Below are 230686 nucleotides of genomic sequence, written 5' to 3' on the forward strand. Positions count from 1 at the left end.
TCCAGTAATTAAAGCCCGTCGTTTCTGCTCCAAACTCATGCTGTCTCCCAATTTTTTGGCAGTTTTGCCAGCCCTGCTCATTCCATTATGAAAATCTTTTGCCGGAAATAGATTAAATTAATCTTAAATTCCGATGATTTTCCTTGAAAAATGCTACTATTGTTTGTTATTATTCGTTTCCTGACTAGGTATTTTTGACCATAAGACAAAGAATCATAGTCTAATGAATCAATCAGGTAATGTAATTAAAGCTAGTTGAGGAATAATCTGCAAACCTCTCGCTAGGAGTCGATGTGTGACATATATAAATGCCTATGGCTGCAATAGATTGTTAAAAATCATTAAGAGCCACAGGCAATTATAACACTGCAATTGTATCAATGAGCTATTTTCTAACGGTGATTAATGATTAACTTCAGTGAAAACGCCAATTTTGCGGAATTTTTCATAGCGCAGTTGCCGTCTTTCTGAGGCTGTTAAACTATTGAGTTGTTGGAGATTATCGAGTAATGCTTGCTTGAGGGTATTAGCAGCTTGCAGAGGTTCGGTGTGTGCGCCGCCAATGGGTTCAGGGAGAATTTGATCAATGATGCCCAAGTTTTTCAAGTCGTGGGAAACAATTTTTAAGGCGACGGCGGCTTGGGGAGCTTTGCTAGCGTCTTTCCATAAAATTGCGGCGCAGGCTTCGGGGGTAGCGACGGTGTAGACAGCGTGTTCAAACATTAACAGGCGATCGCCAACACCAATACCCAAAGCACCACCAGAACCACCTTCACCGATGACTGTGCAGATAATGGGTACATCTAAAGAAAACATCTCGCGCAGATTATAGGCGATCGCTTCCCCTGCACCTTGGCGTTCTGCTACCACCGTGGGCAAAGCTCCCGGTGTATCAATAAATGTCAAAATCGGCATACTAAACTTGTTGGCGTGTTCCATGAGGCGCATTGCTTTGCGATAACCGCCAGGGGTAGCCATGCCGAAATTACGAGCGATATTATCTTTAGTATCGCGTCCTTTTTGATGACCCAAAATCACTACAGGTTGTCCAGCTAAACGAGCTACACCACCAATTAAAGCCGGATCATCACTTCCAGAGCGATCGCCATGTAACTCCATCCATTCATCACTAATCGCCTGGATGTAATCTAAGGTACTAGGGCGGCGGGGGTGACGGGCAACTTGCAAGCGTTGTGCGGGAGATAAGGTACTAAAAATCTCCTCACGCAGTTGCATGGCGCGTGTTTCTAGTTTACGGATTTCTCCAGAAACATCAACGCCATTTTCCTCTGCTAGTTGCCGAATTTGGTCAATCCGGTTTGCTAATTCAGCTAAAGGCTTTTCAAAATCCAACAGTAAAGGTTTACGCTCAGTAGTAGCCATAAGTTAGGTATTGGGTATTGGGTATTAGGGCATGGGGCATGGGGCATCGGGCATTGGGCATCGGGCATGGGGCATCGGGCATTGGGCATGGGGGAATGGCACGCTTGTTAAGCGGAAACCTCGTCAGGGCAGGGTGTGCTTGGTGTGGGAGGTGTGGGATGGTGGAGAACAAATCTTTCCCCCCACACTTCCCTCTCTCCCCACACTCCCCCCTCCCTTGTCTCCCCCCGTCTCCCTGCTCCCCTGCACCCTGCCTCGCCTTTCCCCAGTCCCCAGTCCCCAATCCCCAGTCTTAAACCAGCAGTGGTCTAAACCCATGTTTAACTGAAGCTCGACCAATCTGCTCCATTTTGTCTACGGTAATCTGATTACGCCCCCAAGAAAAGTTCGTGTATAACTTCTCAAATTCCAGTAACATTGATTCAGCAAAACAAGCAAATAACTGTCGTGCTGGCACTTCCATATTGACGATTTTCATAATTTTCCAGTCAATATCCAAGGAATGCTCTACAATGCCACCATTTAATACATACACACCAGGATGCTGAATTTTCGTACCTAAATTTTTAGGATAGCCACCGTCAATCAATAGACAAGGTTGCTTCAAGGTAGTGGGGTCAATTTCTACGCCTTTGGGCATACTAGCCACCCAAACTACAATATCAGCTTGGGGTAACGCCTCATCCAAGCCCATAATTTTTCCGCGTCCTAGTTCGGCTTGCAATTCTTGCAGACGTTCTTGGTTACGGGCTATCAGCAAGAGTTCCTTCACATCGGTTTTAGCATCTAGCCACCGAGTGACTGCGCTACCAATATCACCTGTAGCCCCACATATAGCTACTGTGGCTTGGGAAAGGTCAATTCCTATTTGTTGGGATGCGGCTTCTACTTGACGGCAGATAATATAGGCTGTATGTGTGTTGCCCGTAGTAAATCTTTCAAACTCTAGCTTGATGTTACGGACTTGCCTAAACTGCTCCAAGTTGAAATTTTCAAAAATAATTGAAGAAAAACCACCCAAAGCTGTAATATCAATGCCATGCTTTTGAGCATGAGCCATTGCGTTCAGGATTTTGCGTGTTGCAGCTTTAATCCGGCGATTTGCTAGCATCTCCGGTAAGAAGCAAGACTCTACATACTTACCTTCAATAATCTCACCAGTAATACTGGTAACTTTAATATGATCCACAATTTGGGGTGGCGCGCTGCACCAAAAATCTAGCCCTTGATCGGCGTATTCTGGGTATCCCAATTCTTGAGCTACCGCCTGAGCGTGTTCTAAACTAGTCAGATGTCCAATTAGACCAAACATGTAGTGATATATTAGGCGTGTGCCTTGTCGAAAGCGTGGATTTGGTTGGTAAGAGAATATACCTAACTCTTAAATCAGTTATCAGTTATCAGTTATTCAGAGATTATGCTGGGGAATTTAAACCCAGGGATTTAAATGATAACTGTTCACCCAACACTGTTCACTGTTGAAAATACGATAAACAACTTCAGCAGCGAGTGCTGGATGCTCCCAGCACCCAGCCAGAATAACTCAGCACTATGTTAAACAGATGCTAATCCGTAGGCTGATAAACGCATGATATCTCTGGTTGTGAAACCAATATTGTTCAGGGCTTCTCCATACTGAATCATAAAATCTTCTACTAGGGCTTCTTTTTCCATCGCCAGAGTTGCGGCATCTGCTTCTACTTGATTGAGCATTTTCCAAACTATAGGTAGGTTTTGGCGGTTAGCTGCTTCTAATTCTTCCTTGGAGTCGGTGAAATGTTCTTTTAGCCAAACTTCACCAAAGTTGAGGTGACTATATTCATCTTGGACAACTCCCTCGGTGATTTTGCGGGCGAAATCATCGGCTACGGGGATGTAGATGTTGTATGCTGCGATCGCAAAACATTCGATGATCAAAGACTGAATTAACAAGCAAGTAACAACTTTACCTTCTGCGGCTGCTACTTGGAAATTGCCATGCAACCCAGCAAAGAACTCTTTGGCAAACTGCATATCTGGTTCTACCGCCAAATTACGTCCACAAGCTTGAAATCCTTTCTTGTGGCGACTTTCCATTTTTGAGAGGCGAATCAACTCGTCTTTATGTTCTGGCAGGAGTTCAGCTAGTGTGATGTAATTTTCATAAGCTTCTTGTTCACCTTCAATTACGATCGCATTAATGCGACTGTAAGCATCTTTATATTTTTCGCTCTTGAAGTCTATTTCTAAATCGGCTGCAACCTGCTGCATAGTATCTTTACTCCTGTAACTTGAATCATTTAATACCAGAATTTAATTTACCCCATGTCTTGAGGGTAATGTTCGCTGTTGTTTAATTTTACTTAACAAGTCACTATGTTATAGATTAGCTTTTGTAGGGTGTGATAACTCTACCAATTTAACCAATTCAATAGATCATGGTGAAAATTCTTGCTATTTGTTGGAGTAATTCCTGCAAAATAGGCGTTGGGCATTCGGCTAGCAGGAGATAATTCACCCTCCAAATTTTGGATTTTAGATTGTTTTTGGTACAAGTCCCACTCCCCAGTGGTGTAGAAATATCTAAAATCCCCAAGCCTCGAACCTTTAGGGTGAGAGTCAATCCAAAATCTCAAATCTAAAATCCAAAATTGATTGACTTAATTTCATATCTATACCCCTATACTCATGTCTAAATCAAACTGGAGTCTACAATCTGCCAATTTTTTGAGCCTAGCAGGACTAATACTCGGTGCAGTAATTGTTCTATCACCATTGTTGGTGGTTTTTCTCACATCCTTTGCACCTCCGGGAGCAAACATAGAACTTTTGCCCAAAAATAATTGGTCTTGGGCTAATTACCGCGATGCGTGGCAACGAGGTCAATTTTTATTGGCATTTGCTAATTCTACCTTGGTAGCGATCGCTGTGACGGCATTTCAGATTGTGACTTCGGCTTTGGCGGGTTATGCGTTGGCCAGATTAAAATTTCGCGGTAAACAAGCACTGTTGCTAGTAGTCTTAGCTACTCTGGTGATCCCATTTCAATTGCTGGTGATTCCCATCTTTTTGGTGTTGAAGTGGGGACACCTAATCAATACCTATGGGGCATTGATTTTACCAACGGCTGTCAACGGTTTTGGCATTTTTCTCTTACGTCAATATTTCCAGACAATTCCAGTAGAATTGGAAGAAGCTGCAACGATTGATGGCGCAAACAGATTACAAATTCTGTGGCGAGTCATGTTACCTTTAGCTCGTCCTGCCTTAGTCACGCTGTTTTTATTTACATTTATCGCTGAATGGAACGACTTATTTAAGCCACTCGTATTTACGACCCGGCCAGAGTTAAGAACGGTGCAGCTAGCTTTAGCCGAATTTCAGGAGCAGTTTACCAATAATTGGCCGTTAATGATGGCGGCGGTGACAATTGCTACTGTTCCTGTAATGGTGCTATTTCTCATAGGCCAGCGTCAGTTTATCAGAGGCATTGCTACAACAGGTATTAAAAGTTAGTTGATAACTGTTATTCGCTACTGCTAGGCTACTCAGCACTTTCGCCACAAAGCTCCAATAGCTAGAGTAGCCAATCTTTTTACGTAGACTTAGGCGGGCTGGGTGAATAATTAGCGATCGCTGTAATGTAAATTAAATGCACTAATAATACTAAAACCCAACCAGATGTTAACCAGGGCAACCACTCCCAAGATGCGGCTGTCAAGTTATGGAAGAACCATAGTCCAGAGTTGATTGTAGCCGTTACTGCTACATGAACCGCGAAATTCATGCGATCGTCTAATTTACGAAATTCAGGGTCATTGCGATCGGGTTTGCGAGGCCAACGAGGAGGCATAAATATTTATTACAATTTTTAACACACTTACTTATCTTAAGGTTTTTAGGGATTGAGTGTATATGTTAGCCAAATTACTATGAGATTGTTTGAAAAATTAAGACATCAACCAATTGGATGATTTGGGAACTGCCAAGCATCTCAAATGGTTCTGCTGGTTGATAGAGGGAGCTAACAAATTCCTCAGTGAAGATGTTAACAATCTCTAGTGGTGCTAAAAATGGCTAAAGCAAACCCAGTGCAAATCCAAAAACACCTCAAAGGTGTTGACTACCCTGCAAATAAACAAGAATTAATTCAACACGCTCAAAAGCAGGGGGCTGATCGGAATATACTTTCACTTCTGGAGAAATTACCAGAAAATGACGAATACGATACCCCAACGGACGTTAATAAAGCCATAGGCGAGATAGATTAGTGGGCAGGGGGCAGGGGGCAGGGGGGCAGGGGGCAGGGGAGCAGGGAGCAGGGGAGCAGGGGGAGACAAGGTAGACAAGGGAGATTTTTAACCCAATGCCCAATGCCCAATGCCCAATGCCCAATGCCCAATGCCCCAAAATTCCTGAATTTTGAATTTTGAATTTTGAATTTTGAATTTTTCTGCCCCATTCCCTATTCCTCAAAATAATCCCCTGATTTACCGCCAGTTTTACTAATTAAGCGAATTGCTTCAATTTGCATGGATTTTTCTAAGGCTTTAGCCATATCGTACAAAGTCAAAGCTGCAATCGAAACAGCCGTTAAAGCTTCCATTTCAACGCCGGTTTCAGCTTGAGTTTTGACTGTAGCCTGAATTTGATAGCCAGGTAGTTCAAGATCAGGTGTGATTTCGACGGCAACTTTTTGCAGGGGTAAGGGGTGACACAGAGGAATCAAATTAGATGTCTGTTTAGCCGCCATAATCCCAGCTATTCTAGCGGTAGCTAAAACATCCCCTTTAGGAGTGTTACCTGCTTGAATTGCCGCTAAAGTTGCTGGTAGCATCCGCACTTGGGCAGCAGCTACAGCTTCCCTGACGGTAGAAGCTTTCTCTGACACATCTACCATGTGAGCTTGTCCCTGGTGATCAAGATGAGTTAGGTTCGCAAAATTTTTTGGAAAATTGTCTTGCATTATTCCCGAAGAAAGTGTTACTATATATTTCTTGTAAGGGCGTGTAGCTCAGTGGACTAGAGCACGTGGCTACGGACCACGGTGTCGGGGGTTCGAATCCCTCCTCGCCCGTTTCATGAATAAAAAGGCAAAAGTCAGGTTTTGATATCTGGCTTTTGTCTTTTTTTATGGGGAATGGGGCATTGGGCATTGGGCATTGGGCATTGGGGTAAAATCTCCCTTGTCTTCCTTGTCTTCCTTGTCTTCCTTGTCTCCCCCTGCTCCCCTGCTCCCTGCTCCCCTGCCCCCTGCTTCCCGATGCCCTATTCCCTATTATTCAACGAATAGGCATCTTGACTACGGCCTAAAGCAAAAAGTAGAGATTGAGAGGGGTTTTTGCTGGATAGGGTGAGGAAGATAATGAGTCCTAGGAAGGTTAAGATAGCGGTGTAGCCATACATATTTTGATAGCCGAAGTTTTGGGCGATAAATCCGAGAATAGGAGCAGCGATCGCAATTCCCAAGTCGAAACCAGCGATACACAGCGATAAAATCCGTCCCCGTTCGTGGGGTAAAGAACGATCTACCATTAATGTTGTCATCATAGACATAACCGTTCCACCGCCACAGCCTTCAGCTAAGGCTGCCAAAATGAAGGCTGTGGTACTATTGGCTTGCCACAACATCAGACCAGCTAACGTATAAGTACTGAGACCAAAGGTAATAAATAAACCACGTCCAAGGCGATCGCTAGCTTTGCCTGTGAATAATCGGAAAATAAAACTAGCGATCGCTGCTATGGTAAAAAATAACCCAGCGTTAAAATCTACCCCAGTCGATTTGATAAACAATGATATAAATACGTGTACAGCACCGACAGAGATACCAACTACTAACATCACCAAAGCTGGCACTCTTACCCGTGGACTCAGCAAAATCTGCCAAAATTTCTGACTTTTACCTAAATTTTGCTGATATATCTGTGCCGGTGGACTAATGATTTGTACTGTCCCCACAAGCCCCATAAATGCTAAGGCCGCACAGAAGAGAAATAAGGTTGAGTAACTAGTTTGAGTTGCTAAATATTCCCCTATAGCTGGCCCTATTGCCATGCCTAAAGGTGTAGTTAAACTCATATAACTAATGATTTCGCCACGTACAGCCACAGGGGATAAATCTGATACTAATGCACTGTAGCCAGTGGTGAAAGCAGCAATGCTAATACCGTGAAAAATTCGCACCAAGATCAACATCGGAATTGATGTAAATCCTAAATAACCAAAGGGTGCTAAAAAAGCCACTGTTGTGCCAATTAATAACACCAACTTCCGACTATATTCATCTGCCCACTTTCCTAAGATGGGGCGAAAAAGCAGCAATCCAATGGCAAAACCACCCATGACAATGCCAATTTCTTGCTTGCTGTTGCCTATACTCTCCATGTAAACAGGTAGAGTAGGTAGAAACATCCCTGTACTAGACCAGAATAATAAACCTGCCGCAAATAGAATCAGCAGGTTACGTCTGAGGTTTGTGTCAAAAGTATGAAAAGCGTTCAAGGCAGGTGCAAATTAATGCTAGGTGTGTACCAGAATTAAGCAGTCAATTCAAAATTGAAAATTCCGAAGGTAAATACTCAATTCTGCATCATTATTGTTACGCTAGTTATCTTTTTTTGCCACAACTTCCCGCACACGATATATTGGCCTGCCTTGGGATTCGTGGTAAGTACGCATCATTAACTCTGCCAACAGTCCAAAGCTAAATAGTTGTACTCCTGTAACTAGCAGTAGTACCGCCAAAATGAGCAAAGGACGATTACCAATCATCTCACCCATTGCTAGTTTGAGAAAAGTCAAATAAATTCCTAAAACTATCCCTAAAAACATAGAAATTAGCCCTAATAAGCCAAAAACGTGCATGGGACGGGTAAGGAACTTCTTCATAAACAAAATGGTGAGCAAATCCATTAACACTCGGAAGGTTCTGGAGATGCCATACTTACTGCGTCCAAAACGCCGGGCATGATGGCGCACAGGCATTTCTGTAATTCTTGCCCCTTCGATGTAAGCTAGTGCAGGTAGAAAACGGTGAAGTTCACCATAGAGATTCATATCTGCCACCAGTTCCGCACGATAAGCTTTGAGGGAACAGCCATAATCATGAATATTAACGCTAGTAGTGCGACGAATTAGCCAATTCGCAATTTTAGAAGGTAAAAGGCGATTTAAAGCCCCATCTTGACGATTTTGCCGCCAACCACTGACTAAATCGTAACCTTCCTCTAACTTAGCTAACAACATCGGAATATCAGCTGGGTCATTTTGCAAATCAGCATCTAAAGTGACGATCGCTTTACCCATCGCATATTTAAATCCTGCTGCCATTGCTGCCGTTTGTCCATAATTGCGCCGCAGAATCACCGCCTTTAAATCAGGGCGAATTTGTGCCTGTTCCTTGAGAAATTTCGCCGAACCATCACTAGAACCATCATCAACACAGATGATTTCATAGCTTAACTCACTAGCACTAAGAGTAGATGCGATCGCCTCCAACAATAAAGGCAAACTCTCCACCTCATCCCGCACTGGTACAACCACCGATACATCTGGAAGAACAGCAGAAATCAAACCATTCTCCTCATTTAATAATCCTGGAATCAATGCACTCCTCATAAGCAATTCAAAATTCAAAATTAAAAATTGGGCATGGGGCATTGGGCATTGGGCATGGGGAATTGGGCATAGGCGTAAATATTCCTCCCTTATCTTCCTTGTCTTCCTTGTCTTCCTTGTCTTCCTTGCCCCCTGCCCCCTGCTCCCTTGCTCCCTGCTCCCCTACCCCCTTGTCTACCTTGTCTACCTTGTCTCCCCTACACCCCTACACCCTTACACCCCTACTCTCATAACTTCTCACCACCCTGCCAGCCCCTCGTAACTGCTGATAGTATGACTGACTGACGACATCTCCCTGTTCCGAGAGGATGTCAATGCCTATACCATTGCGTCCTTGTTCTTTGCCGGAACTATGGATGTAATGACCATTTCCTAAATACAAGCCTACATGGGTGGCTTTTATTGGTGTGCCGAAAAATACTAAATCTCCTGGGGCTAATTCAGTAATATTAATGGTTTGGGTGAAAGCTTCTTGTTGATAGGCATCTCTGGGCAACCAAATGCCCACGGCAGCAAAGGCGGACTGCATTAATCCTGAACAATCATAATTTGGCCCCACTGTGCCACCCCAGAGATAATAATTAGGCTGCTGCATGGCTGTTTGGGTAAAAGCAATCACTTTTGGTAGCAGTTGTTGAATTTCCGCCTCGGAAAGTGACTGAGCCTGATAAAGTACAGTAGCAGGTTGTATTAAACTAACATCACTAAAAGATACCCACCCTGGATAGTCGTCCTCACATAAATACACCTCAACTGCTGTACCTTGCTGATTTGATGTTACCCGTAAATGTCGCCCAACTGCGGCCTGAGTTGCTAGGCGGGTGCATTCAGGAGAATCATATAAGTTCAAATCGGCTAGACATTCACACTCATTTGAGGTCAAGTTGAGGATTTGAGATTCTATATTAGAGAGCATTCTGCAATGGTTTTTTTTAGCAAAGATGAACAATTAGAAAATCTGGGTAATGGCATTTTAGAGGCTACTTGGACAGCATTTCCGACCTTAGCCCGTGATCAAATAGCGTTGACTTGGATTGTTTATGATCCGCCTGTGCCAGTTAATACTGGTGGGGCTTTAACTCCTGACGCTTTTTGGCATCATCCTGTACGTGGTTTTAATTATCGTGGTGGAGAACGAATTTATCCGGCGAGTGTAGTTAAGCTGTTTTATTTGGTAGCAGCCAATGAGTGGCTAGAAAAAGGCATGACTCAACCCTCAAAAGAATTAGAGAGGGCTTTGCGCGATATGATTGTTGATTCTAGCAATGATGCTACCAGTTTAGTTGTCGATATTTTGACGGGGACGACATCAGGCCCGGAATTACCACCAGACCCTTTTGAAACCTGGAAACAGCAACGTAATTTTGTTAACCGCTATTTCCAATCTTTGGGATGGGAGGAGATAGACAGTATTAACGTTTGTCAAAAAACTTGGGGTGATGGCCCTTATGGAAGGGAGAGGGCATTTTATGGCGAGATGTTTGAAAATCGCAATATGTTAACGACAAATGCGATCGCCCGTTTATTACATAGTATTGTGGGAGGGGTGGCTGTTTCTAGTGAGCGATCGCAAAATATGATGGCTTTACTCAAACGCAGCCTTAACCCAGATGATTTACCCAAAAATGTTGAAGAAGACCAAATAACAGGTTTTCTTGGTGGTGGACTCCCCCCAAATAGTCAAATCTGGTCAAAAGCTGGCTGGACAAGTCAAGTACGTCATGATGCAGCCTATATTGAGTTACCAGATCAACGTCCCTTCTTATTGGTAGTGTTTACTGAAGGCAAAGACCACGCCCAAAATCGCCAGATTCTACCTTTTATATCACGGTTGGTAGGGGAGGCGATCGCTTCTCTGTAAGGGAGGGTGTAGGGGGCAGGGAGCAGGAGGGGAGGGCAGGCAGGGGGCAGGGGAGCAGGGAGACAAGGTAGACAAGGAAGTACAGAAGATTTTACCCCAATGCCCAATGCCCAATGCCCAAAATTCTTTAATTTTGAATTTTGAATTTTGAATTTTGAATTGACTAGCTCAATGCCCAATTTCTAGAAAATTTAAGTAAACTTTATCCTCAGTCAAAATGAGGATAATTTATTTGTTCTTTTTGACCCATCTAATGATCTAGTATTGGGTTTAAATAACAAAAATATAGTCAGAAATAGTCAGACATTAACATCTATGGTATGATTCAGCACATGAAATTATCTGACTAGACCAAATCACCCATGAATCAGTTATCAGACCATGTGGAGTCAGAATGCGATTAGTAGAGCGACATATAATCAAGCAGAATCATCAATGGTTCAAAAAGATTGATCAAATGTCATTCTTATCAAAGAACCTGTTCAACAGTGCTGTTTATCTATGTCGTCAGGCTTTCTTTCAAAATCAACCCATCCCAACATGGAATCAAATATATCACTCACTGAAAACGAGTGATGACTATCAAGCATTACCGAGTAAAGTTGCTCAATTGGTATTTAGACAAGTTGAGAAAAGCTTTAAATCTTACAAATCAGCTAAAGAAGAATACCAAATCAATCCAGAAAAGTTTTTAGGCAAACCCAAGTTACCTAAATATAAACATAAACTGCATGGCAGAAATATATTAACTTTTAATCATCAGGCTATTTCCCAAAAATCCTTAAAAAAAGGGTTAATCGCCCTTTCAGGATTAGCAATAGCTGTCAAAACCCAACTGAGACAAATTGCAGAAGTTAGAATCATTCCGAAAAATAATGTCTACATCATTGAGGCAGTGTATGAAAGAGAAGTTACCTCCCTAGAAAGCAATAGCAAGAATAGAATAGCAGCAATTGATATAGGTTTAAATAACTTAGCAACCGTTAGTAGTAACTGTTCAGACTTTAAACCTTTTATCGTCTGTGGTAAAGCCATTAAATCATGTAATCAATTTTACAACAAAGTTAAAGCTAGTCTCCAATCTCAGTTACCTAACAATCAAAGGACTTCTAGAAAAATAGAAGCATTAACACTGAAACGTAATAACAAAGTGGATTATTACCTCCACACAGCTAGTAGATTGATTATTAATCAGCTAGTTAGGCAAAAAATCACACATTTGATAATCGGTAAAAATGAGAATTGGAAACAGAAAATTAACTTGGGAAATAAAAACAACCAAAACTTTACTCAGATTCCTCATGCTAGATTGATTCAGCAGCTAGAATATAAAGCTAAATTGGCTGGAATTAAGGTACAAATTACAGAAGAGAGTTACACATCAAAGTGTAGTTTCCTGGATTTTGAACCCATCAAGAAGCATGAACAATATTTAGGGAAAAGAGTTAAGAGAGGTTTATTTAAGTCTCACTGTGGTAAAACATACTCAGCCGACTTAAACGGTTCTCTGAACATCTTAAGAAAAGTAGTTGGGGACTCTATCTTTGATAGAAACTCAATAGAGAGGCTTGTAGTTAGTCCTGTAAGGTGTAAACCTTACCAAGCTAGAAATATTTGACTATATTTTTAGTAACTATTTACGTCCATGTCAGGATGTGGGAAGGGATTTTCAGGTGGTAAAGTTTGAATATTGCCCCAAAAACCAAAATTTTGGGAAATTAATTCCAGACTAATCATTTATTTGTTCTGGCGACATTTTGTTAGGAGTGAATGTGAATAATATTTTTGTGCGTAAAGGTTTTTATTGCTTGTCTAGTTTAGCTGCTGTAGCTGTTGTAGGTACTAGTGTATCTGTTAATGCTCAAACAGTACCTGTTGTTGAGTCTGCTACCCCATCGAATGCTGAAGTAGAAACTGAACAGCAAAACGTCTCTTTCTCTGATGTGACAAATGTTAACGCCGCTTCTGATGCGGTTAATACCCCCGTTACACCCATCCCTGGGACAGTGGCAACCACATCAGCAACTCTAGTTTCCCCACCATCTGCACAACCAGCTACTCTACCAGCTAGTAACACCGTAGCCCAATCAGATATTAATGTTGGTAGACGGACTCGTGGCGGTAGTAGCTATATCGGGGTTGCTGGTAATATTGGTATTAGTGGTAATGATTCATCCTTGGGCGATGGTAATTTTGCAGCTGTCAGCAAGATTGGACTAACAAACGCAATTTCCATCAGACCTTCAGCCATATTCGGTGATAGCACTACGATTTTGATTCCTGTCACCTACGATTTTTCTTTTAGACAAGCAGATCCTTTTGATGAACCCCTAGCAATTGCTCCCTACGTGGGTGTGGGTGCAGCTATTAAAACCGGTGATGGTTCCCAAACTGCCGTTTTAGTATCTGGTGGTGTTGATGTGCCTATCAATGCTCAATTTACCGCCACTGCTGCTATCAATGCTGGATTTTTTGATGACACAGATATCGGCTTGTTAGTGGGTGTTGGGTACAATTTCTCTGGGTTCTAACTTTAGTGAGTAATGAGTAATGAGTAATGAGTAATGAGTAATGAGTATCTTACTCAGCAATCTTTTTTTACCTGACTCATTATTGAGTGCTGAGTAAACTAAAAATCACTCAGCACTCATCACTATTTATTGCTTGGGAGTAACTTTATCAATCACTGTTAGTTTGCCATCGTCTTGTACTGTCCAGACATCGTAAACACCAACGACATCGCCGTTAGCATCAATATCTACATTGCCGCTAGCACCTTGATAATTAATATCTTGACCTTCTTTGAGTAATTTCAAACCTTCACAAACGTCAGTGACTTCTACACCTGGTGCGTTAGAAACTTCTTTGATTTTACCTGCTACACCAACACCTGTGTTATCTTTAGCGGCTTGTGCTGCCAATACTAATAAGGCGGCTGCATCCCACGCTTGAGGCGCAAATTCTCCTGGTGAACCACCTTTTTTAGATTGCCAAAGTTTTGTGAAAGCTTCCAAGGCTTTACCATCAGAACCAGGAACAGTCCCAATAACTCCAGAGACTATATACTTACCATCTGGGGCTTTACCTACTTGGGCGGGAAATTCATCTGATTTCATGCCGTCTGTGAGCATGATTTGTACGCCTTTGGTTAAACCTTGCTGATAAGCTGATTTTAATAATAAGCTGCCTGTCTCTACATAAAAAACGCCTAAGACAGCATCAGGTTTACCTGCAAAAGCCGCAGTGGCTTCGGTTTCAAAGGTTGTGGCTTTGGGGTCGTAGCGGACAGGATTATTTTTGTTAACTACAGTCCCGCCCAATTTTTCAAAGGCTTGGACAAAGGCTTTTTCAAAACCTACTCCGTAGTCATTGTTAATTACTACGGTAGAAACTCGCTTATAGCCTCTTTTGATGGCGAGTTCGGCTAGGGCTGGGCCTTGGTAGCTATCGGGGGGAACTGTGCGCGCCCAAAAGCCATTAAAATCACCCTTCTGTGCCTTTTCGGTAAATACGGGGCTGGTGCTACCAGGGGAAACAAGCATGACTTTATTTTGGGCTGCAATGGATACTGCGGCCGTAGATACGCTACTAGCAAACGAACCGACTACGCCAGCAACTTTATCGACGGTTGCTAGTTTAGTCATCCCGGCTGCACCTGCTTTGGGGTCTGTTTGGTCGTCTACCGCTACCAGAGTTACTGGTTGACCATTCACACCACCACAGGCGTTAACTGTATCTACTAGTAAAGGAACAGCTGCGGCCATTTGTTGACCAATAGATGCTAAATCCCCTGTGGTTGGCAGTAAAGAGCCGATTTTCAACCCTGTGCCACTGCTGGTGGTTGTATTCGCTGCTGGGCTGGCTGTACCGTTGTTAGTGCCAGCATCAGTAGTATTGGTGGTTGTACAAGCTGCCATCAAAAACCCTGTGGCTAGGGTTGTTAAACTTAAGGCTAGGGCAGCACTGATTTTGGTCATAATGACTTTCACTCCTCAATTCTGTAGGAGCTTGAAAGTAAGATGGAAACTAGAGGCTTTTACTTAGTCCAATCTTATATCAAGTCTCCAAAGGTTAAATGATAACATCTACCTTCGGATATAAAAGCAATTACTATTGACATTCTTACTTTGTTACAAGAGGCAAGAACCTCTGTAATTCTCTCTCTGAAAACGGAGAGGGAGGGATTCGAACCCTCGGATGGGTCTTACGAGTCCATCAACAGATTAGCAATCTGCCGCTTTCGACCACTCAGCCACCTCTCCACGGTCACGAAATATAATGTTAGCAGTTGTTTTTGGAATAGTCAATAGTCAATTAGTCATTACTGTGGACTATGGACTATTGACTGATTTTATAAAACTTGCGATCGCATCCAAGCTATGGGTAGGGTGCATAACTTTTGCAATTGCGGGACATAGGCACGTTGGTTAAAGACGTTGTAATCGTTGCGTTCGATGACATCTAGTATTTGCCCGTAGAGCATGGAGGCTGCCCACACAGGCCACCGTGCGTCTGGGGCTAGATGGGTGATGCCCTGTTCAGCTTTGGTGTAGAACTGTCGCGCCCGCTCGATTTGAAAGCGCATTAACGCCCGCCAACGGTCATCAACTACACCATTAAAGAAATCTTGTTCGGTGTAGTTGAACTTTGCTAGGTCTTCGAGGGGCAGATAAATCCGTCCTCGCCTAGCGTCTTCGCCCACATCCCGCAAAATGTTTGTGAGTTGGTTGGCAATTCCCAAAGCGATCGCTTCTTCTGTGGGAATATATGGTGGTTTACGCTGATGCCACGGGGCTGTGTTAGCGGTGTTGTCTACTTCCATGACGGCAGTTGACATCAAACCGACTGTACCAGCGACGCGGTAACAGTAGAGGTATAATTCCTCAAAGGTTTCATAACGACTACGGTATAAATCCATACGCTGACCCGCAATCATGTCCCGAAAGGGCTGAATGTCGAGGTCAAAGCGTTGCAGGGTATCTACTAAAGCAACATCATAGTTTTCTACGGGATTACCCGCAAAAATTGATTCTAGATGTTGCTCCCATAGGTCTAGGGTTTCTGGTGTAGTAATGGCAGCACCGGGGCCATCTACTAGTTCATCGGTACGGCGACACCAAGCATAAATTGCCCAGATAGCTTGACGTTTTGCCGGACTCATCAGCAATGTACCCAAGTAGAAGGTTTTGGCATACTTGGCTGTGAGATGCCGACAAATTTTATAGGACTCGTCTACAGAGACCAGCGTTTTCATGCGCGGGGGGGAATCAGGCAGTTGCAGCATTCGTTGCAGGCGGTCGGGTTAGCGTTTGCAGGTTAGAGGCATTGTCTACTGGCAGTGATTCGCAGATCGCCTGCGCTGTTAGCTTACCAGAAAGTACAGCTCCTTCCATACTGCCTAAGTAGCGTTGCATGGTGTAACTCCCTGCTAAAAAGAAGTTAGCGATCGGAGTTTTTTGGGAGGGACGGTACTGTTGACGACCGGGGGTCGCTTTGTAAACTGAACGCGGCGTTTTCACTACATGGTATTTCAGCAATTTAGCTGGATTTTCTCCCCCAAAATCATCGGGGAAGAGTTTTTCTAGTTCTGCAATTGTGGCAGCAACTATTTCCTCATCGGATTTGCTAATCCAATCTTTAGCCGGTGCTAGAACTAATTCCAGCATGGAGCGATCGGGATTGGCATATTCACGACAAGTGTTACTCATATCAGCATAAACGCTGAGGAGGGGCGATCGTGAAAATAATAATTGATCAATATCTGTTAATTTCCGATCAAACCATAAGTGCAGGTTAATAACAGGCACTCCTTCTAAACCTTCTAGCTTCTGGAAATATGCCATCTCCTGCCAAGGTTTAGGTAATAAGACTTTGGCAACATCGACTGATGTGGCGAAAACATAACAGTCGGCGGTTTCAATGTAATCATCTGCACCATTCAAGCCTCGGATGACAAAGTGCTTGACACTACCATCATCATTGAGGACGATTTCTTTGATTGGTGCATTCAGACGGACTTCACCACCACCTGCTGTAATGTGATCTACGATGGGAGCGCATAACCTTTCTGTCGGTGAACCATCTAGGAAGGCTATTTTCGAGCCGTATCGTTCTTGTAGAAAGCGGTTAAGTGCAGTTAGCAATATTGTGGCAGAAACTTCTTCAGGATTGATAAAAGTAAGTGCTTTCGATGCGGCGATAAACACATCGGTTGAGACTCGCTCGTCAATTCCTTGTCTTTCTAACCATTCTTTGAAACTGTACTTGTCCATCTCCTCTACATACTTTTGACCCCGCACGACGGCTGGAGTTAAGCCAACGGCGAAGCGCAATTTTTGTCCCCATGTCAACATATCGTTGTTACGGAGAATGGACGCAATGACGTTGAAAGGAGCAGGAATATCAGGAACATCAAAGCGGGAGTATGTTCCCGGCTTATCCGGTTGATTAAAAATCAGTGTATGTTCTTTCCATTGGAGTCGGTCTTCAATACCTAACTCCTTAAGTAACTGGAGCATATTGGGGTATGCACCGAAGAAGGCGTGTAATCCAGTTTCATACCAGTCGCCGTCTGAGTCTTTCCACGCCGCGACAAGACCACCCAATACGTCCCGGCTTTCCAAGACAATGGGAGTGTGACCTGCGTCTGTGAGATATTTCGCGCAGGAAAGTCCTGCTAAACCAGCACCCGCGATCGCTACTCGCATTTAAACCTACTGTTTTTCAATATTTCTTAATTGTTTTGTCGTTCTCATTATACGTTGCAATCTGTTACATTTGGCAGAAAAAAGGGATTGGGGATTGGGAATTGGGCATGGGGAATTGGGCATGGGGCATTGGGAATTGGGCATTGGCGTAAATATTTCTCCCTTGTCTCCCCGAAGTTCTGATCGGAGGAAACCTCCGCTCAGACTTCTCTCCTTGTCTCCCTTGTCTCCCCCTACACCCCTGCACCCCTACACCCCTACACCCCTGCACCCCTACACCCCTACACCCCTATTTTTCTGAGGAGGGTGTACCATAGGTGCTGAAATGGTTGCAGGTAACTGATTATGTCGGCTTCCCAACGGCTAGCAAGTTTTGGACATCACCTGATTCTCGGTGTTTCTGGTACTACTTTAAGTGATGAAGATAAGCGCGCTCTCGGTGAATTAAAACCGGTAGGGGTGATATTCTTTGCGAAAAATTTCCTAGATGGTGTTCCTTATGAGGTGTGGTTGCAAAGTTTTCGAGAGTTGCACCAGCAAATTAGGGAATATACGGAACGTGATTTGATGTTTTTTACTTTAGATCATGAAGGTGGACGGGTTGTGCGGACACCTTTACCAATCACCAGATTTCCCCATGCGGTGTTGTTGCGATCGCATTCTCAAGAAGTAGCCAAAGCTACAGGTATAGAATTAAAATCCTTGGGCATTAATTTATCTTGGTCTCCTGTCGCGGATATTTATTCTAATCCCCAAAATCCGATTATTGGATTTCGCGCCTTTAGTAACACTCCCGCAACTACGGCGGAAGCTGTCTGTGAATATTATCAGGGACTCAAAGCATCGGGAATTGTCGGTTCTGCCAAGCATTTTCCGGGACATGGCGACACTAGTAAAGATTCCCATTTAGAATTACCAGTTCTTAATCTCACTGTTGAAGATTTACGCCAACGGGAATTGATACCCTTTCAAGCTTTGATTGAGGCGCAAATCCCGATTATGATGACGGCGCACATTCTCTTTCCCCAAATCGACCCTGATTGGCCTGCGACTCTCTCAGCAGCTATTCTCAAAAATATCCTGCGGGAAGAATTGGGATTTGGAGATGTGGTTGTATCTGATGACTTAGATATGAAAGCTGTATCTGATATGTTTATGCAACAGGGAACAGTGGCGCGTGCATTTAATGCGGGATGCGATTTATTTATTGTTTCACGCAATATTCATTCATCATCGATGGAACGCACTTATCAAATTGCTGCTGATTTTGCTGAAGCTTTAAATCAAGGTAGTTTGGCTGAATCTGTAGTGGTAGCGGCTAGAAATAGAATTGAAAAGTTATTAGCAAGTACACCACAGTATGATGTAGAGATGCTAGATAAAAAGATATTCTTACAACACGCAGAATTAGCGATCGCCTGTACTTTTAATTAATATAAGAATACAGTTCAGTAAAAATAAATATATTACCTATCTGAACTGTATTTAAATCTAATAAGCATCAACAGTTAACGAAACTGATTGAAAAACTAATGAGTAAATGAGTAATGAATAATGAGTAAGAAATTTACTTATTACTTATTACTGATTACTCATGGTGTACATCACTTACTTCAAAAGTGCTGTATCTAGTCTTCCCATCCTTGATATTGAGCCATCAATGCTTCTTTGTCTGTGATTTGATTAGTACCTGGGGGGCTGAGATAAGCAATACCCAAGGCTTGTAGATATCTCTGCTGATTAAAGTTAGCTTGCTGACCTTGCTGATTTTGTTCAGATTGACCACCATTCAGATTAGCAGACTCTTCAGCAGTGATTTCAGTCAATAAATCCTGAATATTTCGATTTTTGAGTTGTATCATTGGTCTTTTTATCCTCACACGAAAAATATTATTTGAGGAAAATATTTCCTCAAATTAGCGTTAGCTGAAAACAAATTAATGCAGACTCAACTACGCGCTTAATGAAATAGTAGATTTGATATTTTTTTGTTACCTCCGCATCAAAAAAATAGTTTGAGGTACTCATTGATATATTTCGAGTTATTGACAATTAAGTTATGATTTGATGACATTGCTGACGTAGGAATAATGTCTTCAGAAACATGACTTTTGATTTTTCTCAATAAGCTCGCTGAAAAGACAATATTGCAAATCAATTGTCACTCAATCAGTAAGAAGGTTCTCTGGCAATGGTTTTGAAAATTAGGTTCAATGAGAAGGAGTTATTGAGTTAAGTAATTAAAGCCAAAAGTAATGTTATTTGATTTACAAGTCTCTCATTTTTGTAATATTTTTTAATATTAATTTGACGAAAAGGAAGAATTAAAGTCTTAACTACAAACTTGAATTATTCAAGGTCAGAGTAGTTATCTGTGAGATAGGGGCGATCGCAATCATATTGACCTTTGATATTTTGGTTGTAAAATCTACCTATTGAGTCAGCTGATTGTAAATCTTGCCAAGTTTCTGGTTCTACGCCTGAATATTGGTAGATTGCACCATTTTGAAACTCAAGTTGTAATACTTGTTCTTCACTACAGTAGCCAACAGCATTGGCCATTGATGAGCTAACTGGTAACATGGCGATGGGTTCGGATGCAGAAGGTAAAGCCGTTTCTGCAACAATATCACTCAGTTCTTGCAATCCTTCAAAAGCTTCAATTGGTGCAGGAATCTCTAGAAACTCCAATTCATCGCCTCTATCAAGCAATAACTGTAAATATCCGTCAGTATGAGCGATCGCAATTAAGCTACTCAAGTCTACTTTAGCTAGCTTCATCAATTTTACCAAGCTTTATAGTACTTATGTACCATAAATTCATGGACTTGTCAATTGCTGTAGACTTTAGACACGTCAGGATAATTACTGTGATCACTGCAATGGTAAGATTTTCCATATCAAACTGATAGGAAAAGAGCGTGTCGATCACAGAAAATAAAATAATAGTAGATTCTTTAGAATGGTTTTATCGGGAAGCTACACCAATTGGAGAAAGTGACTTATTACCTGTAGTTTTACTGCATGGAATCCCATCACAAAGTTATAGTTGGCGAAATATTATACCAGCTTTAGCCAACCAAGGAACAAGAGCGATCGCACCAGATTGGATTGGTTCTGGATTTTCTGCGAAACCGGAAAAATATGAGTTTCCCTACACTCCCGATGCTTATATTAAAGCATTATCAGGGTTAATTGCAGCCTTAGAATTAGAGCGTTTTTCTTTAGTTGTGCAAGGTTTCTTAGGTTCTGTTGGCCTGCAATATGCTTTAAGAAATCCTGAAAAAATTGCTAACATTGCCATTTTAAATACACCCATTTCTTCGGATGCCAAATTACCTTGGAAATTACAACAAATGGGTTGGCCTTTTGTCGGTGATATGATGACACAAGACCCCCTATTAATTGACCGCACTTTAGAAGGTGGTAGTCGTTATCGCATCGAAGACAAAGATTTAGATATTTATCGCCAACCATATTTGAAAACTTCCGCCGTTGGACGTGCATTATTAGCGACAATTCGCAATTTGCAACTACCAGCAGCCATGACAGAAATTACATCAGGCTTTCAACAATGGCAACAACCAATTTTAATTCAATGGGGAATGATTGATCCTTGGTTGCCCATAGATGTAGCAGAAACTTTTGCCAAGTCTGTACCGGACGCAGAAGTAATTAAACTCAACAACGTCGGACACTATCCCCAAGAACACTATCACGAAACAATTCTACAAGACCTATTACCCTTTGTGCGTCGCAGTAAGTAATGAGTAATGAGTAATGAGTAATGAGTAATGAGTAATGAGTAGTGAGTGGGCATTGTATTTTTCTCCCCCTGCTCCCCCTGCTCCCTGCTCCCTCTGCCCCCTGCCTAGAACTACTCCCCAGTCACCTCCTTCTCCGGTACAGGATCATAACCACCGGGGTGGAAGGGATGACAACGCAAAATCCGCCTGGTAGCCATCCAACCGCCGCGAAATATGCCAAATCTTTCTATGGCTTCGATAGCATACATGGAACAAGTTGGCTGAAAGCGACAAGTGGGAGGAAATAGGGGAGAGATAAATATTCTGTAGCCTTGAATTAACCAAATAAATAATTGCTTCATTACTGTCGCCCAAATCTTATAAATTGGTAACAAGGATAAAATGTTTTCTATCTTGTAGGAGCTTTGTTAAATCAATTTCCTGATTTCATCTTAACCCCACCTGTATGGCTGCAAATTACTATTGTTGCAGCTTGGGTATTTTTTATTTTAGCGATCGCTGGTTTAGTAAGTCGCTTTGCTACCAGTGATCCCGAAATCATCCGTAAAATAGTTCATATTGGTGCTGGTCATGTTATTTTAATCGCTTGGTGGTTAAATATTCCTGCCAGCATCGGCATTGGTGCTTCAGTTATAGCCAGTGTTGTGACTCTGTTATCCTACATTTTTCCAATTCTTCCTGGTATCAATAGCGTAGGAAGACAAAGCCTAGGGACATTTTTTTATGCGGCTAGTGTAGGGGTTTTAGTCGGTTGGTTCTGGTATGTAAATCAACCCCAGTATGCAGCAATTGGCATGATGATTATGTGTTGGGGTGATGGACTCGCAGCGTTAGTTGGTCAACGCTTTGGTACACACAAGTATAAAGTTTTAGGAGCGCAAAAAAGCTGGGAAGGCTCTTTAACTATGGCTGTGCTGAGTTATATCGTCTGTAGCCTAATTTTATTGGGTGTATTCGGCAATATTTGGCAAACTTGGACAGTATCGCTAGCAGTTGCATTAGTCGCCACCAGCTTAGAAGCTTTTTCATTTTTAGGTGTTGACAATTTGACCGTTCCTATAGGTAGTGCAGCGTTAGCATTTATGTTAATGCAGTTATGGGGAATTTAGGGGGCAGGGGGCAGGGGGCAGGGGAAGGAGGCAGGGGGCAGGGAGCAGGGGTCAGGGAGCAGGGAGCAGGGGGAGACAAGGTAGACAAGGGAGACAAGGGAGAATTTCTTTCCTCTCCACCCCTACACTAGGCTGTTGACTTTGTTGAAATTTGGGCGGTTTTTAGTAATTTTGTACGCGATGTTTAATTTGTGCCTCAAAGCCTTCTCAAAACACAGTTTCAGCCATCGTAACTACGCACATTTTTTGCATGGACAAAATCCCAAAAAAGGTACAGAGTCAACAGCCTACCCCTACACCCCTACACCCCTACACCCCTACACCCCTACACCTGTCAGGGACAAGGAAGGTGTTGACTCTAATCAACTGTCAACTATCTCAATGAAGAAAATTTAATCTAGGGGCTGAAGTGCTTGTGGTAGAAAGATTTGTGGATATTAGCAATTAAGTCAGTCTGTTGAGGCGTGTTTAGAATGAATATAGTTAGCAGCTGATTCTACACACAGAGCTACAGAGGAACGCAATGCTAATTTTTGAGGAACACTTTCAAGATAATCGTTGTAGCTGGGTAACACGGGATAGCTCAGAGTGCAGCCTTTACATGGAAGTGGGTCACTATGTATTTGACCACAAACGTGCAGGTGATGCTTATTGGCTATCGTGGAACTCGGCGGAGTTTTTTTATGATAGAACGGATTTTCATATTCATATAGTCTTAGAAAAAGCTGCTGGTGTAGATGATCATGGATATGGGTTTGTTTGGGGACTATTAGACGATCGCAATTTCTTTGAGTTTGTGATTTCTGGTAATGCTTGTTACCGTATCGCTAAGGTGAAAAATGGTAGCTTTGTCAACTACACAGATTGGAAACGCTGCGATCGCATTCAACGCGGTAATGCTGTTAATTTACTAGAAATTTGTCGTGTAGGTCAATTTGTCGAGTTTTATATTAACAGTACCCTAGTAGATAAATTCCCCGCCGATAAGTTAATGGATGTCCCCGGGCGCAATTTTGGTTTTGTCATCCACGACAAAATTAAAATGAAGGTTCACAGTCTGATGGTGAGCGCGCCTGATACAGAAAAAGATATTAGTGAAGGGAATCTAGAGGTTTATGATTCTCGATATGAAACCAAAGCTACCTTTGTCGAGCATGAGCCACCTGATCACGATAGTCTAGAGGAAGTGTTTGCCGATTTAAAAGCGTTGGTTGGACATGAGCGCACCAAGCAGCAACTTTTTTCCCTAGCTAATTACCTCAAAGTCCAAACGGAACGACAAAAGCGGGGACTGAAAACTGTAGATACTTCCCTACACTTAATGTTATATGGCCCACCAGGGACAGGTAAAACTACTATTGCCCGGTTAGTCGGACGATTATATAAACAATTAGGATTTCTGGAACGGGGACACGTTGTGGAAACTGATCGTGCGGGGATTGTAAGCGGGTATATTGGACAAACTGCGCTGAGGGTGGAAAATGCTGTGCAGCAAGCCTTAGATGGTGTATTGTTTATTGATGAAGCTCATGCCCTTGCACCTGAAGATAGCCCTAATGATTATGGCAAGGAAGCATTGCAGATATTAATTAAACGCATGGAAGATCAGCGCGATCGCTTGGCAGTGGTCATAGCTGGTTATACTGAAGAAATGGATCGTTTACTAGATTCCAATCCAGGCTTTAAATCCCGTCTGCACCGCTTATTTTATCTTGATCACTACACGCCTCAAGAGTTGTTGTTAATTTTCAAGAAATTCTGCCACGATAACGGATATAATCTCGATCCTTCAGCAAATATTATCTTACAAGCTACTTTTGAATTAGCATATGTCAACCGAGACAAAAATTTTGGCAATGGACGTTTTGCTCGTGCCTTATTTGAACGCAGTATTGAACAACAAGCTAATAGAATTGTCCATGATCTCCATAAGTTAGATAATTCCCAGTTAACACTAATTACAGCAGAAGATTTATCCGTAAATCTCTAAGTTCCAGAGAAAAAATATTCAAAATGTAGGGTGCATCAGCATATTTTTAATGTATAGCAATCGTGCTTGATTATTGAACAGATACGTAGGGGAGGCAAATTGCAGTGTGGATTTTCCTCCTGCAATATTGCCGTTGTGTTAGCAGCGAGAGTACAACACCTAGCACCAATTCCTGTGGTGCGTTACGGCTTACGCCTAATACCGTTTCACCTTAAGATTGGATACATTTAGGCAAGCAGGGGAAGCAGAGAGAAGTCCGAGCGGCGGAACTTCGGAGGGGAAGTAAGGGAGGCAGGGGGAGCAAGAGAAATGATTTGTATCAATAATTTCGTGAAATGGTATAACACACCCTACATATACTTAGAATTTTTCAGAAATCAAATCGGATTCCTAGAGTAATTCTGAACTAAAATTACCGTCGATTGCGTTCAAAGTAGGTAGTTCACTTAAAAATTAAATCCAAGCGTTGCTGACTAGTTTTTAATGCTACTTCTGGGGAACTTTTCTCTAATACAACAGCTTCTACGGCTCGACCTATGCTATCTGAAATCCGATTATAACCAGGAAAAATAGGACGACTCCGCCCATATTGTGCCTGTTCTAAAAATACTTTTACCTGTGGTAATCTCTGCACAAACTCTTGATATTTTTCACTAGTCCGAGATTTTAAATTAATCGGTAAATAGCCGGCTGCTAGTGCTATTTCTGTTTGAAATTCTTCACTCATCGTATATTCAGCAAAGGTAAAAGCAGCTTTTTGACGTTGCGGTGTAGTCTTAAAAAAGAATAAATTCTCGCCACCAATACTAGTAGCTGGATTTTGATTCACAGGTAGGGGAAATACACCAAAATCAACGTCTGTTGTTTGCAGTTGTCCTAAATTCCAAGGGCCATTGATTTGCATTGCTACTCTTCCTGAAAGTAGGGGGTCTGTCTCGTAACCCCGTTCTGGACTAGATAGCATTGTCGAACCATCTTGGACTAGATTACGCCAAAATTGTAAAGCTGCGATCGCCCCTTGATTATCTTGCAACATTACACCTGCTGCATTGCTGACATCACCACGCACCAATTTACCGCCACTACTCCACATAAACGGTAGCCACGTAAAGACTGTAAATTCCCCTTTCCCTAAAGGTAGAAACATTCCATACTGGTCTACTTCGCCATCACCGTTAATATCACGAGTTAATTTTTTAGCAACTTGGCGAAACTCCTCCCAAGTGCGCGGTGTTGTGGTAATACCTGCGGCTTGAAATAAACTCGGACGGTAAAAAATGCCAACATTATTAGTAGCAAAAGGTACTGACCAAAGTTTGCCTTGATACTCCATAGAGGAATAAAGAGCCGGGTCGATGTCATCTTTAACTGGTGATTTAGACAACATCTCATCTATGGGAATCAACGCACCTAGTTCTACTAATTGACCTGTGATAGTGGGGTTAAACCACAATAAATCAGGTGGGGCGTTACCGACAACAGCCGCTAAAATTTTCGGCATTTGCTGGTCTTGCTGTCCTACATACAGTGACTCTACATGAATATTTGGGTGTGTTTGATTAAATTTATCTACCAGCTTTTGCAACACATCCCGGTTTGGTGGCGGGTTGACTCCATGCCAAAAAGTGATCTGAGTAACTTGACTTCCTTCCACTCCAGACCGTATAGTCTGGCATCCGCTTACAGTTAATATTGTTACTAAGAGTAACAACAGTAAACGACGCAGACTAGACTGCAACTTTTTGCTTTTGACTTTGGATTTGTGGGGAGTGGAAGAAAACCGCATAGGAGAGTAATTCGTAATTCGTAGTTCGTAATTCGTAACGATGCTCCGCCCCGCTACGCTAACGTAATTCTGTACAAAAAGACTACGCCCATATGGGGACAAAGCCAAGACCCTGAAGGCTGATTTTTTGACTAGTACCCAATTCCCTGTCCCCAATCCTTAATCTTGCCTTTGCATTTGGAGAGAGGATATATATATCCTAGTCTATTGGAGAGTGCAGAAATAATTTTAGGTTATGGCAGGTCATAGTAAATGGGCAAATATTAAACGCCAGAAGGCAGTAGTTGATGCCAAAAAAGGGAAAACTTTTACACAGCTATCGAGAGCAATTATCGTAGCTGCAAGGAACGGTATCCCAGACCCAGCAGGGAATTTTCAGCTACGTACAGCAATTGAGAAAGCTAAGATTGCGGGTATTCCTAATGACAATATTGAAAGAGCGATCGCTAAAGGTGCGGGTACATTTAGCGGCGATAATAATACCTTAGAAGAAATTCGATATGAAGGATACGGCCCTGGTGGTGTAGCTATCTTAATTGAAGCTCTCACCGATAATCGCAATCGCACGGCGGCTGATTTGCGGGTAGCTTTTAGTAAAAATGGCGGAAATTTGGGTGAAACTGGCTGTGTTAGCTGGATGTTTAACCAAAAGGGGGTGTGTGTAGTTCAAGGTGTGGTGGATGAAGACAAGTTATTAGAAGCATCCTTAGAAGGTGGCGCGGAGTCTTACGAAATGAGTGAGGAAGAAACAGCCGAGGTATTTACTGAGGTAGCGAATTTAGAAACCCTCAACCAAACTCTTAAACAGCAAGGTTTTACAGTCCCTGAGGTAGAATTGCGCTGGATTCCTAGTAATAATATAGAGGTGACAGAACCCGATCAAGCGCGATCGCTCCTCAAATTAATTGATACTCTAGAGAGTTTAGACGATGTGCAGAATGTCACATCTAATTTTGATATGTCAGAACAGTTATTAGCTGTCAGTATGGCTTAGATACCACTCCGATGACTCATACACCATCAAAACTTTTCAGCTTTGAGGATTTTGTGGCTGAATATGGCAACAATCCCCGCTATGAATTGGCTGACGGAGAATTAATAGATATGGAACCCACAGGCCCCCACGAAACCGTTAGCGGCAAACTAGCAACTAAAATCGGTATTGCTATTACCAACGCACAACTGCCTTGGTTTATTCCGAGGACTTGTCTGATTCGTCCCTTTGCTGATGCTATGACTGCGCGTAGACCAGATATTATCGTCCTAGATGAAACTGTTCTATCCAGCGAACCCCTTTGGGAGCAAGAACCAGTAATTACCCTCGGTCGCTCGGTTAAACTAGTGGTCGAGGTTGTAAGTACGAACTGGGAAACCGATTACGCTCGTAAAGTTGAAGAATACGCGCTTTTAGGCATCCCGGAATACTGGATTGTTGATTATCGAGGAATCGGCGGAGTTGCTTTTATTGGTAGACCCAAACAACCAACTTTCACAGTTTGCCAGTTGCGTGGTGATGACTACTATCAACAGCAATACCGTCTAGGTGAAGCGATCGCTTCTGCTATCTTACCAAATCTGCAACTACGGCTTGATGATATCCTACCTCGTTAAACCCCTATTTTTCCTGCACTGTTAAAGTGTAATTGTACTTAACGCCTGGTTGGAATACACCCACCCAAACGTGATAAGTTCCTGCTTTCCATTGCAAATCATCAATACTAGCGTCCTTACTCTTACCAGTATCATCACCGCAACGAATTGTTTTATCGTCTAGCCCTTTAACGACTAAAGTTGTATCGTTATCTCTACTATTCACTAAGATTTGCAAACGGGAAAAATCTTTTTCTAAAACCATGATGTAATCAGGATTGGGATCAGCGAAGCCAACACAGAGATTACGATTGCGATCGCGTTTAGTAATTGTTGACAAAGAATAAGATCCGCCAGTATAACCGCTTATTTTTCCCTGTGCTGGACTAAACCCCGGTGATAGTTTTAATGTCCCGAAATTAGGTGTTTGTGCAATTACAGGAGTAGCAATGACAGCTGCTAATAAAGCTGACAGCCATGCACCACCTAAATTTAGCCTGGAAGGATGGTTTTTCATATTAACCTGGAAAATATGCTTTTATAACAATATATGTATATACATATTTTAGTTAAAAATTTTCGCTGAAATTCTATAAAAATGTGACACATTTTCATGTGCCACATTGAATTTTTTTAAAGAAATTGTAAATTTAAATTATGATGCGGAACTAATCATGTATTGATGCTAGTTCGCGGTTATTTGCATCATCTGAGCTATAGTTTCTAGGGATTGAGTTCTAGGAAAACCGCACCTTTGAGCGTTTCTGTGTCACTACCATAACTGCTAAAAGTAAGCGATCGCAGTTGATTAAAAAACGGTTTACCAAGCACTTCCAACAGCTTAAGAATAGGTAACTGCCGCTCTAACAAATTGTGACTTTTATTCCAGTCAAGATACACATAACCTTGATTGGGTTCAGGAATCACCGCTAGACTGTTTTGAAAGTCACGGTTTTTGAGGATAGAGTCACTCTGATTGGTAAAAACTTCGTTAATTGTTTCTAAATCAGAGGTAAAGACTTCGTAATTTCCTAATGTTGTATGTATACCCTTAACCTTAGCTTCTACAGTAAATGAGGGTTGAGTTTGCTCCGCAGATTTTTTAGTGTTGGCGATTAATTCTGTCCAGGCGGTGACTTTTTGCTGATCCAAACGCAGAGAATTAGTGTTGAGTCCTTGGGAAGAAGCGATCGCATCTAAACGTGTAATTCCATCTGCAATACTATCTTGTTTTTCCACCACAAACACCCAACCAGGCGCAGTTTTACCACCACGGGCAATTAATCCCAGTGCATATTCCCCTTGCACCCAGCTAAATACATCCTCTCCCAAGTTCATCCCCCAAGCTTTTTGAATCGCTAATAAAGGTTGTTCTAACCGGGAAATTACATCTGTTCCTGAACCGGAGATGGCTGTTTTAGCTTGTGTCCAGAGTTTGTCTAAATCGCTGTCACCCAAATGATCTAAATGAGAACCAGCAATCACCACACCTGCGGATGGGGGAATGTATTGCAATGCCCCTACAGGTTGGGACAATGGGGAAGATACTGGCGTAACTTCAGAGGTAGCGAGAAAACTAGTTTCTGCTAACACACCCTTGGGGTTTAACGTCAGAGCAATAACTTGACTATCGTAAATCGGTTCTGGTAGTTCTAAACCTTGCCATTGCGCCAAAGTGGGGAGATTAAAGAAAGTCACCGCCACAGCACCCTTTGGCAATTGTTCCATAGCTTTTTGGTATCGGGGAGAACTAGTCAAATTTAAGTCAGGTGCTTGCACATTATTAATTGCATCCCGCAGCACTCGAACATCATTGGCAAATAAGACAAAGTTATCCACCACCGTACCCGCTAGAGGTTCTTGCTGGGGTTGTGCGTCATCATAAATCAACCTAGCACCGTTATACTCCTCCGTAGCCAGATTTGCTCCCGCTAACACCCGCTTGGAGAATAATAAATCGACAAACTCCCGGCTGGCTTCTGGTTTTTCTGTAGCTAGAGCCATTAAATAGCCTGATTGCTGACCATTTTCAGGATCACGATCAATATCTTGGGTAGTGACAGCCAGAGTAATTTCATTTCCTAGCCAGGGTTGAATATCTTGGCGATAATCTAGACCAGTATTGGCTAATAAACCAGTTTTAATTTTAGATAATTCCCCCGAACTTTCCCAAGCCTGTAAACGGTCAGGATTTACCAGTAAAGATACTGTAACAGGTGCAAGTTTAGACACAAAGATAGCAGCACCAGACTCAGAAGTAGAACTAGAAGCAATCAAACTGACTGGAGTTTTAGTAAAAAACCAGTAACCAGCTGCGATCGCTGCTATCACCAATGCGATCGCACCAGCTACGATAAAACCAGAAAATGAACGTTGTGTATTCACAATAGACCTATCTAGCACGAAGGTTTACAGAATTGGGAATTGGGAATTGGGCATGGGGCATGGGGCATGGGGCATGGGGCATGGGGCATGGGGCATGGGGTAGACAAGGTGGACAAGGTAGACAAGGTAGAATTTATTTCCCCCTACACCCCTACACCCCTACACCCCCTGCTCCCTGCTCCCCTGCCTCCCCAGTCCCCAATCCCCACGTTTTCTGTCAACATGAATAATATAGGATTGTTAAATAAAACGACATGACAGGGAATATTTCAGGTCAACCCATTACTCAAATTAGTGTAGAAGAACTCGCACAACGTCTAGCTACTAATGATGCAAATATTCAGTTAATAGATGTACGTGAACCCCAAGAATTAGCACTGGCAAAAATTCCAGGTTTTGTGAACCTTCCACTAAGTGAATTTACTCAGTGGTCACAGGAAATCCCCGCTATGTTCAATCCTGATGCCGAAACCCTGGTGCTATGTCATCACGGTATGCGTTCTGCCCAAATGTGTCAGTGGTTACTAGCTCAAGGCTTTACGAACGTAAAAAATATTGCCGGCGGGATTGATGCCTATTCTATCGTGGTTGATCGTTCTATTCCGCAGTATTGAAGGGTGTGAGGGTGTAGGGGTGTAGGGGTGTAAGGGTGTAGGGGGGAAATAAATTCTACCTTGTCTACCTTGTCTACCTTGTCTACCCCATGCCCAATTCCCTATGCCCAATTCCCAATTCCCCATGCCCCATGCCCCATGCCCAATAACCGAAAAAATACGTATCCAAAAATACAATTTGCTTGATTAATCTATAGAATAATACTGAAAAATATCAATATTTAGTTTGAATTAAAGCTTTTTGAGCTAGAAGTGTGCTAGACCAAATAGCACCTGAATACTTTCACGTTAGCTACTAAAATAGAAGTAAATATTTCGCTAATTAAATTAGCCAATTTTAAATTTTTTTTACATTCAATTTCAAAAGTTTTTTTAAAACCTGATTAAAATCTGCTTTCCCACAAACATATCCTATGCAAGTCCAGTTGACAAATCGACAGCAGCATATACTTTGGGCAACGGTACGTCATTACATAGCTACGGCCGAACCGGTGGGTTCAAAAGCTTTGGTCGATGAGTATGACCTGGGCGTGAGTTCAGCTACCATTCGTAATGTAATGGGTGTCCTGGAAAAGTCTGGGTTACTCTACCAGCCACATACCTCCGCCGGCAGAGTACCGTCTGACTCAGGTTATCGCATTTATGTTGACCAGTTCATTACACCCTCTCTACAAGATGCTACGCGCACAGATTCTTTAGCGAAGAATGTAGAACTGGCTTTACAACAGCGTCTGCAATGGGAAGATTGGAGTATGGAAATCCTCCTACAAGGCGCAGCGCAGATTTTAGCTAGCTTGAGTGGGTGTATTAGCTTGATTACGATGCCGCAAAATAATACAGCAACCGTGCGACATCTGCAATTGATGCAGATAGAAGCTGGACGTATCATGCTAATTTTGGTGACGGATGCTTATGAAACCCATTCCAAGCTGATGGATTTACCCCCAAGCAGAACAGAAACCAAACCCGATGCAGAAGTAATTGATCGGGAGTTGCAGATTGTTTCTAATTTCCTCAATAGCCATTTGCGGGGTCAAAGTCTGCTAGAAATTAGCAATTTAGATTGGAGTGAGTTAGATCGGGAATTTCAATTGTATGGCGAATTTTTGACTAATTCTGTAGCTGAATTGGCGCGGCGGACTGTTGCACCAACGGCTACTCAGATTATGGTGCGGGGTGTGGCGGAAGTTTTGCGTCAGCCGGAATTTTCCCAACTCCAGCAAGTGCAGACAATTCTCCACCTACTGGAAGAAGAACAGGAACAGCTTTGGCCACTAATCTTTGAAGAACCAGAAGAAGAAATCACCAAACCAAAAGTCACAGTCCGAATTGGCACAGAAAACCCCCTCGAACCAATTCAGACTTGTACTTTGATTTCGTCCACCTATCGCCGGGGTGCAGTTCCGTTAGGGAGTGTGGGAGTTTTAGGGCCGACACGCCTAGATTACGAAAATGCGATCGCAGTTGTGGCTGCGGCTGCTGATTACCTCTCAGAAGCTTTGAGTTAATTACATAAATCATGGTCAAAAAAATTGCCTTTGGGGTGCTGTGGTTAGGGTTCATCGTTTATGCTTTTATCTTCGCACCGCCTGATAATCCCGATACTTTTGAGTTAATCAAAAACTTGTCTATCGGTCAGTGGCAAGGTATAAATCCCTTAGTCATAGCCTTATTTAACCTCATGGGCATTTGGCCTATGGTTTACAGTGCAGTGTTATTTACTGACGGGAGAGGGCAAAAAATACCAGCTTGGCCGTTTGCGGCTGCGTCTTTTGGTGTCGGTGCATTTGCACTCTTACCTTATTTAGCTTTACGACAACCAAATCCCCAATTTACTGGCAAAAAGAACGCCTTGATTAAATTGCTAGACTCTCGCCTTACTGGTATTTTTCTCACCGTAGCAGCAGCAATTCTAGTAATCTATGGTGTAAGTACAGGTGATTGGACTAATTTTGCCCAACAATGGCAAACTAGCCGCTTTATCCATGTCATGAGTTTAGATTTCTGCCTACTTTGTCTATTATTTCCAGTATTATTGGGTGATGATATGGCGCGTCGCAATTGGAACAATCAGCAATGGTTCTGGTTATTCGCTGTAATTCCCCTCTTTGGCGCGTTGATTTATTTGTGTGTGCGTCCTCCTCTCCAAGAAACAGTTACACTCTCACAAGAACCATCTCAAATTGAACTACCATTAAAGGCTCGTAGTTAGGACTTTAGTCCTTAATTTTCTGGAATAGTTCACTTTCAATGAGTATCAATTAATAACCTCAAAAGGTAAGATTTCACACAAAAGAACTTATAGCTTTTGTGTAGAGGGAAATTTTGCCATTTAACAGTTATTACTACTCGCGTCCATAGGTAAGCAATATGAAATATAATCTGCGGATTTTCTTATTATTATTAGGCATATTTGTAGGCTCTTTTGGCACTGCCATTAATACAGTTTTAGCTCAAGAAATAACTGTAAACTCCCATAATCAACTGCTGAACTCCTCCACAAAATCAGCAAATAAAAACGTAAAAGATAAAGAATTACAAGCTTTCTTTAATAGCCAATACGACTATTGGGATGCCCGTGTTTTAGCAGATTTCTGGGGAGAAACTGTAGAAGATGCAAAAGCCAGAATGGGTAGAAAAATCCTTTGGGGGCCAGCAGACATTGCTATTTTAGAACAGTTTCTTGTAGATGCTAGGCTGCAAGCACTCCGCTCCGTCAGACGATCGCGTCCTGGTGATGCTAGTCCCTACAAATTATATATAGAATCAAGATACAACTATAATGATGCTGCCGCACTGGCGAAATTTTGGGGAGAAAGATCCCCTATAGATGCTAAACTCCGCATCGAACGCAATTTAATTTTGGGTAACGATGAAATCATCGAACAAGCTTTACAATACGCTCGTTCTCAGAATAGATAAATTAGCTCTCAAGAAATTCAGGGGTGTAGGGGTGTAAGGGTATAGGGGAAGAAAAAAGTGTTGCTTCTATAATTTTGCTGGTACGTAATTGCGTCACTTGGAGGATGATATTTTGGATCTACCCAATAGACTTATTGCATCAATACTTTGGTGTTGCTAACAAGATTTTTTAAAAGCTCACGCAAAGGCGCAAAGGCGCAAAGAAGAACGCAGGAAAATAACTCTTGAAATTATGTATTAGGATTGTTCAATTATTTGTGCAAGAGGCCTAATATTCCGCCTACTCATTCTCTCTAAGTGCAGTAAATCATCCCGCAATTATGCAACGCCGATATTTTTAAATAACCATAGGGTGCTTGCTGCACCCTAATTTTATAGAAAATTATGTCTGAATTAAACTGGAAAATTGGCTTTGAAATTGAGTTAATCGCACCGAAGAAACTCAGCCGAGAGGATTTAGCAAAACTAATATCCCAGCAACATCACGGTTTAGTGCGTCGCATATTTTACCCCCAGTCTGAACCGAGTCATGTACCCGGAACTCCTTTATTCCATAATCTTACCTTGGGGTTTGAGGTGATTAATCAGCAAGGAGATTTGGTAGCGCGATGTGTAGACGATTTAACTCTACAAGAAGACTTAGATAAAACCGCAGCACCCCAGCCTGGATGGTATCGCATTGTGAGCGATGATATGAGATTACTAAATTTAATCACCTGTAATGCTGATGCGGCTGCTCCCTTAGATAAAGTTCTTCAGCCAATTGCTAGTCTATTTGCTACTGATTTAGAACCAGGAGAAGGGGGAATGATACGTATAGCTGATTATATCGGTAATCCGATTGCGATCGCAGCCCCCCTTCCAGGAGAAAGAGAACGTCCTTGTGAACTCATTACCCCACCTATTGATACCAACTATCTCCAACGTCTAGAAAGTCTCTTAGCATCAGCACGTTCTCTAGGGTTTACAATTCCCGTTGAGGGTGCAACTCACATCCACTTTGATGCTGCACCTTTATGTTCTACTAGGGTTTTTGCTAACTTAGTTAACCTTTTATGGACTCACGGGGAAAATTTAAAACGGCTTGTAGGTACTAATCCTAAATGTAGACGTTTAGGAACATGGGATGAAGATTTATTGATGTTAGTTAATGCACCTGATTTTTGTGAATTATCTTGGTGTGAAGCCAGAGAATATCTTGTTCAATTACAGTTAACAAAATACTGTGATTTTAATCTCAAAAATCTCATTCATCAAATTCCTGAAAAACATACTTTTGAAGCGCGGATTTTTCCAGCATGGATAGATTCACAACCGATAATTGAAGCGGCAGCATTAATGGAAGCAGTCTTAAATTATGCCATAGCAGCACCAAAAATATTACCCAGTTCACCCCTAGCATGGCAATTAGAATCTGTGCAAGACTTGCTCACAGAACTACCAATGAAAGCAGATTTTCGTCAAGTTTGGTTGTCTCGCGCTGCTAGGGTTGATGAGGAAAAAGAGGTAAGGGTGTAGGGGTGTAGGGGAAAGACACACTACTACCTTGATTCACACTCGCGCTTAGTCACAAAATGGCGATAGCGGAACATAGCTTCTAATTGGGCTTGTACTAACCAACCACCTAGAAATTCTACAGTGTCCCCTCCAGGCATAACATAGGAAATATCATCAGTCAGTTTAGTTTTGTTCCCTTCTGGTTGAAATATATGGCGATGTATCCAAGAATCAAAAGGCCCAGATATCTGGACATCAGTAAAGTATTGATTTTTTTCGTATTCAGTGTGACGCGCTAACCAAGTTAGGGGTAAAACTCCGAGAAACAAACGAAATTCTGTAATTGCGCCTACAGTTAACCCTCCCTCACGGCGAACTACTTGCAAGGGTTGCCAAGGTGGGGTTAGTAGCTGTAATATATCTGATCTTTCGTGGAATTGCCAAACTACTTCCACTGGCGCGTTAATGACTGAGGAATGTTGAAAGTGCAGCATGGAAAGGAAAACCTACAATTTAGCCTTCGTACTCGGTATCAATTTCAATTTCTAGCGTATCTTCATCCACTCGAATATATAAGATATTAGGACGACAACAAACTTGGCAATCTTCAACATAAGATTGCTGTCCCCCAGCACTTAAGTCAATAAATGTTAAGTTGGGTTCACCGCAGTAAGCACAATAAAATTCAGCTGTGTTTTGCATTCATTTGTTGAGTGTCAATTTAATTCAAAATTGCCATGACTGGTAGCTTCAGCCAAATGCTTTAGTAGTGTAGACTGTGGCAGAGGCCCTTGCAAGTGACTCCAGGGTAATATCTGCTGATGTGACCAATTATTATGGACGTAGTAATCTAAATCGGGAATTTTACCCTTTAGTTCCTTAAAAGCGCGCTTGTAGCTTCCCAAGGTGTCGCCGAAGTTGCGGGTAAGTTCGAGAAGTTGGGAAATTCTGCGATCGCCTCTCGATATCAAAGCTTGTATAATCGACCAATTATAGCTTTCTGGGCGAAAATCTATACCCTGGGGTTTAAGTTGTTTTTGTAACCACTGCAACCGCTTTTCTGCTTGACGATTTACCCCAAACCATTGAAACGGTGTATGGGATTTTGGTACAAATGTACTACAGCCAAAGGTGAGGCGTAGTCCCGGTGCGGCTTTTTTTATACTCCGCATCATTGCTACTGTTGCGTCTAAATCTGCTGGTTCTTCCCCTGGAATACCTACCATGCCGTAGAGTTTTAAGCCTGTCAAGCCGCCAGCTTTGGCATTGATGGCTGCTTGGATAATTTCGTCGTTATGCAGCTTTTTATTGATGATTTGGCGGACTTTTGCCGAACCACTCTCTACAGCTATGGTAAGCGATCGCGTGTCTCGTTTCGTCAAAGTTTTCGCTAACTGTTCTGTCACCGTATTAGTTCTAACTGAGGCAATACTCAGCCGCACATCATCATATTTTGGCTGACTAATATAATCTAATAGATTTTCAAATTCTGGATGTTGTGTAACAGAAGCACCCAATAAACCCAAGCGATTTGTAACTTGTAAACCTTTTTCAATGGCGGGAATTAAAGAACCTTCTAAACTCGCCGTTCTAAAAGGTAAAGTTAAATAACTAGCTAAACAAAAGCGGCACATTTCTGGACAACTCCGCACCACTTCCACCATAAAAATATTTTCCCAAGCCGCTTTTTCAGTCACGACAGTTGAGGCTGAGAGAGTATTTCCCCGATAAGTTTGCTTCTGCACTACGGCGGGAATTTCTGAGTAAATTGGTTGAATAGAACTAATTTCCCCGTCTATTTCTTGATACTCCACTGCATACAAACTCGGCACATAAATTCCTGGGACTTGTGCAAGTGCTTGCAATTGAGTTTGTCTAGAAGCATTTCTCACCTCTTTATAAGCTTCTATAAAATTCCCTAATAAATTTTCCCCATCCCCTAATAAAATTACATCAAAAAAATCAGCAAAAGGCTCAGGGTTAGCAGTGAGAACTGGGCCACCACCGAAAACAATAGGGTGAGAATCATCACGATTAATGGCGCGAATGGGGACTTCTAAAGATTCCAACAAATTTAAAATATTCACATAATCTAATTCCCAAGAAATCGAAAATCCGACAATTTCTGGATTTCTAGGAAGTGATTCCGAAATATCAGTAAATAAACGACTCACCTCCACATCATTACGCATTGCCAAAGTTGCCCAGACTACCTGATAGCCCAAGCTAGTGATACCTACTGTATACTCATTTGGGAAAGCGAATATCAATGGTATGGCGTTGGTTTCTGGTGTAGCAGGAGTAAATAACAGGCGTTCAGCAGTAAATAAAGAAGATGTCACAGGTGCTTAATTAAATCAGGTAACAGGGTTGGGGTTAGAAGATGTTTTGATAACAATATAGCGTTTCCTAGTCTACTGAGGTACAAATCTCTGTGTACCCACCGAAGTTATGATCGGTGGAAGCCGCCGCTCATACTTCTCTCTGCGCTTTACTTTGCGTACCTCTGCGTTTCAAAATATTATCTATATTTAATTTTAAGCCATAGAATTACAAAGTTGAGAGCCAAAGTTGTGCCGTTAGCAAAAATAATCGGCCAAGCTTGCAGATAAATTCCATATAGTAACCATAAAAAAAGACCACTCATAAATGTAATCAGCATGAGGTAAGAAACATCTTTTGCTGATTTTGTGCGCCATGTTTGCAACACTTGTGGTAAGAAAGCAATGGTGGTTAATATAGCGGCTGATAATCCTAAAATTGTGATAAAATTCATATAATATTAGAGATAGATTGTATACAAACAATAAAGAAGATACTCAAAAGTACCTTCATTTTCAGATAACAATATGATAGTTTTTTAGAGAGGTATTGAGACAGGCGATCGCTAGAATTATGATAATACTTTTAACTCTCCATTATCCCAGTTAAACCAGCATTATTGGCGAAATCTAGCAATTAATTCTTCACGAGATAATTGTAAAAGTAAAGGGGTAAATTCCTCCGCATTCAATGCTAATAAAGGTTGAATAATGGCTTGCAGTTCATTATCTAATTCACCAAAGCGAACTTTGAGTAAATTTTCTACTACCAATCTTTCCCCTTGTTGAATCCCTCTTTCTTCACCTTCTTGCATTGCCTGTTCTCGGTCTTGTTGATAAAGTGGTGCTAACCGCATAACTAACTCCCTATCATCTTCATCTTGAGTTTGAGTTAATTGTAAATTCTGTCGCAAGTTGTATAGTAATTCTAACGCTGCTTGGCGAAAAAGATTATCAGGATTCAGTGATTCTAGTTCATCTATCGCTCGTTTTTGGACATTTCCTCTACCAATGATTCGCAACCACAACGTTTCAGGAATAATAGGTAACTGATGAATTGCGATGATAGCTGTACGTAAATGTTCTGGAAGGAAATAAACTCCAGGTAATTCGTCAGCTTGTAGAGTAGCACCAAATCCTGATAAAAGTGGTGCTGATGCGGTGGGGGTGAGAATCCATAATTTTGGTAAGTCAGGTTCAAGCAGGCGTGTGTTATTACGATTTGCTTGTCGTTGTAAATCTCCCCGCACCTCTAGTAATTTTAAAAGACAATCGCAAATTTCTGTAATAGATGCAGCGTTACGGAAAGGTTCAAATAATGCAGGTGTAGTAGTAAATTGTGATAATAATCCGAAGGTTTCAGGAATAGTGCTTGGTTGTGATTTGGGGATGAAATAAACATCAATTTCTCTAACTTCCCCTGCTACTCGTCGCGCTGCTTGAACTTCACCGTAGGGAGTGAGTATTTCTTCTAAATAATCTTTTGCAAACTGGTCGTGAATAAATCTAGTCATGTGTTAAACTTTAGGCGATGCACTCCAGTTTATTTGCTTTTATCTTGCGATTTTTTGAGATAAGATTTAGCCCATGAATAGCGTTTTGCATCTTTTTTCAACAGATATTCTGCGGCTTCATGTCGTTTATTATCATCTTTTGTAATTCTGAAAACTCGTTTTATTTCATAATCTATATCTTCAGCGTCAGCACCTCTTTCTATAGCTTTTTCAAACCAATAATCACCTTCTTTATATTCATCTCTATCATAACAGATAGCACCCATTAAAGTGTAAGGTTGATGAGCATCAGGTTGATACTCGATAGCATTTCTTGCACAACTCTCTGCATCAGCTAAGTTATCCTGATCTCTGAAAGCTGCACCTCTAGTTACTAAAATCGCTGACTTAAGCTTATTTTCTCTAATTTTTACTAAGTCTAAATTAGTAATTCTCAATGCTTGCTTAGACTCATTCGCTTTACGCCAATAACTACTAGCTGTGGGGATATTCCATTTATTTCCAGTACGCTTCATTTCCTGTGCATAAAATTCTGCTTCTAGTCTGTAATGTGCAATTGCAATCAAACCGTCACGAGACAACATATTTTGTTCGATTAGTTGAGCCACTAAAATCGGATCAAGACGTTCCTGATTTTCCAGTTTCAACATAATTGTATAAAATGGCTGCATTGGTAAATTAGGATCTATCAATCCATATTTCTTTTTAAGAACATTAAAGTGCTTCTGTTGTGCTAATTTAATAATATCCTCATATCCATGAAGCTTCAGCCATTCAAGTTCTGAATTATTCAGTAATTCTTCTAGATTTATCTTAGATTTTAAGCTAGAGGCGTATTGTTCATCCGCAAATTTTATAGTCTCAGTCAGTTGGCGTTTTTTGAGGAAGTTAATATCTTGCTCAGATAAATAATTCCCTAATTCAAGTCTTTGGAGAACTTTATATAAATGACTCTTAGGCGATGAATCGGCGTATTGATTTGCTTTATACTTAATTTTTAAATTTGCAAATTCTTGTATTTGTGCCAATTCTTGAGCAATGGTAACTGTTTCAGTAAGTCCTTGCTTTTCTAGCCATTTTAATTCTTTGTCCATTAATCTTTCACCTTGCTCAAGCTTTTGTAATATTGGGTATAGGTGACTAGAAAGAGAATCAATTGGATAGTCGTTGGCGTGATATTTTATTTTTAGTTGAATAAATTTTGTTTGCCTTTCTGCTTCTTGTTGCTCAAAAATTTTGACTGTTTCAAATAGTTCTTTTTTCTTCAACCAGTCCAATTCAGGATAGCTGAGCACTTGCTGATTCTCTAGCTTTTTAAGAATTTTATACAGTGGACTATTAGGTGATGAGCCTTCATATTGAGTGGCTTTATATTTTTCCTTCAGGTTCAAAAAATGCTTTTCCAATTCCATCTTATGAGCAAGAGCAATTGTCGAACCAAGCTGATGATTTTTTAGCCATTCAATCTCTGAATTAGCCAGTGATTTTTCAGAATTAAGTTTCCAAAGAATGGGATAAAGAGTAGTAGAAATATTTTTAAATGCTTGATTTTTTTTAGATACTTGATATTCAGATTTTAACAATTCAAACTCATCTTCTAGTTTTCTTAATTCGTCTAATTTAGATTTATGATTTTGAGCAAGTATTTTAATAGTTGCAAAAAGCTTATTTTCTCTCAACCACGATAATTCCAATTCAGTTACTTCAATTCCTAAGTCCACTTTTCGTAAGATGAGATATAGCAGACTAGAGGGTGAGGAATCTTGATAATGAGTAGCTTGATATTTAGATTTGAGTGTAGCGAAATGTTTAAGCCGATTTTCAGATTCTTGGTTCATATAGTAGATGCGATCGCACGTTTTAATGGTATTATTCGCTACTATAACAAATTCACTAAAAAAGGGCGAGTCACACACTCACCCCATACAAATCAAGCTTTACAGCAATTATACGGATAAAATCACAGCACCTTACACTGACCATGTTGGCGTAACAAATGATCGCACAACACCAACGCCACCATCGCCTCTACCATTGGAACTGCACGGGGTAAAACACAAGGATCATGTCTTCCCTTCGCTGCTAATAATGTTTCTTCACCCTCTCGTGTTACCGTTTTTTGCTCTTTTCTAATGGTAGCTGTAGGCTTAAATGCCACCCGCAAAATGATATTTTCCCCATTAGAAATACCGCCTTGAATCCCACCAGAACGATTAGTTACGGTGCGAATTTCCCCATTTTCATCTATATAAAATTCGTCGTTATGTTCAATTCCTGTTAATAGTGTCCCTGCAAAACCTGAACCAATTTCAAAGCCTTTGCTAGCGGGGAGAGACATCACAGCTTTAGCAATATCAGCCTCTAATTTGTCAAATACAGGCTCACCCAAACCTTTGGGGACATTGCGCGCTACACATTCCACAACACCACCGATAGAATCACCTTGTCTACCAGTTTGCTCAATTAATTCAATCATTTTTTGCGCGCAATCGCCATCAGGACAGCGCACAATATTGCTTTCAACTTCATCCAAAGTGACAGTATTGGGGTCAACTACACCCTCTAAATCCTTGATGCGCTTGACGTAACCGATAACTTCCACATTGGCAACTTGACGGAGAATTTTTTTAGCGATCGCACCTGCTGCTACTCTCCCTATTGTCTCACGGGCTGACGACCTGCCCCCACCTTGCCAATTACGAATCCCATACTTTGCATCATAGGTAGCATCCGCGTGGGAAGGACGATACTTTTGCGCCATCTCGTCATAATCTTGAGGACGAGTATCTTTGTTTCGCACCAAAATTGATATTGGTGTCCCCAAAGTTTTACCTTCAAACACCCCAGACAAAATCTCACAAGTGTCTGCTTCCTTGCGGGGAGTCGTAATTTTACTTTGTCCTGGCCGTCTTCTATCCAACTCTACTTGAATTTCTTCAGCCGAAATTTCCAGTTGCGGAGGACAACCATCAATCACAACCCCCACGCCTCCGCCGTGAGACTCGCCAAAAGTAGTGATCCGAAATAGATGTCCAAAAGTATTGCCCATAATATGTAGAGGAAAAAGGATGAAGCTTATGTATTGTACCTAGAGTTTCGGTCAAAATTAATTGCCAATACCAATTCGCAATTAAGAAAGTCAGACACCATCTGGGTTTCAAGCTTTACATCTGTTGCTTAATTTTGAATAATTGGTATTATTTATTACTCATTATTTATTGCTCATTACTCCACGCTCCTTAGCAAGACTATCAATAGCATCCCCTAAAGCAGTGGTGAGACTCTTACGGGTTTGTTCGTGGTTCTCTTGTTCTGTTTTTAATGCGTGTAGTAGGCGATCGCGTTCTTGAATTAGAGACACGACTTTGGCTTTTAAGTCTTCTACAGTCTTGATGGCAGCGACTTCCTGCTGAATTGATTCTCTGGTGGTAGAGTTGGGTAATGTGGTTAAATCAATACCTTTGAGTTTTTGAATTTCTGCTTTTAGGGATGCGATGGTTTTGCGGTTGAGATCCGCATCCGTGCGCCGTTGTTCTGATTCAGTGTTATAAAGTTTACGCCATTTCTCCGCACTTTCCCAGGCTGCATTGCGATCGCGCTGTTGTTCTAATAGCTGTTCTCGCAGTGATTCAATTTCAGCTAACCATTGTTGTGTTAAATCTGTACTCATAATCAATTTTGTTTGTATTTTAAGTGCAGTTATAAGCTATTACAGGCAAAATAGAAAATTTTATTTTTATATCCTCTAATATAGAGTGTCAATTTATCATGCAATCATTTAAGTCGTACTCACTAATAATTTAAATATGTTTAGAGATTGGTTTGCAGACAACTTGGGAGTTAATCAAGCTCGTAAAGAACAAGTATATCTAGATATATGCAGTTCAGTCAGCCTGGAAGATATCAGTTATTGGATTCAGGTTTTATTTGCAGCAGGTATTGCTACCCTAGGACTAGTCTTAAATAGCCCAGCCGTGATTATTGGCGCGATGTTGATTTCTCCGTTGATGGGGGGAATTTTAGCTAATGGACTAGCTTTAGCTACGGGTGATGTGATTTTAGCAATGCGGGCGTTGCTTAATCTGGTGTTGAGTTGTACGGTAGCGATCGCTTTTGCTGTCATACTAGTATCTCTCTTACCCTTTAAGGAAATGACAGCCGAAATTGCGGCGAGAACTCGACCGAATATTTTAGATTTGGTGGTAGCTTTATTTTCTGGTGCGGTGGGTTCTGTGGCCATTTGCAAAGAACCCAAGGGGGTAGCCACTTCCATACCTGGGGTAGCGATCGCAGTGGCTTTAATGCCACCATTATGTGTTGTGGGTTATGGTATCGGTATCGCCATCAGTGTCAATTCTATTAAGGGGTTACAGGTAGCTAGTGGTGGCGGCTTGCTGTTTTTTACCAACTTAGTAGCAATTACTTTTACTGCAATGTTGGTTTTTTTGGGGTTGCATATTGATAATCTTCAGATTAAAGAAAAAGTTAGGCAATGGCGAAATACCCATGAAGAAAGTATTTGGATGCAGGGGATTTTAGAACGATTACCTGCATATCAAAGATTAAAAAGAATCGGCAGTCTACCAGGTAGATTATTGCTCATTTTTATGACAATTGGCGCGATTATTTTTCCCCTGAATCAATCTCTCAATCAACTCAGGCGAGAAATTACACTACAGCAACAAGAAAACCGCATTCGTCGGTCAGCTACAGATTTATGGCAAGAGCAATTTGCAACTTTTGCTGATGGTGAACCAAGGTCTTATATTGGCAATATTTCCACCGCCGAAAAAAATAATAAATTGACAGTGCAACTTCAGGTATTTAGTAGTAAAGAATATACATCGGATGAACAAAATAATTTTATTCAACAGTTAGCCTCTCGTTTGGGAAAACCTGCGGAATTAGTAGGGCTGAAATTAATTGAAATTCCCACCGCATCTAGTGAACTTTTAAGACCTATACCAGAAGAAAAACCCCCTGAACCTGTGATTAGCATTGCTCAATTACAATCTAGTTTCTTGCAAGAAGTAGAATCAGCTTTGAGTGAAATGCAACTCCCCCAACCAGCACAAATGATTAATTATGAATTAATTACTATTCCTAAAGAACCATTACGCATTCGGTTACTGTATTTAAGTGAACGGGATATTGATAAAGATGCTCAAATATTACTAGCTGATAGTGTGAGAAATAAGCTAGATTACCAATCTGCTCTAGTGAGTATGCAGAGAATAGCGGCTAATTTAGGGGCAATATCTTTTGAGCGTAATCAGTCTACCATTACACCAGATAATGCCAAGATATTAGATCGGGCGGGGCAAATTTTGCAGCGATTTCCTAACTTGCAACTAGAAGTAATAGTTAACCAAGAACTAGAGGAACAGCAAGAAATTGGCCAATTGCGATCGCAGTCTATTAGAGATTATCTCGAATCTAAGTGGAAAATTAACAGCGATCGCCTAATTTTAGGAATCGGAACAGAACCACAACGCCCCGCCACCCTCAAACTAACGATAAAATCACCAACAACCCCACTTACACCAATTCAAAATTAAGCCAGTCAAAAAAAGGGTGTAGGGGGTAGGGGAAGACGGCTCATTCTATGGCTTGAAACCCCTACCAATGCAATCGTTATAAAACTTACAAATTACGAATTACGAATTACGAATTACGTAGCTTGCTTCCCGTAGGGTATTACGAATTACGAATTGCACATATGCCTCAACCTCGCTTTGTCAGCTTCTTTCGTCATTTAACTTGGCGGACATTCAAAAAAACCGTAGCTAGAACCATGAAAAGGCGACTTTTAGGGTTAGCTTCCGAAATTGCTTTTAATGCCATGTTATCTTTGTTTCCAGCAATTTTGGCAGTCCTGACAGCTATTGGTTTATTAGAAGAATCGTTGCAAAATACGTTCAAACAAATAGCAACACAACTGAGTCAAGTCGCGCCACAAGAAGCAATGACATTGATTCAAGATTTTGCTAGCCAAGAAATAGCTCATTCTAAAAATAGTGGGTTATTTTCTCTCAGTTTTGTCATTGCACTATGGACAGCATCAGGGGCTGTCAGCACGGCTATGACAGCGTTTGATCAAATTCATCAAATTCCACCAGAAAAAACTCGTCCCTTTTGGAAAGCTAAAATTATCTCATTAGGTTTGACAGTAGGCACAATTTTACTATTGGTATTAGCTTCTTTCTTGGTGTTTATCAGTGACTTACTATTACAATTTGTGGTCAGTGGTAACTCATCATTAATGTTCTTAGTGTCTATCTGGACATTGTTACGCTGGCCTTTAGCTTTAGGTATTGTGGCTACAGCATTTAGCTTTATTTACCGCTACGGTACTAGCGTTTGGAAATCAGGTACTCCCATTATGCCAGGAGCAATGCTTGCGTCTGTATTGTGGGCAATTGTATCGGCATTATTTCGGCAATATGTAGCGAATTTCGGTAACTATAACAAAGTTTATGGTGCAGTCGGGACATTCATCATTTTGATGCTGTGGCTATGGATGAGTGCGGCTGTTTTATTAATAGGTGATCAATTAAATGTAACTGTAGGCGAAGATATCCGCTCTCGGATGTATCAAGATGATAAAAATTAACACCAATTCTCCAAAAACCTGGAAACCCAGATATAGCCTTTCCCAGTCCAATGAAGTACACACCAATTTATTCACTGTTCCCTGTTCCCTAAAACGAAAAAACTTTGTACCTCACTAGCATGAGAAGGGCTATAGTATCAGACTTTCTTAATTACGAATTACGAATTACGAATTACGAATTACGAATTACGAATTATACCGATGGCAGTAGAATGTTGAACGATTCTATGAGAAATGAGCGATCGCACATCATGCCCGATGCTTCTACTGACTATAACTCTCAAGCGGCAACTTTAAAGCGTCTGCGTCAACTCAGTCGCCTGTTAGATACAGTGATTGCTGTTCCCGGTACACCCATTGCTGTAGGTTTAGATCCGATTCTCGGTTTTATCCCTGTCGGTGGTGATGTTTTAGGACTCATCCTTTCTAGCTATATTGTTTTAGAAGCAGCCAGACTGGGTATGCCTAAAAAAATATTAACGAAAATGATAGTAAATATTATTATTGATACTTTAGTAGGTAGTATCCCAGTTTTAGGAGATATTTTTGATTTTGCTTGGACAGCTAATCAATATAATCTCAAGTTAATAGAACAATACTTAAATTTTCGTCGCTAGCAAAATATCAGCAAATAATTTAGGCTTACCATTGTCGAATGAACCTCAGCCATGATAATAATTAGACTTCTACAAACTACCTGCAAGATTTTTGAGATTATTCATCGATGAAAGATTGGTGGCAAGCTACGTTTCCCAAGGGGAGACAAACTTTAATTATTAGCGATGTTCATGGTTATCCTGTGCAGATTGCCTATGGTGAAAGAGGTACAGGTAAACCACTATTTTTAATACATGGCATGGGTAATTGGAGCTATAATTGGCGTTATAGCATAGCTCCTTTATCTGAACATTTTCGCGTCATTTGTTTTGATACCAAAGGATTTGGTTTTTCTGATAAACCTTGGTGGCGACGAGAACAAAACGGGCATCAAGTCATTGAGTTAGCAAGAATTATTCAAACATTATGTGATGAACCAGCCATCATTGTTGGCGAATCAATTGGGGCATTAATTTCTTTAGGTTTAGCTCAAAAAAATCCCGAATTAATCGGTAGGTTAGTTGTGATGAATGCGCCTATCTTTGCAGAACGCCTACCTCATTGGGCAATGGAAATCCTCTCCCAAACTCCCCTAGAACTCTTACAGGCAATTGATCATTTGCGTTTGGCTTATTTGTTCGCACCCTTAGTGCGAGAAATTATGGCCATAGAAAGGCGCAAAGTTCTATTTAATCCTTCTATTCTCACCCCAGAAGATATCTATTGGATTAGTTATCCATTTATTGAAATTCCTGGTACGCTGGTGAAAGTGGCAGAAGAATTACAAATAGCCGCCAGAGAAATTAAGCATTCCCAAGCGAACAAACCCAATATACTGACTGAAATTCAAAGTAATCTGCATAGTATCAATTGTCCCACATTAATTTTGTGGGGCGATAGCGATCGCTGGTTTCCTGCGACTCATGGCGAAAGATTACATCAATGTCTACCTAATTCTCAATTGCAAATTCTAGATAACTGCTGCCATGATGCCTCAACTGATGCCGCCAAAGTCGTCAATCAAGCAATTGTAAAATTCATCCAAGATACCAATTTTGTCTAAAAATGTATCAAGATGTTGAGAGATTTTAAAAATTGGTAATAGATAAAAAAAATTTACAACTTATGCAAAAAAATATTAAGTTATCAAACCCTTTTAATTCCTACCTTTTCACCTCCTAAGCTCTACCTTCTGGCTCTTGCCTACGAAAAACAGCATAGCTGAGGGCAAACATGGTATGAGATCATAAAAAAACCAAACTAAACGCAAGTTAGAGAAGTCCCAAGAGAATGGAAGCACCCAAAACAGTTGTAATTACAGGCACATCTTCAGGGGTCGGATTATACGCCGCCAAAGCCATGGCCAAGAGAAACTGGCACGTAGTTATGGCCTGCCGGGATATTGAAAAAACTCAAAAAGCTGCCCAATCTGCGGGAATCCCCCAGAGTAGCTACACTATTATTCCCGTTGACTTAGCATCTTTAGGAAGTGTGCGTTATTTTGTGCAGAACTTCCGCGCCACTGGTAGAACCTTAGATGCGTTGGTGTGCAATGCGGCAATTTATATGCCTTTAATTAAAGAGCCATTACGCAGCCCAGAAGGATACGAGTTAACCATGGCCACCAATCATCTTGGCCATTTTCTGCTGTGTAACCTGATGTTGGAAGATTTGAAAAAATCATCTTCTCAACCGAGACTGGTAATTTTAGGAACAGTCACCCATAACCCCAACGAACTCGGAGGCAAAATTCCCCCACGTCCCGACTTAGGAGACTTGAAAGGTTTTGCTGAGGGCTTTAAAGATCCGATTACCATGATTGATGGTAAGAAGTTTGAACCGGTGAAAGCTTATAAAGATAGCAAAGTCTGCAATATTCTCACTATGCGGGAATTGCATCGCCGATATCACGAGTCTACAGGCATTATTTTCAATTCTCTCTATCCGGGATGTGTAGCCACAACAGCATTATTCCGTAACCACTATCCTTTATTTCAGAAATTATTCCCCATCTTCCAAAGATATATTACTGGCGGATTTGTCTCTGAGGAACTAGCCGGGGAACGGGTAGCAATGGTGACAGCTGATCCTGAATATGCCCAATCTGGTGTTTATTGGAGTTGGGGAAATCGTCAAAAGAAAGATCGGGAATCTTTTGTACAGCAAGTTTCCCCCCAGGCTAGCGATGATGCGAAAGCCAAGTTGATGTGGGATTTAAGTGAAAACTTAGTTGGACTTGCCCCAGTGACTTCTGGTGCTGTTGCCAGATAATTACGAGTTTGCGTAAAGCCCTCTTTGGTGAGACGCTGACGCGATCGCCATGCTGTGGATTTTGAAGCCCCTTCTTTTCAAGAAGGAGCTTCAAAATCCAAAATTGCTTGACTTTGTTAATTTTGAATTTTGAATTTTGAATTTTGAATTGGTAAATTGTGATTTGCCACCTGTTGGGGCGATCGCGGTCTACCTGTGGCGATCGCATAGTTTATACTGAGTAACCACAGCCATAATCCCGGATAACGGGGTTTTAGTTGGGGTTTTACCCAGATGAGAAAACTAGGCAACCAACCACTTAATACAGCACTTACTAGAGCATAACGACCAAAATTTAGATAATTTCCTAACCACCTGAGTAAATCTCTTGGCCCCGCTAGTTCCCAAATCCACCACAATAAAGCAGGATTTTTCCGAGCAGCTTTGAGTGCTAGACGGTTAAATGTTAACCAATCACACCTATCTTTGATGAAATTATCGGCTATCTCTGGAGGTTCATCCGCTAATAAGCCAAAGAAGGTATTCAGCATAGCATTAACGCGCTGGGGTGCTAAAAATCTCCCCGTAGGAACCATCATCCCTTTAGAAAATAGCCAAGTTACAGAAACATTGCTTTGGTAAGCACGAATTAAGTTTAAATGGCGTTTAGTTAACAAATCATGCTCTAAGGCTACCTGTAATAGAGTAGTCAGACGCTCTAAGTTACGCACCAAAGAACCAAAGCCAGTAAATACCAAGGGTGATTGTAAAGATGCAGCATCACCAATGGCAATTAATCGATCAAAGGCGACTTGGCGATCGCTACCACTGACGCTAAAATGCCCCGGTATATAGCCAAATGTTGGTTTTTTCCACACCAATTTCTCCATATCACATCGGCGATACTCCGGCAAAATTGTGAAGAAATCTTCATACATCTCCAACAAAGAACCAGGATTTGTGGCGTTGACTTCGTGGTAATGAAATAGATAAATTGTCAGTTCTTCCCCCGCACCGGGAAAAAGTTCCCAAATTAACTGCCTACCCCGCGAAATATCACCGTGACTATAAAGCACATCTCCATATTGAGAATCCCACACCCCAGGCTCAAATCCTTTGTCGATGACTGCTCCTACTGTGGGACAAACACTATCAAAGGCACGTCCACCGTTTAACTGCCAAGCGATGGGGGAAGCCGTTCCCATTGCATCTACTAACAGCCTGCCACTCACCTGCTTTTCTTGTTGCGTAGTTAAATCCTTGACAGTAACTACAACTTGTGATTTATCAATATCAGCCCGGAGAAATTCCGTTTCATCCCAGATTTCCCCACCTGCGGCTTTTAACTTCTCTCCACACAGCCGCAGTAATTTATCTGAGTCTAGAGATAAATTTAACACCGTGGGCGTATGCAAGATAGGCGATCGCAATTTCACTGGGTTATTGCCATCAAAAAACTTATTAAATCCGTCCTGATATTCCCGGAGAATAATCGTTTCTAATTCGGCTGGTGTCAATAAATCCAAGTTGACCAAACTTTGAATTTCATCACGGGAAATATTCCATTCCCGATTCATCCGTCCAAAAGCCAGACGTTCCACCAGTAGCACTTTATAACCCAATTGCGCCATCACCGCCGCATGAATTACCCCCAGCGCACCGCCAATATAAATCAAGTCATATTGAGAACTGTTTTCTGTTCCCTCAACCCCGTTCTTTGAACAAAACAGCACCTGGCGCGGTTGCTGAGGATTTCGCACCCCTTCCCGCCATCTTTGTTCCCACCAATAAGCGCGCTTGAGGTCATATTCTCCGTTGGGCATTTTTTGAAAAAATTTTACCGTCAGAGGATAATCAGGGGCTAATGCCTCAAAAATCGACTGTTGAGATAAATCAATTGCTGGCGGTTCTGGATAGTCATGGGGAAAACGTTGCCTGATTTGTGTCGTTAACCTTTGCAGTAGAGTTTTTTCTTCGGGAAGTGGTGCATCTGCCCAACGAAAAACCTTCAGATAAGTAGTTCTCTGGACAGACCAGACAAATACAGAAATTTCTTTCGGTAATTTTTCGTAAAAATTAGTCCCACCTGTTGTATATTTACTAGATAATTTCAGGCAGAATCCATCTGGAGTCAGTATTTTCTCCCAATTTACTGGGTCAAACTCTGATTGCAGCCAACTGCGTACAGCTGCCGTGTCTGACATAGGAACTTCGAGATAAAGGATTTCTTTCATGTTTTTCTGACATCTCCGGTCAATCTACTTATCCAGGCAGATATGCGAAAGGCATAAAGTACGCTAAACTCCGCCCTATCGGTTTTAATAAAGATTCGGTAAAGAATTTTTAATAATTTGTCAAATTTTTTTCCATTTTGTAAATTTAATAAACCCACGCCATGAATTATCCCATTCCAGACAGTCCTCAAGAAATCTTTGCTTTAAAACAACAGCCAGTAGATGAAGAATTAGTTGCCTCTGCGATCGCGGGAGTCATTAAAATTGTCCGTTCTCAAGGGCAATCTTTAGAAGAATTAACCGCACAGCTGCTAGCTGATGATACGCTATTAGACAAACAACAACGCCGATGGCTGACTAAATTAGTGAGCCAGGCTTGGGAGAGTTTCACCTGAAATGGTAGCAAGTAGTCTTCCTCAAGGGATTGCCTAGTAGTTAGGGGAGCATTGAACCCACCACCAACTAATTGCAAGCAATATAATTAGGGATTCTTTCGCTAAGAAACCGCAAGATTTCTCAACGTATCCAGATTCAGCCCAAGAATCACCGCCCTACAAGTGCGGTGAGTGTCAACTCCCATGATTAACGATCATGATAATTAAAACGAGGGGGAGGAGGCGAGAGACGCTCGCCTCCTCCCCCTCACCACTGCATGATTATCATTCTTATATCTAAGGCTTTGAGTATTTTAGCTCATTGACAAAACACTCTTTTATTTAACCCCTCACGAGTGGTACAAAGATATGTGATTCTCAAAAAATTCTGTTATTCTAGAATTATGGAAATAACAGACACAGTTAAATATGCAGGTATTTTCGCTGCATTAGGAGCAGAGCCAAGATTAAAAATTATGCGGTTGCTGTTTGCAGCTTATCCAGATGGGATGATTGTAGGCGAGATTCAAGAAAAACTAAACATCCCGAACTCGACTCTATCGCATCATTTGGAAAAACTGCGGGCTGAGGATTTAGTTAATTGCCGCAAAGACAAGCAATACCTTTGGTATTCAGCCAATGCTGAAATCATGGAAGATTTGCTGTCATTTCTTTACATGGGGAAATCAACCAACGATACACCTACACAGGAAGGATTTATGCTAAAAAGCTTTTTTGAGCCTATTGCGACAAAAATTTTTGGGTTGATGTCCGACAGATTTTATCTCAGGGGTTATGAAAGATTTACCCAAAAAGCGATCGCATCAATTAATATTGCTCAAATAGAAACTAGACGCTTGAGACATAACTATATTGGCACAGAACAACTATTGGTAGGATTAGTTGCTGAAGATAGTGGTTTGGCTTCTCAATTTCTCACTGCTGTGGGAGTGAGTTGGGAAAATGTGCAAATAGAGGAAGAAAAAATAATTGGTAGGGGTAAAGGATTAACGCCTGTAGATATTCCCTTTACACCCAGAGCAAAGAAAGTATTAGAACTAGCAGTAGAAGAATCTCAACAGTTAGGTGTTAGCTATATTGATACAGAACATATGCTGTTAGGTGTTCTCCGTGAAGGGGTAGGAGGAACAACAAAAGGAGTAGCAATTAGGATTCTGCAAAATTTGGGAGTAAATCTGCTTTCTTTAGAACAACAATTGCGAAATACTTTGGCTTAGTTGGTAAGTCCATAGACTATAAGCACCATTCTCAATCAGCGTAGGGTGGGCAATGTTCACAATATCAGGTGTAGGTTTTTTACGGTGTGTACCAGAAACCTTGGTTTTGGGGTGTAGGGGTGTAAGGGTAGGGTGTTGACTTTGATAAGATTTACTCATTTTTTATTCATACAGTTTTGGTGTCATCATGGGTGAACCAAATTCAATGAGTAATAAGTAAGAAGTAATAAGTAATGGGTATTTAGTCATTACTCATTACTTATTACTCATTACTTAAAGAAGGAAAGGATTGTGCATGAATTTTTTACCCCTGAAAAGGTACAGAGTCAACAGCCTAGTGTAAGGGTGTAGGGGTTAGTAAAACGATTATTCTTTCGTTAGTCTGAGAATCATTACTCACTGCTTGGTAAAAAACCTACACTTGTGAGCTAGACTATACACCCTGTCAAAATTCTGGAAAATGCGCGTGTAAAACTTCTTGAATCGTTTTGTGTACAGTTGCTTTACTCAAACTACCATCAACTCTGACAATGTGTGCAGGTGAGGAAGCGGCTAAATCTCCATAGCCTTGCTGTACACGACGATGAAAGGCAATAGTTTCTTGTTCGATGCGGTCTAATCCTAGTCCATCCCCACGCTTTCGGGCAAGTCCTACTTCCACATCTACATCTAGCCATATAGTTAAATCACTAGTTAACCCACCAGTAGCAATATGATTTAGCTGGTGAATTAAATTCATGTCCAAACCGCGACCATAACCTTGGTAAGCAATGGTAGAGTCAACATAGCGATCGCACAAAACATATTTCCCTGCGCTTAAATTAGGGATTAATTCTTGGGCGACGTGTTGAGCGCGATCGGCAGCATATAATAATAGTTCTGTCACTTCAGCTACAGGCTGATCCTGTTTATTTTCTAGTAACAAACGCCGCAAATGTACACCTAACTCCGTTCCTCCTGGTTCACGGGTGATAATTACAGAAATGCCCAAACTTTGTAGCCACTCTGCACAAAGCTGCATTTGGCTAGTTTTACCACAACCTTCTACCCCTTCAAATACAATTAATCTGCCACCCATGCTGTTTTATTTTTGCCGACGTTTTACCAGTCTACGGCATAGGAGGATGAATCAGATAAAATATCATAGTCGCCCAGTAATGAAAACATCACACCAGCTCCTCTAAAGTCGGAAATAATAGCTTTTCTGCTTGCTGGCGATCGCTACAATCTTCAGTTTTCACATCACAAATGCAAGTCACATCAGTAATTTGACCGCGCAAACACTGTACACTCTGCATCACTAAATAAGCTGCAAATGTAGCTATTAATACCGCTACAATTAAACTGATGACACCATCCGCCCAAGTCCAATTTAACCAAATCACTGCGATCGCTGCTAACACTGCCCCCACTGAACTGGCTATATCTGCTAACAAATGTAGTAAAGCTCCTCTCATATTCAGGTCATGATGACTACATTTGTGCAAGCATTTGGCGTTAAAAACGTTAACAGCTAAACCAATCATGGCAGTTGTTAACATTGGTACACCAAGAATCTCTGTGCTGGGAGATTGCAACCGCTCTAATGCTTCTTTAATAATCCAGCCAGCAACAGCCGCTAGACTGATGCCATTAATCAAGGCTGCTAGGACTTCTAAGCGATAGCGTCCAAGTATAGTTTTCTGGGATATACATTGAGATAACCAAGCGGCAACCAATGCTAAACCTAACGCTGCTACATCGGAAAAAATGTGTTCAGCATCAGCTAAAAGCGATAAGCTATGACTCCAAATTCCCATTCCTAGTTCTATGCAAAAAAAAACACTAAGTAAAAGTAAGGCAGTCCAAAGAGTCTGAACTTTCTGCTGTAGGTGGGTTGATGTCATTGCAACTAATCACTCTATATTTACTAACATTTGCTAACAAATACTTCTTGCTTCACCTTAGAAGTGTCGGCACTATCTAGTCCACAAGCTGTCACGGTCGAACTGACCGCAATCTTCACGCCACTGGCGACAACTTTGTCAACCAAAGCAACGCAGTGACTCAAATCTCGGTAACATTCAAATCCAAAGTGTTCACACTGGAAAACACCCTCTTGAAGTGATATAGATTCCTTTTTTTTCCTTCTTTGTTCCACAGTGGGAACAGGTTTTACATGGTCGGGGCATCCTCCATTGGGTTAGGTGATGTCAGACAGGCTACGTCTGAAATCGCGGTTTGAGCCTAGAATCCCCCAAATTAAATTCGGGGGAGTATGTCAATTTATCAAAAGTTTCTCATCAAATTAGCTTTAATTTATCAATAGCTAATTTGTATTATTCAAGTTAACTTATAAAAGCCAATCATTAGACTAAAAGCTAACACATCTATCGGAAGATAGATAATTTTGTTTTTCTATTCTCCAGGATAAAAATCAAATTTTCAATAATAAATTAGCTAAATTTTATATCAAAAATATAAAATTTACTAATATAAAAAACTCTGGTACAAAGTAACAAATACTCATACAATAAGCTGTTAGTTGCTGCTGGTAGCAATTAAGTTTTGAGCGAGTGAAATTTGAGAGTTATGAGCTTAGAGAAAGCGAAAGGTTAAAACTTTCGTTTTAGATTTTCGATTTACTCGATCAAATAAACTTGGCAAACTATTAGGTATCAAGGAATAATGTTAAAACGTCGCACAATACTGGCTGGGTTAACAGTCTTAGGCTTCACGCTGGCTATCAGTACAAAAGTTTATGGACAATCTACTACCGGGCCAGATGCTTGGGAGACTGTCTACAATGATGCTGTCGCTGGGGCAACAACGACAATTTCAGTGCCACTTTTAGGATTTTTATTATCATTTGTCCTCAACATCTTCTTCAATTTGGCAGGTTTTTGGGGCGGTTAATTCTTTGTCTCATATTTCAACAGAAAAAGAGTCTAAATAGAGGCTTTTGCAGTGTAGTTTTTTGGTAATTTATTGCCTCTGTAAACGCTTTGGGTCTTGTCGCCAGACATTGTCTCAATAAATTCTTCATTCATCAACGCAGATTATCCCATAGCTAAATATTCCATAACTCGTGAGGACTTTTCTTTCTATGTTCAAACCTCGCACAATTTTTAGTGCCTTAAGTGCAATTATCCTAGTATTTGCGATCAGCACACAGATATATATACAACCCGCAGTAGCTGTTGGAGTAACGTGTAATCCAACTTTGGGAAACCTACCCATATGCCCAAGTACAGCACCTGCTGCGACAGCTAGTTTCATTGACCCAACTGCAATCATCACCAATCCCACAAATATCACCTTGGGCGAAAAAGTCTATGTCGCCCCATTTGCCCAGTTAGACGCTACTCATGCACCTATTAGTATCGCCGCAGATTCTAATGCTCAAGACCAAGTGAAAATCATCGCTTCGGGAACGGGAGTGCAGATTGGTGAGCGTGTCATCATGGCACACATGGCCGTTGTTAAAGGTGCAGCCAAAATCGGTACTCAAGGTTCAACCGGGCCTTTTAGTGACCCAGTTACCAATACTCAGTTTAGTAACACTGTTCCAGAGACATTTCTCGCTTTCAACTGTGAAATAGATGGCGCAACTATAGAAAAAAACACAGTAGTCAACTTTCTCGCGCGGGTTGGCCCTGGTGTTACCTTACCCTCTGGTAAAGTTGTCTTGCCTGGTAAAAACGTCACAACTAATCTAGAAGCGAATAGCGGCCTCCTGGGGAAAGTAGCAAACTTAACACAAGCCGATATTGCATTAATGGAAGGCATCATAGAAGTTAATGAAGCATTTGCCCAAGGATATACAGACTTAGCTAGAGCAGACTTGACCAACATAACAGGAATTAATTATGCTCCTGTCACTGCTTTTAACTCCGGGGGTCTGCCAGAGGTAGGTGGAATTGCCACTCGTGATCCTAACTATCGTAACCGCATCATCGGTAATATTACTTTCCAAGATTCTTTAGCAACGCTTAACAACAAACTAGCTAATAGAATTTCGTTACGTGCTGATGAAGGTGAACCTTTTAATGTTGGACACATTGCTGGAATGGCCAATGATGTTGTCTTTCACGCTTTAGAAACAAGTAGTTTGACTCTTGGTAATGGAGTTGGTTATGGGCCTCGCGCTCTGATTCATGGCGGTAGACAGGTTGTCAATGGTGTTGCTAATGGCCCTGAAACCAGCATCGGTGATGCTGTAGGTCTAGCACCGAACTCTGTTATTTTCCGCGCCAGCATTGGCGAAAGATCAGCAATTGGGCAAAGAAGCGCAGTCTTCAATTCGACATTACCTCCCAGAACCCATGTCCGTTCTAGAGTCATCTATGCCGATAACGGTAGCCTGATTTTACCTGTGGAGTGGTAAGCAATTAAGATGAATCGGAAAATATTGTCGCTAGTGCAATTACAATGCCTACGATTGATTGTGTTGTTCACTTTGATATTCGGACTGATATTAAGTGTTGATAGCGGTTCAAGTTTAGCTGCTGAAATCACCTCCAATCAGCCTGAAATGGTACAACCGCCAGTGATGGGACTTGTCTCTACATTGTCGGATGAGGTCGAGGAATTACCATCAGAGATGATTCGCTGGTCAACTTACTGGCAACTTTGTTGGGAACTATATCCCGAAGCAAAAGCATACGAACTACAAAAGGTGCTTGCGGAAGGGAAATCTCCCAAGTTGCAACGTCAAAGCGATCGCTGTTTTCGTATCCAAGCTGCATCTAATGAAAACCAAAAATCACAAGGATTACTCAACCGTGATTTAATCTTGTTAATGCACAAAATTCAGCTTGGTTATCGAGTGCGTGCTGTTTTAGATAGTAACCGTTTCAGTGAATGGTCGCAAGTAATGGCAGTTGGTGCAACTACTGTGTCTGAAACAAATGGGGTGTAGGGGTGTAGGGGTTTAGGGGTAGGCTGTTGACTCTGTACCTTTTCAGGGGTGAAAAATTCATGCACAATCCTTTTCTTCTTTAAGTAATGAGTAATAAGTAATGAGTAATGAGTAAATAGCCATTACTTATTACTTATTACTTATTGAATTTGGTTCACCGATGATGACACCAAAACTGTATGAATAAAGAATAGGTAAATCTCATCAAAGTCAACACCCTAGTTTATACCAATTCACAAAAAACTTGATACAGATGCAAACGCTAAAAGGTAAGCTGAGTCTCACTTTCTTAATTTTGAATTTTGAATTTTGAATTTTGAATTGGTATTAGGGGTGGATAATTTTGTGGGCGTTAAAGTCCTTAGTGATTATTTGCAGCCAAAACCTGGACTGAAAAGCAACCCAATTTCCCCAACCCTACCCCCTACCAAGGAACTGTTTGAGCAAACCCTAATTCAAAATAGAAACCTTGCCTGTATCAATATCGTAAGCTGCGCCAACGATTTTTACCTTACCCTGACGTACTAACTTTGCTAATATCGTTGACCTTTTGAGTAACTTGGCAGCTTGGTATTGAATATTGGCAATAACTCCAGCTTCTTCAATATCTTGAGATGTTCTTTTTAAATTGGCTAAGGCTGGTTTGATGCCTTCAACCACATAGCCAATTCTACCGGGAAGCGGTTGATTTTTGATGGCGGCGGCAACAGCACCGCATTTTTTATGCCCCAATACTACAATTAACTGTGAACCCAACACAGATGTAGCATATTCTATACTGCCAATAGCCATGTCACTGGCGACATTACCAGCGACTCGCACCACAAATAAATCCCCAAGTCCTTGATCAAAAATAATTTCCGTTGGTACTCTAGAATCTGCACACCCCAATATAGTCGCAAAAGGATACTGACCTTGGGTAACTGCTCGTAGACGGTTTCGTGATTGATTAGGATATTGGGGGCGACGTTCTACAAACCTTTGATTACCATCCAGCAGCCGTTTTAGTGCCTGTTGCGGATTAACTACATTCGGTGTAGCTGGATTAATATCAGCAATGGTAGTTTCTTGTGTGTTTTTAATCAGACTACCACCTATAGTAGTAGCTGCCACAGCTAAACCGCTACCACCTGCTAACAACAAGAAATTACGACGACCGATAAATCCATTGATTCGACTCATTAATTTACCTGACAACGTTTGTGTTGTTAACAGGAAGATATCAGAATTAGAGATGCGATAAGAGTACCTTGGTACACGGTTTAAGATTAAATTTTACTTAGAAAGCTCAATAGTTTGACTATTACAACGATTCATAGCTTTTTCTACTCCTTGTTTAAGGCTGAGTTCTACACATTCACCTACGAACTGGAGTACAGCAGACATAAGCTTGCTTTCGGCTGGGGTAAATTTTCCTAAGACATAGGAAACAGTATCTGAGTTATCGTTACTAGCGGAATTTTTGGGTTTACTGATACCGATACGCAAGCGGGGGAAATTTTGCGTGTTAAGATGAGCGATCGCACTTTTCATCCCATTATGTCCACCAGCCGAACCAGACAACCGCAGGCGGGTTTTACCCAAAGGCAAGTCTAAATCATCGTAAATCACTAGCACAGACTCTGGTGCTAACTTGTACCAGCTTGTTACCGCTTGGATAGACTGTCCTGAGCGATTCATATAAGTTAAGGGCTTTAATAAGCGAATCTTCACACCTCCAGGTGCAGTCCCTTCACCATATTCTCCTTGAAACTTACGATTTTCTGCCAAGGAAATCTGCCAGGAACGAGCTAGAGCATCAACAGCCGCAAAGCCGATATTATGGCGCGTTTGGTCATATTTAGGCTCTGGATTCCCCAACCCCACAATCAGTTGAGGAATCACTAAAGCCGATGGCGTAACAGTTTCTGTCATCTTCTTTATCAATCAATTCCCAGCAGTTAGTTGTCCCAATTCTTCAAAATTCATCCACCAATCCAAATGCACAAATAGTTGTGATGTATGGCTCTTTTAATTTTGTTTTAAGTAGAACGGTGTAAATAATTAAAGGTTTGTAGTAAGGACTTTAGTCCTGATGAGAGGACTAAAGTCCTTACTACGAACTAAATGCAATTTTTTTTACATTAGGCTATTTTGAATTTTGAATTGGTATTACGTGACGGGAGTAGAACCAGTACTATCCTGCTCTGATTTAGTTCCTTCAATTTTCTTTGGCTCAAGTTCCGCAGTAGTTTTTACAGCCTGTTCCAATTGTTCAGCTTCCCGCTTGAACTCACTTTGAAACTCATTAGAGGCTTCTTGAAAACCGCGAATTGCTTTACCTAAACTCCGTCCAATTTCTGGCAACTTTTTGGGGCCAAAAATTAACAGTGCCACAACCATAATGAGAGCCATTTCCGGTAAACCGATACCAAAAATATTCACGCGGTGTCTCCTCTTTAAATGTGTATGCAGTTGCTAGTGGTTGAATGGGCATTCGGCAAACAGGGCATTGGGGTAAAAAATCCTCTGCTTTGATTGTCAATTCCCTCACCATATTAAGACTAACTTTTTCAGAGGCAAAGCCACAAAAAAACCCGGACAAGCCGGGTAGAGGTTTGCTAATTATGTCAGCTTAGTTGCTGTGTATTAGTATCTACCAGCCAACGATGACATCCTGAATCAGAATTGACTTATTGTAAAGTTGCAGGATAATCAGCAAGAAAACGAAGAATAGACCCATAAAAATAGCCATTACTGGAGTTGTTCCCCAGCCAGGAGCTACTTTACCATACTCAGAATTTAAAGGTCTCAGGATATCTCCCAACCTAGTCCGTTGTGCCATAGTTCACCTAAGATTCACCTAAGATTAGTTGCCAAAGCTTTTTTTAATCTTCTGTAATATTCTATAAGAATAACACTCATAATCTATAAATCACTTATGGAACCCGCAATAGTTCTTATCATTTCTGTGGCTGTGATCATTGTTGGCATTACTGGGTATGGAGTTTATACCTCTTTTGGCCCTCCCAGCAAGGAATTGGCAGATCCTTTTGAGGATCATGAGGATTAGGACTGGGAAGGGGCAGGGGGCAGGGGGCAGGGGAGACAAGGGAGACAAGGGAGACAAGGGAAGGGGGACAAGCGGGACAAGGAGTTAAATTTGTCAAGTGTCAATTGTTATTAATTGATAACTGGCTATTTTCCAGGGTGAGATTATGGATTTTTGTTGCTGAGATGAGAGTTCGTTAGTGGCACGTTCTAATAAGTCTACTGGTTCACCTAGGGTTAAATCTAAGTCACTCTGTAAAGATAATTCTGCTGTTGTTCCCTGAGACTCGTAACACCGGAGAATGAATTTATCTGGTTCGTCTTCAGATGGTTTTACAGCCATCAAAACTAGATTTTCGGCTGATAAATCTAAGAAACTTACCTTGTCGTGCTGAGGCAGTGGGGATTGGGTATTGGGCATTGGGGTGTGAATGGGATGAAAAATAATCTGTAGGGGGATGTTTAATTCATAACCACGTCTTACTGTCTGGGCAGTTTCCCAGCTACCCGCATGAGGATACAAGGCATAAGTAAATTCATGTAAGCCTCTGTCGGCTGTAGGATCTGGCCATTGGGGACTGCGTAAGAGGGTGAGGCGTAGTTGTTGGGGTTGAGCATCGTATCCATATTTACAATCATTTAGTAAGCTTACACCGTAAATATCCTGATGATTTGTAGATGTCAAATTAGCCCAACGTAAGGCGGGAACTTCCCATTTGGCTTTATCTTGGGGGGTTTCGGGTTGGGTGGGGCGGCGAATTGCACCGCAGGGGATTTCGTAGGTAGCAAAGTCAGATGTAACAGCTAGAGGGAAAGCGGTTTTGACTAAAACTTGATTTTCTTGCCAATTGACTCTAGAGGTAATTTTTAATAGGGGTGACTCGGCTGATAAAATATAATCTTGAGAAAATTCTGATTCTCCTAACTGCCGCACTACACGCACACGACTTTGAACTAGTCCTTGTTCTATCCAAGTAATAGACTTGAGGTTAGTTGCAGGGAGAGGATGCTGGCTGTAATTGGGGTCTATATTCCAAGCATCCCAATATTGCCCACTGTCTTTAAAGCCTTGTAATTGATTACCTGCACCGTTTAGTATTTCTCGTTGATGGATTTTGTCAAAGACACTCGATAAATCGCCGGTATCGGGATCTATAATCACTCGCAGGTATTGATTTTCTAAAATAAATTCTGGTGGTGTGGGTAATGGGGGAGATGTGGAAGTTGTAGGGGAAAGCCAAAATAGCCGATAGCCTACGGGGGGAATATCGGCAGCAAGAAAGAGTAGGGTTGAAGACTCAGATAATTGGGAGATGAGTTCTTCTCCTGTGGTGTCGTAAATTTGGTATTGTTGATTGGTTGTAGGTAAGGAGATAGAGACTACCTCAGAGCGTTGCCAGTTGAGAGCATTAAAAACAAAAATTGGTAAACTATCGGGATGTGGTGGCTTTGGTAGGGTAAAGTGGGATGCGATCGCCTTTAATGAATCCTCTAATATCTTCGTTCCTACCTGTTGCACTTGTTCCCACTGGGGTAAGGCATCTTCATAAACTTGGGTAATAGAAGAACCCGGTAAAATATCGTGAAATTGATGAAATAATACTGTTTTCCAAGCATTTTCAATTGCAAGCTTGGGATATTCCACCCCACAGAGAATTTTAGCGAAACTAGCAAAGAGTTCCGCTTGATAGAGTAAATTCTCACTACTCCTATTCCACCGTTTTTGGTCAGCGTGGGTAGTGTAACAACCGCGATGAAATTCTAAATATAGTTCGTCATTCCAAATTGGGAATTGGGCATTGGGAATTGGGCATGGGGAATTAGGCATAGGGTATTGGGGTAGAACCTCCTGTGCTTCCTTGTCTACCTTGTCTACCTTGTCCCCCTTGTCTACCCTGCCCCCTGCCCCCTGCTCCCTGCTCCCTGCCCCCCCTGCTACAATTTCCTCAAGATAATCCTTGGCGGTGATGAATTGTAAATCTGGGAAGAAGGGGGAAGTTTGCCAGCGTTGGGCGGTTTCTAACATATCACGGGTGGGGCCGCCGCCGTGGTCGCCCACACCAGGTAGCCAAAGGGATGTGGTTAAATGAGTTTGGGCTTGCCATTCTAGAGAGTAGGCTGCCATTTTTACGGGGTCGATACCTTCGCCAATGGGTGCAGACATATAACTAAATATTTGGCTACCGTCTGGCGATCGCCACCAAAAAGCCCCATAATCAAATTTATTGGTATCGTTCCACCGTAGTTTTTGGGTGACAAAGTATTTAATGCCAGCTTGCTGTAAAAACTGGGGTAAGGTGGCACAAAAACCAAAGGTGTCAGGAGTCCATACTACAGTTGTCAGGTTGCCGAATTTCTCTTGAGTGTAGCGTTGACCATACAATAACTGACGTACTAAAGATTCCCCAGCTAGTAAGTTTAAATCTGGTTCTACCCAAAACCCCCCGACAATTTCCCACAGGCCATCAGCTACTTTTTGCTGAATAATTTTAAATAAATCTGGGCGATGTTCTTCAACCCAAGCATACATGGCTGGGGTGGAATGAGAGAAAATTAATTCGGGGAAATCTTGCTGTAGTTTCAGGACGGACTCAAAGGTGTTTTGGGCAGCATTCCAAGTTTCACTGACAGGCCATAGCCATGCTAAATCTAGATGGGCGTGTCCTAATAGGTAGATTTTATCAATGAATAGGGATGTATCCAGATGATTTATGAGTTGTTGACGTAGGGTAATCAGAGTTTCTGGAGTGTGGCTGGAGAATTGATTGATAATAGATGCTAGGGTATCTAGTTTTTCTGGAGCGGATTTTTCTAGATATAGTTCTAATATTGCCAATTCATCGGCAACAAAACCGGGGTCAGGATGATTATAGTCTGTAGACTCATAGATGAGGAGCGATCGCACCAATGCCCCATCACAATGTCCTGGACTGACTAACCGCACAGCCACAGTAAATTCTTCCCCTGGTGTTACCCCTGGACTGAGCAAAATTCTCGGCGCACAATCAAATAAATCTCCTGCTAAGACTAATTCCCCATTTACATAAATTTTGGCTGAGTCTGCCCACCACAACAACGACAACCGCAACGATAAACCCGTGATAGGATACCCCTGTAAATCTTGGGGAACTAGGAATTTCTGAGCTAGCCATAATACTTTCTGTCCCCCTGTCCAAGCAATGTTACCTTTGGGGTTTAACTCAACAGGTAGCCAGTTAGACAAATCAGTTGGACAAAAATTAGTAATATTTGGATCAGAATCTTGGTATAACCAAGTAGACTGAGTGTTAACTTGACAGTATGCCCGCAATTTAGCGATCGCATCTGAGATTAATTTTTTCTGGGGATGAGATAGGGGAGTAGTCATATTTTGGTTAAAATTAGATAAATTACAATAATTATTAGTACAGTTTGCCGTAAATCTAGCGATCGTCTCAGATAAAGAAAAGCTCATAAAACCAGCCTTCTTTATTCTCACTTTTGCCTTATTTCTAGGAGTCTCACCAATCAATCAGGCTCAACTTTATTCATTTACTATCATGTCTTCTGGTCGTTATCAAAGTAGACTTTTTAACCTTGTCCACCAGCAATCTCGGCGGTTGACAACGCAGTGGGAAAGTACCTTCCGACATTTGCAAGTTGCTACTAAGTGGGGTGTAGAATTAATTCTGTATCCCGTATATTTATTTTTGCAATCAGCCGATACAACTGTAAAAAAACTTTCATCTAAAGCACCATCTTCTCAGCCCAATTTATCACCAAATTATCAAGATTTTTCCCCACAAAATCCTCCCTCTGCTGATACAGCCATTCAGAATATACTAGAGGCTGTTGAGCATCTACCCCATGCAGAAACTACAGTTATTTCTAGAAACATCTCCAAATTATGGCAACCTGTGCAGTTGTTTTGGTCGAAATTTTTTGATCATCCCACAAATAACTCCCATTTTTCTCAACCCTTAACTATTCCCCACAAAACTGCACAAAGTATCACACCTACCAGCCAAAATGATGTTTTTAAACATCAACTTTCAGGAGTGCGAGGAATTGCCACAAGTTTGCTCAATCGCCAGTTAGTGCTTGTCAACCTTGAAAATGAAACATTGGATATTTTCACCCCAGAACAACAAGCAAAAATATCTCAAATTATTACTAATGAACTTGCTGATCATCAGCATGAATTGCAGTTACCTCAAACCGAGTCAAAACCACAAATATTAACCAAATTTCAGCGTATATTAACTAAATTAACAGGTAAACATACAGTTAATCTACCTTTATTAACTGACAGCATACCTAAAATTATTACCTCTCTAGACACAGCATTTGCACAATTAGAAACAAAAGCTATTGTACCGAGCCAAGAAATTATGCGAGTTACCCAAACTCACATCAATATTTTTGTTTACGGTAAAGAACAGCTAGTTAATAGAGGAGACATAGCTGTCACTGCTGATGATTTAGCATCTGAAAAACTAAACATCTCTGCTTTAATAGAAGCAGCTATCAATTACTTTTTTGGTATCGGTAAAAGTAAAAATTTAAACGCGCGAGGTGCTAAGGATAAAGCATTATCTCAAAGCAGTGACGAACCCTGGCTCAATTGGAATGATTTGTATGGTGAAACTCCAACACTTCCTGGCGAAACTACTCAACCACTATTAAAAATCAATCCAGGTATTGTTCCTAACCCATCCACAGGCTTATCTTGGCAACAAAAAATGGGGATACCACCATCAAAAGGTAATTCTTTTTTAGTACCACGCAAAAAACAATCACAACACCTTACCCGCTTTCATAAAACATCGGGAAAAATCACGACTAAACAAGCAATTAAAACTGCTATCTCTCCCTTCACAAAGGATAGTAAAATTAGAGAAATTTCACCCCAGCAACTTCACCAGTCAGAAGATAAACCAGACTGGATAGACACTCAAGCTACTCCAGTCGGCTACGAAAAGCATCTACTCGAACAAGTATTAGAATTGCTTGATCGTGCTATGGTATGGCTAGAAGAAAGAGTAGTCAAGATTTTTCACAGGTTACAAAGTTTATGGCGTGGTAAATAATCAACAGAGGACGAAAATATTAAGTAAAATTAAAAATTATTAATAAAACTATATTAAATAATGTCAAAATATGCGATTGTTTGTAGTAAGGACTTTAGTCCTATCCTCCGTAGTGAACACTACAAAGATTTCATTTTGATTGTTTTTGGTGTTTCTTTGCGTGAAAATTATTGTTTACTGTAAATACTTCAATTTTAAGAATCCACTTGATAAACCAAAAATTGAAAGATTTGTGGTGAACTTACCACAAATTCCCAAAGTTGGTGAAACAATTGTAGTTGAAAGAATTTCAACTCAAAAACAGTTTGTAATTATTTTTGAGTATATTGTCACCGCAGTGCAGTTAAACGCTTCTGATTCGGCTGATACTGCGGATGCTCAAATCCATGCTTGTTTAAATCATTGTTGGGAAGGAACATCCAATTTTAAAGTGACAAATTTTCTAGAAAAATAACTGCCGCATCTGGCATATTTTTTACAGCACTTTTGAAGTAAGTGAGGTACACCATGAGTATTAAGTAATGAGTAATAAGTAGTGAGTAATAAGTAAATTTTTTAGTGATTACTCATTAATTTTTTCAATCAGTTGCTGTACCTCATAAACATCGAATCTGGTGTATGTAGGGTGTGTGACGCAGCCAAAGTATTGCAACTTAGTCATGACATTGGTAGCGTCACGCACCAACCAACCATTGTGATACTTAATTAAATCTCTTATTGATTTTGTAACATTTAAGACTTGACACACCACTAGGGAATTTTTAATTTGAAAGTTGTTCCTCCCAGGAATCACCGGACGATGCTGATAATAGGTGTAGCCTAGACAAGTCTTCCCGCACACTCATCAGAACTTTACCGAGATGATTTTGGCCAGTTTTATCTGCTCCACAACCCCAAAAGTAATCGGTGGGTGAATTTTCTACTAAAACCTCATTTCCAGTACTCAGCAGTGTTTCCTGAATATCCCTATGGGTGAGAAACTTTTTGAATACCGCTTCTCGCATCACCTGGGTTTTGACTATATCCCAGTCTGAGCGTAGTCTGCGGCTAGTACATCTTCCCAAAGCAGCCGCCTCTTCTGGAGTTTTAGCTGCATGAATTACGGGGATAATAACTGCATCGACACTACCAACAAATTTTTGTGCCTGATAGTAATGCTCTACTGTTGGCCAGTAAGTACCATGAATTTCAATACCGTGAGGAGAAAAGTTAGAAAAACAACCAAAAGGTTGCCAAACTTTATAAAAGTAAATGGTCATTTGAAAATTTTTCTTTTATCAATATATCCATTTTCTATAATGCCTGTATATGTCAGTCATCAGTGATCTACTTGAGACTGAAAGCTAGTATTTACCTAATGACAGAAGCTATTGTGAGCCTCAAAATTCTATTCTGGGGGAAAATATCTCTGGGGTTGACAATGGTAACGAATAGTCAAATTTCCCATAACCGTCTACCACTAATTACGGCAGGAATTTTTTTAGGTTTGGGACTAGGTGGTTTTGTAGATGGTATTTTACTACATCAAATTTTACCTGAGTGATGCGTAAAGCCCCCAAGTATGAGGTACAAAACTTATTGGTTTTGTACCTCATACGTCTTTTAAGTGGGGGATATAAGCGAAGGTGGGGGTTTTAACCCGCCCGTAGCATCATACATTGCTATATTGTAGAATTGTGATATTGCTGTAAAGTTGAGATACAGAAAATATGCGCGTAGTAACAATTAGAGATAATTGCATAATATGTACGGTTGCCAGCAAGTTTTAATGAAGCCAAGTAATGAACTTGCTGCAATCCTTGAGTTTATTTGTAGTGAGGCAAATAAACTCACTAATTGCGGCATATATTTGGCAAGACAAGTATTTCTAAAAACTGGTAAAATCATCACTAAATTTGACTTGCACAAAGAATACAAGCAAAATAAACACTTTCAGGCGTTGTATTCACAAGCAGCACAGCAAGTATTAACCACAGTAGGGGAATCATTTCAATCATTCAAACAACTCAAGAAATCTCACTTTGAAGGTAAGCTAGGGCAAAGACCTAGATTACCTAACTACAGAAAAAAAGGTGGCTTAACTCTCATCGCTTACCCCAAACAACACTTAAAACTGATTAACGGTCAAATTCGTATACCCTTGGGTAATCTAGTAAAAACTTGGTTTGGTATTGATTCATTTATAATACCAATGCCCAGTAATTTAGATTATCTAAAAATCAAAGAATTACGGATATTGCCCCGTAACGGTTGTTTTTATGCTGAGTTTATCTACAAGCTAGAAGGATCAAAACCCGATTTAGACTACACGTTAGCATTGGGGATAGATCATGGTATCGACAATTGGCTAACTTGTATTTCTAATGCAGGAACTAGCTTAATTGTAGATGGTCGCAAAGTTAAAAGCTTAGAGGATGTTTGGAAAGTCTAAAAAAACTCCAGTAACTGTATTCTGTCAGTAGATAAAAAAGCGACAGGGTTACTAGAGCAATGTCTACATCATATCCAACAGACCTGACAGATGAACAATGGGAATTGTTATCAAATCTGATACCGCCTGAAAATCTAGGGTGTCGTCCTCGTTGTGTTGATCTACGTGGGGTGGTTAGTGCTATCTTTTATATTCTTTGTGCGGGTTGTGCATGGCGAATGTTGCCGCATGACTTTCCGAAGTGGCAAACGGTCTACTACTATTTCCGCAAATGGCGAATGGATGGTACATGGGAAGGTATGAATCATAAGCTACAACAATGGGTGCGGGTTGTGGAAAACCGAGAAGCTAATCCCAGTGCGGCAATAGTCGATTGCCAATCTGTGGATAATGGAACAATGGTGTCAAAGGATGTTGGTTTTGATTCAGGTAAGTTAGTAAAAGGACGTAAACGCCATTTGCTGGTTGACACCCTGGGATTGGTCTTAATGGTTGTAGTGACATCAGCATATGAATCTGATAAAGCTGGAGCAAAGAAATTATTTGCACAAGCCTACAACAGGATCAGCGATCGCCTGACACGGTTAGTTTGTATTTGGGTTGATGCTGGATACCAAGGTGAGGGATTTATGAAATGGGTGATGGACACTTACCATTGGATTTTAGCGGTTGTACGTCGTCCAACTGATACCAAAGGCTTTGTTCTACTGCCAAGACGTTGGGTTGTTGAGCGCAGTTTTGGTTGGTTTAATTGGTGTCGCCGGTTAAGTAAAGACTACGAAATTTTACCGCAGACCCATGAAACATTTGTACAAGTCGCAATGATTCGGTTAATGCTGAGAAGACTTGCTTGATTGATTAGTTTCATACTTTCCAAACATCCTCTTAGGCGATTTAGTGTAAATTTAACCATGACCACCAGCATAGCCATTGCCGAAAAAATTACCACCCTTCGCCAAGTTGAGGAGAAACTGGGGTTAAAGCTAAGTGGTGATAGTGAATTTTTTACAGAGTGGATGGCGGATTTACCTGCATTAAATGAAGCAGAACAAGCAAGGTTAGAGCAAGTCCGACAAAACTACTTATATCAAATCTCATATGGAAGTTTGTTAGAAGAAACCATCAAAATGGTTGTGCTGTCACCATTACTAGAACTTGCAGGTTTCTATCAAGCACCCTACAGATTTAAAACTGAGGTATCTGTTGAGATTGAAGCACAAGGAGATGATGAAGAGATTTTACGGGGAAGAATTGATGTTTTAATTTTGCAGGGTAGATTATGGATTGTGCTAATTGAGTCAAAAAAGACGATATTTGATTTAGAATTAGCGATTCCCCAGACATTAGCTTATATGGCAGTTAATCCTAAACCAGAACAAGCTCTATATGGCATGATCACCAACGGTAGCAGCCATTTGTTTGTCAAAACCTTGGGTAAACAGTATGGTATCTCCGATATATTCGCAACGCGATCGCAATATCGCAACAGTTTATCTGAAGTTTTAAGAATCCTCAAGCATTTGGGTAAGCTGGTTACGAGTTGTGATACTTAAGGAACTTCGACATCAAACAATATCCCAACTGTAGGGTGTGTCATAGGTATTTATTTATTACTCATTACTTATTACTCATTACTCAACCCCTATGAATTTTTCCCGTTCCCTAAAGCCTGCGAATTTTGCTTAAGTTAAGTGCATAAACACCATTTTTAACAATTCTGCACGGCTAAAAGGCTTTGTTAAATATCCCGATGCACCTACTAGTCTAGCTTTTACTTTATCTACTATGCCTTTAGAACCTGTAACAAAAATAATCGGTGTATTTTTAAATGTAGAATTATTACGGATAATACGGCACAATTCATAACCATCAATCCCAGCCATATTGAGATCGAGTAAGATTAAGTCGGGTTTGTGCCTAATAATTGACATTGCGGCTTTTAAGGGGTCGCTAATGGCTATAACAGTAAAGTTTTCATTTTCTAAAAAATAACTGATTTCTTTTAAGATTGTCGGACTATCATCCACAGAAACAATTTTGTAAAGTTTTTCTAGGGGGACGGTAGCGGGGGTTACTCTTTCGGGAGTTGTATTCGTGTTATTTAAGTCTTGGTTGGGTGCTGTTGTAGAAGTAGAAATCTGCGATCGCTTTACAATGGCAACATTTTCTATCTCTACAATTGGGGTGATGGGACTAGCACTGCTACTGAGTTCTACAACTGTATCAACTAACTTTTTATCTAGTAAAGCAGTTGTGTATTCAGGATTTGCTGGCGGGTGTGCCACTATTTTAGGTAACTGATCAAATGGTGGATCTGGTTCATGTAAGATAATCTCTCCTGTCACAATATAAGGATATAAATATTGTGCTAGTTGCAGTTCATCTTGATTCATGATTACCGCTAAATGGCGTAGACTAAAACCCTTCATCCAGTAAGTTAATTGGGGTGACAGTGAAGCGGTATTTTTAGCGGGAATTGTCTGATGCAGTAGCAAGTAGGGACGCTGATGAGGAGAGGTAATTTTGGGTACGCAAGTCTGCCAATTTTGCAATCTGCTTTGACATCGTTCTATGACTTTAGCCACATCCAAGCGGCAAATTACAGGTAATTGCTGTGATGAATCGCTTAACTGATAATTACCATTTTCAATGAGCAGAAATGATTCAATTACTTCTTTGACCAATTCTTGAATCAGTTGTGTAGCTTGTTGTGTATCTATATATCTCTGATTAATTAGCCATTGAATAGCTAGATAATCCTGTGGCTGTATGATATCAGAATTTTGATTGTCGTTGATTTGAGTGTATAAGTCAGTTTCAAACAGCAAGCGTACTTTAACTCGGATTTCCGGTGTTACCTGGGGAAGTTGCTGGTGTAAACGACGCAAATGACGCTCTAATCTGTCAAAGGGTTCTACAGAATGGGTTGCATAGGTAATTGTCCCATTTTCTAGATAAATTGACCAAGTAACTAACTTACTCGCGGCTTGCAAACAAGTGGTATCTAAACAACTAGATAGTTGTCTTAATAAACTTTGAGGATTGAGTGTTGCAAATGTGCCGGAATAATTCATATAAAAAAAGGAACAGATAACAGATAAAACATGACAGGAAGATAATTTGTAGAATTACATCTGCTTGAGTGCTTATTAATAGTTGGTAACAATGCTAACTTCATAATTTAGTCTGGTATTTTTTAACAAATTTTTGTCTTGAGTTCTCTTAGTTACAATAGGTATTTTTGAACATGGTAATTATGATGTTTCCAAATTTATTTTCGATATAGAAAAATAAAAATTCCATACGAAATCTTTAATAAATTATGTAGGCAAAGGCGAATTATTTATTATATTCTGTGTTTGCTCTATATAAATTTTGGTAGATGATTAATGTCTGAAATCAGAACGATTCATCATATTTTGATTTCATTGAGATTCTGATTAAGATTTCCTTAAATATGGAGAATGTGCGGTAAAAATGGTCTGTTGAATGAAGATTGAACCAGCTACCATCAAACATCTACCTCTGGTCTTGTCGGCTTTTGCCGGAGAAAATATATACTTTGGAAAAAGGAACATAGAGCTTTGGACTATAACATAACACAAAACGTTATGAGCGATACATTAACACTAGATGAAGTAGTAGAGTTTGCGGAGAATCCAGAACCACGTTGTCCTTGTGTATTGTTACTTGATACATCAGGTTCAATGCAAGGGCTGGCTATAGAAGCTCTCAACCAGGGTTTGCTGAGTTTGAAAGATGAGTTAGTCAAAAATTCCATAGCAGCGAGAAGGGTAGAGATTGCGATCGTTACTTTTGATAGTCATATTAATGTAGTACAGGATTTTGTCACAGCTGATCAATTTAATCCTCCCATTTTGACAGCACAAGGATTAACTAGTATGGGTGCAGGCATCCATAAAGCCTTGGATATGGTGCAAGAGCGAAAATCTTTGTATCGTGCCAACGGTATTGCCTACTATCGCCCGTGGGTGTTTATGATTACGGATGGTGAGCCACAAGGTGAATTAGATCATTTAGTAGAGCAAGCAGCAATTCGGCTGCAAGGAGATGAAGCCAATAAACGGGTTGCCTTTTTTAGCGTTGGTGTAGAAAACGCCAATATGATGCGCCTGAATCAAATTGCTGTGCGTACACCTTTAAAACTCAAAGGACTAAATTTTATTGAGATGTTTGTTTGGTTATCGGCTAGTATGTCAGCAGTTTCCCATTCCCAGATAGATGAGCAAATTGCACTACCGCCTATTGGCTGGGGTTCTATTTAACAATGATCAGTTATCAGTTATCAGTTATCAAACCTTAAATCACTGTTGACTGTTGACTGTTAACTGATTTTAAGCGGATTGCGGCTTGACACTTGCACAGCTAGCTGACAAAACAAATATATGAAAACATCAAAACAGAACCCTCATTGGCAGGTAGTCGCCGCCTCTGTGTGTGGTACAAGCCACATCAAAAATAAGCAGCTGTGTCAGGATGCTCACCACTGGCAATTATTGCCTGATAACGTGTTGATAGCAGCCGCCGCAGATGGTGCGGGTTCTGCCAGCCAGGGGAAAGTCGGGGCGATGGTAGCTGTGGAAACAGCTATAGAAAACTTATCGCTTAAAGATATCACTAGAGCTTCCCTAGCTGAAGATGCCACGGTGCAATTACTGTTAACGGATGCCTTGCTAGCGGCGAAAAAAGCCGTGGAAGATGAAGCAGAGGCTAGCCAAAAATTGCCCCAGGATTTAGCAACTACCTTAATTATTGCGATCGCCTCACCGGAAATGGTAGCAGCTGCACAAATTGGTGATGGTTTGGCAGTAGCTAAAGATCATCTAGGCAACTTACTAGCACTGACCATACCTAACAACGGCGAATATATCAACGAAACGACTTTTTTAACTTCACCAGGTGCTTTAGATACAGCGCAGATGAGACTATGGCGCGAAACCATAGTTAACATTGGAGTCCTCACCGATGGACTACAAATGCTGGCTTTGAATATGGTTGTTGGTGAACCTCACAAACCCTTCTTTTTTCCTTTATTTGATTTTGTCCAAAAAGTAGAAGATCAAACAGAAGCAAAAGAACAGTTAGTCAGGTTTTTAGGTTCTGAGCGAATTACACAACGTACTGACGATGATTTAACGCTGATTTTAGCTTCCTTCAACCATTCATGAGCTAGGATTCTGCAAGTTCGGTTTCTCAAGAAGAAGGCAGAGGTGCGAGTCTGAGGCAGAGGGGCAGGGGAGCAGGGAGCAAGGGGGCAGGGAGCAAGGGAGACAAGGGAGACAAGGGAGACAAGGGAGATTTTTACTCCAATGCCCAATGCCCCATGCCCAATGCCCCATGCCCAATGCCCAATGCCCCATGCCCCATGCCCCATGCCCCATGCCCAATTCCCAATAACCCCCTTAACCGTGATTGTCATGAAGGTACTACGTTATCTTCCCCAGGAAGAAATTCTCAGTCTCAGCGTGAGTTTGGGGCGTGGTGGTGAAGCCTGTATTTATGCCGTGCCATCCCCAGGCGATTTAGTGGCAAAGGTTTATCATCAACCAACAGTTGCTCATGCCCAGAAACTCCGGGCGATGCTTGCTAACCCACCAGAAAACCCGACGGCGAATTTAGGACATATTTCCATTGCTTGGCCACAAGAATTATTGTGGGGAACAGATGACAACAAAAGTATTGTTGGCTTTGTTATGCCCCGCATTCGCGGAATGCGTCCCATCATTGATTTTTATAACCCTAAAACTCGCCGCCAACACTGCCCATTATTTAGCTATCAATATCTTCTCCGCACAGCTCGCAATTTGGCGGCAGCTTTTGCCTCTTTACACAATAGTGGTTACTGTGTGGGTGATGTCAACGAGTCTAATATCCTTGTCAGTGATACAGCCTTAGTCACCTTGGTAGATACAGATTCTTTCCAAGTGCCTGATCCTGAACATGATGTGGTTTATCGTTGTCCAGTAGGTAAACCAGAGTTTACCCCACCAGAATTACAGAATAAAATCTTTGCTCATCACGATCGCAATCTCAGTCATGATTTATTTGGGTTAGGGGTACTGATCTTCCAATTATTAATGGAAGGGACACATCCTTTTTCTGGCATATTTCAGGGCATTCCTGAACCACCACCCTATGAAGCCAGAATTGCCGCCGGACATTTTACCTACAGTAAAAAGCGGCAAGTTCCCTATTTACCTACACCCATTGCACCACCTTGGGAAATCCTCCACCCCAGACTCCAAGAACTGTTCATTCAGTGTTTTGAGGATGGCCACTATGCCCCCCAACACCGTCCTCATGCTCAAGCTTGGTTGTCTGCTTTGGCGGAAGCGGAAGACTCCTTGACTACTTGTAGTGTGAATCCCCAACATCGCTATAGCAACCACCTGCATAGCTGTCCTTGGTGTGAGCGGGCGGTACGCTTAGGTGGTAGAGATCCTTTCCCCTCAGTAGGGGCAATAGAAAAAAAAGAACATTTACGTCCTCGCGTCCCCACGAAAAAAAGACGCTATTCCCAACCTGCGCCGCCTATTGGTTTACCTTTGCCAGTGATGCCTTTGTATCAAACAAACTGGCACATACCCACATCTACCTTTGCACCACAACGCCACCGCCGCCGCAAGAGACTGTATCCCATAGTCTGCTGCTTGTTGGGGTTTGGGGCTTTGGGATATTTGGATGTAATGATGAAATGGACGCGTCCCTTGGTGTCTCAGAATAACTACGCCCAGCAAAGTTTAATTACGAAGCCTGCAATTGATAATACTACCTTAAGTTTTGCTGATTATTACCAGCAAGGTCATGCAGCTTACCAAGTGCGAGACTATAAACAAGCAGTAGACAAGTTTACCCAAGCTATTCAACAAGAGCCGAACAACTCTAAAGCTTACGTTAATAGAGGTAACGCTCGCTACAACCTCAAAGATTATGAAGGGGCATTGGTAGACTACACAGCCGCTTTACAACTGAACCCCCAAGAAATTAAAGCTTTTGTGAATCGGGGTAATGCCCGCTATATGCTGGCAGAATATAGCAACGACCCGGATAAAGAATATAAACTAGCGATCGCTGATTTTAACCAAGCCCTGAGTATCAACCCCAAAGAATCGGAAGCTTATATCAGAAGGGGTATAGTCTATTCCCAGATAGCTAAATACAGTAGCGATACTCTCCAAGAATATCAAGATGCGATCGCAGATTTTGATCAGGCACTCAAACTTAACCCTGCCAAATCTGAGGCTTATTTTCAACGTGGTGCTGTCCGCTATCAAATCGCTCAGTATAGTACCGAATCTATGCAACAATATCACCAGGCGATCGCGGATTTTGACCAAGCTTTAAAACTCAACAATCAACTTGCCAAAGTTTACCTCAAGCGGGGAATGGTTCGCTATGAACTTCTACAACTCACAAGTAACAAATCTCACCCCAGTTATTTGCAAACTCTGCAAGATTTAGAAACAGCTGCTCAACTTTCCTTACAACAAGAAGATACAGAAATTTATCAGCAAGCACTCAGCAGCATCTGTATCCTGGAAGAAAGCAAATGTCATGCTTTATTTCACAGTTCTGTCGTGTTGGGATATGCCAATAACAATGTCAACACCACTCAGTAACAGAGATGACAAAGTGCTAACTTTTTGATAGGTCAGCAAGTTCGTAGTAAGGACTTCAGTCCTGATTTTTTAAGGACTAAAGTCCTTACTACAAACCTCTTAAAAACTTGATACATTAATTAATTTATTTTTTTCCTGACTCAACATCTGATGCGATGTATAAGTTAGCGAAATAGTAATTTTGTCTTTATAAAAACAATCGCTTAAATCTAAATTCGATATTTATTTATGTCTTAAAATGTTAAGCAATTATTGTTAAAATCTATAATTTTACAGACATAAACCTCGGTTTAATGTCATTTAAATTTAACTATAATTGTCTAGCTAAAAACCACATTTCTAGCCTTTAATGTCTTATTTATTTATATTTACTAAGCTTTTATAGATTCAATGATTTTATTTACTATTTCTTTATGCAACTGCCTTAAATAACAGTTAGATTATGTACGGAGAAAAATACAAAATAAATGAATTTTTCTCTCATATATCCATGTGCATCCTCTTCAGTTTGATAAATTTCTCATAATAATTGACTGCACATCTTTGAGGTAATTGCATGAAAGCGGTGATTTTGGCTGGAGGACTGGGTACACGCCTCAGTGAAGAAACCAGTATCAGACCTAAGCCAATGGTTGAGATTGGTGGTAAACCAATCCTTTGGCATATTATGAAAACTTATTCTGCCCACGGCATTAACGATTTTATTATTTGTTGTGGTTATAAAGGTTACGTCATCAAAGAGTATTTTGCTAACTACTTTTTGTATATGTCTGATGTAACTTTTGATATGCGTTTTAACCAGATGAATGTGCATTCTGGTTATGCTGAACCTTGGCGCGTCACCCTCGTTAACACAGGTGATCAGACTATGACAGGGGGACGCTTAAAGCGTGTGAGAGAACATCTTGGTAATGAAACTTTTTGCTTTACCTACGGTGATGGAGTTAGTAATGTTAATATTACTGAATTAATTAAATTACACCAACAACAAAAGACCCTAGCTACCCTCACAGCCGTTCAACCAGCAGGTCGGTTTGGGGCAATTTCTCTAGCACAAGAACAAACAAAAATTACTAGTTTTCGAGAAAAACAAGATGGTGATGGTGCTTGGATTAATGGTGGTTATTTCGTATTAGAACCAGCCGTCATTGATTTTATTGCTGATGATAGTACTGTTTGGGAGAAAGAACCATTAGAAAAGTTAGCAGATTTAGAGCAATTATCGGCTTTTAAACATCATGGTTTTTGGCAACCAATGGATACATTACGAGATAAAAAGTACTTAGAAGAACTATGGAAAAATAATCAAGCTCCTTGGAAGGTGTGGGAGTGAAATCATAGGTAAAACAATTAACTGTTAAATAGCTACTTGTCAAGTTATAATTTTTACCCATATAACGGTAAATTCCAACGCCAAAAATAACATTTTATCACTTTGTTTTTTGGCTTTTACCTTTTGATTGCTTCTAACATCTAGTGCAGTAATACCAATGTACGACTTTGCGATTATCGGTGGGGGAATAGTTGGGCTATCTACAGGGATGGCTTTAGGTAAAAGTTATCCCCAAGCCCGGATTTTAATCTTAGAAAAAGAAAGCCAATGGGCGTTTCATCAAACTGGTAATAATAGCGGTGTAATTCACTCTGGAATTTACTACAAACCAGGGAGTTTCAAAGCTAAATTTTGCCGGGATGGTCGAGACTCAATGGTAGCATTTTGTCAAGAGTATGGCATTGAGCATGAGATTTGTGGCAAGGTAATTGTGGCTACAGATGAGGAAGAATTACCCCGCTTAGAAAATCTCTATCAACGCGGTGTAGATAACGGCATTAAAGTCCAAAAAATTACCCCAGAACAAGTCAAAGAAATTGAACCTCATGTTAGTTGTGTAGGTGGGATTCGCGTTTTTTCAACTGGCATTGTCAATTACAAGCAAGTTTGTTTAAAATACGCCGAACTAATTCAACAGCAGGGGGGAGATTTACGGCTGAATACCAAAGTCTTGAAAATTGTTTCCAGTGGTCAAAATTATGTCCTGGAAACCAATCAAGGTGACTTTGCCAGCAAGTTTGTGATTAATTGTGCCGGATTGCATAGCGATCGCATTGCTAAATTAGGTGGAGTCAACCCGAAAGCGAAAATTGTGCCTTTCCGGGGGGAATATTACGAACTCACCCCTGAAAAACGCTATCTGGTAAAAACCCTGATTTACCCAGTTCCCAACCCCGATTTTCCTTTCTTGGGGGTTCACTTCACCAAAATGATTGATGGTAGCGTCCATGCAGGGCCAAACGCTGTTCTGAGCCTCAAACGGGAAGGCTACCACAAAACCGACTTCGACTGGAAAGACTTTGCGGAGGTAATGACTTACCCCGGTTTTTGGAAACTCGCCGCCAAACACGCCGACGAAGGTATCCAAGAAATCATTCGTTCCTTTAGCAAAGCTGCTTTTACCAGAAGTCTGCAAAAACTGATTCCCGAAGTGCAAGAATCGGATTTAGTCCCCACCCATGCCGGAGTACGCGCTCAAGCCTTAATGGATGACGGCAAACTAGTAGACGACTTTTTGATTGTACCTAGTCAAAATGCTATCCATGTTTGCAATGCACCCTCACCGGCTGCCACTTCTTCCCTAGAAATTGGCAAAGCGATCGCCGCACAAGTGACTCAACATACACACATTCCAGCAGTTATTTAAAGAGCAGGCAAAATAGGGGCAAATAATCCCCTATTTCTACACCACCATCCTCTAATATGACGGTTATCCCCCAATTGCAGCCAATAGTGCTGGTTTGCGCTGCCGATAATAACTATGCTATGCCTCTAGCTGTAACAGTTCGTTCGGCACTAGCTAATCTTCGTAGCGATCGCCAGATATTTTTATTTATCTTGGATGGTGGTATTAGCAACACCAAAAAACGTAAAATCATCCGTTCCCTAGACTCGAAAAAAGTCAAGATTTCTTGGATTCAGCTAGATGAAGCCTTATTTGCCAATTTACCTTTATATAGGCATTTAACCATTTCTAGCTATTATCGGCTTCTGATTCCTGAAGTTATCCCAAAACATTTTGATAAAGCAATTTATCTAGATACCGACATGGTAGTAACTGGGAATTTAGCAGAGCTATGGAATATAGATATTGGCGATAACTATGTATTAGCAGTCCAGGATGATCACCAATTATATATGTCCATTGCTTACGATTGGAAAACCTATCAAGCTTTAGGAATTTCTCCCGATTCTAAATACTTTAATTCTGGACTTTTAGTTATCAATCTTGAGAAGTGGCGAGCCGAAAATATCGGTAAACAGGTTCTCGAATTGATCAAAAAAGAAAATCTAGCTAACGATCAAGATGGTCTAAATGTAGCTCTTGTAGACAAATGGGGAGAACTGCATCCCCGATGGAATCAGATGCCCAGGATATATCATTATTCATCTTGGCAAAAAAGTCCCTTTACCAAAGATGTCTATAACGAATTGCTGCATCAACCTTACATTATTCACTATACTGCTACTCCTAAACCTTGGTTAGCAGGATTAAGGGACGAATGTAAACACCCCAGAAAAGATTTATTTTTCCAGTATCTTGACATGACAGATTGGTCAGGATGGCGTGATACTTTCCTCCGTCGGTTAGGGAGAAAAATTAGAAGATTAATATTAGGGTATTCTGCCAAGTTATTCTGCTAATTTTTTGATATTTCTTGTTAGTTATTTTGGGTTACTGCATTTACAAAAATATTTTTTACCCAAAGAGATTAGTAAATATGAAAGTTTTAGTAACTGGAACAGAAGGCTATTTAGGTTGTTTATTACCTTCTTTATTAACAGCACGCGGACACGAAGTCATCGGAGTAGACACCGGGTTTTATAAAGTTGGCTGGCTCTACAACGGTACAGATATCACAGCCAAAACCCTCAACAAAGATATCCGTCACATCAACCCCGAAGACTTAGAGGGTGTGGAAGCAATAGTCCACATGGCTGAACTCTCCAACGATCCTACCGGTCAACTTTCACCCAACATCACCTACGACATCAATCATTTAGGTTCTGTGCGACTAGCAAACCTAGCGAAAACAATGGGTGTGCGTCGCTTCGTCTATATGTCCTCTTGTAGCGTCTATGGAGTAGCTACGGAAGGAGATGTCACAGAAACATCTCCCGTTAACCCCCAAACAGCTTACGCAGAGTGCAAAACTCTAGTCGAACGCGATGTCCAACTCCTGGCTGATGACGACTTCTCCCCCACCTTCATGCGAAACGCCACAGCCTTTGGTGCTTCCCCTAGAATGCGCTTTGACATCGTGTTGAACAACCTAGCAGGTTTAGCTTGGACTACCAAAGAAATCAAAATGATTAGTGATGGTACACCTTGGCGGCCATTAGTCCACGCACTCGATATTTGCAAAGCCATAGTTTGCGCCTTAGAAGCACCCCGCGACATTATTCACAACCAAATTTTTAACGTTGGTGATACAACCAACAACTACCGGGTTAAAGAAATCGCTGAAATCATCGCTGATGCTTTCCCTGGTTGTAAATTATCCTTTGGTGATAACGGTGCAGATAACCGTAGTTATCGCGTCTCCTTCGAGAAAATCAACAGTATCCTACCTGGATTTAAATGTGATTGGGATGCTCAACGCGGTGCTAGACAATTATTTGACTTGTTCAGCCAAATTGACATGGCTGAAGACACATTTTTATTTAGAGGATTCACCCGCTTAAAACAACTAGAATTTTTAATTCGGACTGAACAAATTAACCAAGATTTCTTCTGGAAAGCTAATTAATTTTAAGATATTCAAACACCGGGATTTTTAAATTCTGGTGTCTGAAAAACAACAAAATTAATCATTGTATGGGCAAATTATTGACTCTTGCCATTCCTACTTATAATCGGTCTGAGTTACTTGATAAACAGTTAACATGGCTAGCCGAAGCTATACCAGATTGTGCAGCAGATTGTGAAATCTTAGTTGCTGATAATTGTTCCAGTGATGACACTGCCAAAATTATTGAGAAATGGCGAATTGAACTAAATCAAGTCACATTTAAAACTCATAAGCATCCAGAGAATTTAGGTGTGATGAAAAATATTATGCACTGCCTAAACTCCACAGAAACTGAGTATATTTGGATCATTGGCGATCATGACCCGATTCAAACAAGAGCCATTGCTTATGTAATTAATAAACTCAAGCAACAGCAAAAATTATCATTATTATTGCTCAATTTTTCAGGACATAATAAAAGTACTGGACAACCAGTCTATCCAGCAACTATCATCGGTAATCATTGGTTTGATATTGACTGTGAAGATAGTTGTGAAGATGGTAAATCAATTTTTGAGCATTGTTTTGCTAAAAGTATTGGGGCAGTGATGTTTCTAGCTGCTAGTATTTATCGGACTAACTTAGTCAAAAAAGCTCTAGAAACTTGGCCAGATGCTGCTAGTAATTGGATGTCTTTAGCCTATCTAGCTGGTTATTGTGCGGCTCATGGTGATGTAATTGTCACCAAAGAAAATTTTTTACAATTCAATGTTGGTGTGAATTATTGGGAGCAAGAACCAAAAGCCGCATTATTAATGCAATACAAACACATACCTGAAGTAATTTCAAAGCTCCAAGAATGTGGTTATTCTCAAAAATTTTGTCGCCAGATGCTTTTACGCAACTCTCAACAGGTTGATAACAAAGTATTTTTAGGTGCTTTACAAAGATGGCCTATATCGGCTCTCAAAATACTGATTCCATTTATGGCTATATGGAATTGCTAAATCAGTAATTTGTAACACCTCGTACCAATTATCTATGAAGTTGCGCCAAATAAATGATGTAGAGACGTTGCATGCAACGTCTCTACAGTACAGAATAAAGTACATCTTCATCAAGAAACAGTATCACAGGTACGCGGTAGTGTTTCGTTAGAAAAGCAACCTACAATTTTTTTGCTTGTATTGCAAGATTTTAGCGTTGACACGCCAGTAGGGTGTGTTAGCGACAGCGTAACGCACCTAGCACCAAAGGCCTACATACACTTAAATTTTTGCAGAAATAAAACCCATTCCGATAAATAAAGTTCCTGTTTCTTCATTTATCTAGTGTAAATACTAAATGATTAGTAAAAACAGGTCATAGATAAGGGTGTAAGCATCACTTGATGGTCAGACTAAAAGCACTCATTACTCAACTTTTATTTCAGTAAACTATGATTTTTACCGCTACAGAACTCCAAGACGCATTTATTATTGACTTAGAAGAAAAGTCAGACCACCGGGGATTTTTTGCTCGGACTTTCTGCGCTCAAGAATTTGCTGCCCACGGTTTAAAACCGGCAGTTGCTCAGTGTAACCTTTCTTATAACTATAAAAAAGGCACATTGCGGGGAATGCACTATCAACTCAAACCCGCCGCCGAAACTAAATTAATACGCTGTATTAAAGGTGCTATTTATGACGTAATTATTGATATGCGTCCTGAATCACCGACATTTTTATCACATATTGGTGTAGAACTAACCGCCGAAAATTATCGAGCTTTGTATGTACCAGAAATGTTTGCTCATGGTTATCAAGCTCTAACTGATGATGCGGAAGTTGTGTATCAAGTGGGTGAATTTTACACTCCTGGATATGAAAAAGGATTACGTTACGACGACCCATTTTTTAATATTCAATGGCCTCTAGAAGTGTCCGTTATTTCTGAAAAAGATGCTAATTGGCCACTATTAGAAACTATTCCTATTGGTAGCTCTGACCCAGTGGAAGCGTTGTGTTAGGAATTAACAAGCCCTAAAAAACCGGGTTTCTGAACGAAAGATTAAGGTTTTAAGCTGAGGGATTTGCAAGAAACCTAAAAAACCGGGTTTCTGAACGAAAGATTAAGGTTTTAAGCTGAGGGATTTGCAAGAAACCTAAAAAACCTAAAAAACCGGGTTTCTGAACGAAAGATTAAGGTTTTAAGCTGAGGGATTTGCAAGAAACCCGGTTTTTAACCGAGGTGCAAGAAAATATTAAATATAAGGAATTAAGGAAATGATTATTATTGATCGTGCTTTACAAGCTCGTGCGGAAGCTGGAAATCCTGTGAAAGTAGGGATGATTGGTGCAGGTTTTATGGGTCGGGGAATTGCCAACCAAATCATTAATTCTGTCCCTGGGATGGAGTTGGTGGCTATTTCTAATCGTAGTATTGATCAGGCTCAACGGGCTTATCAAGAAGCTGGGATTGAACAGATGCAAATTGTGAATAATCTAGGAGCATTAGAAACTGCGATCGCTCACGGTAAATATGCTATCACCGAAGATGCTCACCTGATCTGTCAAGCGGCAGGCATTGATGCGATTATCGAAGTAACTGGTGCAGTCGAATTTGGGGCGCACATCGTTATGGAAGCGATCGCCCACCGCAAACATATTATTATGATGAATGCGGAACTAGATGGCACTGTCGGCTGTATTCTCAAAGTCTACGCTGATAAAGCTGGTGTGATTCTCTCGGCTTGTGATGGCGACCAGCCAGGGGTAGAGATGAACCTGTACCGCTTTGTTAAAAGTATTGGTTTAACTCCCTTATTGTGCGGTAACATCAAAGGCTTGCAAGACCCTTACCGCAACCCCACCACCCAAGAAGCATTCGCCAAACGTTGGGGACAAAAAGCCCACATGGTGACAAGCTTTGCCGATGGTACAAAGATATCATTCGAGCAGGCGATCGTGGCTAATGCCACAGGGATGAAAGTTGCCAAGCGCGGAATGTTGGGCTATGACTTCACAGGTCATGTAGACGAAATGACCAATATGTATGATGTTGAACAACTTAAAGAACTAGGTGGAATTGTAGATTATGTCGTCGGCGCAAAACCAGGCCCTGGCGTATTCGTGTTTGCTACCCACGACGACCCCAAACAACAGCACTACCTCAACCTCTACAAACTCGGTGAAGGCCCTCTCTATAGCTTCTACACCCCTTATCACCTCTGTCATTTTGAAGTTCCCTTATCTGTAGCCCGTGCAGTGTTATTCCAAGATGCGGTGATGTCTCCTTTGGGCGCGCCTATGGTAGACGTAGTGGCCACTGCAAAAATTGACCTAACAGCCGGCACAACTTTAGATGGCATCGGCTATTATATGACCTACGGACAATGTGAAAATTACGATATTGTCCAACAACAGAATCTTCTACCAATGGGTTTAGCTGAAGGTTGCCGCCTCAAGCGAGATATTCCTAAAGATCAAGTCCTCACCTACGATGATGTAGAACTACCAAACGGCAGACTTTGCGACCAACTCAGAGCCGAACAAAACAAATATTTTGCTCCAGAAAAAGTCTTGGCAACCGTTAGCTAATATCAATTCAAAATTGAAAATTAACAATACCAACAACAGCTTTGATTTTGAATAAATTAGTCAAATTTTTGCCCTAAATACCTGCAAAATAGCCCCCTTCAACAAGGGGGCTTGAGGGTATCTAATAGCATTTACCTGCCCATCTAGTAATTATACAGATGCAATTAACCGCATCTCTATCAACTTTTAAATATTAACTAAGACTTATGAAAATTGCTCTAGTGCATGATTATTTAACCCAGCGTGGTGGAGCAGAACGTGTTTTTGAATTGCTTTGTAAACGCTATCCAGAAGCAGATATTTTTACATCTTTATATGACCCAGACAGAACAATTGATGTAGGCGATCGCATAGTTAATACAACTTTTTTACAAAAAATTCCTGGGGCTACTAAATATTTTCGTTTAATAGCTCCTCTATATTTTCCCGCCTTTCGGGCTTTAGATTTACAAGATTACGATTTAATCATTAGTAGTAGTACAAGTTTTGCTAAAGCAGTCAGAAAAAGACCAGATGCAAAACACGTTTGTTTTTGTCATAATGTCACCCGTTTTTTATGGGATACAGAAACTTATTTACGAGAATATAGTGATTACCGCTATTTTGCCCCTATCATCACCAAAATATTCCAATTAATGAGAGATGTAGACCTAAAATATGCTCAAGAACCTGACATATACATTGCTAATTCTAGTACTGTGGCTCGCCGCATCGAAAAGATTTATGGCAAACCAGCAATGATGGTTAATTATCCCATTGATACCAGTAACTTTGTTTTTTCAGATACTAAAGATGAATACTATTTAGCCTCGGCAAGAATGATTAGTTATAAGCGACTCGATGTTATAGTAGAAGCATTTAATTGGTTAGGATGGCCGCTATTAATCTCAGGTGATGGACCAGAAAGAGAACGATTAGAAGCTAAAGCATTGGATAACATTAAATTTTTAGGCCATGTGAGTGATAGCCAACGTAAAGACTTATTTTCTAGAGCCAAATCTGTGATAGTAGCTGCTTTAGAAGATTATGGTTTAGTCCCGGTAGAGTCTAATGCTAGTGGTACACCAGTTATTGCTTATGGTGCAGGTGGTGTATTAGATACACAAATACATGGAGAAACTGGAGTCTTTTTTAAAAGACAAACTCCTGAATCATTACAAACAGCATTACTTGAATCTGGCAGCATCTCTTGGAACTATGAAAATATCCGTAATCATGCCGTGAATAATTTCTCAGAACCAGTCTTTTTTAGCAAAGTTGAACAAATTATTGACCAAGCTTTAACAGTCAACAATTAACACTCAATATTCTTTCCCATTCCCTATTCCTCTTCGCAAATAAGGATAGCAACGTGGTTCAAACTAGTCTCAGCACCAATATTGTCAATTCCAATCATGATACAGAACCAAGTTATGGACAGATTCTGGCTGTATTTATCCGCAGATTTCCTTGGTTCTTAGCAGCATTCATCACGACTATTGCCTTAGCAGCCCTCATGACTGCTAAAACCAAACCTACCTACAGAAGCTCAATGCAGCTATTGGTAGAACCGAATTATCAAGGGAAGAAAGATGAAACTAAACCAGGGAATCAGTTTATTGAACCGGATGTGCAGATAGACACTGCTACTCAACTTAACCTGATGCAAAGTTCTGGGTTAATTCAAAAGGCAGTAAATAAACTCAAATCTGAATATCCAGATATTAGTGTAGCTGAAATTAAAAATGCTTTAGCCTTAGAACAAATCAGGGCTAAAGATGATAATGTAGCTACAAAAATTTTCCAAGTAGACTACACCGATACAGACCCAGAAAAGACTCAAAAAGTATTGGCTGCTATTCGGCAAGTGTATGTGGAATATAACAAAGATCAGCAGGATATTCGGCTGAAAAAAGGTTTGCAAGTTATTAGAGAACAACTAACTAAAGCAAGTGAAGAAGTTAATGCTGCTGAATCTAACTTGCAAAGATTTCGCAGAAATCAGAACTTAATTGACCCAGAAGCTCAAGCCAAGGCTCTAGAAGAAGCTTTAAATAATATTGAGCAAGAACGCCGCACTACTCGCTCTCAATATCAAGAAGCTGTAGCCAAGCAAAGATCCCTAGAAGAACAACTAAATCGTTCTCCTAAAAATGCTTTAGTTGCTTCTCGTCTGAGTCAGTCTACTCGTTACCAAGGTTTGCTCAACGAAATTCAAAAAACTGAACTGTCGTTAGCGCAAGAACGTTTACGTTTCACAGATGAAACTCCTAGCGTTCAGAAGTTGAAAGAACAACTACAAAGCCAAAAAGAATTATTGCAACAGGAAGTAGGCAGGACTTTAGGTGTTAAGTCTGCTAGTGTTTTTAATTCTGGAGAACCACTTCTAGAACAAGGACAGTTTGGTGAAATTGATCTCAACCTTGCTAGTCAATTAGTAGATACTCAAACAACTATAGTCTCTCTAACTGCCCGTGACCAAACTTTGGCACAGAAAGAAACTCAGCTACGTTTAGAAATTAAACGTTTTCCGCCTTTATTGGCTTATTACAATCGCATTAAACCACAGTTACAATTCAGCCGCGAAAGGTTAGAGCAGTTGTTGCGAGCAGAACAACAATTACGCCAAGAACTAGCCAAGGGTGGGTTTAACTGGGAAGTTGTAGAAGAACCCCAATTAGGGATGAAGTTGGGGCCAAATCTCCAGCAAAATCTCATGTTAGGTGCAGTGGTGGGTTTGATGTTAGGAGGTATTGCTGCCTTTATTCGAGAAGCATCTGATGATTCTGTCCGCACCACAGCTGAGTTAGAAAAACAAGTGGCTTTGCCTTTGTTGGGAACTACCCCTAAATTACCCCCAGCTAAAACCAGAGAATCTGTAATTAAGTTACCCTTTGGTAAGCCAGAAATACCCGCACCTTGGACAGTGGAGGTTTTACAGTCTCCTCCCCGTTGGGAATCGTTGGACTTGATTTACAAAAATATTGAACTTTTAAATTCTGTCACTAGCTTAAAATCTTTAATGATTTCTTCCCCTGTGATGGATGAGGGTAAATCAGGTTTTGCTTTAGGTTTAGCAATGAGTGCGGCGCGGTTACACAAACGGGTTTTGTTAATTGACGCGAATTTACGTCATCCTAGTTTGCATGAGCAGCTAAATTTGCCTAATGAGCAAGGGCTATCTACTATATTGGCTAGTGAGATTACTTTGCCGCATCAAATTGGCACTCATTCTATAGGTTCAACTTACATTGATATTTTGACGGCTGGCCCCAGACCTGCTGACCCCGCAAATCTTTTGAGTTCTCCTCGGATGACGGAATTGATGAACGCCTTTGAGGAGAATTATGATTTGGTGATTATCGATGCGCCGCCTGTGTTGGGTTTGGTAGATGCGATGCTGACTGCTTCTTCTTGTCGGAGTGTGGTGTTGGTAGCGAGTATGGGTAAGGTGACTCGCACTCAAATTGCTGAAGCTACTGCTATGTTAAGTCGGTTAAATCTGATTGGAATTGTGGCTAATGGGGTAGCTAACTCCAGTAGTACATATGTGCAGTACGCCAAGGAATATCGATTTGCTCTGCAACAAGCGGTAGAGAAGTAAGGAAGGAGTTAAAGTTAAAATTTAAAACATTAGGTTTGATTGTGCGATCGCAGTTATGAAAACAGGCGATCGCACTTTTTTTGTATAATTGCCTTTGTGTTAGTCGGGAGAGTAATGTACAGCCCCAAGCTTTCGGTGCGTTACGGCTTACGCCTAATACCGTTTCTTGATGGAAATGCACTTTATTCTGTACTGTAGAGACGTTGCATGCAATGTCTCTACATCATTTATTTGGCGCAACTTCATAGAGAAGTGGTATAACACACCCTACATATACTAAAAGTTAAATAATTAAAATTAGATTAATTTTGTTCTTTTTATGAAAAATTGCTGAAATAAATTCCCTAAAATTTCTGTAATAATTTAACTTTTTTAGTGTGACAATTAAGTCTGTTTTTATTAGTTAAAAGTCAGTATATTTATGCCAACTTTATATTTGAAATGGAATAAACCTATGTATTTAAAGAGTGAATAAAGAATTGGTCAATAGATATAGTCAATTCTACAGAGTCTTATATCCTAGAGATTGAAATTGATTTTGGTTAGCTCAAAGGCAAGATTAGACTAAATTTCTTAGATTTATTGAAAGCGGTAGATAGCTTACTGGCATCCAACATAATTATCAAGTTATTTAGGTAGTAATTAGGTAAATTACCTCTGCATCTCTCCAACATCCCTAATTTGTATTATACATAACTAAATCTACCAAGCAATGTGCTAATTATGTTTACTAATATCTATCTACTTCATATCTAAGTTTTTAAGTCTCAAAATCAGCATAACTACTAAAGTGAGATACTGAGTGTTCATGCAAGTTAAACCAGGATATTTTTAGGCGCAAGTATCTACAACTTTGGGCAACACACCAAATTATCATCAACGTCTTTGGCATTGATAGCCTTTGATATTAGCTGAGTGATTTACTTTGTATAAATCCAAAGACATATGACAAGCACAATAGTTCCAAGTTTTGATCATTACTATCCTGTCACTTCTCAAGTACAAGACTTTTGCTCCTCCCACTACACACTGCAATGGCGGCAGGGTCAATTATTAGTTAAGTCTAAATGTTTGCAGAAATTACCACAGCCATATTTACCTGCTCTAGATAATCAGCAATTATTAATAGAGTGCTTAAAAAATTCACCAATTGATTTGGTAACTATAGATGCCCAACTCGGCAAAACTGTGTTAAATTTCTGGGCTGAGGCTTGTGAACAAGCAGATAAACCTATATTTCTCCGCACACCCTCTGGCTCTAAATTATTTAAAAGAAGTCGCCACGGTGCAATGTGGTTGCAATTCATAGATAGAGTAATTGCTGGTGTATTGCTATTGTTAGCGATTCCCATCATGGCAATATTAATCATGCTGATGCAGATTGATTCACCAAAATCAATGTTTACTCGTGAGTGGCGTGTAGGAGAAAAAGGAAAACTATTTCGAGCGATTAAATTTGCTATTCCTCATGAGCAAAGTAATCAATTTTTGGGGCGTTGGCTGCGTAAGTCTGGTTTGGAACATCTACCAAAATTATGGAATGTACTGCGGGGTGATATGAGTCTAATTGGTAGTCGTTGTTGGACTTTAGAAGATGCTATGAGTCTGACAGTTATCAGTTATCAGTTAGTTTAATTGTTGACTATTCACTTAAACGTTTGTAGTAAGGACTAAAGTCCTTATACCAATTCTCTATGAAGTTGCGCCAAATAAATGATGTAGAGACGTTGCATGCAACGTCTCTACAGTACAGAATAAAGTGCATCTATGGCTACGCCAGGCAAGCTACATCAAGAAACGGTATTACTAACAAATACAGCAGATTCGATGTTGATGAGGTACAGCAACTGATTGAAAAAAGTAATGAGTAAGAAATTTACTTATTACTTATTACTCATTACTCATTACTCATGGTGTACCTCACTTACTTCAAAAGTGCTGTAAGTATCAATCTTTTGAAAATCTACTGAATTATTGATTGCAACTTATACAACTCAGTGTATAGCCCGCAATTTTCTTACTGATTTTCCCTACTTTACACTAGCTTCAAATATACAAGTTTTCTTGAGAATAAGTCTAGTAATTGGTAAATCTTACTGTTGCAATTAATTACGACAGAAATTAGTTAACTAGTATCGGCTGGATATGTAGCATTTCTATAATTTAGGAGCAGATTAATTTGGATCTGAGCTAGTTAAGAGATGCAATGTAACAAAGTTAGTCTTAGCAAATTATTATGATTTTGAAAATACCTAAACCGCTCCGAAATTTATTTAAGGCTACTAGCTTTTGGAAAGATAATTATTTGATTTTACGGGAAATAAAAAAGTTTCCAAAAATAGCCATTTTAGCAGTGATATTTTCTGTATTGGCGGCAGCTTTTGAAGGTGTGAGCATTGGCTTTCTACTTTCTTTTTTGCAAAGTTTAACTAGTCCTGATGCACCACCAGTCAAAACGGGGATAGAGTGGTTTGATATTTTAGTGCTAGGTGCGAAAGAAACGCAAATCAATCGCTTATATCGGGTATCAATGCTAATTTTATTTAGTACTTGGTTAAGAGCAGCGTTTAATTATTTTAGCCAAATATATACAGAATTAGCACAATTGCATTTGGGCGATCGCCTGCGAAAAAGTATCTTTGAGCAACTGCAAGCTATGCAGTTGAGTTACTTTGCTAAAACTCGTTCTGGTGAACTAGTTAATATCATCACTACAGAGATTGAAAGAGTCAAGCAAGCTTTTGGTGGTTCAGCATTTTTATTCACTAGGGGCTTGACAATCATTGTTTATTTAATTTCCATGTTTGTTATGTCTTGGCAGTTAACTATACTGTCAATTTTTCTATTTTCATTGTTAGCAGTCGCCTTATCTAACTTGAATGCCAGAGTCAGGGAAAGTAGTTTTGGGTTATCGGTAGCTAATGCTAATTTTACATCCGCAGCCGTAGAATTTATTAATGGGATTCGCACAGTCCATGCTTTTAGTACACAGGATTTTGAGCGCGATCGCTACTACAAATCTAGTAACGAAATAGTCAAATCTGGTACTAAAGTTGTCATTACCTGGACATTAGTTAGACCTATAGCTGAAGCTATAGCTACTACGGTTTTAGTAGTGATGATTATCCTAGCTTTTACCATATTTGTATCTCAAGGTCATCTACTAGTTTCATCTCTATTAACATTTTTCTTTGTGTTGTTCCGCCTTGTACCATTCATTCAAGATATTAATGGCACAAGAGCATATTTAAGCAGCTTGCAAGGTTCTGCCGATACTATTCAAAATCTGTTGCAAACTGACGATAAGCCTTATTTTGAAAATGGCAAACTTAAGTTTACGGGCTTAAAACGGTCAATAGATTTGGTATCTGTAGATTTTGGTTATACTCCCGATCAATTAATTCTGAATAATATTACCCTGAGTATTGAAAAGGGTAAAACTACAGCTTTAGTCGGCGCGTCTGGTGCTGGTAAAACCACACTAGCTGATTTAATTCCTAGATTTCATGATGCGACTGACGGCTATATTTATTTAGATGATATTGACATCAAAAAATTTGATGTTAAATCCCTGCGGCGTAAAATAGCTGTTGTCAGTCAAGACACATTTATTTTTAACACTTCTGTGTGGAAAAATATCAGCTATGGTTCACCAGAAGCAACAGCAGCACAAATTCAAGAAGCCGCAAGATTAGCTAACGCCTTAGAATTTATTTTAGAAATGCCCCAAGGATTTGACACCCAATTAGGAGATAGAGGTGTACGCTTATCTGGAGGACAAAGACAAAGATTAGCGATTGCGCGCGCATTATTAAGTAACCCAGAAATTTTGATTTTGGATGAAGCTACAAGTGCTTTAGATTCTGTGTCTGAACGCTTAATTCAAGAGTCTTTGGAAAAGTTATCTGTGGGTAGAACAGTAATTGCGATCGCTCACCGATTATCTACCATTGCTAAAGCCGATAAAGTCGTTGTTCTCGAACAGGGGCGCATTGTTGAACAAGGTGGCTATCAAGAGTTATTAGAACTCAAAGGTAAGCTCTGGAAATATCATCAAATGCAACATGAATCAGGTCATCTAGGCTAATTCTCAACCATCATCAACTCGATTTTTCTCTCATCTATCACCTGTATTTTGTCACAGTGCCATGAAAGTCTCAGTTATTATTTCTAACTATAACTACGCTCGCTATCTTCCCAAAACAATCAACTCTGCTTTATCTCAAACCTATGACAACATTGAGTTAATCATAGTTGATGATGGTTCTTTAGATGATAGCCGTGATGTCATCACTCAAATTCAAGCAACACATCCAGATAAAATCAAAACTATCTTCCAAGCTAATCAAGGGCAAGGAGGTGCATTTAATGCTGGGTTTGAGGCTGCTAGTGGAGAAATTATTGCTTTTTTAGATGCTGATGATGTTTGGCATTCTCATAAAATTCAACGCATTGTCGAAGTGTTTCAAACATCAGATGTAGTCGGTGTCATGCACCATTTAGATATTATTGATGGCGATGACAATAAAATCAATCATGCTTCTACCCAAGGGCCAAAACTGAGTCAAGATTTAGCCTCAGTCATCTTAAATACAGGAAATGCTTGGTGTTTTCCCCCCACCTCTGGACTTGCCTATCGTCGTCAAGCCTTAGAAAAAGTCTTTCCTATTGATCCTCTAAAATGGCGGATTTGGGCAGATGGTTGCATTATTTACTGCACAGCTTTTTTAGGCAAAATTAAAACATTACATGAAAATTTAGGCAGTTATCGCATACATGGTGCAAACAATCACATTACTAGAGGAGCAGTAACCCAGGAACAAGAAGCCAAATCTCAGGCAGGAATTGAGATGACTAACCAATATATCAACGACTTTTTAGAACGTATTGCTTATCCCCAAAGAGTTAATTTATCCCGCAACCTCCAGTATCGCCGCACCAAATATTATCAACAATCTAGGTGGGATATTCACGAGGTATGGGCAATCTCATGGTTGATTTTAGGATGGCCATTTTACTCTCTATCAGAGCGAGGATATTACCTAGGGCGGTTTTTATTCAAAAGTGCAAAATTTTTAGCTCGTCCAACTGTTCATGCGGAAAGCAGAACAATTTAGTAGTAAATGTGATTATTAGTAATCAAGACTATGTATCAAGTACATCCTTATCGTCCCACGATCGCACCATTTCAAGAGACAGTTACCCGCCCACTTTGGTCGGTGATGATTCCTACTTATAATTGTGCAGAATATCTGCGGGAAACTTTAGCTAGCGTTTTGGCTCAAGATCCAGGCCTCGATGTGATGCAAATTGCCGTTGTAGATAATTGCTCCACAGAAGATGATCCAGCCGCAGTAGTGGCAGAACTAGGTAAGGGTAGAGTTGAATTTTATCGACAACCAGAAAATGTGGGGCCGATGAATAACTCTCATACCTGCTTTGAATTAGCACGAGGTCATTTAATTCATCTTCTCCATAGTGATGATTGTGTCTGTGATGGATTTTATGAAAAGCTGGGGGGAGTTTTCCACGAAAATCCACAAATTGGTGCGGCATTTTGTCGGAGTATTTATATTGATGAAGATAGCAATTGGCAAGGATTCTCTAGTTTAGAATTACCAGAAAGTGGCATTTTACCTAGTGATTGGGTAGAGCGAATTGCTGAAATTTGTTGTATTTCAGTGCCGTCAGTGGCAGTAGTCCGGCGTGAAGTTTATGAACAATTAGGAGGATTTGATCAACGCTGTGGCTTAAGTGGTGATTGGGAAATGTGGGTGAGAATTTTTAAGAATTATCCCATGTGGTTTGAAGCGCAACCTTTAGCTATGTGGCGGCGACACTTTTTGTCTATGACGCGAGTTCATGCTAAAAGTAAAACCTTCATTCAAGAAACTTTTGATACTGTAGAAATGATTTTTAAATCTTATCTACCCTACGCTGTTAATGGCAAAATTCATAAAAAAGCCAAGCTCAATTGTGCATTTTTATCTTTAGATTCAGCCAAAGCCTTGTTAGCTCAAGAGCAAATATCTGAGGCGATCGCTCAAATTCACACAGCATTTAAGTATAGTTTTTCTTTTCCAGTATTGAAAGCTACGGCTAAAATCATCCTCTGGAATGGAACACTATGCCTGTTAAAAATATTATTCAGCACTTCCAGAGATCAAACAAAAGCTACTGCTCTTAATTAATGCCGTGTGCAACTTTCTCTCAAACCTAACCCCCAACCCCTTCCCTACAAGGGAAGGGGAGCAAGATTTAAAGCCTCTCTCCTTGCAGGGAAGCCAGTGCGTTGGGCGGCTTTGCCGACTTGTTGGCGTAGCGTCTCGTAGAGAAGCAACTGGCGTGAGAGGTTTGGAGAGGGGTTTCTAGAATAAGTCACACATCACGTTAATTAATAATTCTAGTCATTTAACTTAGTTACAAAGGCCAGTAAACAATGCGAGTATCTGTTTGCATTACAACTAGAAATCGTCCTCAATACTTAGAAAATTGCCTGCGATCGCTATGGGATTGTGAGACTAAACCACATTCAATAGTTGTGTCTGATGATTCACCGGATATAGAAGTACAACAACGCAATTATCAGATTGTCCAACAATATCCTCACATCACCTATCTTACAGGCCCCCGGATTGGTGTTTGTGCTAACCGTAACAATGCAGTCAATGCCATCTCTAGTTCGGAGACGGATTTAGTAGCGTTTGTTGATGATGATATTTGTGTAGAATCAGATTTTATCGCCCGTGCGATCGCGCAATATACAAACCTATCTCCAGAACAAAGAAATTACACTATCCTATCCGGTATCAGTCAAAGTCCTGAAGGATGTGTGATGGCTTCTGGTAAGTTATCTTTTCGCGGATATTTCTGTGCTAGTGATATTCCCGAAACTGTAGCCATTCATGCCACTATTTTCCCCCGTCAGTTTTTTGATCAAGAACAGTGGGATGAAAACATCTTTTTTGGTTACGAAGACGCAGAACTATGCTTACGGGCATTGAAAAGAGGCTATCAAATTTTACACTGTCCAGAATTACGTGTAGTGAATACCGGAGACAACGGTAAAAGCTCTTTGATGGTGTCGGATATTGGTAATTTAACTTACTACGAAATTTCTATAGAAGCCGCTAGACTCTACGTTGGCATTAAACGCTATAAAAATTTATTTCCCAACCTATTAAAGTTAGCAGTTTTTTGTTTTGTATATTTCCTCCATATGACCGTATATCTATGGAGACGCAGTTCCCTACAAGCCTGGCCAGAAATTATCCGGCGTTCCCATATTCAAAGGTTATGGCAGTCCTCTCAGTTGAAGTGGGGATGATGGAGGGGTAGGGGGCAGGGAGCAGGGGGCAGGGGGCAGGGGGGCAGGGTGTGGGAGGTGTGGGAGGTGTGGGAGGATGGGGAAGAAATTTTTCCCCCCACACTCCCCACACTCCCCTCTCTCCCCACACTCAAAAAGCCAGTTATATCAAGGCTTTGCGATTAACAAGCGTGCCATTCCCCATTCCCCATTCCCCATTTTTAGTACATTTCACAGGAATAGTTAATTGTGAAACTATGTATTGTTACGCACAATGTTATTAAAGGTGATGGTCAAGGACGGGTTAACTATGAAGTTGCTTTAGAAGCTATTCGTCGTGGTCATCATGTTACTTTATTAGCTAGCCACATAGCTCTAGAACTACAGCAAAATCAGCAAGTTAATTGGGTGGCAATTCCGGTAAAAGGATGGCCTACGGAATTACTGCGTAACTTGATTTTTGCTGTAATTAGTACAAATTGGTTGCGTAAACATCGCACCGAGATTGATGTGCTGAAAATTAATGGTGCAATTACTCATGTTGGTGGTGATGTTAATGCTGTGCATTTTGTCCATAGTTCTTGGTTAAAGTTCTCCTCTGGTCAGGCTACATCCAAATCACGGCGATTTTTATACAATTTTTACCAGTGGTTATACACAGCTTTAAATGCACACTGGGAAAAAAAGGCTTTTCGTCAGGCGCGGGTTGTGGTGGCGGTTTCTCAGAAGGTGGCTAAGGATTTGCAAGCCATTGGCGTATCACCAAAGAGTATCAAGGTAATTCTGAATGGCGTGGACTTGCAGGAATTTTCACCAGGAAATAGTCACCGCTCACAATGGAATTTACCGCAGGAAGTACCGTTAGCTTTGTTTGCTGGTGATATTCGGCTCTCTCGCAAGAATTTAGATACAGTTCTCAAAGCCTTAGTGCAAGTTCCTGATTTACATCTAGCGGTGGCTGGAATTACGGAAGGTAGTCCATATCTTGAGTTAGCTGCATCTTTGGGATTACAAGAGCGAGTGCATTTTCTGGGATTGCGCCGTGATGTTCCAGAGTTGATGAAAGCCGTAGATTTTGTAGTTTTTCCTTCTCGGTATGAGCCTTTTGGTTTAGTAGTAATTGAAGCAATGGCTTCTGGTTTACCTGTAATTACCGCTAGTAGTACAGGGGCAGCCGATTTAGTCAAACCTGAAGCGGGGATAGTTTTGGCAGACTCCGACGATGTGGAAGGTTTAGCCAAGGCAATGTTTTTATTGAGCAGCGATCGCCATCTTAGACAAACAATGGGTGAAGCTGCTAGAGCGATCGCTACTCAACACAGTTGGACAAGCATGGCACAGTGCTATGTAGATTTATTTGAGGAGTTAAAGGGGTAATGAAAATTACAGTTATTGTCCCCACTTACCGCCGTACCAAAGACCTGGAACGCTGTTTATTGGCACTACACAAACAAGCCAGACCAGCAGATGAGGTAGTATTAGTAGTCCGTGATTCTGACTATGAAACTTGGCAATTTCTCACTACCTTTGATCCTCTGTTGTTGCCGTTACGGGCTAAAACTGTCACTGTTCCAGGGGTAGTAGCAGCGATGAACGCAGGTTTGGATGTTGCCCAAGGAGACATTATCGCCTTTACAGATGATGATGCTGCTCCTCACACTAACTGGTTAGCCCAAATTGAAGCCCATTTTCTCAAAGACGATCGCATTGCGGGAGTAGGTGGCCGAGATTGGGTATATCATGGCCAACAATTGGAAGACGGAATTTGTCCCGTAGTCGGGCAAGTGCATTGGTTTGGACGCATCATTGGTAATCACCACATAGGTATAGGTGCGCCCCGTGAGGTAGATGTCCTCAAGGGAGTTAACATGAGCTTTCGCCGGGCTGCTATTCAAAAACTGCATTTTGATCAACGGATGCTGGGTACAGGCGCACAGGTTCACTTTGAGGTGGCTTTTTGTCTTTCACTCAAGCGGGCTGGCTGGAAACTCATCTACGATCCTCAAGTGGGCGTTAATCATTATCCAGCCCAACGATTTGATGAAGATCAACGCCATCAATTCAACGCCATTGCTGTAGTTAATGCCGTACACAACGAAACCTTAGCATTACTAGAACACCTATCACCCTCTCAGAAATTAGTCTTTTTGTTTTGGGCAACATTCGTAGGCACAAGAGACGCGATGGGTTTTATTCAATGGTTACGCTTTCTCCCCAGTCAAGGGCTATTAGCAGGAAGAAAATTACTAGCATCTTGGCGCGGGCGTTGGCAAGGTTGGCAGACTTGGCAAGGTTATAGGGGTATAGGGGTATAGGGGTGTAGGGGTGTAGGGGAGACAAGGGAGACAAGGAAGACAAGGAAGACAAGGAAGCACAGGAGATTTTACCCCATTTCCAATGCCCCATTCCCAATGCCCAATGCCCAATTACGAATTACGAATTATTTGGAGGTTTTCAGTGGTTCAGATACAGACATTTAATAGTCCACCGCAACAAAATTTGGGTTTTGGCAAACAACCGCCCTTGGCTTGGGCTGCCATATTATGTTTCGTGTTGTTTTCTGCGGTGTGTATTTTTGGGGGTGCTAGTGCCATTCTGCGGACAGGTTATGTCATTATGTCCTTCGCTGTGGGTATTTTTCTATATTTACGATACCCCTTACTTTATGTCGGCTTTACCTGGTGGATTTGGTTTGTTACGCCGTTTATAGCTCGTTTAGTTGACTATAAAAGCGGTTGGGATGCTACGCGGTTTATGTTAGTGTCACAATACTTGGTGACATTATTAACATTACATACTGTTTTAAAAGAACTGCCCAAATCTTTACGGCAAGGCAGTTTACCTTTTGTTCTCGCTTTACTCGGTGTGTTTTATGGCTTTCTTGTAGGCATAATTAAAACTTCACCCTTCACTGCCGCACGGGGACTTCTAGATTGGTTAACTCCGATTACTTTCGCTTTTTACCTATTTATCCACTGGCGAGATTATCCCCTGTTTCGTCGCACTATTGAGCGTACTTTTCTCTGGGGTGTATTGGTAACGGGAATCTATGGTGTTTATCAGTTTTTAGTTGCACCTGATTGGGATGTATTCTGGCTAATAAGTACAAAATTGACAAGCATGGGTGATCCTGAGCCGCTAAAACTACGTGTTTGGAGTACGATGGCTTCTCCTGCACCCTATGCCGCTATGATGATGTCAGGTTTAATATTGTTATTTGCTAATAAAACATTTATCCGTATTCCTGCTTCTGCGATCGGTTATTTGGCTTTCTTGCTAACAACAGTACGTACATTGTGGGGCGGATGGTTCGTAGCGTTTATTACTTTTATTACTTCCCTAAAGGCGCATTTGCAAATGCGTCTATTTATTACTATTTTGATCATGGTACTTTGTATAGTTCCCCTAACACAAATAGAAGAGTTCTCTAAACCTATTTCAGATCGGTTTGAAACTTTTTCTCAGTTAGATAAGGATGATAGTGCTAAGGTAAGACAAAAAATATATGAAGATGGTCTGAATAGTGCTTTAACTAATGGTTTAGGTAACGGTGTCGGCAATACTTTTATTGTGAATAAAAAAGGTATTTTAGAACCGATTATTATTGATAGTGGTGTTCTAGATATGTTTTTCACATTAGGTTGGTTTGGAGGGGTATTTTATTTAGTAGCTCTATTCATGGCTTTTGCTAAATTATTTCAATATAGTGAGTACCGTTTTGATACTTTCATGGCTGCTTCTAGGGCTATTAGTCTGGGTATGTTGTCAACCCTATTAGGTAATAGTGGGATGTTGGGAATGCCTGGTATGGTGCTGTGGGGCTTTATAGCTATGGCTATGGCAGGACATAAGTATCATATCAATTCAAAATTCAAAATACAAAATTCAAAATGAAAGACATTTTGGATATTGGGCATTGGGCATTGGAAAAGTGATTTTTATGAGTTGGCTGTTAGTATTAGATGTAGGTTAGGTTAAGCGCAGGGCAACCTAACATTGATCTCGAAAACTCAACATAGATGTTGTTGTTGGGTTTCCTTGCGTCAACCCAACCTACAATTTTTTTGCACTGACGCACCCTACCCAAGCATCAATTTTAGATAATTTATTTTTTGGTGTTCCCTTAGTTGAATCTGCCGCTAAAAGAAAATATAGTGTAGTGGTGAGCGTTTCCCTAAGCGCAACCAGAGCGCAATCACAGCTTTTTTTCTTAAGTTTTGGTGAATAGCATAACCAAACCTACAAATTTTGAAGCAGTTAGTTGTAGTGTAAACTAACAGCCACGTTTGTTCGTAGCGAACTAAGTCGCCTATGTAAGCTGGCTCAAGTTGTTCTGTTTGAGCAACTTGGATGATAAAGTTAGCAAAGGCGATCGCATCTTGGCGATGTTTTTTGATTCCTTGGGGTATGGGTTTTTCCGCATATCGCCAAAATAAGGTAGTAAAATTTTTACCCATTGCCTCCGCAGTACGTGGTAACAAATCCCGCACTTCTCCCAAACGCTTCCACTTTAAAGAATTAGCAAACACATTTACCTGGTGTGCTGAAAGTTGAGCTAACTCCTGCACCTCATCATTACTGAGTCCCATTTCTAAACCAACAGCTTGGGGGTTAGAAAAGAAACGTTCTCTCAACTGTGTATTGGTATAAAGTTGTGCTAAAAGTTGCTGGGTTTGTTCTAACCCCATCTGCCATATCTCCTACCAATTTCTCTTGCTTGTTGCAATTCACATATTAATTCTGTAAAGGCTGGTAAATTTTCATCCCGTTCTAAAACAATTCCTTTTATAGCCGCACGCGCCACAACTTCATCCATGAGTTGCCAGACTTGGGAGGGTGTTGATTGGGAATGACTATCAATTAGTATGCCATCATGCCAATGTCCACCGACAAAATGTAATTGCACCACACGTTCCCAGGGTAAATCTTGCAAAAATTGCTGTACATCATAATTGTGATTCACCCCATTGATGTAGAGATTTGTGATATCTAATAACAAACCACAATCACAACGTTCTACCACTTCCGCCAAAAATTGGGCTTCGGTCATTTCTGCACCAGGAAGTGTCACCATATAAGTTATATTTTCCAAAATTAACGGCACATCAATCCAGCGTCGCACTTCATTAATGTTACGACACAGCACTTTGATAGCTTCTTTGGTGTAAGGTAAGGGAGACAAATGGCCAATATCAACTCCACCAGCTTTAGTGAAACAAATATGTTCACTCCACCAAGGCGGGTTAAGTTGTTGAATTAGAACTGCTAGTTGCCGAACATAGTCTATATCTACACCCTCTGCACTACCTAAAGAAAGATTAATAGCGTGGGGAATGAGGGGGAAATGACTGGCTAATAATTCTAACTGTTGCTGTTGTTGCCAGGATGGTTGTAAATAATGTTCCGCTACAATTTCCAGAAAGTCTACCTGTTGGCGGTTGAGGAACAAATCACTTTTAAAAGGTTGGCGAAACCCCAACCCTACACCTAAAGGTGGTAAATCAGCTAGCACTATATTTAACCTCCACAACCGCCACAGCCACCACCACCGCAGGAACTACCGCAGGAACTACCGCAGGAACTACTACTGCATGAACTACTGTAAGAGTTGCTGCTACTAGTTGTGCGAGTTGTTTTAGTTGTGCTGGAGGTAATTGGGGGAAAGAATGCTTGATAGTATGAGTTGTAAGTAGTTCCAGCCAGTGCATTCATGCCAAAGAGGGCTATGAGTAAGTTGTATTCTAATGGAGAACATACACTCAAATTTTTGGTTTTAGACTTTAATGGCGCGAATGCTTCCTCTAATTGTTGCAGATATTTATATCCTCGATAACTAAGGCGCGATCGCCTATTAACCTGCCCAAAAAGCCAGATAATGGAAACTACAGCCATGATAATCAAAAAGCCGACGTTGTACCGTCCTTTAGCTAAAGCGATAATTAGCTTATAACCACCAAGGCTAGAAATCATCATCGCCCCTATTAACCCTACTTTCATCTGCCATGCCTGCCAGTTGGCTGGATACAACAATTTTTCATTGTGCAGTTGCTGTTCATAAATATGGCAGTATGACTCTACACTCTCCGTTGCTGATCTTAAAGATGTGATAGCTGCGGTAGGCACAGCAAATTTCTGAAATACTTGCTGTTCTATCGGCTGTAATTGAGCAACATCAGGATGATTAGGTGCATGAGTGATGGACTTTTCACTAATTTGTAAATAACCTTGCACCAATAAATTAAATAATGCCAGACTAGCAATTCCCGCTTTTTGGAAACGCAAGTAAGCAATTTCATAGGGTTCTGGAACAGTGGGAATTAAACGCAGAGGTTCATTTCTGGTATGATCTTGGATTAACCACCAGCAGATAAATAGTGTGATGGCAATTACACAGCCATAAAACAGTAAAAACTGCGGCCCATACATATCTGCTATGGGATTATGTAGCAATGAGTCCATTGCTTATACTCCTTGTTAGGGAATTACTAGCAATCAGAGAAATTGAAGTTAGTCTTTTTGCAGCGTTTTCTCCAAATATCTGGCTTTCTCAACTCTGGTATCTATATTAGCATAGTCAGCTGTTACACATGGGCGCGCAAGATGCTCACTCTAGAGGTGTTAGTAGCTAGTTACTAACCGTCGGTAACAAATAATTGCACTCAACCTGAACTCATGAGAAACTGAACAAATACGGAGCTTTATGGGATAAAAACTTAAAGAATTAACAAATTAGAGTAATTTTTACGTAAAATCAGGGAGGTTGAACGACAAAAAAATTCAGGAAAAATGTAGTTTTTTATACTAAAAGTCATTAAGTATTGAGCAGATTACATCGCCATCTATCACAGCCAAAAATTTGACTTAAACATTTAAAAATCAATACTTACAAGCCTTTATATTCAGTTATGTCAGAAGCATTATTTGAGATTAGTGAATAAAAATTACGTAAGACATCATGCTATATCTAAGAGCTAATTGTCACAATTATTTTAAGTTTAATCACTGTGGACGGCATCTTAGTTAAACTATATGGTATGGGAAGATTATTAAAAAAATATTAATAATTATTAGAAGATAATAAATTGCTAGATTAAATGTACATTATTTTTAGGTTAATTTTACCTCTAAAATGGGAATTGTGAACGTAAATGAATAATCTTAACTTATCTCTTGATTCATTATTGGATCATCTTGATAACTGTTCAAAGTACCATCTTGGATATCCTTTGAACCAAAAGATTAATTACCAACACCTCGCCCCACTGTTGAATTTCATCGTTAATAATTTAGGCGATCCCTATGTACGGGGTAATTATGGATTAAATACGAAAGATTTTGAACGAGAAGTAGTTGATTTTATCGCCCAATTATATTGCTTAGACAAGTCTGATACTTGGGGATATGTCACTTCTGGGGGAACGGAAGGAAATTTATGTGGAATTTTATTAGGTAGAGAATTATATCCAGAGGGGATTCTTTATTGTTCAGAAGATAGTCATTATTCAATATTCAAAGCAGCACGAATGTTTCGGATGCCATTAAAGAAGGTAAAATCCTTAGCTAATGGCGAAATTGATTATAACTCTTTAAGTCAATTGCTTTCAGAAAATAAAAATAAGCCTGCTATTATTAACATTAACATCGGCACAACAGTCAAAGGAGCGGTCGATGATATCAGCACAATAGTTGAGATTATTAGCGAACTGAAGTTGCAGAACTTTTATCTTCATGTAGATGCAGCTTTAGGAGGAATGCTACTTCCTTATTTAGAGAGTGAAAAATCACTAGATTTTAGCAAGTATCCCATAGGATCAATAGCACTTAGCGGTCATAAATTCATTGGTTCGCCAATTCCCTGTGGAGTTGTTGTAGCTTCCAAACATTTGATCCAATCATTTGATATTGAATATCTCAATTCCAGTGATACGACAATTTTAGGTAGTAGAAATGGCATGGCTCCCGTAATTCTTTGGGATGCTATTCAAAAAAGACAGAATGAATTTGCATTGGAAGCTATGCAGTGTCGTCAAAATGCAGAGTATCTTTACCAAAACATCAAAAATTCACATAGGTTTGCGCTGCTTAATCCTTTGTCTACAACTGTCGTTTTTGAAGCTCCTAACGAATTGATTGTACAGCGATGGCAATTATCATGTTGCGAGAATATGGCTCATGTTATAGTTATGCAAAATCACACACGTAAATTACTAGATCAGTTTCTAGAAGAAGCTGGATTTGTCAAAGATTCTGTGACGTACCCGTTGAGAGCAAATGCTATGAATGCGTCATAAACTATTGCTAGTGAAGGCGTGATACTAATTCAAAATTCAAAATTCAAACTTTAAAGTTTAAAATCTCAAATTGAGAAGTTGACATTTAATGCAGAATTAATTGCAGATTCTAAAGCTTTAAGTAGAACAGGGTAAATAATTAAAGGTTTGTAGTAAGAACTTTAGTTTTTAAATAAGGACTAAAGTCCTTACTACGAACTCAATTTTAGTCTTTTTACATAACTTAATATAGTTTGTTTTTTAACTCGTTCTACTTAATTGGACTGTTTTAGGCTTGTCTTTCCGTAGGGTTGTTTCAATTTTGCATTGATAAGTTTATTGCTTTCTGCTGCTAACTGCACAGTAAAAACAGATCCTTCATCGAGTTTACTTTTAACGTTAATTGAGCCACCGCAATGCCATAATAATCGCTGCACAATTGTTAAGCCTAACCCAGCACCATTAATTTCGTCGCTGACTCCTGAACGCACACGATAAAAGCACTCAAAGATTCTAGGAATTTCACTTTCGGCAATACCGATACCTGTATCGCGTACTTCTAGTTGGACGTATTCACCGTAAACTCTAGCTTTTACCCACACTTGACCACCATCGCCGGTAAAATTAATACTATTGTTGAGTAAATGAATAACTATCTGCCTGATGCCGCCACTAACACACCACACAGCAGGTAAGTCAGTAGGTATGGTGTAGGCTAGCATAATGCCTTTTTCTTGGGCTACGGGTTGGTAAGTGCTGACTATCCCAGGAACAATATCTGCTAACTTAACTAACTCTAACGTTGTATTTTCTAGGTTATGCTCTAGTTGTACGAGATCCAGTAGACTGGTAATTAAAACACTCTGGCGATCGCACTGGTTATTGAGCATCTGTAAATAACGTTGTCGTTGGTTCGGTTTGATATTTGGTGAATTTAACAATGATAGGGCTGTTTTAATTTGCGTTAATGGTGTCCGCAACTCTTGACAAACATTACTTAAATATTCATCTTTTAGTTGCTCTTTTTTCTCTAAGGTTTGATTTTTTTCCTTTAACTTCGAGACGCGTTCATTTCTAATTTGCCGATTAATTTCATCTTGTCGTTGGATTTGTTTAGCAAATAATTGACTGATCAATCCTGGTTCTGATGTATTTGGACAAATAAAATCAGTAGGTGGAATTGTATCTAATTCTAATTGAATTTGTTGTTTTAAACCATCTATAACTTTTTGAATAACTTTGTTATCAACACTAATCAAAGTCAATAAAGGTTGATTTTTATTGGCAGTATCCTTAACAACAACATTAGTTTTATCTTTTTTCATGGGCTGATATGCCACGACTAAACTACAAAAATTTGCTGATAATACTATCAAAAAATATTCATAGTTAATGTGACTATCGGCTAGTGATGCCAAATTTATATAACGGCAGTCTAGAAGGGATGATGAACTGGCATTTTCTTCTGTTTCCGCTTCTGCTTGCTTCTCCCTAACTTGACAATTGTATATGGTACTGACAGTTCTAGGGGATGACTGATAGCGCATTAATTCTGTATACCAAATTTTCCCCGGTGGGAGTTTAAACCATATCGTTGCATTGATCTGCCGTTCAATCAGTAAATCAATTGTTGCTCTCACCAGGGATAGCAGCGTAGCAGGATTAAGAGGAAATGCTTGGGAAAAGGATTCTGCTCCTAGTGCTAGCTGATAAACGGAAAAATCCTTATGCACAGAGTCATTCATGGGTCAAATACGACTAATAGAAATCAGGGGAAGGCAGAAATGATTATGTCATTGATTTTCACTTATTTATATACTTTTTGACAGGTAAAGTACTTAAAAAGTATTAATTGAGGGAACGGGGCATTGGGCATTGGGCATGGGGCATGGGGCATGGGGCAGAAAAGAGTCAAAAATCAAAAATTCTTTAATTTTGAATTTTGAATTTTGAATTTTGAATTTATTTGCCCCTACACCCCTACACTAGGCTGTTGACTTTGTTGAAATTTGGGCGGTTTTTAGTAATTTTGTACGCGATGTTTAATTTGTGCCTCAAAGCCTTCTCAAAACACAGTTTCAGCCATCGTAACTACGCACATTTTTTGCATGGACAAAATCCCAAAAAAGGTACAGAGTCAACAGCCTACCCCTACACCCCTCTGTCCTGCAAAGCAGCGCGGGCGTGTTCTCGGTCGTCAAAGTGGATTTTCTCTGTGCCGAGGATTTGGTAATCTTCGTGGCCTTTGCCAGCTAGTAATACGCCGTCTCCGGGTTGGGCTTGGAGGATGGCGGTACGAATGGCAGCAGCGCGATCGCAAATTACAATTGGCTCTACACTATCAGGTATCCCTGCCAAAATATCCTCTAAAATCTTCTCTGGGTCTTCTGTCCGGGGATTATCGGAGGTGACTACCGCCACGTCGGCTAACTCGGCGGCGATTTTACCCATTTTCGGGCGTTTGGTGCGATCGCGATCGCCACCACAGCCAAACACACAAATCATTTTTCCTGGAATAAATGGTCTAGCGGCTTTGAGTAAGTTTTCTAAGCTATCAGGTGTATGGGCATAATCCACAATTACACTAATTTCTTGGTCAGGGTTAATCTGTACCCTTTCCATCCGTCCGGGAACTCCGGGAAATTCGGGAATGGCGGCGGCGACTAATTGCAAATCTAATCCCAGATGTAAAACTGCACCGACGGCTGCTAAAAGATTTTCTAAATTATATTGTCCGACTAAAGGCGATCTAAAAGTTACCTCCCCTTGTGGTGTGTGTAGAGTTCCGCTTACACCATTTGGTTCGTAACTTAAATCACTCATCCACAAGTCAGCACTGGCATCATTAACGCTGTAACTCCATACCTTATCAGGATGTAAAGCGGCAATTAAGCGTTTACCGTAGGGATCATCAGCATTAATTATTGCCCGTCCTTTGAGATATTCGGGGCTAAATAACAAAGCCTTCGCCCCAAAATAATCTTCCATGTCGTGGTGATAGTCCAAATGGTCTTGGGTGAGGTTACTAAACACACCCACCTCAAAGGGACAACCGAGAACACGCCCTTGGGCTAACGCGTGGGAACTGACTTCCATTACCCCAAATTCACAACCAGCTTTTACTGCTTCGGCTAACTGCTGCTGTAATTCCACTGCGAAGGGTGTAGTGTGGGCAGCAGTTTGCTCAAAACCAGCCCAACGGGTGTAGAGAGTTCCCATCAAAGCCGTTGATAATTGAGCTTTCGTGAGGAGAAATTCAATTAAGTGAGTAGTAGTAGTTTTCCCATTAGTACCAGTCACACCCACTAACTTGAGTTTTTGTCCAGGATATCCATAAAAAGCTGCTGCAATTTGGGCGCAAGCCTTAGTCATGTCGTTAGCACTAATGACAACAGCCTCATCTGTAGGAGGATTTTTGGCTACAGCTTGGGGTGAGACAATTGCCGCTACCGCACCAGATGCGATCGCACTTGGCCAAAATTCCCCACCATCTACCCGTGTTCCCGGCATCCCAATAAACAAATCTCCCGTACTGCAAGCGTGGGAGTTTGTCTTTAACCCTTGAACTTCAGTATCTCCCAAAGTCGCAGGTAATTGTTCCACACCCTCAACTGTCGCTAGTAATTCCCGCAATTTCATATTGTGAACCTCAGCACACACTTTTCTTGCGCTTATTCTGCATTATTTTTTTCGGTCTTGGCTAAATACTTATACAACATTTGCTCCAATTGCTGCACACTAGCACGAGGAGAAGGGCGGGGTAAAGCTCGTGCTGGCTCATCATCAGATGGAATTAAATGCAGAACCGGAATCTCATACTGATAGGCATTAAACCAATCTTCACGGGTAGTAATGTCACGAATCTCTAACTCAAAGGGGAGATTTTGGATCTGTTCCAGCTTTTCTTGCAAGCCTTCACACAAATGACAACCGGGTTTACTGTATAAAATTAATCGCATTTACCTAAACTAATCGCGCCTGTGGCATCTATCATGATAGGCGCAACCGAGTTTTATTTGAAAGGCAGGGGGCAGGGGGCAGGGGGCAGGGAGCAGGGGGAAAGAAAGTTATTTGCTTTGTCTTCTAGCAAAATAGAGTTATGGATTTAGGGTAGGCGATCGCTATGACTCAATTCAAAACGGAAATCACAACCCAAAACTTCCTCGAATTACCAGAGGGGGATATTACTTACGAATTAGTCAATGGGGAATTAAAACCTAAAATGTCACCAAAAAGATTTCATTCAAGAGTAACACTGGCTCTTGCTCTACTTTTAACACCGTGGGCGCAAACTCGTGGTGAAATTGGCATAGAGTGGGCAGTTACTCTCAAACGCCAAGGAAAAGACTGGATACCCGTCCCCGACTTACTTTATATTTCCTACTTGCGTCTGGCGAATGATGTCATTGAGGATGCACCTTGCCCCATACCACCAGACTTAGTAATTGAAATTATCTCTCCTGGTCAAAGTTTTGGAGAGATGGCAGCGAAAGCCACAGACTACCTAGATGCAGGCGTGATGAGAGTGTGGGTTTTAGATACCAAAGTCAAAACCGTGACCGTCTTCTATCCTGATACCAGACCACAAACAAAAAGCGGTGAAGATAGTTTAGCAGATGACCTATTAACAGAATTACAAATCACACCCCAACAAATCTTTCAACAAGCAGGAATACCTTAAAAACAAGGTGCGATCGCCCCTCAAAAAAACTCTCCGCGCCCCTCTGCGTTAACCTTTGCGCCCCTCTGCGTTTAAAATCTTTCTCTAAAAAATACTAAAAATTGTTACCAGAACTTTAACTTACGGACGATGTATTCATTTTTGTTAGACAATAGAATCAAGACCAATACCTCATCAACACTCTAAAACCTAGAGTCACATCAGGAGGTTAATTATGACACACGATTTTCCTTTATTTGACCCTAGCACGTACCTAATCGTCAAAATCAGCTTGTTAATTCTTTTATTGCTAATATTTTTAGCAATTTCTGCTGCCCCAGTTGTTTAGATACTAACTATCTCAGTTATACAAATCTCCTAGATATCTGGAGATGAAATCATGCTGAGTTTAATTCACTCTGCACAAACACTTGTGCTAATCACAACTTTGTTAATAAATGTTTTAAATTCCAATCAGCCACATCAAAAGCCGAAAATTGCCACCTTAACCAATGGAAACTATCAATTTTGCAGTCAACCTGACCCCCAAGACTGGCGAGTAGGTGCGGGAGTTTGCGCCAATTTTCACAAAACTGCAAATCAATTTGATGGCTATTATGGCTATCCCCATTCAGACAACTTTATCTGTATTCGAGGTAATGTCAAAAGCAATCTCATTACAGGTGAAGCGTTAGCTGTGTTATGGGGTGATAATCAGCAAAATCATCTACCGAAATCTCAATTTACATGGGATGCTGAAGGGCGATTGACACTAAGCCAAGGTAATTTGATGCGTACCGCTAATCATCATCAGGATGCTGTGCAGTGGATTATCTATCGCCAAGCTGTGCTAAATCTTGAGGGATTTTATCAATACAATCGCCCTCGTATGACTCCGCCATCGCAACTGTGTCAGTGGAATTTTCAACAATCAATTAACTAGCGTGTTCCCAATCACTTAACAATTCAGGTTCTTGTTTAATTTTTTGGGGTTTACGTAATGGTACTTTAGGTGAACCAATATCGACACTAGGAAAAGACTGCTGTCGTTTTTTAGCGGATTTTTTGTCTGGTTTGGTAGTAATTGGCAGTGTAGTTGTCATAGTTAATCAACCCTTTATGGAAATTTCGCCTACAGTTTATAACATCAATTTCAGAATGGCAAATTTCTGATGAAGAATATGAAGAAATTCCGCGATCGCACCAGTATAAAACTCACATATCCTTCAGACTGATAAAAGTAGGTTTCCTCTAATATTCGCAGCTTTACAACGATTATCCGGTCAATGCAAATATTTTCTTTTGTAGATAATTACACTTTAATATCTGACCATAGATAGAATTTGTTTGGTCATCATTACTAATGCAACCGCAATCATGATCATTAATGTCACCCGTCCCCCAGGAACTAGTAATTGATGTTCATGATGTGATGTTTGACGTTGCTGCCAACTCATCAAGGCGGGGATGATTCCTCCCAAAACGGAAATACTAAAAGTACCGGAAATATCTAAAGCTGTCAGAAAAATATTCGGGTTAACTGCCCCTAAACTCATCGGCGGTAACAAAATCAGGGAATAAAGTGATAAACGCTGATCAAGTCCCCTCTGACGAATTACCGTCACATCTTGAAAAAAATCCACTAACCCATAAACAAACCCAATAAACGATGTGACAATCGCAAACTCTGAAAATATCGATACCAATACCCCCAACCATTCACCTGCACCCCCAGCGCGGAGAATTTGCAAGGGGTCAAAATTATGATATGTTTGCGCCATTTCAGGGCTGACACTACCTAAAATTACTGCATTCCATGCCAAAAACATGACTAAAGGAATGGCAGAACCAATAATAATGGATTGGCGAATCTTGCGACTATCTCCTTCTAATTGAGTCACCACCACCGGCACAATATTATGATAAAAAAGTGCTACTAACATCACAGATACAGCACTGCCCACAGCACTCCAATCTTGAAAGAAAAACTGCACACTTTGAACTTGTCCAGTTCCTAATAGTAAGAGTCCTAAAAACGAAACGAGGACAATAGCCACAAAAGCACTATTGAGTTTTTCAATAAACTTTTCTCTACCCCCATACATAATGCCGCCAAATAGGAGGGTGAAAGTTGTTGTCCCTACCCACCCAGGCAAATGCTCAGGAATACCCCCCACTTTAGCCAATGCAGAAATTAAAATCTGCCCACCTTGAGTAACATAAGCCACCAACAAAGCATAGTGCATAAATAAATATGCCCCACCCGCAACTCTCGCCCCCAATTTACCCAGGGTATTTTCTACCATTGCCAAAAAACCCACACTCAAACGTCCTTCTAGACGCATGGTGTTAATACTAACTTCTGCAATTAATAATCCAGATATTAAGGTGTATAGCCAGACTAGTATCAGTAACACTGTAGAAGGAATAACCCCAGAAGGTAGTGTCACCGCAGGTAGTGCCAAAATCCCTGCACCGACTGTTGTACCAGCAACTAAGGCGGTACTACCTAACACACTACCCGGTTGATGAGTCAATCTATTACCGTTGAGTTCCAGCCGAGAAAATAAACGTGGAGACGCATTTATAGAAGTCATATGATTTTGTTGAAAAACCCCGGTTTTTCCAAACCCCCGGTTTTTTCAAAAAACCGGGGTTTTGGTTGTTAAATTATGTAAATATATTAGCAATTTTGCAAAAAATAGATTAGAGGTTTGTAGTCAGGACTTTAGTCCTGAAAACAAGGGCTGAAGCCCTTACTACAAACAAAAAACTTGATTTTTTGGTGACAGTAGACGGTAACTAAATCGTCTCAGATATTGATACTCCAGTTCCACCACGCCGCACTTTAATTAATTCTGCACAGATACTAACTGCAATTTCTGCCGGCGTTAAAGCACCAATATCTAAGCCAATGGGTGCATATATCTTTGGTAAACTCCCCTGAGATTGCAGCATTCTGTAAACAGTATCCACCCGTTTTTTACTGCCTACCATACCAATATATTGGGCGTGGCAATCTTTTAATATTGGTAAAGCGGCAACATCTTGTAAATAACCCCTAGTCACTAAAGCAATATATAAATTAGGAATTTGGTGAATAATTTCCCCAATTGCGGTGATAGGTTGTTCTAAGACTAATGAGGCATCGGGAAATCTTTGTGTGGTGGCAAATTCTGGGCGATCGTCTTGTACGATGATTCTAAACCCTGCAATCTTTGCAATCTGAGCTAAGGGAACTGCAATATGTCCTGCACCAATAATTAATAGGGTGGGTGGTGGTAGCAAAGGTTCAATGAAAGCCTGATTTTGTAGTTGCGGTGAGTCAGGAATATTGAGGGTTTCTAAGTAGGGTGTACCATGAATATTTAAAGGTGTGATCATTGCTCCTGGTTGCCCAGACTCTAATTGTTTGATAATTGCATTAACTAACCTGCAACTAGCATCACCTGACCATAACTCTAGCCAGACTAACATTGTGCCACCACAAACACCTTGAATCTCTCGATGTGGTGTGCCAGATAAATCTATTTCTATTAATTGTTTTTCACCAGTTTGTAATACTTGCAAAGCTCGTTGATAAACTTTGGCTTCTCCAGCACCGCCGCCAATTGTACCGTAGGTTGTGCCATTGGCGCAGATCAGCATTTTTGCACCTACTTCTCTGGGTGTAGAGCCTTTGGTGCTGATAACTGTGGCTAAAACAACAGTATCTCTTTTTAACGCGATCGCCAGTTGTTCGTAAAGTTCCAGCATGACAACTTGACTCTCATATTTACAACATACAACTTTCCAGGCGATCGCTCTATATTCATCATACGGTATCTACAACCACTCTATTACGGCTTACACCACTAAAATATTTTGTCAAGTACTTGCAAAAATTATTTACATATTGTTATATTTAGTTACATAAGAAGCGGAGAAAAAAACATGACAAGCAAAGGCTTTACAACAAACGAACTCGGTCAACTCAACAACTTTGCGATTGAACCAAAAGTTTATGTAGATCAAACTCCCAGAGCAGGCTTTACTGAGTATGCAGAGAAACTCAACGGACGTTTGGCGATGATTGGTTTTGTCTCCCTCATCGCTGTAGAAGCCATCACCGGTAACGGCTTGATTCAATGGTTGACAAACCTGTAGGTAAGTTTGATTGTTTCACCAGATAAATAATATACAAGGACAAAAAACCATGAGAACTGACTTTGATTTCCCCAGAAAAGATTTAATCGGAACTGTTGTATTTAGACCTGATTTCAACAACTTTGCAACTATCAATGCTAACCAAGCTTGGTCACTATTTTTCAGCGCAGGTCAAGATGATAAAGTATTGGGAGAGCAAGTTGAATTAGGCAGATTTTTCACCAACGCTTTAATTGCTGTGGGCGTAACAGGAACTCTTTGGGCAACATTTTTCAGCAATTTAGGATAAAAGCTTGCGTGTACTTTGTCAATTAAATAACTTGATCGGAAGTCTTATGAATCATCAATAAGACTTCTTTCAATATTTGTGAGAAATTGAGTGCGTAGGCGTAGCGCGCCGTAGGTATCGCCAAAATTGCTGTATAATATTCGCATATGCGGTTCTGATGGGGAACAGCCATCAGAGGTAAGGGGGAAAGCCCGGTGTAAATCCGGCACTGTCCCGCAGCTGTAATGAGATACCAATCTCAAAGTCAGAATGCCCGCCGTAAGTACAACCAACTCCCATCTGCGAGGTACAGATGAATATTTTCCTCCCTAGTCAAGCTTACTCTCTCATAGCTTCAGATATCCGCCACACACTACAAACTTCTATGAGATTGTAGACACTCTGCAAACATCACAATTTTTTGCCAGAAGATCACGATACAAAGCTAGAAAACCTGTTGTATATCTTCTTTCACGCGTCTGGCTGAGGCTAACTCATACTTTAAATCAGCAATAACTACAAATCAATGAACAACAAACAGCATAATCTATTCGTCTGCACAACCTGCGCCAGTGTGTGGCAAGATGGCAAGCGAGTTGGTGAAAGTGGCGGACAGCAGCTATTACAACAACTGCAACAACTTGCACAAACTTGGGAACTGCAAAATCAATTCTCGATTCAAGGGGTTGAATGTATGAGTGCTTGCAGTCATGCTTGCGTTATCGCCTTCCAAGGAGAAGAAAAAATCACCTATCTTTTTGGTAACTTAGCAGTTGATGATAGTGCATCTGCTATCCTCGAATGTGCCACTAAATACTACACTAAACCAGATGGTTTACTTCCTTGGTCAGAACGTCCAGAAGCTTTAAAAAAAGGCATCTTAGCCAAAATTCCACCCCTCAATAAATAGGCAAAATTACATCACAATTGTTGTTAATTCAACACCAGTAGTTAATTAAGTTCGTAGTAAGGACTTTAGTCCTTAAAACTCTCAGCACTAAACAGCTGACTACTACTAGTAGTCAGCCAAGAAAATTGCAGAGCGTTGCCGTTCGCGTTAGCGTCTCCGAAGGAGAAGGCTAGCAAGAATCCTCAGCATGACGGCTGAGGAGTGTCAAGTTGTTCTTCCCAAGTGTCAATTTCTTGACGTAAAATTCCAATATCGGCAAGACGACGTTCCAAGCATTGACGTGAGAGAACAGAAATTTCAATTGCTACTTGATTATTTTGACTAAGGATTCTTGCACTGTCATAATCAAAATAATGGTGATATTGATAACGATTATCATCTCATAAAAACAAGTTCACTAAGCACAGGCAATTTCCTGACTAGATATGACCTGTAACCGCAAAAATCAACAAATCACAGTCTAAAATCGCAAACCGACACCACCTTGAACAGAGACAGCCGCACCACCACCATTGCGGTAGGCATCAAAAGCAATAATAGCGTTACCAAAAAGCACAGTATTACTGTTAGGAACAGCGTAATCAACACCCGGTTGTAAGGCAAAACTAATTTTGTCACCCACCGGAGAAGCACTGTCCCCCCCAGTTAACACTAAGCCAGCACCTAAGTAAGCATCAGTTTGCCAATTCAGAGGCACATCATAGGAAACCGTAGGTACAACTGCGGTATTCTGACCTACTAAAGCTTGAGCGCGAAAAGAAATAGGTGCTTCTAGCAGCTTGTAACGAAAAGCCAACACCCCGCCGACTTGTACACTATCAGTTATGCCCACAGCAGGCCCTATACCTACGTAGCTACCATATGCTACCTGAGCTTGTGCCGGCTGACTATTGAGAGCCAAACTCAAAATTGAACTTGTTCCCAAAGCTGCCATTAAATGAGGTATATATTTCATTGCCAACTCCTCACACCATCTTGGATGTTCCAAGTTTAATTTAATACCTATATTAAAGGCAAAAGTAAATAATTAAAGGTTTGTAGTGAGAACTTTAGTTCTCTCTACGAGACGCTCCGCGAACAAATAAGGACTAAAGTCCTTACTACAAACTTAATCTTATTTTTTACATTACTTAACATTTTTATGTAGGGTGTGTGACGCTACCAAAGTATATGAACGTAGCCATGAAATTTATAGCGTCACGCACCGACTATAACTTACGGACACCGGGGATGAAGACCGCCTTGAGTACAAATGTATGCAAGTTGCCTAGAGTCTAAGTTTTTGGCTTGGGAAAAGTCTACACCTTTAACTACCGCAGATACTGAACCGAGGTCTGGAGTTTGGACAAATTGATCTGCTGGGTCTTGTCTGTTGGGGGTGAGAATTGCCCCTTTGAAGTCAGCACCAGCGACGTTTGCACCTCTTAAGTCCACCAGACTTAAATCAGCATTTTGCAAGTTAGCATTTTCTAGCTGGGCAGATCGTAAAATTGCACCAGTTAGACGAGTTGCACTCAGGTTAGCATAGCTGAGATTAGCTCGTTCCAAGTCTGCGCCGGATAGGTCTGACGCTTGCCAATCAGTTTTAGTTAAGTTAGCAAATGATAGTTGAGTACCAATAGCGATAACCCGACCAAGACGCGCACCGTATAAGTTAGCATCTTTAAATTTAGCGTCTCCTAGGTCTGCTCCTGTGAGGCTGGCGTTTTCTAGAACTGCACCACGTAAATCAGCCCCGACTAATTGCCCACTGCTGAGGTTAGCACCTACTAGGCGTGCATTGGCTAAATTAGCTCGGTTGAGGGTAGCACGACTTAAATCACTCCCAGTCATAATCACACGGCTGAGGTTAGCATCAGTGAAATTGGCTTGTTTCATCTGGGCTTGAGTTAAATCAGACACTACATCGTCATAGGTGTCTAAGCGTCCATCTTCACCAGGATGGCGGAAACGGCTACCCTTAAAGTTAGCTTGGTTAAGATTTGCTGATTTAAACTTGATTCCTGATAAATCCGTATTTTCTAAAACTAAGTTAAAAAAGGAACTACCAGGAGTACCACTTTGCCCTAGTTGCACACGGCTGAGATCCAAGCCTTGAGTTTGACCACTATAAACACTGAGAATTTTGTTGATGGTTTGCTGGTTAATCTGTAACCGCTTTTGTCTTACTTCTCTTTCTGGGGATGTGTTGCTGACAGACTGTAACTCACCTGCCAAAAACTGATTTTTATGGTGTAATTCTTGAATTGCTGGAATACCAATACTGGTGAGTGCTTGCTGAATGGTATCTATCAGAATGGGGTTAGTTTCGTTAACCATCATATCTGCCAGAAACTGGATAGACTGTTGGTCATTAAGACTACCCATAGCCAAAATTAAGCTTTGACGTTCTTGCAGGCTAGCGTTGGAATTGGGACTTAGTTGTTTAACAAGTGCCAAGAACTGTTGACTATTGATTTTTTGAGATTCCCGATTAGTTTGCTGAGTTTGGAGATAAACTTGTGTCCCGATTAAAGTCGCTAACACTGCCATCATACTTGTCAGAGCTACTCCAAACAAAGTGAGGCTGGGATTTTGCTGCATCCGTCGCCACAATGAGATTAAATTGCTGTTGTCTGGAGTAATGGCCATAGCTGTTGTTGCTAGTGGGGCATTGCCATCTGATGCCACATTCTGAACAGTGTTAGCAGGTAAATTTCCGGCATTATTTGCTACATTGGCTGGAGGTGCAGCACGATGGGCATCAACAACATAAGTACCTGCTAGCCAATCATGTAATGCTTTGCGTCCTCGCCGTGCTGGTAAGGCTAGGCCTTCACCTAGTACCATTAATACTGCTAAGGAGGTGAATAATCCTAAGTTGGGGAAGGCAAAACTATAACGCCAGAGAATGTAGGCGATGGATACAGGTACAGTCAAGCGTCCCATACCTTCACGGACAAACACAGCCGCTAAACCTGGGGGTGTCCCTTCTTCGTTGACAACTTTGATACCAAACCAACGCTTAGGTAAGGTACTGCCAGTTTTAGCGAGTAAATATAATTGCCACCAAGATAGAACTGTAGGGGCGAATAAAGCTACTGTCCAGAGGAAATTGGTGGGACTAGCGACATTGCGAATCCCATAGCTGGCGGGTAATGCTAAAGGCCGGGCGATCGCTCTTTCTGTTACTACTAGTACAGGATTGAGTGGGACTCGATTAAAATTATTCAGAGAATTAATATACACACCCAAACCAAAGGGAACTAACCCACTAGCCGCTAACAGGGCAATTTCGGTAGTCCAAGCACAAAAGCGTCTAGTGACTAAGGAATTAGTTTTGACTGTAGTTTTAGTGCTGTTAGATTCATTAGTATGATTTTTTTTAACTATTGGGCTGGCCATTAGATAATTCCTGTTAATTTACTTTTAATTTAGTTTTCTGCCGCTTATAAGTGCTGAGTAGGGCATGGGGTAGAAAAAAGTCAAAAGTCATGATTTTTCTCCCTCTGCTACCCCTAAACCTAGGATTATTTATTCTGCACGTTACTAGATACAAAAAATTTGTATCCAACATACACTAAGCCGGCTAACAGTGCCAGACTTAGGGCAGAGAACACAAGTTTGAGTACCATTTGCACAATTGATAAGGCTAACAAGCCTGCCACCCCTACAAATACAATCTTGCCTGTCCCTGATAAGCTTTGAAACCAGAGTTTGCCTTTTTCTAAGTAATGTTGCCAATTGAGCCAACTAAACTTGGAAGTTTCTGGGGGTGATGACTTTGGAGATGCGGCGTTGATGTCGGCTTCTAACTGTTGTAGGCGACGTTGTAACTCTTGTTCTGATTGAGGATTCATGAATGTTTTACCTCAGTTAAGACACTTGATTGATTAATCAAACCACTAAAATTTAATTCATGATATTTACGCAAGGAAACTTAAAATTGAGTTAAATTTACTACGCTACATGGTAAGTTGTAGTGTAGCTGTAGGCGATCGCCCTGATCTCCCATCTCTAATTTTTCTTCCCTGCATCGATCTTCATGATTTCTTAGTGCTTTTGTTTGTGATTTTAGCTAATCTGTTGGTCTTAAGTAGCCACTTGTGTTGGTAAAATTAACTATTACTCTGAATTATTGGTTTTAGATGTGACCATTTTTAGTTAAGGTGCTGAAATTAGAAGTTTCATATATCCTGTAGATATATACTCCAATTATTCTCGTTTTCCTCATAATTTATTCACTTCATCGGATTTTCATACTTTAGTTATACATATAGTTAAATAAGTTTATAAAATTTTATACACTATATTTCAGGAACAATGCTGATGGAAAAGAGTCTATTAAATCAGAAGATTTATGTCAAAAATTCTGTTGAAATACTAAATATATATGAATACTTTTCATCTATTGAAAGCTGTCAGTAGTACATTGATTACTAGTGTAGTGCTGACACAAGCGATCGCATTCGGCACTTCCCAGCCGATATTAGCGCAAACACCCATACTTCAAATGAACCGCAGTTTTAATTCAGATCCATTAGTTGTGAATGGTACATCTGACAAAACTGTTCCTAGCGACTGCGGCAATATCACCGCTACGCCAAATCAAGTTATTCAAGTCACGGAGGCTCTACCATACCTGCGAATTACCGCCAAAACCCCAGGAAAAACAACATTGGTGGTTAACGGGCCGGGAGGACGTTTTTGTGTTACGGCAGATACTTCTCCTGGTAGCCAAGCTGAGTTATCCGGTTATTGGACACCAGGGTATTACTCAATTAATGTCGGTGATTTCTCTAAGACGCAGTATAGCTATACTATTGAAATTTCCCAACAAAAATAAACCAAACAATTAGAATCTACTCAAAATTCACAATACAAGATTAAGACTTACGCATCTGAGATATTTTGTATGTAGGGTAGGAAAATTCACACTGCAATTTGCTTCCCCTACATATCTATGTATCTGTTCTGTCTCTGTTCAAAAATCAAGTAGGAATCCTGTATCAAGTCACTGATAACTAAATCATACTTTCCTTAGTGTTTATGCTAACCTTTCAGGAACTCGATCATGATGTCTGGGTTGTGCTTTCATCCATTGGAAAGCGACAAGATTTAATAGTAAACCAATCAAAAATAACAGTACCATTAAAGCGATTTGATACCAGAGGACTTGAGGTAAAAGCAAGTCTAATACCAAATGCAGGAAATTAAGAACAGTATAAAATACAGTCAGACCAAAGTGAATGACTCGATAGCGTCTAGCATCGGTGAAAACAGTAGCAATTATTGCGAATATTGGCAGGACAAAAAAGCCTAACATCAACCACATAATTCCTGATATTTGATTGATTGATGTTGCTGGTTGCGATTCAATTACATTCAATCCGTGGAAAAGTGGCATTAAACCTAATTGAGTATGAAACAATGTTCCTAGTAGAAATGCTACCCATAGGACAATGATTTTTTCTTGATAATTATTCGACATATCCTAACCATTTGATAACCAGATTATGTTAAGTAATGCAAAAATAATATGCTTCAGTTTGTAGTAAGGACTTTAGTCCTGATTTCAGAACTAAAGTTCTTACTCTTGCACCTCGGTTAAAAACCGGGTTTCTTGCAAATCCCTCAGCTTAAAACCTTAATCTTTCGTTCAGAAACCCGGTTTTTTAGGGCTTTTTAGGCTTATTGAGAATGGTGCAAGATATAAGTCTACAACACCCGTGTTCATTAATATCTCTGAACAAGTGTAAATACATCTGTCTGAAGATACGAAGACAAAAACTACTTTTGCGCTTTTTTGTGAATACGTTCCTATCTGCCTTGAGGGGGAAGATTACCTAGCTTTTTACGTTAAACTGCTTTTCCATTGCCAGAAATTCGGGAACGCCGACGAGTTGCTGAAAATCTTCAAAACTAACTAAATCATGAAAATTAGCTGTAGTTCCCTGTTGTTTTAACTGAGTTAAACAATTGGTGAGAGTTTGGGTAACTGCTAATAAACCAGTTAAGGGGAAAAACACAATTTTAAAGCCTAAATTTTGTAATTCAGCCGCCGAAAGAGAGGGAGTTTTACCACCTTCGACAATATTAGCTACTAGTGGGATATCAGGAAAAGCTGCTGCGATCGCTTTTAATTCTTCCACAGATTGGGGTGCTTCTACAAAGAGTATATCTGCTCCGGCGGCAATGTAGGCACGACCACGAGCGATCGCTGTTTCTAAACCCAGAGGCGCACGGGCATCAGTACGGGCGATAATCACTAAACCGCTATCACCCCGCGCCTCGACTGCGGCTTGAATTTTTCCGGCGTGTTCGTCGGTGGATATAACTCGTTTCCCTTCAAAATGACCACATTTTTTTGGCCATTCTTGATCTTCTAGCAAGACACCAGCTACACCCAACTGCACAGCATCTTTAATAGTCCGCATCACATTGAGAGCATTACCATAGCCTGTATCTAAGTCTGCAATCAGAGGAACACTCACTGACTGGGCAATTCTACCTATACTGTAGAGCATTTCTGTAGCAGTGAGAAAACCATAGTCTGGTAAACCTAAAGTAGAAGCTGCAATACCAAAACCACTGGTAGCTACTACCTCAAAACCTATCTTTTCAGCCAACTTGGCACTGAGACAGTCATACACACCAGGAATTACAATAATTTCCGGTTTAGCGAGTAACTGCCGCAGTGTTTGGCTACAAGAGATCATAAATAATTCCTAATTCGTAATTGACTATGGGTAAAACAGATGCTTTGAGTACGGATTTATATATAGTACAAAATCAGGTGCGATCGCTTCTCTCACCTTAACAGTTATCAGTGACCAGTTATCAGTTATTGTATTAACGTCAGTTCGGGTGAAGACGATTTTGCTGCTAGTTATACGAAATAATAGGAATTTCAGGCAGCGATAGAATCATGGTTTGAGCTTATCCCGAACTCAGATTATTTAAGCCCCTCTCCGCGTCGGAGCGAAAAGTCTGAGCGGAGGTTTCCTCCGATGGCTTCGCCAACGCCAAGGGCGAACAGAACTTTTCAAGAGAGAGGGGTTGGGGAGAGGTCATCGAACTCAAGTTAACACACATCTTGCACCTCGGTTAAAAACCGGGTTTCTTGCAAATCTTTCGTTCAGAAACCCGGTTTTTTAGGGCTTTTTAGTTGTTTACCTTGGAAATTACCAAAAGCAGTCAAGCCATGAGCCTTTGAACTCCGTTCATCCACCTCAAATACTTAACGATGAGCCTTTGAACTCCGTTCATCCACCTCAGATACTCAACGATGAGCCTTTGAACTCCGTTCATCCACCTCAAACACTCAACGATGAGCCTTTGAACTCCGTTCATCCACCTCAAACACTCAACGACGAGCCTTTGAACTCCGTTCATCCACCTCAAACACTCAACGATGAGCCTTTGAACTCCATTCATCCACCTCAAATACTCAACGATGAGCCTTTGAGTTTAGGAGACAAGAGTCAAGAAAGTTAAGGAAGTAATTAACAGGCGAGTCCGACACATTGCACCAGAATTATCATTAGATAAAGACATTTTCGACAGTCCCCAAACCTTAGAAAGACTTTGTTTAATGAGTGGAGGTCATGTCAGGAATTTGCTATTGTTAACTCAAGACGCTATTGGAAGGACTGAAGAGTTACCAATTACAGAAAATGCAGTACGCAGAGCAATTACTCAAGCTAGAGATACTTACCGCCGCGCCGTCGAAAATTCTCAATGGTGTTTGTTAGCAGAAGTCTCCCGTACTAAACGCATTATTAATGATGATGAGTATAGAAAGCTGATGTATAATCGATGCCTTTTAGAATACCGTTATCTAGATGATGAAGGCGAGATGCAGCGTTGGTATGATATTCATCCATTAATTCAAGGAGTTACAGAATTTAAAGAAGCCGTAGCAAAACTTCCATGAACTCAGATTTCAACAACTGGGATGATGATTTACCCCCTGAACCAGAAGCAGCCTATCAAGATTTAGTCCGCGCCCTGAAACGCAAATCTGGATTTGGCTTGTATTTTGTGCAGTGTACTCCTGTGGAAGCAGATAATTTAATTATTAAACTTCCCCAGTATATTCCCCACAAGCATATAGAAGTTTTGCGCTTAGTTGAGGCAGTTGATAATTTATATCAGAGAGTGGCTGAGTTTGCTCAAAACAAGCGAATAGATATTTTATTAATTAAAGGTCTGGAATATTCCTTATATAAATATGAGAAAAGAACCTTTGGTGAAATAACTGAAGGGCAATTTAGTAATTTAACCAGCGTGCCGCATATTTTAAATCACTTAAACCAACAGCGAGAAAGGTTTAGAGATGATTTTGCATTTTGCTTTGTTTTTCTATTGCGCTCCTTTTCCATCAACTATTTAATTCATCGCGCCCCAGATTTCTTTGATTGGCGTTCTGGAGTATTTGAATTACCAACCACACCAGAGTTAGTTGAACGGGAATCAACTAGGTTGATATTGTCAGGAAATTATGAGGAATATTTAAAACTTAGCCAAGAAGAAAAAATTGAAAAAGTTCTGGAATTTCAAGACTTGTTGGCAGAACAACATCAGACAGAAGATAGGAAGGTAGGTTTACTATTTGAACTAGGCAATTTGCTCTATGCAGCAAAAGAATCTGAAGAGGCGATATCATCCTACGACCAAGCTGTGAAATTTAAACCAGATAAACACGATGCTTGGAACAATCGCGGCATTGCGCTAAGAAATTTAGGACGCAATGAAGAGGCGATATCATCCTACGACCAAGCTGTGAAATTTAAACCAGATAAACACGATGCTTGGAACAATCGCGGCATTGCGCTAAGAAATTTAGGACGCAATGAAGAGGCGATATCATCCTACGACCAAGCTGTGAAATTTAAACCAGATAAACACGATGCTTGGAACAATCGCGGCATTGCGCTATTGAATTTAGGACGCAATGAAGAGGCGATATCATCCTACGACCAAGCTGTGAAATTTAAACCAGATTATCACGAAGCTTGGTACAATCGCGGCATTGCGCTATCAGATTTAGGACGCAATGAAGAGGCGATATCATCCTACGACCAAGCTGTGAAATTTAAACCAGATTATCACGAAGCTTGGAACAATCGCGGCATTGCGCTAAGAAATTTAGGACGCAATGAAGAGGCGATATCATCCTACGACCAAGCACTGAAATTTAAACCAGATGATCACGAAAGTTGGAACAATCGCGGCATTGTGCTAAGAAATTTAGGACGCAATGAAGAGGCGATATCATCCTACGACCAAGCACTGAAATTTAAACCAGATTATCACCAAGCTTGGTACAATCGCGGCATTGCCCTAAGAAATTTAGGACGCAATGAAGAGGCAATATCATCCTACAACCAAGCACTGAAATTTAAATCAGATAAACACGAAGCTTGGTACAATCGCGGCAATGTGCTATCAGATTTAGGACGCAATGGAGAAGCGATATCATCCTACGACCAAGCACTGAAAATTAAACCAGATAAACATGAAGCTTGGTACAATAAAGCTCTGTGTTATGCCATTCAAAATAATGTTGAAAAAGCAATAGAAAATCTGCAAATAGCTATTAATTTAAATCCTGAACAATGTCGCACATGGGCAAAGACAGATTCAGATTTTGATAGTATTAGAAACGATGAACGGTTTCAAGCCCTAATGTAAGAGGACTTATGCAAGTGTCACAATCAATGGTTGGTGCTAGGTGCGTTACGCTGTCGCTAACACAACGGCAATATTGCAGGAGGAAAATCCACACTGCAATTTGACTTCCCTACCTATCTGTTTAATAATCAAGTACGATTCCTATAAGTTTTCACCTAGATTTTCATAATTAAAGGTTCATTCCCGCAAAATAGCATTTATCAGGAGAATAACAATGGAAACATTAGATAATTATCGGTTAATATTGAACACAGGTCACACTACAAAAGAACAAGCTTTAGAAATTTTTGACACTCTCGAACCTGTAAATTTAGAGTTTATGTTTGGTCGTTGGCAAGGGTCTGGATTAAATACAAATCATCCAATGGATGGTTTATTGGAAATTGCCAATTGGTATGGCAAGGAATTTATAGATTCTGAAAATGTTCATCCTTTATTATTTTTAGATGGTCAAGAAAAAATTTTTCAGGTCGCACCTAATCCCACTTTAATGGACTGGTTTTTAAAAGTATCCATACCCAAAAATAATTCTCTAAAACCATTACTCATGTCAATGATTTATTTAATGAAAACCGAAAACAGCCAAGCAAGACTACGCATGATGGAGTATAGAGGGAAAGTTTCGGCTACAATGATTTATGATTATTTACCAATCAATGATTCTTTTAGAAAAGTAGATGATAACACTGTGTTAGGAATTATGGATTATAAAAACCTAACTCAACCTTTCTTTTTTATGCTCAAGCGATCGCGTAAAGCATAAAGCGTAAAGTGTAAATTTTCATGTCAAACATTAAATTAACAAAATTTGGGGTTTTAAGTCCATTGCAAATTACGAATTACGTAAAGCCTGCGGCATAGCTGCGCTTAGAGCGGAGCCGGGTGGGAGCATCGTTACGAATTACGAATTACGTTAGCGGAGCGGGGCGTTAGCCCATTACGAATTGCTTTAACCACCCCACCCCCAAAAGACAGAGTGTGCAGTCCTAGCACTGTTGTAAAATAGACAATAGAAGGATTCGGGGGGCCAGTTTACTGGTCGAAACGCCTATAGAAACTATTTTCGGAAATCTTCAGGGTTTAAAATCCAGTCAGCTGAAACAACTACAGCGACTGTACCACCAACGCATCCCAGGCGATCGCATCACCACGCCTGAATTTTCCCAGCGTTTGGCGGCTATTAGCACGGAAATTAACCTACCCGTATGTGCCTACGTCAACCGTCGCGGACAAGTGATTCGTGTTGGCGTAGGCACTCCGCGTCAAACCCAAATTCCGCCAATGGAATTACCCCGTTATGGTGCGGAACGTCTCAGTGGTATCCGTTGTATCGCTACTCATCTCAAGTCAGAACCGCCTAATGAAGCGGCTCTCACAGCAATGGCTATGCAACGCCTAGATGCGTTAGCTGTAATTAATATTACTGGCACAGGGTTTACGCGGCGCGGTGGTGGAGCTACAGGCTACGTCAAAGAAGCCTATTTAGCCCACCTAGTCCCCCAAGATGCCCGTGTGTTAACTCCTAGCGTCACCTTTTCCGGGTCGAGTAATAGTAAATCTGCTAGTTGGAGTATCTCACCACCTTTAAATTTAGAGGAACTCGCCCAGCAAGATTTCCTCGACTTGGTGGAAGGACTAGAAGCCGAGTTTCGTCGGGAATTTGTCGCCCAGGAAGTTGATGCTGACCACGATCGCGTGTTAATTGTGGGTGTGATGACTGATGAAATGTCACTTCAACAATTTCACGACACCGTGGCGGAATTGGCGCGCCTAGTAGATACGGCTGGCGGAGATGTACTACAAACAGTACAACAAAAGCGATCGCGCATTCATCCCCAAACCGTCATCGGTGAAGGTAAAGTCCAAGAAGTCGCCCTCACCGCCCAAACCTTGGGATGTAACCTCGTCGTCTTTGACCGCGACCTCTCACCCGCCCAAGTCCGCAACCTAGAAGCGCAAATTGGTATCCGGGTAGTAGACCGCACTGAAGTTATCTTAGATATATTTGCTCAACGCGCTCAATCCCGCGCTGGTAAATTACAAGTGGAACTAGCACAGTTAGAGTATATGCTGCCCAGACTCACAGGTAGAGGTCAAACCATGTCTCGACTAGGGGGCGGTATCGGGACTCGTGGCCCTGGTGAAACTAAATTAGAAACCGAACGCCGTGCCATTCAAAGACGGATTTCCCGACTACAGCAAGAAGTCAACCAATTACAAGCACACCGTTCCCGCTTACGCCAACGGCGACAACATCGAGAAGTTCCTTCAGTCGCGTTAGTGGGTTATACCAACGCAGGCAAATCAACCTTATTAAACGCTCTCACCAACGCGGAAGTGTACACCGCCGACCAGTTATTTGCGACGCTTGACCCCACCACACGCCGTCTAGTGATTCCTGGGGCTGAAAATGGTGAAACCCAAGAAATTCTGGTGACAGATACAGTAGGGTTTATCCACGAGTTACCAGCATCGCTCATGGATGCCTTCCGTGCCACCTTAGAAGAAGTCACAGAAGCAGATGCTTTATTACACTTAGTAGATTTATCCCATCCAGCTTGGTTAAGTCACATTCGGGCAGTCCGGGAAATTCTCGCCCAAATGCCAGTCACTCCTGGCCCCGCGCTAGTGGCTTTTAACAAAATTGATCAAGTTGATAGCCAGACTCTAGCTGTAGCACGAGAAGAGTTTCCCCTAGCGGTATTTATTTCTGCTAGTCAGCGTTTAGGCCTAGAAACCCTCCGCCATCGTCTGAGCCAGTTAATTCAATACGTCGTAGACTCTCGATAAAGCTATAAACCAAGCAGCAATATGATTTGTAAACTCAGTGCTATTACTGGGTTTTTTTTTCTGGAAATTTTAACGAAAATTTATGTTTGCATCCGCCATTACGTGTTTAATTCATATAAACATTTATCACTTTAACTTCTAAAAACCTAATAAACCATCTCTAACAATCAAAACTCAAAAAAATTGCGATCAGAAGATTTCATTTTTGATTAATATTATTCTTTCTTCCCCCTAGTCCTTGCTCCTTTGTTAGTAAACAGTTGATGAAGAAGACATACCAATATAGTCAAAACACGTAAGTATTCTTCAGCTTATAAATTCAAATAAATATCAGTATTTTTTGCAGTAACTCTACAAAATTAAACAGTTAATTGAAGCTGCAATAAATATATTTCAGAATAGTAGACAATATCTTTTACAGTCAATTATTTTTAAAGCAGTGAGATGAAAAAATTGGCTTAGTTTGTCAATGTCTGTGCAAAAAATACTTTTTAGCCTATCCGCCCTTTATGGGTTTGGAGCTTGTTTCTTAGCTGTAATGCCTTCTGCATCAGCTTTTAGTTTTTCCCAAAACGGCGATAGTGTGACAATTACCGCCGATGACATCAATAAGTCTTTTGAAATTAACTTTAACGGCAACGTTAGTGAAAAAGACGTTCAAGGACTTTCATCTACCGCAGTCTTTAAATTCCTAGGATTTAATACTATCGGTAGTGGATCAAATATCAAAACTGAAGCACAATTTGATATTACATTATCTAATACATCTAGTAATGGCATCACTTCTAGAACCTCTGCTTTAGGTTTTGACGTTAATGCTGCACTACGTGGAATTGGAAACACCAACAGTTCTGGAAACACCCGAGTCTCTGGGCTTTTTACTAAAGATAGAAGTGGTGCATTTCCTAATCAATTTGGTGACGTTGATGTTTGCTTCACTATGGGTAATACCTGTCAGGGAGGTTCAAATGGTGGTGTGAATACTGGCGAGGCTGCGGCTACTTTCTCCCCTATTTTGGCTTTTACAGGAAATGTTACCAGTTTTACCCTCAGTAATTTAGGCGTTCGCTATCAAAGTATTGACGGTACAAGCACCATTAATAATCAAACCTTCAATGGTGCTAGTGGTACAGGTAGAGGATACTATACTCCCCCACCACCACCACCCAAAAAAGTACCTGAACCAACTACATCTGCGGCTCTTGGTCTATTTGCTGTGGCTGCATGGCAACTAAAAAAGAAAAAGCCGATGATATCGGTTTAAATCGAATCTTGCAAACAAATATTGTTAGATTATACAAGGGCGACTGTAATTCCTAATGATGATGGGATCAGCCGTCCTTTTTATTAAAATTAATAAATGTTGAACCACATTGAGAAATATATGACGGCTAAAGTAGAAATTTACACTTGGGCGACTTGTCCATTCTGCATCCGAGCTAAAAGTTTGCTGAAACGCAAGGGTGTTGATTTTATCGAATACAGCATTGATGGTGACGAAGTAGCACGGGCTAAAATGTCTGAAAGAGCTAATGGAAGACGTTCTTTACCTCAAATTTTTATCAACGATCGCCATGTAGGTGGTTGTGATGATATCCACGCTCTAGAAGCTCAAGGTAAGCTAAATGAGTTACTAGCAACTACCTAGTCAGTAGGCAGTAGGGAATAGGGTAAGCTGTTACACATTTAATTTGCATATTCACATTCCAGGGGAGACAAGGGGCAGGGGGCAGGGGTTTGGATCTGTTGGAAAATTTTAGTGAATTGGTATCAGCTATGTTTCCTGAGATAATCTAAATTGACTAGCCTGGGAACGTTCTGGCAATTGAGGGAAAAAGTGTGAAACTGGCTTTTATTATTGATCCCATCCATCAGCTTGATCCATGTCATGACACGAGCGTTGCATTGATGGAAGCAGCCCAAATTTTAGGACATGAAATTTGGGTAACTCAAGCTAATTGGCTGAGTGTGGTAGACAGCAAAGCTTGGGCAATTTTACAGCAGGTGGAAATTACACCAGTTGAGTTGGTAGAGGGACGCTGGATAGCGGCGAATCCTTGGTATAAGTTAAGCGAGCGTTCTTTCCTGTCACTGGAAACGATGGATGCTGTATTTATGCGGACAGATCCACCTGTGAATGATGCTTACCTCTACGCTACTTATATTCTGGACTACATTGATCAAAGTAAAACCTTGGTGATTAATAATCCTAGTGGTATCCGTAGCGCAAACGAAAAAATGTATGCCCTCCAGTTTACCAAAGCTATTCCAGAAACTATTGTGAGTGCTGATAAGCAGTTCATTCGGCAATTTGTGGAAGCTAAGGGAGCAACAGTGCTTAAACCATTGGGTAATAAGGCTGGGGAAGGGATTTTATTTTTGCAATCAGGCGATCGCAATTTTAACTCCATTGTGGAACTGAGTACTTACCAAGGTCGATTACCTGTGATGGTACAAACTTATTTACCAGAAGCAAAAGAAGGTGATAAGCGAATTATCCTTTTGAATGGAGAGCCAATTGGCGCACTCAATCGTCTATCGAGTGGCAGTGATTTTCGTAACAATATGGCCACTGGTGGAACAGTGGCTAAAACCGAAATTACCCCCAGAGAGTACGAAATCTGCACCGAAGTAGCTGCAAAATTACGCCAAGACGGTTTAATTTTTGTCGGTATTGATGTAATTGGCGGTTACTTAACGGAAGTAAATGTCACTAGCCCTACTGGAGTCCGAGAAATCGACAGGCTTGATGGTACTCGCCTTGCTCATCAAGTGATTAAATGGGTTGAGCAAACCTTAAAAATAAAAAACTAAAATAATTGACATTTATAGTTGCATTTTTGCTTTGCCCTCACAAGTCCCTGGCAGAGAATGCAACACAAAAATTGGTTCACGAATCAACATCAATTAACCTGGTTGATTGATGTTGATTTGTTACCAAACATATATTTACGCAGATAGCAACTACACTGCTAACCACCGCATTTCCCCCATCTCTTTTAGAGCTTGAGAATTAACCGATTTCATATACCACTGAGTGTGACCTAAGACTACAAATTTTAATAATCTCAAATCTAAACCGTCTAATTCCGTGGTGGTGTGCGTCGTCTTTGCAGAAACTCAGGAATATCCAAACCAGTCTTTTCTTTAGGCTCTGGAGTCACGGCTGGGGGATTAGCTGGTGGCTGTGGAGATGGACGCTTAGGATTATTTGTCACACGGGCATTGGCAACATTCTGTTGTGGTGCGGCTTGTATTTCCCCTGTAAAACCAGTAGCAATCACAGTGATCCTCACTTCACCTTGTAGCCTGTCATCAATGACTGCACCAAAAATAATATTAGCGTTGGGATCAACTACTTCATAGATCGTCTCTGCGGCTGCATTAACTTCATGTAAAGTCAGATCACTACCACCAGTAATATTAAAGACAACGCCTCTAGCCCCTTCAATAGAACATTCTAACAGTGGTGAAGAAATAGCTGCGATCGCCGCTTCTCTCGCTCTTGATTTTCCAGAACTTACACCAATGCCCATCAATGCCGAACCTGCATCTGCCATCACAGCCCGAACATCAGCAAAGTCTACGTTTACCAAGCCAGGAATTGTAATGATATCCGAAATCCCCTGCACACCTTGACGTAATACGTCATCAGCATAACGAAAAGCCTCTTGTACTGGTGTTTGCTCAGGAATCACTTCCAACAGCTTATTGTTAGGAATGATAATTAATGTATCAACCCTACTTTTAAGCCCTTCAATACCTTGTTCTGCTTGGGTAGTACGACGACGACCTTCAAACACAAAAGGACGGGTTACTACACCCACAGTCAATGCACCCATTTCTTTGGCTACTTCTGCCACAATGGGAGCCGCACCTGTACCTGTACCACCTCCCATACCAGCAGTAATAAACACCAAATCAGCCCCCTCTAAAGCGGTAGCAATTTCATCCCTTGATTCTTCCGCCGCCTTTTGACCAATAGCAGGATTACCACCAGCCCCTAATCCTCTGGTGAGTTTTTGTCCAATTTGTAACCGACTAGGTGCGCCTGCTAAAGTCAACGCTTGAGCATCCGTGTTAATTGACCAAAACTCCACCCCGGAAACATCAGATTCAATCATGCGATTAACTGCATTTCCACCGCCACCACCTACACCGATGACTTTGATGTTGGCTACCCGTCCTGGGACAATCTCACCAATTCTGCTATTTTCAGTATTGATCTTCTTGCTGTCGTGGTTTTGTCCAAAATTCAGTCCAGAGTGATTAAAAGGGTTAGATGCGTTCACCGCTAAGGAGAAACCAGGTTGTCCTAAAGATTGGGAGTTTTTATAGGTAAGCTCTTGGTTATTATCAAGTGTCATTGGATTTACAAAGGTAGATAAACGACTTTATTTCGGATGTTATTTGCCTAGAAGTCAACTATAGTTTGACAATGCCATAGATTTTGGCACTGTTATTTATTTTTGTCGCCACTTCCAACCTGAGTAAGATCGTCCGTGGAGAACTTCGCTACGGCATCAGCTATGAAGCCAACTGATCGCACAGTTAATTCTAGAGAAGTATACCTATATTTACTTAAAATTGATCTGTATAACTTCCACAAGATATTAATATTTTTGCCACATTGCTGATTTTGCATAGTATACCCTTGGTATATCAGATCCGCTTCCTTTGTTAAGGATTGAATTTGATCACTGATACTACTATTCACACTATTGCTGTTTATCTTATTTATGGGAGTCCGTACTGAGTACACCTTGTGCTGATTTTTATAAATTTTAGAAAAATAATACTGAGAATAAATGTTTTTAATTCCTTGCTGATTAGTTGTAGCGGTTAACTCTAAGCAATTAGACATACACTTCATAAAAATACAAATAAAAACATTCTAAAAATTATGAGCTTATAAAACAGGTGGCACAGACAAGGCACATGATGTCTTATCTGCCTTAATAATATAGTTGATGGGTTTCACAATTGGTAATAATTCCAAATTTTGGTAAAAATTAGTTCGAGAACTTTCCTTTCTCCAAAACTTCCGCCTACAGCACAACTCTGCTAATCATTTATAGAACAATCTACAGCTAGTGCAATCTCTTACCAAGAACAATCAAGTATGTGCCTTTGAAGTCCCAAAGTACAAACTGTTGAAATTATTACTTCTGCTAGAGAGTTAGCTATCTCCCTTTTTTTGGATCATATGTACTAACGGAGAGTCAGGATTTCTCAAATCAATGTACTCAATTTCACTCGGATTCAGTTTTTTAGGTAAGTTACGTATTCTCGCTAGTAAATTAATTTGGTCAGCTAATTGGTTACTGAAAGCCCCAATATGAACATTGCCTATTTCTGTTTTCAATTTTAAATTTGTGGGGTCTTGGCAATCAATTTCCGTAATTTTGACGGAACTTTGACTGATATAAGAATACAACTGATTCCAGTATGAGGCATACTTCTGTGGTGATCCAATCACCTTCAGGCTAGGTAATTTAAAGTTAGGATTCATCAGTGTGTATTTTTCTAGAGGAATCCAAACACCATCTGTATCTAATAAACCTGTACTATCTTTCTGACTATTTCCTTGTTCTCTAGTCTTTTGAGCTACCGCTACAGGCACTCTTTCCTTAATTTCGATGATTAATCCTGGAGGAAAAAGGCGACGGTTAACTGTCGCTTGTGCAATAGTTGGCTGTTTCTTCAAGGATTCAGCAATAACCGCAGGTTGAATCCGCCATAAAGATTGGGGATAAGATAGGTGCAACAACGATTGAACGGCTTCTTGTGAGAGCGATTGATTACCTGATGTGATCAAGATTTGTTGAGGTGTTTTTAACACCCATATCGGTTGGATAGCCACCCAAAATAAACCACCAGCTAGTCCACAGATAGCAAGGGTACGCCAAATCGTTTGCAAAATTTTTACTTGGCGTTGTCGGCGTAATTTTTGACGGCGTTGGGCTAAATCTTTGCGAGAAACAGATACAATCTCACGCATGAGTACCTCATTTTGATTCCACTCTAAATTTATTGTTAGGCTGACAATTATCGATCAAGTTCAGTGTAAATACTGCTATAACCTAGCTACTTTATTGAAAATTAGTCTGATCGTTAGTAACACTTTACAGTAACCTTTATAAAATTCACGTTTTAGTCTTTGCAATTAAGCCACACGTCTGAGTCTTTGGTGCAATCTGTCCCAGACTAGTTTCCTCTTGAGAGAGAAAAGTAATAATTTTTATGACAACTAAATAATAAAATACGAAGAAATACATACAGACTGTCACTAAAAGTTAGAGATAATTGGTATCTAAGAAGACAGAAAATAGCATCTACATCTTCCAAATGGGAAATATACTAAATTTATCACGCTTTTACAAAGCTTGTAATCCTAGCTACACCTTGAATATGGGTGTAACGCTAGATCGACAGTACTATATAGATTTTGCTGATGTGCGTGGATGCAAGATTGTCGAAGAATTACAACGTACTATCAGTCGTATTTCTCCTGATGAACCAACGTGTCAGTTATTTACAGGTCATATTGGTTGTGGTAAATCAACAGAACTGCAACGTCTCAAAGCAGAGCTAGAATTGGCAGGATTTCATGTAGTTTATTTTGAGTCTAGTCAAGACCTAGACATGGCAGATATTGACATCAGTGATATTCTGCTGAGTGTAGCTCGTCAAGTTAGTGTCAGTTTAGAAGCAATTGGTGTTAAACAGAAACCAGGTTACTTTACGAATTTGTTTAGAGAAATAGGGGATTTTTTGCAAACACCCATAGAACTCTCTGGTGAAGCTGAATTTTCCTTGGGTATTGCTAAAATTACTGCTAAAACCAAAGACAGCACTCAGTTACGTAATCAACTCAGACAATATTTAGAACCTCGTACTAATAGCATTCTGCAAGCCATTAATGAAGAGATATTAGACAAAGCAATTGAACAGCTCAAGTTGCGCGGTCAAAAAGGACTAGTAGTCATTGTAGATAATTTAGATCGAGTAGATATGCGTCCAATGGCATCTGGACGAACACAACCAGAATATCTCTTTATTGATAGAGGCGAACAGTTACGCCGACTCAAATGTCATGTAGTTTATACTATTCCCTTAGCGTTAATTTTCTCTAATGAGTACGAAGCTTTGAAAAATCGCTTGGGTGGGGGTATTGCACCCAAGGTTTTACCAATGGTACTGGTACGACAAAGAGATGGTAGTGATTATGAACCAGGGATGTTGCTATTGCGTCAGCTGGTGTTAGCCAGAGCTTTTCCAGAATTTCCTTCTGGGGAGAGAGAACAATTTATTACAGAGTTATTTGATTCAGTAGAAACTTTAGATCGTTTATGTCGCGTCAGTGGCGGACATATACGTAACTTATTAGGTTTACTTTACAGTTGTCTGCAAAGACAAGATCCGCCATTTTCTAGAGACTGCTTAGAAGCTGTGATTAAAGACTACCGTGATGATTTGCTATTAGCCATTGATGAATGTCAGTGGGAGTTGTTATTTGAAGTGGTACAACAGCAGAGTGTTAAAGGAGAATCTGATTACCAAAGTTTGCTCAGAAGTATGTATCTGTTTGAATATCGAGATCCTAGAGGTCGTTGGTTTGGTATTAGTCCAGCATTAGCAGAGACAGAAAAAGTAACTGCCTGGCAACAACTCAAGTAGTATAAAACTTCAATTTGATATGTAAATTTACTGGCTTCTATTAGTAAATAGGGAATAGGTAAGAAGCCAGTTTCAGTTTCTAATTAAATTTTCAAACAAACAAATATAAGTTATACCAATTTTGGATTTTGCGGAAAGTCTGTAGCTTGCTTCCCGCAGGGTGCGGAGGTTTCCTCCGTACAGAACTTTCCAAGACGGATTTTGGATTAAAAGCCTAAATTCTTAGCCTATTCCAGAATATTGAAACAATACTACCTATCCCAATTCGGTATTACCCAAAAAAGTTTTAACGATTGAATATGCAAAATTTAAATTAATCAATCGAAACTTTACTAAAGTTTGAATTTTAATGGATGCTGAATTTGTTAAAACAATAACATCAGCAATTACCATGATACAAAATTAGAATAAATTGCTGATGCCTATTTTTTAGGTTTCCCATTTAGCAAGAAAAATGTAAAATTTTTTATGAGCTTTTCACATTATGTATTGATGAATTTTATGAATAATTTTTAGATTTATGATTATGACACAATGTCAAATGACAACAGCGATCGCTAACAGTAATCAACATTCTCTACAAAGATTAATTAGGTCGATTAAGCTTTCTAAAGACCAATTTTCTCTAATTTTAGTACGGTGTAATTATCAGCATCTACGGGAGCAGATGTTGGAAGGACTACGTTCTCAAAGTCAAGACATCAATATTAGAGAGATATTTCTACCACCATCGACTACTACTCTACATACAACAATTTCTTCAGAACTATTTCTAGAAAACCCTGCTGTCGCTACAGATTCCTTACCATCAGCTGTCATGGTTTTTGGTCTTGAATCAGTTATTTCTCTAGATGACTTAATCATTGGCATTAATCAAGCACGAGATATCTATGCAGCTACTTTTCCTTTTCCCATAATCTTGTGGCTACAAGATGAAGTAGCATCATCACTTTCTAAGTTAGCACCTGATTTTAAAAGCTGGGCAGCGACGACAATTAAATTTGAAATTGCCAAAGAAGATTTAATTGCATTAATTAGGCAAGAAACTGAATCTTTATTTGCTAAAGTTTTAGAAACAGGTGCTGATAAATTTATATCTAATGCTTCTCTCAATTTAGATCCCAAGTCTCAACATCGTCATGAAATTGAATCGGCTCGTCATGATTTGCTGCGCTTATATAGTATGCAGTTAGAGCCTGGACTAGAAGCAAGTTTAGAATTTGTTTTAGGAAGAGATAAATACGCTAGTGATCAAATTAATAGTGCTTTAGCTCATTATCAAAAAAGCCTAGCTTTATGGCAACAAGAGGCAAAACGACTCAAAGACTTAGGTGCTGTCAAGTGTAATTATTCCTATGAGCTTTGGCAGGCAATGATATCATTTCACCTAGGTTTGTGTTATCGCCGCATGGCAGACTTACACCGAGGTAGTAAAATTAGCTATTGGGAACGTGCTTTGTTATGGTTTGAGCAATGTCTGGAGATATTGACAGAAGCACAAAGAGAAGATTTAGTAGCTAAATTTATTATTTCAGCCTGTGAAATACTACAACGTTTACAAAGGTGGGAGGAATTAAAACTATTAACGCATAAATCTTTAAAATTACATAAAATATATGGCGTTCCAGCCCAAATTGCTCAAGATTACAGCTTTTTAGCTACTATAGAGATTACAGAATCCAATTGGATATTAGCTCATGAACTAGCTAATACAACTTTAGCGATCGCAGAAAAATCTACAGAAATTTCTCCCCATCAAGAAAGTAGATATTTGCTATTATTAGCCAGAACACAGTGGCATTTAGGCAAGCCAGAAGAAGCAATTAGTAACTTAGAATGGGCTAAGGTAGTTTGTGAACTACAGTATGAGCCATCACTGTATATAGAAATTTTAGAAGAGTTGCGATCGCTATATTTTAGCGAACGTCATGACTATGTAGAAGCCTTTAGAATTAAACAAGAAAAAATCCAAATTGAACATCAATATGGCTTCCGAGCTTTTATTGGTGCAAGTCAATTACAACCACAACGTTACAAAATTAACTCATCTTTAGAAACGCAGAAAATTGCAAGTATTCCTGATGATGTTGCTCAGGAGATAGGTGCATCTGGAAGAAATCAAGATATTAATCGATTAATCGAAAGAATTACTCGTGCTGACTATAAACTAACGGTAATTCACGGGCCGTCTGGAGTGGGTAAAAGTTCAATTCTTAAAGCAGGTTTAGTACCTACTCTCGTAGACAAAGTTATTGGTGATCGAATTGCTTTACCCATTGTTTTATCTACCTATAGTGATTGGGTTTCTGGCTTAGTAAGCTCTATAAATCAAGCGATCGCTCAAACAGATATATCTACTAAAGTTGAATTGAATACTCCTATTAATATTTTGGAGAAACTGCGACTAACTGTTGAAAGAAATTATACAATTATTATAATTTTTGATCAGTTTGAAGAATTTTTCTTTATTAATCATCCTGATCAAAGAATAAATTTTTATAATTTCTTAAGTGAATGTTTGAATATACCTTATGTAAAAACAATTATCTCTTTAAGAGAAGATTATTTACATTATTTATTGGAATTTGAAAGATTCAGTAAAATTAGTAGCGAACCTTTATATGACTTAAGCGTAATTAACCAAAATATTTTAGATAAAGATATTCGCTATTATTTAGGGAATTTCTCTATTGAAGATGCTTTAGGTATTGTCTGTAACTTTACACAAAACTCTCATTATGAAATGAGCAGTGAACTAATTAATAAGCTCATACAAGACTTGGCAGGAGAACTAGGAGAAGTTCATCCTATTGAATTGCAAATAGTAGGCGCGCAACTACAAGCAGAAAATATTACTACCTTAGAACAATATAAACTTTGTGGAGGCTCGAAAAAGTTAGTAGAGAGATGGTTAGAAGAAGTTATCAAAGATTGTGGGACTAAAAATGAAGATTTAAGTTGGCAATTGTTGTTTCAGCTAACTGATGAAAAAGGGACACGCCCCTTAAAAACTAAAATTGATTTAGACCAAGCTATCAAACAATATAGTCATGTCACATCAGACTTTGAATCCTCCAGAGACTTAATTTTAGAAATTTTAATTGGCTCAGGATTAGTATTACGTTGGCGAGAAGAAACAGGCGATCGCTACCAACTAGTACATGATTATTTAGTAGAACCAATTCGGCAAAAAAATAATCATGGCATAGTAGCTCAATTAGAAAGGGTGAAATCTGAAAAAAAGCAAGCTGAAGTAGCGCAACAGGTTTCTCAAGAACAACTTAATGTAATGTTGCGAAGGCGGTTACGAGAAGCACGCATAGCTGGTGTACTCCTAGCAGTCATGGGTAGTACAATTGCCTCCCTATGGTGGCAAGCAGATATGCAAAAAAGAGCCGCGGAAATGCAAACAATTCGCGCCGAACGCAGCGAAACCAACTTACAAATTAGCGCGATCGCAGCATCTAGTGAAGCCCTCTACAGTTCTCATCAGGAATTTGATGCCTTATTAGAAAGTTTACGTGCTTGGAAAAAACTGAAAGATTCAAAAGGTATTCTTCCAGAAACTCAAATGCGTGTCGCTACTGCCTTGCAACAGGCAGTTTATGGAGTTGCTGAGTTAAATCGTCTAGAAGGTCACACTGATATAGTCTGGGGTGTAACATTTAGCCCAAATGGTAAATTATTAGCATCAGCCAGCACTGACCAAACCATCAAGTTATGGCATCGTGATGGCACTTTCAGCCAAACTCTTGTCGGTCATAGTAGTGCCGTGACTAGTGTGAGTTTTAGCCCAGATGGTCAAAGCCTAGCTTCTTCCAGCCTTGATAAAACCGTGCAAATTTGGCGTAGAAACCCCACCACAGGACTATTTGACCAAGAACCATCCATTACCCTGGCTAATGTCGGCAATTGGGTTTATAACGTCACCTTCAGCCCTGATGGAGAGTTAATAGCTACTGCCAGTAGAGATAAAACTGTTAAACTCTGGCGGCGAGATGGCACTTTAGTAACAACACTCAATGGTCACACAGGAGGAGTCAATTGGGTTACTTTTAGCCACGATAGCCAATTTATTGCCTCAGCCAGTGAAGATAACACAGTGAAGATTTGGCACAGGGACGGTACACTAGTCAAAACTTTGTCAGGTCATGAATCAGGAGCAACAGTTGTAGCTTTTAGCCCCAATGGTGAACTGCTGGCTTCAGCTAGTCGAGATAAAACCATCAAACTTTGGCATATAGAACGCAATGGTCAAGACATTAGGGATTTTCAGATATACAAAACCTTAACGCAACATACTAGTACAGTCTGGAGTCTGAGCTTTAGTAGTGATAGTCAAAAATTAGCCTCTGCCAGCGACGATAATACCATCAACCTCTGGAGTCAAACCGGGACATTAATCAAAACTTTGAAAGGTCATAGTGATGCTGTAGTCAGCGTGGCATTTAGTCCTGATAACGAAATGCTGGCATCAGGTAGCTATGACAAAAGTGTGAGATTGTGGAGTATTCAATCTCCTACACTACCAATTTTGCACGGTCATGAGGGGCGGGTTTTAAGTGTTGCTTGGAGTCCTGATAGTCAGATGTTAGCTTCTGCAAGCCGCGATCGCACTGTGAAACTTTGGCGACGAAATTTGATCAATGGTCAAACCGAAACAAATCTTTACAAAACTCTGGTAGGTCATACAGATATTGTCAATAGCGTCAGTATTGACCCCAAAGGTGAAATGATTGCTTCTGGCAGTTATGACCAAACGGTGAAACTTTGGAGTCGAGAAGGGACTTTACTCAAAACTCTCCTAGGACACAGTGATGGCGTGATCAGTATCAATTTTAGCCCTGATGGTGAGTTATTAGTCTCAGCTAGCAGGGATAAAACCGTCAAACTGTGGAATCGTAACGGTAATTTGCTCAAAACCCTAGAAGGGCATCAGGCACGGGTAAATAGTGTGAGTTTCAGTCCAGATGGTCAAGTCATAGCTTCTGCTAGCGACGACAAAACCATCAAACTTTGGCGACGGGATGGAACTTTAATTAAAACCTTAACCCCCCATGAGAGTTGGGTGCTAGGGGTGAGTTTTAGTCCCAAGGAGCAATTGCTAGCTTCTGCGAGTTGGGACAATACAATACGCCTCTGGAGACGAGATGGAACTTTATTACAAACCTTATTAAAGGGATACAGCGACAGCGTTAATGCTGTGACGTTTAGTCCTAACGGAGAAATCCTGGCCTCCGCTAATTGGGACAGCACAGTCAAGCTGTGGAGCCGTGAGGGCAAATTAATTAAAACCCTCAACGGGCATCAATCTCCAGTGTTCAGTGTCAGTTTCAGCCCTGATGGTCAAACGTTAGCATCGGCTAGTGACGACAACACGATTATTCTGTGGAACTTGGATATTGATGATTTACTCAATCGTGGTTGTAATTGGGTCAGTGATTACCTAGCAAACAACAAAAATGTACAAGCTAGCGATCGCTCACTGTGTCAAAATTACAGCCAACAGCCGTAGAATTGAGCTGATGCAACTAAGGTGAGATGCGATCGCTACTGAGCATCTCATTCGCGTTTTCCAAGTCACCGTTTGTATTACTTTCCTCTTGAGACAAATTTGTCATAAAAGCTTGCAGCCTCATACGTTCGATATAAGGCCAACCACCCTCAGACTCAATATCTTTGAGTAGGGCATACAGTCGTTGACGGTTATTCGGCAAACTTTCTTGAAAGGAACTATCCCGGATCTCTCGATGTAACTGCTCCAACTGGCGCAACAACTTTAACAGAGCCGTCACATCTCCTTGACAACTTTGGGCTACATCATGCACTACAGCCGCAATCTTTTGCAACTGTTCTGTCAATTGCCCTGATTCATAACTACTATTTTGGCTCATTCCACCCTCTCGATTACAATCTAGTCTACTCAAATTTACCCAAGATTATTAGCTTTGATTTGATGAGCAGTAACGTGTCAGAAGTCCCTGATAGTAGCTAAATGGGATCAAAGCTGCTTAATTGAGATCAGAGTGCTTTGATCTTGAGTTAAAAAAAATCGTATGATCTGGCTGATTTCCTTTATAAAGCAATGGGCTGTATGTTTTGAAAATACATACATACTACAGAACGACTTGGGCAACACTGCAAATACCTAGAGTATTTGCAAAATGCGAAGCAAAAGCCAATCTTCGTGTTCTTCAAGCACTTATGCCGATCTGAGAGTGTACTCATTCATGCACCCAAACCCTTTAGATACTAATTTTTGACATTGAGGTTGACCATGAGGTATCGCGCTTTAATTGTTGCATTCTTAGCTGTGTGCTTAGGACTACTGACTGCTTGTAGTGATGCTCCTGCTGGTAGCAGTGGGGATATACTCACTTACGAACAAATTCGAGGCACTGGCTTGGCTAACAAATGCCCCCAACTAGCAGAAACAAGCCGTGGCTCAATTCCCCTGGATTCTAGTCAGTCCTACGCCATTAAAGAACTCTGCTTAGAACCCACCAATTTCTTTGTCAAAGAAGAGCCTGCTAATAAACGCCAAAAAGCAGAATTTGTAGCTGGCAAATTGTTGACTAGATACACTTCCACCATTGATCAAGTTTCCGGCGATCTCAATATCAACCCTGATAACAGCTTGACTTTTGTGGAAAAAGATGGACTTGACTTCCAAGCCATCACTGTGCAACTGCCTGGCGGTGAACGAGTACCATTTCTGTTCACTATTAAAAACTTAGTTGCTCAAACTCAACCTGGTTTAACCAGCGTCAATACTTCCACAGACTTTGAAGGAAGTTTTAAAGTGCCTTCCTATCGTGGTGCTGCTTTCCTCGATCCTAAAGGTCGCGGTATCGTCACTGGCTATGACAATGCTGTAGCTTTACCAGCTCAAGCTGATGACGAAGAACTCACCCGTGCTAATGTCAAGCGCGCGCAAATTCTCCAAGGTAAAATTTCTCTACAAGTAGCTAAAGTAGATAGTTCTAGTGGTGAAATTGCTGGTACTTTCGAGAGTGAACAGCCCTCTGATACTGATTTAGGTGCGGCTGAACCTAAAGAAGTTAAGGTTCGTGGTCTGTTTTACGCTAGAGTTGAACCCAATCGTGGCTAAGGGACTTCCAAGTAAAAAATATTCCATTGCTATGCTTAAGTGTTGGAATAATCTATCTCTTGGACTTTCCTAAATGTTTTTGGTGCTTAAAACTTGTTAAACGGTTTACCCCCTATTTCTTTGGGGGTGAATCACAACAAAATTAATGATTTTAAAAGGGTGAAGAACCCTTTTTTATTGGAGATTTGACTACTAGAACCAAATTTCAGTAGATTATAAAGTTCTCTGTTTAGGCTGGGTGTGGGGTGTGGGGTGTCGGGAAAGAATTGGATTTATGAGTCGGTATAGAAGTTAATTAGCGTTTCAGCAAATATGAAGAAAAGTAAATTTTTCTTCATTGCTCAGTAATCATTATTAATCTTTCAGCGGCAGTGAATACTCTATTTACGTGACCAATGATATTAGCAAATCTGTTAATCCACTATGATTACCCACTCTACTTTAAAGAGGATATAAATTAGAGTTGATTACGCTAGTAGCCTTACTGATAATTAAGCATCAGTAACCTACCCAAATATATCGAATGTTGCAACTTATTATAGATTGAATAAATTAAGTACAATTTCGGTTTTATATTTAACCAAAAATTATATATTTTGTCTTTATGTAGCTCAATAAAGCTATAGAAAACACAAATAAACAATACAAAAAACCAAAATATTTTTGCTCATTTAAATTTAGCTCGATTGTCAGTTACTTAGTATTTCACTTATAGAAACTGTCATTGACTATAAATTTGGCTGGGTTATTTAGCACATATCTATTTGAATATCGTGTGATTACAGCCTGCCTTGTTTAAAACAGAGTAATTGATTGTTTATTAATTAAATAAACACGGTGCTATGCCTACCTCAACTACCAATGAATTAAAGTACGAAATTTGGCAGTTGTTGCGAGAATATCAGCTATCTCGCTCAGAAACTGTTCGCAATCAACTTGTAAAACTGAATTTTGGTTTGGTGAGAAAAGAAGCTCACTACTGGATTAATCAATGTCATGAAAACTATGATGATTTAGTTCAGGTTGGTTGCTTGGGTTTAATTCGAGCGATTGAAAGATTTGAATTAACCAAAGGCCATGCTTTTAGTTCCTTTGCTATTCCCTATATCCGGGGTGAAATTCAACACTATCTTCGAGATAAAGGTGTGACAGTCAGGATTCCCAGACGCTACCTAGCAATACAACAACGGGCAATAGGGGTTTCTCGTTCTTTGCGTGTAAAATACAATCGCCAACCAACTGACTCAGAATTGGCAGCAGCACTAGAGATTTCACCAGAGGAATGGCAAGAAATCAAATTAGCTTGGGTAAATCGTGCGCCTTTGAGTTTAGATGTTCCTGTACAAGATGGAGAGGAAGGATCTACTAGCCTGGGAGAGTTAGTTCCAGATCACCAATACCGTAGTTTTCAATTGGCACAAGAAGATCAGATTCGCTTACAACAAGCATTATTCCAGTTAGAACAACGCACCCGTGAAGTTTTAGAGTGCGTGTTTCTACACGATTTGACACAGAAACAAGTAGCAGAACACTTAGGGATTAGCGTGGTTACTGTTTCCCGGAGAGTGAAGAAAGGGTTGGACTTATTGAAACATCTCATGTGTACGGCGGATGATTAAATCATGAATAAGTCAACTGTATTTATACTGTAATTTTTGTGCTAAAAACAACTGCTGAAATAGAAAAAATTAGGTTATAAAGAGAACAACACTTTGCTGACAATTTCGGCAAAGTGGATTTCGATTAATCATTTCCTATAGCGTTTGAGAACGGCTAATGGGCAGAACATCAAAAATTTTAGTTGCAGCTATAGTGACTGTAGCGATCGCTGGATGCGCTTCAGAAGATACACCACAAGCTGTTAATCCTACCCCCAATGCAACACCTGTTGCCAAATCACCATCACCAGCAGCAGCTCAATCTTTTAATAATCCTGTGGTGTCTAGTCAACAAACTACAAAACTCACAGGAACAGCTTCTAACTTAATTCAACCTACTAATGCCACAGAACGGATAACTTTAGTAACTAAAGGGCGAATTGACCCATTTGCCCAAATTGTCGGGCAACCAGTCCCAGAAATGTCACAGAATACTACTACTAAACCAGTTCCTTCTTTACCCCCTTTACCAATTGCTAAGAAACCACAGAAGGGCAACACCACCAACAACCAAACTACTGCAACTCAAAATAAGATAGGCCGGGTAGCTAAGTCACCTAGCTTAACTCCAGTTTTACCTAAAGTTTTACCCCCGGTAGTTCCTAATCCCACCTTAGTGTCAGTTTTACCACCACCAGCACAGCCTGATTTAGCAAAAGCAGTGATGGTGACAGGGGTAGTTATCGTTGGTAAAGTACCCCAAGCAATTATCAAAATCCCAAATGAATTATCAAGTCGTTATGTGGAAGCAGGACAGCGACTGGCAAACGGTGTTTTGGTGAAACGAATTGAAATGAATCAAGGTTCCAATCCGATTGTAATTCTGGAACAATACGGTATTGAGGTAGCAAGAACAGTAGGCGAAGCACCAACAGGTACAACCCCCGCCACCAGTCCTGTTTCTATGACAACACCTACCTCAAATACTGATAGTGTTGGAGTTTGATCCGAATGGAGACTACAGAAAAAATTGAGTTTGCTGGTTTACCATTAGCAGTATATCGAGAGATAGCAGCGCATCTGCGTCAAGTTCCAGGGGTAGAAGTGGATTTAATTCCTCAGTCTTCTGGACAGTTTGACTATCATCAAAGCCAAATTGCAGGCTTGTATATTTCTGGGACAGCAAACTCTAATTTTGAGAGTCGGCAACGTGTGCAGCAAATATTGGCTTACTACCAAAATAAGTATAGTAGTTGAGGGTTTGGTAAACTCAGTGGTATTTGGTATTGATGGGGATGAGTAAAATTTGCTGCATCCTAGTTGTATTGTGTTGGGTGGGAATCGTCTGAACCCAACTTCAATCATTTATTAATTACTATTACTATCTGAATCAAAAAATTACATTTCAGTGATGCAATTACAGATTGCTGAGGTAAACTTGCTAGCAATATAATGCAAAAAATTTCTCAGCTGCTCTTCGGTCTGGGCATCACTTAAAATGGAACACTGGCAATTTCTGATTCAGAAACAGGGCGATCGCTCCTGGCAATCTCTAGAATCGCCAAGCACAGAGATTAGGGAAGGTCGGTATAGAGTTTTAGCTCTCTCACAACTGCCTAATACAGATGTGGAAGTGCGTGTCACTCACTTTTCCCCTCAAGAAACACCACCAAAACGACGCATTCAAAAGCGGGTACGTCGCACTAACGCGGATGGCTTAATGGCTGTGATTCCTTTTACTTACCTGAAAGCGGGGATTTGGGAATTACGCTGTTCTGGGGATTTGATGTCAGATATGTTAGGACAACCCTGGCAATATGGTGTTTATTTACAAGTATTGTCTCAGGAAGTAGACGAGGCAGGTGTTGCTCCAAAACCAGAATCATTTCATTATCCATCTGAGAGTGGTTTGGTATCTGATGGGTTTACAGAGCTAGCAATTACTAACCAGAACCAATTCTTAGCTACAGATATAGATCAAGAAAGGTTGAATGATGAGCCTGTTAGCCCAGTCTGGGTTAAAGGTGAAACAGCCGAGCAGATTTTACAAAATTTAATTGATTTAGCTTTACCGACCTCTGATCCCCTAATCCCAGAGGAAAAAGTTGAAGAATACCCCATAAAACAGTCACAATGTCCTCTAGTATTGACCTTAGATCGGGAAACTTATATTACTCGTTGGGGTCATGTACTGACTATTCATGGGAATGTACAGTTAAGAGAAAATTACCAGATAGATAGAAACTTCCAGCCAGAAAATCTCTATGATTTGGAATTGAGAATTGAACTGCGATCGCCTGAAAGTTTGGCAGTTTTGACTCAGATCCGCCAATCTTTAGGAGAGCAAACCCTACCTTTTACTCTGCGCTCTGCAATTGATATTCCGGCTGAGTGTGAATCAAAACTAATTTTGGCAGATATTAGTTTATATGGCTGTGTCTTAACTGCTCGGGAAATGACGCTTTTAGCTAGCCAGTCTTTCACGATTACAGCAGATGTCACACAATTGTTAGCAGTGACTACAACAACCCCATCTAGTAATGATAGTCACACCCCAACCATATCAACGCCTGAACCATCGATGAGGCTTGATTTGGAATTGTTCAATTTAGTAAAAAATCCCCCGACAGGAGAATCTCAGCTAACTTATCCAGTGGCAAATATACCCTTACCAGAGTCAATTGCACCGCTAGCAATTCAGAAAACAGTTGACTCTCGTGGGCTACAATTACCAAAATTGCCTGAGCATCAAACTGATGTAGTGATTAATGAAGACGGATTAGCAGAATCGAATTTAGAAGTTGCTGTCAGCATACAGGATGAAACTACAGTCCCAATGAATCCTGCTCCCATTAATTTGGAGCAATTGGTGATTAAACATCGGCGATCGCGTCTAAATGGTAGTAGCTTTCCTTACTTAAAACGTCTACAAACTGCTGGGGCTACAACTGAAGTGGCGAATGGGGAAATATCCAATAATGTAGATATTCCAATCGTTGAGAACTTACCAGAACTAGATTCAAATATAAATGAAAATACTCAAGAGTCTATCGAAAATTATACTGAATATTCAAACGAATCTCTAAGTGAATCGGAAATTACCCCCACTCCAGAGTTAATCTCTGCTGCTGATGCTGAACCAGAGACTCTAGAAACCTCACAATTGAGTGAAGAAATTCTACAAAGCTCAGAGTTAATCTCTGCTGCTGATGCTGAATCAGAGACTATAGAAACTTCACAATTGAGTGATGCTGCTGTCCAAGAAAGACCTAATGTACCAAATTTTTACTCATCACCTCTGATTAGAAAATGGATGCAGAGCCAAGGCTATGCCTTACCTGAAACCATAGATCAGCAAGATTTAGAGGCAGAGGAATTAGAGGAGGCGATCGCAGTTGATCAATTACCTGTATCTATTGTTGATGATCAAACGACAACTCTGGCAGTCAGTCCAGAGGTGGTAACAGCAATTACAGAGGCAGATCAGTTTAGTGATCAGAGTACAACTTTGGAAGTGAGTGCAGATGAGGGAATAGCAACTACAGAGGAGGAAACTTTACTAGTAGAGGAGATGGAAAATCAGGAATACGAACCAGAATCCACTGCTATAATTCCTGCACTACAACTACCACCTGGGAAGGAAACTGACACCAATTTAGCTTGGTTAGCAGAAGAAATTGTTGTGGATGACGTTTTTAATCAAGAAGATGTAGATTTCAGCGAAAAACCGACGGCGCAAGTGGAGAATCCCTCAATAGGCACTTTATCTATTTTTGCATCTTTGAGTGGAGAACCTGTAGAACCTTTACCAATTCCGCAACTGCACGTACCCGAAGGTGAACTGATTGCAGGTAATTCTATTAGGGTGCGAGTTGAACTCCCGAAAGTTCCACCACAGGTAGTGGCTAAATTATGGGTGGAAGATTGTCAAACGCGCTGGTTGCTAGATGGCCCTCACTTGCTGACTGAATTATTACCTAATTCGGCGGGGGGAATGGAAGTGATGATTCCCTTGAATATTCCCTTTGGCTGCTTGGAAATTCGCATAGAAGCGATCGCATTAAATAGAGCTACTCAACAAGAAAGTCACAAAGTTAGTGTGTTTCGGACTGTAATTCCCCCAGAATTGGGTAATCCACCACTAGACGAATTACTCACTTTATGATTCAAGCCAGAACAGAATCTGTGTTAAAAATCTTTAGAATTTAAAAAAATTCCCTGCAATTTGCAGTAAGCTCATGTTGAATTGTAGTGTTATTTAACAGGAATCTTTACTATGGCAGCTTCATTTTTGCCTTCTATCTTTGTACCTTTGACTGGTTTGGTTTTTCCAGCCGTAGCAATGGCGTTTATGATGTTATACATTGAGCGCGATGATATTGGTTAATTGAGTAATTAGTAATAGGTAATGAGTCACTGGGGTTATTAATACACCACGAAAAAAGTCAAAACACCATATCAAGTGGTTAAAAGGTTGACTTTTCAATTGTGACTTTTGTTACCTGTGATTAATTTTCATTTAACTCGATTGCTTCACTAATCAGTCATCAAAAGACCGCCTATCTCAAAAAGATAGGCGGCTTTTTAATGACGATTTTTAAACAATTGCTAGATGAATGGTTTCTATCTGGACAAGTTTAGATTGAAGAACCAATTCCAGCGTAGGCCCCATAAAAGAAAATACCTACAACAGTGATTACACCTAACCCTGCGATCGTAGCGACGACCCATAGGGGGATTCTCCCAGTTCCAGCAGACACAGATTTTCCTCCTCTCTTAATAAAAAATCAACACAGGTTTGATAAACCCAGATTCAAAAGCACAGAATCCAGTTAGTTAAAGAAGTAACTGGAAAAGAGAATGCCTAGAACGAAAACCAGCAGTAGTCCTAGGTAAAGAGAAGTCCGGTTGAGTTCTACCGGTTGATTATTAGGATTGGGCGTTCTTTCCATGATTTACCGTTGAATAAACTGCATTGAGGCGATCGCGCCCAAAAAGAATACGGTAGGCACAGCTAATGTGTGTACTGCAAGCCATCTCACCGTAAAAATAGGATAGGTAACTGGTTGGTTGACGTTATTGCCGCTAGTCATGATTTCAAACTAATTTCCAATAAGTTGTTCAACTTGTTTTTTGGCTTCAAAACGATTGTTCACAATTGGCAGTTCTTGCCGTGTTTGTGTGTAATACTCATTAGGACGAGGTGTACCAAACACATCATAAGCCAGCCCGGTGCTGACAAATAACCAGCCAGCAATAAATAATGCTGGAATGGTGATGCTGTGGATTACCCAGTAACGGATACTGGTAACAATATCGGAAAACGGACGTTCTCCAGTAGTCCCTGACATTTAGATTCCTACCTTTACAAAATTGCTATTGAGTTTATTATCCTACAAAGTTTAGAAAGAGTTACAAGTTGCAACTAGCTTCTCATAAAACAAGAAGATACTGAGAACTTAGATTATCACTAAGCGGCCGTTGCTGTTTTAGGAGATTTAGGGACATTGGGTTGATATTTTAGTAATACGCCGCGATCGCCAATGATAAATCCTTGCTCTGGCTGGAGAAAGACAATTTTGTAGAAATTAGCTGCAACTGCTTCTACATCCCGATCTTTTTCCCAGGTTTTACCACCATCACTACTCATTAATAAATTACCGCTACCGCCACCAATCCAAATTTCATCGGGTGTACGATAAGCCAAATCCAATAAACCCCAACTCGTTGACAATTCAGGACTTTCAGCTTCTTGCCATTCCTCTGGGTTCGTGGGGTCGCTAAACTGTACCTGACCTCCCCTCGCTAGTAACCACAATTGCCCATCTTGAGAAAATCCCATATTTTCTACCCGACGTGAGCTATTGCGGTTATGGGGAACCCAAGCATTTTGTCCAGGTTCCCAAATGGAGTAGAAACTGCCTTTAGCAGAAACAGCGACATATTTACCATCGGCAGAGCGTTCCAAGTTACGTACTACCCCAACAGCAGCCTCTACCTGAGCTTTCCAGTTTTTGCCCCCATCTGTGGTTTTGTAGATTGCACCCACATCAGTAGCCATTTCAGCTGAGTTTTCACCCAAAGCATGAATAGAAATTGGATTACCTGGAAGTTGAGAACTTAAGGGGATGCGTGACCAAGAATGACCCTCATCAGTGGTGTGTAGTAGCAAAGAAGGTTCTCCAGCAATCCAACCTTCTTGACCAGCAAAACTGACTGAATCAAACCGATAGCGATCGTCATCTAAAGTCAAGTTCAGAGGTTGCCAAGTATCACCACCATCATTGGTTTCTAAAAGAGTAGTGTTGCTACCCACTAAAAAACCATGTTGGGGATTGTTAGTAAAGGCTATATCTAGTAGCTTGGCCTCCGTTGGCACAGAAATTACTGCCCAAGGATTGTAGCTTGTAGAAGGTACTTTACTACAACCAATACATAAGAAAACGACCATCAACAAAGCCAGAATTTTCTGGTAACTTTTCACAATAACCATTGATCCCATGAGATTTTTTTATTCGTTTCTAAATTTGTGTCAGGTTTAACATTAGTTCGATGACCTCTCCCCAACCCCTCTCCGACACGGAGAGGGGCTTTAAACTCAACCAAAAATTCAGGTTTTGAAGCCTCTACGCCACTTGCTTCTCTACGAGACGCTACGCGAACAAGTCGGGAAACCCGCCCAACGCAGTGGCTTCTCCTTGCAGGGGAGAGGTACTCTAGCGAGAAGCCGCTCCGCGTCTTTGGAGAGGGGTTTTTCTCAAACGTCGAACTCATGTCAGGTTTACATAAAAGGTTTGTCTATCTAGTAGCAAAACTAGATTCAGTGGTTTGAGGGGAGTGGGCAATTAACGCCTACTGAGTATATTTTTCTTTTCTGCTCCCCTACCTCTAGTCTTACTGCAAGCCGTAAAGACTAATAAAAAACAAAAAGGCAAGAGCCAAAGCACCGAAAATCAGAATATTTTTTTGACTTGGTGTCAGGGTATTTACACCTAAACCATAACCAAGATTTTCTTTGAAACCGGATGCTGTACCTGCGGGGCCAATGTTGCTGAAAGCAACTTTTTTAGCCGTACACACGGGACAACGCCAATTGACAGGCAATTCTACAAAAGGTGTCCCGGAAGGAATGTCATGCTTATCATCACCCTTTTCAGGTTCGTAAACATAACCGCAGGCGCGACACTCGTAGCGGTCTAACACTGTAGTTTCAACAGCTTGTTCGCTCATGACTCAGGTCTCGCAGAGGAATTATTAAATATACGTTACAAATTATGACATATTCGTTAGACTTTTCTATCACTCTGACAAATGAATCAAATACCTGAAATCCGTCTGTTTCCCAGATTTCAGAAAAACTAAACAGATATAATGTAAAAGAAAGTAACAGCGTTATTTACACTATAAGCGGTAGATATTCATTGTGTTTGTTCTTAGCGGTTACGAATACCTTCTAGGCTTTCTCATTATCTGTAGCCTAGTTCCTGCCTTAGCACTGTCTGCGTCCAAGCTCCTCAGACCTACGGGTAACAGCCTGGAACGTCGCACCACCTATGAATCTGGGATGGAACCCATCGGCGGTGCCTGGATTCAGTTCAACATCCGCTACTACATGTTTGCGCTGGTCTTTGTGGTCTTTGATGTAGAGACTGTATTCCTTTATCCTTGGGCGGTAGCCTTTCACCGTCTGGGGTTATTGGCATTCATTGAAGCACTGATTTTTATTGCAATTCTTGTAGTCGCCCTAGTTTACGCGTGGCGTAAAGGAGCTTTGGAATGGTCTTAAATTCTAATTTAACCACCCAGGACAAAGAGCGGATCATCAACCCCATTGAGCGTCCTACAGTCACTCAAGACCTGTCAGAAAACGTGATTTTGACCACTGTTGATGACCTCTATAACTGGGCGAGGCTTTCTAGTCTGTGGCCTTTACTGTTTGGTACAGCTTGCTGCTTTATTGAGTTTGCTGCTTTAATTGGCTCACGTTTTGACTTCGACCGCTTCGGATTAATTCCCCGTTCTAGTCCTCGTCAAGCTGATTTGATTATTACAGCCGGGACAATCACCATGAAGATGGCCCCCCAATTGGTACGTCTTTATGAACAAATGCCCGAACCTAAGTATGTAATTGCAATGGGGGCTTGCACTATTACAGGCGGGATGTTCAGCGTTGATTCTCCCACGGCTGTGCGCGGAGTTGATAAGTTGATTCCTGTGGATGTATATTTACCGGGTTGTCCTCCCCGTCCTGAAGCAATTATCGACGCAATTATTAAGCTGCGGAAGAAAATTTCTAATGATTCGATGCAGGAACGGGGACAAATTAAACAAACCCACCGTTTCTACAGCACGACTCATAATATGAAGCCAGTACCAGAAATTTTAACTGGTAAGTATATGCAGTCAGAAACTCGCTTCAATCCACCCAAGGAATTAACAGAAGCGATTGGTTTACCAGTTCCACCTGCACTGTTGACAGCAAAGACACAGAAGGAGGAACAGAACCGTGGCTGATGAAGAACTCAAACCAGTACCCGCCGAAACAGAAGCCATAGTTCCATCTGGGCCGACTTCCCAGTGGTTGACAGAAAATGGTTTTGCTCATGAATCTTTAGCACCTGATAAAAACGGGGTAGAGATTATTAAAGTTGAGGCGAATTTCTTGCTACCCATCGCTACAGCTTTGTATGCTTACGGGTTTAATTATCTTCAGTTTCAATCGGGTATTGATCTTGGCCCGGGGGAAGACTTAGTTAGTGTATATCACTTGGTGAAAGTGGGTGACAACGCTGATAAACCTGAAGAAGTGCGGGTTAAAGTTTTCCTCCCACGGGAAAATCCGGTAGTGCCTTCAGTTTACTGGATTTGGAAGACTGCCGACTGGCAAGAACGTGAATCTTACGATATGTTTGGCATTATCTACGAAGGACACCCCAATTTGAAGCGGATTTTAATGCCAGAAGATTGGGTGGGTTGGCCTTTGCGTAAGGATTACATCTCGCCTGATTTCTACGAGTTGCAGGATGCTTATTAGACTGTGCTGAGTCTCAACTGGTGAGAATTTTGATTTCTCATTTTTAACCCCTTTCCGGCGGCGGAGAGGGGTAATGTTTTTTCAGGGTAGCATAGAAGATCATGGATGCTTCTACCCGATACATCTGAGGTTTTTTGATTTAAGGCAAGTGTACGTCACGCAAAGAAGCAGAGGGGAGGAGGCAAGATTGTTTGGGTTGGGGCTGGATAGGTAATAATATAAATAACTAGTAAAAACCTTATTTTTTAAGATTTTATGTCTAACGAATTACAAGAATCCTTTAAGCAAGCATATGCCAATCTAGAATTATTTCCATTGCTAGAAAAGAAAGAAACGGATGATTTTAGAGTAGATTATGGTAATGATTGTCTAGAAAGGTTAATTCAACGAATTGAATACAGTCCTAACGGTGACAGTAAGATTGTATTTACTGGACATCGGGGATGTGGTAAATCTTCTTTATTAGCTGAGTTAAGTAGAAGAATTAAAGAAAATTATTTTGTAGTTTTATTTTCTATTGCTGACAGTATTGAAATGTCGGCTGTTAATCATATAAATATTTTGTTTGCGATCGCGCTGAATTTAATGTCTGAGGCGGAAGCACGAAATGTAGACATTCCTGATACTACTAAGCATCAAATTTTTGATTGGTTTAAAAAACGTACTCGTACTACCGAAGTAGAGTTAGGAACTGGAGTTGAGGCGGGTTTTAATTTCCTGAGTTTTCTGAAAACACAGTTAAAAGCTGATGCCAAAGTTAGAGAAGAAATCACAGAGGAATTTGAACACAAGAGATCAGATTTAGTTGCCCGTGTGAATGAAATTGCTGCTTTAATTCAAGTAGCTACTAAAAAAGAAACTATAGTCATTATTGATGATTTAGATAAACTTGATTTGGCAAGAGTTAATGAAATTTATGGCAACAATATTAACTCGCTTTTTCAACCTAATATTCGGATTATCTATACTGTACCGATTGCCACCATGTGTAATACTTTTGTTTGGAGCAATATTCAATCAGCAAGCAGCTACCAAATTGAAGTGATGCCTGTGATCAAAATTTTTAGCAGGGGTGATAATCGCTTGCCTGATGCCAAGCCTCGAACTGAAGCAACTAATATTTTATGTGAGATATTACAAAAACGTATTTCTAGTGAATTAATAGATAAATCAGCCGCCGAAAAGATTGTTATTTACAGTGGTGGAGTTTTGCGGGAGTTGATTCGTATCGCTAATATATGCTGTCTTATTTGTTTGCAACTCATCAGACAGAAACCAGGAGAAAAGATTACCATTGATGACCAAGTTATAGAAAAAGCCATTAAAGAAATTCGGAATGAACTTTCTCTGCGTTTAGGAAAAGAAGATTTCAAGATTTTGCAAACTACTTATGAGGATTTCGAGCCTGATGATGTCAAGCAGCCAGAGTTTTTAGAATTACTACATGGGTTGCATATATTGGAATATCGTAATGATGAAACTTGGTATGATGTTCACCCCATTCTTGTAGAAACTTTGAAGCGCAGGGAGTTGAGAAATAAAAATGCTCAATGAAGATTTATTCACAGATGATGAAAATAAAGAGGCTTATGATTACTTAACTATTTCCATTGAAGCTAAAGCAAATAGATTAAATTTGCTCATTGCCGTTTGTGATGATGCCAGTTTTCGAGATGAAATTATTGCTCAGTATGAAGCAGAATTACAGCCAGAAATCCGTTGTTATCGGGTGACATTACCGAGAGGTGAACCGAGTTTGAGGGCTGCTATTGCTCAACTGGTAGACAGTGAAGAATATTTGCGTCAACATCACCCAGCAGTAATTACTGTGACTGGTGCAGAACAGCTGCATTTCTTGAAATTGGGAGAGGAGCGTTCTGAACAAGAGATATTTTTTGGTTACTTGCAGTGGACTAGGGAAGCGTTAAGGGCGTTTCCTTTTGCTATTGTCTTGTGGGTGACTAATCAAATATTAATTGAGTTGATGAAGAAAGCACCTGATTTTTGGAGTTGGCGCAGTGGTGTGTTTCGGTTTGTTTCTAGGAAGAAAAATACTATTTCTGGTAGGGAATTAGAGCCGATTCGGTTTGCTTTCAGTGATAATGAGATTTTAAGCATTGATGATGAAAATGATTATTTATTACCTATAGAAGATTTAGAGAAATTTATTCAAGAGTTAGAAGGAAGAGGCGTAAAAGATGCCGCTTTAGCAACTTTGTACTTTAGCTTAGGAGATATTTATAGAAAAAGACTAGAGCGGGGTGAATGTCAGGATTATAAAAAGGAGCAAGAATTAGGAATTGAGTATTTAAGCAAGGCTGTGGAACTGCAACAACAGTTAGGTTTAAAGAAAGACTTAGCCACTAGCCTCGACAACTTGGCTGGACTTTACTATTCCCAAGGACGCTATGACCAAGCTGAACCTTTGTATCTCAACGCTTTAGAACTCTATAAACGCCTGTTGGGAGGCAATCATCCCTCAGTCGCCACCAGCCTCAACAACTTGGCATCACTCTATAAATCCCAAGGACGCTACGACCAGGCTGAACCTTTGCTTCTCCAAGCTTTAGAACTGAGTAAACACCTGCTGGGAGACAATCATCCCTCAGTCGCTACCAGCCTCAACAACTTGGCATCACTCTACAAATCCCAAGGACGCTACGACCAAGCTGAAACTTTGTATCTCCAGGCTTTAGAACTCTATAAACACCTGCTGGGAGACAATCATCCCTCAGTCGCCACCAGTCTCAACAACTTGGCATCACTCTACAAATCCCAAGGACGCTACGACCAAGCCGAAACTTTGTATCTCCAGGCTTTAGAACTCTATAAACACCTGCTGGGAGACAATCATCCCTCAGTCGCCACCAGCCTCAACAACTTGGCATCACTCTACAAATCCCAAGGACGCTACGACCAAGCCGAAACTTTGTATCTCCAGGCTTTAGAACTAATTCAACGCCTGCTAGGAAACAATCATCCCTCAGTCGCCACCAGCCTCAACAACTTGGCTGAACTTTACAATTCTCAAGGACGCTACGACCAAGCTGAAACTTTGTATCTTCAAGCTTTAGAACTCCATAAACGCCTGCTGGGAGATAATCATCCTGATGTCGCCACCAACCTCAACAACTTGGCTGCACTTTACGATTCTCAAGGACGCTACGACCAAGCTGAAACTTTGTATCTTCAAGCTTTAGAACTCCATAAACGCCTGCTGGGAGATAATCATCCTGATGTCGCCACCAACCTCAACAACCTAGCTGCACTCTACGACTCCCAAGGAAAATACAGCGAAGCCAAATCTCTGTATCTCCAAGCTTTGAATATTTTGGAGCGAAGTTTAGGAGTGAATCATCGTCATACTGTGACTGTGCGTAAAAACTTAGCAAATTTACGCGATTCTCTCTAATGAGAACACGAAAATTGACCTTCCCAACCGCATCACTCTAGCTTTTATCTCTAAGTTTCCTGTTTTGAACTCAAAGTTTCATGTTCAGAACCCGAAGTTTCGTGTTGCAAACGAGAATGTTCTTGTTTCCAACTCAAGTATTCTTGTTTCCAGTGAGAACGTTCTTGTTCTAAACGAGAATGTTTGTGTTTCAAACGAGAACTTTCCTAGCTTTGCGCGATCGCCTTTCATCAGAAACATAACAGCGATCGCGTATATAGGGGAATGTTGACTAGCGATCGCTAAACCCCATCTAATCAAAAAATTTAGTGATCTAGCAATTGTAATCTGAATTAGGTCAGTCCGGGTAGGTTGCTGCGATACTATTTTTATAATGTAAATCACATCACATAAACTTATGGAGCCAGACTCTTTACCAACTGAGGTGATTCTGACCCATCCGCGTCGTTCCCTCGGTAAAATTCAACTAGACTGGACACCCCAACCCGGAAACTATCTCGATTTAGAAGGTAGAACCTACGCGGTTTTAGAACGCCGCCATAGATATCAGTTGAAATCAGGACGTTATCGGTTACATAATATCGCTCTCTATGTCCAGTCTGCTCAAAGACCAGCTGAAAAAAGTTTAGTGGCAGGGCGTTGGGTAGTTGGGGATGCTAGCTGTAGATATAATGCCAACTCAGAAATTATTCGCTGTGCTGTCAATCCTAATGGGCCTTGTGAATCTTGCCGATTTTATCAAAGTGCAGAAGTCAGGAATAACTGATGAGGAGTTAGCAAAGTCCCTAGTGTTTAACTAACTACCATTACCTAGTACTTCTTTGACAGTTAAGCGCGTACCATTGACAAAATCCCATCCTGATTGGGGGCGTTTGCCAGGTAGCTGCACTTCTCGCAACAGCAACAAACCTTCACCAGTCTGGGCAACTGCGCCAATTCCTTTGGCGATGCTTACTATCTCCCCTGGATTACCCGCGATATTAGTTAAATCCGGTAATTTTCCCCAGACTTTTTGCATTTCTGGTGGTAGTTCATCTTTGTAAGCAGCGTCAAGGGGAAGGGTAGCTGTAATTTTGATAGTCTGGTCACGAAAGGTAGCTGTACAGTTGGGGTAGAATCCTCTGATTTGGTTATGTAATTGCATCGCGCTCTTTGACCAATCTAAGGCATAATCTGGTTTTTGAATTAAGGAAGCATAGGTGGCTGCGCTATCATCTTGCGGAATTGGTTGAATTTCTTGATTTTTGAGTTTGAGCAAGGTTTCTATTAATAAATCACCACCAATTTCAGAGAGTCTACGGGCTAAGTCATCGGCATTATCTAATAAACCAATGGGTGTAGTGGCTTTGAGTAGCATCGCCCCAGTATCCATCCCTGCATCCATTAACATGGTTGTGATCCCAGTTTCCGCTTCACCGTTGTATAAGCACCATTGAATAGGCGCAGCACCACGATATTTAGGCAAAATCGAGCCGTGAACATTCACACAGCCCAATTTGGGCATATCTAATATTTTTTGTGACAAAATTTGTCCATAGGCAACTACCACAAACACATCTGCATCTAGTTGCTGGAGTTTAGTTAAGGTTTCCTGACTTTTTTTAACTCGCTGGGGTTGCCAGACTGGGATTTGATAATTTGTAGCCACCACTTTTACAGGTGAAGGTGTCAATTTATTGCCCCGTTCTCGGCGTTTATCTGGTTGGGTAACAACTGCCAAAACTTCTAATTCTGGGTGATGGCATAATTTCTCTAGAGTCGGAACAGCAAATTGGGGTGTACCAAAAAATACAATTTTCATGAACCTAGCGATAGTCAAGAGTCAATAGTCAATAGTAAAGTGTTAAGCCGCAAGTGTGTACAATCAAAAATAAGTGTATTACCCATGACAAAACCCCAATTTTCTTGATACACTTATAATTGGGTTCTTTAGCCGAAAAGTGGATGTTAACTGCATCTGTAGCTAATCAGTTTTACAATTTGGCTACTTCTACCAAATAGTTCTGAGGAAATATTAGACCTGTTTATCCGGCGAAAAGTGTAGTTACTTTGCCATAAAGCATAGCACTATCGCTATTGTGAAAGCTCCAACAATAATTTCTGCCCTAGGGTAGATGGTAATCTTGTTTTTCGAGTATTATATGTTGTGCGTCAGCTTTCCCTCATTTTAAAGTAACGCTTCACTCAAACCGTTATCGGGGTCTGCACTGTTGTAGCGAATATAAACAGGATAGCCAGTTTGGACTAATTCTGTTGTGACGCTAACCCTAACAGTTTGGTTTATAGATGATCTACCTTTGGACTATTCAAGTTTGTAGTCCAACATATATTTTTATTCACTTTTGGGCAGAATCCAATTTTGCCTATCTTTAGACTTGACTGCCGCACAAAAAATCATTTTAGGAGTAGTTACTAGTTAATCTGCTTATATTTTTTGTTGGCAAATTTTCAGTAAAATCCCTTGGTTTCAATAGCAAAGCATGAATTATGAAATTTTATATAAGTAAACATCTGGAAATTTACAAAAATTGTGTCTTGATGGTCGTTAAATCCTGAAGTTTGTTGTTATACCTGATATCAAGACCTGCTTTTTGATCGAGATCAATATTGCTCCTCACACAGCAACCGCCCCTCTGGAGAGTCCACCCATGCTTAAACCCCTTTTGCTGTCAGGATGGTTTCGCGTACAACCATTTCTTAATTATTTTGTTGTTCTTATACTAATTGCTCCTTTGGTTGCGGCTTCAGCTCACTCTAGTTCAGCAAAGCCATCGAAAACAGTAGCAAAAGTTACGGCTAAACCTGGAGAATCTAACACTGTATCCCAGGACAAAGTTACTGTTAGTGAAGCAGAATTAGCTGAAGTATTAACAGTAGAGCCAATTAATTCTACAAATAGCAAAATAGAAGTTATCCCACAGGCAATTGCGCCGCAAATATTACCAGCAGAAAATATTTCTGAGTCTTTATTAGCAACAGAATATTCTCCTTCTGGTATTGATAGTGCGGTTGTTGATCCTTTGGCATCTGTGGAATTTGCACCATCAGTAAGTGCGAAAGCCACAAAAAAAATTCCTACTTCGGCTGATAATAACTTATTGGCAGCAGTTCAACCTCTACCGACACTACAAGACTCTCAACCAGATGTCGCGCAAGATCCGCCTGTGACGCAGCCCCAACCTGAACAGACTTCAGAACTACCAACTGATCCTATAGGTAGTCCTCATCCGATTCCTTGGAAATGGATTGTGAGTACTCAGGAAGCGATTGGCTCTCAAGGGATGACGGGAGTAAGGTATTACCGGAGTGTACCTGTGGTTTCTCCTGACGGCAAATTTGCAGTTTATAGCAGAGTACAAATCGAGGTTAAACCCGAAATGTACAACTCTAAAGTTACTAGTGTTTTATTTGTAGAAGATAGAGAAACCAAGAAATTGCGGGTGATGGCTTCTACAAGCACTTTACATGATCCGTTAATCAAAACCAAGGCAACATTAGCACAGCAAACTAGCACAGATGGGAAAATAGGGGTATTAGTGCCTGTTAGTTGGTCAGAAAAAAGCGATCGCTTTTTAGCACGTAGGTTTGAAGGAGTATTCAATACAGGTGATTCTACAGATCGGGCGGTAATTTGGGATCGGCAGAAAAACCAAACTAACACAGTTGCTCCGGCACAAAATGAACAAGATGAGGAAAAAATTGCTGTCTTGTTAGGCTGGAGTAAAAATGAGCCTGATCATGTTCTATTTCGTGCTGGGGAAATGGGGGAAGAAGACTGGCCTGTAGTGAAAGTAGCTGTTGATGGTAAAACCGGATCTATTACAGAGAGCGATCAGCCGATAACTTACGGTGACAAGCTGACAGAAATTTGGGTTGGGCCACAGGTAGCTTCGCGTTAGCTGATAGTGATGATGGCAAGAAGGAATTATTTCAGCCTTGCCACATCAGTAGTCTATTACAAACAGGAAAAAGCGGTTACTAACTGTAGTGACCGCTTTTTGATTTTTCAGGACTTATACCATTTCACAAAAAATATGATGCAAATGTAGGTTGGGTTGAGGAACGAAACCCAACACCTCAAAGTCTTGTGATTGTTGGGTTTCACTTCGTACCCCTACGGGGAAGCAAGCTACAACCCAACCTACGCATCTGTTTCATTCTTTTCATGAATTGGTATTACGCAGGTGTCACCGATGGATAGTGCGTGACTACATAACTACATAACTGCCGAAATTAACAAACAAAATCTCCACGTACCCAACCTAATTGGTTGCGGAAGGAAACTTGATACCAATAATAACCGCCGTGAGGAGAATCTGTAGAGTTGACTACGCTCACAATAGCTCCATTTGGAACTCGATAAACTACTCTATAGCGAGTACTTGGGCCACTACGCATATTTAACAGGCCACTTCTATCTCTGGTACAAATCCGAACAGTGCTACTCAGCAAGAGATTTTTGCTGGCTTGAGGAGAGCTATAGGCATCAGAATTATTACCATTGAAATTGGTTGGAGCAGCAGTTGCGGGTAATGCAGAAGTTGCGATTGCTGTGCCAAGGATGAGTGAGAGAAAAATTTTAGACATGGTATGTACTTCCGAGATAAAGTGAAAAAGTTTGAAATACTTAAATCTGGACATCGAGAAATTGGGGTTGATAGGTGCGAACGAAACTTATCAACCGATCTAAATCCCCTCTACTTACTAATCCAATGCACCCTGATGTCCCATCTTCACCGTTATTTTTTCCAAAAGAAGGATCGACATGAAATCCTAGAAATGTCCTTCCTGTCCTAAATAAAGGTTGAATTGGGAGAAAGCGATCGCCTGCTTCGGCAATCGTCCCAGGAACGACAGTTTTGGAAACTTTGTATCTTCCATTCGGTAACGGCGCGTCAGTTCCGCTTTGGTGACGGTTTCTATTTTGTGTATGGGTTCGTCCCGAAACGGTGATAAATCTATTAACAAGTTGTCCATTTGCATAGAGACGAAGTTCATACAATGGGTTGTTGAGAACATTCGTCTGCCCTGTTGGAACTAGAGTCATATAACTGCCTAAATTGCTGCGGTTAAATGCTTTCACAGTTACAGGTTGGGCTTTTTTTCTATGTCTTCTTACCTGTTTATTACCTAACTTTTGTGGTTGTTTAGAAGTGTTCTCTACTTCTATTTCAGCAGTTTCTAAAGACATAGATTTGTCTTGGGAAACTGCATATTTTGTTTGCATTAGTTTTCTCTCTTGCTGAAGTTTTGACTGTTGTGTAGTCAATTCTGGCAATGAGATAACTTCCGCATTTACTGAACAGTTTATGACTGTTGCATAAAGCAGAGACATCAACATGATTTGGAGTAGTATGTAGTCTTTATTCCTCTATTTCTCAAATTTATTCGTTGATTTTCATCATTAACATCCGAACGATTTCGTATTTTATTGAAAATCAATAAAATTACTTAAGAAATGTATATATTAGGAAATCTTCGTATAGTAATCGAGGTTGCTAAATAAAATTTGAGCAATTTAATTCTGAAAAATATTGTGATTTTGTGTTTTTAGGGAAAGCAATAATTGTGTTGAAGTGTTGAAACCCTTGTGTGACAAGAGTTGTTTTAAATTTATATTCAGATGGAAATAATTAAAATTGATTATTATATATAAATCAGTACAAATATAAGTAATATTTCAGTATATTAAGGGATTTTATATTTAATAAAATCTACATGATTCAATTTAGATCAGTAGGAATGCAAGGTTTTGTACCTCTAAGTGGGTATTTTTGATGAAAAAATTACTGTAAGTAGTCACAGAGTGTTATTACAACATTTATCAATTAACTGAACACTGTTAAATGTGATACTTGTTAATATACACTCTGCATAGAAATTTAGGGTGATGTTTCACTCCTTTCCAATTCCGGTATAGTTTCTTTGATACGACGGATGGGTAAATTAGCAATCAAAGCTGTGGTGCGTTGATTACTTTCGAGGGCAAATTCTAGAGCATCTGTATCTAGTTCCACATAGCGACAGACTACTTCTAAAATTTCCTTACGCATTTTTTCTAGAGTTTGGGGATCTAAGTCGGCGCGATCGTGAGCGATTACCAATTGCAAACGGCGTTTGACTTGAGAGCGACTGGTATCAGGGCTACGTGAAAACAGTTTATCTATCAATTCGAGGATCATTACTTCTGGGTGTGCCGAGACTGCAAGTTAAACGATTTTAGTGCGTAACAGCTTTCGCAGGCGGGTAAATATATTTTCGTGGGGTGAATCAAGGTCGAGAAATTCGACTGTTTCTCCTTCGAGTCTCCGAGCAATGTTTTCAAAAGCTACAGCCGCGAGGGAGGGAGTGTCCCCTAATACTAAAGGTTCACCACGGTTGGTGGAGACAATTACACGCTCATCATCAGGGAGTACGCCAATTAAAGGTATTGCTAGTAATTCTTGGACATCTTGCACAGACATCATGTCATTAGCCCGTACCATTGCGGGTCTGATGCGGTTGATAATCAGGTGAACGCGTTTAATACCTTGGGCTTCTAATAACCCAACTACCCTGTCAGCATCGCGCACGGCGGAGATTTCGGGAGTGGTGACAATCAGAGCTTCTTTAGCTGGGGCGATCGCATTTTTAAAGCCATTTTCAATCCCAGCCGGGCTATCAATAATTACATATTGATACTTTTGTGAAAGTGCATTCACCAATAACTTCATCTGCTCTGGGGTGACAGCATCTTTGGTACGATTTTGGGCGGCTGGTAAAAGTACCAAGTTGGGTTGACGCTTATCTTTAACTAATGCTTGTTCTAGTCGGCATTCTCTAGAGAGAACTTCCACGGCTGTATAGACGATCCGGTTTTCTAGACCTAAGAGCAAATCCAAATTCCGCAGACCGAAATCCGCATCTACTAGGGCAACTTGCCGACCCATTTTGGCTATAGCCATGCCCAGATTTGCTGAAACAGTAGTTTTACCCACACCTCCTTTACCGGAGGTAATGACAATAATACGAGTCATGATACAAGTGCGCTGGATGAGGGTTAAAGAATTATATTAAATGTATTTATGGTGCTTGATTAATCCTAGTTAAGAGGTTTCTAGAAAAATCAGTAGCTTTGACGATGCGAATCCCTCTAGTGGTAATGTGTGCCACTTCGGGGAAAAATTGGGCTGGTAGTTTTTCTGGGGATCTAGCGACAGCATCAGCGATTCGTAGCTGGGTGGGTTCCATGTGCAGTGCCATAATCAGACACTCACGATTGCCAGATGCGCCAGCATGAGCCACGCCTCGGAGACGACCCCAGACGAGGATATCTCCGTCTGCCACTACCATACCACCGGGGTTGATGTCACCCAATAAAATTACTGTACCGGGGTGACGAATTTCTACACCAGAGCGGATAGTCATTTCCAGGTATAGGGCATCGGCTTGGGGTGTAGGGGCGGCTTTCGGTTCTGAAGACAGGATGGTTTCTGGCTGTAATTGTTCTACAGAATAACCGGATGTGACGGCGGCGATCGCAGTTTGTCGGCGACTAGTGGCGACTGATTTTAGTTGCAGTTGCACCTCACTAAAAGTTTCGGCAAGTTGTTGCAGTTGCCTTGTATCTAACAGACGATCATGTGCAATTAGATGCACGGCTGTATTTGGTGTACGGAGGCGATCGCCTGCCATTAAGCGAAACTTTAACTGTTGCCAAATATCAGACCAAGCAAATTCTGAAGCAGGTACTTGTAATTCTGTCGGTAAAATTACTAATAGTTTTTCTCCCTCAGTCTTGAACTGGACTTGAATATCATTTTTGGCTTGATTTTCCACGAAATCAGCCGCATCAAGATCCACTAACTCAAGATCGGACTCAACATTTTCTGTTGTACCAACATCAACTTCTACATCACCAGCAGTAGAATTTGGCTGCTCATCCAAGCTGACAGCGTTCTGTTCGCCATCATCAGTGTCAGCATTTGACTTGAGATAGAGAAGTACAGAATCTAGCTCTGTATCTGGAATAATCGAGTTAGATTCTTCCTGAAAAACGGTAGAATTTGCATCTTTAACGGCTTTTGTAGTCGTCAATTCTGCATCAGTTAGTGCAGAAGTCGGCTTGAAATTGGGGATAGCAGAATCAGAACTCATGCGGCTCCAGCCAAAAGTAATTCGTAATTCGTAATTCGTAATTCGTAATTTTCTACGGGTGTAATTCGTAATACATACGAAAAGTTACGTAATTTACGGTGGGAAATTCAGAGGTCATCTGAATTTTTAGGGTAAGCATCTGTAGTCTTCTTTGGAAGATTTGGTATAATTACCAATATTAGACTAGTTGCAAAATACAGCAACATTTTTACTTAAGTATTTTTAGTTAATGTTTTGTAAATTTTTGCCAAGGCTTCAGCATCTCCCACATTACCCGGAAATAGGACTACTGGCAAATTGGGGAACTGGGAATGATCACTGGGGGTAATTACCATTGAACAGCCTGCTAAAATTTGACCAAGTAACCTTGCTGATGTTAATTCCAAGCCTGTACTCAATACATCGTTGGAAGTGATGCCGCCTTTGCTAATCAGAAAACCAATATCAGAAGGTAGTCCTTGAACAATATCCATCAATAACCGGGAAACTTTAATCCCAAATTGTAAGCGAGTCGTGACATCAGCAAATGTGAGTTCCTGACGACTGGTGTACACTACTGGGGTTTTACCTGAGTTGTGTACTTGATGTATGTTGTCTAAAATTTCACTCAGGAGTGTGGTAGCTGTATCTGTTTGTTCATCTAGTAACCGCGATACATTCACTTCAATTCCCACAGTCCCCGCTACTTTTAATAAAGCTTCTAGTTGCTGGGTGGTTTTCTTGACATGAGAACCAACGATGACTGCGCCTGGTTTACCTTGACGCACATACTCCGCCATATTCTCGGCGGCGATGGGTTGGGGTGGCAAAGCTGCTAAAGCTGTTAAGATACTGGCAGCACTGCGGAATAAAAACCGTTTACCTTGACTGGCGGCGGCTAAAATATCGACAGCAAAGCGATTGAGATCCGCTTGATTTTCACCATCAACAACACAGCACTGATTACCTGTAAGTTGTAATAAGCGTTCTAAACTGCCGTTACGAATATCATTTAGTAAAAACCTTTCTACCTCAGACTCGGTAATTCTTCCTTGGGTTTTTTCCTCCACATACTTTGGTAAGTAGCTGTGATGGTAAGCGAAAACCGAATCCCGTGCAAACTCAGTTTCATGGACTGGGGTTGGTACACCATCAATTATCAAGTAATGTACACTATCGCGGGTGATGCGTCCCCCTTCAAAGAAAGCTGGAACGAGAAAATGAGCATCAAATGAACCGAGTTCGTGAGCGATCGCATCAGTTTCAATGGGATAATGTCCCCGTAAGGTAGAATCAGAGCGACTCACCACCAAAAAATCTGTGATACCTTCAGCCGCTATAGCCACCTTTAAGTTCTGACATACTTCCTTTGTTACCGATGCGGCTGACTCTGGGGGTAAGGCTCTAGTATTAGTCAGGACAAAGAAAATCGGCGCATCATCCCGCAACCCCAAGCGTAAAGTTTCCACATCCCAACGCATTAACAGCAAACAGCTATGGACTGTTTGAGAACCGGTAGGATCATCATCTAAAACAATTATTTTAGGTTTGTTATTCATGGAATTAAAAATTAGTCAATAGTCAATAGTCAATAGTCAATAGCTATTGATTTTTTTCTCCCTTGTCTCCCTTGTCTCCCTTGTCTCCCCCTACCTACTCCTCGTTCTTCGTGCTTGCACATCCAAAGCAATCTGCAATACTTGATTTAACAGGAGAGAGTATTCACTAGCCTGGGAACTTGAGTTTAAGGCTTGGATATGAGTCAAATTATTGACAGATAAATCTGGATTATCTGCAAGCAGTCTTTTATTATCCCGCAAAAGGCGATCGCTTTTGAAAGCGCGGACTAAATCTTCCCGCAGAAATTGTAGGGCTGTGATCACTTTATCTCTATCATTGAGGCTATCATCTAGTTCGCCTGAGACTGCCAACTGATCATTAACATCGACAGCAACAATCAAGCCATGATATTGGTCAACTGCATCAAATAGCTTGGTGAGACTTTGGGGAATTTTGAAACGTTGCCAAAGCGATCGCGCCACGATCACCACCAGCCAGATTATGATCAAAAGGGCAATACCCTGGGGAATTGCTGAACCGATGGTGGGCAGAATAATTAAACCATACACCAAGCCCACAACCACAGCCGCGATAATCAGCGACACCAGGATTTCATTTTGCCAAAATTTTAAACGTTGTTGGGGGGTGGCGATCGTTGGCGATCGTAAAACTTTATCGGGAGACACGCCACTCAAGCGTCTTAGTTCCCCCTTACTAATTTCCAACCCTATCAAGTCCGGCTGCACAACTGCAAACTCCCAGGAAAGTGCAAGTAGCGTATTTATTTTAGTGCGGTTTGGGGTTCGGTTTAATGCCGGGCTAGAGCAATTGAGACTAAATTACAGTAGCTAGATGTAGGTTAGGTTAAGCGCAGCGCAACCCAACATCGATATTAAAAACTTAACCGATATCTTGGTGTTGGGTTTCCTTTCGTCAACCCAACCTACTAACCTAAATTGCAGTAGTCAGGAATTGATTGCGTTAGGTGCAACTATCACCTCAAAATAATTCTATGTGAAAACTGTTATTTTCCAAATGAATAATAGACCCTTATTAAAAGAACAATTACAAGCCAAGCTGAAGAATATTCAAACTCAAGCTGATGGTTCTCCTGTCACAAATTTACAGCTAGATCAAACTATAGCCGCAGAAATTGCACAATTGACGACAGAATTAGAAAACTGCAATCCCAATCCTAGCCCTTTATTGTACGCCACTGATTTATTAAACGGAGCTTGGCAATTACAATATTCAACCGCTAGAGAAATCCGTGCTTTAGATTCCCTTCCCTTGGGATTAAAGGTGGGTAAAGTCTATCAAGTAATTGATGTCAGCAGTAAACAATTTTTCAATTTAGCTTTAGTCAAACATTCACTGGGGTTACTATCGGGATATGTAAAAGTAACAGCTAGTTTTGAACCTGCTACCGATGATGTATCATCATTACCTAATAAACGTATCAATGTCGATTTTGACAAACGCTATCTAGCAATTGAGAAGATTTTAGGAATAAATACACCAGTACTTAACCCGTTTAAGGTTGTTCGAGCTAATAATCCTCAAGGTAGAATTGCGACTCTCGATATTACTTATTTAGACGAATCTTTAAGAATTGGCAGGGGTGGCGATGAGAGTTTGTTTGTTCTGACTAAATCTGCTGATATAAGTAGAACGGTGTAAATAATTAAAGGTTTGTAGTAAGGACTAAAGTCCTTACTACGAACTAAATGCAATTTTTTTACATTACTTTACATAGTTTGGTTTTTTCAAGTCGTTCTACTTACCTGATGTGTGAAAATGCGATCGCTAACGGTGAGAGCTTTGCTCCATATTATCAGCAATCTTTGTACTTTTTTCTACGCTTTTGGGTGGATGAATGACTCCGTAAGAATGAGTAGAAATTAAATAAAAGCCTAACAAGAGGGTAAATTTATGACTCAAGGTAACGGACATTCCCAAGAACCTATTAGCAACTTAGAATACGACTTTTTGACTGTGTTACATAACAAAGCTGAAGCTGTGAAAGCTTACGAAACTTACATTGAAGATGCAAAAGCAGTGAACTCTCAGCCTTGTGTAGACTTATTCCAAAAATTGCGTCAATCAGAAATTGAGCAAGCAAAAGAAATTCGTCGTCATCTGCAACAAGTAATGCAGCACGGTAAAATGTAAAACAGGTTTGTAGTAAGCACTTTAGTGCTGAGATTTTTGATAAAAGGACTAAAGTCCTTACTACGAACTAGGGAGTTTTGAGAGTTTTTCCGTAAGCTAGTTTGATTTCTCCCGTAGTTTGTGATGCTTGAGCAGCAAAATCACAGATAGATTGGAATGGACAAAACCGACAGTGATGTCCAGGATTTGGAGGAAATATTTCACTGAAACTCTTAGCCGCTTCTTGGTATAGTTGAATATCTGATTGATGTTTTCTGGCTATTTTAACTAATTCAACTTTTAACGATTCCAACTCATTATTTTTGAGTTGAATTAATTCTGATTCTTGCCGCAATTCTAAATTATAAAATGAAGCTACAGCTTCCCGACCAGGATATAAATAACTAGCAGCTAATAAATAAACTAATGCTTGTCTTTTATCAAAGTGAGATTTGCCTGTTTTAAAATCTACAATATGCAAAGTTTCAGCATCTGACTCGATAAAAACACAGTCCATTGCTGCATATAAACGGAAGCGATAATTAGCTTGTTCAATCACAATTGGTTTCGGAAAACCTTCGTCCCCGCGAGTTAATTGTAAAATCCGTTTCCCTAAAAGTAGAGGTGCTTCATAATATTTTTTCAGAATTTGTAAAACTCGTTGTTGTACTTGTACAGCCGAATTACTTAATTTTAAAAGTTTAGCAACTTGTTCTACTCCATCGGAGCGCGTTAACAGATGCCGATTATGATGAAACTCATAAACACCTTTTTGCGCTAGTAACCCAATGCGCTGGGGTGGTGTAGCATTTGCTAAGAGTGCTTTAACCTGTGGGTCGTGTTGACGCGCTTTGATAAACCCCCGTCTCATCTGGCAGTGCCAACGTTCTTGCCCTCTCGCTGGGGCAACTAAAGACCAGAGGTGATAACTAACAAAAAGTCGTTCGGGGGTTGACATTGGTCAATCGCAGTGAGAAATAATACGGTGGAAGACGCTTGCAGCTACGCACGCTTTGCGGGAAGCTTCCTAATAGAGTTCACAAGATATGGGAGAGAGTGGCAAACATGAGTGGTAGCAATTCTAGCAAGATAAAATTTGGTACTGATGGATGGCGAGGGATTATCGCCGATGATTTCACTTTCCCCAATGTGCGGAAAGTAACAAGAGCGATCGCAAGTTATTTAGAAACAGCCTATACAAAAGATAGACCAGTTCTGATTGCTTACGATACACGCTTTTTAGCTGACCAGTTTGCCCAGACAGCAGCCCAAGTCTTGGCTGATTTAGGATGGAATGTTAAGATCACTGATCGGGATTGCCCCACACCAGTAATCGCTTATAATGCCCGTCACCTAAATTCGGCGGGAGCATTGATGTTTACTGCTAGTCACAATCCAGCACCATACTGTGGGATTAAATATATCCCTGATTATGCTGGCCCTGCCACTCCAGAAATTACTGATACTATTGTGGCAAATATAGAAACTGCATCGGATGAATTGCCAAGCGGCAAACCATCAGGTTCTATTTCTATTTTCGATCCCAAACCGGACTATCTCCAATTTATCTATACATTGCTGGATGTTGAACGGATTAAGAGCGCGCAGCTAAAAGTCAAGTATGATGCGTTATATTCTACATCCCGTGGCTATTTAGATGAAATCTTGCAACAAAGTGGCACACAATTAGAAAGTTTCCACACTTGGCGCGATGTGCTGTTTGGCGGTGGAATGCCTGAACCTAAAGGGGAACAGCTAGTAGAATTAGTGGAAGCAGTGCGCCGAGATCATGCAGATTTGGGTTTGGCGACAGATGGCGATAGCGATCGCTTTGGTATTGTAGATGAATTAGGCAACGTCCTCACCCCTAACACGGTGCTTTTGGTGTTAGCTAGACATTTAATCAAAAACAAAGGTAAAAGCGGCGCAATCGTCCGCACAGTGGCGACAACGCACCTATTAGATAACTTTGCAGCTAAACACGGCTTACCACTTTATGAAACAGCCGTAGGTTTTAAATACATTGGTGAAAAAATGCGGGAAACTGCTGTTTTAATTGGTGGTGAAGAATCAGGCGGTTTAAGTATAATTGGGCATATTCCCGAAAAAGACGGCGTTTTAGCTGATATGCTAATTGCAGAGGCGATCGCCTACGAAGGTAAACCCTTAAGTCAATTAGTCAAAGAAGCGATCGCAGAAGCTGACGGCCCGCTTTATAACAAGCGTTTGGACTTACACTTAACAGAAGCCCATAAGAATGCTGTCATTGACTCCTACACCAAAAATCCGCCCTCTGAGGTAGCTGGAATTGCCGTCAAAGAAGTCGGACGCAAGGACGGGATTAAACTGTATTTAGCAGAAGGAAGTTGGGTGTTACTGCGTCCTTCCGGTACTGAACCACTGGTACGCGTTTATTTAGAAACCAACTCCCCAGAGAAACTTAGCCAACTCGCCCAAGAAATGGAAAGTGCGATCGCTAAGTTAGCATAGAACTTTAGACCGCAGATGCACACTGAGATATTTAGTGTACATCTGCATCTATCTATGGTTATATTTTTTATGAAAAGCTTTGCTAATTTTTTGATATCTTTAATTGTAGCGATTTGGGTAGTAGCGATCGCTATTCTTTCCGTCCAAAATTTCGAGCCAGTATCTTTAAAATTCTTAACATTCCAATCAATTAAAATCCCAGTCGGTATAGTGCTGGCGTTTAGTGCTGGTGTGGGATTGGTTGGCGTGTCGATTCTACAACCCCTCTGGAATCTTGCTGATTCTGGTAACTCCCGCTTAGAAGAAGACGCAGAATTTTTCGTTGATGATGAAGATTTTTAAAGTTCACCTCAATCTGGATAGCGTTTGGAAGTGTGGAGAACGCGAAGAATTTCCACAGACTCTAGTTGGACTCGGTAAATCAGAATGTATGGCGTATTAGCAATTACTAATTCCCTTGTTCCTTCCACACGTCCTAGTCGTCCCATCAAGGGATAACTCTCCAATTGGTTAGCAGCACTTTGAATCCTCAATATGACTTCTCGCGCTGCTTGTGGATTGTCTTTGAGGATATAATCATGTGCCTGTTCTAAATTACGCAGCGCACGGCGTAGCCATTTAATCTGCATTGGTAAGCATTGCAAAAGTTGCCATTACTTCCTCATCGCTGGCAAAGTCCCCTGCATCAGCTTCAGCAATTCCCTTGTGAATTTCTTCTATTTGCCATTGGTGCATCTCTAGATAAGCATCTATAGCTTCATTGAGTACATAAGAGCGATCGCGGTTTATACCTTTGGCAATTGTTTCTAGTGCCAGCTTTTTATCAGTCTCTATCCGAAATGTAATATTTTCTTTACTCATAACTATTTTAGCCTAGATTATTTTCCATAATATTACTTTGCACTATTTTGCATTGCAATGCAATACATTGTTAAGCTCAATTTTCTTGCTAAAGTAGTGTTTAATTTGAAACACTCATGTAATTCAGTAATTAAGATATGCCAGAAAAACCACAAAATACTTTGGAAATTGAAAATCTGGAGGAAACCGTTATTGATGAATTGGAAGATGATACTCCCCTTGATATTCCTCCAGAGCGAAGACGTGTCAAAACTGGTAAGAAAGATGTACCTATAGAAACTCTGAATGGATGGGTCAAACGGGGTAAGCTCAATCTTAGACCAGATTATCAACGTTATTACGTTTGGAATAAAACCAAAGCCAGTCGATTGATTGAATCCTTACTCCTTGACATACCAATTCCGACTATTTACATTGCAGAAGAAAATGACAATCTGTTTTCTGTTGTTGATGGACAGCAAAGATTAACAACAATTTGTTCATTTATTGATGGAAAAATCGATGAGCAAGACTTTAAACTATCAAGTTTACAAGTTATGAAGGAACTGAATCGTAAATCTTTCAAAGATTTATCCCAGGATTTACAAGATAAAATATTAAATTATGATGTCCGCATAATTATCATTGAAAAAGATTCAGACCCAGACGTAAAATTTGAAATGTTCGAGCGGCTTAATCTAGGTGCAGAAAAACTCAATGAACAAGAATTACGTAATTGTATTTATAGAGGAAATTATAACGATTTACTATGTGAACTCTCTAAAAATAAGTATTTATTAAAAATAATGGGTTCTAATGAACCTCATCCGCGAATGAAAGATAGAGAAATGATTTTGAGATTTTTTGCAATGTGGCGCAACACTCATTTAAAGTACACAGGATCAAAAAAAAGATTTTTTAATCAGGAAATGGAAAAGCATCGCAATATTAACGAAAAAGAAATAGCTAAAATGCGTCAGGTTTTTGAAAAATCTATTGAAATGTCTTTTACTGTTTTCGGTAATCAAGCATTTCGCAGGTTTAATCTTGGTGGTAAAAAAGACAATCCAAATGGTTATTGGGAAAAAAATAAACTTAACATTGCTCTTTGGGATACAATATTGTACACTTTCAGCTATTTTGACAAAAATCAAATAATACCAATCGCAGATAGAGTTCGAGAAGAATTTTTAGACGTAATGACCCATGATATTAAATTTGTTGAATATATTACTAGTACCACTGATAAACCAGAAGCAGTTAAGTACCGGGCTGAAGCATGGCGGAAGAGATTAGACTCATTGGTTAATGATAATCCTAAAGGAACACGCACTTTCTCTCGCAAGTTAAAGCAAGAACTATTCACTCAAGATCCAACTTGTCAAATTTGTGGTCAGCATATTCATGATATTGATGATGCTGAAGTTGACCACATACAGCACTACTGGCGAGGTGGTAAAACCATACCAGAAAATGCGCGTCTTACTCATCGTTACTGTAATCGATATCGAGGAGGTCGATTGTAATAATCGACCTATGGTGAATAGTCTTACTTAGATTGGGATTTACGTTCAATGTGAATTAAGTCTTGAAATGCTTGTAATTCCGTAGATATTTACAAAACTGTGGTTTTGAGCGAGTCTTGAAACCTTTGTGGGATAAGGGCGTTTCTAATTCACATCAGGCGTGATTTGTAAATTCTCAATCCAAATAACTCTATAAAATCTTGTCTTCGTTTCTTAAGCAGGTCTAAACATTTTTATTTTTTAGACTTAATCGAGTAGTTTTAGCTCTGACCTTATAAGACAGCATCATTCGTATTGGGAGCGATCGCCTAAGTTCGGTGTCAAGCGATCGCTGGTTTTAATTTAACTGCACAACAAATTTTTAACGCTAGTTTGTGATTATGGCTGTAAATTATCACAATATTATTACCATTGAACCAGGAAAAAGAGGCGGTAAACCTTGTATTCGGGGAATGCGAATAACTGTGTATGATGTGCTATCTTATCTTGCTGCTGGTATGACCTACGAAGAAATACTTGATGATTTTCCTTATTTAACGCCAGAAGATATTTTAGCTTGCATTAGATATAGCCAATTTTTTTTAGCTATGGGTTAACTGTAGCTTGAGATAGTCGATAAAATCTAGCATTTCTGTTTCAGACAGATGATAGCGCGATCGCTTGCCATATTTTTGCTGTAAAAACTCCCTTCCCTGCTCTGGACTCCAATTTAATTGTGATAAATAATTATCAGTTTCAGCAATAAAACCTGCACGATTCTCAGGCGAAATTAACTCTTGATTATAATTCTGAATATTGTTAACTTTCAGACTAACTTTCTGTCCTAGAGCTTGCCAATCTATTTCCTTATGTCCATCCCAGCTAACACCTACAGCACGATAAGTTACTGGATTATAGATAGTACAAAAGACAATTGTTTTATCACCAGGACTAACTGCGATTGTCAGAGGATGACACAACTGTTCATGTGTTAACGCATCCAGAGAAAGTAACAAACTTTTAGAAAAATAAGATTCACTACCTGAGCGAACTATATAAGGCTTATCCGCCAAAATATGCACATCAGTTTTTCCAGATTCACCGTGTGATGTCTCCACTTTCTTATTACATTCAATGCCTGTAATCAATCCTGTCAAAGCCCTATCATAAATCGGAATTGGTTTAGTATCATCCGAGAGCATATACCAACAGTGATCACTTTCCTTACTCACAAAAACATACTGAGCCTTGGGGATAGAGCCGAACCCTAATTTAACATCCATAAATAGCCTAATAATTTCAGTCTAGAATCTCCTTAATAGATATAGTTCCCCAACCATCAAGCTAATTAACACTTAAAACCCTCCGCGCCCCTTTGCGCTTCCCTCCGCGCCCCTCTGCGTTAAAAAATAAAACCCCACTCCCAGCCAAAATCTCAGCCTAGAAGTGAGGCATTCAAGCAGATTAAACTCAAACTATAGTTTCCGGCTCATAACCCAAAGCCTTTAATCTGCCTTCCAACTTCTGCACTCTATATTCTGCTTCCAAACGCAGTTGTTCTTCTATACCTAACCGTGCTTCCGCATCCATAAACCGTTCTTCTGGAGTCAGCAATCTGCGTTTCTGCTCATCATACCAATACAACCATTCTCTTGCTATTCCTTGATAAAGACCTCTTTCCTTACCAATTCCTAAACCAATTTCAGGCAACCAAATAGGATTTCCTGAAAGCAAGAAATACTCCCCATCCTCTAGACGATACACTTCCAAAGGCGGCTTTTTGCGACGGAAAGGATTGTAAACAACGTAATACAAAACTCCCATTTCAGCATAAATGTCTTTTTTGGTACTGTATTCCCCTAAATGTTTGGGCGAGGCTACTTCTATAGCTAACATTGGCGGATTTTCTTCTTCCCACAGCACATAGCTCAGGCGTAAATCCCCATCAACAAAACGTTTAACTCCGACACTTAAGAAACCATCAGGGACGATCGCTGGCTTTTTTGGGTCATAATAAATACCCATATTTACACCAAAGTACCAATCCCATCGGTCTAACCAAACTAAAGCCAGTGTCGCTTTTAGTAAACTTGGAATTAATTCTTGTATTTCATTATCCACAGGCGTGTCCTCGGAGTTCGGTAGCTCTTCGGAAGATGGTAAACAGTGTAACGAGTTGTAGTTTAACATGAGAGTTTTTCTCTGACTCTAGTTTTAGATAGAGAAATGTATCAAGAGAGAATAAGTGTCAGTAACTAAAGATAAATCGTGTGTTCTCTTGAGATACCAGGCACTATCAAAGGATAATAAATTTAAGGGTACATGGAAAAGATTTATATTTTCTTAATAGGAGTGTAACTGATGAGTCAAACCCCTGTTAACATCACTTATTCATTAGAGGAAATCTTAGGACAAATCAATCAGAAGCTAGATACCTTACAAAAAGACGTTACAGAAATTAAAATCGGGCAAGCCAAAATGGAAGCGGAACTTAAGGGAGACATTAAGGCTTTAGAAGCGGAACTCAAGGGAGAAATTAAGGCCTTAGACATGGAGGTGAAAGGAATCGGTAAGCGGTTAGATACCCAAGAGTTTATCAATCGTTCTGTAGTGGTTGGCTTTGTCTTAGCCTTGACAGCCGGAGTCATCAAATTATTTTTTCCCAGTTTATCTAATTAGTTATTGCCATCGAGCCAATTTCATACTTTTGATTAGGAGTGTAACTGATGAGTCAAACCCCTATTAACATCACTTATTCATTAGAGGAAATCTTAGGACAAATCAATCAGAAGCTAGATACCCTACAAAAAGATGTTACAGAAATTAAAATCGGGCAAGTCAAGCTAGAAGCTGAACTCAAGGGAGATATTAAATCTCTAGAAACGGAACTTAAGGGAAATATTAAATCTCTAGAAACGGAACTTAAAGGAGATATTAAGGCTTTAGAAGCCGAACTCAAGGGAGATATTAAAGCTTTAGACACAGAGGTGAAAGGAATCGGTAAGCGGTTAGACACCCAAGAGTTTATCAATCGTTCTGTAGTGGTTGGCTTTGTTTTAGCCTTGACAGCCGGAGTCATCAAATTATTTTTTCCCAGTTTATCTAATTAGCAGAGAACCCCACCTTCCTCAAGAAAGCGGGGTTCTATAGTCTCACAATGCTCACAAATCCCAATTAATTACCGATTGCTGGTGCATTCAAAGAAACTTCTGCTGTTTCTGGTTGTTGATTCGCTAACGTAGGAACAGAATCACGCAACCTCGCTGTCAGTTGTACAGTTGTAGCGTCGTACATCTGAGTCAGTAATTTAGGATAGAAACCAATCCCAATAATTGGCACTAACAAACAAGCAATGATAAACACTTCACGGGGTTCAGCATCAATCAAAGCTTGATGAGAAACTAATTCTTCGTTTTCCTGTCCGTAGAAAATTTCGCGCAACATTGATAGCAGATAAATCGGAGTTAAAATCACCCCAACCGCCATCAAAAATACGACGATGACTTTAAAAGTAGAGCTATAAGCGTCACTGGTAGCAAAGCCGACGAATACCATTAACTCTGCTACGAAACCACTCATCCCTGGCAATGCTAAGGAAGCCATTGAACAAGCGGTGAACATAGCGAAAATCTTTTGCATCCGCTTACCAACACCACCCATTTCATCTAACATCAGGGTATGTGTCCGGTCATAGGTTGCACCCACGAGGAAGAATAAACTCGCCCCGATTAAGCCGTGGGATACCATTTGCAAGACTGCGCCACTTAACCCTAAATCGGTAAAAGAGGCAAACCCGATAATTACAAACCCCATGTGCGAAATTGAGGAGTAAGCAATTTTGCGTTTGAGGTTGCGCTGGGCAAAAGACGTTAAGGCTGCATAGATGATGTTAACTACCCCCAAAATTACCAAAGCTGGGGCAAAGTACGCATGGGCATCAGGTAGCATCTGGGCATTCATGCGAATTAGGGCGTAACCACCCATTTTCAGCAGAATCCCAGCCAATAACATATGCACGGGGGCTGTAGCTTCACCGTGGGCATCTGGTAGCCAAGTATGCAGGGGAATGATGGGCAATTTGACAGCGTAAGCAATCAGGAAGCCACCGTAAAGTAACAATTGGAAATTGAGGGCGTAATCTTTGAGGCCGAGCGATCGCATATCAAAGGTGACTGTATCGCCATAAAAGGCCATTGTCAACGCTGCCACCAAAATAAACAGCGAACCGCCTGCGGTGTACAAAATAAACTTGGTGGCTGCATACTGACGCTTTTTACCGCCCCAAATCGCCAGCAGCAGGTAAACGGGAATCAATTCCAGTTCCCACACCAGGAAAAACAGCAGCATATCCTGCACAGCGAATACAGCGATTTGTCCGCCGTACATCGCCAACAGTAAAAAGTAAAATAGCTTAGGCTTGAGGGTCACAGGCCAGGCTGCTAAAGTTGCCAAGGTGGTAATGAATCCAGTCAAAATAATTAGGGGCATAGACAAGCCATCAGCCCCGACTGACCAATTCAAATCTAACTGGGGAACCCAGGCATAACTCTCCACCAGTTGTAAATCGGGGTTAGAGAAGTCGTAGCCAGTATAAAAAGCGTAGACAATCAGCGCAAAGTCTATCAACCCGACAATCAGGGAGTACCAGCGCACGGTTTTGCCGTCTTTATCTGGGATAATGGGGATCAGTAGCGACGCTGCGATCGGTAACAAGATAATCGTCGTCAGCCACGGAAAATTAGCTGTATTCATTACAATTTGTCTGCTATCAAAATCATGGTTGCCAAAAAGCCACTAGTTATTAACTAACAGCTTTTTGACGATTTGGCATTTATTGTTAGTTTGATTTAATCAAATCAGCAACCCCTCATTTGTCGCTTGGGAGTCTAGCCGTTAAACTTAAATCTTAACGATGCGATGGTATAGCGCAGTCCAGGCATTGCTAAGATACACCATACTATTTGGTTGTGTCGAAAACAGCACCCTGGGATAAAAAGCTTTACAAGAGAACCAAATCATGATGAATCAAAAAAATTCCAGTCAGATTCGTTATGTAACCAATGCAGAGGGAAAAACCACAGATGTAATCATCCCGATAGAACTTTGGCAAGAGATCATGAGTTCAGTAAATTCTGATCCAGTCAGTGGTTTAGCAGTGATTGATCAACAAGAGCCAAAAACACAAATATTAGCCGATTTGCAAGAATCTTTACGGCAAGCAGCAGCAGGAGAAACCTTCCCAGTGTCAGAACTGTGGGACGATATCACAGCTTAGATTTATGGTAGAAGTTAGGTTTACAATCCCGTTCAAACGTCGTCTTAAAACTCTGGCTAAACGCTATCGCCAAATTCAAACCGATATTCAACCTATTATCGAGGAATTACAGGTTGGAAATTTTAGTGGTGATCAAATTTCGGGGATAGACTTAACTGTTTTTAAAGTTCGAGCCAGAAATACTGATATCCCTACAGGCAAAAGTGGTGGATATCGAGTTATTTATCAAGTTGTCTCACCTGAGTTAGTTTTACTTCTACTCATTTATGCAAAATCTGATCAGGCAGATGTCAGCTTAGAAGAAATTGAAGATGCAATTAACAAAATCTAACTACGAATGGGCGATCGCACTGCCAGAGTAAAGATACAACCTATTTCTGCAAGCTGATTAATAGAGAATGCGATCGCTAGCAGCCTGACCAAGCAATTATATAAAGAATGTGGCGATCGCTTCCTATGTAAAAGCTTTATTAATACCAGTTCTTAAGTAAACATCATCTTGCCAGTAAATGTATTTTTTCTTGATCATTTACCTATTCACTGTTAAACTCCCGCCTCACCGTTATCATCTGCTGCTTGCATTTGTTGTAAAACAGCTGCATAAATCTTACTATCAAAGTCAGGATCATCTACAGTTGTAATAATGTTGCGTGGGCGATCGCCGAGTCTATCTAAATAAGCTCGAAGAGCTGCCTTATCCTCACGATGTCTGAGAAAGTGTTGTCTTAACTCTTGATCTGACATAGCAGCATAGTTAACTTGACTCATCAGAACACCTCTCCATTTGGTGTAATCTGGAACTCTAGATTTTCAGTATTTCCAGCCAAAACATACAGATTATTTGTTCGCTCATCAATACAGACAAGATGTATAGGCTGAAACAGAATATACGTTAGCCAATAACTAAAACGATATAAACCTCTTAGTTGAGCATCAGTAGGCATTTAAGTCGCTCACTCCACACGCTTTTGATTTTAGCATTTGCCTTCTAGAACACTAGAATCAATTCTGTATAAGTAGTTGCGTAAAATTAAATTCATTCGTGGAGAGAGGGAACAGGTTACAGAAAAACAATATGTGTAATTAATTTTGTTTAGGTACTTAGTTAAATTTACTGAACTAGCAACCAAAAAAAAAGGAGTCTTAATTAGACTCAGAAAAAACTTAGGGGCAGACGCGTGTCCACCCCTATAAAAATCAGGTGACACCGAAGAAAATAACTAAACCCAAAACTGCCCCAAATATGATGAGGGCGTAAAATTGAGCGCGACCATTCTCTAGGTATTTGAGACCTTCACCACTGACGAGGGTGAAAAAGCCTGTGAGGTTAACTGCACCATCAACAACGCGGAAGTCTACTTCCATGACTTGTCTAGCTAGGCGACGTAAACCTAGGACAAAAACACGGTGGTAAATGTCATCGAAATACCACTTGTTGAGGGAGAGTTCGTAGAGTGGCTTGATTTTAGCAGCGATCGCAGCTGGATCAATCTTACGCTGCAAGTACATCAAAGAAGCCAAGGTAATCCCAATTAAGGAAATACCAACTGAACCACCTGCCATGATGTAAAACTCATGGGGGTCAAACTCGGCGGCTTTTTCGATAATTTCCGCCAAGCTTTCATTAGGTGAGAAAATGAACCGCTCAAAGTAATTGTTGTAGGGTGTACCTACTAAACCAATCACCATTGAAGGCACAGCCAACACTAACAATGGTAAGGTCATTGTCCACGGCGATTCATGGGGTGAATCACTGTGATGACCATGACTATCATGATGACCATCTGTGGCGGCTAATTCGCCTTTTTTCATTGCCCCAGGGCCAAAATTAACGGCGGGTGCGGCTGATTCCATCTCCAGAACAGTTGATGCTGCTTTTTTGAGCTTGTCTTTGATTTTCGCGTCATTTCCTCGGAATTTACCTTCAAATGTCGAGAAATACATTCTAAACATATAAAAAGCAGTAATCCCAGCAGTCATCCAGCCGATAAACCACAGCAGAGGGTTAGCGGCGTAGGCTGCACCGAGAATTTCGTCTTTTGACCAGAAACCAGCAAAGGGAGGAATCCCAGAAATTGCCAAACAACCAATCAAAAAGGTGAGTCCGGTAGCCGGCATATATTTCCTCAGTCCGCCCATTAAGCGCATATCCTGGGCTAAAACTGGGTCATGACCAACTACCCCTTCCATCCCGTGAATCACTGAACCAGAACCGAGGAACAGCATCGCCTTGAAATAGGCGTGGGTCATCAGGTGGAATAAACCAGCTGTGTAAGCACCTACCCCCATCGCCATCACCATGTAGCCTAATTGGGAGACGGTGGAGTAAGCCAAACCCTTTTTGATGTCGTTTTGGGTAATAGCAATAGTAGCCCCCAAAAATGCTGTAAATGCCCCTGTAAAGGCAATTACATTCATGGCGGCTGGGACGTGTTCAAATACAGGATACATCCGGGCAATCAGGAATACCCCGGCTGCCACCATTGTGGCGGCGTGAATTAAAGCAGAAATGGGAGTGGGGCCTTCCATCGCGTCCGGTAGCCAGACGTGGAGCGGAAATTGGGCGGACTTAGCGACAGGGCCGAGGAAGACTAGAATTGCAAACAGAACTGCCAGGAAATTGCTCAATGAGCCTGTTTCTACCAGTGCTGCTAGGCGATCGCCCATAATATTGAAATCGAAGCTGCCTGTAGCCCAAAACAAGCCCAGAATGCCCAGTAGTAAACCGAAGTCTCCTACACGGTTGGTGACAAATGCCTTTTGACAAGCATCTGCTGCTGATTTGCGATCGTACCAAAAGCCCACCAGCAAGTAGGAACACATCCCCACTAGTTCCCAGAAAATATAAATCTGGACTAAGTTAGGGCTGACTACTAAACCCAACATTGAAGAGCCGAACAAGCTCAGGTATGAGTAAAACCTCACATATCCTGGGTCATGAGCCATGTAGCCATCAGTGTAGATCATGACTAGCAAGGCTACCGTTGTCACAATCACCAGCATCAGGGCTGTGAGATTGTCGATAGTGTAGCCCATGCTCAGGTGGAAATTACCTGCTGCTGCCCATTCCAGGGTACGGAGATAGGTTGCGTGTCCTTGTAGTTGACTCCAAAGGAGAGCGATAGACATACCCATCGCCGCGCCCATCAGGGAAATGATCAACACAGCATTTAGCTGACGCAGGCGGTTTGTCGTCTGATTGAACGAAATTAAGCCTAGACCAACTAGCATTGCCCCCAAAAGTGGCAACACAGGAATCAGCCAGGCGTATTGATAGATTACTTCCATCACTGACGCGTACTTTTAGGATTTTTGACTAACTTTGGACTTTACTGTACAGTTCTTGCCGCCAGCAACTATCCATGTCGAACTGTTAACAATTGTGACACACACCCTAGATGATAAAATACCCCACTCGAACACTTTTGAGCAGGGTCGTTAAGCATGGTTTTAGATTTCGGGATTGGGGATTGGGGATTGGGGACTGGAGGCAGGGGGCAGGGAGCAAGGGAGCAGGGGGAGTGTGGGGAGAGAGGGGAGTGTGGGGAGTGTGGGGGGAAAGATTTCTTCTCCTTCTTCCCCATCCTCCCACACCTCCCACACCTCCCACACCTCCCACACCCTGCCCTGACAAGGTTTCAGCTTAACAAGCGTGCTATTCCCCAATACCCAATGCCCCATGCCCAATGCCCCATGCCCAATACCCAATACCCAAATTATGCTAAATACAATTCTAAGTCTGATGTTTTAGAGCTAGTGTAAGCGGTGGGACGGTTAATGTAGTTGAGTTTAATGTCCTCTAAAGCTAGACGGAGGTCGTCTCTACCACGAAAACCTTCTAGACGATGCCGAATCATGCCATTTTCAATTAGCAGTAAGGTTGGCAGCGACTTGAGGCGATAGGTGTTAGATAGCTTGAAATTTTCATCAGCGTTAACCCCAACTAACTTAATCTGATCTCCACATTGAACTTGAAATTGCAGCAGTAAGGGGTGGATAATGCGACATAATCCACACCAAGGTGCTTCAAAATTGACTAAAACAGGAACTGAAGATTCTAAAACTTCTTGAGTAAATGTCCGCTCACTAACCGACAACACCATGATGCCTCTAGAATTATAGGTTTTTATTATCAAACTAGCTATCAGCAGAAGAAGTTAGCAAGCTAGTCAACGCTTCTTAGCAGCTATTTTTCAAAATTGTTGTTGTTTTTGACGCAAAAGTCAGCACGATTTTAACGAGAAAAATTTGCTTATTCAAGTCTTGGCAACTTCTTGGCAAAAGGGTGTTTTGAGTGGTGTGATGTATACTCCCAAACAAACTTGATTCCTGACTGACTTACCCATACACGAACATCAAAACCAATGACTGCACCCTGACTAACAGCTATTTCAATTCATCCTACATTGATTTGGTAGCAATTGATCAGGGGATTTTTTTTCTAGGTTACTATTTTTTGGCAAATTGGGGATCAGCTAAAACTACCAACTTACCCTACTAGTGGCCATAATTAACAAGGGATGCGCCCACCAAAGTATGCCTACGAAAATCGCAACACCTAAATAAGCAGGACGAATAAATTCCTGCCATTTTAGAGATTGACGACCATCAATAACTGCTACAAAGGGCAGGATAGAGGTACGCTGTTTGACAGTTTCAAAGGCTTCACCATAGCGGTGGTGTAAACGGCGATCGCCATGCCATACCCCAAATAAATGATGCAATACTAAGCCCAGGGATGTCACTAGGGTAAAGCTAGTACCCAACCATAAAGTATGAGCGATACACCAAATTATTTGCCCCACCATCTGCGGGTGACGGGTAATCCTGATAATCCCCGTCTCATAGAGATGGACTTGGGGCTTTTGAATAGCAGCAATTTCTAGTAGATTGAAGGTAGCAGGATACAAAAATAAAAATGAAATCGCTGACAATACCCAAACTGTCGCTTTTACACCTGGTAAACCCTGTACCTGCCAAAGTTGCCAGCCATCATAACGATGATTAAAAAAGTAAGTAATGACTATGACAGCCAACGGTAGACTAATTAATGCGAAAATAATGCGATAAAGCCTTGGCCCGATACGCTTTTCTGCCCAAGGCCGCAAAGCAGCCCCCCCACTGTGGGCGATCGCAAAAATTAACAATAACCCCAGCATCACCAAATGACTCGGAGCTAACCCAGGATTGACCATCATCATAAACAGGTAAAGTAATTTAAAGAAAAGTTAACTCTATACAACCAATACCACAAAGTATTCAACAGGGGACTTGCATCAAAATGTTGTGGTACTGTCCTTTTCAAGTCAAGCCTCTAAATTCCAAATGTAATCAATTGTGTCTATCATGATTGATTACCAAAGTTGCTCCTTTCAACGTTTGTGGGTTGAGCCTTATGTCTGACCTTCCATTCACTTTAGATCAGTTACGTATTCTCAAAGCGATCGCTGTAGAAGGGAGCTTCAAGCGCGCTGCTGATAGTCTTTATGTCTCCCAACCTGCTGTGAGTTTGCAAGTCCAGAACCTAGAGAGACAGTTGGATGTCCCTCTATTTGACCGTGGGGGACGGCGCGCCCAATTAACCGAAGCAGGGCATCTACTATTGAGCTACGGGGAAAAAATTCTCAGTTTATGTCAAGAAACTTGCAGGGCAATTGAGGATTTACAAAATCTCCAAGGTGGTACTTTAATCGTTGGTGCTTCTCAAACTACTGGGACTTATCTATTACCAAAAATGATCGGAATGTTTCGCCAAAAATATCCCGATGTCGCAGTTCAATTACACGTCCACTCAACCCGCCGCACCGCTTGGAGTGTAGCCAATGGACAGGTAGATTTGGCAATTATTGGCGGTGAAGTCCCCGCAGAACTAGCGGAATCATTAGAAATGATCCCCTACGCTGAAGATGAGTTGGCACTAATTCTACCTGTGTTCCATCCCTTTGCCAAACAAGAATCGATTCAAAAAGAAGACTTATATAAACTGCAATTCATTAGCTTAGACTCCCAATCAACTATTCGCAAAGTCATCGATCAGGTGCTAACTCGCTGCGAACTGGATACGAGGAGATTTAAAGTAGAAATGGAACTAAATTCGATTGAAGCCATTAAAAATGCTGTACAGTCTGGTTTAGGTGCTGCGTTTGTATCCACTAGTGCGATCGCTAAAGAATTACAGATGGGTGTACTCCAGCGCACCCCCATTGATGGTGTTGTTGTTAAAAGGACACTATGGTTAATCTTTAACCCTAATCGCTATAGATCCAAAGCCGCAGAAGCTTTCAGTCAAGAAATATTACCCCAGTTTGCTACCCCTGAATGGCATCAGAATATTTTGGACTTGTCACAAAGAAAACTCATGGTCACTCCCTTAGAAGCTGTCTTACCAACTGCCGATAACGAAAGTTAATCTGGAATTATTGATTGTTGGTTGTAGAATAAATAACCTTGACGAAGAAAGGCAGAGGGCAGAGGGCAGAGGGCAGAGGGCAGAGGGCAGAAGGGAAGAACAATGCTTGTTGGGTTCAAGCCCCGCCTATGAGTGGGCAATTAACATTTTTTCGGGAAAGGTTCAAGCCCCAACGCCAGGTTCTCTCAAGTCGGGAAACCATGCACGGCAGTCACTCATGGAGGAAACCCCCTGTTCTGCACACTACCTCACCACACAACTGGCTTTCCCTTGTGGGTAGCTTTTCCTCCTCCTGCCTCCTACCTTCTTTTGACTACCAGTAACAGGGAACAATCCCCCCATTTTGATCAAAACTAGCATCAGCAATGTTGTGATTGTCTTGGGGAGTACGTCAACACAAAAATACAATGCAAGTCTACTGTACTCGTCCAGCGTGTCCACGGCCAGAAAATTATTGTCCCGACTTAGACGATACGACAATTAGGACTACACCACAAAAATACTGTACTAGCTGCGGTATGCCGTTGATGCTAGACGGTCGATATGTACCCGTAAAATTACTCGGAAGGGGAGGGTTTGGTTCAGCCTTTCTCGCCCATGACCGTCGATTCCCAGGGATGCGTCCCTGTGTAGTCAAACTGTTTCAACCTCCCAGCAATTTCACCCCAGAACAACTAGAAATAGCCGAAAATTTATTTGAAAGAGAAGCTAATGTCCTGGCTTATATAGGCGAAGAACATGATCAAATACCCAAGTTGTTCGCCTTTTTTCCTATGCTTGTTCCCAGTTTACAACCTGGACAGCAAGACCAATTTTTTTACTTGGTACAGGAATATATTGATGGGCAAAATTTAGAGGAAGAATTAGTCCAAAATGGTCAACTTTCGGAACAGCAAGCTTTAGAATTACTGCAAGAAATCCTCAAAATCCTCAAATTTATTCATGAGAAACAAATCATTCACCGCGATATTAAACCTTCTAATATTATGCGTCGCCGTGATGGCAAACTGTTTCTGTTAGATTTTGGGGCAGTTAAACAAGTTACAGCTGTCTCAGCCTTTGGTGCTGGCTCTTCCACAGGTATTTATACCGTAGGCTTTGCAGCACCTGAGCAAATAGCAGGAAATCAAGTGTTTCCATCTACAGACTTATATGCTTTAGCCGCCACTACTCTTAACTTGCTCACAGGTCAAGAACCGACGAGACTCGTTGATCCTTATAGTAATAAGTGGATATGGCGAGAGCAAGTCAATGTTAATCGTCATCTGGGTTATATCTTAGATAAAATGCTCTTACCAGCAGCCAAGCAGCGTTTTCAATCGGCAGATGAAGTATTGGCGGCTATTGCTGAGTATGTAACACCTCCAAAAGTCCCACAAAATCCCCCCACCCCACCGATACAACCTCTTTCCAATTTTTCTATCTGGGAATTATTAGGCGGTGCTGGTTTTAGTGGGTTTGAGGGCGCATTGATGGCGATCGCTCTTTTCCGTCTGACTCAATCACCAATCATTACTTTATTGGTGGTATGTGTAATTTTGGGGTTACTGATATTTGCTCAAACTAAACGGCAGATTAAACAATTACATTTATTAGTTATTGCCGCAATTAGTTTTGTGGTTGTGCTATTTATTCCAGGAATTAATTTATTAGAACTTGTATTCACATCAGTAGCAGGGGCTTTGTTGGCGATCGCTTCTACAGCCCTATTTCGTCTCATTTATAAATTACTATCTCAGTTCATTTAACAAATGTTTAACAATAACCCCGTTTTCTTTGATAACTAAAGGTTCTCAGCCTCTAAATTTAAAAAAATTATCATCTGTGATTGTGGTATAAAAAGATAAACTAAGTAAAATTACCAAAATAATTTAACCAATTAAAACTCGTTCATGTCACAAAAGAATGAAACTACGGTTTTAGTAATATCTCTGCTAACCACGGTAGCAATTATGGGCGGAGGTGGTTGGGTTTATACTCAGTATATAAGGGGCAATACTAGTGACACTCCCTCCACTTCCACACCTCCCAAAACCCTAACCATCGCAGACAGAATCAGTTTTGGTGAAAAATCTTTAATTACTAATGAAATTAGTCCTGAAAAACAAGCAGGGATAAATGCGATCGCCAATCGCAATTATAGTCAAGCTATCAATAATTTAGAATCATCTGTTAGACTCAAGCCTAACGATCCAGAGGCATTAATTTATTTAAATAATGCTCGTATTGGTTCTGCTCCCAGCTACACCATTGTTGTTTCTGCACCGATAAATCCTAACCCCAAGCCAAATGAGCCAGATCCTGGGTTAGAAATTTTAAGGGGTGTTGCTCAAGCTCAAAATGAAATTAATGCGGCTGAGAAAATTCAAGGCGTATTTCTAAAAGTTGGGATAGCAAACGATGATAACAAGCCAGATGTAGCGCAAGAAGTTGCTAATAACTTAGTCAATAATTCCCAAGTTTTAGGTGTTGTGGGACATTTTGGTAGTGATACTACAATAGCCGCAGGCAATATTTATAATAGTGGGAAACTGGTAGCCATTTCTCCCACAAGTACTTCTGTCGAAATTTCTAAATCTGGCCCCTATGTTTTCCGCACAGTTCCCAGTGATTTAATAGCTGGGAGAGCCTTAGCTGATTACATGGTAAATAGCTTGAAAAAAACAAAAGCAGTAGTTTTTTTTAATGCTCAGAGTAACTATAGCAAGTCATTAAAAGATAATTTTTTCAACCCTCTGATTTCACAGGGTGGAGAGGTAATTGAAGAATTTGATGTTTCTGATAAGAATTTTAATGCGGCTCAAAGCGTACAAAGGGCTAGTGAACAAGGAGCAGAGGTGTTAATGTTAGCCGCTAACACTGCCACTTTAAGCCAAGCTTTAGAAGTAGTTAAAAACAACAATAAAAGGCTAATTCTTCTGGGAGGAGATAGCTTTTATTCTAAAAGAATTTTAGAAGAAGGTAATGCTCAAGCTGAAGGCATGGTAGTGGCTGCTCCCTGGCATATTGACGGCGATCCCCAATCTACTTTTCCACGGCGATCGCGGGATTTATGGCGGGGGGATGTTAGCTGGCGGACAGCCCTGTCTTATGATGCTACAGTAGCTTTGATCGCTGCCCTCAAACGTAATCCTACACGTTCTGGTGTGCAAGAAGCCCTGTCAAACCGGAATTTTTCTGCAAATGGGGCTTCTGGTGTAATTCGCTTTTTCCCTTCAGGCGATCGCAATGCTTCAGTCCAACTCGTGAGAGTAGTTCCTGGTTCTCGCTCTGGAACTGGGTATGACTTTGAACCAGTTAGGTAATTGCTTGATAGTTGTTGATATTACTCGTTTTTTACCAAGAGATAGGGTTGTTAATTTGCCATCTACTTTGGTTGATCTTGGTCTGTGGGGTGAATTTAGGGATTCTAAATCACTCCCCACTTATACCAAATTATGAATCTAGGCTTGCAATCCAAAATCCAAAATCCAAAATCCAAAATCCAAAATTGGTATCACTCCTCAAATAACTCCGTTTTTAGCTTTATATCCCTACTTGCCCGATGACACAATCTGTTTGTGGTGGTCAAACAGATTGGTTTGACTGAGCAGTAAGTGAATATGCTGGCGGCGACTTACTGCTAACTTATCGGGGGTAGGAACTAATTCACTCAAGTTGACCGTTCATGCACCGACATCTGCTAAACAGAGCGGCAGTTCCTCACCGTAGATGCCCTCACGATGGTGAATCAGGCTTTCTTAGCTGGCTCTATTAATCGACTCTGCTGGCAGGCAAATCAGATTATCGCCTTGGGTAAGAATTAAGCCACGTTGACGGAGCTTACCCATCAGGCGGGTAACAGTGACGCGAGTTGAACCAATCGCGCTACCGATTTGGGCATGGGTAAGGGGGAAAGGTAGGCAATACCCACGAATTACATCGGGATCTGTCTCACTCATCGCAGGTTCTCCATATTCCTCAATCAACAAAGTGAGGAATCCGAGCAGTCTGTCAATTGTACGGCGTTGTCCCAAAGCACTCAGCCACAAAAGTTTACGCTGGTGCTGGTATCTGAAAGCATCCATAACTTCACGACGGAAGTGAGGCCAGTTATCTAGATCGTGCCAGTACATCCATAACACTGCTGTTTGATCAACGTGAGCGTAAGCTTGCAGCGTGAATGGTGACTGCGCCACGATTTCAAATGGCTGTCCTGCGCCAACAAAACCTAAGAAAGCTTCTTCTGGTGTTCTGTTGATGCGTCGAGAAGTTAACTGACTCGCAGTAGCACTTACTTGGGCAGTTCCTACCATGCGGATCGCACCCCTTTGCACCAAATACAGCAATCCAGGACGGGCTGGAATGCGCTCATCTTTGCTAAAGGTGCGGCAGCGATAGTGTTCCTGCGCCCAGTCAAGAATACGTTGCCAAGTCAGAAAAGGGCGTGATGCCTCAGAAAAAGAAGATGGAGATTGCATAGGTAACAAAGAGCGTTCGGCTGAAGACAAAGACGACATAAATAAGGTGCAAGGAGTGTCTTTGTGTTTGTTGAAGTAGGCCTAACGCCTAACAGCGTCAGCCATCCAAAAAGTAGAGAGCAAATTTGCGCCCTACTATTTTGTTATACTTCTTACTGTACAATGATGGTAGTAAAGTTTACATATTATTCATCTAATATTTATGAAATTTTATGCTAATCTCATTTTTCTTTGTTTAGAAAAATTTTATCTCTAAAGGCTGATGACGGTTACTCCAGTGTTTTCAACGACAAAGTCTCTGAGGAAAATATCAGTGTCATAGATTCTACTAGTGAGTAAAAATACTGCTATTAAAGAGTTAATATACAGCTACTTGCTGAACGGACTGAACTTTTATCTTTCTCAAAGGGATAAAAATTACATAATCAATAGCAAAATACCTGTACATCAAGGTAGAGATATCAATCGAGTTTTGTATATTTCTGGTGTGGCATTGCAGCTAGCAAAATCTCATAATTCAGGATCTGGGGAGATAGCGCGGGCGATCGCATCCCACATATCAAATAACTGTGGTGAAGCATTGTTGATAGGAATAATTCCCCCAGGTTGGATTCACATCGAATTAACACATGGTTTGCTAGCAGCTTGGTTGCAAAGTATCGCCATTGGGGAATCCAACAGTAGTTTAAATTTCCTCGGTATCAAGTCATCACTTCCAGATAAATGTGAAAGAGTAAAAAGTCACAATCCGTCACGTTTATTTAAAATTCAATATGCCCATGCGCGTTGTTATTCGTTGATATTACTAGCTGGTCGTGAAGGATTGATAAAGTTGAAAGAACCACTATCCGCAGGTAACGAAAGCTGCCATTTGGGAAGTTTGGTAGTCACAGAAGCATTACCTTGGCTCAATAGCGATCGCCAATTACGCCTGCATCACCCAGCCGAGAAACATTTAATTATGGAATTAGTCAAAGCTGTAGATGAATTAGAGTGTGCTGAGGATGGGGGCAAAGTCAATTGGGAAAAAATTGCATGGGATTTAAGTCAAGCTTTTGAGAGTTTTTGGAGTCAATGCCGGATTTGGGGTGAAGTGAAAACTAACTCACCAGAACTCGCTCAAGCCAGATTGGGATTAGTTATGGCTACTCAATGTGTTTTAAGGGTGTTGCTGACAGTTAAATTAGGGGTTACTGCTTCAGTGGAGTTGTGAAGGGGGCAGGGGGCAGGGGAGCAGGGAGCAGGGGAGACAAGGGGAGACAAGGGAGAAACATCCCATGCCCAATTCCCGATGCCCTAATATTCCTTAATTTTGAATTTTGAATTGATACGCCCATCTTTGGGGATCAAAACTTTTATAACTAACTATTGACGGATTTATTGACCTCAGTTATAGTAACTGGTGTGTGAGGAGCGAACCAGCAAGAACACCGAGACGAAACACGGCCAGTCGTCGGTGTTCTTTCTGATTTTGGGGGTTTTTAGATTAATCTAAAGTTTTTTGACCGTTTCAAGTGAGTAAAAATTTTTCAATCGCTGTTGCTGCTCCATCAAGCTCTACAGTAGGAGCAACCCAATTAGCGATCGCCTGCACACCATCTGGGGCATTTCCCATTGCTACACCGATCCCCGCATACTCCAGCATTTCTAAATCATTGAAGTTATCGCCAATAGTCATGACGTTGTGGCTTTGTAAGCCTAATATTTCTTCGGCTAAGAAACGCACAGCATTACCTTTATTGACAACAGCGTTAGTTGCTTCAAAGAAGGTAGCAACGGAGGTTGTCATGTATAGTTCAGCTGGGGTGTATTGGCGGCGTAGATTTCCTAATAAGTCTTGAATTACAGATGTATCGTCACACAAGGCTAAAATCTTGGTGGGTTGATTGGAGAGAGTTTGGCGTAAATCTCCTACAGGTATGGGAGTAATGCCAGAACGTGCGGCATAGGCTTGAGTTTCTGGGGTGACTTCCCGCACATATAACTGATCATTGATGTAGAAATGGACAGAGAGGAGTGATCGCAATGCTGGCTGTTCAAAATAATCTAGTAGTTGCTCGGCAATCGCTCTAGCTACTGGTGAATGTTGATGAATCTTTTGGGTAGCTGGATCTTGAATCCATGCTCCTTGATAAGCCATGAGTGGCAAAGTAGAATTTAACTCTTGATGAAAGCGTAAAGCCGAGCGATACATTCTCCCGGTGGCGATCGCTACTGGAATCCCTTTGGCTTGAACGGCAGCGATCGCTTGTTTGACAGTTTGACTAATTGTGTTCGATTCTCCCGAAATTGTGCCGTCTATATCTACAACTAGTAACTTTATTTCTTGGGCTGGTGCGCTTTGCATAAATTCCCCAGGTTTGAACTCTCAGTTAGAGGGTATCAGACTCTAAACAATTCAACTACGTACTTAGTTATGGTCAAAAACAGGGTGTAGGGTGTCGGGGGTGGGGTGTATGGGGAAAATTGCATTGGTATTAGTAGGAGCGGGTTTATTAGCATCTCACCAATCTATCGGTAAACCGAACTGTTCTAAGATTTCCCCGTCTTGCAAAAGTGGTTGAATTTCACCGTCAATGGCGATGCGACCACCAGATAATACCAAAGCGCGTTGAGTGACTTTTCCTAGCCAATGTAATTCATGGGAAGCAATTAATATGACTTGCACTGGTAAGTTTAATAATATTTGGGCTAAATGTCGTCGCCATGCGGGATCAAGTCCAGTAGTTGGCTCATCTAAAATTAATATTGTCGGTTCTAGTGCCAAAATTGCGGCGAGGGCTACTAGTCGTCTTTGTCCCCCGGATAATTCATGGGCAGAACGGTTGGCGTAGGCTGCTAGACCAAAATCTGCTAATAATTGGCGGGCGCGATCGCTAGCTATGGCTGCTGGTACACCGTAGTTACGTGGCCCAAAGGTAATATCTTCTAAGATAGTGGGCATAAATAATTGGTCGTTGGCATCTTGAAAGCCAAAGCCGATGTATCGCCGCACTTGGGGTAAGGTTTTTGGTTCTAAAGGGATACCATTAATCAAGATTTTCCCTGATTTTGGCTGTTTCAAACCAATGAGATTTTCTAGCAAGGTACTTTTACCAGAACCAGTTGCACCCATTAACGCCACGCGATCGCCTGCATTTAAAGTAAAAGAAATGTCTTGTAAAACTGGTTGTTGGTGTGGATAAGCATACACCAAGTTTTTTACCTCAACTATGCCAGTGTGGGGATGACGGGTGGAAGTGTGGGGGTTAGAAGTTAAAGATTTCAAGATTCACAATTTAATATAGGAACTGAGGGTAAAACAAATAGCGATCGCCCAAGCCATCAGGAGAATAAAACGCTCTTTAATTCTAAATGTGAAATCTATGGGTAATTGTCCGTTGTAACCGCGAATCACCATTGCACCATAGACTCGTTCGGCTCGATCTAAACTGCGGAGATACAAAGTACCAATCATCGCTGCACTGGCGTAGCGTAACCATCCAGATGTACCATTTAGACCCCTGAGTTGTGCGCTACGCTGCATCCGTTTGACTTCGGAAAGTAATATTTCTAGATATTGCCCAGCCAGGAGTAAATTTTCTTTTATAGCCATCGGCACAGGTAAACTCTTGAGGGCAATACCGAAACTGTGGGGGGGTAGTGTTAATAAAAAACTGTTCATGACGATAAGACAGACAAGAGAACGAACTAACAGAAAACTGGCTCGTTCCCAACCCAAGGGTAATGCAACTAGAGACAAGAAAATTAACTCTGTGCCTAGCAATCCTCCCATGTGGCGAATTGGTGGACGTAGAAATGCTAGCCAAAAAATAGCGATCGCACCATATCCACCCAACCAATACCAAGCATGATGCTTTAATAAAGCTGTCCCGACAACAATCACTAGAGATAGATGCAAACGTAACGGCAAAGCCATAGTCAATTCAAAATTAAAGAATTTTGGGCATTGGGCATCGGGCATCGGGCATTGGGCAGAAAAATTCAAAATTCAAAATACCCTGCGGGAAGGCTTGCGCCTACAAAATTGAAGAGTTTTACTCCCCCTGCTCCCTTGCTCCCTGCTCCCCTGCCCCCTGCTCCCTTGTCTCCCTTGTCTCCCCCTGCACCCTGCCCCCTGCCCCCTGCCTCCTACCCCCCAATTAAGCATTCTTCGGGCGTACTACCTTAGCAATCCCAAAAGCCACGGCAAAACAAACCGCCGCACCCAAAAGCCCAGCGATACTTGTACCAATCAAACCTAAACCTTCAATTCCATAGTCTGCTAAGGGTGTGGGTACAGCTATTCTTACTTGTTCGGCTAAGTTAATAAAGCCCATATCTTCTGCTACCTTTTCTAAGCCATCAGGCCAGGCTGAGGCTACCAGTGAGAGTACACCAGCCACTAAGACTATGCTAACGACAGGAACTACCCATCCGCGCATCTGTTCCTGTTCCCCTGGTAGTAAATCTGGTCTGGCTGTAGCGAGGTAAGTCAACACGCCGCCTGTAATTAAACCTTCGCCCACACCAATCAAAATATGAACGCCAGCCATTGCAGGTAAAACAGCTATGGATGCAGTTCCAGACAGCAGTAATTCAATTGCACAAGCTACGGCTGCTACTACTACGCTCACAGCAGCCGCTATCCCAGCCGCTAAGGGTAAACGCCCTTTAGAACCTCCTAAGAGTCTTTGTAAAGTTTGGGTCAATATCCAACCTACCCAAACTCCAATGACTGCCATGTTGAAGATATTTGCTCCCAAAGCTGTAATTCCACCGTCAGCAAATAATACAGCTTGGATAATTAAAACTGTGGCGATGCAAAGCATTCCCGCCCAAGGACTACCCAAGATAATCGCCGCTAACGTTCCCCCTAGTAAGTGACCACTTGTGCCGCCGGCAACGGGGAAATTAATCATCTGCGCCGCAAAAATAAAGGCAGTAGTTAACCCCAGTATAGGAGCGCGTCGGATACCGAATGCTTGTTGCGATCGCTCACAGGCAACAAACAGTGCTACGAAACTCGCTAAACCAGTAGCACCAGCCACCGGTACAGAAACAAATCCATCAGGTATGTGCATAATATGCCCTGTATCAAATGTATTTTTACCAAGCCTGGTTGGGGCTTTGTGTGGGGTGTAGGGTGTGGGGTGTGGGGAAATAGACCATCTCTACACCCCATTGTTAACTCACAATATAAATCGTGTGATTTTAGGCATCAAAGTAATACAAAACAATATTTTTTACTGATTTTCAATGCCCTATTGGGGGATTTTATCCTGTTACCTGGGGGAGATAAGCAATAAAATAAACATCAAATAATGTATTTGTTTAGCAAGTTATTAATTTTTATTTACTTTGCTCGCAAAATGATTATTAATTAGTTAGTTATTTGAATGAATTAGGACTTACACAACTGGCATTATTTTTTATTTTTGAATTGTTAATACCAATTCTCTATGAAGTTGCTTCAAATAAATGATGTAGAGACGTTGCATGCAACGTCTCTACAGTACAGAATAAAGTGCATCTATGGCTACGCCAGGCAAGCTACATCAAAAAACGGTATAAGTAGGGTGTGTGACGCTCTTAAAGTATTTGAACGTAGTTATAAGACTTATAGCTTTACGCACCAACCATCAATTGTCACACTTGCATAAGTTCTATAAATTAATAAAATTTTTCTTTATAGAATAAACACAGTAGTTAAATTAATAAATTTAAAATTTTTTGACGAAGCTGTTGTAAAACTAAATCGTCTGGGATTCTACCGTCAGCAAATAATGTTTCATAGATGAGGGGTAAACCTAACTGTAGCTGTTCGAGAATCTCACGTTGAGCAAGTAAATCCTGTGGTTGTCCTTCTAAAACTAATTGGCCTTTATCCATGACAAAAATCCAGTCAGCCCAACTATAAACAAAATCTAAATCATGGGTAGCCATCAGTATAGTTGTACCGCCTGTATGAATTTTTTTGAGGATAGCGATTAAGTTACGAGTTTGGGGTCTATCTAGATAAGCTGTTGGTTCATCTAGTAATAGTAATTCTGGCTGTAATACCATAACATCAGCTAGAGAAACCCGCTTTTTCTGCCCTAAACTTAAATGATGTACTGGTTTTTCTGCTAATTCAGTTAATTCAAATTCAATTAAAGCTTGTTCTACCCTTCGTTGAATTTCTATTTTTGGTAATCCTAAATTACATAACCCATAGGAAATATCTTCTTCAACGGTAGAGGCTACTAATTGTTGTTCTGGATTTTGAAATATTAGCCCAATTTTTTGGCGCAAGTTCATCAAAAAACGACGGTTATATTGTAAAGGCTGACCTTGCCAAGATATTAACCCTTTTTGGGGTTTATATAGACCGTTAGCTAATAAAAATAGTGTAGTTTTACCGCAACCATTTTTACCAATTAAGGCACATTTTTTTCCTGATGGAATCCGTAGGGTGATGCCATGCAATGCTGGTTGTTGTGTACCAGAATAACTATAGTGTACCTGCTGGAACTCCAGTAATGATTGCTGCATAATCTGATCAGGTTGGTTTTAGCCTACCAATTTTTTATAAAAATGCTATTTTACATTCTAGTTCTAATAAAATTAAACATCCTAGAATTGCTTCCATTGCATAACGCTTGGATAAATGATAGCGATAGGAATGCCAGACTTTAAATTCGCCGTTAAACCCTCTTGATTCTAGGCTGAGGGAAACTTGACGATATTTTTCTAGGGTACGTTGAAATAATTGTCCAATTAATAGGGATAAACTTTTCATGCTTAGGCTGAATGTGCGGTAGCCACTACGCGATTGTTGGGCTATCCATAATTCTGAGGCTGTATTTAACAAGACAAAAATAAACCGATACATTAATAATAATAAATCTGTGATCAGTACAGGTAAACCTACCCGTCTACAAGTTTGTAATAAGTCAGGAAAGGGGATAGTTAACATGATAAAATATATGCAAGAAATAGCAGCGATCGCTCTTGTGAAAATGCTCAATCCCTGGTCAACGCCGTGACGACTAATATACAAATAATAAGCACCAATATTAAAGCCACTAATAGCATCATTTTCAATTAAATTTACTTGGTGAATATCCACCCCATTAATTACTAAAGCTGGTAAACTTGTCAACCAAAAAAGCATCGGGAGATAAACTAATCTCAGGTAAATTTTGGTGGGAATACCTGCATAAAACATTATCCAGATGCTCATCCAAACTGCAATTAAAATTTGTACTGGAGGATGAGCAAAATAGGAGATAATGAGTAAGGCGATCGCAAACACTAATTTCTGCTCTGGTGCTAATCGCCGTAATTTATTTGTGTAAGCCAGGGTATCGATTTGCAGGCTCATTCCTTATTCCTTTGTTGCTGGGAACGTCCCTTATATAAACCAACTGCATAACCAATAATTCCCGCACCCAAAGCAGCTTGTGAGCTAAATAATAAACTTTCTATTTCTCCACTAGGTGGTTCAAATAAAGGTTTAAACCACGGCTCATATCCAGGTTTAATTTTCCCAATTACTTCTTCAGCTTGTCCATCTGCACCTGCAAATTCCGCACCCCTTAAAAATATTAAAGGAGTGACTGACAAAACAATTACTCCCAGCAATAACAGCCAGTTACTCATTCCGCGTTTAGATTGATTCATGGGTTTGAGGTTCACGCTTAATTAACTGCAATAATTCTAATTCTTGAGGACTGTAGGATTCTAACCAGTTCCACACCAATACCGTGAGCAATCCTTCACTAATAGCCAAGGGGACTTGAGTAATCGCAAATATTCCCGCAAATTTGGCTAAAGACGCTAGAAACCCCCCGACAGGTGCAGGGAAAGCTAGCGCAAGTTGCACAGAAGTAACAATGTAAGTGAGTAAATCTGCTAAAGCGGCGGCTAAAAAGATAGCGATTTTTTGCTTACCAGTTAACTGGATTGTTAAATGATAAATCCAGAAAGCCGCAAAAGGGCCAGCAATCGCCATTGAAAAAGCATTTGCTCCCAATGTTGTTAAACCACCATGAGCCAACAGCAACGCTTGAAACAACAAAACCAGCGTTCCTAACACGGACATAGCCAAAGGGCCAAATAACACAGCACCTAAGCCTGTACCTGTAGGATGAGAGCAGCTACCAGTGACAGAGGGTAATTTTAACGCTGATAAGACAAAAGTAAAAGCCCCCGCCAAAGCCAAGAGTAATTTTAATTCTGGGTTAACTTGAGTAATGCGACTTAGCGATCGCACCCCTAAAACTATAAACGGTAAAGCCACCAACCACCAAAAAACTGCCCATCCTGCTGGTAAATAACCCTCCATAATGTGCATCCCGTAAGCTGGTTTAGATGCACTCACCACTAAATAAAAACTCAAAACCCCCATCAACATCAGCGAGGCGCGTTTTGATGTGAGAACCATTCTCAGCACACTTTATACCTCAAAAATTTTAGTTCAACAAAACAGTTTAAACCAGCATATACCTTAGCCAACCATTCACAAGTAAAAATTAAAAATTCCAGACAATTCCTCATTCCACGAAGACGATTCAAGCAAAATCAGTGCATTAAAGCTTACCAAGAGTATTTAATGCTTCCATATCTGAATACTCTTGTTTACCTGACTAGAACTATAAAGATAGCTAACCCATCAAAATATCTACCCGAATTATCCTTAATTACTATTGATAATAAATACGCCTGAATAAATATATTTACGTAAATTACTTAAATTAATAAAAAATTTGTCCATAAAGATTTGTAACTATATTAATTTATAAAAAACTCTCCGCGTACCTCCGCGCATACCTCCGCGCGACGGCAGTCGCTTCAAGTCGGCAAAGCCGCCCAACGCGCTGCCTCCCCTCCGCGTTAAAATTTCCCTTCTCAATCTCCCGATAATTATTGACAATAAATCCTAACCCCTATAGGATACACAACGGTAGTTGAAAATAATTTGCAAGTTAGTATGGTGTTGGAATTTCATGCCCAATAACTTCACCCTGGGTAAAAAAGAGCTTTGGAGTCGTCGCCAACTTTTAAAACTAGGGTTATGTGGTGCTGGCGTAGTAGGTGCAGGTGCGTTAGTAAACAACTTTAATAGCAAAAATAAATCAATAGTCAAAATTCCATCAATAGAGATGGATACCTCTGATGGCGTAGCTCAACCCATGAAAATGCTCAGAGATTTTGACTATGGAACTATCAAGCAAGTAAACGGGCGTACCATCCGAGAGTTCCAATTAACCGCCGGTACTTCTGTTATTCAACTCAACAGTGCAGTATCTTACAACATCTGGGACTTAAACGATCGCATTCCGGGGCCAACACTGCGAGCCAAACAAGGCGATCGCATTCGGATATTATTTCTAAATCAAGCCGGACATTCCCACTCGTTGCATTTTCATGGCGTGCATCCCTCAGAAATGGATGGAGTGCGTCCCGTAAGTAACGGCAAAGCAACCATTTACGAATTTGATGCTGAACCCTACGGCGTTCACCTCTACCATTGTCACATTGAACCAGTGACTCGCCACATCGCCAAGGGGTTGTACGGAATGTTTATCATTGATCCCCCTACACCTCGTCCGGCGGCTGATGAGATGGTGTTAGTAATGGCTGGGTATGACGTGAATGATGATCAGCGTAATGAATATTATGCTTTCAACGGGCTACCGCATCATTATATGCACCATCCCATCAAGATTTATCAAAACCAGTTAATTCGCTTGTATGTTCTCAACATCATTGAATTTGATCCGGCGGTAACATTTCACCTCCACGCTAATTTCTTCGATGTCTATCGTTCGGGAATGACAATGACACCCAGCGAAAAAACCGATGTCATCACAATGGGTGTCGCCGAAAGACACATTTTAGAGTTTGCGTTTCGCTATCCCGGTAAGTATATGTTCCATCCTCATCAAGATGCGATCGCTGAAAATGGTTGCATGGGACAGTTTGAAGTTATCAATAATAATTCTCAAAATTTTTCTAGTTAAATCAAGATTATGATTAAACCCCGCTATATTTGTCTAGCGATCGCTAGTTGCATCATTGTTTCCCTGAGTTCTTGTACTGGGAATACACCAACCGCAGAAAATACCCAACCAGCAGTTAGTATCCAGACAACAGAAACTCACAGCAGTCATGGCAGGAAAGCACAAATCAATATCAACACTGCTATTTTGTCAGAGTTAGATAAATTTGAAGCCAAGCTAGGCGTTCCAGCATTATCAAACAAAATTCAAGCTAGCCGTCCCTATGGTAGTCCAGAGGATTTAGTCACGAAAAAAGTGATCACTCAGGAACAGTTCGACCAAATTAAAGACATGGTAACTGTTCAGGAAGTCGTGTTAACAGGTGAAGCCAAAGACGTTGACTATATGACCAAAATGGGGTTAATGAAAGGTCATCTTGTAGTAGCGCAAGAACTGCTCGATCTCAATCAACCAAAACAAGCTGAACCCCATATTGGCCACCCAGTAGAGGAGATTTACATTGATGTTGAAGAACAACTCAATGAACGCCAAGTTAAAGAATTTAAGACAACTTTGGTAAGTTTGCAAGATTTAGTGAAATCTAACCCGAAGAATAGCAAAGTTAAACCTAATTTTACCGCTTCTGTGCAGTCAGTAGATGGAGCGATCGCCGCTTTACCAGCAGCACAGCGCAGCAAACCCGGTTTTGTTTTGCAAGTAATTAACGGCTTATTAGATGCAGCTAACTCCGAATACGGAGCAGCGATCGCCAATGGTAAAGTAGCAGAAGCCATTGAATATCAAGACTCTCGTGGCTTTGTCCTCTACGCTAACGAACTCTACAAAGGAATTGCTACTCAAGTAACACAAAGCAATCCCGAAGCACACAAAGCCATTGCAACTAGTTTTACTGAATTGACCAAAGTTTGGCCTAGCGTGATTCCACCCACTCAACCCGTAAAAACACCAGATGAAGTGACTCAGCTAGTAAAAACCATTGAACTCAACTCCCAAAAAGTGATTGATCAATCCAGCACTCAAGCACAAAGATAGTATTGTCAAGTACCATAAGCCACAAATTAGGAGTTTAAAATGATTAAGGCAGTGAGGTAATTCTTTAAAAGTGAACAATAGACTTTTAAACCTGTAAAACCAGTTCTTCAAAATTCAACAACAGATCCCTTTCTCAGTCACCCTGATAAAATCTGGCTTGCTCAATTTTGAGTTGGTATCACCCCTTACTCATAAACTTACCTTCGTAATTGTAATTTAACGACCAATGCAAGAGCTTGATCAACAAAAGACCATCGACTTATTAAACGCCATCATGGAATTTGAACTTGCAGGAGTAGTGCGCTACACACACTATTCCCTGATGGTAACAGGCCCCAATCGTATTCCTATTGTTGCTTTCTTCAAAGCTCAGGCAAGCGAATCTTTACTTCATGCTCAACAAGTGGGAGAAATCCTCACAGGGTTAGATGGACATCCCACCTTAAGAATTGCTCCAATGGAAGAAACCTTCAAACATTCCGTGAAAGATATCTTGGAAGAAAGCTTAAACCACGAAAGAAAAGCTTTAGAAATGTATAAAAGCTTACTTGATGTTGTTGCAGATGCCAGTATTTATCTTGAAGAATTTGCCCGTACAATGATCGGACAAGAAGAACTGCATAACCTAGAATTGAGAAAAATGTTACGCGATTTCAGCTAATAGTAAAGAGTCCATAGTCAATAGTCAACTACCCGTTGTACTCAAAACTATGGACTGATGACCAATGACTAATGACTAATCACAATGAACTTTAGCACTGCTCTACCTACTTTTGTAATTACACTCCGTGAGGGAGTCGAAGCCGCCTTAGTGGTTGGTATTGTTTTGGCATTATTAAAAAAAGCTAAACAATCCCGCCTCAACATTTGGGTATATGCTGGGATTGCCGTTGGGATTGTCGTTAGTGCGCTGATTGGTGTACTTTTCAGTTGGTTAATTACCACTATCGGCGCAGCAAATCCACAATACACCCCTGTAGTTGAACCTATGCTAGAGGGTGTATTTAGTTTGTTGGCGATCGCCATGCTCAGTTGGATGTTAATCTGGATGACAAAGCAAGCCAGATCCATGAAAGCCCAAGTTGAAGGAGCAGTCAACCAAGCTTTAGTCAACAATTCCCAAGCTGGTTGGGGCGTTTTTAGTTTAATCTTGATTGCTGTTGTCCGGGAAGGCTTTGAAACAGTTCTATTTATTGCCGCTAATTTTCAACAAGGACTAATACCCACAGTTGGCGCACTCGCAGGTTTAGCCACAGCAGCTGCGATCGGTGTATTGTTATTTAAATTAGGTGTCAAAATTAATATCCGTCAGTTCTTTAAAGTGATGGGTATTTTATTAGTGTTAATTGTGGCTGGGTTAGTAGTTTCTACATTCAAGCATTTTGATGATGCTGTCGCTAATCTTGCCTTGAGTAACCGCGCCTCAGAAAGTTTGTGTTTTTATTACGAACACTTTACTAAAATCCATTCTTGTATTTTGGGGCCAATGGTTTGGAATACTAGTAAAGTATTACCTGATCAACAGTTTCCTGGTGTAATTCTCAAATCCCTATTTGGCTATAGAGAACATCTCTATTTAGTGCAAGCAGTAGGATATGTTGTGTTTTTAGTGACTGTGGGAGGTTTATATTTCCGCAGTTTAACTGGTGGTGCTATGAAACCTCATCAGAATATTTCAACTGAGCAAAAATCAATCACCTCTGCCCAAGACTGAAAATGTCATCGATGGTTGGTGCGTGACGCTACCAGTTTGATTACTGCGTTGAAATACTTTAAGAGCGTCACACCGTTTCTTGATGTAGCTTGCCTGGCGTAGCCATAGATGCACTTTATTCTGTACTGTAGAGACGTTGCATGCAACGTCTCTACATCATTTATTTGGCGCATCTTCATAAAGAATTGGTATCACACACCCTACATTAAAAAAATCACGAAAAAATAACATAATTACAAATTTCATTAATTATTTCATTTTTTAATTAAATAAGTCTTGCTTAAGCTGCCGACACGCTTGTTCAATTGCATTTATACTACCTGGATTAACTAATCCATAATAATTAAAAACATAGACTCGATTATTTTTAGTCGCCTGTAATTTTTGCCAAAAAGATTCCTTTTTAAAAGCATCTAATACAGATGTGGGAGAACTACCTGGGGAACTAACTACTAGAATTACCTCTGGATTAGCTTCTAGAACTTTCTCAGCCGACAGTGTTACATAACCAGCAATAGGACTTTTGCCTTGAATTTCTGCTGCTAAGTTTTTAGCTTGAAATTTTTCTAGCAAATCCCCAGCCCAACTATTTTTATTCGGTGATAAAATTGGCTGAATACTCACCAATAATAAAGTAGAAGGACTTTGAGTTAACTTATTAGGTAAAAAACTTTGATAGCGGTCTAATAAAGGTTGAGGATTAACATCAATTAATTGCGCCAGTTGTTTAGTAACTTGCTCTAAAGATTCCCAGCTATTAACTTCTGTTAGCAAAGTGCGAATACCTAGCTGTTCTAAACGTTGAGTAACTTGATTAGAAAAGCCTGCTGCACCAATCACTAAATCTGGCTTGAGGGCAACAATTTTTTCTAAATTCGGTAGTGTTTGACCTTCACTGACACGCGGGAAATTTTGAAAATTTGGGTCATTTTTAAAGAGTGTGCTACCAGTAATTCCCACCAGTTTTTTAGGGTCGAGTTGATAAATAATATCTGTAGTTAAAGAGGAAAGGGTGACAACTCTTTTGGCAGTGAATTGTGTTAACTCTGGAGAATTTGTAACCTGTGTTTGTGCTTGTTGATTAGTTGCAGTTGTACAAGCACTGATAGTTATGCTTAATAGAATTGCTAAAACAAATGATATCCAAGAACGCAGCATCTTAAAAATCAATCTATAGGTCATTATTCAGAATAACTTAAATGTCAAAAAAAGAGCGAGTAAACACACCAGCCAAAATCCCCTAAAGTTCAGATGGTTATGCTACTCGCTAGGAGGTATACAAGGTTTTTGAGAAAAGCTTTACCTACTATACAGGAAGAAACTCAGAAACTAATGTTGCCTAGATCACAAATAATACTTTTTTAAAATTTTCCTTAAGTAATATTATTGAGTTTTAATAGCGAACTTCATTCACGGGTATTGAACTTAAAATGCAGTTGAACGGAGAAGTACAGCCCAATCTTCTGGGGTATTGCAGTTAAAAAGCATATCTGGATTTGATAAGGGCAAAACTTCTACAGAATAACCTTTGAGCCAACGTTGGAACGATCGCCCCCCTTGATTGATAAACTCTAAGAGTTGCGGTAAACAGCGACGGCGATAAAAACCACATAACACTTCCCAGCCTTTGGAGTGATGAGCTAAAGCTGCGATCGCATGATCATCTACACTATCAAGTTTTATTATCCAATCTTGCAATACTTCAACTTGCAACTTCGGTAAATCACAAGCAAGCAACAAAACCCACTCAGTTTGTACTGCTGTTAAACCTTGAGCAAACCCCACCAAAGGCCCCTGGGAATGGGGAGATTCTCGAATAAACCGGCAATTAGGTAAATCTAAGTGTTGATAGCGTTCCGGCCAAGGAGTCACTACATATACACTATCAGCACACTCAGCAGCAATACCACACACCCTTTGTAACAGTGGCATACCTTGCACAGAAATCAAAGCCTTATCCTCACCCATGCGAGAACTTTGACCACCAGCTAAGACAATAGTAGTAATAAGTGCTGAGTGCTGAGTCACGTCGCTGCGCTCCCAATTCAAAATTCAAAATTCAAGAATTTTTCTACCTCTGCTCCCTGCTCCCTGCTCCCTGCCCCCTGCCCCCTGCCCCCTGCCCCCTGCCTCCCTTGTCTACCTTGTCCCCCTTGTCTGACTTTGCTGCACCTGCTGCCATAACTGTTCTATATTCCCCGCCGAGGGGAGACATTTCAAACCTTGGCAAACTAAACCAACGCTGTCTGCTGGTAAATCAGATACCACATTAAATACAGCAGTTGGTAAGTATTTGGGGAGCAAGAAATTGATTTGCTCAGAACTGGTACGAATTAAAGTACAGTTACGATACCAATCTAAAGCGGTGAATAAACTAGGACAAGCTTGGGGTGCTTGCTGCATGACGCTATCAAAAGCCTTTAATCCTGCCTCAGCTAAATCTAGATAATGGAGATCATCGGTGAGTAGTGCTAAACGGACTAAATTAGCGATCGCAATTCCGTTAGCTGATGGTGTAGCATTATCAGCATAACTGCGTTCCCGCACAATTAAATCTTGACTAGCATCACTGGCTGTATTGAAGTAGCCACCTAATTCTACACTCCAAAGAAACTCATTAAATTCAGTTTGGAGAGCGATCGCTTTTTCCAACCATAAAGACTGCTGTGGGTTCTGGGTTTGGTGTAAGTCGAGTAAGGCTTTAATAAACAAAGCATAATCTTCAGACTGGGCTAATACAGTTGGTTCACCTTCATAATTGAGCCTGTGAAAACGCCCATCTACAAACTGATGCTCCCAAATAAAGTTGGCGGCTTGGACTGCTATCTGGCAATACTCAGGTTCATGGAATGCCGCCGCCGCCCTAGCTAAACCGGAAATCATCAGACTATTCCAAGCTACAATCATCTTTGTATCTGTAACTGGGGGAATACGTCCTGGCCAATTCGTCGTTTTAGCTTCCTGGTTGTCCCGTGCTGGGGGAAAAGTCGGGAGTGCATCGGCTGGAGTCCCATAACGAGCCGTAAACAATTTCCCTAACGCCACTTCTAACGTAGTACTTAACTGTTGTGCATTGCGTCTTTGCAATACATTCTGACCTTCAAAGTTACCTTTAGGGGTGACTGTAAACTGTTGTTGTAATTCTGATAGTTCTGTTGCTGTTAACAGTTGTGTGAGTTCAGCGTAACTCCAAACGTAAAAAGCTCCTTCCTCTGGTTCTTTTTCCCCAGGATGAGTAAAACTATCAGCATCTTGAGCCGCATAGAAATAACCCGTTGGTGCAGTCATTTCCCGTTGCAGCCATTCCACAGTACCAGATACAGCCCTAGCAAATGCTGGTTCTTGGATACCTGCACTCCACAAATTCGCCAGATACTCGACAATTTGACCATTATCATAGAGCATCTTTTCAAAGTGGGGGACTGTCCAGGTGGGGTCAACTGTGTAGCGATGAAACCCCCCACCTACATGATCATAAATCCCGCCCAGAGCTAAATCTAGTCCTCGCTGGATGCAAATTTGCTGTCCATCATAACGGGACTCAAAATTAAATCGAGTTCCCTGCAATGCTAATTTTGCATAGGGAATCATCGGGAAACTATTTCCCTGCTGATTTGGGGTAATAATCCCTGTGCTAGTTTCCCAACCCCGCCGGAGTAATTCTTGGGCTTGGGCTTGTTGTGTAGCTTCCCCTTGTAAAACCGCAGAGGTGAGCAGAGATTCTACAATCACAGCCTTACGTTGGCGCAAATCCTCTTTTTCCGTATCATAGTAACGGCGCAAAGCTTGGAGAACTTGCAAAAATCCAGGGCGATTGTAACGCGGTTCTATAGGAAAGTAAGTCCCAGCGTAGAAGGGGACTAAATCTTCCGGTGATAGAAACACATTTAAAGGCCAACCCCCTTGACCACTCATCATTTGCAACGACTGCATATAAATGCTATCGATATCTGGTCTTTCTTCCCTATCTACTTTAATAGGTAAGAAATTAGCATTCATATATTCAGCGATCGCTTGATCAGAAAAAGCTTCACCTTCCATGACAGTACACCAATGGCAACTGGAGTAACCAATCGACAGAAAAATTGGTTTATCCTCTGCCCTAGCAGTAGCAATAGCTTCATCACACCAAGACCACCAATCAATCGGGTTTTCGGCGTGTTTACGGAGATAAAGACTTTGGGCTTGAGCAAGGCGATTAGTCATGGTGAGTATGCAGATAGTTGCCTTCTTTGCTCAGTCTACCTGCTGTTAGTCTTGATCTCAATGTCTAAATATATATCTTGGGAGAAATAAGGGGATGAGGGTGTAGGGGTGTAGGGGCAGGGAGCAAGGGGGCAGGGGGAGACAAGGTAGACAAGAAGAGAAGTCTGTAGCTTGCTTCCCGTAGGGTGCGGAGGTTTCCTCCGTACAGAACTTCCTTGCGGGACGCTACGCGAACGGGGAGACAAGGGAGAATTTAATTTTATCCCAATGCCCAATGCCCAATGCCCCATGCCCCATGCCCCAAAATTCTTTTTAAATTTTGAATTTTTTTGTCAAAATTGCCGATCAAACTAAAATTATGGTTAATTTCGAGAACGAAACAACATACTGATCATTTGCACAGGTGTTTCTGTTGAAGGCGAAACAGCCCTTGATTGAACTCTTGTATTGGGGCTAAGTCCCGCAATCACATAAAGTAAGAAAGTGGTGATGGCGGCTTGCACAAGTCTTTTTGGCATGGCAGGTCTCCCTCAATTGACAGCATTGCTAGTGAGCTTGGCGAATCTAACTACACCCCCTAATCTTGTTCTACCTGATTTCTTCGGAATTATCGGTATCTTTGCTCATAAAAAGCTAAATAAATCTGTAGGATATAGAAGTCGCTTACAAAATTGCGTTCCAGCACACTCACTTGTATAGACGTACTTTCACTATAAAAAGTGCCTGGCGATATTTTTCGCATCTAACAAAAGAATCATCTTTTTACTAACCCCCACACCCCTACACCTCTACTCACTAAGACGGATATCCATACCTCTGAACTTTCCCTAAAGACCACAATCAGTCATTCTCATCGATAAAATGGAATTTAAAATAGCTACAAGTAAGCTGCATGACTCTTCCTATCGTCATTGAACAATCTGGTCGCGGTGAACGCGCTTTTGATATTTACTCACGCCTGTTGCGTGAGCGGATTATTTTTTTGGGTCAACAAGTTGATAGCCATTTAGCTAACTTAATAGTTGCTCAATTACTATTTTTGGATGCTGAAGACCCAGAAAAAGACATTTATTTGTATATAAATTCTCCTGGTGGTTCTGTAACTGCTGGCATGGGTATTTTTGACACCATGAAGCATATTCGCCCGGATGTCTGTACTATTTGTACTGGACTTGCGGCAAGTATGGGTGCTTTTCTCCTCAGTGCTGGTGCTAAAGGTAAGCGGATGAGTTTACCTCATTCCCGCATTATGATTCACCAACCTTTAGGGGGCGCACAAGGTCAAGCAACTGATATTGAAATTCAGGCACGGGAGATTTTGTACCACAAAAAACGCCTGAATGATTATCTGGCTGAACACACAGGTCAACCCATTGAGCGCATTGCCGAAGATACTGAGCGAGATTTCTTTATGTCTCCAGAGGAAGCTAAGGAATATGGCTTAATTGACCAAGTAATTGACCGTCATTCGGCTGGTAGCCGTCCCGTGGCGGTTGTGGGTTAGAAGTTAACTGCTTTTGCTACAACCAAAACAGGGGAAACAGGAAAATTGAATTTTCCTTTTCCCCTCTTATTTTTGAATTGTTTAATTGTTTAAAGGTAATATTTTCTATCTTCCCCCTGCCCCCTGCTCCCTACTCCCTGCCCCCTGCCCCCTGCCCCCTGCCCCCTGCCCCCTGCCCCATGCCCCCTGCACGACCCTCCAATGTTGGCAATCCCTAAAATCCTGCAATGGGGTCTGGTTGTGATTCTAAGTATTTGAGGAAGCTGTGTAATTCGTCTTCTGTGAGTAAAGTCCGTCCTCGCTTACCGTAGGTTTTAATAAGATATTCTCTTCCTTGTTCTGGTGTCCAGCCTAAACGCTGTAACTCTACATCAGTTTTAGCAATGACATCGGATAAATCCACTGGTTCGGCTTTTTTCTTTTTCTTCCCTGTCCCAGATATGGGAGCTACATTTTCTGGGGGGTTGTAATTACGTGGTGTAAATGGGGTGACATTACTGGCAGGCGCATCATTGAAGGCAGTATTGTCTGACGGTTGAGGAGAAAGTAATGGTAATTCTTCTTCTAGTGTACTGATGTCAGGTTCTGGGTAGCTGAACTCTGAATTGTGAATGCTATTGGTAGAACTAGGTGCTTGAGGTGTACTTTGCGGCGCATGACTCGTTAATGACCACTGATTACCAGTAAAGTTAGTGTCTAAACCAGATGGGGAGTGAGATTCTTGTATGGTAGAACTGACGGGATGAGATGATACTGGCGATGTTGGTTTTTCCGCCACTTGTACTGGTGTCTGCCCTGTACTGGTAATTCCCAACACCATCAATGCTCTAGCTCTAGCTTCATCTTCAGCAGCTTCTATGGTTTCGGCTGCTGCCATACCAGTAGCACGGGTTACACCTTCTATTTGAATACTTGCCCGCACAATATATTTTCCGTGAAAAATTTCTACCAATTCAGAAACTAAACTGCCGTTGGGATACAAGCTCTGAAATTGAGCCAACATAATACTGTCACCAAATCTATGTCTACGAAATTATAAGGTTGATGCTACTGCAAGATTTATCCAAGGGATGGGGAGCAGGGAGCAGGGGGCAGGGAGCAGGGGGCAGGGGGTAGGAAGTAGGGGGCAGGGGGAAATACAGAAAAGTCATCTGTATAAATTTGGATGATTTATCTGTGGAACTGCCTAGGGGTTTAGAAAACTTTGTCTAAGATGGTTTAATTAATTTATTTTAACTTTACATCCACTCAATTTTGCACGGGGAAAAAATATGTAACTCATTGCAGGAGTGGAAACGATCGCTACAGGATGGTTTTTGGCTGTAGCATTTGCGATCGCCTATGATAACAAATGCTCAATTATTCTCGGTGTCTTGACTATTAATGCTATACTAATTACCCAATTCATGATCCAGAAGTATTTTCTGGAAGTACGCTCTAAATCTACAATAATGGAGTAATGGTTCTTCCTCACTGCTTGTTAGGCTGCTACCTAATTGTTACTGGTTCTACATATGGACAAATTGGGTAATTCGGCAGTTTCTCCTAGTAAAAAATCAGAGTCGTATGGCGTAAAAGCACCTTCAAGCTAGACCATTAAACACCTGTAGTTTCCCCGATGTGACGCTGTTTTTGGGTGATAGTGGCAAGTTATTCCCACCCAAGTCTCAAAATCAGTCGCGTAATTACCACTAACGGGAAAACTTTTAATCAGCCTTACTTTCATGAGTTTGGTTAGGTGGAGGTACTTAAGCGTAGACTAACTCTGAAATTGTCATGCAGTGAGAAGTTCGTCAGAGTGTACTCCTCTGGAAAAGCAAGCTACACGGATCATCTTGTAAAACAACATCTTTCCACCTGGGGAGATGAGCCTTGATGAAAATGTCGGGAACACCGCCTCAGGGCAATTCGTTTCCAGCTAATATACTGTAGTCCGTGAGGGCATACGGCAAAGAACCAGATTAAACCAACATGATGTTTTGACCAAAGGTCGGTTCACTGCATGGAATTTTCAATCGCTACACTCCTTGCCAATTTCACCGATGATAAATTGGTAGCTCGCAAAGTCTTGGAAAAGAAACTCGGTTGCGAGGATGAAGACAGTTTAGAAAAACTCCACATTGCCTTGGAGGTGTTGGAAAAAATCGGGCTGTTGGCCAAGGAACGGGGTAAGTATCGCCGTATTACAGAAGAAGGTTTGATTGAAGCCAAATTGCGTTGCTCTAGCAAGGGCTTTTGTTTTGCCATTCAAGATGTTGAAGGGGCAGAGGATATTTATATCCGTGAAAGCCATTTGAGTAATGCTTGGAATGGCGATCGCGTTTTAGTGAGAGTTCTGAAGGAGGGTAGTCGTCGCCGTTCTCCCGAAGGAGAAGTAAAGTTGATTTTAGAACGCTCTAATCACACTTTATTGGCACGGATTAAACAAGTAGAAGGGGGTTTTCGGGCTGTTCCTTTAGATGACAGACTCCTATTTGAACTGAAAATCCTCACTAACGGCATGAAATTAGAGGAGGCACTCGACCACCTCGCCCATGTGGAAGTGCTACGCTATCCTCTAGCTCAGTATCCTCCCCTGGGGCGAGTAGTGCAAATTCTCGGTAGTGATGCAGAAGCGGCAGCAGATATAGACTTAGTTACTTGTAAACATGATTTATCTCGAACTTTCCCAGAATCAATTTTAGATGCCGCCGCTAAGTTATCTAAAAGGCTGTTGAAAGCTGACCTGAAAAATAAACTCGATTTACGCAATTTATTCACGATCGCAATTACTGAACTTAATCATGATACTAAGGTAGTAGAAAATGCCTTAAGTTTAGAAAAAACTATCGCTGGTAATTGGCAATTAGGCTTTCACATTGCCGATGTGTCTCACTACGTCCAACCTGACGAACCTTTAGATAGGGAAGCCCTAAAAAGAGGTAGGTCAGTATATTTAGGGGATTTAGTGTTACCTATGTTGCCGGATACCGTAGCTGATCGCTGTTCATTAGTGCCAAAAAGCGATCGCTTGGCCATCTCGTTTTTAATTACCATCGCTCCCGAATCCGGCAAAGTCTTGGAATGGGAAATCCAACCGAGTGTAATTCACGTAGATACAGCCGTCACTAAACAACAAGCAGAAAATATCCTCCAAGGTAAACCCAAAAAAGAATCTGCACAAGTTATCGAACTGCTACAAAATCTCACCAACATCACCGCCGGGATCAAAGAAGTCCGCATGGCTCGTGGTTGCTTGCAGTTAAACTTACCCGGTAACGAAAACCCCTATTATGATGAAGGCAGTCTAGGGGCTGTGATTGCCAATGATTCCCCAGTGCGATCGCTACTCACAGAATTAGTGCTATTAGTTAATGAGCTAATGGCTATTCATCTCAACGCCCTAGGTGTACCAGCCATCTGGCGTGTACAAGGTACACCCGATGCTGAAGATGTCCAAGAAATGCTCAAGTTAGCCATTAACTTGGGTGTGGAATTAGCCCTAGAACCAGAGGTAGACATCGAACCCCTAGATTATCAACACCTGACTAGAGCCTTTGCTGATTCTCCCTCTGAGCAAGTGCTGACTTATCTGTTGCAAGATACCCTCAAACCAGCCGCATACAGCACCACTCAAGCCCCTCACTTTGGTCTGGCTTTAACACAATACACTCACTGCACCTCCCCCTTACGGCGATATCCTGATTTACTGATGCAGAGAATGTACTATCAGCTACTAGAACACGGACGCGATCGCCGCAACACCCGTGTCAAAGAACGGGTAAACCTGCGCCACTCCTACAGTCATGGGGAAATTAACTGGAATGTCCTACCCCCAGAATTGCAGCAAGAACTGCAAAGCGACTTGACACGGGTAATTATCCAAATCAACGACAGGGAAAAAGAAGTCCAAGAAGCCGAAGCCGATTTAGCCGGACTGCAAAAAGCCCAACTCATGAAACAGCGAATTGGGCAAGTATTTCAAGGGGTAATTACCGGCGTACAATCCTATGGTTTCTTTGTGGAAATTGAAGTCCCAGCCGTGGATTTTGAAATTAAGGGTAATCCTGGTATACCTTTACGGGTAGAAGGACTCGTACACGTTAGCTCCCTCAAAGATGACTGGTACGAATACCGCGCTAGACAACAGGCACTATTCGGTAGAAAAAATCGCGCTTCTTATAGATTAGGCGATCGCGTCTCCGTTCAAGTGAAAAGTGTTGATTACTATCGCCAGCAAATAGATTTAGTCACCGTCGGTAGCGATGGCTTAGTTAAAGGCTTAGGTGTTGATAGTGTCAATGGTGATATGTCGGATATCTACCTATCTAACGATCTTGAGCCAGATGATTTAGACCCTTATGCTGAGGAAGAGTAAATTTTTGTTAACTACCGGTGACATATCATAACAAACCCCTAATTATCGGCGTATCAGGAGCATCTGGCCTGATTTACGCCGTTCGCGCCCTCAAGTATTTGCTAGCAGCAGATTATGAAGTTGAATTAGTTGCCTCTAAATCAAGTTACATGGTTTGGCAAGCCGAACAGGATATTCGGATGCCAGCAGAGCCAAATCAGCAAGAGCAATTCTGGCGGGAACAAGCTGGAGTTGCTCTTGCTGGTAAACTGCGCTGTCACTCTTGGAGTAATGTCGGAGCAAATATTGCTAGTGGTTCTTTTCGTACCTTGGGGATGATTGTCATTCCTTGCAGCATGAGTACCGTTGCCAAATTAGCTGTCGGTTTAAGTTCCGATTTGCTAGAACGAGCCGCAGATGTACAAATTAAAGAGGGGCGTAAATTAGTTATCGTCCCTCGTGAAACTCCCTTTAGTTTGATTCACCTGCGAAACTTAACAACGTTAGCAGAAGCTGGAGTCCGCATTGTGCCTGCTATTCCCGCTTGGTATCATCACCCGCAAACCATCGAAGACTTAGTTGATTTTGTAGTTGCTCGTACTTTAGATCAACTAGATATTGATTGCATACCCATTGAACGCTGGGAAGGCAATAAATAAGGTAAAAGTAAAACAGTGTTGAATATTAACTGAAAGATTGGATATTGAAGTAAAATCCCCCTGCCCCCTGCCCCCTGCCCCCTGCCCCCTGCCCCCTGCCCCCTGCCCCCTGCCTCCTAATTTTGAATTTTGAATTTTGAATTTTGAATTAATTAAGCCCCCTGCTTCCTGACTTATGGCTGTAATTCGTTTAATTTTATTAATAGCAATCATGGGCGCACTAACACTATTGTTAGTTCAAAATTGGTCGCCTGTGCTATCCCTAGTCTTTCTAGGTATGCGAAGCCAGCCATTACCTTTGGCAATGTGGATTTTGTTCAGCACTGCGGCTGGTGCTGGCACATCTGTATTAATTACTAGTTTGTTTAAATTATCTAATTATTTTCAGCCGCGCCCCATGTCTTTCCCATCCAATAGAAATGCGAGGCGTACTCAAGCTAAGAGTCAAGAAACATTTGCATCTGCACCCTACACTCCACCACCACCAAAAAACCAAACCGAGTCAACTAGCAAACAGACATTTGACGATGAATTTGATGATTGGGAAAACAACAGTGCAGATGATGACTGGAATTTTGATCAACAGCCACCTCCACCACCTAAGTCTAGTTCCCAAACTGAGCCGATTCAAGACTCTAATACTTACGAACGCCCACAACAACCCAAAACAGGTTCTCAAACTGGTTCAACCTATTCTTATAGTTACCGTGAGCCAAAAAATACTGCTGTAGGCAAGACAGAATCAGTTTACGATGCTGACTACCGAGTCATCATTCCGCCTTATCAACCACCAACTAATGATGTGAACAACGAGGATGATGATGATTGGAGTTTCTTTGAAGATGACAATTTTGAAGATGATCAACCCCGTAAATGATGCTGTTTAGCTAAACTCTACTTGCTTTTTGCGACTGTTCACGGGATTCTTGCTTAACGTTGCCGTTCATAGCAGCTTCTTGTAAAGTCATGAAGGCGTTTAAATCTTCCATATCATACTGAGTAGTTAATAAATATCGTAATTGGTTTTCTGCTTCAACCGTTAGATAACCAGTTATTAGAGCCTGTTGCACAACGTCACGAATCCGAATCATGGTTGATGCCTCATTACACACCACATTAATAGATTTGAGCTAATGATGGGCAAATATGCAGTATCCTTTCAGCCCAAACCAGTAAATTGATCAAGTTGGTTGATGATTTCTGAAATTAGTCATTTTTTACACCTTAAACTGCAAATTTTCTGACTAAAACCCTGTGTTTATTAGATTTAAATAATCTCTGACTGTGCTGTATTTGACTCGGTAAGATGCCATAGTGAAACATTAAATCAAAAGAGAGAGTATTCCTAATTAAGAATGACGGAACTGCTTCACTTAAAGTTTCAAATAAGCCATATAAATTTTCTATTAAGCCTAACCATAGCTAATTAATAACTGCATAGTCACCTAACAAAAGTTAGGAAATTCGTTATAAATTTATCTGTATTTTATGCTGACTTTATAGAAGAATCGCTAATATATTGCCTAGGTTACATTGAATACATATAAAGCAGTAATGACAACATTTAATTCGAGTCAAATAGAGGAATTTCTAGAAGCAACAAACAATTGGGAGTTGGAAAAATTATACATAGATTTAGCATCGACTAAAGGTAAAGCTCTAACTCCCGTAGAAAAGAAATTCCTCAGAGGCTTACTGTGTGGCTGTAGCCCAGCAGAAATTGCTAATGTAGTTTATCAAAGTCGCAATAGTAGTACAGTCAGAGTTTATTTGTCTAACGGACTGTATAAATATATAGAAGAAATGTTAACTACTCAAGCAGGATACGTAATTAAAGTCAAAAATTGGAGTCGTGTAACTTATTTGTTAGAAAAAGCAGGGTATAAAAAAGATAGATTGCAGTTACCAACCGTTATTAACACTCATCCAAAAATTTCCCAAAAACCAGAAACTAATTTAGTTAACGTTAAATCAACACCCAGAATTGATTGGGGTACAGCAGTTGATGTGAGTAATTTTCAGGGAAGAACTACAGAACTAGCAAAAATTAAACAGTGGGTTGTAAAGGATCGTTGTCGGCTGGTATTAATATTGGGCATGGCGGGAATTGGGAAAACAGCCTTTTGTGTGAAACTAGCCCAACAAATACAGCAAAACTTTGACTATGTTATTTGGCGATCGCTACGTCTTGCACCTACCCTAGAGGAGATATTAAATCAACTTATTACTGCCTTATCCCCCCAGACACAACACAAAGCAGCACAGACGCTAGCAGATAAAATCTCTCTATTGATAGATTGTTTACGTTCTGCCCGTTGTTTAATTGTGTTGGATAGTTTTGATTCCTTGTTAGGGAGCAATTATCAATCCTCACAAAACAATCATCTCAACACAGAAAATTATCCCGTGACTTCTCTGGTGTCACCGATTAAATATCATCAGGGATATGAAATTTATCAAGAATTGATTCAACGTATCGGAGAATCACAACATCAAAGCTGTTTGATCTTAACTAGTCGAGAGAAAACATCAGAAATAGCTGCCTTAGAAGGAGAAAAATTACCTGTTCGCTCCTGTAAACTAGCTGGATTAGCTAAACAAGAAAGTCTATATATTCTTAAATCTAAGGGATTGAGTCAACTAGCACCACAAGAATCCCAAATATTACTTGATTGGTATGGAGGTAATCCATTATTCTTACAAATAGTAGCCACAGCGATTCAGGGATTATTTTGTGGCAATGTAGCGGAGTTTATTAACCAGCGCACTTTTGTGTTCGCAGATGTGCGGTTAATTTTAGAGGAGCAATTTAATCGCTTATCCCAACTGGAAAAAAATGTGATGTATTGGCTGGCTATCAGTCAAGATTGGGTGACATTACCTCAGTTACAAGCAACCATCATACCAGGATTATCCCCCAGATTATCACAAAGATTAATTTTAGAAGCTGTAGATTTATTACAAAAGCGATCGCTGATTGAACAGCAAGGGGGTAAGTTCTATCAAACTCCGGCATTAACTGAGTATACAATTGAGCGACTAATAGAGGAAAATTTTAAATTAAGTGCTGACAAAGAAGATTCCTTACTAATGCAGACTATTTTGACAGCACAGAACCAACAACAGCAGCAGAAAATCGTCTAAAACTGGAGTTTGAAATTAACGTGAGTAGTTTATTACAAGGAGTTAATTTATACCTAATTGGTATGATGGGGGCTGGTAAAACCACAGTCGGACAATTACTAGCAAAACAATTAGGTTATGGGTTTATTGATACCGACGATGTGATTGCCCGATCAGCCAAAAAAACGATTAACCAGCTATTTGCAGAGGAAGGAGAAGCCGCATTTCGCCAGTTAGAAAGTGATGTTTTAGGACAAGTTTGTGCTTATACCAAATTAACCGTCGCTACAGGTGGAGGTATTGTCCTCAAGCCCGAAAACTGGGGTTACTTACATCACGGTTTAATTGTCTGGCTAGATGTGCCAGTGGAGTTACTTTATACCCGTTTAGCCGAGGATAACACTAGACCATTATTGCAAGATGCTGATCCTCAAAGCAAACTGCGATCGCTCCTAGAACAACGCACACCTCTTTACGCCCAAGCTGATCTCAGAATCCCTGTTACAGCAGGAGAAACACCAGAACAAATTGCGGATAAAGTCATGGCAGCCATTCCCAGTGTGTTGAAAAAGCCTGTTTCTAATTCGTAATTCGTAATTCGTAATTCGTAATTAAAGCCACAATTAGGAATTATACTGGCTTGCATATATTATGTAAGTCACAACATCTATCGATGATGGTTAACGATACTGAGTACATCAGGCAAACTGAAGCCACACGGGTGCGTGTTCTCAGCGAAGCACTACCTTATATTCAACAATTCGCCGGTCGTACCGTAGTGGTTAAATATGGTGGTGCGGCCATGAAAGACAGCACCCTCAAAGACCAAGTAATCCGGGATATTGTCTTTTTATCTTGCGTTGGCTTGCGACCAATTTTAGTCCACGGTGGCGGCCCCGAAATTAACAGTTGGTTAGACAAACTGGGCATTGAACCACAGTTTAAAAATGGTCTACGTGTCACAGACGCACCCACAATGGATGTTGTGGAAATGGTGCTGGTAGGGCGTGTGAATAAAGAAATTGTGGCACTGATTAACCAAGCTGGTGGTTTAGCTGTGGGCTTGTGTGGTAAAGATGGTAACTTGATTACAGCTCGTCCCCAAGGTCAAGAAGGTATTGGTTTTGTGGGTGAAGTCAGTAACGTTAATATCAAAATTTTAGAAACTCTTGCCAGTAATGGTTATATTCCTGTAGTGTCGAGTGTCGCTGCTGATGAAACGGGACAAGCCTATAACATTAATGCAGATACAATAGCCGGAGAAATCGCCGCCGCCTTGGGGGCAGAAAAATTAATTTTATTAACTGACACCAGAGGAATTTTAAAAGATTACAAAGATCCCTCCACGTTAATTCCCAAAGTAGACATTCGAGAAGCACGGGAGTTAATCGCTAGTGGTGTAGTCAGTGGAGGTATGATCCCCAAAGTGAATTGTTGCGTGCGATCGCTTGCCCAAGGTGTACGCGCAGCCCACATCATCGACGGCCGCATTCCCCACGCCCTACTACTGGAAATTTTCACCGACGTGGGGATTGGGACGATGATTTTGGGTTCTCAGTTTAGTTGAAGGTGTAAGGGTGTAGGGGTGTAAGGGTGTAAGGGTGTAAGGGTGTAGGGGTGTAGGGGTGTAGGGGTGTAGGGGTGTAAGGGTGTAAGGGTGTAAGGGTGTAGGGGTGTAGGGGAAATAAATTCTACCTTGTCTATCCCATGCCCAATGCCCAATGCCCCATGCCCAATGCCCAATGCCCCATGCCCCATGCCCAATGCCCAAATATTGGCAAAATAAAAACAGTGCTGATTGTTGGTTAAATCGTGGTGAATACAGAAAGTTTAGAACTAGCTAGAACTAGATACCAAGCCGGGAAAGTTGCTTTTGAAAATGGCAAATACCGGGAATCTGTCGAAAATCTAGAGAAAGCAAGGGATTTATTGGAACGTAATTCCCGCTTGGGGGGTGAGGTGGAGATTTGGTTGGTGACAGCTTATGAAGCAGCCGGACGTACAGAAGATGCGATCGCGCTTTGTCAACAACTACGTCGTCACCCCCACTCAGAAACCCGCGATCAAGCACGTAGGTTAGTTTACATTCTGCAAGCCCCCAAGCTGAAACGACCTAGTAATTGGATGACGGAAATACCTGATTTGGGGACATTAGGTGATAACGAAGCCAAAATTCGCATATCTCCTAAGCCCCGCCCATCTCAGCGAAAACCACCAGGCGAAAAGGAATTTGTGGATTTGAGTCAGGTGAATACAAAAGATAATCGCTTTATTTGGGTGGCGTTAATTGCGATCGCTTTGACTATTTCTTACTTGGTTTGGCAAGGGGCTTAATTAATTCAAAATTCAAAATTCAAAATTCAAAATTAGGGAACTTTGGGTAGGGGGCAGGGGGCAAGGGAGTGGGGGAATTTATTTAATATGGAGGAGTTTATTTAATGAATTATTTTGTTGGTTTGCAAGGATTAACAGCGTTAGTTAGACCGTTAAAATTGGTGTTATCACAGTTGTATCGCCGTCAAGTTTTGCCTTTGGTGTTGTTGCTATCATTGCTGTTATCTGGTTGTGTTCGGTACGATGTGGGCGTGAATTTTCATCACTCTAATAGTGGTGAGTTCATCCAGCATATTAAGCTAGAAGAAAGGCTAACTAGTTTTAGTGGTGATTATGTTTATGAATGGTTAAATAGTATAGAAAAACGCGCTCGCAAGTTAGAGGGTAAGGCTCAACGTGTTTCTAGAGAAGAAGTTGTGGTGACAATTCCTTTTAGTAATGGACAGGAATTGCAAACGAAATTCAATGAGTTTTTTAACTCTCATAATCAAGAAAATAACGAAACAGAAACTACAGAATCTAGCTCAGATATCCCCAAAGTTGAGTCTAATTTACTGTTATTCCAAAACAATTTTCTTTTAGTAGTACGGAATAAATTAATTTACGATTTAGACTTGCGATCGCTAGCTTTAATTGCCAGCAAAGGTAATGTGTTAGCTGATGCTGGTTCTATTCTCAATTTAGAGTTTGCTTTAAATACGCCTTGGGGTGCTAAAAACATTCCTGTCTCAGACACTGCCATTGCACCAGAGAAAAAAGGCCAACAATTAGTATGGCAACTCCAACCCGGTGAACTCAACCATATAGAAGTGGTATTTTGGCTACCCAGTCTTTTAGGGATCGGTGCATTATTAATTATCTTATTTGTTTGGGGAGGCATATATCTGAGATATACCTATATGCCAGATCCCAAAATACAGTTTGCACCTAAAACAGCAGCAACAGATAGTGTCACCACAAGCTAGTTTTCACCCTCAAGGTGATAAACGCTCAATTGTCCAGATACCATCATTTAAAGGAGTATAAAGCAAGCGATCGTGCAAGCGGCTGGAGCGTCCTTGCCAAAATTCAATTTCTCTGGGGATCACCCGAAAACCTCCCCAATGAGGAGGGCGCGGAATCTCTTGATTGCCATATTTACTCTGCAACTCCTGCATTCGTTGTTCTAAAAATTCTCGGCTGGGGATGACTTCACTTTGCTCAGAAGCCCATGCACCCAAACGACTTTTAGGCGGACGACTCTCAAAATAATAGTCTGATTCAGCTGGCGAAACTTTTTCTACACTGCCTAAAATTCTGACTTGACGTTCTAATTCTGCCCACCAAAAAACCAAAGCCGCTTGGGGATTTGCTGCTAATTCTTGTCCTTTACGACTGTGATAGTTAGTGAAGAAAACAAAACCCCGCTCATCAAAATCTTTGAGTAATACCATTCTCGCCGATGGTTGACCATCTGATGTAGTTGTGGCCAGAGTCATAGCATTAGGTTCGGGAAGTTGGGCGGCTAATGCCTGCTCAAACCACTTCTTAAATTGTATAAAAGGATTGGGGTCAACTTCATTTTTACTCAAACCTTCCAAAGAATAATCTTTGCGAAGATCAGCTATGGTTGTGTCCATTGTTGGTTTAGTTCCTTATGATTATTTAAAAAGGCAGGGTGCAGTAGACAATGATTGATGAGTGATCACTGTTGACTAAGGAGTATTGATTGCGTAACATACGCCGTGCGGCATCTCTTCAAAGTTTATTATTCTATGGTCTGAGTGGCCCGATTGTCGCTCTGAATGTTTGGCTGTTATCTGTACTCTTTCGCTACTTTCAAAGCCCGATTACCATTTTGAGCTTTGCGGCGATTGTCGCGTTTTTGCTAAATTATCCAGTTAAATTTTTTGAACGGGCTAGAATTACTCGTACCCAAGCTGTAATCATAGTTTTACTCTTTAGTTTAACGATTGTTGGTGTTTTGGCTGTCACCTTAGTGCCAATGGTTATTGACCAAACAATTCAATTATTAAATAAAATTCCAGATTGGTTAACTGCTAGTCAAGCTAATTTAGTTCAGTGGGAGGCGTTTGCGAAACAGCGACGTTTGCCTATTGATTTGAGGGTAGCCAGTAATCAAATTAACGCCAGTATTCAAAATGTAGTCCAGCAATTGGCTTCAGGCGCGGTGGGGGTGGCGGGAACGTTGCTTTCAGGGTTGCTGAATTTTGTTTTGGTAGTAGTGCTGGCATTTTATATGCTACTGTATGGCGATCGCGTTTGGTATGGTCTGTTAAATCTCTTACCCTCTAAATTCAGCGTTCCCTTCGCTAAGTCTTTGCAGCTTAATTTTCAAAATTTCTTCCTGAGTCAGTTCTTATTAGGACTATTTATGGTTATAGTCCTCACACCGATTTTTTTGATTCTCAAAGTCCCCTTTGCTTTATTATTTGCTATCCTCATCGGTATTTCGGAACTGATACCCTTTATTGGTGCAACTCTGGGTATTGGGACAGTTACGCTTTTGGTACTACTACAAAATTGGTGGTTAGCGGTACAAGTTGCCATAGCTGCAATTGTGATGCAGCAGATTAAAGATAATCTCTTAGCACCTAGGTTACTCGGCAATTTTATCGGACTTAATCCCATTTGGATTTTTGTGGCTATTTTAATGGGATATGAAATCGCAGGTTTATTAGGAACACTAGTAGCTGTCCCCATTGCCGGCACAATTAAAGGCACTTTTGACGCAATTAAAAATGGCCAGCCAGGTGATTTTACGTCAACAGTTACTATTTCCCATGATTCTGAAAATCCAAGTTAGTCCTAACGGGACTGTAATTTTAACGTGAGTTCGATGACCTCTCCCCAACCCCTCTCTCTTGAAAAGTTCTGATGCCTGCGGCAAGCCGCAAAGCGTCTACGGAGGAAACCTCCGCACCCTGCGGGAAGCAAGCTACAGACTTTTCGCTCCGACGCGGAGAGGGGCTTAAATATATTGAAATATCAACTAAAAATAAAGGTTTTGAAGCCTCTCTCCTTGCAGGGGAGAGGTTTGGAGAGGGGTTTTTCTCAACCATCGAACTCACGTTAATTTTAAGTAGAACAGGGTACATACAGCACTTTTGAAGTAAGTGAGGTACACCATGAGTATTAAGTAATGAGTAATAAGTAGTGAGTAATAAGTAAATTTCTTACTCATTACTCTAACGCACCATAATCACACGGTGCTACAATTTAATATTATTGCTAATTAATAATTGTTTGTACTTTCCGATGATATTTCTATTCTGTTGTTTTGTTTACTCACAAACCCAAGAGTAACTCGTTTCATCAGCCAGTGAAGAACCAAGAGAATGATAAAAGTAATCAGAATAATTACCAAAGGCTGTTTTCCTAAAAGTTCCTCTACACCTCTAGTTAATATTGCATCTGGCTGAGTGATAAAATCCCAACTATTGAAACGTAAGAAACGACCCCAATAAATACCAATGGCACAAAGAGCATGAGTAATCAACTCAACCCATAAAATCCAATGACTTTTACCAATGCGGTGCAAGTAGTAACCTAAGTTGATTAAAGATATAACATAAGCTTCAAAACCTGCTAGAATTACGACGAAGTAAACAGGAATTAAAACTAAGGTTATCAGCCAGATAGATTGAATTGTACGGATGTCATCAATTAAGTGAATAATATCAGTTAATAAATAAGGAGCATTGGGTAAAAAAGCATAGAAAACTAAAAATCCTAGCCACCATACCCAAGAGCGTCCACGCCTTTTACGAAATAACCAAATACTTAATAATAAGGGGATAAAAGCTAGGAATAAATTCCAAGTCATCCACCGCATATTGATGCTTAACACCTGCAATATTTTAGCTATCAATTGCTCTGTCATAGCTGTTTACTCACAAAAAATTTAATCAAATGGGATGATATTTGTAGTATTCACTATCCGATTGTTGGGGATACATCTATAAATTATGTATTTTCTCAACTGAGTTTAACTAATAACATAATTTAACTCAGCTTACTCTAAATAGCTATCAAAAAAAACAAGTTCTCAGTAGCATAAAAACAACTACTAAGAACTTGAGTAAGTTTATACACCTGAATCTCGCTCTTGTCCTAGCTCTGAGATAAACTACAATTTGCCTAGTTGTGATTCCTGAATTATGTCAAAAGTAGTTGGGGGAAAGGGGGGTGTAGGCTCAAAACTTAGCTTGAGGATGCTGCTATTTCCTGAGTTTAGCGATCGCTTAGAGCCTATTTATAAAGTAAATATTAAGTAGTAGACTAACAAGCCTAAAATGTTGCAAAGAAATTGTAGGTTGGGTTGACGCGAGGAAACCCAACACCAGCATCTAATACACTATTTTAGCCTTGACACGCGAGTAGGGTGTGTTACGGCAGTGTCAGGATTTGACTATCAGCGAAAGTATGAATTGCCGTAACGCACCATAATCACACGGTGCGTTACGCGTTGCTTTAACGCACCCTACAATTTAAGCTTTACTTTATAAATGATTGCAATTGTGCTAATTCTGCTTTGAATTCATTTTGTATGCGTCGCAGTAACATTAAATCCTCTGGCTCAATAGTGTTATCTATATTGTAAGTTAGTAACTCTTCAACTTCTTGTAGACAAGTTTCTAAACCTGCCATGTATTCATCATCAGTTATAAGCTGGTTTTCAGGATCATCAACACAGTTATAATATTCTTTAATAGATTGGCAAGCATTAGATAATGGGTATACAGGAACAATTTGATCTATTGCTGTATCTGAGGCTGGTGTAACCTTCCCTGGAGGTGGAGTAAGAATAGGATGAGGGGAAAACTCTATTTGAATATCTGACTCTTGAGGATCTAAATCAAGCGGGGTGTAGGGTAAAAAACCCCTTTCATCTTTGGTGATGATATTTGTTTGTTGGGTAGTAGCTTTTATCTGTTCCTTGCTTTCTGCTCCACTCAGTTGATTTTGATACTTTTGCTTAATGACAGGAGATGCAAACACAGTACTGCTATCTACCTGTAAAAATTCAGGTGGTCTGATGTCAGTATGGGGCAATGTTGGAGATGAATCTGGGGTGGAATTTTGCCCTACTGAGTCTGACTGCATAGGAGACTGTAAAGGCAATTTTTCAGGTAAAGAGGCTCGATTGCCACTCAACGCACCACTCACCAGTAGGCTTATGTCACTCATTGTATATCATTTGACTAACGCCAATATTTCCTTTAACGGTGAATCTTAGTGTTATTCAGGATGATTATTAAAAAATAGTGATAAAAGTTACTGATATATTAAAAATTCTATAAAGTCATTTAACGTTAGTTTGAGTGCAATACTGATTGAGTCGCTTTACCAGTGCATCTGACTCCTTACCGGCAGTTTTTGCAGCATTAGTAAGTACCGTATCAATTTCCTTTCTAGCCTGTTGCAGTTTTTCTCTACCCGATGCTGATGCTTCCGCATTTTTAGCTGCACCCAGAGCATTAGATGCTTTAGCGATCGCTTTACTCAGATTTTCAAATACTCTCATAAAACCGCCTTGCAACTCCTGTAACTGAGGATCTGATAACTTCAATTCCTCCAAGGATTTAGTAATTGCCTGTAAATCTTTAGATAACTGCCAGCTTGTAATCACCTGTTGTCCTTTATTTTGATCAATCAGTGCATTTCCCTCATTCACTACCTGAATCAGCCGATAACACTGAGAAGCCTGATCTTCCGTGCAACCACTCAGCAATAAAGCAATACTCAAACTAACAGGAGCAATAACAGCAGATTTACGCCACACAAACATTGACACTCCACCACCAATAAAATCGAGACAATATTAGCTTAGTAAATATCACTAATCTATAGAAAATCTTGATTAGTACAATAGATAACTAGAAGTATAGAATCTTTTAAGAACTCAAAGTTATCGTTACATATCTTTACATACAAATGAGAGATAGAAGGGTGATAGCGGGAAATACGAGCCGATGATGTCGTTGATTTATAAGGAAAGAGAGATATCCCGTAAAAGCAAATTTTCCAAAGTGCCTATTACATTGTTTGAAGTTATGTAGCCTTTTACTTACGCCGTATAAGCGACTGCGGTAAACTATGCCTTGATTATGATTCTTTTACAGAAAAGAACACTGGAAAGGAGCCGTTTTTTCAATGTCTCATACCGTAAAAATCTACGATACCTGCATTGGCTGCACTCAATGTGTCCGCGCTTGCCCAACTGACGTACTAGAAATGGTTCCTTGGGATGGCTGTAAAGCTGCTCAAGTTGCCTCTTCACCCCGTACAGAAGACTGTGTTGGCTGTAAGCGTTGCGAAACCGCTTGCCCCACCGACTTTTTGAGCATCCGGGTTTACCTGGGCGCAGAAACAACTCGCAGTATGGGTCTAGCTTACTAAAGAACTCATCACCAATTCTTGATAGTTCTCCATTGATTGTCTAGATAGCAAGTATCTTTAGCTTTGTAAGGTGGGTGGCGATCGCCCATCTTACACTAGAAATTCATATATACTTAGTCACAAAAGGGGCAGCTTGCTTCTTTTTTTTTGGGGGTGTAGGGGTGTAGGGGTGTAGGGGTGTAGGGGTGTAGGGGTGTAGGGTAGGGCTAATTCATTGTAATGAGAGAAAAAAGCTGCTCTAGGTCATGACAAAACAATCTCAGTGCTTTTGTCAAAGAACGATAACCCTGAAGTCGGAGGAGATTCATCACAAAAGTCCGAATAACTGACCAGTTAGTAGCAGCATTGTAAGCGCGAAAGGGAGCAGTATCTTCGCCGAAAACAACATCTTTGACCCAGTGCAATCCGTTTTCAATATCTCGATGTCCACGAATCGCATCAGCAAAGTTGATGGCAGATGTCTTGAGACTACTGAGGTAGTAACTGATGGTTTCAAAGGACTGCCCATCTCGAATACCTTGACGAGCAACCACAATCAAACTTTGCGCCTGTTGCCAACTAGAGTCTATACCATCTACCAGTTCATAAACTTTGACAGTACGTTGAACGCTACGTCCGTGTGTCCGTTCTCGTTGAATGTCCACTGTAGTTGGCAGCAGTTTTTGTGAGATGGTTTGTGCATAATTCAAGAGTTTGGGTTGGTTTCCTTTAATCCCCACTAAGTAATCATTGCCACTATTAACAATTAACTGCACAGTTTTTTTTGGCAATGTAAAGCATCAAAGGTCAAGACTACACCTGTGAGGTTTAAAGTCTCTAGTAGTTGTTGTACCACTTTGATTTCACTTTGCTCATTGTTTTCAAATTGCTTGAGGGCAATGACTACTCCTTGTTGATGACTGTATACAGAGACGATATTCACAAAATTTTGATAGGACTGATTTTTTCCACTCACCGTGCTTTTGATACTTTTGCCATCTATTGCTAACCACTCTCCTGGCTGAATTTCCACATTCAATTGTGTCCATCTCACAAAGCATTGCGTGAGTTCTTCAAAGTCTAATTGCTCAAACAGTCGCCGAAATGTCGAATCACTCGGTAAACGCTTGTATGCCACTCCTAAATGTTCACATAATCCTTGATAGTGCCGCACACAAAAGTCTTCCAGTGCCGCATAACCATAGCATTGGCTTAATGTTCCTAAGATGACTAATAACAACATCACCCATAGTGGATAACGTTTTCCACGCGCTGCTCGGTAGTCTTCTATCTCTTGCAATGCTGCTATCAAACTACTACTCATCTCACTCCACAACACACTTGAGGTAGGTATGATTTCTAGTTTAATTTTTCTCTCATTACAATAAATTAGCCCTAGGGGTGTAGGGGTGTAGGGGTGTAAGGGTGTAGGGTGTAGGGGTGTAGGGGTGTAAGGGTGTAGGAGGGAAAGAAGTTCTACCCTGTCTACCTTGTCTACCTTGTCTCCCTTGTCTACCTTGTCTCCCTTGTCTCCCTTGTCTACCCCCTGCCCCCTGCCCCCTGCCCCCCTCCCAATCTTCTGCCTGTCTGGCGAACCGACTTTTGTGCCAACTACTATACTGGATTTAATTATTCTGAACAAAAAGTGGTGTGAGCAATGTGCGGCATAGTTGGGTATATCGGTACGCAAGCGGCGACAGAAATTTTATTGTCTGGGTTGGAAAAATTGGAATATCGGGGCTATGATTCCGCCGGAGTTGCCACTGTTTGGGAAGGAGAGGTGAATTGTGTCCGAGCGAAAGGTAAACTGCATAACCTGCGTTCTAAACTCGAACAATTAGCAACTCCAGCCCAAATAGGTATCGGACATACACGCTGGGCAACACACGGCAAGCCAGAGGAACATAACGCCCATCCCCATATGGATACAGCTATGCGAATTGCTGTAGTCCAAAATGGGATTGTGGAAAATTACCGCGAATTACGGGAGGAACTGAAAAGCAAAGGGCATCATTTCCGTTCTGAAACTGATACAGAAGTAATTCCCCACCTCATAGCCGAATATTTAAAGAATCTCCCATCACCTGCCGTTCCTTCTTCCCCCTCTTTGTTTTTAGAAGCAGTGCGGCAAGCTGCTAATCATTTAGAGGGTGCATTTGCGATCGCAGTTATTTCTGCTGATTACCCTGATGAGTTGATTGTAGTGCGTCAGCAAGCACCCCTAGTCATCGGATTTGGTCAAGGGGAATTTTTCTGCGCCTCAGACACCCCGGCAATTGTTGCCTATACTCGCGCCGTCTTGCCCCTTGAAAATGGCGAAATAGCCCGTCTCACACCCTTGGGAGTAGAGATTTATAACTTTGCTGGCGACAGGCTCAAAAAACAGCCCCGGATGCTGAACTTGAATCCCACAATGGTAGAGAAGCAGGGATTCAAACATTTCATGCTCAAAGAAATTTACGAGCAGCCGGGAGTTGTAAGAGCAAGTTTAGAAGCATACTTTCAGGATGAACGGGTAAATCTGGGTTTAGCAGAAGACTTCTATGCAGATTTAGCCCAGATTCATATTGTCGCCTGCGGTACAAGTTGGCACGCCGCCTTAGTCGGTAAATACTTACTCGAACAAATCGCCGGAATTTCTACTCAGGTACATTACGCCTCTGAGTATCGCTATGCACCGTCACCCCTCACACCGAATACCTTAATCATTGGCGTTACCCAATCTGGTGAAACCGCCGATACCTTAGCGGCTTTAGCAATGGAAAAAGAACGCCGCCTAGGACTAGCCCCCGAATATAGAGCTAGACTCTTAGGTATTACCAATCGCCCAGAAAGTAGCCTCGGTTTGATGGTTTCTAATATCATCAACACCCTAGCAGGTATTGAAATTGGTGTGGCTGCGACTAAAACCTTTATTGCTCAACTGATGGCATTTTATGCCTTAGCCTTAGATTTAGCGGCTCGCCGTCAAACATTAACAGCAGAAAAACTAGCAGCAATTATCCAAGGTTTACGCCAAATTCCCCAAGCCATTGAAGACACATTAGAAAGCCAGGAACAATTAACCGAACAACTCGCCCATGAATTTGCCGAAACCAAAGATTTCATCTTTTTAGGGAGAGGAATTAACTTCCCCATTGCCTTAGAAGGGGCTTTGAAATTAAAAGAAATCAGCTATATTCACGCTGAAGGTTATCCGGCTGGAGAAATGAAACATGGCCCCATTGCTTTATTAGATGCGAAAGTGCCAGTAGTTGCGATCGCTGTTCCTGGTAGTGTGTATGAAAAGGTAATTTCTAACGCCCAAGAAGCCAAAGCCAGAGATTCCCGCTTAATCGGGGTAACACCAGTTAACGATGGCGAAGCAGCAGAAATCTTTAACGATTTACTCCCTGTGTCATCAGTGGATGAATTATTATCACCCATCCTCACAGTTGTACCATTGCAACTATTGGCTTATCACATCGCCGCCCGTCGTGGTTTAGACGTTGATCAGCCTCGGAATCTTGCTAAAAGCGTGACCGTGGAATAAATAGATACGAATATTTAAATAAATATTTGTAGAGTAGATAAGATAATTTCTAGATGTGGCTATTATATCACATCTAGAAATCTTTTTTGGGCATTGTCTACAGTAATGCTGTGTCTATCTCGCCACCACTGATTTATTAGGTGGTAATGTCAGCTTGTCTAGCCAGATACCAAATCCCATAGCAAATCGATTCCATCTCCAATATATTCAGAATCTTGGTTTTCATTAATCCATTGATAAAGATGAATGACTACACTATGAGTTTTTTCGTCGATTTTCTTCAGTGCATCTGTAGCACTCAAACGCACAATAGATGTTGAGTCTTTGAGGAGTTCTAGTAAGTCAGGAATTGCAACTTCTGCACCTATTTTACCTAACGCAATTGCGACGCTCAAACGCACAATAGATATTGAATCTTTGAGGAGTTGTAGTAAGTCAGGAATTGCGACTTCTGCACCTATTTTACCTAACGCAAATGCAGCCCTAAAACGTACATTAGATTCTGGATCTTTGAGGAGTTTTATTAACCCAGGAATTGCGACTTCTGTGCCTATTTGACCTAACGCAAATGCAGCCCTAAAACGTACATTAGATTCTGGATCTTTGAGGAGTTCTATTAACCCAGGAATTGCGATTTCTGCATCTATTTGACCTAACGCAAGTGCAGCACTAGAACGTACACTAGATTCTGAGTCTTTGAGGAGTTCTATTAACCCAGGAATTGCGACTTCTGCACCTATTTGACCTAACGCAAGTGCAGCACTAGAACGTACATTAGATTCTGAGTCTTTGAGGAGTTCTATTAACCCAGGAATTGCGACTTCTGTACCTATTTGACCTAACGCAAGTGCAGCACTAGAACGCACATTAGATTCTGCGTTTTTAAGGAGTTGTATTAACCTAGGAATTGCGACTTCTCCACCTATTTTACCTAACGCATCTGCCGCACTATAACGTACATTAGATTCTGAGTCTTTGAGGTATTCTATTAACCCAGGAATTGCGACTTCTGCACCTATTTTACCTAACGCATCTGCCGCACTAGAACGTACATTAGATTCTGAGTCTTTGAGGAGTTGTAGTAAGTCAGGAATTGCAACTGCTGTACCTATTTGACCTAACGCAAGTGCCGTACTAGAACGCACATTATATTCTGAGTCTTTGAGGAGTTGTAGTAAGTCAGGAATTGCGACTTCTGTACCTATTTTACCTAAAGCAAGTGCAGCACTAGAACGTACATTAGATTCTGAGTCTTTGAGGAGTTCTATTAACCCAGGAATTGCTGCTGCTGTACCTATTTTACCTAACGCAAATGCGGCACTAGAACGCATATTAGGTTCTGAGTCTTTGAGGAGTTCTAGTAAGCCAGAAATTGCTGCTTCTTCCTCTCCTAATGCAGCATAATAACGTTGAAATCGTACTTGATCTATTTGTTCCTCTTTCTCTTTTAACAATTGCAAAGCTTGAGTTTGAAAAGCTGTTTCGTTCAGGCTACACAAAATTTGGAATACTTGTGATTTAATTCTAGAACTAACGTGCAAAGAATCGCTGACTTCAAGATTTACTAAATTTTGTAAAATTTCTATAGCTGGATAATTTTTGGCATTTTTTAAATTTTTGATATCTTCAGCAAGGCAATTCCCCGCAAATAATAAGTCACGATGCAACCATTGTTCATATTCGCTATTCCTACTGAGAACTCTTCTAATAGCTGTAGCTGCTTTGTTTGGTGCTTGCTGAGTAATCAATAACAGTAATACCTCTCGCCAATGAGGGTCATGGAGATGCTGATCAATATACTGTAAAACAATATCAAAATCGTCTTGATCATCTGCTTGATAATTAATTTCTCTAGCACACAAATATTCTTGAAAGGTTTTATGCACAAAAGCATAGCAATCTTGACCTTGTTCATTCAGCAGTCCAGTACGTTCCTGAATCAAACTTAAAAAGCGTTTCGCTTTTTCTTCGGCTTTATAAAGCTCAATGCCTTTCAAAGATTTGATTTCTCTTTTTAATTGGTCAAGCAAATCTTCACGAGCAATGAGTGTTCCCCCTTCTTTATCTGCTGTACTACCTTGTCCATGAATCCAAAAAGCTAATTTTTGCATTAAAAATAGCAAGTCTTCAATATCAATATCTTGCAAGAAATGGTTAACGCTAATTTCTTTATTAGCATCCCAAGAAGTTAAGAGAGTTTCTACAGCTTTCTCATAAAGTTTGTGGCGACCTTTAGGTAAAACTGCTTGATAACGATGAATCAGAGCAATAATAGTCAACAGTAAAGGATTACGTGCTAGCAATTTGAGACGCTCATTTTTATTTAATGCTTCCCGTAAAGTTGTTTTACGTCGCTCCGCCTCTGACTTATCTTGAATACGGCTGTTATACCAACAGTTAATAAACTTTTCTATCTTCTCATCATCAAAAGCTAAAAGCTCGTAATGGGCAAACTCTTGAGTATTGAAAAAATCACGTTTATAGCCAGCAGGACGAGAAGTAATAACTGCACAATTTTTCGGAAACTGCCCTAAAAAATTTTCTATTTTTTGCACTACCTCATATCGTTTATTTTCTTGAGCAATTTCATCCAAACCATCAAAAAAGATAAAAGCGCGTCCATCCTCTAACCAATATTCAAAAAAACCAGCAGGTAAGGTTTTAACACATAAATTTTTTTCAACAAATTGCTTAACATATTCCAGAATGCTAGTATTTTCTTGCCTAGCAAAATCTCGTATGGGAATTATAATAGGTAAATAGTCTGCTGCGGTTATCTTCAGTTGATCAATCTGATTTTGAGCTATCATCACCACAAAATAACTCAGTAAAGTCGTTTTTCCAGAGCCAGGCGCACCTAAAAGCACAAACTTTTGGCAGTTTGTCTGATTTAAAATTTGGGAAGCCAACAATTTTCTCCCAGAAGAGTTGCGTAAAGCACGCTGTCTCTGTTCCCAAAGTAATTGTTGCTGACTTTGACTCAAATTAGATGAAAAAAATTCTGTTTCGATGCTGGAGTTTAGAGCATTTAAATTATTTTGGTTATCCTCCTGCACTTCTGGTAACACAAAAATATTGACTAGTTTCTCTGATTTGTCTACTTCTTGTCCTGGTACAGCAATGCCAACAAACTTAACATCATCAAACCAATTGACTAATTGCTGACAATAGTTCTCTTTGGCAATCTGAAACCTTATACAATTATCTGTATTTTCAAAATAAGTTTTAACAAAAACCTCCATCCACGAACGAATATAATCAATTTTAATTTCTTTCATTTTTGAGTCAGCTTTAGCTGATTTTTGGAAAATAATAGCTAAATAATCTACATCAGGCTTTCCCTCATTTTTTAGAGGCTTCTGTAGCTCCGACAATCCTTGTTCTTTAAAAAAATTACATAAAAATTTTGGTATAAAGTCTGGTGGACAAGAATAAAATAATTGAGTTTCTTGCTTACAAGCTTCTATAGTTGCAGTTTTAATTGCCTTATCTAAATCACTAGGGTTAAGTTTACTCGTAACACCACTTAGCAAAGCTTTAGAAACTTCTACTGTGACTAATTCTCCCACCCATGCACTAATCATTGCACCAATCATTATTATGATCTCCAGATAATTGATTTAAATGAATAACTATAAATTATAGATTGATACTAATGATACCAGTATATCTACTATATTAGTTAAACTTACGTCAATTTTTGCTGATTTTTGGCTGTTTGAAGTCTTTTATCATCTAATTTTAGACAGCGATCGCGCTTACAATCAAAAACCCAACTTTGTATATTGAGCTTTTGTCATTAATCTGGTCTAAAATTCTAGACATATGTTTGCGTCAACCTGCGGAGAAACTGCGATCCCGCATTGTGGATTGTGGTAATAAAAACTAAACCCAAACAATAGCCAGAAATGATCATTTAATATCAAGGTGTAACAGAAAGTATCATCTTTGAATCATATCGAGATGAACTGATACCATCTAACGAAATATAACTTATTGTCCGGGAATTTCAAATAATACCTAACTTGCAAATCGAAAATTGGTTTTCTGGGTAAACTTTCTGTCAAACTCCCAACGCGATCGCACAAATACTAATTCTCAACACAATAATAGCTTCTGCTTATCGTGCATCAGCTTCCACTTTAACGTTTCCGTGTTTTGTTCATTGTGTAAGAACTTCCGCTTTAACGTTTCCGTGTTTTGCTCATTGTGTAGGAACTTCCGCTTTAACGTTTCCGTGTTTTGTTCATTGTGTAGGAACTTCCGCTTTAACGTTTCCGTGTTTTGCTCATTATGTAGGAACTTCCACTTTAACGTTTCCGTGTTTTGCTCATTGTGTAGGAACTTCCGCTTTAACGTTTCCGTGTTTTGCTCATTGTGTAAGAACTTCCGCTTTAACGTTTCCGTGTTTTGCTCATTGTGTAGGAACTTCCGCTTTAACGTTTCCGTGTTTTGCTCATTAGACCTCTTGCACGAATCAGGAAAACAAAGCAAGTTCATAATTGAGAAGTCCAGCAATCAAGTTGCAACGTAAGCCAAAACGTCTTCTACGGTTACGATATTGTTCTTTGAGGATACGAAAAATCTTCAGTCGGCGATGAATGTGTTCACCAACAATACGTAGACTAGCTAGATGAAGATTGTGCTGGCGTTCACAAGTGGATAAAACTTCCCCACGAGGTTTTTTAGCCGGAATACAGCTACTAGCATGGAGTCTGGCAATTCCTTGGTAGCCCTTATCGGCTAAACACAACTGTGAATCATGAAATCTGACCTTGGTATTTTTCAGTAGCCGGAAGTCATGAATACGACCAGTTCCATAGGCAGTGCAAATGACTTTACCACTA

Annotated in this window: 227 protein-coding genes, 2 tRNA genes, 2 pseudogenes and 1 riboswitch (2 of these 232 running past the window's edge); of the genes and pseudogenes, 123 read left to right on the forward strand and 108 right to left on the reverse strand. The window is 40.8% G+C overall.

Annotated features, from left to right (window positions below):
- The 5 genes from ACPZ3T_RS23105 to ACPZ3T_RS23125 all read right to left on the reverse strand — a co-directional run.
- A protein-coding gene (locus ACPZ3T_RS23105) for an SDR family oxidoreductase (RefSeq protein ID WP_490277341.1) crosses the window boundary here: on the reverse strand, positions 1 to 39 show its 5' end (the start). Its footprint begins 687 nt before the window's first position; the window shows 39 of its 726 coding nt (coding positions 1–39); it begins with the start codon at positions 37 to 39; the stop codon falls past the left edge of the window.
- Positions 40 to 402: 363 nt separating this feature from the next.
- The gene (locus ACPZ3T_RS23110) at positions 403 to 1383 is read right to left on the reverse strand and encodes an acetyl-CoA carboxylase carboxyltransferase subunit alpha (protein ID WP_490271789.1); all 981 of its coding nucleotides are present in this window, start codon (positions 1381 to 1383) and stop codon (positions 403 to 405) included.
- Positions 1370 to 1666, reverse strand: coding sequence for a hypothetical protein (locus ACPZ3T_RS23115; protein WP_490271790.1), 297 nt, complete (start codon positions 1664 to 1666; stop codon positions 1370 to 1372). The genes ACPZ3T_RS23110 and ACPZ3T_RS23115 overlap by 14 nt, the downstream gene beginning before the upstream one ends.
- 9 nt (positions 1667 to 1675) lie before the next feature.
- Positions 1676 to 2695 carry a long-chain acyl-[acyl-carrier-protein] reductase gene (locus tag ACPZ3T_RS23120; protein ID WP_490271791.1) on the reverse strand — a complete coding sequence of 340 codons (1020 nt, stop codon included), beginning with the start codon at positions 2693 to 2695 and terminating at the stop codon, positions 1676 to 1678.
- A 242-nt stretch (positions 2696 to 2937) separates the two neighbouring features.
- On the reverse strand, positions 2938 to 3633 hold the full coding sequence (locus ACPZ3T_RS23125) for an aldehyde oxygenase (deformylating) (RefSeq protein ID WP_490271792.1): 696 nt from the start codon (positions 3631 to 3633) through the stop codon (positions 2938 to 2940).
- A 417-nt stretch (positions 3634 to 4050) separates the two neighbouring features.
- Here ACPZ3T_RS23125 and ACPZ3T_RS23130 point away from each other — a divergent pair, with 417 nt between their 5' ends.
- Positions 4051 to 4878 carry a carbohydrate ABC transporter permease gene (locus ACPZ3T_RS23130; RefSeq protein ID WP_490271793.1) on the forward strand — a complete coding sequence of 276 codons (828 nt, stop codon included), beginning with the start codon at positions 4051 to 4053 and terminating at the stop codon, positions 4876 to 4878.
- 79 nt (positions 4879 to 4957) lie between these two features.
- Here ACPZ3T_RS23130 and ACPZ3T_RS23135 read toward each other — a convergent pair whose 3' ends face one another.
- Positions 4958 to 5215 (reverse strand): hypothetical protein, encoded by a 258-nt coding sequence (locus ACPZ3T_RS23135; RefSeq protein ID WP_490271794.1) that lies wholly within the window; start codon positions 5213 to 5215, stop codon positions 4958 to 4960.
- Positions 5216 to 5435: 220 nt separating this feature from the next.
- Between ACPZ3T_RS23135 and ACPZ3T_RS23140 the strand changes: the two genes are divergently transcribed.
- Positions 5436 to 5633 carry a DUF2795 domain-containing protein gene (locus ACPZ3T_RS23140; RefSeq protein WP_490271795.1) on the forward strand — a complete coding sequence of 66 codons (198 nt, stop codon included), beginning with the start codon at positions 5436 to 5438 and terminating at the stop codon, positions 5631 to 5633.
- 194 nt (positions 5634 to 5827) lie between these two features.
- Here ACPZ3T_RS23140 and moaC read toward each other — a convergent pair whose 3' ends face one another.
- Positions 5828 to 6328, reverse strand: a complete 501-nt coding sequence (moaC, locus tag ACPZ3T_RS23145; RefSeq protein ID WP_490271796.1) for a cyclic pyranopterin monophosphate synthase MoaC — start codon at positions 6326 to 6328, stop codon at positions 5828 to 5830.
- 37 nt (positions 6329 to 6365) lie between these two features.
- Here moaC and ACPZ3T_RS23150 point away from each other — a divergent pair.
- Positions 6366 to 6439: transfer RNA gene (locus tag ACPZ3T_RS23150), tRNA-Arg, on the forward strand.
- 191 nt (positions 6440 to 6630) lie between these two features.
- Here ACPZ3T_RS23150 and ACPZ3T_RS23155 read toward each other — a convergent pair.
- From ACPZ3T_RS23155 to ACPZ3T_RS23165, 3 genes are all read right to left on the reverse strand, one after another.
- A complete protein-coding gene (locus tag ACPZ3T_RS23155) occupies positions 6631 to 7866 on the reverse strand; it encodes an MFS transporter (protein ID WP_490271797.1) in 1236 nt (411 codons plus the stop codon).
- Between the two features lie 102 nt (positions 7867 to 7968).
- The gene (locus tag ACPZ3T_RS23160; RefSeq protein ID WP_490277342.1) at positions 7969 to 8982 is read right to left on the reverse strand and encodes a glycosyltransferase family 2 protein; all 1014 of its coding nucleotides are present in this window, start codon (positions 8980 to 8982) and stop codon (positions 7969 to 7971) included.
- A 205-nt stretch (positions 8983 to 9187) separates the two neighbouring features.
- Positions 9188 to 9898: a C40 family peptidase gene (locus ACPZ3T_RS23165; RefSeq protein WP_490271798.1), complete on the reverse strand. Its 711-nt coding sequence runs from the start codon at positions 9896 to 9898 to the stop codon at positions 9188 to 9190.
- Between the two features lie 6 nt (positions 9899 to 9904).
- On the opposite strand from ACPZ3T_RS23165, the gene ACPZ3T_RS23170 reads away from it, so the two are divergent.
- From ACPZ3T_RS23170 to ACPZ3T_RS23180, 3 genes are all read left to right on the forward strand, one after another.
- Positions 9905 to 10843 (forward strand): serine hydrolase, encoded by a 939-nt coding sequence (locus ACPZ3T_RS23170; protein ID WP_490271799.1) that lies wholly within the window; start codon positions 9905 to 9907, stop codon positions 10841 to 10843.
- A gap of 457 nt (positions 10844 to 11300) precedes the next feature.
- Entirely contained in the window at positions 11301 to 12461 is a 1161-nt protein-coding gene (locus ACPZ3T_RS23175; protein ID WP_490271800.1) for an RNA-guided endonuclease InsQ/TnpB family protein, read from the forward strand.
- A gap of 154 nt (positions 12462 to 12615) precedes the next feature.
- Positions 12616 to 13374: a hypothetical protein gene (locus ACPZ3T_RS23180; RefSeq protein ID WP_490271801.1), complete on the forward strand. Its 759-nt coding sequence runs from the start codon at positions 12616 to 12618 to the stop codon at positions 13372 to 13374.
- Positions 13375 to 13500: 126 nt separating this feature from the next.
- Here the strand turns inward: ACPZ3T_RS23180 and ACPZ3T_RS23185 are convergent, their stop codons facing one another.
- The 5 genes from ACPZ3T_RS23185 to ACPZ3T_RS23205 all read right to left on the reverse strand — a co-directional run bounded on the left by ACPZ3T_RS23185 (position 13501) and on the right by ACPZ3T_RS23205 (position 17821).
- Entirely contained in the window at positions 13501 to 14820 is a 1320-nt protein-coding gene (locus tag ACPZ3T_RS23185) for an ABC transporter substrate-binding protein (RefSeq protein ID WP_490271802.1), read from the reverse strand.
- 193 nt (positions 14821 to 15013) lie between these two features.
- A tRNA-Ser gene (locus ACPZ3T_RS23190) sits at positions 15014 to 15105 on the reverse strand.
- Between the two features lie 89 nt (positions 15106 to 15194).
- Positions 15195 to 16127 carry a 15-cis-phytoene synthase CrtB gene (gene crtB, locus ACPZ3T_RS23195; protein WP_490271803.1) on the reverse strand — a complete coding sequence of 311 codons (933 nt, stop codon included), beginning with the start codon at positions 16125 to 16127 and terminating at the stop codon, positions 15195 to 15197.
- On the reverse strand, positions 16111 to 17550 hold the full coding sequence (pds, locus tag ACPZ3T_RS23200; RefSeq protein WP_490271804.1) for a 15-cis-phytoene desaturase: 1440 nt from the start codon (positions 17548 to 17550) through the stop codon (positions 16111 to 16113). Before pds ends, crtB begins: the two co-directional genes overlap by 17 nt.
- A 64-nt stretch (positions 17551 to 17614) precedes the next feature.
- Positions 17615 to 17821, reverse strand: a complete 207-nt coding sequence (locus ACPZ3T_RS23205; protein ID WP_490271805.1) for a hypothetical protein — start codon at positions 17819 to 17821, stop codon at positions 17615 to 17617.
- Positions 17822 to 17895: 74 nt separating this feature from the next.
- Between ACPZ3T_RS23205 and ACPZ3T_RS23210 the strand changes: the two genes are divergently transcribed.
- Positions 17896 to 18984 carry a glycoside hydrolase family 3 N-terminal domain-containing protein gene (locus ACPZ3T_RS23210; RefSeq protein WP_490271806.1) on the forward strand — a complete coding sequence of 363 codons (1089 nt, stop codon included), beginning with the start codon at positions 17896 to 17898 and terminating at the stop codon, positions 18982 to 18984.
- Between the two features lie 194 nt (positions 18985 to 19178).
- Here the strand turns inward: ACPZ3T_RS23210 and ACPZ3T_RS23215 are convergent, their stop codons facing one another.
- Both ACPZ3T_RS23215 and ACPZ3T_RS23220 read right to left on the reverse strand, forming a co-directional pair.
- Complete coding sequence (locus ACPZ3T_RS23215) at positions 19179 to 19412, reverse strand: hypothetical protein (protein WP_490271807.1); 234 nt, start codon at positions 19410 to 19412, stop codon at positions 19179 to 19181.
- A 487-nt stretch (positions 19413 to 19899) separates the two neighbouring features.
- Positions 19900 to 20331 carry a KTSC domain-containing protein gene (locus ACPZ3T_RS23220; protein ID WP_490271808.1) on the reverse strand — a complete coding sequence of 144 codons (432 nt, stop codon included), beginning with the start codon at positions 20329 to 20331 and terminating at the stop codon, positions 19900 to 19902.
- A 140-nt stretch (positions 20332 to 20471) separates the two neighbouring features.
- Between ACPZ3T_RS23220 and ACPZ3T_RS23225 the strand changes: the two genes are divergently transcribed.
- Positions 20472 to 21317: an alpha/beta fold hydrolase gene (locus ACPZ3T_RS23225; RefSeq protein WP_490271809.1), complete on the forward strand. Its 846-nt coding sequence runs from the start codon at positions 20472 to 20474 to the stop codon at positions 21315 to 21317.
- A gap of 110 nt (positions 21318 to 21427) precedes the next feature.
- Here the strand turns inward: ACPZ3T_RS23225 and yidD are convergent, their stop codons facing one another.
- Entirely contained in the window at positions 21428 to 21658 is a 231-nt protein-coding gene (yidD, locus tag ACPZ3T_RS23230) for a membrane protein insertion efficiency factor YidD (RefSeq protein ID WP_490271810.1), read from the reverse strand.
- A 63-nt stretch (positions 21659 to 21721) separates the two neighbouring features.
- Between yidD and ACPZ3T_RS23235 the strand changes: the two genes are divergently transcribed.
- The 4 genes from ACPZ3T_RS23235 to ACPZ3T_RS23250 all read left to right on the forward strand — a co-directional run bounded on the left by ACPZ3T_RS23235 (position 21722) and on the right by ACPZ3T_RS23250 (position 24416).
- Positions 21722 to 22426, forward strand: a complete 705-nt coding sequence (locus tag ACPZ3T_RS23235) for a diacylglycerol/polyprenol kinase family protein (protein ID WP_490271811.1) — start codon at positions 21722 to 21724, stop codon at positions 22424 to 22426.
- Positions 22414 to 22557 carry a hypothetical protein gene (locus ACPZ3T_RS23240; RefSeq protein ID WP_490271812.1) on the forward strand — a complete coding sequence of 48 codons (144 nt, stop codon included), beginning with the start codon at positions 22414 to 22416 and terminating at the stop codon, positions 22555 to 22557. Before ACPZ3T_RS23235 ends, ACPZ3T_RS23240 begins: the two co-directional genes overlap by 13 nt.
- A 49-nt stretch (positions 22558 to 22606) precedes the next feature.
- On the forward strand, positions 22607 to 22822 hold the full coding sequence (locus tag ACPZ3T_RS23245; protein WP_490271813.1) for a hypothetical protein: 216 nt from the start codon (positions 22607 to 22609) through the stop codon (positions 22820 to 22822).
- Positions 22823 to 22949: 127 nt separating this feature from the next.
- A complete protein-coding gene (locus tag ACPZ3T_RS23250) occupies positions 22950 to 24416 on the forward strand; it encodes an AAA family ATPase (protein WP_490271814.1) in 1467 nt (488 codons plus the stop codon).
- Positions 24417 to 24858: 442 nt separating this feature from the next.
- On the opposite strand, the gene ACPZ3T_RS23255 is transcribed toward ACPZ3T_RS23250, so the two are convergent.
- Entirely contained in the window at positions 24859 to 26202 is a 1344-nt protein-coding gene (locus ACPZ3T_RS23255; RefSeq protein WP_490271815.1) for an ABC transporter substrate-binding protein, read from the reverse strand.
- Between the two features lie 235 nt (positions 26203 to 26437).
- Between ACPZ3T_RS23255 and ACPZ3T_RS23260 the strand changes: the two genes are divergently transcribed.
- Positions 26438 to 27196, forward strand: coding sequence for a YebC/PmpR family DNA-binding transcriptional regulator (locus tag ACPZ3T_RS23260; protein ID WP_490271816.1), 759 nt, complete (start codon positions 26438 to 26440; stop codon positions 27194 to 27196).
- A gap of 11 nt (positions 27197 to 27207) precedes the next feature.
- A complete protein-coding gene (locus tag ACPZ3T_RS23265) occupies positions 27208 to 27813 on the forward strand; it encodes a Uma2 family endonuclease (protein WP_490271817.1) in 606 nt (201 codons plus the stop codon).
- Positions 27814 to 27817: 4 nt separating this feature from the next.
- On the opposite strand, the gene ACPZ3T_RS23270 is transcribed toward ACPZ3T_RS23265, so the two are convergent.
- Positions 27818 to 28309 carry a hypothetical protein gene (locus ACPZ3T_RS23270; RefSeq protein ID WP_490271818.1) on the reverse strand — a complete coding sequence of 164 codons (492 nt, stop codon included), beginning with the start codon at positions 28307 to 28309 and terminating at the stop codon, positions 27818 to 27820.
- A gap of 206 nt (positions 28310 to 28515) precedes the next feature.
- Complete coding sequence (locus ACPZ3T_RS23275; RefSeq protein ID WP_490271819.1) at positions 28516 to 30177, reverse strand: DUF3352 domain-containing protein; 1662 nt, start codon at positions 30175 to 30177, stop codon at positions 28516 to 28518.
- A 254-nt stretch (positions 30178 to 30431) separates the two neighbouring features.
- Between ACPZ3T_RS23275 and ACPZ3T_RS23280 the strand changes: the two genes are divergently transcribed.
- The 6 genes from ACPZ3T_RS23280 to ACPZ3T_RS23305 all read left to right on the forward strand — a co-directional run bounded on the left by ACPZ3T_RS23280 (position 30432) and on the right by ACPZ3T_RS23305 (position 35231).
- Positions 30432 to 30791 (forward strand): rhodanese-like domain-containing protein, encoded by a 360-nt coding sequence (locus ACPZ3T_RS23280; RefSeq protein WP_490271820.1) that lies wholly within the window; start codon positions 30432 to 30434, stop codon positions 30789 to 30791.
- Between the two features lie 60 nt (positions 30792 to 30851).
- Positions 30852 to 30977, forward strand: coding sequence for a hypothetical protein (locus ACPZ3T_RS23285; RefSeq protein WP_490271821.1), 126 nt, complete (start codon positions 30852 to 30854; stop codon positions 30975 to 30977).
- Positions 30978 to 31204: 227 nt separating this feature from the next.
- Positions 31205 to 32299: a heat-inducible transcriptional repressor HrcA gene (hrcA, locus tag ACPZ3T_RS23290; protein ID WP_490271822.1), complete on the forward strand. Its 1095-nt coding sequence runs from the start codon at positions 31205 to 31207 to the stop codon at positions 32297 to 32299.
- Between the two features lie 11 nt (positions 32300 to 32310).
- A complete protein-coding gene (locus ACPZ3T_RS23295; RefSeq protein WP_490271823.1) occupies positions 32311 to 33003 on the forward strand; it encodes a DUF2834 domain-containing protein in 693 nt (230 codons plus the stop codon).
- A 158-nt stretch (positions 33004 to 33161) separates the two neighbouring features.
- Positions 33162 to 33713, forward strand: a complete 552-nt coding sequence (locus ACPZ3T_RS23300) for a hypothetical protein (RefSeq protein ID WP_490271824.1) — start codon at positions 33162 to 33164, stop codon at positions 33711 to 33713.
- Between the two features lie 384 nt (positions 33714 to 34097).
- Positions 34098 to 35231, forward strand: a complete 1134-nt coding sequence (locus tag ACPZ3T_RS23305; RefSeq protein WP_490271825.1) for an amidoligase family protein — start codon at positions 34098 to 34100, stop codon at positions 35229 to 35231.
- 23 nt (positions 35232 to 35254) lie between these two features.
- On the opposite strand, the gene ACPZ3T_RS23310 is transcribed toward ACPZ3T_RS23305, so the two are convergent.
- The 6 genes from ACPZ3T_RS23310 to ACPZ3T_RS23335 form a co-directional block, all read right to left on the reverse strand.
- Complete coding sequence (locus tag ACPZ3T_RS23310; protein WP_490271826.1) at positions 35255 to 35704, reverse strand: SRPBCC family protein; 450 nt, start codon at positions 35702 to 35704, stop codon at positions 35255 to 35257.
- A 19-nt stretch (positions 35705 to 35723) separates the two neighbouring features.
- On the reverse strand, positions 35724 to 35912 hold the full coding sequence (locus tag ACPZ3T_RS23315) for a CPXCG motif-containing cysteine-rich protein (protein WP_015139820.1): 189 nt from the start codon (positions 35910 to 35912) through the stop codon (positions 35724 to 35726).
- 14 nt (positions 35913 to 35926) lie between these two features.
- On the reverse strand, positions 35927 to 37552 hold the full coding sequence (locus ACPZ3T_RS23320; RefSeq protein ID WP_490271827.1) for a B12-binding domain-containing radical SAM protein: 1626 nt from the start codon (positions 37550 to 37552) through the stop codon (positions 35927 to 35929).
- A gap of 179 nt (positions 37553 to 37731) precedes the next feature.
- Positions 37732 to 37986 carry a SemiSWEET family sugar transporter gene (locus tag ACPZ3T_RS23325; RefSeq protein WP_015139818.1) on the reverse strand — a complete coding sequence of 85 codons (255 nt, stop codon included), beginning with the start codon at positions 37984 to 37986 and terminating at the stop codon, positions 37732 to 37734.
- Positions 37987 to 38148: 162 nt separating this feature from the next.
- Complete coding sequence (locus ACPZ3T_RS23330) at positions 38149 to 39045, reverse strand: RpnC/YadD family protein (RefSeq protein WP_490271828.1); 897 nt, start codon at positions 39043 to 39045, stop codon at positions 38149 to 38151.
- A 29-nt stretch (positions 39046 to 39074) separates the two neighbouring features.
- Entirely contained in the window at positions 39075 to 40739 is a 1665-nt protein-coding gene (locus tag ACPZ3T_RS23335; RefSeq protein WP_490271829.1) for a hypothetical protein, read from the reverse strand.
- A 111-nt stretch (positions 40740 to 40850) separates the two neighbouring features.
- On the opposite strand from ACPZ3T_RS23335, the gene ACPZ3T_RS23340 reads away from it, so the two are divergent.
- Positions 40851 to 41003, forward strand: a complete 153-nt coding sequence (locus ACPZ3T_RS23340; RefSeq protein WP_490271830.1) for a hypothetical protein — start codon at positions 40851 to 40853, stop codon at positions 41001 to 41003.
- A 2-nt stretch (positions 41004 to 41005) separates the two neighbouring features.
- Here the strand turns inward: ACPZ3T_RS23340 and aroC are convergent, their stop codons facing one another.
- Together aroC and ACPZ3T_RS23350 are read right to left on the reverse strand one after the other, a co-directional pair.
- Positions 41006 to 42094 (reverse strand): chorismate synthase, encoded by a 1089-nt coding sequence (aroC, locus tag ACPZ3T_RS23345; protein WP_490271831.1) that lies wholly within the window; start codon positions 42092 to 42094, stop codon positions 41006 to 41008.
- 162 nt (positions 42095 to 42256) lie between these two features.
- Positions 42257 to 42715: a hypothetical protein gene (locus ACPZ3T_RS23350; protein WP_490271832.1), complete on the reverse strand. Its 459-nt coding sequence runs from the start codon at positions 42713 to 42715 to the stop codon at positions 42257 to 42259.
- Between the two features lie 136 nt (positions 42716 to 42851).
- Here ACPZ3T_RS23350 and ACPZ3T_RS23355 point away from each other — a divergent pair, with 136 nt between their 5' ends.
- The 5 genes from ACPZ3T_RS23355 to ACPZ3T_RS23375 all read left to right on the forward strand — a co-directional run bounded on the left by ACPZ3T_RS23355 (position 42852) and on the right by ACPZ3T_RS23375 (position 48526).
- Entirely contained in the window at positions 42852 to 44603 is a 1752-nt protein-coding gene (locus ACPZ3T_RS23355; RefSeq protein WP_490271833.1) for a DUF389 domain-containing protein, read from the forward strand.
- A 161-nt stretch (positions 44604 to 44764) separates the two neighbouring features.
- Entirely contained in the window at positions 44765 to 45658 is an 894-nt protein-coding gene (locus ACPZ3T_RS23360) for a YihY/virulence factor BrkB family protein (RefSeq protein WP_490271834.1), read from the forward strand.
- Between the two features lie 212 nt (positions 45659 to 45870).
- Entirely contained in the window at positions 45871 to 46275 is a 405-nt protein-coding gene (locus tag ACPZ3T_RS23365; protein ID WP_490271835.1) for a DUF4112 domain-containing protein, read from the forward strand.
- Positions 46276 to 46382: 107 nt separating this feature from the next.
- Positions 46383 to 47318, forward strand: coding sequence for an alpha/beta fold hydrolase (locus tag ACPZ3T_RS23370; protein WP_490271836.1), 936 nt, complete (start codon positions 46383 to 46385; stop codon positions 47316 to 47318).
- Positions 47319 to 47545: 227 nt separating this feature from the next.
- Positions 47546 to 48526, forward strand: coding sequence for a protochlorophyllide reductase (locus ACPZ3T_RS23375; protein ID WP_490271837.1), 981 nt, complete (start codon positions 47546 to 47548; stop codon positions 48524 to 48526).
- Positions 48527 to 48642: 116 nt separating this feature from the next.
- Here ACPZ3T_RS23375 and ACPZ3T_RS23380 read toward each other — a convergent pair whose 3' ends face one another.
- Positions 48643 to 50739 (reverse strand): NAD(P)/FAD-dependent oxidoreductase, encoded by a 2097-nt coding sequence (locus ACPZ3T_RS23380; protein WP_490271838.1) that lies wholly within the window; start codon positions 50737 to 50739, stop codon positions 48643 to 48645.
- A gap of 161 nt (positions 50740 to 50900) precedes the next feature.
- On the opposite strand from ACPZ3T_RS23380, the gene ACPZ3T_RS23385 reads away from it, so the two are divergent.
- Both ACPZ3T_RS23385 and ACPZ3T_RS23390 read left to right on the forward strand, forming a co-directional pair.
- A complete protein-coding gene (locus ACPZ3T_RS23385) occupies positions 50901 to 51134 on the forward strand; it encodes a hypothetical protein (protein ID WP_490271839.1) in 234 nt (77 codons plus the stop codon).
- Between the two features lie 383 nt (positions 51135 to 51517).
- A complete protein-coding gene (locus ACPZ3T_RS23390; RefSeq protein ID WP_490271840.1) occupies positions 51518 to 52351 on the forward strand; it encodes an ArsR/SmtB family transcription factor in 834 nt (277 codons plus the stop codon).
- On the opposite strand, the gene ACPZ3T_RS23395 is transcribed toward ACPZ3T_RS23390, so the two are convergent.
- The 3 genes from ACPZ3T_RS23395 to ACPZ3T_RS23405 all read right to left on the reverse strand — a co-directional run bounded on the left by ACPZ3T_RS23395 (position 52319) and on the right by ACPZ3T_RS23405 (position 54237).
- Positions 52319 to 52510 (reverse strand): hypothetical protein, encoded by a 192-nt coding sequence (locus ACPZ3T_RS23395; RefSeq protein ID WP_490271841.1) that lies wholly within the window; start codon positions 52508 to 52510, stop codon positions 52319 to 52321. The genes ACPZ3T_RS23390 and ACPZ3T_RS23395 overlap by 33 nt on opposite strands.
- Before the next feature lie 286 nt (positions 52511 to 52796).
- Complete coding sequence (gene tmk / locus ACPZ3T_RS23400; RefSeq protein WP_490271842.1) at positions 52797 to 53429, reverse strand: dTMP kinase; 633 nt, start codon at positions 53427 to 53429, stop codon at positions 52797 to 52799.
- 88 nt (positions 53430 to 53517) lie between these two features.
- The gene (locus ACPZ3T_RS23405) at positions 53518 to 54237 is read right to left on the reverse strand and encodes a cation diffusion facilitator family transporter (protein ID WP_490271843.1); all 720 of its coding nucleotides are present in this window, start codon (positions 54235 to 54237) and stop codon (positions 53518 to 53520) included.
- A gap of 781 nt (positions 54238 to 55018) precedes the next feature.
- Here ACPZ3T_RS23405 and ACPZ3T_RS23410 point away from each other — a divergent pair.
- The 3 genes from ACPZ3T_RS23410 to ACPZ3T_RS23420 all read left to right on the forward strand — a co-directional run bounded on the left by ACPZ3T_RS23410 (position 55019) and on the right by ACPZ3T_RS23420 (position 57251).
- Complete coding sequence (locus ACPZ3T_RS23410; RefSeq protein ID WP_490271844.1) at positions 55019 to 55246, forward strand: hypothetical protein; 228 nt, start codon at positions 55019 to 55021, stop codon at positions 55244 to 55246.
- A gap of 190 nt (positions 55247 to 55436) precedes the next feature.
- Entirely contained in the window at positions 55437 to 56717 is a 1281-nt protein-coding gene (locus ACPZ3T_RS23415) for an acetyltransferase (RefSeq protein ID WP_490271845.1), read from the forward strand.
- Between the two features lie 9 nt (positions 56718 to 56726).
- Complete coding sequence (locus ACPZ3T_RS23420) at positions 56727 to 57251, forward strand: hypothetical protein (RefSeq protein ID WP_490271846.1); 525 nt, start codon at positions 56727 to 56729, stop codon at positions 57249 to 57251.
- Positions 57252 to 57701: 450 nt separating this feature from the next.
- On the opposite strand, the gene ACPZ3T_RS23425 is transcribed toward ACPZ3T_RS23420, so the two are convergent.
- The 4 genes from ACPZ3T_RS23425 to psbH all read right to left on the reverse strand — a co-directional run bounded on the left by ACPZ3T_RS23425 (position 57702) and on the right by psbH (position 60075).
- Positions 57702 to 58433: a carbonic anhydrase gene (locus ACPZ3T_RS23425; RefSeq protein ID WP_490271847.1), complete on the reverse strand. Its 732-nt coding sequence runs from the start codon at positions 58431 to 58433 to the stop codon at positions 57702 to 57704.
- A 93-nt stretch (positions 58434 to 58526) separates the two neighbouring features.
- On the reverse strand, positions 58527 to 59165 hold the full coding sequence (pth, locus tag ACPZ3T_RS23430) for an aminoacyl-tRNA hydrolase (protein WP_490271848.1): 639 nt from the start codon (positions 59163 to 59165) through the stop codon (positions 58527 to 58529).
- A 237-nt stretch (positions 59166 to 59402) separates the two neighbouring features.
- Entirely contained in the window at positions 59403 to 59675 is a 273-nt protein-coding gene (locus ACPZ3T_RS23435) for a TatA/E family twin arginine-targeting protein translocase (RefSeq protein WP_490271849.1), read from the reverse strand.
- Positions 59676 to 59886: 211 nt separating this feature from the next.
- On the reverse strand, positions 59887 to 60075 hold the full coding sequence (gene psbH / locus ACPZ3T_RS23440) for a photosystem II reaction center phosphoprotein PsbH (RefSeq protein WP_490271850.1): 189 nt from the start codon (positions 60073 to 60075) through the stop codon (positions 59887 to 59889).
- A 96-nt stretch (positions 60076 to 60171) separates the two neighbouring features.
- Here psbH and psbN point away from each other — a divergent pair, with 96 nt between their 5' ends.
- A complete protein-coding gene (psbN, locus tag ACPZ3T_RS23445) occupies positions 60172 to 60303 on the forward strand; it encodes a photosystem II reaction center protein PsbN (RefSeq protein ID WP_490271851.1) in 132 nt (43 codons plus the stop codon).
- 93 nt (positions 60304 to 60396) lie between these two features.
- Here psbN and ACPZ3T_RS23450 read toward each other — a convergent pair whose 3' ends face one another.
- Complete coding sequence (locus tag ACPZ3T_RS23450; protein ID WP_490277343.1) at positions 60397 to 63648, reverse strand: alpha-mannosidase; 3252 nt, start codon at positions 63646 to 63648, stop codon at positions 60397 to 60399.
- Between the two features lie 172 nt (positions 63649 to 63820).
- Here ACPZ3T_RS23450 and ACPZ3T_RS23455 point away from each other — a divergent pair, with 172 nt between their 5' ends.
- Entirely contained in the window at positions 63821 to 65350 is a 1530-nt protein-coding gene (locus ACPZ3T_RS23455) for a hypothetical protein (protein WP_490271852.1), read from the forward strand.
- Between the two features lie 232 nt (positions 65351 to 65582).
- A complete protein-coding gene (locus tag ACPZ3T_RS23460; RefSeq protein WP_490271853.1) occupies positions 65583 to 65804 on the forward strand; it encodes a hypothetical protein in 222 nt (73 codons plus the stop codon).
- 307 nt (positions 65805 to 66111) lie between these two features.
- Here ACPZ3T_RS23460 and ybiA read toward each other — a convergent pair whose 3' ends face one another.
- The gene (gene ybiA, locus ACPZ3T_RS23465; protein WP_490271854.1) at positions 66112 to 66609 is read right to left on the reverse strand and encodes a riboflavin biosynthesis intermediates N-glycosidase; all 498 of its coding nucleotides are present in this window, start codon (positions 66607 to 66609) and stop codon (positions 66112 to 66114) included.
- A gap of 161 nt (positions 66610 to 66770) precedes the next feature.
- Between ybiA and ACPZ3T_RS23470 the strand changes: the two genes are divergently transcribed.
- From ACPZ3T_RS23470 to ACPZ3T_RS23485, 4 genes are all read left to right on the forward strand, one after another.
- Positions 66771 to 66893 carry a DUF2243 domain-containing protein gene (locus tag ACPZ3T_RS23470; RefSeq protein WP_490271855.1) on the forward strand — a complete coding sequence of 41 codons (123 nt, stop codon included), beginning with the start codon at positions 66771 to 66773 and terminating at the stop codon, positions 66891 to 66893.
- Positions 66894 to 67118: 225 nt separating this feature from the next.
- Positions 67119 to 67781 (forward strand): RNA-guided endonuclease InsQ/TnpB family protein, encoded by a 663-nt coding sequence (locus ACPZ3T_RS23475; RefSeq protein WP_490271856.1) that lies wholly within the window; start codon positions 67119 to 67121, stop codon positions 67779 to 67781.
- A gap of 59 nt (positions 67782 to 67840) precedes the next feature.
- Positions 67841 to 68635, forward strand: a complete 795-nt coding sequence (locus ACPZ3T_RS23480; protein ID WP_490271763.1) for an IS5 family transposase — start codon at positions 67841 to 67843, stop codon at positions 68633 to 68635.
- Between the two features lie 57 nt (positions 68636 to 68692).
- Positions 68693 to 69334, forward strand: coding sequence for a type I restriction endonuclease (locus ACPZ3T_RS23485; protein WP_490271857.1), 642 nt, complete (start codon positions 68693 to 68695; stop codon positions 69332 to 69334).
- 129 nt (positions 69335 to 69463) lie between these two features.
- Here ACPZ3T_RS23485 and ACPZ3T_RS23490 read toward each other — a convergent pair whose 3' ends face one another.
- Positions 69464 to 70855, reverse strand: a complete 1392-nt coding sequence (locus ACPZ3T_RS23490) for a response regulator (RefSeq protein ID WP_490271858.1) — start codon at positions 70853 to 70855, stop codon at positions 69464 to 69466.
- Between the two features lie 537 nt (positions 70856 to 71392).
- Between ACPZ3T_RS23490 and ACPZ3T_RS23495 the strand changes: the two genes are divergently transcribed.
- The 20 genes from ACPZ3T_RS23495 (at position 71393) to ACPZ3T_RS23590 (ending at position 98567) form a co-directional block, all read left to right on the forward strand.
- Complete coding sequence (locus ACPZ3T_RS23495) at positions 71393 to 72067, forward strand: vWA domain-containing protein (RefSeq protein ID WP_490271859.1); 675 nt, start codon at positions 71393 to 71395, stop codon at positions 72065 to 72067.
- A gap of 120 nt (positions 72068 to 72187) precedes the next feature.
- Positions 72188 to 72970, forward strand: coding sequence for a PP2C family serine/threonine-protein phosphatase (locus ACPZ3T_RS23500; protein ID WP_490271860.1), 783 nt, complete (start codon positions 72188 to 72190; stop codon positions 72968 to 72970).
- A gap of 249 nt (positions 72971 to 73219) precedes the next feature.
- On the forward strand, positions 73220 to 75421 hold the full coding sequence (locus ACPZ3T_RS23505) for a tetratricopeptide repeat protein (protein ID WP_490277344.1): 2202 nt from the start codon (positions 73220 to 73222) through the stop codon (positions 75419 to 75421).
- Positions 75422 to 75977: 556 nt separating this feature from the next.
- The gene (gene rfbF, locus ACPZ3T_RS23510; RefSeq protein WP_490271861.1) at positions 75978 to 76754 is read left to right on the forward strand and encodes a glucose-1-phosphate cytidylyltransferase; all 777 of its coding nucleotides are present in this window, start codon (positions 75978 to 75980) and stop codon (positions 76752 to 76754) included.
- Positions 76755 to 76911: 157 nt separating this feature from the next.
- Positions 76912 to 78120, forward strand: coding sequence for an L-2-hydroxyglutarate oxidase (gene lhgO / locus ACPZ3T_RS23515; RefSeq protein WP_490271862.1), 1209 nt, complete (start codon positions 76912 to 76914; stop codon positions 78118 to 78120).
- 56 nt (positions 78121 to 78176) lie between these two features.
- The gene (locus ACPZ3T_RS23520; protein WP_490271863.1) at positions 78177 to 79118 is read left to right on the forward strand and encodes a glycosyltransferase family 8 protein; all 942 of its coding nucleotides are present in this window, start codon (positions 78177 to 78179) and stop codon (positions 79116 to 79118) included.
- 77 nt (positions 79119 to 79195) lie between these two features.
- Positions 79196 to 80224 (forward strand): NAD-dependent epimerase/dehydratase family protein, encoded by a 1029-nt coding sequence (locus ACPZ3T_RS23525; protein ID WP_490271864.1) that lies wholly within the window; start codon positions 79196 to 79198, stop codon positions 80222 to 80224.
- Positions 80225 to 80292: 68 nt separating this feature from the next.
- Entirely contained in the window at positions 80293 to 81213 is a 921-nt protein-coding gene (locus tag ACPZ3T_RS23530; RefSeq protein ID WP_490271865.1) for a glycosyltransferase family 2 protein, read from the forward strand.
- A 431-nt stretch (positions 81214 to 81644) separates the two neighbouring features.
- Entirely contained in the window at positions 81645 to 82214 is a 570-nt protein-coding gene (gene rfbC / locus ACPZ3T_RS23535) for a dTDP-4-dehydrorhamnose 3,5-epimerase (RefSeq protein ID WP_490271866.1), read from the forward strand.
- Positions 82215 to 82470: 256 nt separating this feature from the next.
- Entirely contained in the window at positions 82471 to 83784 is a 1314-nt protein-coding gene (locus ACPZ3T_RS23540) for an NAD(P)H-dependent oxidoreductase (protein WP_490271867.1), read from the forward strand.
- Positions 83785 to 83990: 206 nt separating this feature from the next.
- Positions 83991 to 85082, forward strand: coding sequence for a glycosyltransferase (locus ACPZ3T_RS23545; RefSeq protein WP_490271868.1), 1092 nt, complete (start codon positions 83991 to 83993; stop codon positions 85080 to 85082).
- A 53-nt stretch (positions 85083 to 85135) separates the two neighbouring features.
- Positions 85136 to 87367 (forward strand): GumC family protein, encoded by a 2232-nt coding sequence (locus ACPZ3T_RS23550; protein ID WP_490271869.1) that lies wholly within the window; start codon positions 85136 to 85138, stop codon positions 87365 to 87367.
- Positions 87368 to 88312: 945 nt separating this feature from the next.
- Positions 88313 to 89002 (forward strand): heterocyst development glycosyltransferase HepC, encoded by a 690-nt coding sequence (hepC, locus tag ACPZ3T_RS23555; protein ID WP_490271870.1) that lies wholly within the window; start codon positions 88313 to 88315, stop codon positions 89000 to 89002.
- A 601-nt stretch (positions 89003 to 89603) separates the two neighbouring features.
- Positions 89604 to 91454 carry a heterocyst formation ABC transporter subunit HepA gene (hepA, locus tag ACPZ3T_RS23560; protein ID WP_490271871.1) on the forward strand — a complete coding sequence of 617 codons (1851 nt, stop codon included), beginning with the start codon at positions 89604 to 89606 and terminating at the stop codon, positions 91452 to 91454.
- Positions 91455 to 91515: 61 nt separating this feature from the next.
- Positions 91516 to 92484 (forward strand): glycosyltransferase family 2 protein, encoded by a 969-nt coding sequence (locus ACPZ3T_RS23565; RefSeq protein ID WP_490271872.1) that lies wholly within the window; start codon positions 91516 to 91518, stop codon positions 92482 to 92484.
- 30 nt (positions 92485 to 92514) lie between these two features.
- Positions 92515 to 93558 carry a glycosyltransferase gene (locus tag ACPZ3T_RS23570; RefSeq protein WP_490271873.1) on the forward strand — a complete coding sequence of 348 codons (1044 nt, stop codon included), beginning with the start codon at positions 92515 to 92517 and terminating at the stop codon, positions 93556 to 93558.
- Between the two features lie 248 nt (positions 93559 to 93806).
- Complete coding sequence (locus ACPZ3T_RS23575; RefSeq protein ID WP_490271874.1) at positions 93807 to 94694, forward strand: glycosyltransferase family 2 protein; 888 nt, start codon at positions 93807 to 93809, stop codon at positions 94692 to 94694.
- Positions 94695 to 94922: 228 nt separating this feature from the next.
- Positions 94923 to 96050: a glycosyltransferase family 4 protein gene (locus tag ACPZ3T_RS23580; RefSeq protein WP_490271875.1), complete on the forward strand. Its 1128-nt coding sequence runs from the start codon at positions 94923 to 94925 to the stop codon at positions 96048 to 96050.
- The gene (locus ACPZ3T_RS23585) at positions 96050 to 96988 is read left to right on the forward strand and encodes a glycosyltransferase family 2 protein (RefSeq protein WP_490271876.1); all 939 of its coding nucleotides are present in this window, start codon (positions 96050 to 96052) and stop codon (positions 96986 to 96988) included. Before ACPZ3T_RS23580 ends, ACPZ3T_RS23585 begins: the two co-directional genes overlap by 1 nt.
- Before the next feature lie 82 nt (positions 96989 to 97070).
- Positions 97071 to 98567 (forward strand): O-antigen ligase domain-containing protein, encoded by a 1497-nt coding sequence (locus ACPZ3T_RS23590; RefSeq protein ID WP_490271877.1) that lies wholly within the window; start codon positions 97071 to 97073, stop codon positions 98565 to 98567.
- Positions 98568 to 98812: 245 nt separating this feature from the next.
- On the opposite strand, the gene ACPZ3T_RS23595 is transcribed toward ACPZ3T_RS23590, so the two are convergent.
- The 3 genes from ACPZ3T_RS23595 to ACPZ3T_RS23605 are packed head-to-tail and all read right to left on the reverse strand — an operon-like array spanning position 98813 to position 101132.
- On the reverse strand, positions 98813 to 99361 hold the full coding sequence (locus ACPZ3T_RS23595) for an SCO6045 C-terminal-like domain-containing protein (protein WP_490271878.1): 549 nt from the start codon (positions 99359 to 99361) through the stop codon (positions 98813 to 98815).
- Positions 99352 to 100185, reverse strand: coding sequence for an MbnB/TglH/ChrH family RiPP precursor modification enzyme (locus ACPZ3T_RS23600; RefSeq protein WP_490271879.1), 834 nt, complete (start codon positions 100183 to 100185; stop codon positions 99352 to 99354). Before ACPZ3T_RS23600 ends, ACPZ3T_RS23595 begins: the two co-directional genes overlap by 10 nt.
- A 5-nt stretch (positions 100186 to 100190) precedes the next feature.
- Positions 100191 to 101132 (reverse strand): TIGR04222 domain-containing membrane protein, encoded by a 942-nt coding sequence (locus ACPZ3T_RS23605; RefSeq protein ID WP_490271880.1) that lies wholly within the window; start codon positions 101130 to 101132, stop codon positions 100191 to 100193.
- Positions 101133 to 101821: 689 nt separating this feature from the next.
- Between ACPZ3T_RS23605 and ACPZ3T_RS23610 the strand changes: the two genes are divergently transcribed.
- Positions 101822 to 102964, forward strand: coding sequence for a histidine decarboxylase (locus ACPZ3T_RS23610; RefSeq protein WP_490271881.1), 1143 nt, complete (start codon positions 101822 to 101824; stop codon positions 102962 to 102964).
- A 254-nt stretch (positions 102965 to 103218) separates the two neighbouring features.
- Here the strand turns inward: ACPZ3T_RS23610 and ACPZ3T_RS23615 are convergent, their stop codons facing one another.
- From ACPZ3T_RS23615 to ACPZ3T_RS23625, 3 genes are all read right to left on the reverse strand, one after another.
- On the reverse strand, positions 103219 to 104688 hold the full coding sequence (locus ACPZ3T_RS23615) for a DICT sensory domain-containing protein (protein ID WP_490271882.1): 1470 nt from the start codon (positions 104686 to 104688) through the stop codon (positions 103219 to 103221).
- Between the two features lie 406 nt (positions 104689 to 105094).
- On the reverse strand, positions 105095 to 106582 hold the full coding sequence (locus ACPZ3T_RS23620) for a UDP-N-acetylmuramoyl-L-alanyl-D-glutamate--2,6-diaminopimelate ligase (RefSeq protein WP_490271883.1): 1488 nt from the start codon (positions 106580 to 106582) through the stop codon (positions 105095 to 105097).
- Between the two features lie 32 nt (positions 106583 to 106614).
- Positions 106615 to 106902 carry a glutaredoxin family protein gene (locus ACPZ3T_RS23625; protein ID WP_490271884.1) on the reverse strand — a complete coding sequence of 96 codons (288 nt, stop codon included), beginning with the start codon at positions 106900 to 106902 and terminating at the stop codon, positions 106615 to 106617.
- A gap of 21 nt (positions 106903 to 106923) precedes the next feature.
- On the opposite strand from ACPZ3T_RS23625, the gene ACPZ3T_RS23630 reads away from it, so the two are divergent.
- The 3 genes from ACPZ3T_RS23630 (at position 106924) to ACPZ3T_RS23640 (ending at position 108546) form a co-directional block, all read left to right on the forward strand.
- Positions 106924 to 107052, forward strand: coding sequence for a hypothetical protein (locus ACPZ3T_RS23630; RefSeq protein WP_490271885.1), 129 nt, complete (start codon positions 106924 to 106926; stop codon positions 107050 to 107052).
- A gap of 14 nt (positions 107053 to 107066) precedes the next feature.
- The gene (locus ACPZ3T_RS23635; protein WP_490271886.1) at positions 107067 to 107624 is read left to right on the forward strand and encodes a Uma2 family endonuclease; all 558 of its coding nucleotides are present in this window, start codon (positions 107067 to 107069) and stop codon (positions 107622 to 107624) included.
- A gap of 379 nt (positions 107625 to 108003) precedes the next feature.
- Entirely contained in the window at positions 108004 to 108546 is a 543-nt protein-coding gene (locus ACPZ3T_RS23640; RefSeq protein ID WP_490271887.1) for a hypothetical protein, read from the forward strand.
- Here the strand turns inward: ACPZ3T_RS23640 and ACPZ3T_RS23645 are convergent.
- From ACPZ3T_RS23645 to ACPZ3T_RS23655, 3 genes are all read right to left on the reverse strand, one after another.
- Positions 108539 to 108706 carry a hypothetical protein gene (locus ACPZ3T_RS23645; protein ID WP_490271888.1) on the reverse strand — a complete coding sequence of 56 codons (168 nt, stop codon included), beginning with the start codon at positions 108704 to 108706 and terminating at the stop codon, positions 108539 to 108541. The two genes, ACPZ3T_RS23640 and ACPZ3T_RS23645, sit on opposite strands and share 8 nt — an antisense overlap.
- A gap of 216 nt (positions 108707 to 108922) precedes the next feature.
- Positions 108923 to 110200 carry an amino acid permease gene (locus ACPZ3T_RS23650; protein WP_490271889.1) on the reverse strand — a complete coding sequence of 426 codons (1278 nt, stop codon included), beginning with the start codon at positions 110198 to 110200 and terminating at the stop codon, positions 108923 to 108925.
- 205 nt (positions 110201 to 110405) lie between these two features.
- On the reverse strand, positions 110406 to 111359 hold the full coding sequence (locus tag ACPZ3T_RS23655) for an XdhC family protein (protein ID WP_490271890.1): 954 nt from the start codon (positions 111357 to 111359) through the stop codon (positions 110406 to 110408).
- 177 nt (positions 111360 to 111536) lie between these two features.
- Here ACPZ3T_RS23655 and ACPZ3T_RS23660 point away from each other — a divergent pair, with 177 nt between their 5' ends.
- The 3 genes from ACPZ3T_RS23660 to ACPZ3T_RS23670 all read left to right on the forward strand — a co-directional run bounded on the left by ACPZ3T_RS23660 (position 111537) and on the right by ACPZ3T_RS23670 (position 112927).
- Positions 111537 to 111749, forward strand: a complete 213-nt coding sequence (locus tag ACPZ3T_RS23660) for a high light inducible protein (protein ID WP_490271891.1) — start codon at positions 111537 to 111539, stop codon at positions 111747 to 111749.
- Positions 111750 to 111798: 49 nt separating this feature from the next.
- Positions 111799 to 112038, forward strand: coding sequence for a hypothetical protein (locus tag ACPZ3T_RS23665; protein WP_490271892.1), 240 nt, complete (start codon positions 111799 to 111801; stop codon positions 112036 to 112038).
- A 132-nt stretch (positions 112039 to 112170) separates the two neighbouring features.
- Positions 112171 to 112313: riboswitch (cobalamin riboswitch) on the forward strand.
- A gap of 230 nt (positions 112314 to 112543) precedes the next feature.
- Positions 112544 to 112927 (forward strand): DUF1636 family protein, encoded by a 384-nt coding sequence (locus tag ACPZ3T_RS23670; protein WP_490271893.1) that lies wholly within the window; start codon positions 112544 to 112546, stop codon positions 112925 to 112927.
- A gap of 460 nt (positions 112928 to 113387) precedes the next feature.
- On the opposite strand, the gene ACPZ3T_RS23675 is transcribed toward ACPZ3T_RS23670, so the two are convergent.
- The 3 genes from ACPZ3T_RS23675 to ACPZ3T_RS23685 form a co-directional block, all read right to left on the reverse strand.
- A complete protein-coding gene (locus ACPZ3T_RS23675) occupies positions 113388 to 113882 on the reverse strand; it encodes a hypothetical protein (RefSeq protein ID WP_490271894.1) in 495 nt (164 codons plus the stop codon).
- A gap of 260 nt (positions 113883 to 114142) precedes the next feature.
- The gene (locus tag ACPZ3T_RS23680) at positions 114143 to 116311 is read right to left on the reverse strand and encodes a pentapeptide repeat-containing protein (protein WP_490271895.1); all 2169 of its coding nucleotides are present in this window, start codon (positions 116309 to 116311) and stop codon (positions 114143 to 114145) included.
- A 125-nt stretch (positions 116312 to 116436) separates the two neighbouring features.
- Positions 116437 to 116766, reverse strand: a complete 330-nt coding sequence (locus ACPZ3T_RS23685) for a hypothetical protein (protein ID WP_490271896.1) — start codon at positions 116764 to 116766, stop codon at positions 116437 to 116439.
- Between the two features lie 533 nt (positions 116767 to 117299).
- Between ACPZ3T_RS23685 and ACPZ3T_RS23690 the strand changes: the two genes are divergently transcribed.
- Positions 117300 to 117752 (forward strand): hypothetical protein, encoded by a 453-nt coding sequence (locus tag ACPZ3T_RS23690; protein WP_490271897.1) that lies wholly within the window; start codon positions 117300 to 117302, stop codon positions 117750 to 117752.
- A 201-nt stretch (positions 117753 to 117953) separates the two neighbouring features.
- On the opposite strand, the gene ACPZ3T_RS23695 is transcribed toward ACPZ3T_RS23690, so the two are convergent.
- Both ACPZ3T_RS23695 and ACPZ3T_RS23700 read right to left on the reverse strand, forming a co-directional pair.
- Entirely contained in the window at positions 117954 to 118397 is a 444-nt protein-coding gene (locus tag ACPZ3T_RS23695; RefSeq protein WP_490271898.1) for a hypothetical protein, read from the reverse strand.
- Between the two features lie 355 nt (positions 118398 to 118752).
- Positions 118753 to 119625, reverse strand: a complete 873-nt coding sequence (locus ACPZ3T_RS23700; RefSeq protein WP_490271899.1) for an isocitrate lyase/PEP mutase family protein — start codon at positions 119623 to 119625, stop codon at positions 118753 to 118755.
- Positions 119626 to 120118: 493 nt separating this feature from the next.
- Here ACPZ3T_RS23700 and ACPZ3T_RS23705 point away from each other — a divergent pair, with 493 nt between their 5' ends.
- The 8 genes and pseudogenes from ACPZ3T_RS23705 to gshB all read left to right on the forward strand — a co-directional run bounded on the left by ACPZ3T_RS23705 (position 120119) and on the right by gshB (position 128206).
- Complete coding sequence (locus ACPZ3T_RS23705) at positions 120119 to 120403, forward strand: hypothetical protein (RefSeq protein ID WP_490271900.1); 285 nt, start codon at positions 120119 to 120121, stop codon at positions 120401 to 120403.
- Positions 120390 to 120842 (forward strand): annotated as a pseudogene (locus ACPZ3T_RS23710) (ATP-binding protein); the annotation flags it as partial. The gene ACPZ3T_RS23705 and the pseudogene ACPZ3T_RS23710, both read left to right, overlap by 14 nt.
- The gene (locus tag ACPZ3T_RS23715; RefSeq protein ID WP_490271901.1) at positions 120839 to 122602 is read left to right on the forward strand and encodes a tetratricopeptide repeat protein; all 1764 of its coding nucleotides are present in this window, start codon (positions 120839 to 120841) and stop codon (positions 122600 to 122602) included. The pseudogene ACPZ3T_RS23710 and the gene ACPZ3T_RS23715, both read left to right, overlap by 4 nt.
- 214 nt (positions 122603 to 122816) lie before the next feature.
- Positions 122817 to 123365: a DUF4334 domain-containing protein gene (locus ACPZ3T_RS23720; RefSeq protein ID WP_490271902.1), complete on the forward strand. Its 549-nt coding sequence runs from the start codon at positions 122817 to 122819 to the stop codon at positions 123363 to 123365.
- A gap of 287 nt (positions 123366 to 123652) precedes the next feature.
- Entirely contained in the window at positions 123653 to 125392 is a 1740-nt protein-coding gene (gene hflX, locus ACPZ3T_RS23725) for a GTPase HflX (RefSeq protein WP_490277345.1), read from the forward strand.
- A 469-nt stretch (positions 125393 to 125861) separates the two neighbouring features.
- A complete protein-coding gene (locus ACPZ3T_RS23730) occupies positions 125862 to 126656 on the forward strand; it encodes a cistern family PEP-CTERM protein (RefSeq protein WP_490271903.1) in 795 nt (264 codons plus the stop codon).
- A gap of 120 nt (positions 126657 to 126776) precedes the next feature.
- Positions 126777 to 127040, forward strand: coding sequence for a glutaredoxin 3 (gene grxC / locus ACPZ3T_RS23735; protein WP_490277346.1), 264 nt, complete (start codon positions 126777 to 126779; stop codon positions 127038 to 127040).
- Positions 127041 to 127231: 191 nt separating this feature from the next.
- Positions 127232 to 128206 carry a glutathione synthase gene (gene gshB / locus ACPZ3T_RS23740; protein ID WP_490271904.1) on the forward strand — a complete coding sequence of 325 codons (975 nt, stop codon included), beginning with the start codon at positions 127232 to 127234 and terminating at the stop codon, positions 128204 to 128206.
- A gap of 269 nt (positions 128207 to 128475) precedes the next feature.
- Here the strand turns inward: gshB and ftsZ are convergent, their stop codons facing one another.
- A complete protein-coding gene (gene ftsZ / locus ACPZ3T_RS23745) occupies positions 128476 to 129759 on the reverse strand; it encodes a cell division protein FtsZ (RefSeq protein ID WP_490271905.1) in 1284 nt (427 codons plus the stop codon).
- 812 nt (positions 129760 to 130571) lie between these two features.
- Positions 130572 to 131393 (reverse strand): cell division protein FtsQ/DivIB, encoded by an 822-nt coding sequence (locus ACPZ3T_RS23750; protein WP_490271906.1) that lies wholly within the window; start codon positions 131391 to 131393, stop codon positions 130572 to 130574.
- Positions 131394 to 131740: 347 nt separating this feature from the next.
- Between ACPZ3T_RS23750 and ACPZ3T_RS23755 the strand changes: the two genes are divergently transcribed.
- Both ACPZ3T_RS23755 and ACPZ3T_RS23760 read left to right on the forward strand, forming a co-directional pair.
- Complete coding sequence (locus ACPZ3T_RS23755) at positions 131741 to 133072, forward strand: P-loop NTPase fold protein (RefSeq protein ID WP_490271907.1); 1332 nt, start codon at positions 131741 to 131743, stop codon at positions 133070 to 133072.
- 526 nt (positions 133073 to 133598) lie between these two features.
- Complete coding sequence (locus ACPZ3T_RS23760) at positions 133599 to 138587, forward strand: WD40 domain-containing protein (RefSeq protein WP_490271908.1); 4989 nt, start codon at positions 133599 to 133601, stop codon at positions 138585 to 138587.
- 16 nt (positions 138588 to 138603) lie between these two features.
- Here the strand turns inward: ACPZ3T_RS23760 and ACPZ3T_RS23765 are convergent, their stop codons facing one another.
- Positions 138604 to 138966 carry a hypothetical protein gene (locus tag ACPZ3T_RS23765; RefSeq protein WP_490271909.1) on the reverse strand — a complete coding sequence of 121 codons (363 nt, stop codon included), beginning with the start codon at positions 138964 to 138966 and terminating at the stop codon, positions 138604 to 138606.
- A gap of 383 nt (positions 138967 to 139349) precedes the next feature.
- On the opposite strand from ACPZ3T_RS23765, the gene ACPZ3T_RS23770 reads away from it, so the two are divergent.
- The 6 genes from ACPZ3T_RS23770 (at position 139350) to psaI (ending at position 146168) form a co-directional block, all read left to right on the forward strand.
- A complete protein-coding gene (locus tag ACPZ3T_RS23770; RefSeq protein WP_490271910.1) occupies positions 139350 to 140183 on the forward strand; it encodes a photosystem II manganese-stabilizing polypeptide in 834 nt (277 codons plus the stop codon).
- 842 nt (positions 140184 to 141025) lie between these two features.
- Positions 141026 to 141802: an RNA polymerase sigma factor SigF gene (locus ACPZ3T_RS23775; protein ID WP_490271911.1), complete on the forward strand. Its 777-nt coding sequence runs from the start codon at positions 141026 to 141028 to the stop codon at positions 141800 to 141802.
- 157 nt (positions 141803 to 141959) lie between these two features.
- Positions 141960 to 142787 carry a hypothetical protein gene (locus ACPZ3T_RS23780; protein WP_490271912.1) on the forward strand — a complete coding sequence of 276 codons (828 nt, stop codon included), beginning with the start codon at positions 141960 to 141962 and terminating at the stop codon, positions 142785 to 142787.
- 5 nt (positions 142788 to 142792) lie between these two features.
- On the forward strand, positions 142793 to 143038 hold the full coding sequence (locus ACPZ3T_RS23785) for a hypothetical protein (protein WP_490271913.1): 246 nt from the start codon (positions 142793 to 142795) through the stop codon (positions 143036 to 143038).
- Positions 143039 to 143279: 241 nt separating this feature from the next.
- A complete protein-coding gene (locus ACPZ3T_RS23790) occupies positions 143280 to 145946 on the forward strand; it encodes a hypothetical protein (protein WP_490271914.1) in 2667 nt (888 codons plus the stop codon).
- A 111-nt stretch (positions 145947 to 146057) separates the two neighbouring features.
- A complete protein-coding gene (gene psaI / locus ACPZ3T_RS23795) occupies positions 146058 to 146168 on the forward strand; it encodes a photosystem I reaction center subunit VIII (RefSeq protein WP_323268850.1) in 111 nt (36 codons plus the stop codon).
- Between the two features lie 250 nt (positions 146169 to 146418).
- On the opposite strand, the gene ACPZ3T_RS23800 is transcribed toward psaI, so the two are convergent.
- The 6 genes from ACPZ3T_RS23800 to ACPZ3T_RS23825 all read right to left on the reverse strand — a co-directional run bounded on the left by ACPZ3T_RS23800 (position 146419) and on the right by ACPZ3T_RS23825 (position 149011).
- A complete protein-coding gene (locus ACPZ3T_RS23800; protein ID WP_490271915.1) occupies positions 146419 to 146541 on the reverse strand; it encodes a photosystem II reaction center protein J in 123 nt (40 codons plus the stop codon).
- Between the two features lie 72 nt (positions 146542 to 146613).
- Positions 146614 to 146733, reverse strand: coding sequence for a photosystem II reaction center protein PsbL (gene psbL / locus ACPZ3T_RS23805; protein WP_010997988.1), 120 nt, complete (start codon positions 146731 to 146733; stop codon positions 146614 to 146616).
- Positions 146734 to 146736: 3 nt separating this feature from the next.
- Positions 146737 to 146874, reverse strand: a complete 138-nt coding sequence (psbF, locus tag ACPZ3T_RS23810) for a cytochrome b559 subunit beta (protein WP_236142771.1) — start codon at positions 146872 to 146874, stop codon at positions 146737 to 146739.
- Between the two features lie 9 nt (positions 146875 to 146883).
- Positions 146884 to 147132, reverse strand: a complete 249-nt coding sequence (psbE, locus tag ACPZ3T_RS23815) for a cytochrome b559 subunit alpha (RefSeq protein ID WP_490271916.1) — start codon at positions 147130 to 147132, stop codon at positions 146884 to 146886.
- A 119-nt stretch (positions 147133 to 147251) separates the two neighbouring features.
- The gene (locus ACPZ3T_RS23820; protein WP_490271917.1) at positions 147252 to 148274 is read right to left on the reverse strand and encodes a photosynthesis system II assembly factor Ycf48; all 1023 of its coding nucleotides are present in this window, start codon (positions 148272 to 148274) and stop codon (positions 147252 to 147254) included.
- A 401-nt stretch (positions 148275 to 148675) separates the two neighbouring features.
- On the reverse strand, positions 148676 to 149011 hold the full coding sequence (locus tag ACPZ3T_RS23825) for a rubredoxin (RefSeq protein ID WP_490271918.1): 336 nt from the start codon (positions 149009 to 149011) through the stop codon (positions 148676 to 148678).
- A 193-nt stretch (positions 149012 to 149204) separates the two neighbouring features.
- Between ACPZ3T_RS23825 and ndhC the strand changes: the two genes are divergently transcribed.
- From ndhC to ACPZ3T_RS23850, 5 genes are all read left to right on the forward strand, one after another.
- Positions 149205 to 149567 (forward strand): photosynthetic/respiratory NAD(P)H-quinone oxidoreductase subunit C, encoded by a 363-nt coding sequence (gene ndhC, locus ACPZ3T_RS23830; RefSeq protein ID WP_010997983.1) that lies wholly within the window; start codon positions 149205 to 149207, stop codon positions 149565 to 149567.
- On the forward strand, positions 149558 to 150295 hold the full coding sequence (gene ndhK, locus ACPZ3T_RS23835) for a photosynthetic/respiratory NAD(P)H-quinone oxidoreductase subunit K (protein ID WP_490271919.1): 738 nt from the start codon (positions 149558 to 149560) through the stop codon (positions 150293 to 150295). The genes ndhC and ndhK overlap by 10 nt, the downstream gene beginning before the upstream one ends.
- Positions 150288 to 150815, forward strand: coding sequence for an NAD(P)H-quinone oxidoreductase subunit J (locus ACPZ3T_RS23840; RefSeq protein WP_490271920.1), 528 nt, complete (start codon positions 150288 to 150290; stop codon positions 150813 to 150815). Before ndhK ends, ACPZ3T_RS23840 begins: the two co-directional genes overlap by 8 nt.
- Before the next feature lie 255 nt (positions 150816 to 151070).
- Positions 151071 to 152369 carry an ATP-binding protein gene (locus ACPZ3T_RS23845; RefSeq protein WP_490271921.1) on the forward strand — a complete coding sequence of 433 codons (1299 nt, stop codon included), beginning with the start codon at positions 151071 to 151073 and terminating at the stop codon, positions 152367 to 152369.
- Positions 152359 to 154227 carry a tetratricopeptide repeat protein gene (locus ACPZ3T_RS23850; protein WP_490271922.1) on the forward strand — a complete coding sequence of 623 codons (1869 nt, stop codon included), beginning with the start codon at positions 152359 to 152361 and terminating at the stop codon, positions 154225 to 154227. Before ACPZ3T_RS23845 ends, ACPZ3T_RS23850 begins: the two co-directional genes overlap by 11 nt.
- A 50-nt stretch (positions 154228 to 154277) precedes the next feature.
- Here ACPZ3T_RS23850 and ACPZ3T_RS23855 read toward each other — a convergent pair whose 3' ends face one another.
- Positions 154278 to 154421, reverse strand: a complete 144-nt coding sequence (locus tag ACPZ3T_RS23855) for a hypothetical protein (protein WP_490271923.1) — start codon at positions 154419 to 154421, stop codon at positions 154278 to 154280.
- Between the two features lie 203 nt (positions 154422 to 154624).
- Here ACPZ3T_RS23855 and ACPZ3T_RS23860 point away from each other — a divergent pair, with 203 nt between their 5' ends.
- Entirely contained in the window at positions 154625 to 154993 is a 369-nt protein-coding gene (locus ACPZ3T_RS23860; RefSeq protein ID WP_490271924.1) for a DUF6464 family protein, read from the forward strand.
- 30 nt (positions 154994 to 155023) lie between these two features.
- On the opposite strand, the gene fmt is transcribed toward ACPZ3T_RS23860, so the two are convergent.
- Positions 155024 to 156028, reverse strand: a complete 1005-nt coding sequence (fmt, locus tag ACPZ3T_RS23865; protein ID WP_490271925.1) for a methionyl-tRNA formyltransferase — start codon at positions 156026 to 156028, stop codon at positions 155024 to 155026.
- Between the two features lie 847 nt (positions 156029 to 156875).
- On the opposite strand from fmt, the gene ACPZ3T_RS23870 reads away from it, so the two are divergent.
- Positions 156876 to 158126: a hypothetical protein gene (locus ACPZ3T_RS23870; protein WP_490271926.1), complete on the forward strand. Its 1251-nt coding sequence runs from the start codon at positions 156876 to 156878 to the stop codon at positions 158124 to 158126.
- Positions 158127 to 158460: 334 nt separating this feature from the next.
- Here the strand turns inward: ACPZ3T_RS23870 and ACPZ3T_RS23875 are convergent, their stop codons facing one another.
- The 7 genes from ACPZ3T_RS23875 to ACPZ3T_RS23905 all read right to left on the reverse strand — a co-directional run bounded on the left by ACPZ3T_RS23875 (position 158461) and on the right by ACPZ3T_RS23905 (position 164648).
- A complete protein-coding gene (locus ACPZ3T_RS23875) occupies positions 158461 to 158814 on the reverse strand; it encodes an SH3 domain-containing protein (protein WP_490271927.1) in 354 nt (117 codons plus the stop codon).
- Between the two features lie 40 nt (positions 158815 to 158854).
- Complete coding sequence (locus ACPZ3T_RS23880; RefSeq protein WP_490271928.1) at positions 158855 to 159454, reverse strand: L,D-transpeptidase; 600 nt, start codon at positions 159452 to 159454, stop codon at positions 158855 to 158857.
- Positions 159455 to 160109: 655 nt separating this feature from the next.
- Positions 160110 to 160409 carry a cell division topological specificity factor MinE gene (gene minE / locus ACPZ3T_RS23885; RefSeq protein WP_490271929.1) on the reverse strand — a complete coding sequence of 100 codons (300 nt, stop codon included), beginning with the start codon at positions 160407 to 160409 and terminating at the stop codon, positions 160110 to 160112.
- Between the two features lie 27 nt (positions 160410 to 160436).
- Positions 160437 to 161243 (reverse strand): septum site-determining protein MinD, encoded by an 807-nt coding sequence (gene minD / locus ACPZ3T_RS23890; RefSeq protein ID WP_490271930.1) that lies wholly within the window; start codon positions 161241 to 161243, stop codon positions 160437 to 160439.
- 46 nt (positions 161244 to 161289) lie between these two features.
- On the reverse strand, positions 161290 to 162363 hold the full coding sequence (gene minC, locus ACPZ3T_RS23895) for a septum site-determining protein MinC (protein ID WP_490271931.1): 1074 nt from the start codon (positions 162361 to 162363) through the stop codon (positions 161290 to 161292).
- A gap of 212 nt (positions 162364 to 162575) precedes the next feature.
- A complete protein-coding gene (locus ACPZ3T_RS23900; RefSeq protein ID WP_490271932.1) occupies positions 162576 to 163901 on the reverse strand; it encodes a four-carbon acid sugar kinase family protein in 1326 nt (441 codons plus the stop codon).
- Between the two features lie 90 nt (positions 163902 to 163991).
- Positions 163992 to 164648, reverse strand: coding sequence for a hypothetical protein (locus ACPZ3T_RS23905; protein WP_490271933.1), 657 nt, complete (start codon positions 164646 to 164648; stop codon positions 163992 to 163994).
- 289 nt (positions 164649 to 164937) lie between these two features.
- On the opposite strand from ACPZ3T_RS23905, the gene ACPZ3T_RS23910 reads away from it, so the two are divergent.
- Genes ACPZ3T_RS23910 through ACPZ3T_RS23920 form a run of 3 tightly spaced genes read left to right on the forward strand, consistent with a single transcriptional unit; the run spans position 164938 to position 166074 of the window.
- The gene (locus ACPZ3T_RS23910) at positions 164938 to 165582 is read left to right on the forward strand and encodes a PAP/fibrillin family protein (protein WP_490271934.1); all 645 of its coding nucleotides are present in this window, start codon (positions 164938 to 164940) and stop codon (positions 165580 to 165582) included.
- A 47-nt stretch (positions 165583 to 165629) separates the two neighbouring features.
- Positions 165630 to 165782: a hypothetical protein gene (locus ACPZ3T_RS23915; RefSeq protein ID WP_490271935.1), complete on the forward strand. Its 153-nt coding sequence runs from the start codon at positions 165630 to 165632 to the stop codon at positions 165780 to 165782.
- 52 nt (positions 165783 to 165834) lie between these two features.
- Entirely contained in the window at positions 165835 to 166074 is a 240-nt protein-coding gene (locus tag ACPZ3T_RS23920) for a hypothetical protein (protein WP_490271936.1), read from the forward strand.
- 67 nt (positions 166075 to 166141) lie between these two features.
- Here ACPZ3T_RS23920 and ACPZ3T_RS23925 read toward each other — a convergent pair whose 3' ends face one another.
- Positions 166142 to 167011, reverse strand: a complete 870-nt coding sequence (locus tag ACPZ3T_RS23925; RefSeq protein ID WP_490271937.1) for a PD-(D/E)XK nuclease family protein — start codon at positions 167009 to 167011, stop codon at positions 166142 to 166144.
- A 107-nt stretch (positions 167012 to 167118) separates the two neighbouring features.
- On the opposite strand from ACPZ3T_RS23925, the gene ACPZ3T_RS23930 reads away from it, so the two are divergent.
- Positions 167119 to 168543, forward strand: coding sequence for a phosphoglucomutase/phosphomannomutase family protein (locus ACPZ3T_RS23930; protein WP_490271938.1), 1425 nt, complete (start codon positions 167119 to 167121; stop codon positions 168541 to 168543).
- 69 nt (positions 168544 to 168612) lie between these two features.
- Positions 168613 to 168885 carry a LapA family protein gene (locus tag ACPZ3T_RS23935; protein WP_490271939.1) on the forward strand — a complete coding sequence of 91 codons (273 nt, stop codon included), beginning with the start codon at positions 168613 to 168615 and terminating at the stop codon, positions 168883 to 168885.
- 8 nt (positions 168886 to 168893) lie between these two features.
- On the opposite strand, the gene ACPZ3T_RS23940 is transcribed toward ACPZ3T_RS23935, so the two are convergent.
- Both ACPZ3T_RS23940 and ACPZ3T_RS23945 read right to left on the reverse strand, forming a co-directional pair.
- A complete protein-coding gene (locus tag ACPZ3T_RS23940; protein WP_490271940.1) occupies positions 168894 to 169172 on the reverse strand; it encodes a type II toxin-antitoxin system RelE/ParE family toxin in 279 nt (92 codons plus the stop codon).
- Positions 169162 to 169404, reverse strand: a complete 243-nt coding sequence (locus tag ACPZ3T_RS23945; protein ID WP_490271941.1) for a CopG family ribbon-helix-helix protein — start codon at positions 169402 to 169404, stop codon at positions 169162 to 169164. Before ACPZ3T_RS23945 ends, ACPZ3T_RS23940 begins: the two co-directional genes overlap by 11 nt.
- Positions 169405 to 169541: 137 nt before the next feature.
- On the opposite strand from ACPZ3T_RS23945, the gene ACPZ3T_RS23950 reads away from it, so the two are divergent.
- Together ACPZ3T_RS23950 and ACPZ3T_RS23955 are read left to right on the forward strand one after the other, a co-directional pair.
- Complete coding sequence (locus ACPZ3T_RS23950; RefSeq protein ID WP_490271942.1) at positions 169542 to 170909, forward strand: GmrSD restriction endonuclease domain-containing protein; 1368 nt, start codon at positions 169542 to 169544, stop codon at positions 170907 to 170909.
- 380 nt (positions 170910 to 171289) lie between these two features.
- Positions 171290 to 171505: a DUF433 domain-containing protein gene (locus ACPZ3T_RS23955; RefSeq protein WP_490271943.1), complete on the forward strand. Its 216-nt coding sequence runs from the start codon at positions 171290 to 171292 to the stop codon at positions 171503 to 171505.
- Here ACPZ3T_RS23955 and ACPZ3T_RS23960 read toward each other — a convergent pair.
- Together ACPZ3T_RS23960 and ACPZ3T_RS23965 are read right to left on the reverse strand one after the other, a co-directional pair.
- Entirely contained in the window at positions 171491 to 172171 is a 681-nt protein-coding gene (locus ACPZ3T_RS23960; RefSeq protein WP_490271944.1) for a hypothetical protein, read from the reverse strand. The two genes, ACPZ3T_RS23955 and ACPZ3T_RS23960, sit on opposite strands and share 15 nt — an antisense overlap.
- A 187-nt stretch (positions 172172 to 172358) precedes the next feature.
- Entirely contained in the window at positions 172359 to 173078 is a 720-nt protein-coding gene (locus ACPZ3T_RS23965) for a Uma2 family endonuclease (protein WP_490271945.1), read from the reverse strand.
- Positions 173079 to 173249: 171 nt separating this feature from the next.
- Between ACPZ3T_RS23965 and ACPZ3T_RS23970 the strand changes: the two genes are divergently transcribed.
- Positions 173250 to 173567 (forward strand): hypothetical protein, encoded by a 318-nt coding sequence (locus tag ACPZ3T_RS23970; RefSeq protein ID WP_103136059.1) that lies wholly within the window; start codon positions 173250 to 173252, stop codon positions 173565 to 173567.
- Between the two features lie 47 nt (positions 173568 to 173614).
- Positions 173615 to 173998, forward strand: coding sequence for a hypothetical protein (locus ACPZ3T_RS23975; protein WP_490271946.1), 384 nt, complete (start codon positions 173615 to 173617; stop codon positions 173996 to 173998).
- A 64-nt stretch (positions 173999 to 174062) separates the two neighbouring features.
- On the opposite strand, the gene ndhD1 is transcribed toward ACPZ3T_RS23975, so the two are convergent.
- On the reverse strand, positions 174063 to 175640 hold the full coding sequence (gene ndhD1 / locus ACPZ3T_RS23980) for a photosynthetic/respiratory NAD(P)H-quinone oxidoreductase subunit D1 (protein WP_490271947.1): 1578 nt from the start codon (positions 175638 to 175640) through the stop codon (positions 174063 to 174065).
- A gap of 265 nt (positions 175641 to 175905) precedes the next feature.
- On the opposite strand from ndhD1, the gene ACPZ3T_RS23985 reads away from it, so the two are divergent.
- Together ACPZ3T_RS23985 and ACPZ3T_RS23990 are read left to right on the forward strand one after the other, a co-directional pair.
- A complete protein-coding gene (locus ACPZ3T_RS23985; RefSeq protein ID WP_490271948.1) occupies positions 175906 to 176163 on the forward strand; it encodes a hypothetical protein in 258 nt (85 codons plus the stop codon).
- 4 nt (positions 176164 to 176167) lie between these two features.
- Positions 176168 to 176494, forward strand: coding sequence for a type II toxin-antitoxin system RelE family toxin (locus ACPZ3T_RS23990; RefSeq protein ID WP_490271949.1), 327 nt, complete (start codon positions 176168 to 176170; stop codon positions 176492 to 176494).
- Positions 176495 to 176706: 212 nt separating this feature from the next.
- Here the strand turns inward: ACPZ3T_RS23990 and ACPZ3T_RS23995 are convergent, their stop codons facing one another.
- The 3 genes from ACPZ3T_RS23995 to ACPZ3T_RS24005 form a co-directional block, all read right to left on the reverse strand.
- Positions 176707 to 176931 carry a DUF6887 family protein gene (locus ACPZ3T_RS23995; protein ID WP_490271950.1) on the reverse strand — a complete coding sequence of 75 codons (225 nt, stop codon included), beginning with the start codon at positions 176929 to 176931 and terminating at the stop codon, positions 176707 to 176709.
- A complete protein-coding gene (locus tag ACPZ3T_RS24000; protein ID WP_490271951.1) occupies positions 176931 to 177107 on the reverse strand; it encodes a DUF6888 family protein in 177 nt (58 codons plus the stop codon). Before ACPZ3T_RS24000 ends, ACPZ3T_RS23995 begins: the two co-directional genes overlap by 1 nt.
- A gap of 253 nt (positions 177108 to 177360) precedes the next feature.
- Positions 177361 to 179451: an NAD(P)H-quinone oxidoreductase subunit 5 gene (locus ACPZ3T_RS24005; RefSeq protein WP_490277347.1), complete on the reverse strand. Its 2091-nt coding sequence runs from the start codon at positions 179449 to 179451 to the stop codon at positions 177361 to 177363.
- A gap of 156 nt (positions 179452 to 179607) precedes the next feature.
- On the opposite strand from ACPZ3T_RS24005, the gene ACPZ3T_RS24010 reads away from it, so the two are divergent.
- Positions 179608 to 179925: a hypothetical protein gene (locus ACPZ3T_RS24010; RefSeq protein WP_490271952.1), complete on the forward strand. Its 318-nt coding sequence runs from the start codon at positions 179608 to 179610 to the stop codon at positions 179923 to 179925.
- Here the strand turns inward: ACPZ3T_RS24010 and ACPZ3T_RS24015 are convergent.
- Together ACPZ3T_RS24015 and ACPZ3T_RS24020 are read right to left on the reverse strand one after the other, a co-directional pair.
- Positions 179880 to 180266, reverse strand: coding sequence for a thioredoxin family protein (locus tag ACPZ3T_RS24015; protein WP_490277348.1), 387 nt, complete (start codon positions 180264 to 180266; stop codon positions 179880 to 179882). The genes ACPZ3T_RS24010 and ACPZ3T_RS24015 overlap by 46 nt on opposite strands.
- Positions 180267 to 180644: 378 nt before the next feature.
- Positions 180645 to 181361 (reverse strand): NnrU family protein, encoded by a 717-nt coding sequence (locus tag ACPZ3T_RS24020; protein WP_490277349.1) that lies wholly within the window; start codon positions 181359 to 181361, stop codon positions 180645 to 180647.
- Positions 181362 to 181558: 197 nt separating this feature from the next.
- On the opposite strand from ACPZ3T_RS24020, the gene ACPZ3T_RS24025 reads away from it, so the two are divergent.
- The 3 genes from ACPZ3T_RS24025 (at position 181559) to ACPZ3T_RS24035 (ending at position 185877) form a co-directional block, all read left to right on the forward strand.
- Positions 181559 to 182572 carry a LysR family transcriptional regulator gene (locus ACPZ3T_RS24025; RefSeq protein WP_490271953.1) on the forward strand — a complete coding sequence of 338 codons (1014 nt, stop codon included), beginning with the start codon at positions 181559 to 181561 and terminating at the stop codon, positions 182570 to 182572.
- Positions 182573 to 182979: 407 nt separating this feature from the next.
- Positions 182980 to 184320, forward strand: a complete 1341-nt coding sequence (locus ACPZ3T_RS24030; protein ID WP_490271954.1) for a protein kinase domain-containing protein — start codon at positions 182980 to 182982, stop codon at positions 184318 to 184320.
- A gap of 144 nt (positions 184321 to 184464) precedes the next feature.
- A complete protein-coding gene (locus ACPZ3T_RS24035; protein ID WP_490271955.1) occupies positions 184465 to 185877 on the forward strand; it encodes an ABC transporter substrate-binding protein in 1413 nt (470 codons plus the stop codon).
- Between the two features lie 435 nt (positions 185878 to 186312).
- Here the strand turns inward: ACPZ3T_RS24035 and ACPZ3T_RS24040 are convergent, their stop codons facing one another.
- Positions 186313 to 187071, reverse strand: a complete 759-nt coding sequence (locus ACPZ3T_RS24040; protein WP_015137174.1) for a Crp/Fnr family transcriptional regulator — start codon at positions 187069 to 187071, stop codon at positions 186313 to 186315.
- A gap of 292 nt (positions 187072 to 187363) precedes the next feature.
- On the opposite strand from ACPZ3T_RS24040, the gene ACPZ3T_RS24045 reads away from it, so the two are divergent.
- Positions 187364 to 188245: a DALR anticodon-binding domain-containing protein gene (locus tag ACPZ3T_RS24045; protein WP_490271956.1), complete on the forward strand. Its 882-nt coding sequence runs from the start codon at positions 187364 to 187366 to the stop codon at positions 188243 to 188245.
- 297 nt (positions 188246 to 188542) lie between these two features.
- On the opposite strand, the gene ACPZ3T_RS24050 is transcribed toward ACPZ3T_RS24045, so the two are convergent.
- The 9 genes from ACPZ3T_RS24050 to ACPZ3T_RS24090 form a co-directional block, all read right to left on the reverse strand.
- Complete coding sequence (locus tag ACPZ3T_RS24050; protein ID WP_490271957.1) at positions 188543 to 189379, reverse strand: Cof-type HAD-IIB family hydrolase; 837 nt, start codon at positions 189377 to 189379, stop codon at positions 188543 to 188545.
- A 156-nt stretch (positions 189380 to 189535) separates the two neighbouring features.
- Positions 189536 to 190300, reverse strand: a complete 765-nt coding sequence (locus tag ACPZ3T_RS24055) for an energy-coupling factor ABC transporter ATP-binding protein (RefSeq protein ID WP_490271958.1) — start codon at positions 190298 to 190300, stop codon at positions 189536 to 189538.
- 3 nt (positions 190301 to 190303) lie between these two features.
- A complete protein-coding gene (locus tag ACPZ3T_RS24060) occupies positions 190304 to 190951 on the reverse strand; it encodes an energy-coupling factor transporter transmembrane component T family protein (RefSeq protein ID WP_490277350.1) in 648 nt (215 codons plus the stop codon).
- Between the two features lie 72 nt (positions 190952 to 191023).
- Positions 191024 to 191182: a hypothetical protein gene (locus ACPZ3T_RS24065; RefSeq protein ID WP_490271959.1), complete on the reverse strand. Its 159-nt coding sequence runs from the start codon at positions 191180 to 191182 to the stop codon at positions 191024 to 191026.
- Complete coding sequence (locus ACPZ3T_RS24070; protein ID WP_490271960.1) at positions 191175 to 192095, reverse strand: energy-coupling factor ABC transporter permease; 921 nt, start codon at positions 192093 to 192095, stop codon at positions 191175 to 191177. Before ACPZ3T_RS24070 ends, ACPZ3T_RS24065 begins: the two co-directional genes overlap by 8 nt.
- A gap of 625 nt (positions 192096 to 192720) precedes the next feature.
- Positions 192721 to 193545 (reverse strand): energy-coupling factor ABC transporter ATP-binding protein, encoded by an 825-nt coding sequence (locus ACPZ3T_RS24075; protein WP_490271961.1) that lies wholly within the window; start codon positions 193543 to 193545, stop codon positions 192721 to 192723.
- Positions 193546 to 193579: 34 nt separating this feature from the next.
- Positions 193580 to 194377: a cobalt ECF transporter T component CbiQ gene (gene cbiQ, locus ACPZ3T_RS24080; protein ID WP_490271962.1), complete on the reverse strand. Its 798-nt coding sequence runs from the start codon at positions 194375 to 194377 to the stop codon at positions 193580 to 193582.
- Complete coding sequence (locus tag ACPZ3T_RS24085) at positions 194374 to 194676, reverse strand: energy-coupling factor ABC transporter substrate-binding protein (RefSeq protein WP_490271963.1); 303 nt, start codon at positions 194674 to 194676, stop codon at positions 194374 to 194376. The genes cbiQ and ACPZ3T_RS24085 overlap by 4 nt, the downstream gene beginning before the upstream one ends.
- On the reverse strand, positions 194663 to 195403 hold the full coding sequence (locus tag ACPZ3T_RS24090; protein ID WP_490277351.1) for an energy-coupling factor ABC transporter permease: 741 nt from the start codon (positions 195401 to 195403) through the stop codon (positions 194663 to 194665). Before ACPZ3T_RS24090 ends, ACPZ3T_RS24085 begins: the two co-directional genes overlap by 14 nt.
- Before the next feature lie 598 nt (positions 195404 to 196001).
- Between ACPZ3T_RS24090 and ACPZ3T_RS24095 the strand changes: the two genes are divergently transcribed.
- From ACPZ3T_RS24095 to ACPZ3T_RS24110, 4 genes are all read left to right on the forward strand, one after another.
- Positions 196002 to 197018, forward strand: coding sequence for a multicopper oxidase domain-containing protein (locus tag ACPZ3T_RS24095; RefSeq protein ID WP_490271964.1), 1017 nt, complete (start codon positions 196002 to 196004; stop codon positions 197016 to 197018).
- Between the two features lie 9 nt (positions 197019 to 197027).
- Positions 197028 to 198050 (forward strand): ComEA family DNA-binding protein, encoded by a 1023-nt coding sequence (locus ACPZ3T_RS24100; RefSeq protein WP_490271965.1) that lies wholly within the window; start codon positions 197028 to 197030, stop codon positions 198048 to 198050.
- A gap of 226 nt (positions 198051 to 198276) precedes the next feature.
- Positions 198277 to 198711, forward strand: coding sequence for a ferritin-like domain-containing protein (locus ACPZ3T_RS24105; protein ID WP_490271966.1), 435 nt, complete (start codon positions 198277 to 198279; stop codon positions 198709 to 198711).
- 84 nt (positions 198712 to 198795) lie between these two features.
- Positions 198796 to 199764 carry an FTR1 family iron permease gene (locus tag ACPZ3T_RS24110; RefSeq protein WP_490271967.1) on the forward strand — a complete coding sequence of 323 codons (969 nt, stop codon included), beginning with the start codon at positions 198796 to 198798 and terminating at the stop codon, positions 199762 to 199764.
- Between the two features lie 261 nt (positions 199765 to 200025).
- Here ACPZ3T_RS24110 and ACPZ3T_RS24115 read toward each other — a convergent pair whose 3' ends face one another.
- From ACPZ3T_RS24115 to ACPZ3T_RS24125, 3 genes are all read right to left on the reverse strand, one after another.
- Positions 200026 to 200922 carry an ABC transporter substrate-binding protein gene (locus ACPZ3T_RS24115; RefSeq protein ID WP_490271968.1) on the reverse strand — a complete coding sequence of 299 codons (897 nt, stop codon included), beginning with the start codon at positions 200920 to 200922 and terminating at the stop codon, positions 200026 to 200028.
- Positions 200923 to 201189: 267 nt separating this feature from the next.
- Positions 201190 to 201792 (reverse strand): molybdenum cofactor guanylyltransferase, encoded by a 603-nt coding sequence (locus ACPZ3T_RS24120; RefSeq protein ID WP_490271969.1) that lies wholly within the window; start codon positions 201790 to 201792, stop codon positions 201190 to 201192.
- 111 nt (positions 201793 to 201903) lie between these two features.
- On the reverse strand, positions 201904 to 203970 hold the full coding sequence (locus ACPZ3T_RS24125) for a thioredoxin domain-containing protein (RefSeq protein ID WP_490271970.1): 2067 nt from the start codon (positions 203968 to 203970) through the stop codon (positions 201904 to 201906).
- Positions 203971 to 204141: 171 nt separating this feature from the next.
- On the opposite strand from ACPZ3T_RS24125, the gene ACPZ3T_RS24130 reads away from it, so the two are divergent.
- Entirely contained in the window at positions 204142 to 204324 is a 183-nt protein-coding gene (locus ACPZ3T_RS24130; RefSeq protein WP_490271971.1) for a hypothetical protein, read from the forward strand.
- A gap of 8 nt (positions 204325 to 204332) precedes the next feature.
- On the opposite strand, the gene ACPZ3T_RS24135 is transcribed toward ACPZ3T_RS24130, so the two are convergent.
- Positions 204333 to 204488: a hypothetical protein gene (locus ACPZ3T_RS24135; RefSeq protein WP_490271972.1), complete on the reverse strand. Its 156-nt coding sequence runs from the start codon at positions 204486 to 204488 to the stop codon at positions 204333 to 204335.
- 374 nt (positions 204489 to 204862) lie between these two features.
- Between ACPZ3T_RS24135 and clpP the strand changes: the two genes are divergently transcribed.
- Positions 204863 to 205474: an ATP-dependent Clp endopeptidase proteolytic subunit ClpP gene (gene clpP / locus ACPZ3T_RS24140; RefSeq protein WP_490271973.1), complete on the forward strand. Its 612-nt coding sequence runs from the start codon at positions 204863 to 204865 to the stop codon at positions 205472 to 205474.
- A gap of 105 nt (positions 205475 to 205579) precedes the next feature.
- Here clpP and ACPZ3T_RS24145 read toward each other — a convergent pair whose 3' ends face one another.
- Together ACPZ3T_RS24145 and ACPZ3T_RS24150 are read right to left on the reverse strand one after the other, a co-directional pair.
- Entirely contained in the window at positions 205580 to 205702 is a 123-nt protein-coding gene (locus ACPZ3T_RS24145; protein WP_490271974.1) for a hypothetical protein, read from the reverse strand.
- The gene (locus tag ACPZ3T_RS24150) at positions 205689 to 206477 is read right to left on the reverse strand and encodes a hypothetical protein (protein ID WP_490271975.1); all 789 of its coding nucleotides are present in this window, start codon (positions 206475 to 206477) and stop codon (positions 205689 to 205691) included. Before ACPZ3T_RS24150 ends, ACPZ3T_RS24145 begins: the two co-directional genes overlap by 14 nt.
- Before the next feature lie 286 nt (positions 206478 to 206763).
- On the opposite strand from ACPZ3T_RS24150, the gene ACPZ3T_RS24155 reads away from it, so the two are divergent.
- The 3 genes from ACPZ3T_RS24155 (at position 206764) to ACPZ3T_RS24165 (ending at position 210469) form a co-directional block, all read left to right on the forward strand.
- Positions 206764 to 206934 carry a hypothetical protein gene (locus tag ACPZ3T_RS24155; protein WP_490271976.1) on the forward strand — a complete coding sequence of 57 codons (171 nt, stop codon included), beginning with the start codon at positions 206764 to 206766 and terminating at the stop codon, positions 206932 to 206934.
- 542 nt (positions 206935 to 207476) lie between these two features.
- Positions 207477 to 209831, forward strand: a complete 2355-nt coding sequence (locus ACPZ3T_RS24160) for a ribonuclease R family protein (protein WP_490271977.1) — start codon at positions 207477 to 207479, stop codon at positions 209829 to 209831.
- Between the two features lie 17 nt (positions 209832 to 209848).
- A complete protein-coding gene (locus ACPZ3T_RS24165; RefSeq protein WP_490271978.1) occupies positions 209849 to 210469 on the forward strand; it encodes a flavin prenyltransferase UbiX in 621 nt (206 codons plus the stop codon).
- Here the strand turns inward: ACPZ3T_RS24165 and ACPZ3T_RS24170 are convergent.
- Positions 210422 to 210682, reverse strand: coding sequence for a hypothetical protein (locus ACPZ3T_RS24170; protein WP_490271979.1), 261 nt, complete (start codon positions 210680 to 210682; stop codon positions 210422 to 210424). The two genes, ACPZ3T_RS24165 and ACPZ3T_RS24170, sit on opposite strands and share 48 nt — an antisense overlap.
- On the opposite strand from ACPZ3T_RS24170, the gene ACPZ3T_RS24175 reads away from it, so the two are divergent.
- Positions 210645 to 211346: a LapA family protein gene (locus ACPZ3T_RS24175; protein WP_490271980.1), complete on the forward strand. Its 702-nt coding sequence runs from the start codon at positions 210645 to 210647 to the stop codon at positions 211344 to 211346. The two genes, ACPZ3T_RS24170 and ACPZ3T_RS24175, sit on opposite strands and share 38 nt — an antisense overlap.
- Before the next feature lie 10 nt (positions 211347 to 211356).
- Here the strand turns inward: ACPZ3T_RS24175 and ACPZ3T_RS24180 are convergent, their stop codons facing one another.
- A complete protein-coding gene (locus tag ACPZ3T_RS24180) occupies positions 211357 to 211560 on the reverse strand; it encodes a hypothetical protein (RefSeq protein ID WP_490277352.1) in 204 nt (67 codons plus the stop codon).
- A 463-nt stretch (positions 211561 to 212023) separates the two neighbouring features.
- Between ACPZ3T_RS24180 and ACPZ3T_RS24185 the strand changes: the two genes are divergently transcribed.
- The 5 genes from ACPZ3T_RS24185 (at position 212024) to ACPZ3T_RS24205 (ending at position 216891) form a co-directional block, all read left to right on the forward strand.
- Positions 212024 to 213613: an NB-ARC domain-containing protein gene (locus ACPZ3T_RS24185; RefSeq protein ID WP_490271981.1), complete on the forward strand. Its 1590-nt coding sequence runs from the start codon at positions 212024 to 212026 to the stop codon at positions 213611 to 213613.
- 20 nt (positions 213614 to 213633) lie between these two features.
- Positions 213634 to 214182: a shikimate kinase gene (locus ACPZ3T_RS24190; RefSeq protein ID WP_490271982.1), complete on the forward strand. Its 549-nt coding sequence runs from the start codon at positions 213634 to 213636 to the stop codon at positions 214180 to 214182.
- 83 nt (positions 214183 to 214265) lie between these two features.
- The gene (gene argB / locus ACPZ3T_RS24195; protein WP_490271983.1) at positions 214266 to 215159 is read left to right on the forward strand and encodes an acetylglutamate kinase; all 894 of its coding nucleotides are present in this window, start codon (positions 214266 to 214268) and stop codon (positions 215157 to 215159) included.
- A gap of 248 nt (positions 215160 to 215407) precedes the next feature.
- The gene (locus tag ACPZ3T_RS24200; RefSeq protein WP_490277353.1) at positions 215408 to 215926 is read left to right on the forward strand and encodes a hypothetical protein; all 519 of its coding nucleotides are present in this window, start codon (positions 215408 to 215410) and stop codon (positions 215924 to 215926) included.
- 104 nt (positions 215927 to 216030) lie between these two features.
- Positions 216031 to 216891 (forward strand): DUF3153 domain-containing protein, encoded by an 861-nt coding sequence (locus ACPZ3T_RS24205; RefSeq protein WP_490271984.1) that lies wholly within the window; start codon positions 216031 to 216033, stop codon positions 216889 to 216891.
- 9 nt (positions 216892 to 216900) lie between these two features.
- Here ACPZ3T_RS24205 and pdxH read toward each other — a convergent pair whose 3' ends face one another.
- Entirely contained in the window at positions 216901 to 217545 is a 645-nt protein-coding gene (gene pdxH / locus ACPZ3T_RS24210; protein ID WP_490271985.1) for a pyridoxamine 5'-phosphate oxidase, read from the reverse strand.
- Positions 217546 to 217643: 98 nt separating this feature from the next.
- On the opposite strand from pdxH, the gene ACPZ3T_RS24215 reads away from it, so the two are divergent.
- A complete protein-coding gene (locus ACPZ3T_RS24215) occupies positions 217644 to 218732 on the forward strand; it encodes an AI-2E family transporter (RefSeq protein ID WP_490277354.1) in 1089 nt (362 codons plus the stop codon).
- 429 nt (positions 218733 to 219161) lie between these two features.
- On the opposite strand, the gene ACPZ3T_RS24220 is transcribed toward ACPZ3T_RS24215, so the two are convergent.
- The 3 genes from ACPZ3T_RS24220 to ACPZ3T_RS24230 form a co-directional block, all read right to left on the reverse strand.
- Entirely contained in the window at positions 219162 to 219809 is a 648-nt protein-coding gene (locus ACPZ3T_RS24220; protein ID WP_490271986.1) for a DUF1361 domain-containing protein, read from the reverse strand.
- A gap of 614 nt (positions 219810 to 220423) precedes the next feature.
- Positions 220424 to 221116 (reverse strand): hypothetical protein, encoded by a 693-nt coding sequence (locus tag ACPZ3T_RS24225; RefSeq protein WP_490271987.1) that lies wholly within the window; start codon positions 221114 to 221116, stop codon positions 220424 to 220426.
- Between the two features lie 115 nt (positions 221117 to 221231).
- Entirely contained in the window at positions 221232 to 221717 is a 486-nt protein-coding gene (locus ACPZ3T_RS24230; protein ID WP_490271988.1) for a hypothetical protein, read from the reverse strand.
- Between the two features lie 365 nt (positions 221718 to 222082).
- On the opposite strand from ACPZ3T_RS24230, the gene psaC reads away from it, so the two are divergent.
- Positions 222083 to 222328 (forward strand): photosystem I iron-sulfur center protein PsaC, encoded by a 246-nt coding sequence (gene psaC / locus ACPZ3T_RS24235; RefSeq protein WP_010997613.1) that lies wholly within the window; start codon positions 222083 to 222085, stop codon positions 222326 to 222328.
- Positions 222329 to 222534: 206 nt separating this feature from the next.
- On the opposite strand, the pseudogene ACPZ3T_RS24240 reads toward psaC, so the two are convergent.
- A pseudogene (locus tag ACPZ3T_RS24240) lies at positions 222535 to 223553 on the reverse strand (ISAs1 family transposase); the annotation flags it as partial.
- A 411-nt stretch (positions 223554 to 223964) separates the two neighbouring features.
- Between ACPZ3T_RS24240 and glmS the strand changes: the two are divergent.
- A complete protein-coding gene (glmS, locus tag ACPZ3T_RS24245) occupies positions 223965 to 225839 on the forward strand; it encodes a glutamine--fructose-6-phosphate transaminase (isomerizing) (protein WP_490271990.1) in 1875 nt (624 codons plus the stop codon).
- Positions 225840 to 225997: 158 nt separating this feature from the next.
- Here the strand turns inward: glmS and ACPZ3T_RS24250 are convergent, their stop codons facing one another.
- Entirely contained in the window at positions 225998 to 229435 is a 3438-nt protein-coding gene (locus ACPZ3T_RS24250) for a HEAT repeat domain-containing protein (RefSeq protein ID WP_490271991.1), read from the reverse strand.
- 881 nt (positions 229436 to 230316) lie between these two features.
- The gene (locus ACPZ3T_RS24255; RefSeq protein ID WP_490271992.1) for an IS5 family transposase occupies positions 230317 to 230686 on the reverse strand; it runs 460 nt beyond the window's last position. Within the gene, positions 230317 to 230686 belong to an annotated coding region that runs on past the window's edge; the region does not span the whole gene.

Source organism: Aliinostoc maniaoense (assembly GCF_058172895.1).

Excerpts from the sequence above, each read along its gene's own strand:
- ACPZ3T_RS23110 (WP_490271789.1), bottom strand. The coding sequence starts at position 1,383 with ATGGCTACTACTGAGCGTAAACCTTTACTGTTGGATTTTGAAAAGCCT.
- ACPZ3T_RS23120 (WP_490271791.1), bottom strand. The coding sequence starts at position 2,695 with ATGTTTGGTCTAATTGGACATCTGACTAGTTTAGAACACGCTCAGGCG.
- ACPZ3T_RS23125 (WP_490271792.1), bottom strand. The coding sequence starts at position 3,633 with ATGCAGCAGGTTGCAGCCGATTTAGAAATAGACTTCAAGAGCGAAAAA.
- ACPZ3T_RS23130 (WP_490271793.1), top strand. The coding sequence starts at position 4,051 with ATGTCTAAATCAAACTGGAGTCTACAATCTGCCAATTTTTTGAGCCTA.
- ACPZ3T_RS23135 (WP_490271794.1), bottom strand. The coding sequence starts at position 5,215 with ATGCCTCCTCGTTGGCCTCGCAAACCCGATCGCAATGACCCTGAATTT.
- ACPZ3T_RS23140 (WP_490271795.1), top strand. The coding sequence starts at position 5,436 with ATGGCTAAAGCAAACCCAGTGCAAATCCAAAAACACCTCAAAGGTGTT.
- moaC (WP_490271796.1), bottom strand. The coding sequence starts at position 6,328 with ATGCAAGACAATTTTCCAAAAAATTTTGCGAACCTAACTCATCTTGAT.
- ACPZ3T_RS23160 (WP_490277342.1), bottom strand. The coding sequence starts at position 8,982 with ATGAGGAGTGCATTGATTCCAGGATTATTAAATGAGGAGAATGGTTTG.
- ACPZ3T_RS23165 (WP_490271798.1), bottom strand. The coding sequence starts at position 9,898 with ATGCTCTCTAATATAGAATCTCAAATCCTCAACTTGACCTCAAATGAG.
- ACPZ3T_RS23170 (WP_490271799.1), top strand. The coding sequence starts at position 9,905 with ATGGTTTTTTTTAGCAAAGATGAACAATTAGAAAATCTGGGTAATGGC.
- ACPZ3T_RS23175 (WP_490271800.1), top strand. The coding sequence starts at position 11,301 with ATGTCATTCTTATCAAAGAACCTGTTCAACAGTGCTGTTTATCTATGT.
- ACPZ3T_RS23185 (WP_490271802.1), bottom strand. The coding sequence starts at position 14,820 with ATGACCAAAATCAGTGCTGCCCTAGCCTTAAGTTTAACAACCCTAGCC.
- crtB (WP_490271803.1), bottom strand. The coding sequence starts at position 16,127 with ATGCTGCAACTGCCTGATTCCCCCCCGCGCATGAAAACGCTGGTCTCT.
- pds (WP_490271804.1), bottom strand. The coding sequence starts at position 17,550 with ATGCGAGTAGCGATCGCGGGTGCTGGTTTAGCAGGACTTTCCTGCGCG.
- ACPZ3T_RS23210 (WP_490271806.1), top strand. The coding sequence starts at position 17,896 with ATGTCGGCTTCCCAACGGCTAGCAAGTTTTGGACATCACCTGATTCTC.
- ACPZ3T_RS23215 (WP_490271807.1), bottom strand. The coding sequence starts at position 19,412 with ATGATACAACTCAAAAATCGAAATATTCAGGATTTATTGACTGAAATC.
- ACPZ3T_RS23220 (WP_490271808.1), bottom strand. The coding sequence starts at position 20,331 with ATGAAGCTAGCTAAAGTAGACTTGAGTAGCTTAATTGCGATCGCTCAT.
- yidD (WP_490271810.1), bottom strand. The coding sequence starts at position 21,658 with ATGAAGCAATTATTTATTTGGTTAATTCAAGGCTACAGAATATTTATC.
- ACPZ3T_RS23240 (WP_490271812.1), top strand. The coding sequence starts at position 22,414 with ATGGGGAATTTAGGGGGCAGGGGGCAGGGGGCAGGGGAAGGAGGCAGG.
- ACPZ3T_RS23245 (WP_490271813.1), top strand. The coding sequence starts at position 22,607 with ATGTTTAATTTGTGCCTCAAAGCCTTCTCAAAACACAGTTTCAGCCAT.
- ACPZ3T_RS23250 (WP_490271814.1), top strand. The coding sequence starts at position 22,950 with ATGCTAATTTTTGAGGAACACTTTCAAGATAATCGTTGTAGCTGGGTA.
- ACPZ3T_RS23255 (WP_490271815.1), bottom strand. The coding sequence starts at position 26,202 with ATGCGGTTTTCTTCCACTCCCCACAAATCCAAAGTCAAAAGCAAAAAG.
- ACPZ3T_RS23260 (WP_490271816.1), top strand. The coding sequence starts at position 26,438 with ATGGCAGGTCATAGTAAATGGGCAAATATTAAACGCCAGAAGGCAGTA.
- ACPZ3T_RS23265 (WP_490271817.1), top strand. The coding sequence starts at position 27,208 with ATGACTCATACACCATCAAAACTTTTCAGCTTTGAGGATTTTGTGGCT.
- ACPZ3T_RS23270 (WP_490271818.1), bottom strand. The coding sequence starts at position 28,309 with ATGAAAAACCATCCTTCCAGGCTAAATTTAGGTGGTGCATGGCTGTCA.
- ACPZ3T_RS23280 (WP_490271820.1), top strand. The coding sequence starts at position 30,432 with ATGACAGGGAATATTTCAGGTCAACCCATTACTCAAATTAGTGTAGAA.
- hrcA (WP_490271822.1), top strand. The coding sequence starts at position 31,205 with ATGCAAGTCCAGTTGACAAATCGACAGCAGCATATACTTTGGGCAACG.
- ACPZ3T_RS23295 (WP_490271823.1), top strand. The coding sequence starts at position 32,311 with ATGGTCAAAAAAATTGCCTTTGGGGTGCTGTGGTTAGGGTTCATCGTT.
- ACPZ3T_RS23300 (WP_490271824.1), top strand. The coding sequence starts at position 33,162 with ATGAAATATAATCTGCGGATTTTCTTATTATTATTAGGCATATTTGTA.
- ACPZ3T_RS23305 (WP_490271825.1), top strand. The coding sequence starts at position 34,098 with ATGTCTGAATTAAACTGGAAAATTGGCTTTGAAATTGAGTTAATCGCA.
- ACPZ3T_RS23310 (WP_490271826.1), bottom strand. The coding sequence starts at position 35,704 with ATGCTGCACTTTCAACATTCCTCAGTCATTAACGCGCCAGTGGAAGTA.
- ACPZ3T_RS23315 (WP_015139820.1), bottom strand. The coding sequence starts at position 35,912 with ATGCAAAACACAGCTGAATTTTATTGTGCTTACTGCGGTGAACCCAAC.
- ACPZ3T_RS23325 (WP_015139818.1), bottom strand. The coding sequence starts at position 37,986 with ATGAATTTTATCACAATTTTAGGATTATCAGCCGCTATATTAACCACC.
- ACPZ3T_RS23330 (WP_490271828.1), bottom strand. The coding sequence starts at position 39,045 with ATGACTAGATTTATTCACGACCAGTTTGCAAAAGATTATTTAGAAGAA.
- ACPZ3T_RS23340 (WP_490271830.1), top strand. The coding sequence starts at position 40,851 with ATGTTTAAGCCGATTTTCAGATTCTTGGTTCATATAGTAGATGCGATC.
- aroC (WP_490271831.1), bottom strand. The coding sequence starts at position 42,094 with ATGGGCAATACTTTTGGACATCTATTTCGGATCACTACTTTTGGCGAG.
- ACPZ3T_RS23350 (WP_490271832.1), bottom strand. The coding sequence starts at position 42,715 with ATGAGTACAGATTTAACACAACAATGGTTAGCTGAAATTGAATCACTG.
- ACPZ3T_RS23355 (WP_490271833.1), top strand. The coding sequence starts at position 42,852 with ATGTTTAGAGATTGGTTTGCAGACAACTTGGGAGTTAATCAAGCTCGT.
- ACPZ3T_RS23360 (WP_490271834.1), top strand. The coding sequence starts at position 44,765 with ATGCCTCAACCTCGCTTTGTCAGCTTCTTTCGTCATTTAACTTGGCGG.
- ACPZ3T_RS23365 (WP_490271835.1), top strand. The coding sequence starts at position 45,871 with ATGTTGAACGATTCTATGAGAAATGAGCGATCGCACATCATGCCCGAT.
- ACPZ3T_RS23370 (WP_490271836.1), top strand. The coding sequence starts at position 46,383 with ATGAAAGATTGGTGGCAAGCTACGTTTCCCAAGGGGAGACAAACTTTA.
- ACPZ3T_RS23375 (WP_490271837.1), top strand. The coding sequence starts at position 47,546 with ATGGAAGCACCCAAAACAGTTGTAATTACAGGCACATCTTCAGGGGTC.
- ACPZ3T_RS23380 (WP_490271838.1), bottom strand. The coding sequence starts at position 50,739 with ATGAAAGAAATCCTTTATCTCGAAGTTCCTATGTCAGACACGGCAGCT.
- ACPZ3T_RS23385 (WP_490271839.1), top strand. The coding sequence starts at position 50,901 with ATGAATTATCCCATTCCAGACAGTCCTCAAGAAATCTTTGCTTTAAAA.
- ACPZ3T_RS23390 (WP_490271840.1), top strand. The coding sequence starts at position 51,518 with ATGGAAATAACAGACACAGTTAAATATGCAGGTATTTTCGCTGCATTA.
- ACPZ3T_RS23395 (WP_490271841.1), bottom strand. The coding sequence starts at position 52,510 with ATGAGTAAATCTTATCAAAGTCAACACCCTACCCTTACACCCCTACAC.
- tmk (WP_490271842.1), bottom strand. The coding sequence starts at position 53,429 with ATGGGTGGCAGATTAATTGTATTTGAAGGGGTAGAAGGTTGTGGTAAA.
- ACPZ3T_RS23405 (WP_490271843.1), bottom strand. The coding sequence starts at position 54,237 with ATGACATCAACCCACCTACAGCAGAAAGTTCAGACTCTTTGGACTGCC.
- ACPZ3T_RS23410 (WP_490271844.1), top strand. The coding sequence starts at position 55,019 with ATGTTAAAACGTCGCACAATACTGGCTGGGTTAACAGTCTTAGGCTTC.
- ACPZ3T_RS23415 (WP_490271845.1), top strand. The coding sequence starts at position 55,437 with ATGTTCAAACCTCGCACAATTTTTAGTGCCTTAAGTGCAATTATCCTA.
- ACPZ3T_RS23420 (WP_490271846.1), top strand. The coding sequence starts at position 56,727 with ATGAATCGGAAAATATTGTCGCTAGTGCAATTACAATGCCTACGATTG.
- ACPZ3T_RS23425 (WP_490271847.1), bottom strand. The coding sequence starts at position 58,433 with ATGAGTCGAATCAATGGATTTATCGGTCGTCGTAATTTCTTGTTGTTA.
- pth (WP_490271848.1), bottom strand. The coding sequence starts at position 59,165 with ATGACAGAAACTGTTACGCCATCGGCTTTAGTGATTCCTCAACTGATT.
- psbH (WP_490271850.1), bottom strand. The coding sequence starts at position 60,075 with ATGGCACAACGGACTAGGTTGGGAGATATCCTGAGACCTTTAAATTCT.
- psbN (WP_490271851.1), top strand. The coding sequence starts at position 60,172 with ATGGAACCCGCAATAGTTCTTATCATTTCTGTGGCTGTGATCATTGTT.
- ACPZ3T_RS23450 (WP_490277343.1), bottom strand. The coding sequence starts at position 63,648 with ATGACTACTCCCCTATCTCATCCCCAGAAAAAATTAATCTCAGATGCG.
- ACPZ3T_RS23455 (WP_490271852.1), top strand. The coding sequence starts at position 63,821 with ATGTCTTCTGGTCGTTATCAAAGTAGACTTTTTAACCTTGTCCACCAG.
- ybiA (WP_490271854.1), bottom strand. The coding sequence starts at position 66,609 with ATGACCATTTACTTTTATAAAGTTTGGCAACCTTTTGGTTGTTTTTCT.
- ACPZ3T_RS23470 (WP_490271855.1), top strand. The coding sequence starts at position 66,771 with ATGGTAACGAATAGTCAAATTTCCCATAACCGTCTACCACTAATTACG.
- ACPZ3T_RS23475 (WP_490271856.1), top strand. The coding sequence starts at position 67,119 with ATGAAGCCAAGTAATGAACTTGCTGCAATCCTTGAGTTTATTTGTAGT.
- ACPZ3T_RS23480 (WP_490271763.1), top strand. The coding sequence starts at position 67,841 with ATGTCTACATCATATCCAACAGACCTGACAGATGAACAATGGGAATTG.
- ACPZ3T_RS23485 (WP_490271857.1), top strand. The coding sequence starts at position 68,693 with ATGACCACCAGCATAGCCATTGCCGAAAAAATTACCACCCTTCGCCAA.
- ACPZ3T_RS23490 (WP_490271858.1), bottom strand. The coding sequence starts at position 70,855 with ATGAATTATTCCGGCACATTTGCAACACTCAATCCTCAAAGTTTATTA.
- ACPZ3T_RS23495 (WP_490271859.1), top strand. The coding sequence starts at position 71,393 with ATGAGCGATACATTAACACTAGATGAAGTAGTAGAGTTTGCGGAGAAT.
- ACPZ3T_RS23500 (WP_490271860.1), top strand. The coding sequence starts at position 72,188 with ATGAAAACATCAAAACAGAACCCTCATTGGCAGGTAGTCGCCGCCTCT.
- ACPZ3T_RS23505 (WP_490277344.1), top strand. The coding sequence starts at position 73,220 with ATGAAGGTACTACGTTATCTTCCCCAGGAAGAAATTCTCAGTCTCAGC.
- rfbF (WP_490271861.1), top strand. The coding sequence starts at position 75,978 with ATGAAAGCGGTGATTTTGGCTGGAGGACTGGGTACACGCCTCAGTGAA.
- lhgO (WP_490271862.1), top strand. The coding sequence starts at position 76,912 with ATGTACGACTTTGCGATTATCGGTGGGGGAATAGTTGGGCTATCTACA.
- ACPZ3T_RS23520 (WP_490271863.1), top strand. The coding sequence starts at position 78,177 with ATGACGGTTATCCCCCAATTGCAGCCAATAGTGCTGGTTTGCGCTGCC.
- ACPZ3T_RS23525 (WP_490271864.1), top strand. The coding sequence starts at position 79,196 with ATGAAAGTTTTAGTAACTGGAACAGAAGGCTATTTAGGTTGTTTATTA.
- ACPZ3T_RS23530 (WP_490271865.1), top strand. The coding sequence starts at position 80,293 with ATGGGCAAATTATTGACTCTTGCCATTCCTACTTATAATCGGTCTGAG.
- rfbC (WP_490271866.1), top strand. The coding sequence starts at position 81,645 with ATGATTTTTACCGCTACAGAACTCCAAGACGCATTTATTATTGACTTA.
- ACPZ3T_RS23540 (WP_490271867.1), top strand. The coding sequence starts at position 82,471 with ATGATTATTATTGATCGTGCTTTACAAGCTCGTGCGGAAGCTGGAAAT.
- ACPZ3T_RS23545 (WP_490271868.1), top strand. The coding sequence starts at position 83,991 with ATGAAAATTGCTCTAGTGCATGATTATTTAACCCAGCGTGGTGGAGCA.
- hepC (WP_490271870.1), top strand. The coding sequence starts at position 88,313 with ATGACAAGCACAATAGTTCCAAGTTTTGATCATTACTATCCTGTCACT.
- hepA (WP_490271871.1), top strand. The coding sequence starts at position 89,604 with ATGATTTTGAAAATACCTAAACCGCTCCGAAATTTATTTAAGGCTACT.
- ACPZ3T_RS23565 (WP_490271872.1), top strand. The coding sequence starts at position 91,516 with ATGAAAGTCTCAGTTATTATTTCTAACTATAACTACGCTCGCTATCTT.
- ACPZ3T_RS23570 (WP_490271873.1), top strand. The coding sequence starts at position 92,515 with ATGTATCAAGTACATCCTTATCGTCCCACGATCGCACCATTTCAAGAG.
- ACPZ3T_RS23575 (WP_490271874.1), top strand. The coding sequence starts at position 93,807 with ATGCGAGTATCTGTTTGCATTACAACTAGAAATCGTCCTCAATACTTA.
- ACPZ3T_RS23585 (WP_490271876.1), top strand. The coding sequence starts at position 96,050 with ATGAAAATTACAGTTATTGTCCCCACTTACCGCCGTACCAAAGACCTG.
- ACPZ3T_RS23590 (WP_490271877.1), top strand. The coding sequence starts at position 97,071 with ATGCCCCATTCCCAATGCCCAATGCCCAATTACGAATTACGAATTATT.
- ACPZ3T_RS23595 (WP_490271878.1), bottom strand. The coding sequence starts at position 99,361 with ATGGGGTTAGAACAAACCCAGCAACTTTTAGCACAACTTTATACCAAT.
- ACPZ3T_RS23605 (WP_490271880.1), bottom strand. The coding sequence starts at position 101,132 with ATGGACTCATTGCTACATAATCCCATAGCAGATATGTATGGGCCGCAG.
- ACPZ3T_RS23610 (WP_490271881.1), top strand. The coding sequence starts at position 101,822 with ATGAATAATCTTAACTTATCTCTTGATTCATTATTGGATCATCTTGAT.
- ACPZ3T_RS23615 (WP_490271882.1), bottom strand. The coding sequence starts at position 104,688 with ATGAATGACTCTGTGCATAAGGATTTTTCCGTTTATCAGCTAGCACTA.
- ACPZ3T_RS23620 (WP_490271883.1), bottom strand. The coding sequence starts at position 106,582 with ATGAAATTGCGGGAATTACTAGCGACAGTTGAGGGTGTGGAACAATTA.
- ACPZ3T_RS23625 (WP_490271884.1), bottom strand. The coding sequence starts at position 106,902 with ATGCGATTAATTTTATACAGTAAACCCGGTTGTCATTTGTGTGAAGGC.
- ACPZ3T_RS23635 (WP_490271886.1), top strand. The coding sequence starts at position 107,067 with ATGACTCAATTCAAAACGGAAATCACAACCCAAAACTTCCTCGAATTA.
- ACPZ3T_RS23640 (WP_490271887.1), top strand. The coding sequence starts at position 108,004 with ATGCTGAGTTTAATTCACTCTGCACAAACACTTGTGCTAATCACAACT.
- ACPZ3T_RS23645 (WP_490271888.1), bottom strand. The coding sequence starts at position 108,706 with ATGACAACTACACTGCCAATTACTACCAAACCAGACAAAAAATCCGCT.
- ACPZ3T_RS23650 (WP_490271889.1), bottom strand. The coding sequence starts at position 110,200 with ATGACTTCTATAAATGCGTCTCCACGTTTATTTTCTCGGCTGGAACTC.
- ACPZ3T_RS23655 (WP_490271890.1), bottom strand. The coding sequence starts at position 111,359 with ATGCTGGAACTTTACGAACAACTGGCGATCGCGTTAAAAAGAGATACT.
- ACPZ3T_RS23660 (WP_490271891.1), top strand. The coding sequence starts at position 111,537 with ATGACAAGCAAAGGCTTTACAACAAACGAACTCGGTCAACTCAACAAC.
- ACPZ3T_RS23665 (WP_490271892.1), top strand. The coding sequence starts at position 111,799 with ATGAGAACTGACTTTGATTTCCCCAGAAAAGATTTAATCGGAACTGTT.
- ACPZ3T_RS23670 (WP_490271893.1), top strand. The coding sequence starts at position 112,544 with ATGAACAACAAACAGCATAATCTATTCGTCTGCACAACCTGCGCCAGT.
- ACPZ3T_RS23675 (WP_490271894.1), bottom strand. The coding sequence starts at position 113,882 with ATGAAATATATACCTCATTTAATGGCAGCTTTGGGAACAAGTTCAATT.
- ACPZ3T_RS23680 (WP_490271895.1), bottom strand. The coding sequence starts at position 116,311 with ATGGCCAGCCCAATAGTTAAAAAAAATCATACTAATGAATCTAACAGC.
- ACPZ3T_RS23685 (WP_490271896.1), bottom strand. The coding sequence starts at position 116,766 with ATGAATCCTCAATCAGAACAAGAGTTACAACGTCGCCTACAACAGTTA.
- ACPZ3T_RS23690 (WP_490271897.1), top strand. The coding sequence starts at position 117,300 with ATGAATACTTTTCATCTATTGAAAGCTGTCAGTAGTACATTGATTACT.
- ACPZ3T_RS23695 (WP_490271898.1), bottom strand. The coding sequence starts at position 118,397 with ATGTCGAATAATTATCAAGAAAAAATCATTGTCCTATGGGTAGCATTT.
- ACPZ3T_RS23700 (WP_490271899.1), bottom strand. The coding sequence starts at position 119,625 with ATGATCTCTTGTAGCCAAACACTGCGGCAGTTACTCGCTAAACCGGAA.
- ACPZ3T_RS23715 (WP_490271901.1), top strand. The coding sequence starts at position 120,839 with ATGAACTCAGATTTCAACAACTGGGATGATGATTTACCCCCTGAACCA.
- ACPZ3T_RS23720 (WP_490271902.1), top strand. The coding sequence starts at position 122,817 with ATGGAAACATTAGATAATTATCGGTTAATATTGAACACAGGTCACACT.
- ACPZ3T_RS23730 (WP_490271903.1), top strand. The coding sequence starts at position 125,862 with ATGTCTGTGCAAAAAATACTTTTTAGCCTATCCGCCCTTTATGGGTTT.
- grxC (WP_490277346.1), top strand. The coding sequence starts at position 126,777 with ATGACGGCTAAAGTAGAAATTTACACTTGGGCGACTTGTCCATTCTGC.
- ftsZ (WP_490271905.1), bottom strand. The coding sequence starts at position 129,759 with ATGACACTTGATAATAACCAAGAGCTTACCTATAAAAACTCCCAATCT.
- ACPZ3T_RS23750 (WP_490271906.1), bottom strand. The coding sequence starts at position 131,393 with ATGCGTGAGATTGTATCTGTTTCTCGCAAAGATTTAGCCCAACGCCGT.
- ACPZ3T_RS23755 (WP_490271907.1), top strand. The coding sequence starts at position 131,741 with ATGGGAAATATACTAAATTTATCACGCTTTTACAAAGCTTGTAATCCT.
- ACPZ3T_RS23760 (WP_490271908.1), top strand. The coding sequence starts at position 133,599 with ATGACACAATGTCAAATGACAACAGCGATCGCTAACAGTAATCAACAT.
- ACPZ3T_RS23765 (WP_490271909.1), bottom strand. The coding sequence starts at position 138,966 with ATGAGCCAAAATAGTAGTTATGAATCAGGGCAATTGACAGAACAGTTG.
- ACPZ3T_RS23770 (WP_490271910.1), top strand. The coding sequence starts at position 139,350 with ATGAGGTATCGCGCTTTAATTGTTGCATTCTTAGCTGTGTGCTTAGGA.
- ACPZ3T_RS23775 (WP_490271911.1), top strand. The coding sequence starts at position 141,026 with ATGCCTACCTCAACTACCAATGAATTAAAGTACGAAATTTGGCAGTTG.
- ACPZ3T_RS23780 (WP_490271912.1), top strand. The coding sequence starts at position 141,960 with ATGGGCAGAACATCAAAAATTTTAGTTGCAGCTATAGTGACTGTAGCG.
- ACPZ3T_RS23785 (WP_490271913.1), top strand. The coding sequence starts at position 142,793 with ATGGAGACTACAGAAAAAATTGAGTTTGCTGGTTTACCATTAGCAGTA.
- ACPZ3T_RS23790 (WP_490271914.1), top strand. The coding sequence starts at position 143,280 with ATGGAACACTGGCAATTTCTGATTCAGAAACAGGGCGATCGCTCCTGG.
- psaI (WP_323268850.1), top strand. The coding sequence starts at position 146,058 with ATGGCAGCTTCATTTTTGCCTTCTATCTTTGTACCTTTGACTGGTTTG.
- psbL (WP_010997988.1), bottom strand. The coding sequence starts at position 146,733 with ATGGAAAGAACGCCCAATCCTAATAATCAACCGGTAGAACTCAACCGG.
- psbF (WP_236142771.1), bottom strand. The coding sequence starts at position 146,874 with ATGACTAGCGGCAATAACGTCAACCAACCAGTTACCTATCCTATTTTT.
- psbE (WP_490271916.1), bottom strand. The coding sequence starts at position 147,132 with ATGTCAGGGACTACTGGAGAACGTCCGTTTTCCGATATTGTTACCAGT.
- ACPZ3T_RS23820 (WP_490271917.1), bottom strand. The coding sequence starts at position 148,274 with ATGGTTATTGTGAAAAGTTACCAGAAAATTCTGGCTTTGTTGATGGTC.
- ACPZ3T_RS23825 (WP_490271918.1), bottom strand. The coding sequence starts at position 149,011 with ATGAGCGAACAAGCTGTTGAAACTACAGTGTTAGACCGCTACGAGTGT.
- ndhK (WP_490271919.1), top strand. The coding sequence starts at position 149,558 with ATGGTCTTAAATTCTAATTTAACCACCCAGGACAAAGAGCGGATCATC.
- ACPZ3T_RS23845 (WP_490271921.1), top strand. The coding sequence starts at position 151,071 with ATGTCTAACGAATTACAAGAATCCTTTAAGCAAGCATATGCCAATCTA.
- ACPZ3T_RS23850 (WP_490271922.1), top strand. The coding sequence starts at position 152,359 with ATGCTCAATGAAGATTTATTCACAGATGATGAAAATAAAGAGGCTTAT.
- ACPZ3T_RS23860 (WP_490271924.1), top strand. The coding sequence starts at position 154,625 with ATGGAGCCAGACTCTTTACCAACTGAGGTGATTCTGACCCATCCGCGT.
- fmt (WP_490271925.1), bottom strand. The coding sequence starts at position 156,028 with ATGAAAATTGTATTTTTTGGTACACCCCAATTTGCTGTTCCGACTCTA.
- ACPZ3T_RS23870 (WP_490271926.1), top strand. The coding sequence starts at position 156,876 with ATGCTTAAACCCCTTTTGCTGTCAGGATGGTTTCGCGTACAACCATTT.
- ACPZ3T_RS23875 (WP_490271927.1), bottom strand. The coding sequence starts at position 158,814 with ATGTCTAAAATTTTTCTCTCACTCATCCTTGGCACAGCAATCGCAACT.
- ACPZ3T_RS23880 (WP_490271928.1), bottom strand. The coding sequence starts at position 159,454 with ATGCAAACAAAATATGCAGTTTCCCAAGACAAATCTATGTCTTTAGAA.
- minE (WP_490271929.1), bottom strand. The coding sequence starts at position 160,409 with ATGATCCTCGAATTGATAGATAAACTGTTTTCACGTAGCCCTGATACC.
- minD (WP_490271930.1), bottom strand. The coding sequence starts at position 161,243 with ATGACTCGTATTATTGTCATTACCTCCGGTAAAGGAGGTGTGGGTAAA.
- minC (WP_490271931.1), bottom strand. The coding sequence starts at position 162,363 with ATGAGTTCTGATTCTGCTATCCCCAATTTCAAGCCGACTTCTGCACTA.
- ACPZ3T_RS23900 (WP_490271932.1), bottom strand. The coding sequence starts at position 163,901 with ATGAATAACAAACCTAAAATAATTGTTTTAGATGATGATCCTACCGGT.
- ACPZ3T_RS23910 (WP_490271934.1), top strand. The coding sequence starts at position 164,938 with ATGAATAATAGACCCTTATTAAAAGAACAATTACAAGCCAAGCTGAAG.
- ACPZ3T_RS23915 (WP_490271935.1), top strand. The coding sequence starts at position 165,630 with ATGCAATTTTTTTACATTACTTTACATAGTTTGGTTTTTTCAAGTCGT.
- ACPZ3T_RS23920 (WP_490271936.1), top strand. The coding sequence starts at position 165,835 with ATGACTCAAGGTAACGGACATTCCCAAGAACCTATTAGCAACTTAGAA.
- ACPZ3T_RS23925 (WP_490271937.1), bottom strand. The coding sequence starts at position 167,011 with ATGTCAACCCCCGAACGACTTTTTGTTAGTTATCACCTCTGGTCTTTA.
- ACPZ3T_RS23930 (WP_490271938.1), top strand. The coding sequence starts at position 167,119 with ATGAGTGGTAGCAATTCTAGCAAGATAAAATTTGGTACTGATGGATGG.
- ACPZ3T_RS23935 (WP_490271939.1), top strand. The coding sequence starts at position 168,613 with ATGAAAAGCTTTGCTAATTTTTTGATATCTTTAATTGTAGCGATTTGG.
- ACPZ3T_RS23940 (WP_490271940.1), bottom strand. The coding sequence starts at position 169,172 with ATGCAGATTAAATGGCTACGCCGTGCGCTGCGTAATTTAGAACAGGCA.
- ACPZ3T_RS23945 (WP_490271941.1), bottom strand. The coding sequence starts at position 169,404 with ATGAGTAAAGAAAATATTACATTTCGGATAGAGACTGATAAAAAGCTG.
- ACPZ3T_RS23950 (WP_490271942.1), top strand. The coding sequence starts at position 169,542 with ATGCCAGAAAAACCACAAAATACTTTGGAAATTGAAAATCTGGAGGAA.
- ACPZ3T_RS23955 (WP_490271943.1), top strand. The coding sequence starts at position 171,290 with ATGGCTGTAAATTATCACAATATTATTACCATTGAACCAGGAAAAAGA.
- ACPZ3T_RS23960 (WP_490271944.1), bottom strand. The coding sequence starts at position 172,171 with ATGGATGTTAAATTAGGGTTCGGCTCTATCCCCAAGGCTCAGTATGTT.
- ACPZ3T_RS23965 (WP_490271945.1), bottom strand. The coding sequence starts at position 173,078 with ATGTTAAACTACAACTCGTTACACTGTTTACCATCTTCCGAAGAGCTA.
- ACPZ3T_RS23970 (WP_103136059.1), top strand. The coding sequence starts at position 173,250 with ATGAGTCAAACCCCTGTTAACATCACTTATTCATTAGAGGAAATCTTA.
- ACPZ3T_RS23975 (WP_490271946.1), top strand. The coding sequence starts at position 173,615 with ATGAGTCAAACCCCTATTAACATCACTTATTCATTAGAGGAAATCTTA.
- ndhD1 (WP_490271947.1), bottom strand. The coding sequence starts at position 175,640 with ATGAATACAGCTAATTTTCCGTGGCTGACGACGATTATCTTGTTACCG.
- ACPZ3T_RS23985 (WP_490271948.1), top strand. The coding sequence starts at position 175,906 with ATGATGAATCAAAAAAATTCCAGTCAGATTCGTTATGTAACCAATGCA.
- ACPZ3T_RS23990 (WP_490271949.1), top strand. The coding sequence starts at position 176,168 with ATGGTAGAAGTTAGGTTTACAATCCCGTTCAAACGTCGTCTTAAAACT.
- ACPZ3T_RS23995 (WP_490271950.1), bottom strand. The coding sequence starts at position 176,931 with ATGAGTCAAGTTAACTATGCTGCTATGTCAGATCAAGAGTTAAGACAA.
- ACPZ3T_RS24000 (WP_490271951.1), bottom strand. The coding sequence starts at position 177,107 with ATGCCTACTGATGCTCAACTAAGAGGTTTATATCGTTTTAGTTATTGG.
- ACPZ3T_RS24005 (WP_490277347.1), bottom strand. The coding sequence starts at position 179,451 with ATGGAAGTAATCTATCAATACGCCTGGCTGATTCCTGTGTTGCCACTT.
- ACPZ3T_RS24010 (WP_490271952.1), top strand. The coding sequence starts at position 179,608 with ATGGTTTTAGATTTCGGGATTGGGGATTGGGGATTGGGGACTGGAGGC.
- ACPZ3T_RS24015 (WP_490277348.1), bottom strand. The coding sequence starts at position 180,266 with ATGGTGTTGTCGGTTAGTGAGCGGACATTTACTCAAGAAGTTTTAGAA.
- ACPZ3T_RS24020 (WP_490277349.1), bottom strand. The coding sequence starts at position 181,361 with ATGATGGTCAATCCTGGGTTAGCTCCGAGTCATTTGGTGATGCTGGGG.
- ACPZ3T_RS24025 (WP_490271953.1), top strand. The coding sequence starts at position 181,559 with ATGTCTGACCTTCCATTCACTTTAGATCAGTTACGTATTCTCAAAGCG.
- ACPZ3T_RS24030 (WP_490271954.1), top strand. The coding sequence starts at position 182,980 with ATGCAAGTCTACTGTACTCGTCCAGCGTGTCCACGGCCAGAAAATTAT.
- ACPZ3T_RS24035 (WP_490271955.1), top strand. The coding sequence starts at position 184,465 with ATGTCACAAAAGAATGAAACTACGGTTTTAGTAATATCTCTGCTAACC.
- ACPZ3T_RS24040 (WP_015137174.1), bottom strand. The coding sequence starts at position 187,071 with ATGTCGTCTTTGTCTTCAGCCGAACGCTCTTTGTTACCTATGCAATCT.
- ACPZ3T_RS24050 (WP_490271957.1), bottom strand. The coding sequence starts at position 189,379 with ATGCAAAGCGCACCAGCCCAAGAAATAAAGTTACTAGTTGTAGATATA.
- ACPZ3T_RS24060 (WP_490277350.1), bottom strand. The coding sequence starts at position 190,951 with ATGGCTTTGCCGTTACGTTTGCATCTATCTCTAGTGATTGTTGTCGGG.
- ACPZ3T_RS24065 (WP_490271959.1), bottom strand. The coding sequence starts at position 191,182 with ATGCTTAATTGGGGGGTAGGAGGCAGGGGGCAGGGGGCAGGGTGCAGG.
- ACPZ3T_RS24070 (WP_490271960.1), bottom strand. The coding sequence starts at position 192,095 with ATGCACATACCTGATGGATTTGTTTCTGTACCGGTGGCTGGTGCTACT.
- ACPZ3T_RS24075 (WP_490271961.1), bottom strand. The coding sequence starts at position 193,545 with ATGCAGCAATCATTACTGGAGTTCCAGCAGGTACACTATAGTTATTCT.
- cbiQ (WP_490271962.1), bottom strand. The coding sequence starts at position 194,377 with ATGAGCCTGCAAATCGATACCCTGGCTTACACAAATAAATTACGGCGA.
- ACPZ3T_RS24085 (WP_490271963.1), bottom strand. The coding sequence starts at position 194,676 with ATGAATCAATCTAAACGCGGAATGAGTAACTGGCTGTTATTGCTGGGA.
- ACPZ3T_RS24090 (WP_490277351.1), bottom strand. The coding sequence starts at position 195,403 with ATGGGGGTTTTGAGTTTTTATTTAGTGGTGAGTGCATCTAAACCAGCT.
- ACPZ3T_RS24095 (WP_490271964.1), top strand. The coding sequence starts at position 196,002 with ATGCCCAATAACTTCACCCTGGGTAAAAAAGAGCTTTGGAGTCGTCGC.
- ACPZ3T_RS24100 (WP_490271965.1), top strand. The coding sequence starts at position 197,028 with ATGATTAAACCCCGCTATATTTGTCTAGCGATCGCTAGTTGCATCATT.
- ACPZ3T_RS24105 (WP_490271966.1), top strand. The coding sequence starts at position 198,277 with ATGCAAGAGCTTGATCAACAAAAGACCATCGACTTATTAAACGCCATC.
- ACPZ3T_RS24110 (WP_490271967.1), top strand. The coding sequence starts at position 198,796 with ATGAACTTTAGCACTGCTCTACCTACTTTTGTAATTACACTCCGTGAG.
- ACPZ3T_RS24115 (WP_490271968.1), bottom strand. The coding sequence starts at position 200,922 with ATGCTGCGTTCTTGGATATCATTTGTTTTAGCAATTCTATTAAGCATA.
- ACPZ3T_RS24125 (WP_490271970.1), bottom strand. The coding sequence starts at position 203,970 with ATGACTAATCGCCTTGCTCAAGCCCAAAGTCTTTATCTCCGTAAACAC.
- ACPZ3T_RS24135 (WP_490271972.1), bottom strand. The coding sequence starts at position 204,488 with ATGCCAAAAAGACTTGTGCAAGCCGCCATCACCACTTTCTTACTTTAT.
- clpP (WP_490271973.1), top strand. The coding sequence starts at position 204,863 with ATGACTCTTCCTATCGTCATTGAACAATCTGGTCGCGGTGAACGCGCT.
- ACPZ3T_RS24150 (WP_490271975.1), bottom strand. The coding sequence starts at position 206,477 with ATGTTGGCTCAATTTCAGAGCTTGTATCCCAACGGCAGTTTAGTTTCT.
- ACPZ3T_RS24160 (WP_490271977.1), top strand. The coding sequence starts at position 207,477 with ATGGAATTTTCAATCGCTACACTCCTTGCCAATTTCACCGATGATAAA.
- ACPZ3T_RS24175 (WP_490271980.1), top strand. The coding sequence starts at position 210,645 with ATGGCTGTAATTCGTTTAATTTTATTAATAGCAATCATGGGCGCACTA.
- ACPZ3T_RS24170 (WP_490271979.1), bottom strand. The coding sequence starts at position 210,682 with ATGATTGCTATTAATAAAATTAAACGAATTACAGCCATAAGTCAGGAA.
- ACPZ3T_RS24180 (WP_490277352.1), bottom strand. The coding sequence starts at position 211,560 with ATGATTCGGATTCGTGACGTTGTGCAACAGGCTCTAATAACTGGTTAT.
- ACPZ3T_RS24185 (WP_490271981.1), top strand. The coding sequence starts at position 212,024 with ATGACAACATTTAATTCGAGTCAAATAGAGGAATTTCTAGAAGCAACA.
- argB (WP_490271983.1), top strand. The coding sequence starts at position 214,266 with ATGATGGTTAACGATACTGAGTACATCAGGCAAACTGAAGCCACACGG.
- ACPZ3T_RS24205 (WP_490271984.1), top strand. The coding sequence starts at position 216,031 with ATGAATTATTTTGTTGGTTTGCAAGGATTAACAGCGTTAGTTAGACCG.
- pdxH (WP_490271985.1), bottom strand. The coding sequence starts at position 217,545 with ATGGACACAACCATAGCTGATCTTCGCAAAGATTATTCTTTGGAAGGT.
- ACPZ3T_RS24220 (WP_490271986.1), bottom strand. The coding sequence starts at position 219,809 with ATGACAGAGCAATTGATAGCTAAAATATTGCAGGTGTTAAGCATCAAT.
- ACPZ3T_RS24225 (WP_490271987.1), bottom strand. The coding sequence starts at position 221,116 with ATGAGTGACATAAGCCTACTGGTGAGTGGTGCGTTGAGTGGCAATCGA.
- ACPZ3T_RS24230 (WP_490271988.1), bottom strand. The coding sequence starts at position 221,717 with ATGTTTGTGTGGCGTAAATCTGCTGTTATTGCTCCTGTTAGTTTGAGT.
- psaC (WP_010997613.1), top strand. The coding sequence starts at position 222,083 with ATGTCTCATACCGTAAAAATCTACGATACCTGCATTGGCTGCACTCAA.
- glmS (WP_490271990.1), top strand. The coding sequence starts at position 223,965 with ATGTGCGGCATAGTTGGGTATATCGGTACGCAAGCGGCGACAGAAATT.
- ACPZ3T_RS24250 (WP_490271991.1), bottom strand. The coding sequence starts at position 229,435 with ATGATTGGTGCAATGATTAGTGCATGGGTGGGAGAATTAGTCACAGTA.